General features: G+C 40.8%; 146 protein-coding genes and 2 tRNA genes (1 of these 148 cut by a window edge). 95 read left to right on the top strand and 53 right to left on the bottom strand.

From position 1 onward, the window contains the following. Positions 1-872: the 5' portion of a proteobacterial dedicated sortase system histidine kinase gene (gene pdsS, locus WDB87_RS06590; protein WP_286245106.1), read on the bottom strand. Its footprint begins 1,264 nt before the window's first position; only the first 872 of its 2,136 coding nucleotides appear in the window; the start codon lies at positions 870-872; its stop codon lies beyond the left edge, outside the window. Next, entirely contained in the window at positions 872-1,561 is a 690-nt protein-coding gene (gene pdsR / locus WDB87_RS06595) for a proteobacterial dedicated sortase system response regulator (RefSeq protein WP_286245105.1), read from the bottom strand. The genes pdsS and pdsR overlap by 1 nt, the downstream gene beginning before the upstream one ends. A 200-nt stretch (positions 1,562-1,761) precedes the next feature. On the opposite strand from pdsR, the gene pdsO reads away from it, so the two are divergent. Genes pdsO through WDB87_RS06610 form a run of 3 tightly spaced genes read left to right on the top strand, consistent with a single transcriptional unit; the run spans position 1,762 to position 5,139 of the window. Further along, entirely contained in the window at positions 1,762-2,493 is a 732-nt protein-coding gene (gene pdsO, locus WDB87_RS06600; RefSeq protein WP_286245104.1) for a sortase-associated OmpA-like protein PdsO, read from the top strand. A 46-nt stretch (positions 2,494-2,539) separates the two neighbouring features. After that, positions 2,540-4,543, top strand: a complete 2,004-nt coding sequence (locus WDB87_RS06605; protein ID WP_337849408.1) for a marine proteobacterial sortase target protein — start codon at positions 2,540-2,542, stop codon at positions 4,541-4,543. Next, positions 4,540-5,139: a class GN sortase gene (locus tag WDB87_RS06610; protein ID WP_337849409.1), complete on the top strand. Its 600-nt coding sequence runs from the start codon at positions 4,540-4,542 to the stop codon at positions 5,137-5,139. The genes WDB87_RS06605 and WDB87_RS06610 overlap by 4 nt, the downstream gene beginning before the upstream one ends. Here WDB87_RS06610 and WDB87_RS06615 read toward each other — a convergent pair. After that, positions 5,028-5,993 carry a DMT family transporter gene (locus WDB87_RS06615; protein WP_337849410.1) on the bottom strand — a complete coding sequence of 322 codons (966 nt, stop codon included), beginning with the start codon at positions 5,991-5,993 and terminating at the stop codon, positions 5,028-5,030. The two genes, WDB87_RS06610 and WDB87_RS06615, sit on opposite strands and share 112 nt — an antisense overlap. A 117-nt stretch (positions 5,994-6,110) precedes the next feature. On the opposite strand from WDB87_RS06615, the gene proB reads away from it, so the two are divergent. The 5 genes from proB (at position 6,111) to WDB87_RS06640 (ending at position 10,731) form a co-directional block, all read left to right on the top strand. Further along, complete coding sequence (gene proB / locus WDB87_RS06620; RefSeq protein WP_337849411.1) at positions 6,111-7,214, top strand: glutamate 5-kinase; 1,104 nt, start codon at positions 6,111-6,113, stop codon at positions 7,212-7,214. 136 nt (positions 7,215-7,350) lie between these two features. After that, on the top strand, positions 7,351-8,325 hold the full coding sequence (locus tag WDB87_RS06625; RefSeq protein ID WP_337849412.1) for a GGDEF domain-containing protein: 975 nt from the start codon (positions 7,351-7,353) through the stop codon (positions 8,323-8,325). 55 nt (positions 8,326-8,380) lie between these two features. Then, the gene (locus WDB87_RS06630; protein ID WP_004586118.1) at positions 8,381-8,740 is read left to right on the top strand and encodes a glutaredoxin domain-containing protein; all 360 of its coding nucleotides are present in this window, start codon (positions 8,381-8,383) and stop codon (positions 8,738-8,740) included. Between the two features lie 45 nt (positions 8,741-8,785). Next, entirely contained in the window at positions 8,786-10,270 is a 1,485-nt protein-coding gene (gltX, locus tag WDB87_RS06635; protein WP_286245098.1) for a glutamate--tRNA ligase, read from the top strand. 161 nt (positions 10,271-10,431) lie between these two features. Then, positions 10,432-10,731: a 2OG-Fe(II) oxygenase gene (locus WDB87_RS06640; RefSeq protein ID WP_286245097.1), complete on the top strand. Its 300-nt coding sequence runs from the start codon at positions 10,432-10,434 to the stop codon at positions 10,729-10,731. Between the two features lie 4 nt (positions 10,732-10,735). Here the strand turns inward: WDB87_RS06640 and WDB87_RS06645 are convergent, their stop codons facing one another. Continuing rightward, entirely contained in the window at positions 10,736-11,131 is a 396-nt protein-coding gene (locus WDB87_RS06645) for a hypothetical protein (RefSeq protein WP_286245096.1), read from the bottom strand. A 167-nt stretch (positions 11,132-11,298) separates the two neighbouring features. Here WDB87_RS06645 and WDB87_RS06650 point away from each other — a divergent pair, with 167 nt between their 5' ends. From WDB87_RS06650 to WDB87_RS06660, 3 genes are all read left to right on the top strand, one after another. Then, positions 11,299-12,000, top strand: a complete 702-nt coding sequence (locus WDB87_RS06650) for a DUF3581 domain-containing protein (RefSeq protein WP_286245095.1) — start codon at positions 11,299-11,301, stop codon at positions 11,998-12,000. A 155-nt stretch (positions 12,001-12,155) separates the two neighbouring features. After that, positions 12,156-13,406 carry a DEAD/DEAH box helicase gene (locus tag WDB87_RS06655; RefSeq protein ID WP_286245094.1) on the top strand — a complete coding sequence of 417 codons (1,251 nt, stop codon included), beginning with the start codon at positions 12,156-12,158 and terminating at the stop codon, positions 13,404-13,406. Positions 13,407-13,461: 55 nt separating this feature from the next. Further along, positions 13,462-14,445 carry a sensor domain-containing diguanylate cyclase gene (locus WDB87_RS06660; RefSeq protein ID WP_286245093.1) on the top strand — a complete coding sequence of 328 codons (984 nt, stop codon included), beginning with the start codon at positions 13,462-13,464 and terminating at the stop codon, positions 14,443-14,445. A 344-nt stretch (positions 14,446-14,789) separates the two neighbouring features. On the opposite strand, the gene WDB87_RS06665 is transcribed toward WDB87_RS06660, so the two are convergent. From WDB87_RS06665 to WDB87_RS06675, 3 genes are all read right to left on the bottom strand, one after another. Further along, positions 14,790-15,458, bottom strand: a complete 669-nt coding sequence (locus tag WDB87_RS06665; protein ID WP_286245092.1) for a hypothetical protein — start codon at positions 15,456-15,458, stop codon at positions 14,790-14,792. Continuing rightward, positions 15,455-15,952 carry a hypothetical protein gene (locus tag WDB87_RS06670; protein WP_286245091.1) on the bottom strand — a complete coding sequence of 166 codons (498 nt, stop codon included), beginning with the start codon at positions 15,950-15,952 and terminating at the stop codon, positions 15,455-15,457. Before WDB87_RS06670 ends, WDB87_RS06665 begins: the two co-directional genes overlap by 4 nt. Positions 15,953-16,206: 254 nt before the next feature. Next, positions 16,207-17,163: a methylenetetrahydrofolate reductase gene (locus WDB87_RS06675; protein WP_286245090.1), complete on the bottom strand. Its 957-nt coding sequence runs from the start codon at positions 17,161-17,163 to the stop codon at positions 16,207-16,209. Positions 17,164-17,422: 259 nt separating this feature from the next. Between WDB87_RS06675 and WDB87_RS06680 the strand changes: the two genes are divergently transcribed. Then, the gene (locus WDB87_RS06680; protein ID WP_286245089.1) at positions 17,423-20,302 is read left to right on the top strand and encodes a M16 family metallopeptidase; all 2,880 of its coding nucleotides are present in this window, start codon (positions 17,423-17,425) and stop codon (positions 20,300-20,302) included. A gap of 79 nt (positions 20,303-20,381) precedes the next feature. On the opposite strand, the gene WDB87_RS06685 is transcribed toward WDB87_RS06680, so the two are convergent. Both WDB87_RS06685 and WDB87_RS06690 read right to left on the bottom strand, forming a co-directional pair. Further along, positions 20,382-20,696, bottom strand: coding sequence for a helix-turn-helix transcriptional regulator (locus tag WDB87_RS06685; protein ID WP_286245088.1), 315 nt, complete (start codon positions 20,694-20,696; stop codon positions 20,382-20,384). 1 nt (position 20,697) lies between these two features. Further along, on the bottom strand, positions 20,698-21,105 hold the full coding sequence (locus WDB87_RS06690) for a hypothetical protein (protein WP_286245087.1): 408 nt from the start codon (positions 21,103-21,105) through the stop codon (positions 20,698-20,700). Positions 21,106-21,452: 347 nt separating this feature from the next. On the opposite strand from WDB87_RS06690, the gene cysE reads away from it, so the two are divergent. Together cysE and WDB87_RS06700 are read left to right on the top strand one after the other, a co-directional pair. Further along, positions 21,453-22,271 carry a serine O-acetyltransferase gene (gene cysE, locus WDB87_RS06695; RefSeq protein ID WP_286245086.1) on the top strand — a complete coding sequence of 273 codons (819 nt, stop codon included), beginning with the start codon at positions 21,453-21,455 and terminating at the stop codon, positions 22,269-22,271. 39 nt (positions 22,272-22,310) lie between these two features. Further along, complete coding sequence (locus WDB87_RS06700) at positions 22,311-22,988, top strand: hypothetical protein (protein WP_286245085.1); 678 nt, start codon at positions 22,311-22,313, stop codon at positions 22,986-22,988. A gap of 9 nt (positions 22,989-22,997) precedes the next feature. Here the strand turns inward: WDB87_RS06700 and xseA are convergent, their stop codons facing one another. Continuing rightward, on the bottom strand, positions 22,998-24,329 hold the full coding sequence (gene xseA / locus WDB87_RS06705; protein WP_286245084.1) for an exodeoxyribonuclease VII large subunit: 1,332 nt from the start codon (positions 24,327-24,329) through the stop codon (positions 22,998-23,000). Positions 24,330-24,475: 146 nt separating this feature from the next. On the opposite strand from xseA, the gene guaB reads away from it, so the two are divergent. Both guaB and guaA read left to right on the top strand, forming a co-directional pair. Further along, positions 24,476-25,945, top strand: a complete 1,470-nt coding sequence (gene guaB / locus WDB87_RS06710) for an IMP dehydrogenase (RefSeq protein WP_286245083.1) — start codon at positions 24,476-24,478, stop codon at positions 25,943-25,945. Between the two features lie 96 nt (positions 25,946-26,041). After that, positions 26,042-27,619, top strand: coding sequence for a glutamine-hydrolyzing GMP synthase (gene guaA / locus WDB87_RS06715; protein WP_286245082.1), 1,578 nt, complete (start codon positions 26,042-26,044; stop codon positions 27,617-27,619). A 103-nt stretch (positions 27,620-27,722) separates the two neighbouring features. Here guaA and WDB87_RS06720 read toward each other — a convergent pair whose 3' ends face one another. Beyond that, a complete protein-coding gene (locus WDB87_RS06720; RefSeq protein WP_286245081.1) occupies positions 27,723-29,312 on the bottom strand; it encodes a BCCT family transporter in 1,590 nt (529 codons plus the stop codon). 448 nt (positions 29,313-29,760) lie between these two features. On the opposite strand from WDB87_RS06720, the gene WDB87_RS06725 reads away from it, so the two are divergent. The 3 genes from WDB87_RS06725 to rimI all read left to right on the top strand — a co-directional run bounded on the left by WDB87_RS06725 (position 29,761) and on the right by rimI (position 30,661). Next, positions 29,761-29,837, top strand: a tRNA-Trp gene (locus WDB87_RS06725). A 64-nt stretch (positions 29,838-29,901) separates the two neighbouring features. Further along, positions 29,902-30,207, top strand: a complete 306-nt coding sequence (locus WDB87_RS06730) for a hypothetical protein (protein WP_286245080.1) — start codon at positions 29,902-29,904, stop codon at positions 30,205-30,207. Beyond that, positions 30,194-30,661, top strand: coding sequence for a ribosomal protein S18-alanine N-acetyltransferase (gene rimI / locus WDB87_RS06735; protein ID WP_286245079.1), 468 nt, complete (start codon positions 30,194-30,196; stop codon positions 30,659-30,661). Before WDB87_RS06730 ends, rimI begins: the two co-directional genes overlap by 14 nt. Positions 30,662-30,664: 3 nt before the next feature. On the opposite strand, the gene WDB87_RS06740 is transcribed toward rimI, so the two are convergent. After that, positions 30,665-33,337 carry an ATP-binding protein gene (locus WDB87_RS06740; RefSeq protein ID WP_286245078.1) on the bottom strand — a complete coding sequence of 891 codons (2,673 nt, stop codon included), beginning with the start codon at positions 33,335-33,337 and terminating at the stop codon, positions 30,665-30,667. Positions 33,338-33,844: 507 nt separating this feature from the next. On the opposite strand from WDB87_RS06740, the gene prfC reads away from it, so the two are divergent. From prfC to WDB87_RS06760, 4 genes are all read left to right on the top strand, one after another. Beyond that, the gene (gene prfC, locus WDB87_RS06745; protein WP_286245077.1) at positions 33,845-35,434 is read left to right on the top strand and encodes a peptide chain release factor 3; all 1,590 of its coding nucleotides are present in this window, start codon (positions 33,845-33,847) and stop codon (positions 35,432-35,434) included. A gap of 62 nt (positions 35,435-35,496) precedes the next feature. Further along, positions 35,497-37,239 carry an arginine--tRNA ligase gene (argS, locus tag WDB87_RS06750; RefSeq protein ID WP_337849413.1) on the top strand — a complete coding sequence of 581 codons (1,743 nt, stop codon included), beginning with the start codon at positions 35,497-35,499 and terminating at the stop codon, positions 37,237-37,239. Positions 37,240-37,617: 378 nt separating this feature from the next. After that, complete coding sequence (pdxH, locus tag WDB87_RS06755) at positions 37,618-38,256, top strand: pyridoxamine 5'-phosphate oxidase (protein ID WP_337849414.1); 639 nt, start codon at positions 37,618-37,620, stop codon at positions 38,254-38,256. Positions 38,257-38,268: 12 nt separating this feature from the next. Then, on the top strand, positions 38,269-39,036 hold the full coding sequence (locus tag WDB87_RS06760; RefSeq protein ID WP_337849415.1) for a TatD family hydrolase: 768 nt from the start codon (positions 38,269-38,271) through the stop codon (positions 39,034-39,036). On the opposite strand, the gene WDB87_RS06765 is transcribed toward WDB87_RS06760, so the two are convergent. Further along, positions 39,003-39,623, bottom strand: a complete 621-nt coding sequence (locus WDB87_RS06765; protein ID WP_286245073.1) for an AhpA/YtjB family protein — start codon at positions 39,621-39,623, stop codon at positions 39,003-39,005. The two genes, WDB87_RS06760 and WDB87_RS06765, sit on opposite strands and share 34 nt — an antisense overlap. Positions 39,624-39,774: 151 nt before the next feature. Between WDB87_RS06765 and serB the strand changes: the two genes are divergently transcribed. Continuing rightward, positions 39,775-40,791, top strand: coding sequence for a phosphoserine phosphatase SerB (gene serB, locus WDB87_RS06770; protein ID WP_337849416.1), 1,017 nt, complete (start codon positions 39,775-39,777; stop codon positions 40,789-40,791). Positions 40,792-40,987: 196 nt separating this feature from the next. On the opposite strand, the gene WDB87_RS06775 is transcribed toward serB, so the two are convergent. Next, a complete protein-coding gene (locus tag WDB87_RS06775; protein ID WP_337849417.1) occupies positions 40,988-43,465 on the bottom strand; it encodes a PilZ domain-containing protein in 2,478 nt (825 codons plus the stop codon). Between the two features lie 357 nt (positions 43,466-43,822). Between WDB87_RS06775 and radA the strand changes: the two genes are divergently transcribed. Then, complete coding sequence (gene radA / locus WDB87_RS06780; protein ID WP_004586161.1) at positions 43,823-45,208, top strand: DNA repair protein RadA; 1,386 nt, start codon at positions 43,823-43,825, stop codon at positions 45,206-45,208. 117 nt (positions 45,209-45,325) lie between these two features. Continuing rightward, positions 45,326-46,258 (top strand): hypothetical protein, encoded by a 933-nt coding sequence (locus tag WDB87_RS06785; RefSeq protein WP_337849418.1) that lies wholly within the window; start codon positions 45,326-45,328, stop codon positions 46,256-46,258. A gap of 89 nt (positions 46,259-46,347) precedes the next feature. Here WDB87_RS06785 and serA read toward each other — a convergent pair whose 3' ends face one another. The 5 genes from serA to metK all read right to left on the bottom strand — a co-directional run bounded on the left by serA (position 46,348) and on the right by metK (position 50,736). After that, positions 46,348-47,577 (bottom strand): phosphoglycerate dehydrogenase, encoded by a 1,230-nt coding sequence (gene serA, locus WDB87_RS06790; RefSeq protein ID WP_337849419.1) that lies wholly within the window; start codon positions 47,575-47,577, stop codon positions 46,348-46,350. A 9-nt stretch (positions 47,578-47,586) separates the two neighbouring features. Continuing rightward, positions 47,587-48,240, bottom strand: a complete 654-nt coding sequence (gene rpiA, locus WDB87_RS06795) for a ribose-5-phosphate isomerase RpiA (protein ID WP_337849420.1) — start codon at positions 48,238-48,240, stop codon at positions 47,587-47,589. 37 nt (positions 48,241-48,277) lie between these two features. Continuing rightward, complete coding sequence (locus tag WDB87_RS06800; RefSeq protein ID WP_286245067.1) at positions 48,278-48,874, bottom strand: 5-formyltetrahydrofolate cyclo-ligase; 597 nt, start codon at positions 48,872-48,874, stop codon at positions 48,278-48,280. 19 nt (positions 48,875-48,893) lie between these two features. Further along, positions 48,894-49,436 (bottom strand): hypothetical protein, encoded by a 543-nt coding sequence (locus WDB87_RS06805; protein ID WP_337849421.1) that lies wholly within the window; start codon positions 49,434-49,436, stop codon positions 48,894-48,896. Between the two features lie 148 nt (positions 49,437-49,584). Beyond that, positions 49,585-50,736 (bottom strand): methionine adenosyltransferase, encoded by a 1,152-nt coding sequence (metK, locus tag WDB87_RS06810; RefSeq protein WP_004586168.1) that lies wholly within the window; start codon positions 50,734-50,736, stop codon positions 49,585-49,587. A gap of 304 nt (positions 50,737-51,040) precedes the next feature. Between metK and tkt the strand changes: the two genes are divergently transcribed. The 7 genes from tkt (at position 51,041) to WDB87_RS06845 (ending at position 56,766) form a co-directional block, all read left to right on the top strand. After that, positions 51,041-53,032, top strand: a complete 1,992-nt coding sequence (gene tkt / locus WDB87_RS06815; protein WP_337849422.1) for a transketolase — start codon at positions 51,041-51,043, stop codon at positions 53,030-53,032. Between the two features lie 239 nt (positions 53,033-53,271). Beyond that, complete coding sequence (gene ppnP, locus WDB87_RS06820; protein WP_337849423.1) at positions 53,272-53,586, top strand: pyrimidine/purine nucleoside phosphorylase; 315 nt, start codon at positions 53,272-53,274, stop codon at positions 53,584-53,586. Positions 53,587-53,764: 178 nt separating this feature from the next. Beyond that, positions 53,765-54,121, top strand: coding sequence for a ribosome hibernation-promoting factor, HPF/YfiA family (gene hpf / locus WDB87_RS06825; protein WP_024033129.1), 357 nt, complete (start codon positions 53,765-53,767; stop codon positions 54,119-54,121). A 142-nt stretch (positions 54,122-54,263) separates the two neighbouring features. Continuing rightward, complete coding sequence (locus tag WDB87_RS06830; RefSeq protein ID WP_286245063.1) at positions 54,264-55,499, top strand: NRAMP family divalent metal transporter; 1,236 nt, start codon at positions 54,264-54,266, stop codon at positions 55,497-55,499. 101 nt (positions 55,500-55,600) lie between these two features. Beyond that, positions 55,601-56,017 carry a GNAT family N-acetyltransferase gene (locus WDB87_RS06835; RefSeq protein WP_337849424.1) on the top strand — a complete coding sequence of 139 codons (417 nt, stop codon included), beginning with the start codon at positions 55,601-55,603 and terminating at the stop codon, positions 56,015-56,017. A 59-nt stretch (positions 56,018-56,076) separates the two neighbouring features. Continuing rightward, positions 56,077-56,247 (top strand): hypothetical protein, encoded by a 171-nt coding sequence (locus WDB87_RS06840; RefSeq protein WP_286245062.1) that lies wholly within the window; start codon positions 56,077-56,079, stop codon positions 56,245-56,247. A gap of 333 nt (positions 56,248-56,580) precedes the next feature. Then, positions 56,581-56,766, top strand: coding sequence for a hypothetical protein (locus tag WDB87_RS06845; RefSeq protein WP_337849425.1), 186 nt, complete (start codon positions 56,581-56,583; stop codon positions 56,764-56,766). Positions 56,767-56,925: 159 nt separating this feature from the next. On the opposite strand, the gene WDB87_RS06850 is transcribed toward WDB87_RS06845, so the two are convergent. From WDB87_RS06850 to WDB87_RS06860, 3 genes are read right to left on the bottom strand one after another with little or no spacing between them, the layout of a single operon-like run. Further along, positions 56,926-58,113, bottom strand: coding sequence for a vWA domain-containing protein (locus tag WDB87_RS06850; protein ID WP_337849426.1), 1,188 nt, complete (start codon positions 58,111-58,113; stop codon positions 56,926-56,928). A gap of 1 nt (position 58,114) precedes the next feature. Then, positions 58,115-58,963, bottom strand: coding sequence for an AAA family ATPase (locus WDB87_RS06855; protein ID WP_004586178.1), 849 nt, complete (start codon positions 58,961-58,963; stop codon positions 58,115-58,117). A 52-nt stretch (positions 58,964-59,015) separates the two neighbouring features. Further along, positions 59,016-59,255 (bottom strand): DUF1653 domain-containing protein, encoded by a 240-nt coding sequence (locus tag WDB87_RS06860; RefSeq protein WP_337849427.1) that lies wholly within the window; start codon positions 59,253-59,255, stop codon positions 59,016-59,018. 60 nt (positions 59,256-59,315) lie between these two features. On the opposite strand from WDB87_RS06860, the gene WDB87_RS06865 reads away from it, so the two are divergent. The 11 genes from WDB87_RS06865 to rpoS all read left to right on the top strand — a co-directional run bounded on the left by WDB87_RS06865 (position 59,316) and on the right by rpoS (position 66,886). Beyond that, the gene (locus WDB87_RS06865; protein ID WP_089348437.1) at positions 59,316-59,795 is read left to right on the top strand and encodes a DUF2947 domain-containing protein; all 480 of its coding nucleotides are present in this window, start codon (positions 59,316-59,318) and stop codon (positions 59,793-59,795) included. A 75-nt stretch (positions 59,796-59,870) separates the two neighbouring features. Further along, positions 59,871-60,500 carry a hypothetical protein gene (locus tag WDB87_RS06870; protein ID WP_286245058.1) on the top strand — a complete coding sequence of 210 codons (630 nt, stop codon included), beginning with the start codon at positions 59,871-59,873 and terminating at the stop codon, positions 60,498-60,500. Between the two features lie 30 nt (positions 60,501-60,530). Then, positions 60,531-60,818, top strand: coding sequence for a cell division protein FtsB (gene ftsB / locus WDB87_RS06875; protein WP_286245057.1), 288 nt, complete (start codon positions 60,531-60,533; stop codon positions 60,816-60,818). After that, complete coding sequence (ispD, locus tag WDB87_RS06880; RefSeq protein WP_286245056.1) at positions 60,808-61,509, top strand: 2-C-methyl-D-erythritol 4-phosphate cytidylyltransferase; 702 nt, start codon at positions 60,808-60,810, stop codon at positions 61,507-61,509. The genes ftsB and ispD overlap by 11 nt, the downstream gene beginning before the upstream one ends. Continuing rightward, positions 61,506-62,003, top strand: a complete 498-nt coding sequence (gene ispF, locus WDB87_RS06885) for a 2-C-methyl-D-erythritol 2,4-cyclodiphosphate synthase (protein WP_286245055.1) — start codon at positions 61,506-61,508, stop codon at positions 62,001-62,003. The genes ispD and ispF overlap by 4 nt, the downstream gene beginning before the upstream one ends. Then, entirely contained in the window at positions 62,000-63,046 is a 1,047-nt protein-coding gene (gene truD, locus WDB87_RS06890; RefSeq protein WP_337849428.1) for a tRNA pseudouridine(13) synthase TruD, read from the top strand. The genes ispF and truD overlap by 4 nt, the downstream gene beginning before the upstream one ends. After that, the gene (gene surE, locus WDB87_RS06895) at positions 63,030-63,794 is read left to right on the top strand and encodes a 5'/3'-nucleotidase SurE (protein ID WP_337849429.1); all 765 of its coding nucleotides are present in this window, start codon (positions 63,030-63,032) and stop codon (positions 63,792-63,794) included. The genes truD and surE overlap by 17 nt, the downstream gene beginning before the upstream one ends. Further along, complete coding sequence (locus WDB87_RS06900; RefSeq protein WP_337849430.1) at positions 63,784-64,422, top strand: protein-L-isoaspartate(D-aspartate) O-methyltransferase; 639 nt, start codon at positions 63,784-63,786, stop codon at positions 64,420-64,422. The genes surE and WDB87_RS06900 overlap by 11 nt, the downstream gene beginning before the upstream one ends. A gap of 9 nt (positions 64,423-64,431) precedes the next feature. Further along, positions 64,432-65,010: a YqaA family protein gene (locus tag WDB87_RS06905; RefSeq protein ID WP_286245051.1), complete on the top strand. Its 579-nt coding sequence runs from the start codon at positions 64,432-64,434 to the stop codon at positions 65,008-65,010. 41 nt (positions 65,011-65,051) lie between these two features. After that, positions 65,052-65,876 carry a peptidoglycan DD-metalloendopeptidase family protein gene (locus WDB87_RS06910; RefSeq protein ID WP_286245050.1) on the top strand — a complete coding sequence of 275 codons (825 nt, stop codon included), beginning with the start codon at positions 65,052-65,054 and terminating at the stop codon, positions 65,874-65,876. A 35-nt stretch (positions 65,877-65,911) separates the two neighbouring features. Continuing rightward, positions 65,912-66,886 (top strand): RNA polymerase sigma factor RpoS, encoded by a 975-nt coding sequence (gene rpoS / locus WDB87_RS06915; RefSeq protein WP_286245049.1) that lies wholly within the window; start codon positions 65,912-65,914, stop codon positions 66,884-66,886. A gap of 67 nt (positions 66,887-66,953) precedes the next feature. Here rpoS and mutS read toward each other — a convergent pair whose 3' ends face one another. After that, positions 66,954-69,539: a DNA mismatch repair protein MutS gene (gene mutS / locus WDB87_RS06920; RefSeq protein ID WP_337849431.1), complete on the bottom strand. Its 2,586-nt coding sequence runs from the start codon at positions 69,537-69,539 to the stop codon at positions 66,954-66,956. 21 nt (positions 69,540-69,560) lie between these two features. On the opposite strand from mutS, the gene WDB87_RS06925 reads away from it, so the two are divergent. The 3 genes from WDB87_RS06925 to WDB87_RS06935 all read left to right on the top strand — a co-directional run bounded on the left by WDB87_RS06925 (position 69,561) and on the right by WDB87_RS06935 (position 73,583). Then, positions 69,561-70,052: a CinA family protein gene (locus tag WDB87_RS06925; protein WP_286245047.1), complete on the top strand. Its 492-nt coding sequence runs from the start codon at positions 69,561-69,563 to the stop codon at positions 70,050-70,052. 65 nt (positions 70,053-70,117) lie between these two features. Further along, entirely contained in the window at positions 70,118-71,161 is a 1,044-nt protein-coding gene (gene recA / locus WDB87_RS06930; RefSeq protein WP_055015397.1) for a recombinase RecA, read from the top strand. Between the two features lie 268 nt (positions 71,162-71,429). After that, entirely contained in the window at positions 71,430-73,583 is a 2,154-nt protein-coding gene (locus tag WDB87_RS06935; RefSeq protein WP_337849470.1) for a TonB-dependent siderophore receptor, read from the top strand. 244 nt (positions 73,584-73,827) lie between these two features. Here the strand turns inward: WDB87_RS06935 and WDB87_RS06940 are convergent, their stop codons facing one another. Further along, positions 73,828-74,997, bottom strand: coding sequence for a DcaP family trimeric outer membrane transporter (locus WDB87_RS06940; protein ID WP_286245045.1), 1,170 nt, complete (start codon positions 74,995-74,997; stop codon positions 73,828-73,830). Between the two features lie 418 nt (positions 74,998-75,415). Between WDB87_RS06940 and acs the strand changes: the two genes are divergently transcribed. The 3 genes from acs (at position 75,416) to WDB87_RS06955 (ending at position 80,015) form a co-directional block, all read left to right on the top strand. Beyond that, the gene (acs, locus tag WDB87_RS06945; protein ID WP_337849432.1) at positions 75,416-77,356 is read left to right on the top strand and encodes an acetate--CoA ligase; all 1,941 of its coding nucleotides are present in this window, start codon (positions 75,416-75,418) and stop codon (positions 77,354-77,356) included. 104 nt (positions 77,357-77,460) lie between these two features. Then, positions 77,461-78,111: a response regulator transcription factor gene (locus tag WDB87_RS06950; protein WP_286245043.1), complete on the top strand. Its 651-nt coding sequence runs from the start codon at positions 77,461-77,463 to the stop codon at positions 78,109-78,111. A 308-nt stretch (positions 78,112-78,419) separates the two neighbouring features. Then, a complete protein-coding gene (locus WDB87_RS06955) occupies positions 78,420-80,015 on the top strand; it encodes an AbgT family transporter (RefSeq protein ID WP_286245042.1) in 1,596 nt (531 codons plus the stop codon). Positions 80,016-80,089: 74 nt separating this feature from the next. On the opposite strand, the gene purU is transcribed toward WDB87_RS06955, so the two are convergent. After that, entirely contained in the window at positions 80,090-80,920 is an 831-nt protein-coding gene (gene purU, locus WDB87_RS06960; protein WP_337849433.1) for a formyltetrahydrofolate deformylase, read from the bottom strand. A 289-nt stretch (positions 80,921-81,209) separates the two neighbouring features. Next, positions 81,210-83,096 (bottom strand): hypothetical protein, encoded by a 1,887-nt coding sequence (locus WDB87_RS06965; RefSeq protein WP_337849434.1) that lies wholly within the window; start codon positions 83,094-83,096, stop codon positions 81,210-81,212. A gap of 248 nt (positions 83,097-83,344) precedes the next feature. Between WDB87_RS06965 and WDB87_RS06970 the strand changes: the two genes are divergently transcribed. From WDB87_RS06970 to WDB87_RS06980, 3 genes are all read left to right on the top strand, one after another. Beyond that, complete coding sequence (locus WDB87_RS06970) at positions 83,345-84,322, top strand: DNA topoisomerase IB (protein ID WP_337849435.1); 978 nt, start codon at positions 83,345-83,347, stop codon at positions 84,320-84,322. A 210-nt stretch (positions 84,323-84,532) separates the two neighbouring features. After that, complete coding sequence (locus WDB87_RS06975) at positions 84,533-85,849, top strand: L,D-transpeptidase family protein (RefSeq protein ID WP_337849436.1); 1,317 nt, start codon at positions 84,533-84,535, stop codon at positions 85,847-85,849. Positions 85,850-85,864: 15 nt separating this feature from the next. After that, positions 85,865-86,866, top strand: coding sequence for a D-Ala-D-Ala carboxypeptidase family metallohydrolase (locus WDB87_RS06980; protein WP_337849437.1), 1,002 nt, complete (start codon positions 85,865-85,867; stop codon positions 86,864-86,866). A gap of 150 nt (positions 86,867-87,016) precedes the next feature. On the opposite strand, the gene WDB87_RS06985 is transcribed toward WDB87_RS06980, so the two are convergent. From WDB87_RS06985 to WDB87_RS07020, 8 genes are all read right to left on the bottom strand, one after another. Next, on the bottom strand, positions 87,017-87,334 hold the full coding sequence (locus WDB87_RS06985) for a hypothetical protein (protein WP_286245036.1): 318 nt from the start codon (positions 87,332-87,334) through the stop codon (positions 87,017-87,019). Between the two features lie 68 nt (positions 87,335-87,402). Further along, positions 87,403-88,767, bottom strand: coding sequence for an exopolysaccharide Pel transporter PelG (pelG, locus tag WDB87_RS06990; protein ID WP_337849438.1), 1,365 nt, complete (start codon positions 88,765-88,767; stop codon positions 87,403-87,405). Continuing rightward, positions 88,755-90,272 (bottom strand): GT4 family glycosyltransferase PelF, encoded by a 1,518-nt coding sequence (gene pelF / locus WDB87_RS06995; RefSeq protein ID WP_337849439.1) that lies wholly within the window; start codon positions 90,270-90,272, stop codon positions 88,755-88,757. The genes pelG and pelF overlap by 13 nt, the downstream gene beginning before the upstream one ends. Continuing rightward, positions 90,265-91,248, bottom strand: a complete 984-nt coding sequence (locus tag WDB87_RS07000) for a HEAT repeat domain-containing protein (RefSeq protein WP_286245033.1) — start codon at positions 91,246-91,248, stop codon at positions 90,265-90,267. Before WDB87_RS07000 ends, pelF begins: the two co-directional genes overlap by 8 nt. Next, positions 91,241-92,536, bottom strand: coding sequence for a PelD GGDEF domain-containing protein (locus tag WDB87_RS07005; protein ID WP_286245032.1), 1,296 nt, complete (start codon positions 92,534-92,536; stop codon positions 91,241-91,243). Before WDB87_RS07005 ends, WDB87_RS07000 begins: the two co-directional genes overlap by 8 nt. Then, positions 92,533-93,048: a protein PelC gene (locus WDB87_RS07010; RefSeq protein WP_286245031.1), complete on the bottom strand. Its 516-nt coding sequence runs from the start codon at positions 93,046-93,048 to the stop codon at positions 92,533-92,535. Before WDB87_RS07010 ends, WDB87_RS07005 begins: the two co-directional genes overlap by 4 nt. 14 nt (positions 93,049-93,062) lie before the next feature. Next, positions 93,063-96,350: a tetratricopeptide repeat protein gene (locus tag WDB87_RS07015; RefSeq protein ID WP_337849440.1), complete on the bottom strand. Its 3,288-nt coding sequence runs from the start codon at positions 96,348-96,350 to the stop codon at positions 93,063-93,065. Further along, positions 96,350-99,058: an endo alpha-1,4 polygalactosaminidase gene (locus WDB87_RS07020; protein ID WP_337849441.1), complete on the bottom strand. Its 2,709-nt coding sequence runs from the start codon at positions 99,056-99,058 to the stop codon at positions 96,350-96,352. Before WDB87_RS07020 ends, WDB87_RS07015 begins: the two co-directional genes overlap by 1 nt. Positions 99,059-99,462: 404 nt before the next feature. On the opposite strand from WDB87_RS07020, the gene WDB87_RS07025 reads away from it, so the two are divergent. The 5 genes from WDB87_RS07025 to WDB87_RS07045 all read left to right on the top strand — a co-directional run bounded on the left by WDB87_RS07025 (position 99,463) and on the right by WDB87_RS07045 (position 105,344). Beyond that, positions 99,463-101,130, top strand: a complete 1,668-nt coding sequence (locus WDB87_RS07025; RefSeq protein WP_337849442.1) for a methyl-accepting chemotaxis protein — start codon at positions 99,463-99,465, stop codon at positions 101,128-101,130. A 144-nt stretch (positions 101,131-101,274) separates the two neighbouring features. After that, positions 101,275-101,751, top strand: coding sequence for a MarR family winged helix-turn-helix transcriptional regulator (locus tag WDB87_RS07030; RefSeq protein WP_337849443.1), 477 nt, complete (start codon positions 101,275-101,277; stop codon positions 101,749-101,751). Positions 101,752-101,884: 133 nt separating this feature from the next. Continuing rightward, positions 101,885-102,634 carry a serine/threonine protein kinase gene (locus WDB87_RS07035; RefSeq protein ID WP_286245026.1) on the top strand — a complete coding sequence of 250 codons (750 nt, stop codon included), beginning with the start codon at positions 101,885-101,887 and terminating at the stop codon, positions 102,632-102,634. Between the two features lie 273 nt (positions 102,635-102,907). Next, positions 102,908-104,260: a magnesium transporter gene (locus WDB87_RS07040; RefSeq protein ID WP_337849444.1), complete on the top strand. Its 1,353-nt coding sequence runs from the start codon at positions 102,908-102,910 to the stop codon at positions 104,258-104,260. 22 nt (positions 104,261-104,282) lie between these two features. Next, on the top strand, positions 104,283-105,344 hold the full coding sequence (locus WDB87_RS07045) for a DUF21 domain-containing protein (protein WP_337849445.1): 1,062 nt from the start codon (positions 104,283-104,285) through the stop codon (positions 105,342-105,344). Positions 105,345-105,382: 38 nt separating this feature from the next. Here the strand turns inward: WDB87_RS07045 and WDB87_RS07050 are convergent, their stop codons facing one another. From WDB87_RS07050 to WDB87_RS07065, 4 genes are all read right to left on the bottom strand, one after another. Beyond that, entirely contained in the window at positions 105,383-106,219 is an 837-nt protein-coding gene (locus WDB87_RS07050) for a mechanosensitive ion channel family protein (RefSeq protein ID WP_337849446.1), read from the bottom strand. 37 nt (positions 106,220-106,256) lie between these two features. After that, a complete protein-coding gene (locus WDB87_RS07055; RefSeq protein WP_337849447.1) occupies positions 106,257-106,976 on the bottom strand; it encodes an LrgB family protein in 720 nt (239 codons plus the stop codon). After that, positions 106,969-107,322 (bottom strand): CidA/LrgA family protein, encoded by a 354-nt coding sequence (locus tag WDB87_RS07060; protein ID WP_286245021.1) that lies wholly within the window; start codon positions 107,320-107,322, stop codon positions 106,969-106,971. The genes WDB87_RS07055 and WDB87_RS07060 overlap by 8 nt, the downstream gene beginning before the upstream one ends. Before the next feature lie 72 nt (positions 107,323-107,394). Next, complete coding sequence (locus WDB87_RS07065; RefSeq protein WP_286245020.1) at positions 107,395-108,186, bottom strand: crotonase/enoyl-CoA hydratase family protein; 792 nt, start codon at positions 108,184-108,186, stop codon at positions 107,395-107,397. 249 nt (positions 108,187-108,435) lie between these two features. On the opposite strand from WDB87_RS07065, the gene WDB87_RS07070 reads away from it, so the two are divergent. The 3 genes from WDB87_RS07070 (at position 108,436) to WDB87_RS07080 (ending at position 110,116) form a co-directional block, all read left to right on the top strand. After that, complete coding sequence (locus WDB87_RS07070) at positions 108,436-108,765, top strand: HI1450 family dsDNA-mimic protein (RefSeq protein WP_029771932.1); 330 nt, start codon at positions 108,436-108,438, stop codon at positions 108,763-108,765. Between the two features lie 66 nt (positions 108,766-108,831). Beyond that, a complete protein-coding gene (locus WDB87_RS07075) occupies positions 108,832-109,611 on the top strand; it encodes a DUF481 domain-containing protein (protein ID WP_374761406.1) in 780 nt (259 codons plus the stop codon). A gap of 16 nt (positions 109,612-109,627) precedes the next feature. After that, entirely contained in the window at positions 109,628-110,116 is a 489-nt protein-coding gene (locus WDB87_RS07080; RefSeq protein WP_337849448.1) for a hypothetical protein, read from the top strand. Between the two features lie 39 nt (positions 110,117-110,155). Here the strand turns inward: WDB87_RS07080 and WDB87_RS07085 are convergent, their stop codons facing one another. Both WDB87_RS07085 and ygfZ read right to left on the bottom strand, forming a co-directional pair. Then, on the bottom strand, positions 110,156-110,641 hold the full coding sequence (locus WDB87_RS07085) for an FKBP-type peptidyl-prolyl cis-trans isomerase (RefSeq protein ID WP_004586217.1): 486 nt from the start codon (positions 110,639-110,641) through the stop codon (positions 110,156-110,158). A 12-nt stretch (positions 110,642-110,653) separates the two neighbouring features. Continuing rightward, positions 110,654-111,565: a CAF17-like 4Fe-4S cluster assembly/insertion protein YgfZ gene (gene ygfZ / locus WDB87_RS07090; RefSeq protein WP_337849449.1), complete on the bottom strand. Its 912-nt coding sequence runs from the start codon at positions 111,563-111,565 to the stop codon at positions 110,654-110,656. Between the two features lie 161 nt (positions 111,566-111,726). On the opposite strand from ygfZ, the gene WDB87_RS07095 reads away from it, so the two are divergent. After that, complete coding sequence (locus WDB87_RS07095; protein ID WP_004586219.1) at positions 111,727-111,978, top strand: FAD assembly factor SdhE; 252 nt, start codon at positions 111,727-111,729, stop codon at positions 111,976-111,978. Further along, the gene (locus tag WDB87_RS07100) at positions 111,971-112,390 is read left to right on the top strand and encodes a hypothetical protein (RefSeq protein WP_337849450.1); all 420 of its coding nucleotides are present in this window, start codon (positions 111,971-111,973) and stop codon (positions 112,388-112,390) included. Before WDB87_RS07095 ends, WDB87_RS07100 begins: the two co-directional genes overlap by 8 nt. Here the strand turns inward: WDB87_RS07100 and nadB are convergent. Further along, positions 112,365-113,975 carry an L-aspartate oxidase gene (gene nadB, locus WDB87_RS07105; protein ID WP_337849451.1) on the bottom strand — a complete coding sequence of 537 codons (1,611 nt, stop codon included), beginning with the start codon at positions 113,973-113,975 and terminating at the stop codon, positions 112,365-112,367. The two genes, WDB87_RS07100 and nadB, sit on opposite strands and share 26 nt — an antisense overlap. Positions 113,976-114,220: 245 nt before the next feature. Here nadB and rpoE point away from each other — a divergent pair, with 245 nt between their 5' ends. The 10 genes from rpoE (at position 114,221) to pdxJ (ending at position 122,849) form a co-directional block, all read left to right on the top strand. Further along, positions 114,221-114,802, top strand: coding sequence for an RNA polymerase sigma factor RpoE (rpoE, locus tag WDB87_RS07110; RefSeq protein ID WP_004586222.1), 582 nt, complete (start codon positions 114,221-114,223; stop codon positions 114,800-114,802). Position 114,803: 1 nt separating this feature from the next. Next, complete coding sequence (locus WDB87_RS07115) at positions 114,804-115,430, top strand: sigma-E factor negative regulatory protein (protein ID WP_337849452.1); 627 nt, start codon at positions 114,804-114,806, stop codon at positions 115,428-115,430. 4 nt (positions 115,431-115,434) lie between these two features. Continuing rightward, the gene (locus tag WDB87_RS07120; protein WP_337849453.1) at positions 115,435-116,385 is read left to right on the top strand and encodes a MucB/RseB C-terminal domain-containing protein; all 951 of its coding nucleotides are present in this window, start codon (positions 115,435-115,437) and stop codon (positions 116,383-116,385) included. Positions 116,386-116,404: 19 nt separating this feature from the next. Next, on the top strand, positions 116,405-116,854 hold the full coding sequence (locus tag WDB87_RS07125; protein ID WP_256845357.1) for a SoxR reducing system RseC family protein: 450 nt from the start codon (positions 116,405-116,407) through the stop codon (positions 116,852-116,854). Between the two features lie 187 nt (positions 116,855-117,041). Then, a complete protein-coding gene (gene lepA, locus WDB87_RS07130; protein ID WP_286245012.1) occupies positions 117,042-118,829 on the top strand; it encodes a translation elongation factor 4 in 1,788 nt (595 codons plus the stop codon). Between the two features lie 16 nt (positions 118,830-118,845). Continuing rightward, entirely contained in the window at positions 118,846-119,781 is a 936-nt protein-coding gene (gene lepB, locus WDB87_RS07135) for a signal peptidase I (RefSeq protein WP_286245011.1), read from the top strand. 2 nt (positions 119,782-119,783) lie between these two features. Further along, positions 119,784-120,461 carry a ribonuclease III gene (gene rnc / locus WDB87_RS07140; protein WP_286245010.1) on the top strand — a complete coding sequence of 226 codons (678 nt, stop codon included), beginning with the start codon at positions 119,784-119,786 and terminating at the stop codon, positions 120,459-120,461. Next, the gene (gene era / locus WDB87_RS07145) at positions 120,451-121,383 is read left to right on the top strand and encodes a GTPase Era (RefSeq protein ID WP_337849454.1); all 933 of its coding nucleotides are present in this window, start codon (positions 120,451-120,453) and stop codon (positions 121,381-121,383) included. Before rnc ends, era begins: the two co-directional genes overlap by 11 nt. Positions 121,384-121,403: 20 nt before the next feature. After that, positions 121,404-122,096 carry a DNA repair protein RecO gene (recO, locus tag WDB87_RS07150; RefSeq protein ID WP_286245008.1) on the top strand — a complete coding sequence of 231 codons (693 nt, stop codon included), beginning with the start codon at positions 121,404-121,406 and terminating at the stop codon, positions 122,094-122,096. A 21-nt stretch (positions 122,097-122,117) separates the two neighbouring features. Next, on the top strand, positions 122,118-122,849 hold the full coding sequence (pdxJ, locus tag WDB87_RS07155) for a pyridoxine 5'-phosphate synthase (RefSeq protein ID WP_286245007.1): 732 nt from the start codon (positions 122,118-122,120) through the stop codon (positions 122,847-122,849). 107 nt (positions 122,850-122,956) lie between these two features. Here the strand turns inward: pdxJ and barA are convergent, their stop codons facing one another. After that, complete coding sequence (gene barA / locus WDB87_RS07160; protein ID WP_337849455.1) at positions 122,957-125,731, bottom strand: two-component sensor histidine kinase BarA; 2,775 nt, start codon at positions 125,729-125,731, stop codon at positions 122,957-122,959. Between the two features lie 111 nt (positions 125,732-125,842). On the opposite strand from barA, the gene rlmD reads away from it, so the two are divergent. The 5 genes from rlmD to eno all read left to right on the top strand — a co-directional run bounded on the left by rlmD (position 125,843) and on the right by eno (position 133,341). Beyond that, the gene (gene rlmD, locus WDB87_RS07165) at positions 125,843-127,168 is read left to right on the top strand and encodes a 23S rRNA (uracil(1939)-C(5))-methyltransferase RlmD (protein WP_337849456.1); all 1,326 of its coding nucleotides are present in this window, start codon (positions 125,843-125,845) and stop codon (positions 127,166-127,168) included. Between the two features lie 8 nt (positions 127,169-127,176). Continuing rightward, positions 127,177-129,333 carry a GTP diphosphokinase gene (gene relA, locus WDB87_RS07170; protein WP_055015363.1) on the top strand — a complete coding sequence of 719 codons (2,157 nt, stop codon included), beginning with the start codon at positions 127,177-127,179 and terminating at the stop codon, positions 129,331-129,333. A gap of 1 nt (position 129,334) precedes the next feature. Continuing rightward, the gene (gene mazG, locus WDB87_RS07175; protein ID WP_337849471.1) at positions 129,335-130,132 is read left to right on the top strand and encodes a nucleoside triphosphate pyrophosphohydrolase; all 798 of its coding nucleotides are present in this window, start codon (positions 129,335-129,337) and stop codon (positions 130,130-130,132) included. A gap of 162 nt (positions 130,133-130,294) precedes the next feature. Continuing rightward, the gene (locus tag WDB87_RS07180; RefSeq protein ID WP_286245004.1) at positions 130,295-131,929 is read left to right on the top strand and encodes a CTP synthase; all 1,635 of its coding nucleotides are present in this window, start codon (positions 130,295-130,297) and stop codon (positions 131,927-131,929) included. 113 nt (positions 131,930-132,042) lie between these two features. Continuing rightward, positions 132,043-133,341: a phosphopyruvate hydratase gene (gene eno / locus WDB87_RS07185; protein ID WP_337849457.1), complete on the top strand. Its 1,299-nt coding sequence runs from the start codon at positions 132,043-132,045 to the stop codon at positions 133,339-133,341. 220 nt (positions 133,342-133,561) lie between these two features. Here eno and mutH read toward each other — a convergent pair whose 3' ends face one another. After that, on the bottom strand, positions 133,562-134,233 hold the full coding sequence (mutH, locus tag WDB87_RS07190; protein ID WP_286245002.1) for a DNA mismatch repair endonuclease MutH: 672 nt from the start codon (positions 134,231-134,233) through the stop codon (positions 133,562-133,564). Between the two features lie 565 nt (positions 134,234-134,798). On the opposite strand from mutH, the gene rppH reads away from it, so the two are divergent. The 12 genes from rppH (at position 134,799) to WDB87_RS07250 (ending at position 145,003) form a co-directional block, all read left to right on the top strand. Next, positions 134,799-135,317 (top strand): RNA pyrophosphohydrolase, encoded by a 519-nt coding sequence (rppH, locus tag WDB87_RS07195; protein WP_004586239.1) that lies wholly within the window; start codon positions 134,799-134,801, stop codon positions 135,315-135,317. 29 nt (positions 135,318-135,346) lie between these two features. Further along, a complete protein-coding gene (gene ptsP, locus WDB87_RS07200; protein ID WP_337849458.1) occupies positions 135,347-137,611 on the top strand; it encodes a phosphoenolpyruvate--protein phosphotransferase in 2,265 nt (754 codons plus the stop codon). A gap of 71 nt (positions 137,612-137,682) precedes the next feature. Next, on the top strand, positions 137,683-138,492 hold the full coding sequence (locus WDB87_RS07205; RefSeq protein WP_337849459.1) for a sulfite exporter TauE/SafE family protein: 810 nt from the start codon (positions 137,683-137,685) through the stop codon (positions 138,490-138,492). Between the two features lie 10 nt (positions 138,493-138,502). After that, positions 138,503-139,306 carry a prolipoprotein diacylglyceryl transferase gene (gene lgt, locus WDB87_RS07210; RefSeq protein ID WP_286244999.1) on the top strand — a complete coding sequence of 268 codons (804 nt, stop codon included), beginning with the start codon at positions 138,503-138,505 and terminating at the stop codon, positions 139,304-139,306. Between the two features lie 11 nt (positions 139,307-139,317). Then, on the top strand, positions 139,318-140,169 hold the full coding sequence (locus tag WDB87_RS07215; protein WP_337849460.1) for a thymidylate synthase: 852 nt from the start codon (positions 139,318-139,320) through the stop codon (positions 140,167-140,169). Between the two features lie 19 nt (positions 140,170-140,188). After that, positions 140,189-141,067, top strand: coding sequence for a UTP--glucose-1-phosphate uridylyltransferase GalU (galU, locus tag WDB87_RS07220; protein ID WP_286244997.1), 879 nt, complete (start codon positions 140,189-140,191; stop codon positions 141,065-141,067). Between the two features lie 379 nt (positions 141,068-141,446). Next, complete coding sequence (locus WDB87_RS07225) at positions 141,447-142,139, top strand: SPOR domain-containing protein (protein ID WP_286244996.1); 693 nt, start codon at positions 141,447-141,449, stop codon at positions 142,137-142,139. An 83-nt stretch (positions 142,140-142,222) separates the two neighbouring features. Further along, positions 142,223-142,762 carry an SPOR domain-containing protein gene (locus WDB87_RS07230; RefSeq protein WP_337849461.1) on the top strand — a complete coding sequence of 180 codons (540 nt, stop codon included), beginning with the start codon at positions 142,223-142,225 and terminating at the stop codon, positions 142,760-142,762. Positions 142,763-142,834: 72 nt separating this feature from the next. After that, the gene (locus WDB87_RS07235) at positions 142,835-143,428 is read left to right on the top strand and encodes a FlgO family outer membrane protein (protein ID WP_286244994.1); all 594 of its coding nucleotides are present in this window, start codon (positions 142,835-142,837) and stop codon (positions 143,426-143,428) included. Between the two features lie 13 nt (positions 143,429-143,441). Next, a complete protein-coding gene (locus WDB87_RS07240) occupies positions 143,442-144,134 on the top strand; it encodes a FlgO family outer membrane protein (RefSeq protein ID WP_286244993.1) in 693 nt (230 codons plus the stop codon). An 8-nt stretch (positions 144,135-144,142) separates the two neighbouring features. Next, the gene (locus tag WDB87_RS07245; RefSeq protein WP_337849462.1) at positions 144,143-144,820 is read left to right on the top strand and encodes a FlgO family outer membrane protein; all 678 of its coding nucleotides are present in this window, start codon (positions 144,143-144,145) and stop codon (positions 144,818-144,820) included. A 108-nt stretch (positions 144,821-144,928) separates the two neighbouring features. Then, positions 144,929-145,003, top strand: a tRNA-Arg gene (locus WDB87_RS07250). A 285-nt stretch (positions 145,004-145,288) separates the two neighbouring features. On the opposite strand, the gene drt3b is transcribed toward WDB87_RS07250, so the two are convergent. From drt3b to WDB87_RS07275, 5 genes are all read right to left on the bottom strand, one after another. Then, a complete protein-coding gene (gene drt3b / locus WDB87_RS07255; RefSeq protein ID WP_337849463.1) occupies positions 145,289-147,205 on the bottom strand; it encodes an antiviral reverse transcriptase Drt3b in 1,917 nt (638 codons plus the stop codon). Further along, complete coding sequence (gene drt3a, locus WDB87_RS07260; RefSeq protein WP_337849464.1) at positions 147,198-148,376, bottom strand: antiviral reverse transcriptase Drt3a; 1,179 nt, start codon at positions 148,374-148,376, stop codon at positions 147,198-147,200. Before drt3a ends, drt3b begins: the two co-directional genes overlap by 8 nt. A gap of 588 nt (positions 148,377-148,964) precedes the next feature. Beyond that, entirely contained in the window at positions 148,965-149,897 is a 933-nt protein-coding gene (locus tag WDB87_RS07265; RefSeq protein ID WP_337849465.1) for an exopolyphosphatase, read from the bottom strand. 342 nt (positions 149,898-150,239) lie between these two features. Beyond that, positions 150,240-151,688 (bottom strand): dihydrolipoyl dehydrogenase, encoded by a 1,449-nt coding sequence (locus tag WDB87_RS07270; RefSeq protein ID WP_337849466.1) that lies wholly within the window; start codon positions 151,686-151,688, stop codon positions 150,240-150,242. An 81-nt stretch (positions 151,689-151,769) separates the two neighbouring features. After that, a complete protein-coding gene (locus WDB87_RS07275; RefSeq protein ID WP_286244988.1) occupies positions 151,770-152,498 on the bottom strand; it encodes a glutathione peroxidase in 729 nt (242 codons plus the stop codon). A gap of 109 nt (positions 152,499-152,607) precedes the next feature. On the opposite strand from WDB87_RS07275, the gene WDB87_RS07280 reads away from it, so the two are divergent. Further along, positions 152,608-153,504 carry a LysR substrate-binding domain-containing protein gene (locus WDB87_RS07280; protein WP_286247762.1) on the top strand — a complete coding sequence of 299 codons (897 nt, stop codon included), beginning with the start codon at positions 152,608-152,610 and terminating at the stop codon, positions 153,502-153,504. A 252-nt stretch (positions 153,505-153,756) separates the two neighbouring features. Here the strand turns inward: WDB87_RS07280 and WDB87_RS07285 are convergent, their stop codons facing one another. Continuing rightward, a complete protein-coding gene (locus WDB87_RS07285) occupies positions 153,757-154,953 on the bottom strand; it encodes a flagellar assembly protein FlgT (protein ID WP_286244986.1) in 1,197 nt (398 codons plus the stop codon). A gap of 142 nt (positions 154,954-155,095) precedes the next feature. Between WDB87_RS07285 and WDB87_RS07290 the strand changes: the two genes are divergently transcribed. The 3 genes from WDB87_RS07290 to WDB87_RS07300 all read left to right on the top strand — a co-directional run bounded on the left by WDB87_RS07290 (position 155,096) and on the right by WDB87_RS07300 (position 158,356). Continuing rightward, a complete protein-coding gene (locus WDB87_RS07290) occupies positions 155,096-155,551 on the top strand; it encodes an LPP20 family lipoprotein (protein ID WP_286244985.1) in 456 nt (151 codons plus the stop codon). A gap of 139 nt (positions 155,552-155,690) precedes the next feature. Further along, positions 155,691-156,398 carry a transglutaminase-like cysteine peptidase gene (locus WDB87_RS07295; protein WP_308447153.1) on the top strand — a complete coding sequence of 236 codons (708 nt, stop codon included), beginning with the start codon at positions 155,691-155,693 and terminating at the stop codon, positions 156,396-156,398. Next, positions 156,398-158,356 (top strand): bifunctional diguanylate cyclase/phosphodiesterase, encoded by a 1,959-nt coding sequence (locus tag WDB87_RS07300; RefSeq protein ID WP_286244983.1) that lies wholly within the window; start codon positions 156,398-156,400, stop codon positions 158,354-158,356. Before WDB87_RS07295 ends, WDB87_RS07300 begins: the two co-directional genes overlap by 1 nt. A gap of 133 nt (positions 158,357-158,489) precedes the next feature. Here WDB87_RS07300 and WDB87_RS07305 read toward each other — a convergent pair whose 3' ends face one another. Genes WDB87_RS07305 through WDB87_RS07320 form a run of 4 tightly spaced genes read right to left on the bottom strand, consistent with a single transcriptional unit; the run spans position 158,490 to position 164,681 of the window. After that, positions 158,490-159,077, bottom strand: a complete 588-nt coding sequence (locus tag WDB87_RS07305; RefSeq protein ID WP_286244982.1) for a LuxR C-terminal-related transcriptional regulator — start codon at positions 159,075-159,077, stop codon at positions 158,490-158,492. A gap of 23 nt (positions 159,078-159,100) precedes the next feature. Next, positions 159,101-160,522: an HlyD family type I secretion periplasmic adaptor subunit gene (locus WDB87_RS07310; protein WP_337849472.1), complete on the bottom strand. Its 1,422-nt coding sequence runs from the start codon at positions 160,520-160,522 to the stop codon at positions 159,101-159,103. Beyond that, on the bottom strand, positions 160,516-162,654 hold the full coding sequence (locus tag WDB87_RS07315; protein ID WP_337849467.1) for a type I secretion system permease/ATPase: 2,139 nt from the start codon (positions 162,652-162,654) through the stop codon (positions 160,516-160,518). The genes WDB87_RS07310 and WDB87_RS07315 overlap by 7 nt, the downstream gene beginning before the upstream one ends. Before the next feature lie 53 nt (positions 162,655-162,707). Next, entirely contained in the window at positions 162,708-164,681 is a 1,974-nt protein-coding gene (locus tag WDB87_RS07320; RefSeq protein WP_337849468.1) for a TolC family outer membrane protein, read from the bottom strand. Positions 164,682-164,906: 225 nt separating this feature from the next. Between WDB87_RS07320 and WDB87_RS07325 the strand changes: the two genes are divergently transcribed. Beyond that, on the top strand, positions 164,907-168,351 hold a 3,445-nt coding region (locus tag WDB87_RS07325), incomplete at its 3' end, for a retention module-containing protein (RefSeq protein ID WP_337849469.1).

Consider the following 168,351-nt stretch of genomic DNA (forward strand, 5'->3'; position numbering starts at 1 on the left):
GCTAATACGCGATGATGGTTATCAACCACCCAAATACGGCTACCGCTGTGGCCCATACCTTTTAAAATTCGGTTAATTTCGGGTGAGGGCACCAATACAGAGCCTAAATCGCTTGGGTTATTTAAGTTAGAGGTTGCCATTATTTTAGAATCAAGCGGTGCTTTTGTTGTGTCTATATCGACCACGGCAAAGCCAAGCTTGTTACCCAGCATATTTATAGGAAAGCGCAGCTCTGCGTTATATCCCGTTTCAGTGCGTATAAAAAAGCCCTGAATTTTTGTAAACGGAATTTTGGTATTCGCATCAAACGCATTAACCCAGCCGTCTTGGCGCGGTGCAATAATGTATGTATTAAAATCGCCGTTTGGGCTTTTAATACCAATTTTTAAATAATCGTTATTTGTAATACTTAAACTATTTTTAGCGCGATAAATAAGATGATCGTCGGTGACTTTAAACACGGCATATAAATAGTTATCAAATTTGCCCACCATATGATCAAACGATAAATCGTCACTTTTATGCTCTGGGTCTGTTTTTTGTAAATAACGTTTATCGTAATGCCAAAAAAGTGGTTGATAGCTTTGCCAGTCGCTCAGCTTACCATCAAGTTGAATAGGGTTTTTTAGATTATAGGCATATAAATCACGCCCTTTTACAACTTGGTCTAAAAAGTTGGTTTGCTCATCAAAAAGTGCGGGGCGCTCGTGCAAAGCAGTGGCAAGTGCGCGAGTAGTGCCTACGAGGGTTTTTTCTTGGCCTTGGCGTAAAAACTTTTCCATTTCCCATACGTACTCGTAACCAAGCCACGGCAGTAAAAACAAAAAGCACGACAGAAGTATAAATTTACTGCGCAGGCCAAATCGTAACATTAGCGTTGTTCCCACCTGTAGCCCATACCGTACACGGTATCTATGCAGTCAAAGTTGTTATCAAGAGCAATAAACTTTTTACGAATGCGTTTTACATGCGAGGTGATCGTGCTGTCGTCTACGTAAATTTTTGCATCGCTCATTAAATCGTTACGGCTTTTTACATGGCCTGGGCGCTGCGAAAGTGAATGCAACATCCAAAATTCGGTCACAGTTAAATCAACTAATTGTTGCTGCCAAAATACCTGCATGCGCTGGGTGTCGAGCTTAAGCGAGCCACGTGTAATTAATGCATTGGCATCGGCGGGTTGCTCAAGTGCTTCCATGCGTCTAAATAGTGCGCCTATTCTGGCAGCCAAATGGGCTAAGCTAATATCTTTTGTTAGGTAGTCATCGGCGCCCATACGCAGGCCACATACTGTATCTATTTCGCTATCGCGTGCAGTTAAAAAAATAATTGGCAGTGTTTTAGAAAGCGTACGCAAAGTTTGGCAAAGTAAAAAACCGCCGTCTATTTCATGGCCTAAACCAATATCCACAATGGCTAAATCGGGTAGGGCGTCTTTAAATGCAATCTCTGCGCTTGGGCGATCTGCAAAGCCACTTACTTGATAACCTTGAGCGCTAAGCATTTCAATATAGTTTTCGCGGATGGCGGCTTCATCTTCAATGATGGCTATTTTTTTCATTTTACACACCCTTATTTATTTTAAAACGCACTATATCGAAGTTTTTCAGTTATGTACGCTTAAAAAGGCAATTGCCATTTTTTTGCCACAATTGCTCAGCACTTTGCCATTTTTGTTCCCCTTTGTTGCCACTTGTAGCTGTTTTAATACAACCATCAAAACAAAACATCGCAAATTAAAACAAGTTTAAGGATTACATCATGAAGAAGACATTAATCGCATTAACGCTAGTAGCCAGTGTGTGTACACCTGCATTTGCAGCAGCAACCAATACCCCTTCTAAAGAAGCACATAAAGAAACTGCGATTGGTTTAGGTACAGGCGCCATTATTGGTGGTGTAGTTGGCGGGCCGATTGGGGCATTTATTGGCGCATTTGCTGGGGGCTTAATTGGTGATTCAAAAGTAGCCGATGACAAAATTGCTCAGCAGCAGAGGGCAATAACAGTGATGCAGCAAAAAACCAGTGACTACATGCACGTGCTTAACCATAACAATAGGCTAGAGCAGCAGTTAGAGGTACTTGCTAATCAAAATGAGCAGCTAACACAATCGCAAATAAATAGCTTACTTGCCATGACTGTGCAATTTAAAACAGGCTCTAGTGCTATTGCCCCGCACTTTGCTACGCAGTTAGACCAGCTTGTGGTGCTGTTAAAAAATCAGCCGCAACTAGCATTAGATTTAAGTGGCTTTGCCGATCAGCGCGGTGATGAGCAAGCGAATCTTTTACTGTCTAAAAAACGTGTAAACGCAGTGCAAAGTTACTTAATAAAGCACGGTATTAGCCATACACGTTTAAGTGCGCACGCATTTGGCGAGCAGCAAACATTGGCGCGCAGCAATACAGTTGAAGATAACTTTTTTGATCGACGCGTAACACTTACGACCCGCTCAATAAACCTGGTAAATGGCCAGACGGCAAGTAACTAAAGCCACTCTTATTTGAGTAAAGTTAAGCGTTCGATGGAGTGATTTTATGTTGAGTAACCCAACCAAAATGCTTACTAAAGTAAGCATTTTTATTTTTTTAGTGGCTGTGCTTCTGGTTAGTTTTAATAGCCATGCACAGTCGCCCAAGCTTGAACTTTTTGACAGCAGTGGCGCCTCTGTAGCACCGGCTATTATATTAAAAAGTGATGCTAATATGACCCTGACCGGCCTGATAAACCATGTAGTCGTTAAGCAAACTTATCAAAATGATAACCCGTTTGCGGTTAATGCGCGCTACGTTTTTCCGCTGCCTGATGAAAGCGCCGTGCACGCGATGACAATGCGTATAGGTGAGCGAGTCATTAAAGGCCAAATTGATAAAAAAGTAGAGGCCGAAAAAAAATACCAAGCAGCTAAAAAAGCAGGCAAACAAGCAGCACTCGTACGCCAGCAACGAGCGAATATGTTTATTACAAATGTAGCTAATATTGGTCCAGGTGAGCAGGTAGTTATAGAGCTTGAGTATCAAGAAATAATTGATTATAGCAGTGGTACATTTGCGATTCGTTTTCCGACAACTATTACGCCACGTTATCACGCAATTAGCGGTGAAGTTGAGTTTAATGAGCAAAACCAAGCTCCCGTGAAAACCGCACCAAGCGGCTGGTTAAGCCCTGTTTACAGTATACAAAGCGCGGCGTATAACGATGACGACGCACCTAGTAGTAAATTTAGTTTAAATATAGATATAGACGTTGGTTTAGAGCTGGTGGATATAAACTCTAAATTTCATAACGTAGATATTCATAACCCTGCATTTGGCCAATACACCGTTGCATTAAACGAGCAAAATGCCATAAACCGCGACTTTGTTCTTGAGTTTAAACCGCTGCAAAAAGAAAGCGCTCAGGCGGCATTTTTTACCCAGCAGTTTGACAATGGCGACCGATACGGACTTGCTATGCTAATGCCGCCAGGAGATCATTTTACACAAACGCAGCGCCTTCCTCGTGAAATGGTGTTTGTTGTAGATACCTCAGGCTCTATGCACGGACAATCAATGGAGCAAGCAAAAAAGGCCTTGTTTTATGCGCTGTCTTTACTCGATAGCGACGACAGCTTTAACATTATTGGTTTTGATAACGTGGTTACCCCCATGAGCGATAGTCCTCTTATTGCTAGCGACTTTAACTTACGCCGCGCTGAGCGCTTTATTTACAGCCTAGAGGCCGATGGCGGCACAGAAATACAAGGTGCGCTTGATGCCGTCCTTGATGGCAGCCGTTTTGAGGGCTTTGTACGCCAAGTTGTATTTTTAACGGATGGCAGTGTTAGTAACGAAAATGCCTTATTTAAAAATATTCAGCGTAAATTGTGCGATAGCCGTTTATTTACTGTAGGCATTGGCAGTGCACCTAATAGCTTTTTTATGCGCAGAGCTGCAGATATAGGTAAAGGTTCGTTTACGTTTATTGGTAGCACACACGAGGTGCAACCTAAAATGCAGCAGTTATTTGATAAGCTTGCGCATCCTGCGATCACTAATTTAACGCTAAGTGATGAAAGCACTAACCGCTTAGACTTTTGGCCATCACCCTTGCCCGATTTATATTTTGGCGAGCCAATAATGGTGGCTATAAAATTAAATGATACGAATCAAATTACGCTTAGTGGACAAACCGCTCAAGGCCCTTTAAATATAAAACTAAGCGCACAAAATAGCGCAAACGCAAAAGGGATTGATAAGCTGTGGGCGCGCCAAAAAATTAAATCGTTGCTTTTGTATAATGACCGTCAGTCAGTTAAAAATGAGGTGCAGGAGCTAGCGCTTACACATCAACTACTGAGCCCATTTACTGCTTTTATAGCTATTGAACACGCGCTAGTTAAAGAGCCTGCAGAGCAAACTGCACTAGCTAAAAACGCAGCTCCACAAGGGCTGGCTATGCGCTTACCGCAAACCGATGGGCAAAGTAGGTTGCATATATTGCTTGGATGCATGTTATTAGCTGGGTTTGCCGCTATAAAATATACTCGAGCGTTTAAATGAAAAAGTGGCTAAGTGCGGGCTTATTAATCATCGGCCTTGGGCTATTTGGCCACGGCATATACATGCAAGCAAAGGCATGGTTAGCGCAAATATTGATAGCGCAGGCCTGGCAAGAGGCATTAGTTAAGCCAAACGCTCACGTTAAACCATGGTTTTACGCCGATACCTATGTGACAGCACAGCTTAGCTGGCCTAAGCATAATAAAATGCTTAGCGTTTTAGCGGGGGCAAGTGGTCGTAATTTAGCATTTGCACCAAGCCACTTTTTACCAGGGGCAGAGCTGGGTGATAAACATGGCGGTGCGTTAATAGCGGGTCATAACGACACCCACTTTGCATTTTTACAACACACTAAAGTGGGTGAAACGTTTACGCTGCAGCTGCAAAGTGGCGTAATACAGTATTATAAAGTGAAGAGGATTGAGGTTATTCATCAATCCCAACAGGCGTTTTTACAAACGCCAGGGCTTTATTTATTAACCTGTTACCCTTTTGACTCGTTAGCATCGGGTACTGATTTAAGATGGCTTGTATCGGCTGAGCTGATGGACTCATCGCCAGCTTCATTAAGCGGTATATCTACCACCAGTTCTTGATGTCGTTGGCTTATCATCACCCCTGCAAAAACAACAAATATACTCACCCATTGCCAAAAATCGAGCACTTCACCCAAAATAATGGCTGATAAAATAAGCGTAAAAATAGGTATTAAATTTGAATACGCTGCGGCCGTTAACACCGATACCTTGCCAATTGCATAGTTATACATGCCATAGCCACCGAGAGTGACACACGAGCCTAAATATAAAATGCTCATAAGGGCGGTTAGGTCATGTTGATTTTCGCTTGGTAAGTCGATAAAAAATAAAAAAGGTGCAAAAAACAAACTACCGCTTACGCCTTGCAAAGCAATTAAAGTAAGTGGGGAGTAGCGGTTAGCTAAGTGCTTAATGCTAATGGTGTAAAACGCCGCGCATACCATCGCCATAAGTTCTAAAAAGTTACCTAATAATGGATTAGGGGCCTGATCGGTATTTGGTGAAAGCAAAGTAAGCAAAATACTGCCGCCAATACACAAAGTAAATCCAATCACAATGGCTTTACTTATGTACTCTTTAAGCATAAAAAACGCCATCAATGCCACGATAATAGGCAAGCACGAAACAATAACACCCGCCTGAGAAGCCGAGGTGTATTCCATCGCGTGGCCTTCAAACAAGAAGTACAAGCAAGGCTCAGCGAGCGACATGCCTAATAAGTACTTCCAATCGCCTTTTAAATACTCAAATCGAATAACATAACGCCATAAACACAGCGATAAAACTAAGGTGGTTAGCATGCGTAAAAATATTACTAATGCAGGGTCGTAAACGGCAATTGCATACTTAAGCGCAATAAAGGAGCTACCCCATAAAAAGGTGGCAATAATTAGGCATAAACTGGCTGGCATAAATGAAATTTTATCAAATTAAATTAACGCCGATCCTAGCATGAATAATTTTAACTTGTTCAAAAATACCGAGCTGGTATAAGTTAAATTATCTAAAAATTTTAATAGTAAAAAATAATGCAAAGGGAACAGGTAATAGTTGTAAAGCTTGGTACAAGTGTACTTACTGGTGGCACCGATAAATTAGACAAAGCGCACATGGTTGAGCTGGTTCGTCAATGTAGCGAACTTAAAAAGCAAGGCCACCAAGTTATAGTAGTATCGAGTGGCGCGGTTGCTGCGGGGCGCGAACAACTTATTAACCCCTGTGGCCGCGGCCTAATAGATAAACAAATGTTGGCAGCCGTAGGACAAGGCCAACTTATACATATTTGGCAAAGTTTATTTTCTTTGTATGGCATAAACGTAGGGCAAATGCTGCTTACCCGCGCAGACGTAGATGACCGAGAGCGCTATTTAAATGCGCGCGATACCTTAAATGCGTTATTGAGCCACGATGTGGTACCTATTATTAATGAAAACGATGCAGTAGCAACAAGCGAAATAAAAGTAGGCGATAACGATAATTTATCGGCACTTGTGGCTATTTTAGCTAATGCCAACAAGTTATTACTGCTTACCGACCAAGAAGGCTTATTTACCAGCGATCCGCGCACCAATACCGACGCAAAACTAATTGACGAAGTAACCCACATAAATGATGAATTACGCCAACTAGCAGGTGGTAGCGGTACAAATTTAGGCACCGGCGGTATGGCCACAAAACTACAAGCCGCCGATGTAGCAAGGCGCGCAGGGGTAGAGGTTATTATTGCAAAAGGCGCTGGCAATAATGTTATTTTAAAATGTATGAGCGAGCAATTACCCGGTACGCGGTTTTTAAAGCTTACTGCACCAAAAGATGGTCGTAAAAAGTGGCTAATGGCTGGGCCTAAAAGCACAGGACAAATAGTCATTGATGCAGGCGCTATTACTGCACTGCAAAGCAAGGGGGCAAGCCTACTAGCTAAAGGCATAACCAATGCATTTGGCCGTTTTGAGCGAGGTGACTTGATTGATTTAATTGATGACAACAACCACGTTATTGCTCGAGGGTTAACACGTTTTAATCAAGTTGAAGTAAATAAAATTAAAGGGGCCCACTCAGAGCAAATAGGCGAGTTACTCGATTTTGATAGTGGCGCTGTGGTGCTACACAGAGACGACTTAGTTTTACTTTAGTTTTTATAGCGCTTAGTAAAACAAACTTTAATCCACCTAGGTGAATGCGCCCTAATCCAAAAGTGTTGGTTAATTAATTAGCAAAGTTGATGATTTTGTCTAAACTGATTGAAGTTAAAACAGTTTAGGCAAACTAATGAAGGCAAACAATTGCGGGCACGAATGGATAATCAGTCTAACTCAGCAAGAAGAAGAAAGTGATTTAGATGCATCGTTAGTGCAAATTATTGGCGACCTGCTCGAAGTTGAAAATTTTGCTATTTATATTAATAAACACTTTAGTGCGCAATTACCGCCTACGCTTATAAATACCCACACCCGCCTTGAAGTATTAGAGTCTAACGAAGCGTTAGCGCTGCTTAATAAAGTGACCCAAAACAAAATAAGAGTAAGCCATGCCATAGGTGTAGTAACAACGTATGTGCCGGTATATTACTTTGGTAAAGTAATTGGCATATTACTCATAGAAACCACAAAAGAATTAGCGCAAACCACCACAATGCTCGCCGTGCATATTTTAAATATTTATGCCAACCAGCTAGGGCTATTACATAAATCGCGATTAGACCCTTTAACCGAGCTTTTAAATAGGCAAACCTTTGATAAAAAAGTGATTGAAATTGTCTCAGGCAAAGGCTTTTTATTGCCCCGAGATGATAACTACGAAAAGCGACGATGGTACTTAGCCATTGCTGATATCGATCACTTTAAACGCGTAAACGACAACTACGGCCATGTAATAGGAGATGAGGTTATATTACTTGTAGCGCGGCTGCTAAAAAATAACTTTAGGTTAGAAGACTACGTATTTAGGTATGGTGGTGAGGAATTTGCGGTACTATTTCAAACCAAAACCGAGGCACAAGCACATATAGCACTTAACCGTTTACGCTCAAATATTGCTGAGTACCCCTTTCCGCAAGTTGGGCAGCTTACAATTAGCATTGGCTTTTTAGAGCTGGCAAGTATTGATACTGTATCTAGCATAGTGCACCAAGCCGATATGGCGCTGTACCATTCTAAAAATAGCGGCCGTAATAAAGTGACTGCTTACAGCGAGCTTGAGGTAAATGAAGAAGTGACCCCCGATAATAGTATTGAGCTTTTTTGATTGTAAATTTGTGCTAAAATCTGGCTCCTTAAATTGTTGTAGGCAGGCACAAAACATGAAATTCGTTCGTTGGTTTTTAGGTTGTATAATTTTATTCTTTAATTTTGTATTTACTCCTCGCAGTAAAAAGCGTGCAAGCGATGTGCAAGCGCAGCTTGATCAGCAAACCTCACAATTTAAACTTTATCAATTTAAAGCATGCCCGTTTTGCGTAAAAGTACGCCGTGCAATTAAGCGCGAAGGCTTAAAAATAGAAACGCGTGATGCAAAAAATAATCAACAATTTCGTCAAGAGCTGTTAGAGCAAGGCGGCAAAATTAAAGTACCATGCCTACGTATAGAAAAAAATGGCCAAGTAGAGTGGCTATACGAATCTAACGATATTATTGCTTACTTAAACAAAGTAGCGGCTTAAACGACCCCCTTAATTTTTATCTCACTTATTAAAAGAGACATTATCATGACAATCCGTACTCGTGTTGCCCCATCTCCAACAGGTGACCCGCATCTTGGCACCGCTTATATTGCGTTATTTAACTACTGTTTTGCTAAACAACAAGGCGGCGAGTTTGTGCTTCGTATTGAAGATACAGACCAAGTTCGTAGCACGCCAGAGTCAGAACAAGCGATTATGGATAGCCTGCGTTGGTTAGGTCTTGAGTGGGATCATGGCCCTGATGTAGGCGGCGATTTTGGCCCTTACCGTCAATCAGAGCGTAGCGATTTATACAAAAAATACGCGCACCAATTAGTTGAGCAAGGTAAAGCATTTTACTGTTTTGCAACCAGCGAAGAGCTTGACCAAATGCGCGAAGAGCAAATGGCACAAGGTTTGCGCCCTAAATACGACGGCCGTGGCTTAAACCTCACCGAAGATGAAATTAAAGCAAACCTAGCCGCAGGCAAGCCTTACGTTATTCGTATGAAAATACCAAGCGAAGGCACTTTTAAATTTAACGACTACCTACGCGACGAAATTGAGATCCCGTGGGAAAACGTAGACATGCAAGTGCTATTAAAAGCCGATGGTTTCCCTACGTACTTTTTAGCAAACGTAGTGGATGATCACCACATGCAAATAAGCCATATTTTCCGTGGCGAAGAGTGGATTAATTCAGCACCTAAACTATTAAAACTTTACGAAGATTTAGGATGGGAAGCACCCGTGCTAGGGCATTTACCACTACTGCGTAACCCAGATAAATCAAAGCTTTCTAAGCGTAAAAACCCAACGTCTATTAATTACTATAAAGAAATGGGTTACCTACCAGAGGCCGTGCTTAACTACTTAGGCCGTATGGGTTGGTCAATGCCAGATGAGCGTGAAAAATTCACTCTAAATGAGATGATTGAACACTTCGACATGAAGCGTGTATCGCTTGGCGGCCCAGTATTTGATGTAGACAAATTAAGCTGGTTAAACGGCATGTGGATCCGCGAAAACCTAACAGATGAAGAGCTTGTACAGCGCTTTGTTGATTGGAAGTTTAATGGCGAAATGCTAGCTAAAGTATTACCAGAAGCTAAAACGCGCATTAATACGCTCTCTGACATGGTTGATTTAGCAGGGCATTTTGTAGGCGGCATTCCAACTTACGACCCAGCACTGTTAACGGCGGGCAAAGCTGACGAAAACGTAATACGCCAAGCGCTACAGTTTTTTGTATGGCAGCTTGAAGGTTTACGTAGTTTTGATAAGCCAGCTATTTTTGCCATTGCAAAAGAAGTTGCTACATTCCACGAGCTTAAAATTAAAGACTTTTTAGAGCCAATATTTGTAGCAATCACGGGTAAAACGTCTTCAACGTCAGTACTTGATGCAATGGAAATTTTAGGCTCAGACCTATCACGTGCGCGTTTACGTGTAGCGCTTGCCCATTTAGGCATTTCTAAAAAGCAGGCTAAAAATATTGAGCGTGCGTACCGCACCTACCCAAGTGCATAATCTTTAGTCATACTTTATAAAAAGCCGAGCTTATTAAATAAGTTCGGCTTTTTTGTTTCAGGCTGTTTGGCTATATGTCATCGCGTTTTGATATTGTTTAGCGCAAGCAGTGGCGCTTTAGTAAATGCTACAATGCTGCATGTAAATTAAAAGGAGGCAGTATGATTGCACCTGTAAAAAACAAAGCTATATTTAGCAGTAATGTCTTTTCAATAAACCTAGTTACTTACCCTACACATCACAGTGTGATGAACCATATAGACCCAGTACAGCAAGGGCGCTACTACAAACTTAATTTTGTACTAGTAAAACCGAAAGCTGGTGGGGTTTTTAAATGCTCAAAATGCATTATTAATTGGTTTAACCGCGTGTATTTATTTAGGCCCGACAAGTACGAGCACAGTGTATCTAAAATTGAGTCGGGAAAGCGTGTATTACTTAGCTTTGCGCTTAATATATAATTTATTAATAGTCGTAGGCCTGTCCGCTGCATAAAACAGCCAGGTCACAATACGATACAGAAATCTCACTACAAGAATTAATAGTAAAGGCATTACCACCTCTGCGTATTGCATCCGCTTTAAGTAAATCTATAGCATTTGATTTTGAGCGATTGTAGCTTATATTATTGACGCCTCTACCGTCACCATCGCAGCTTTCGCCTTCAATTCGGCCTAAAAGCGTGGCGCCACTTTCGTGAGCTTCTTGGTCGCTATAAAACTGTTGTAAATCTCGTTTTTTAACGTACGTACCAATTTCCTCAGATAAAACATCGTTATCTATATTGGTATGAAAGGTCACGCCAGACGAGCATCCAGCTAATGTAGTTAGTACGCTTATTGTGGCAATAATTCGCATCATAATAATTAGTCCCTTATTTAGTTTGGTAACTAAATTACTAACTAAAACAGGTATGTGCAATATTTACCCTTAATATAATTGTATGAATTTGTAAGTGATTCGACCTCTCTTTAAATTTTTTCTGGTAGTATGGGCAGGTTATAAGCAGTTTAAGCAGTGAACAATCTATGTTAAGTCCTTACTTTCAGCAGCATGCTGATTATGTTTCTATCTCTCGTGAGCAAGGGTGTCGTTTCGCAAAGTGCGTTGCCGATGATTACAACCCACTTCATGACAAAGATGCCAAAAAGTTTTGCGCGCCAGGAGACTTACTTTTTTCTTTAGTGTTAGACCGCTACGGTATAAGTGAGCGAATGGAGTTTACCTTTGCCGGTATGGTTGATGAAAACACCAAACTTAATTTTCCACAAGGGGATGACGAGTTTGATGTAACCAACGGCGACAAAGTAATTTTAAAGGTAAAACGCGAAGGTCAAACCAGCAAGTGCCCAACACTTACAAATAGCCTAATAAAAAACTATGTTGAGTTTTCTGGTGCTGCATTTCCGCATGTAATTATTCCGCTAATGGGTAAGCAAGATGTAATGATCAACCCAGCGCGCCCTATGGTTATTTACGAGTCGATGATCATTAACCTTGATAACATTAATATTCAAACGCCAACGCTTGAGTTTGCTGAGCCAAGTTTTGAGTACACGGGTAAGCGCGGCAAAATTACCTTGCGCTTTAATTTACTAGAAAACGGCGAAAAAGTTGGTTTTGGTGAAAAGCACATGGTGGTGTCGGGTATTCGTGAATACTGCCAAGCAACGGTTGATGACTTAATCGCGTTTTATAATGAGCGCAAAGCCACGTTAAAACCGGTTTAAAACGATAGAAAAGGGCGCTAAATACATTTGTTATTTAGCGCCTTTTTTATTGGTGCAGGGAACACACTAAGCTCAATACTTTTCTGAGCTGGTTAATTTACGCAGTACCGTAATATGCGTACAATAGCGCTCTTTGTTATTTTAAAGCTAAGCCTATGTCTGCCACATCGTTCTCATCTCTTAAACTCGATTCGTTATTACTCACAGCAATTGAGCTAAATAATTACACCACGCCTACCGCGATTCAGGTTAAAACTATTCCGCACATATTAGCGGGCCGCGATGTAATGGGCAGCGCGCAAACAGGCACAGGTAAAACAGCCGCCTTTGTATTACCACTACTACATAAGCTTTTAAATACACCAAAAAAAGATGAGCCAGGTATAGCCCGAGTGGTTATTTTAACGCCAACTCGTGAGCTTGCTCAGCAAGTGTTTGCAAGCTTTGAAAAATATGCCCAAGGCAGCAATATTCAAGGCGCTTTAGCGTATGGTGGTGCAAGTATTGGTCCGCAAATTAAAGCACTTAAAACGGCGCAAGTGATAGTGGCAACACCAGGGCGCTTACTTGATCACATCATTAAAGGCAGTGTGGTGCTATCAAGTGTTGATTCGTTGGTATTTGATGAAGCAGACCGTATGCTCGACATGGGTTTTATTGATGAAATAAAACGTATTTTGCGCCATATTCCAGGTGATCGCCAAACCTTATTGTTCTCAGCCACATTCGATGACAGCGTGTTTGAGCTGAGCAAAAAACTACTTAAAAACCCCGAACTGATTGAAGTTGATAAACGTAACTCAGCTGCCGTGGAAGTAGAGCAAGTTATTTACGCAGTTGATGAAGATAGAAAGCGCGAGCTTGTATCACACATGATTGGCATGAAAAATTGGCGCCAAGTACTTATATTCACGCGTACAAAACAAATGGCTGATAAACTTGCCAAAGAAATGTGTAAAGACGGCTTAAAAACTGAGTCTATCCATGGCGATAAATCGCAAGGTGCACGCGACCGTGCATTACAAAACTTTAAAGAAGGCACAACGAGGGTATTGGTTGCCACCGATGTAGCAGCGCGCGGTTTAGATATACCGGCGCTTAAATACGTAATAAATTTTGAACTACCTTATATAGCAGAAGATTACGTACACCGAATTGGCCGTACAGGTCGCGCTGGCGAGCAAGGGCTTGCAATGTCGCTGGTAAGTATTGACGAGCAATGGTTACTGGAAGAAATTGAAGTACTACTTGATACCCGTTTAACACCACAATGGCTAGAAGGTTACGAGCCTGATTTAAACAAGCCACCAAAAGATAACCGTAAAAACACCAATAAAGCCCGTAAAGATCGCGATAAAAAGCGCATTACCGGACAAAGAGCACCAAGTAAACGCCGCAGAAAGTAGCCTTAGACATATTTATTTGGCTATACTGAGGCTACTAAATAGCTGAGGTATAGTTATGTTTAAAACAGATAAATGGGCATTTTCTGGTATCGATGGCCAAATATCATTACATAAATGGCAAAAAACCATTGATTTGATAACGGGGCTTTTTTCGGCCCCTTCCGGTTATATAGTTCAGGCTACTAGCAAAGGCTATCGCGTAGTTATTAGAGCAAATGAAGGCGGCTCACACTTTGAAACCAACCCTATACTCCCTCCGCAAACACCGCTATTTTGTAAACACGTAGCCGAAAATAACAATACCTTATATGTAAATAATGCCAGTAATGATGCGCAGTGGAGCACCATGCCGGAGGTTATTGAAGATGATGTTGAATCCTACCTTGGTTTGCCAATTCACTGGCCTGAAGGTGAAGTATTTGGCACCTTGTGTTTAAAAGATTCAAAAAAAACCAGTTACACCGATGAATATTTTGAGCTAATAGAGCAGCTTCGTGATTTAATTGAAGACGATTTAGCGCTTATTTATAGCTTTGAGCAAATGCGCGAAATAGCAATGCTAGACCCACTCACAAATATTTATAACCGCCGCGCACTTACTTTATTAGCCCAGCAAAAACTTAACTTAGCGCTGCGCTTAGGCTTTGATGTGTGTTGCTTGTTTATTGATGTGAACGATTTTAAAAAATTAAACGACACCTGCGGACACGAAGCAGGTGACAAAGCGTTAATTATTTTGGCTAATACCCTAAAAGCACATTTAAGAGAGGCTGATATAGTAGGGCGTTTAGGCGGCGATGAATTTGTAGCTGTGATGCAAATTAGTGATAAAAGTAAGCTTAGCTATATTATTGATAAAATTACCACTGAGTATTCAAAGGCACTTATAAAAGAAAGTGTCTGCGATTTATCTCTTAGCATTGGTTATAGCTTTACTGAGAATCAAAAACAGCCATTTGATGCATTACTCAATGACGCAGACCAAGCCATGTATAAAAATAAACAAGCGTATAAGCTGAGTATTAAAGAGCAAATTTAAGTGATAAATTATTTATTGAGCCTGACTCAAATTTGGAGACACGGTTAAAGCTTTTCTTAAAATGCCTCCAGGATAATGTAGACAATACACTTGATCCTTGGGGATGTAATAGACAGCGTTGTAATAACACTAGATCCATGCTGTAGTGAATCTGAAGTTTTAAAAATAAAAAAGCTGCTAGATGAATACACTTCAAATGCAAAGATAAAACAAAGTGTATTGACCGGATATGTATAAAGTATTGGTACACTGAAAAAGTTAATTTATTGGAATACATTCAAAATATAAAAGGCAAGCGATAGGGCCTGCCAAGGAGTGTAAATACTAACTTGCGGAGGATGTAACTAATTTAGTGTAGTAATTTCGTATGGTTTGTCTGCGGATTTCTTCGTAACCATAATAAGCTTAAACCCTTTACCAAATGCATCAATTACCTGCCAGTCAATACGAATTATTGCGTCTTGAACTTTATCTTCATTGAAATCGCCTGTGGCAACAACGTTGTAAAACATTTGTTCAGTTTCAGTCTCAACTCTTATTGCTCCACTTATGTCTAACGATGTATTAAATTTTTTATGATATTCACTTAGCGTTTTACCTTGCCTTTGGCTTTTATCATACTTATTAACATAAGGGTAAGCTGTAGCAGGAAGATTGCTAATATCATTTTTATCAAGAATTTCCTGTAAATAACTGACGTTCGAGCTTTTAGCTTGAGAGTATTTTTTCAATGCGATGCAGTTTGCTTTCAACATCTGTAACAAATGAAATTCGCTTACAGCTATATCATGAGAAGTGGTTTCTTCTACTTGTTTGCAGTTAGAAAAGTGTACATTTCTCTCTGAACGTAAAGTTAAATCATAATTTAATTTAATACTCCGGTAATCCATCACAACTTCTGATTCTAAACCTGTAAAATAATTAACAAATAATTTAGGTTTTATTTCATCAGCAGATAATTTTGAGCAGCCAACACAGATAAATATCAATAATACTAACGATAAGCTTTTCATGGTGTCATCACCTTTATGTTGTTTACCGCAGATAGTTTTGCTCTTACGTAGTTATTTCTTTCTGCACTGAGTTGAGGGCGGTAACTTTCTTTAGCGGCTTTAATCCAATCCCCAGCTTTGATTGCTTTATCAAACTCAGTAAACTTTGTGACAATTTTTACAGCGCCTAAGTTAAAAATCATATCAAATAATGCGACTTGTATATTTTTGTTTAATTTATCAAAGTCATCGTAATAACCATTAGATTTTTTATATAGAGTAGAAAGCTCTTTGTAAAAAGAATCCATATGTTTGTTTAATTGGCGTGTAATTTCTACATCTTTAATTGTGAGTGAAGTAAATTGTTTATACCATTCAGCTTTATAGTTTCTTTTTTGTTTAGCTATTGTTTCAAATTCTTTTTGTTTTTCTAGAGGAGTCGCAGGAGGACCTGGTTGATTGTTAACTACTTTATTCATTGGGAGCAGGACTGAAGCTTGTTTGTTTTTTATCATATGACCTACGCCTATGGTTACATAGCCCTGAGAGTCTAGATAAAAGTGATTAATTTTTTCTCATATTTTATAATGTTTTTAATTACTTCTGATTTCACCTGTTCATTTAATGGCATTTAAAATTCCTTTTATTAATAGTAATTACCTAATTGGCATACAAGAATACTCAGAACTACCTTAAAAAACAACAATCATGAATATAAGTAGTGTATACCAGTTCACTTAAAAATAATGGGCAGGCTCATATTTAACTTTTAAGCAATTTGTTTTTCAGCTAGGTTTAATTCCATAATGGCTTTTAATAAGCGGTATAGGTTTATTGATGCGTCAATTTCTTCTTTACGGTTTGTTAAGCTCTCAATATTTAAGCCCAGTGGCACATCAAGATGCGCACAGCTTTTAAGTATTAGGTCGAGGTTTTCTCGGCAAATACGTACCGATTCACTTAATGTGTTTTCTGCATCAAGCATGCGCCATTTAGTGGCCTCTGGCACTGAGATACCCAACCATTGCATAAACTCTAAGGTTTTATCGCCGCCGCACGGGGTAAACGTTAATATAATACGTTTTGGTGTTATACCTTGTGCTTTACAGGTACGCGCATAGCTAGTGATTAGCTCTATAGTTGCTTGTGCGTCGTAAACCGCTTGCGATATAAAAAACTGACAACCTTGTGCTGTTTTTTCTATAAGGCGCTCGTGCTCATTTCGCTTACTTGCATGGCGCTCTGCTATGGTAACGCCCCCTAAAAAGAAGTCATCACTTTGCTCTGCAAGCGTTTTATAGGCATCGGGCAAGCTTAGTTTTATATCACCTTCCGATGAGGGGCTACCTACTAAAACCACATTTTTTAAATCGTAGTCGTTTTTGGTTTCATCCAACCAGCCTTTAAACTCTTCTACACCACGTTGTGCCACACTTTTGTAAGTAATGACATCTGGAGCCGATAAATTACGTAATAAATGGCTGTATTCACGAGGGTCTACAGTTTGTTTAAATGGAAATGGGCGTGCTTTATCTGTGCGGCTACTCTCATCTTGAATGTCGTAAATTATTACGCCGTCGTATTCAATTTCGTGTAAGCGAGCAAGTAGTTTTTCTGCAATGATTTTTAGTTGCGCTTTATCAGTACCAATTTTAGGCGGAGTAGTACCAATAAGATAAACACCTTGATTGGTGTCTTCTATTTTTTCTTGTAGTGATAAAGCCATAATCCTCATTCCAGCTTAGTCCAATGTATGTAATTTAATATAGCAGCCATTTAGACGTCTAGATAGATTTATTTAGTGAAAGTTTTTCAATTAACTTGAGCATTTTTCATGCTTAAGTGTTTTTAAAATAGGGAATTGACACAGTTGTTTACATTAAAAATGTCGCAAAGCTCTTACAATCATTCGCTTTAGGGCATAATCAACTATGAATTAGCATTAAATCTAATAACAAATTTGCTCAATTTAAAAAGGGACAACAATGAAATTTAAATTATTAGCAACAAGCTTGGCGGTATCGCTGGCACTAACAGGCTGCGCAACATTGCAAAGCGAAAACACCCAAGCGGCACAACAACAGCAAACAACAGCCGCTGAGGAACGTGTATTTTCGCAAGAGTACTTAATCGAAGAGCTAGATAACGGCTTACGTGTAATGGTAGTTAAAACAGATTACCCCGATGTAGTCTCGCTGCAAATTCCGGTATCGGTTGGCTCGCGTAATGAAGTAAAAGAAGGTAAAACCGGTTTTGCTCACTTTTTTGAGCACATGATGTTTAAAGGTTCTAAAAAATTTCCGCAAGACGAATACACTGCCATATTTAAAAATGCAGGGGTAGATAACCGTGCTTACACCACTAACGATTACACAAACTACCATTTAAACTTTTCAAAGCAGCATCTTGATAAAGTACTTGAAATTGAAGCCGATATTTTTCAAAACTTAACCTACACCGAAGAGCAATTTAGAACCGAAGCGCTTACGGTTAAAGGGGAGTATTTAAAAAATAACGCCAGTCCAATTCGTAAATTATTAAGCGCTGTACGCGAAGAAGCCTTTGATAAACATACCTATAAACATACCACTATGGGCTTTTTTGAAGATATAGAAGCCATGCCAGATCAAATGGCATACGGTAAAGAATTTTTTGATAAGTTTTATAAGCCTGAATATGTATCGCTAGTAATTGTCGGCGATGTAGACCCTAAAGCCACGATGGCTATGGTGAAAAAACATTGGGGTGGCTGGAAAAAAGGTGATTACGTTGCCGATATAAAAGCTGAGCCTGCACAACAAGCGCCTAAATATGTACATGAGAAAAACGAAGGTTTGCCTGGCCATTGGTTGCTTGTATCTTACAAAGGTGCGGCCTGGGAGCCTGCAAAAAAAGACAGAGCCGCGCTTGATTTGATCTCACAGCTTTATTTTTCAAACAACTCAGACTTATACCAAGAATTGGTTGTTGATAAACAAATTGCTAGCCAAATGTTTACCTACAATCCAGAGACAAAAGATCCTGGTTTACTGCATGTATTTGTAAAAGTTGAAAACGAAGAAGATTTAGCAAAAGCACGTGATGCTATCAATCGCACTTACGCAAAAGCACGTACCGAACTTGTTGATGAGCAAAAATTAAGTGATTTAAAGTCTAACCTCAAATACAGCTTTATTAACGGTTTAGACTCATCGCAAGCCATTGCTTCAACGCTTGCAAGATACATGCATTTTGAGCGCGATCCTGAGGTAATTAACCAGCTTTATAAATCGGCCGACAACATAACCGCACAAGACATTAAAGCTGTGGCTAATAAATATTTTGTAGATGGCGCGCGTACAACCGTAACTATGTCGGCACTTGATAAAGCGCCAGGGTTTGAGCAGGAAGCAAGCTTAAACGCGTTAGTTGCAAAGCTTGATAAAGCGCCTGAAGCGCCAGTATTTAAAGTGCTTGATAAAACCAATAGCTCGCCACTGATTGACGTAAACTTTTTATTCAATACCGGAGCTGCTGCAGATCCGCAAGGTAAAAAAGGGGTTGCTGCACTCACCGCCGCTATGCTTGCTCAAGGTGGCTCGCAAAGTACGAGTTACAAAGATATACAAAAAGCGCTTTATCCGCTTGCTGGCAGCTTTGGTTATCAAATAGATAAAGAAATGCTGTCATTTCAAGGGCGTATTCATAAAGATAACGCAGCTACATGGTATGCGCTTGTAAGCGATCAGTTAATTAACCCAGGCTTTAGAGACGATGACTTTAAACGCCTTAAAAAAGAAATGATCGACGGTATTAAGTCGGGCTTAAAAGCCTCTAACGATGAAGAGTTAGGTAAAGAAGTGCTATACAGTGCACTTTACAAAGGCCACCCATACGAAAGCTACAATTACGGTGATATTTCTGATTTAGAAGCACTAACGCTTGATGATGTAAAAGCATTTTACAACAAAGAGCTTACCCAATCTAAACTAACACTGGGTTTAATTGGCGCTGTGCCAAAAGCGCTTAAAGCCGAAATGATGAGCGATTTAGCAACCTTACCTAAAGGCGAGCAAAGCCGATTAAGTATTCCTGATGCGCCAGAGCTTAAAGGTCACCATGCCACGATTGTAGAAAAGTCAGCGCAATCAACTGCGGTATCGTTTGGTTTCCCAATTGATACTATTCGTAGTAGTGAAGATTGGACAGCCCTTTGGCTGGTGCGTTCGTACTTTGGTGAGCACCGTAGTTCTAACTCATACCTGTATGAGCGAATTCGTCAAACACGGGGTATGAACTACGGCGATTATGCTTATATTGAGTACTTCCCACGTGGTATGTTTCAAACTAAGCCTGATGCAAACTTAGGGCGCTCTGAGCAAATATTCCAAATTTGGTTACGCCCACTGCGCTCTAATAACGATGCACATTTTGCAACACGTACCGCATTGTATGAGCTGGATAAGCTTATTAAAAATGGCTTAACCGAAAAAGACTTTGAAGCAACACGTAACTTTTTAATTAACTACGTACCGCAGCTTGTCGCAAGCCAAAACCGCCAATTAGGTTATGCACTTGATAGCGAATTTTACAACACAGAGTCGTTTGTAAAATACGTGACAAGTAAACTTGAAAAGCTAACGCTTGCTGATGTTAATCGCGTGATTAAAGATAACCTGCAAACAGATAACGTGCAGTATGTGTTTATTACCGGTGACGGCGAAGACATGAAAAAACGTTTAGTGTCAGAGCAAACCTCGCCAATGGTTTACAACACAGAAAAACCAGCAGCGCTTGTTGCTGAGGATAAAGTCATTGCCGATTACACATTAGCAATCCCAGCTAAAAATATTGAAGTAATGGCCGTTGAAAAAGTGTTTCAGTAATTTAAGCGCTTTATTCAATGTGTAAAAAATGCCCCAGTGCTTATAGCCTGGGGCATTTTTATTTAATTAGCGTAAGGTATTAGTTAGTCGCTAAAAGCACTGAGCCAGCCCCAAGAGCAAAGCTTATTAAGGAACTAATAACAACTCCCGCTAAAAAGCTTTTAGTTGGCGTACTTTTAACGTCATCATTTCTAAGCTCATCAAGTTTAATTAGCTCGCCTTGGCGTACTTCAAGTACTGCACAAAGCGCCATAGTGGTTTCTTTTGAAGCGGCGCCTTCTTTTTCAACCCGTTGAATGGTCCGCAAACTTACATCGCAGGCATCTGCAAGCTGTTGCTGCGTCCAATCTAACTTACTTCTAAGCGATTTAACTGTTGTAGGATTTAATTGCACGTTAAAGCTTCCCTACAAATAGTTCAACAATGGTGGCTGTTGTATAGCCAAATACCGCTCCACCTAATGTACAGCCAGCAAGAAAAAATGCTGCTTTTTTAGGATCATCCGAAAGGCTACTTTGAACTTGTTTGGCTATCACACTGCTATTTTTATAAAGAGTACATTCTAGGCGCCCAGTGAGTATGTTGAGCATGTCAAATTTTACTTGGTACTGTGCGCCCCCAAAATCAAAAGAATGCGTGCTTGCACAATTAATAGTGCGCTTTTTACTGAATAAATCATCATTTATGTACACTTCTTCTTTACCAGTGAAGTAACTACCAAAACAAGCAATTTGGTTGTCGCCATCCTGAAAGTAAAATTTATAGCCGAGTTTTTTAGTATTTAATATGTCGTTTTTCATCATCGTTATCCTTGTTGAGTTGATGATGCTAATTTAGCGTTTGTTTTTATTTTTTACGCCGTCAGTAGTATGTCAGTAGTATGTCAGTAGTTAGTTTGGCATATGACACCACACCTGCCATACTGTGCTAGCTTTTGATTTATAACAATTTATTTTGTTTTTATATGTGTAGGTTGCTTTAGCTACTGTCGTATAGCTTAATCTAAAAAAAAGCTAAGCATCTATAATATTATTTGAGATTGCTAGTTATAACTAATAACCAGAACAAATAGTTAAGGGATTAACACATAAGGCGTTAAATCCGTTAGACTTAGCAAAAGGCTCTTTTTATATCAATTTAAGGCAGTATTATGCGTCATGAAATTTGGCAACAGCTTCGTAGTGAAGCTAATGAAGTTGTAACTCGCGAACCACTTTTAGCAAGTCATGTGTATTCATGCATTTTAAATCATGAGTGTTTAGGTTCGGCGTTAAGCTTTATTGTTGCTAATAAGTTGGCAGATGCAGTGGTATCGGCTTTTACAATACGTGAGTTGTTCGACCAAGCGTTTGTAAAGTGCGACCGTATGCTTACCTATGTGGCCGAAGATATTAAAGCTGTTAAGGACAGAGACCCAGCAGCCGAAACCTACCTTACAGTTATTTTAAACTTAAAAGGGTTTCATGCTATTCAAGCGCATCGTTTAGCTAACTGCTTGTGGCAGCAAAACCGCAAAGAACTGGCGCGCTTTATTCAAAGCCGCACCTCAGAAGTGTTTGGGGTTGATATTCACCCTGCGTGTCAGGTGGGTAAAGGGATAATGTTTGATCACGCCACCGGTATTGTTATTGGTGAAACCGCGGTAATTGAAGATAATGTATCAATACTTCAATCGGTAACGCTTGGTGGTACTGGTAACGAGCAAGGCGACCGCCATCCTAAAATTAGAGCGGGTGTGCTTATTGGTGCAGGTGCTAAGGTGTTGGGTAATATTGAAGTAGGTGAGGGCGCACGTATTGGCGCAGGATCAGTCGTTTTAACCGCAGTGCCGCCGCATACTACCGCTGTAGGCGTACCGGCTAAAATTATTGGCAGACCGGATTGTCCCTGTCCTGCGCAAAGTATGAACCAAAACTTTTTAACGACCGAAGAGCCTGAAAACGAATCACATACTAGCGCGATGCTGTAACTAAGGCATAAGTAAAAAGTAATTATAAAAGGAATTAAAATGAGCAAACATAGCTTATTAACATTAGGCATAGGTTTTATTGCGGGTGTAGGTTTAACATGGAGCTACTTTAATGTGGCTTCAAGTGACTCAAAACCTGCAAAGGTACAACATGTTGATACAAAGCAGGCACCTTTTGTGCAGCCGCCTAAAAGCAGTGAAGCAACAGCAAAGCGTGTTGTATCAGCATCCCCTGAGCAAAGCGCTGGTATAGAGCAACAAGATAACTCCCCTAATCCAGATCCACAACCGCTTGATGAGCTTCCTTTAAAAGAGCAAGTGTCGCAGCTTAGGCAGCAATTAGCAGCGCAAAAAGCCTTGATGAAAAACGCGGCGCAGCAGCTGCGTGCCCCCTCGGATGCGCAGGCTGTTTTACAAGCGCAATTTGATGAGCAAGTACGCAATGAAGAGTGGGCTTATCAAACCGAATTAGCGCTACAAGACTTTTTACTAACCGCAGATTTAAACGCGACCCCAGAGGTTGTTAGCGCATCGTGTAAAAGCACGGTGTGTAAATTTGAACTTGCTGCACCTACGGATAACGACTCGTTTGATCATACCCAATGGCGAGAGCTAAACGATAAGTTAATGAAACAAGCGTTTTGGCGGCAGTTCAAAAGAACCGCTTCTACCTCGAGTGACAGTGAGTTAACTCTTTTAATGACAACAGAGCTCTAATAGAGAGCTTTACAATGCGGTTGATTTTATAGCGCCATCGGCCAGCTCTGTAATTAGTACATCACCCGTTTTAATGTGATCTACCGATTTTACTACTTTACCTTGTTGGGTTTTGGTTATGCTGTAACCGCGCGCTAAAACATTGAGTGGACTGACCGAATCGAGCCTACTCGCTTGCAGCGCTAAGTTATTTTGTGCGTGTTGCAATTTGTGCTGCATTGCTTGCTCAAGTCTGGTTTGTATCTGCATAAGCTGATGACTGGCTTGCGATAACTTTTTATCAGGCGATTGGCGCATTAAACGCGGGGTTAAATTATTAAGTGTGCGCTCTTTTTGGTAAAGACGATTACGCATGCCCTGTTGTAATGCAATAGTTAGCTCATCTAATCGCTGTGCTTTTTGATTAAGTTGATTGCGCGGATGGCACAAGTTAAGCCTATGCTGTAACTGTGTGGCGAGTGCGCGCTTATCGGCCATATCGTGTTTAAAGGCATTATTTAATCGGTTAATGAGCTCTACAACCTTACTGTGTAGCTCTTGCGTGTTAGGGCTAACAAGCTCAGCAGCTGCTGAAGGTGTTGCTGCGCGAACATCGGCAACGTAATCGCTAATGGTGGTGTCTATTTCGTGGCCTACCGCACTCACTATAGGTAATTCACTTTGATAAATAGCACGCGCAAGCTGCTCATGGTTAAAGCACCATAAATCTTCTAACGAGCCACCGCCTCGCCCTAAAATAAGTACGTCGACCTCATTGCGTGCATTGGCTAATTGTATTTGGTTAATTAAGTGCACATGGGCTTCTTTACCTTGCACCATGGCTGGGTAAATAATTACCTCTAATTGCGGTGCGCGGCGTTTTAGTACGGTTAATATATCTTTTATGGCAGCGCCTGTTGCCGAGGTTATTACACCCACACGGTTTATATTTTGCGGCAGTGCTTTTTTATAGGCTGAACTAAATAAACCCTCTGCGGCGAGGCGCATTTTTAATGCATCAAACTCTTGCTTAAGTTGGCCTTCACCGGCAGGTTCCATATGTTCAACAATAAGTTGATAATCACCACGTGGTTCGTAAAGTGACACACGTGCCCTTACTGTTACTTGTGCGCCGTTTTCGGGGCGATAAGTTTGGCTGCGGTTATTGCCGCGCCACATAGCCGCTTTTATTTGTGCTTTTTCATCTTTTAACGAAAAGTACCAGTGCCCAGAAGCAGGGGTAATAAAGTTAGAAATTTCGCCTGTTAAAATGAGCGATGCAAAGCCCTGCTCAAGAACTGTACGGATCTCTTTGTTAAGGCGCGATACGGTGTAAACCGTTTGCGAAGGCTTCGAAAACATAAAAAACAACCTAAAACTATTATGATGCAAGTTATAAGGCAAGTTTATCATAAATATTTGCGAAATATTATTTACGAATGCCCACAACGCTGTTAAAATTTGGCCGCAATTCCTTATCTTAGATCCACATGTGAGAAGTTGCCAAAATGCTTAGAATCGCTAAAGAAGCTCTTACCTTTGATGACGTACTTTTAGTACCTGGTCATTCTACTGTTTTGCCACACACGGCAAATATTTCAACTCGCTTAACGCGTGGTATCAAACTTAACTTGCCGCTTATTTCAGCATCTATGGATACTGTTACAGAAGCTCGTTTAGCTATTGCCCTCGCGCAGGAAGGTGGTCTTGGTTTTATCCATAAAAACATGACCATTGAAGAACAAGCGAGAAACGTACGTAAAGTTAAAACCTACGAAGCAGGTATTGTATCATTCCCTGTTACTGTGTCTGCCGATTTAACGATTGCAGATGCGACGCTTCTTTCGCAAGAGAAAGGGTTCTCGGGTTTCCCGGTTACTGATAGCGAAAATAACCTACTAGGTATTGTTACTGGTCGTGACATGCGTTTTGAAACTAAGCTTGAACAGCCTGTTTCTAGCGTTATGACTAAAAAAGACAAACTGGTAACGGTTCAAGAAGGCGCATCGCGCGAAGAAATTTTAGGTTTAATGCACGAACACCGCATTGAAAAAATCTTAGTGGTTGATGATGCATTTAAACTAAAAGGCATGATCACCGTAAAAGATTACCAAAAAGCGCAAGACAAACCACATGCATGTAAAGACGAGCTAGGTCGTTTACGTGTAGGTGCTGCAGTGGGTGTTGGCGCAGGTACTGATGAGCGAATTGCTGCATTAGTAGAGGCGGGTGTTGATGTTTTACTTATCGATACTTCGCATGGTCACTCACAAGGTGTTATTGACCGTGTTTCACAAACACGTAAAGACTACCCAGATTTACAAATTATTGCTGGTAACGTTGCCACTGCCGAAGGCGCAATTGCCCTTGCTGATGCAGGTGTGGATGCGGTTAAAGTAGGTATTGGCCCAGGTTCAATTTGTACTACGCGTATTGTTACAGGTTGTGGCGTGCCACAAATTACGGCTATTTCTGATGCGGTAGATGGCTTACAAGGGCGTGATATTCCAGTAATTGCCGATGGCGGTATTCGTTTTTCTGGCGATATTGTTAAAGCACTAGTTGCGGGTGCATCGTGTGTAATGGTGGGCTCAATGCTTGCTGGTACTGAAGAAGCGCCAGGCGAAGTTGAACTTTACCAAGGTCGTTACTACAAATCTTACCGCGGTATGGGCTCGTTAGGGGCGATGGATCAAAAAGAAGGTTCGTCGGATCGTTACTTCCAAAAATCTAACCAAGCTGACAAATTAGTACCTGAAGGTATTGAAGGTCGCGTCGCTTATAAAGGCCCAATTGCAACGATTATTCATCAGCAAGTGGGTGGCCTTCGTAGCGCAATGGGATTAACGGGTTGTGCCACCATTGAAGAGCTAAATACAAAACCTCAGTTTGTACGTGTTACATCTGCAGGTATGGGTGAGTCGCACGTTCACGATGTGCAAATTACCAAAGAAGCGCCTAACTACCGCTTAGGTTAAACAACACGTTTAAATTACGGGGCTGGAATTACCAGCCCTCTTTTATAGCCACTAAGCAAATTAGTGGAATCTAGCATCTACTTTACGAGATCCTTCATGAGCAAAGATATTCACGATTCACGAATTCTAATTTTAGATTTTGGTTCGCAATACACTCAATTAATCGCGCGTCGTATCCGCGAAATTGGCGTTTACTGTGAGCTGTGGGCATGGGATGTGACCGAAGAGCAAATTCGCGAATTTAATCCACAAGGTATTATTTTATCTGGTGGCCCTGAGTCAACCACACTAGAGAACAGCCCGCGTGCACCTGAATACGTGTTTAACGCTGGCGTGCCAGTGCTGGGTATTTGTTACGGCATGCAAACCATGGCAGCTCAACTTGGCGGCAGTGTACACAGCTCAGATAAAAAAGAGTTTGGTTATGCACAAGTAGAAAAAGTGGGTAACTGTGCATTATTCGATGCAATTGAAGATCATATTACCGATGGCGGCAACGGCGTTTTAGACGTGTGGATGAGCCACGGCGACAAAGTAATGGAAGTGCCAGCAAGCTTTAACACCACAGCTAAAACACCAACGTGTCCGCATGCTGCTATGTCTAACGAAGAAAAACGTTTTTACGGCGTACAATTTCACCCAGAAGTAACTCACACTCATCAAGGACAACGTTTATTAGAGCGTTTTGCAATTGATATATGTGGCTGTGAAAAACTATGGACACCTGCCAAAATTATTGATGATGCTATAGAGCGCATTAAAGAGACTGTTGGCGATGACGAAGTTATTTTAGGCTTATCGGGTGGGGTTGACTCATCTGTTGTAGCAATGCTGATTCACCGTGCCATTGGCGATAATCTAACATGTGTATTTGTTGATAATGGCTTACTTCGTTTAAACGAAGGTCAGCAAGTTATGGACATGTTTGGCAATAAATTTGGCTTAAATATTGTTAAAGTAGACGCTGAGGATCAATTCTTAGCTGACCTTGCAGGCAAATCAGATCCAGAAGAAAAACGCAAAGCCATTGGCCATACGTTTATTAATGTATTTGATGAGCAAGCTAAAAAGCTTAAAAATGCGAAGTGGTTAGGCCAAGGGACTATTTACCCAGACGTAATAGAATCAGCTGCTTCAGCCACAGGTAAAGCACACGTAATTAAATCTCACCACAACGTGGGCGGCTTACCAGATGACATGAAAATGGGCTTAGTTGAGCCATTACGTGAATTATTTAAAGATGAAGTACGTAAAATTGGCTTAGAGCTTGGTTTACCTTACGACATGCTTTACCGCCACCCATTCCCAGGTCCTGGTTTAGGCGTACGTGTACTTGGCGAAATCAAAAAAGAGTACTGTGATTTACTACGCCGTGCTGATGCTATCTTTATTGAAGAGCTACACAAAGCTGAGCTTTATCATAAAGTAAGCCAAGCGTTTACTGTATTCTTACCTGTTAAGTCGGTAGGGGTTATGGGCGATGCTCGTAAGTATGATTGGGTTGTGTCACTACGTTGTGTTGAAACTATCGACTTTATGACGGCGCGCTGGTCACATTTACCGTATGAGTTTTTAGGTGTGGTTTCTAACCGTATCATTAACGAAATTGACGGTATCTCGCGTGTTGTTTACGATATTTCTGGTAAACCACCAGCCACAATTGAGTGGGAATAAACCCAAGCAAATAAGCTTACTTTGTTAAGCTAAGCTTATTATTGCGTATTAAAAAGCCCGTTTGTAAACGGGCTTTTTTACGTGCTAATTTTAGCTCTTAATTTTAAGGTTTAGCTTTTGGCTCTAGCTCAGTAAGCAGCCCTTTTACAAGGCTTACGCTGCCAAACAATAAAATAAACGTAAAAGGCAGCGCTGCAATAATGGTTATATACTGTAGTGCCTGAATAGACTCAGTTCCCCCAATCCACAGCATTAGCATGGCAATTATACCGGCAATGTTAGCCCATACTAATTTTTGCTTTATAGGTACTTCTAGCTTTCCGCCTGATGTAAGGCTATCAATTACAATAGAACCAGAATCGAGTGTAGTTACAAAAAATATAATAATTAATGCCACTGCTAAAAGCGAAAGCACGGTGCCAAAAGAGTACGCATCGAGCATATAAAATAAGCTCAGAGATACATCTGTAATTCCTTGATCGGTACCTAGAACGCCAATTTCATTTATAACCTGATCAATTGCTACGCCACCAAACACCGACATCCACGCAGTGGTCACTAAGGTTGGAATAAGTAAAACGTACACTAAAAATTCGCGAATAGTACGCCCCTTAGAAATACGCGCTACAAACATACCAAAGCAAGGTGCATACGCTACCCACCAAGCCCAGTAAAATACGGTCCAGCCGTGTAGCCACTGCGTGTCTTCTCGGCTGGTGCTTGAGCTTAGTGGAATAATATTTTTAACATAGCCTATTACTGCTGTGTAAGCAGAATCTAGAACGGTGGTAAAGTTTAAAATAAATACCAGGGCTAAAAACACAAATGCTATGCCCATATTTATATTACTTAGCAATTTAACGCCGCCATCCATACCGCGTACAATAGATAAAATAGCCAAGCCCATAATTAACACAATGATAGCTTGTTGCAGAAATAGTGAGTTTTCAAAACCTAACACATGGCTTATACCACTGGCTGCTTGTGAGCCACCCAGCCCAAGTGATGTAGCAAGGCCAAAAAGAGTTACCAACACGGCCATTACATCTATTACATCACCTAGCTTGCCCCATACTCTATCGCCAAATAGGGGATAAAATACTGAGCGCATTGAAAGTGGTAATCCCTTGTTATATACAAAGTACGCTAGGCATAATGCGGTCATGCCATAAATAGCCCATGCATGCAGACCCCAGTGAAATACCGTTGCCCCTAAGGCCATTTCTCGCCCTTGCTCGGTAAAGGCTTCAGCGTTAAGCGGGGTGCCAAACCAGTCGGTATAAAATGCAGTAGGTTCGGCTACGCCCCAAAAAATAAGGCCAATACCCATACCTGCGGCAAACAGCATAGAAATCCAAGAGAGGGTAGAGTAATCGGTTGTTGCTTTATCGCCCCCTAAGCGAATTTTTCCAAGTGGTGAGGCTGCTATACCTATAGCAAATAATAATAATATGTTTGCGCCCCACATAAATACGTAGTCAAAGTTTGTAAGTGCAGCATTTTTTATAGAGTTAATAGCTTCTTTTGCTTCGCTAGGTGACAAAGCGAGTAGCGTTATAATAAAAAGTAGAGATAAGCCAACAGAAACAGAAAATACGTTACTGTGTATATCCATACCCCATTTACTAACGTTATCTTGGCCTACTTGGTAATCAGTTGAGTCGATACTGTATTTTTTTGATTTAAACTTCATATAACTGGCGTGAACCATTGGCAAAAGCCAATAGTAAAGCTCCTCCATATTTGCATTGTGAATAATCCGCGTAAGTAAGATACATGATGAAATATGCAATTGGGTGGTAAGGCGCGGATCTCCTAGACGCAAAATTGTATCATAATTGCTGCCAATGTTATTGATTTGTTTATGTTTGGCGCTGCGCAAAACTATAGCCAGTTAAAAAATAAAGATTGGTTGTTTTACAGCCGCCTTTGTTTTGCAAATTACAAAAATCAGCAAGTATGAAAAACTAATACCTGCATAATTCGTGGTTATAATCACGACATAGTACAATTTAAAGTGAATAAAAATAGCAAATTAGCATGCTAATTCATCGTTTTGTATGTTTTAAAAGCAGTTGAACTAAAAAGTTAATTTTTTACTTTACCTTTTCTAAAAGGTCTCTATAATTCGTCGACATTGCAGGGGCGTAGTTCCAATTGGTAGAACAGCGGTCTCCAAAACCGACGGTTGGGAGTTCGAATCTCTCCGCCCCTGCCATTTCTTCTTTACATCGTTTTTGTTACTTCATATATTGTTCTAGTGTTTAATCTACTGAGTTGTTATGCATCCACGTTACGCAGCTATTTTTGGTATAGAAAACCTTGAACTAAATCAGCACTATCGTCCTAAAAATACTGAGACTACTTTAGCTGTCTCACAAAGTACTTCCGTTGAGCCTTTAGCGCTGAGCAAGCAGTTATTAAGTGATATACGCTTAAGTGCACCTTCTTTAACAATTAATCATGTTTTAAAAGGGGCAGACATACAGTTAACTGACGATAAGCTTACACTACCAACCTCACAGCTCAGTGCTTCTGATAAGCGCGCTTTATGGGCTTTAATGAGCACACGCCTTGATAAATTTTAAACCTGTAAACGAAAGTGCAATAGCACAATTAATGGCTATAGAAACTGCCTGCCACTCTCATCCTTGGACTCTTAAAACAATGAGCTCTTGCATGGGCGGCCGTTACTTTAATTTAGCCGCGTTTGATGAAAACACGTTGGTGGGTTTTTATATAGGTGAAAAGGCAGGACCTGACTTTACCCTTATGGATATATGCGTAACGCCCAGTGAGCAAGGTAAAGGCATTGCAAGGCAGTTGCTTAGCCAGTTTATTGAGTATGGCGAGCAGCAAAATGCTGAAAATCTTTTTTTAGAAGTACGAGAATCAAACGCGCGTGCAATAAAGCTGTACGAACACGCTGGCTTTACGCAAATGTCGGTGCGTAAAAACTATTACCCAAGCGACAATGAAACTAAAAATGGGTTTGAAGATGCCATACTTATGGGCATGGCACTTAATTTAGGGTTTTTGTAAGCTTTAAGCTGTCAGTTTACTTTTAGCAATAGTTTGCTCTATTGCATTGATTAAATTAATGATCAAAGTAGGGCGTTGTGTTTGATCGTTACTGAGTAAGTTCTCTTCTAATAAAGCGGCACTGTGGTAAATATCGTCAAAATTGAAGCACCCCGCGCTGCCTTTTAGGCTATGAGCTACGCTTCGAAGCGCTTCTGCATCGTTACTGGCTTTTAAGCTGTTTACCTTTTGTAGGTAACTTGGCAGATTAGCCACATAGTTATCGTTAATTTGCTGAAATTTTTCACTTTTTAGTAAGCTATCCCACTTATTCTGATTATCTTTTTCAAGATTTAAGTAACTGACAAGTACGTTTTCAAGCGCGTCTTTATCAATGGGTTTTGCCAGTGCTTTATCACAACCGGCCTCTATATAGGTGTCTATATCGTGGTTCATTACATTAGCGGTAAGCGCAATAATAGGCCCATCGTAGGCTGCATGGCGTAGCATTTTAGTTGCCTCAAGGCCGCCCATTACTGGCATTTGCATATCCATAATAATGAGCTGGTAGTCGTTAACTAATGCCATTTCTACTGCTTGTGCACCATTATTAGCCATATCAGGCTCTAGGCCCCAGGTTTGTAAAAGCAATTTTATAAGTAGCTGGTTATCTGGGTTATCTTCGGCAACAAGTATGTTGGCATCAAAACTAGAAGTGGCAAACGACAAGAAAGGGTCTTTTTCTGGAATAAGCTGTGTTTGCTCAGTTAAAAGTTCTAGTGACTGTTTAGGCTCGTTAATATGGCAATCAACGGTAATAGCAAAGCGACTGCCTATGCCAATTTCGCTTTTTAAAGTAACATCGCCACCCAATAACTGCGCTAAGTTTTTAGAAATACATAAGCCTAACCCTGTGCCCCCAAAGCGGCGCGTGGTGGTGGCATCGGCTTGTTCAAAAGGTTTAAATATACGCTCTATTTGGTGCTCAGACATACCAATCCCGGTGTCTTTAACAACAAATTCAAGCTGCTGCTTACTTTGCAAATAATGTACACAAATAGACACCTGGCCTTGCTCGGTAAATTTGACAGCATTGCTGGCTATGTTTATCAAAATTTGTTTTAAGCGCGTCATATCACTATAAATAGTGCGCGGTAATGGCAGCTCGTAATGAATGCTAAACGCGAGTTGTTTTTCGTGCGCTAGCGGTTCAATAATTGATTCTATATCGTGAACCAGCTGCACTACATTAAGGGGGGCTTGCTCTACAGCGAGCTTTTCTGCCTCTATTTTAGATAAATCGAGTATGTTGTTTATTAGCTCTAATAAGTGTTTAGAGTTTCGTAAAATGGTATTTAAATGCTGTTTGTCATTAACCACTTTATCGTTAATTAGTAACTGCTCGGTAAAGCCCATAATGGCAGTAAGTGGGGTGCGAATCTCGTGACTCATATTTGCTAAAAAACGGCTTTTAAGCTGGTTGGCTTGCTCTGCTTGAGCTATGGCAAGTTCAAGCTGGCTGTTCATCGCTTCGAGCGCTTTAGTACGGCTTTCGACTTTGTCTTCTAGGTGATGTTTATATTCTTCTAGCTGCTCTTGGTAATGTCTAATTTGGTTAATCATGTGGTTAAAATCGTTAAACAACACCCCAACTTCATCATTGGTATGAGCAGGTAAATTTACCGATAAATCACCATCGCCTACGCGGTGGCTAGCGGCCCCTAAAAGCTCAATGGGGTTTAGCAGTAAATTACGCACAACCACAAAAATAAGAATAGGCAGGGTGATCACCGAAATAATCACAATTAAGCCTGTAATTAAGCTAATTGCCTTACCTGATTGATAAAGCACGCCTTTTGGAATAGTTGAAACAAAGTAATAGCCACCACTCATTTGCACGGCAAATATCATTCTTTCTATTTTGTCTATGCTCGAAAGCTCAATAGTCGAAAGGGTGCCTACATCTGCCAAGTTGTGAACCTGATCAAGCTCGTACTCGGTAATATATTGCCCGCGTAAGCTGTAGTCTGAGCTAAATAAAATTTGCCCATCGTTAGTCAGTAGTAAATTAAGGGTGTTGTTATAAGGGGCCTCTAAAATACTGGTGTTTAATATAGAGGGCTCAACTTGCAATACTATAAAGCCAAGTTGTTGTGGGCGTTTTAAATAGTAATCAACACTTTGTACGCGTTGTACAAAAAATAAGTTGGTGGTGCCGTCGCTGTTTTGCACCATAAATTGTTGCTGGCGCAAATTACTTTGCAGTACTTGCTTAAAAAAGGGGTATGACTGCGGTGCGGTTGTTAAGTTATTAGAATAATACGCGTCACTTTTACCACTGGCCGACACTAAATTAATACTAATGATATCTGGGTAGGCTTCACTGTAACTGGCAAAAACATCCATGAGTGCCCCTAAGCGGCGGGTATAGCTGCCATCAGCATGAATGTCGTTAGATAAAAAGTCGTTTAAAACAGGCGAGGTAGATAGTAGTTTTGCTGTTGAATGGAACGAGTCTATGTAGTTGAAAACCTTTTGCTGTTGCTGCTCAACAAAGCGACTCATTATAAGATCAGCCTGCTTTTGTGTTGAGTTAGTTACGTTAGTTAATGTAAAACCACCTAAAAACAACAAAGGCAATATAACAAGCGGAGTTATATACCATAATAATCGAATGCTTAACTTACTGGTTTTCATGACCAAACTACTTATCCTCCGTGCAATCTATCAATGATATGCGTTACAGATTTAATTCTCAAGAAGCAGAGGCCGATTAGCGTTAATTTAGGGTGAAAATATGACATTTAAATCTATGGGGTGTTAATAAGCTATTGCTAAGGAGGCTTTTATATTCTTGACACTTTAAGTTACCTGTAAAGGTTTAAAAGTTACCCTATTTATGTACTTGAAGTGAAAACATCATTATTAAAACCTAATGTATCTACCAATTAAATTAGAGTTAGCTGGCCCCCTAAAATAGTAAATAGACAGAGCCAAGATATTTTTAAGTTAGATAGCACACTTTTATACCGACTCCTGTTACAATTGCCACTATTAAAAAATTAGCTATATGGCGTTAATTGTAGTCAATTTATTCACACTAAATTGCTCAAAGCCCAGTTAATAACGATCAACTTAACGGGTTGCCTTGCATACACTTAATGTTATGCATGTAACTTGGCATCAAACTAAAAGAACTTATTAATGGCAGACCAGAATATTATCAACGAAATTAGCAAGCGAAGGACTTTTGCAATTATATCGCACCCGGATGCTGGTAAAACAACCATCACCGAAAAAGTACTTTTGTTCGGACAAGCGATTCAAAAAGCCGGTACTGTAAAAGGCCGTGGCTCTAATCAGCATGCGAAGTCTGATTGGATGGAAATGGAAAAAGAGCGTGGTATATCGGTTACTACCTCTGTAATGCAGTTTCCATATAACAATGCGCTAGTTAATTTACTTGATACCCCTGGACACGAAGACTTCTCAGAAGATACTTACCGTACATTGACCGCGGTAGACTCGTGTTTAATGGTTATTGATGCCGCAAAAGGTGTAGAAGACCGTACCCGTAAACTAATGGAAGTTACGCGCCTACGAACCACGCCAATTGTTACCTTTATGAATAAGTGTGACCGTGATATTCGTGACCCAATGGAGCTACTTGATGAAGTAGAAACAGAGCTAAATATTGCTTGTGCGCCTATTACGTGGCCAATTGGTTGTGGTAAAGAGTTTAAAGGTGTTTACCACATTCATAATGACGAGGCGGTTTTATATAAAACAGGACAAGGTCATACTATTCAAGAAGTACGTACAGTTAAAGGCCTTGACAACCCAGAGCTTGATACTGCCATTGGTGAAGAGCTCGCTGAACAATTACGTGAAGAACTAGAGCTAGTAATAGGTGCCTCTAACGAGTTTGATCTTGAGCTGTTTTTAGCGGGTGAGCTTTCGCCCGTGTACTTTGGTACAGCCCTTGGTAACTTTGGTGTAGACCATGTGCTTGATGGTTTAACGCAGTGGGCACCAACGCCATTGCCACGCGAAACAGATGATCGCCAAGTTGTTGCAACAGAAGAAAACTTTACTGGTTTTGTGTTTAAAATTCAGGCCAATATGGACCCTAAACACCGTGACCGTATTGCCTTTATGCGTATTGTATCGGGTAAATACAGCCAAGGCATGAAAATGAACCATGTGCGTATTGGTAAACAAATAAGTATTTCTGATGCGGTAACCTTTATGGCAGGCGATCGTGAGCGCGCAGCAGATGCATTCGCGGGCGACATTATTGGTTTACACAACCACGGCACGATTCAAATTGGTGATACCTTTACGCAAGGCGAAAAGCTAAAATTTAGTGGTATTCCTAACTTTGCCCCTGAGCTATTTCGTCGTATTCGATTAAAAGATCCGCTTAAACAAAAGCAGTTATTAAAGGGCTTAGTACAGCTATCTGAAGAGGGCGCAGTTCAGGTATTTAGACCACTTATTAATAACGATTTGATTGTGGGCGCGGTAGGTGTGCTTCAGTTTGACGTAGTTGTAGCGCGTTTAAAAGCAGAGTACAACGTAGATGCTATTTATGAAGGCGTAAACGTAAATACTGCGCGTTGGGTACACTGTGATGATGTTAAAAAGTTTGAAGAGTTTAAACGCAAGTGCGAAAGCAACCTAGCACTCGATGGTGGCGATAACTTAACTTACATAGCGCCGAGCCGTGTAAACCTTAATCTATCGGTAGAGCGTTACCCAGACGTAACATTTAGCCATACGCGCGAAAACTAGAATTGACTGACTAAAGTTAACTGAAAGCCTGCTTTAGCGGGCTTACAAAGGTAAATAATATAATGAACATTCGTACTATCTTGGTAGAAAAAGCCATTGCCGCCATGACTGCAGCAGGCTTACCTGAAGACACAAACCCAGCAGTTACACAAAGCACACGTCCACAATTTGGTGATTACCAAATTAATGGTGCAATGGGCGCCGCTAAAAAAATGAAAAGCAACCCACGCGAGCTTGCACAAAAAATTATTGATAACCTAGATGTAACCGAGATTGCTGAAAAAACAGAAATTGCCGGCCCAGGTTTTATTAATATTCATTTAAAGCCTGAGTTTTTGGCCAACAGTGTAAAAGCAGCAAACAGCGATGCAAAACTGGCTGTAAACGAGCACGCTGAACCGCAAACTGTTGTGGTAGATTACTCATCGCCTAACCTTGCAAAAGAAATGCACGTAGGCCATTTGCGTTCAACCATTATTGGTGATGCCATTGTACGTGCGCTTGAATTTAGAGGCGATAAAGTCATTCGTCAAAACCACATGGGCGATTGGGGCACACAGTTTGGTATGCTAATTGCGCATTTAGAAGATCAAATTAGTCAAGGCGTAGACTTAGAGTCGGTAGCGCTTGCTGATTTAGAAACATTTTACCGCGATGCTAAAAAACGTTTTGACGATGAAGAAGGCTTTGCCGATAAAGCCCGTGATTACGTTGTTAAACTACAAGGTGGCGACGCGCACTGTGAAAAGCTATGGAAGCTATTTATAGCAACCTCTGTTAAGCACTCTGAAGAGGTTTACAAACGTCTAAATGTAACGCTTACTCAAGACGATATTATGGCTGAAAGTGCTTACAACAGTGAGCTTAACGATATTATTAGCCTATTAAAAGATAAAAACATAGCTGTGGAGTCGCAAGGCGCACAAGTGGTGTTTTTAGATGAACTTGCAAATAAAGATGGCGAGCCATCTGCGTTTATCGTGCAAAAATCTGGCGGCGGCTTTTTATATGCAACCACCGATTTAGCCGCGTGTAACTATCGCTCAAATACCTTAGGCGCTGAGCGTATTTTAATATTTGTTGATGCACGTCAAAGCCTTCACTTTAACCAAGTAGAGCTTACCGCACGTAAAGCAGGCCTTTTACGCGATGAAACAAGCTATGAGTTTTGCCCATTTGGCACCATGATGGGCGCCGATGGTAAACCATTTAAAACCCGTACCGGTGGCACTGTTAAACTTGCTGATTTACTTGAAGAGTCGATTAGCCGTGCAGCAGCAAAATTAGCAGAGCGTGAATCAGACTTATCGGATCATGAGCGCAGTGAAATTGCGCGTAAAGTAGGTATTGGCGCCGTTAAATATGCTGATCTGTCTAAGCATCGTACCAGCGATTACATATTCAACTGGGACACCATGTTAAGCTTTGAAGGCGCTACAGCACCTTACTTACAATATGCTTATACTCGTGTACGCAGTATTTTCCGTAAATCAGGTGTAGATGCCGCTACGCTAAATGCTGATGTAGCTATTACAGAGCCACAAGAAAAAGCGCTAGCGCTTAAACTGCTACAGCTTGAAGAAGTCCTTGATTTAATGATCAATGAAGCCACTCCACACGTATTATGTGGGTACTTGTACGAACTAGCTAGCTTATACATGACATTCTACGAAGCCTGCCCAGTACTTAAAGAAGGCGTAGAGCCAAGCGTACGTGATAGCCGTTTAGTGTTGTGTAATTTAGTGGCAGATACGCTGAAAACTGGATTGGACTTACTTGGCATTGAAGTCATGGAGCAAATGTAATCACCGTCGTATTTTAACCTAATACTGCGTTATCTAATCCGACTTACCCTAATCACATACAAACCGTATGCTCATAGGGATAAGCCGGATTAGACGCCTTGTCTTAGGCTAAACTACATAGGTGAACGTCTGCTGCGTGTAGTTCGCTTTGACTGCGTTGTTGTGCTTTTTTAGCCTAAGTCACATACTAATTGTATGCTCCTTGGCATAAATAGTTCTACCGCCTTGCTAGCACTTCTACACTTGCAGATAATGTTAGGTGTTTATACTTGACGTCTCCTATAGGTGCATCAATTTTGTAGCTGATAGCTGATAGCTGATAGCTGATAGCTGATAGCTGATAGCTGATAGCTGATAGCTCTTTAGAAGGATTTGTTTATGAAACTCGAAGATATCCGCCGTGAATACCTGCAAGACGCGCTAAGCGAAGATAACTTGCAAGATGATCCATTCAAACAATTTGAAGCGTGGCTTGAGCATGCTGTGGGCAGTAATATTCCTGATCCAACGGCTATGGTTGTGGCAACGGTTGATGAAACTGGGCAACCTTCGCAGCGTATTGTGCTGTTAAAACACCTTGATGATAACGGGTTTGTATTTTTTACTAATACGGGCTCTCGTAAAGCACAAGAGCTAAAAGGTAATAATAAAATATCGTTGCATTTTCCGTGGCACCATATGGAGCGCCAAGTGATTGTGTACGGCGAGGCTAAACCATTACCTACATCAGCCGTGGCAAAATACTTTTTATCACGCCCTAAAGAAAGCCAATTAGCGGCCTGGGCTTCAGCGCAAAGCAGGCCCGTGTCGTCGCGAAAAGTACTTATGGAAACCTTTGCCAATATGAAGAGCAAGTTTGCCAAAGGTGAAATCCCATTGCCTGACTTTTGGGGCGGCTATTGCGTAGTACCTACAAAAATAGAGTTTTGGCAAGGTGGCGCACACCGTTTACATGACCGCTTTATGTACCAGCGCCAAGACGATAATAGCTGGCAAGTGACACGTTTAAACCCTTAAGAAGCTACGCTTGTGAAGTTTATAGACTCCCATTGCCATCTTGATTTTAATGAGTTTGACGCAGAGCGTGAATCACTTATAAAAGAATGTGTGGCAAAGGGCGTTGAGCGCTTTATAGTGCCAGGCATTAGCTTGGCGCAATCTAAGCAGCTAATTGAGTTTAAAAGCGAATACCCACAAGTGCATATAGCTGCAGGGCTCCACCCTTACTTTTTAGATGATCATAAAGAACTTCACTTAGCGCAGTTATTCGACTTTGCAAAAGCCAACAAAAATCAGCTGGTGGCAATAGGTGAGTGTGGGCTCGATAGAAGTATTGAAAACCTTGCAAAACAAACGCGGTTATTTGAGCAGCAAATAACGATTGCTAATGAGCTAAATTTACCGCTTATTGTGCACCACAGGCAAAGCCATGACTTAATTGCGCAATCGTTCAAACGTTGTAAGCCAAAATATGGTGGGGTGATACATGCGTTTTCGGGATCACTCCAGCAAGCACACTATTACATTAAACAAGGTTTTAAATTAGGGGTAGGTGGGGTTATAACATACGAGCGAGCAGCTAAAACCCGTAATGTCATTGCTCAAATTGAGCCACAACACTTAGTGCTCGAAACCGACTCGCCCTCAATGCCACTTAGCGGTCACCAAGGTGAAATTAATACGCCACTACACATTCCAAATGTGTTTAACGTAGTATGTAGTTTAAAACAATGTAGCGATAAAGAGGCGCTTGCTAAGCAGCTTTACGACTCTTGCTCTGAGGTTTTTTGCATATAACGGTTTACCTGCCAGCGCTTTAGTGCACGCCCTAGCTGCCAAGTAAAAATACACGCAATAACTAGCATTAACAAAACTTGCCTGCCTAAATCATGAAAATGATTGTGGCTGTCTGATATCGCCGCACGGGTTAAATAGGTAATAGAGACAAAACCAAGAGGCTTGTCTATATCACTTACAACAGGCTCGACAAACGGGGTTTTTAGCTTACTTATACCAGGAGTCGACTCTGGTAATTGGCCATATACATGATGCGACTGCCAATGATCACTGCTGGCTATAAGCACACCTTGCTGATCGTATATTGTGGCTGAAAGTACAAACTCGTCTTTACTTATATCGTTACACAACGCATTAAGTTGTGGTTTGTTTTTAGCAAGCAATGGCTCTTTAGCATTAAGTGCCATAAATCGGGCTAAGCTTTTGGCAGTATTATCGGCACTATTATAAAGTAGTTGGTGGCTTTCAAAGCTACTGTTAACACCTACAAAGCTCAGTAATACAAAACAGCCCGCAGCCAATAATAAGCGAATAATTCGCTTTCTTTGTGATGCAGATAAAGGGCTTTTTATATGGTTATTTTTCATAGTCACCGTATATGCTACTGACAGCATTTTGATTTGATGTTACAACTATAGTAACTATAACCTTAAATCTACCTCAATGGCGAATTTAGCGTTATGAATCCCCTAATTGATACGCAAAATTAGAAAAATAAATAACAAACACGGAGAACCCATGTCGCAAATGAACATGGCACAGCCAGCTGCTGAGCAAGCATTACACTCTTTAACGCTAAACACATGGTTTGATTACAATGATGGGCATTTTATTCCCGCTCAAACACTACCAGATAAAACCGTTGGGATATTTAGTATTGCGTTTGCCGGTGATTTTGAACTAACGCATGTAACCAGTATCATCAAGTTTTTAAAAGAGCACGAACTTAATGTAACCGCTGTATGCCAGTATCAGCCTGACTTAGGCTTAGCACCAGCTTTGTGTTTTTATAGCCCTGAAGCTGATAAAAAAATTAATCCGCTTGCGCTAGGGGAGTTTGCAAACACGCTTGATTTTCAGCTAGTACAAGTCATTACGCCGCCAAACTTATATAAACCAGGCTTATTGGTTATGGATATGGACTCCACCGCCATCACCATAGAGTGCATAGACGAAATTGCGCGTTTAGCTGATGTTTATGACGATGTGGCCTCTGTGACCGCACTCGCAATGGCGGGCAAACTAGATTTTAGCGAAAGTTTAAATCAGCGTGTTGCAAAGTTAGCAGGTATAGAGCAAAGCTTAATAGACGGCTTAAAAAGTACTTTGCCATTAATGCCAGGTATTAAAGCGTTATGCCAAATATTAAAACAGCATCACTGGTATCTAGCCATCGCATCAGGCGGTTTTGTTCCTTTTGCAGAGCGTGTGCAACAGCTTATTAACTTAGATGAAGTACATGCTAATGTACTTGAATTTGCAAACGATAAGCTCACCGGTAAGGTCTCTGGTACTATTGTTGATGCGCAGCAAAAAGCGGTTATTTTAGAAACGCTGCAACAAAAGTTGGGCTTAGAAAATACGCAAACGGTAGCCATTGGCGATGGCGCAAACGATTTGCTAATGATGGAAAAAGCAGGGTTAGGTGTTGCTGTACATGGTAAGCCAAAGGTGGTGGAGCAGGCTCAAGCCGCTATATGTCAGGGTTCTTTATTGCAATTGCTGTATATGTTGGCAATTCCTTTAAAAAAGTAACCTGAGAATATCCGCTAAAATAAGTTATACCAATTCGCATAATCAAGTGATCTATTTTGAGGATGGAAAAACGTGTTGATAGCAAGGCAAAAAATTCGCTATTTAGTTATTCTAAATGAGAATTTTTTAACGCAGATAGCGACACGTTTAGCCCCTAAAAATGATTAAGTATTATTGCGGATTGGTATTAAGCCGCTTAGCGCAAGCGGTTTAACCACAGCAGTTTTCTACGGCCCATTTGAGCGACCTGCTTTTGATCTAACTCTAAATGGCTAAGCGCTTCGTCGGTTATATCTACAATATCACCCACTCCAGATACTGCCCATAGTGCTTCTTCTATGTCTTTTGCTTTGTGCATTGCGTATTGGCTTACATATTTAAGCTCGTTTGATAGATAGTCTGTATCTGGGCGGCCGGTACGAGATAAGTACAAGCGCATAACAAATACCAGCTCAGATTTAACGCCTGCGCTAATTTGCTCATTAAAGCTTGAATAGTTTTCGCCTAGAACGCATTGGCTTGTAACGGCCTTTTCAATACTGTCCTGTTTAGGGTCAAAGTTAATCACGAGAGTAAATGGTAAAGGCGGATCTTGTCGACTTCGGTCTTTAATACTTGGGGTGATCACATCAATAATTTGTTGCTGCGTTAATATATGGCTTAAATCTGTTTTGTTATTTAATAAGCCAAAATTTTGTAAAATCACGTGGATAGGGCTGGCATATAAACCAAAACCTATGGCACCTGAAATAAAGTGGCTTGCTTCTTTATGTAAATAAAGCGGGAATTGGCAAACGCTTTTTGTCACCATATTTCTAAGTGCAGTAGAAAGGCCCTCTATTTTAGGCGCCTCTTCAGATACTTTTAGTTTATCTTTATTACTTTCAATTAATTGGGTAAAAAAGTTAACCCCAGCATGCGGTAAGTCTGCCACTCTATTGGCTTTTAAATTAATGGTTGTTAAGGACTTACTAATTGCCATTACTTCGTATTTAAGCTCACTCAAATTATGCTTTTTAGTTATTTTTTGTAAATCGGGGAACGACAGTAAAACAATATCGCCTTTTTTAAAGCTAACCGGAACGGATGATTCTAGCTGTAAACCCATAACCGAAAAATCCCGAGAATGGGCCTGGTACTGCTTATCCTCAAAGGTAACTAAAGCGGGTGTTTTATATAAGTAACGTTTGTGAGAGCGTAAGTTTACATACTCTAGTGCAACAATATCTAAATATGGCGGTTTGTTATGTTTAGCATGGCCAAAATGCTTAAGTTGGTTAACTATCGCTTTATCAAACGGTAATTTTTTATAATGCGCTTGTTCTTCGCTATTACCAATGGCGGTTAAAACCGCAATGTATTTCACATCTTTTATAAGGCCTGACACGCGGGGCGATGGCGGTTTATTTAGTTTTTCAATGTTTTTACCCGCCGAATTAGGCAGCGATAACGGAATAAACGAGTCATCTGGGTGGCTTGGCATAACTTGTAGCTTAAAACATTGCCAGCTGTCTTTTTGACTGCCGAATCCTAAAAATAGATTTTTTAATTTGGGGTTGTTATTAAGCTCTGTGCGAGTGGCTGAGTAATAATAAATTTTTCCTGCAGATACATGTGTAAAGGTATATAGGTACTCTTCTTTTACGGCGGTTACTTGGCTAAGCATTTGACTAATACGTTGATTATTCAAAATGCTATATAAGCAGGGTACTTTTCTTTCATCAGTAAAATAGCGCTGAATAAAAATATTATTTTCAGTTGTCAGGCTCAAGCTTGGGACTATTTGCTCGCCTTTTTTGCTTAAAAATACGTATAAGGAGGTAACGCGCGGAATATAATATTGCTCATAACCCTTCGAGACAACAGCATCAAGGGTGTTATCTAAATTAACTTTATAGCGGCGTTTATTACCATGGATAAAGCTTTCTAAAAATTCGTCAAACTTCTCATTGTTTTCAATGTAGGTACGTTTTAGGCGGATATGATTATATTCACGAGATATGTTTTCAACAGCGACCACTTCATATTGAATACCATTTTTAAGGCCTAGCTCAAAGTCTTGCTCAAGGCCGACTAAACGCATGGCAATAAGTTGCCCTTTTTTAATAACTTGGCGGGTAGAAAGCTTAATTTTACAGCCACTTAAAGAAATATCTGAAGTGCTAGCTGCAATATTTTTCTTATCGTTGTACTCAATTTTAACTTTAATCGAGTAGTTCATTCGCTCCTCAGAGCGGCTTTCATAAGAGGCAAATTTTATTACGCTGGTAGTTAGAGTGTCGTTTTCAACTTGTGTATCACTTTGCTCTTGCGCTTGCTTTTGTAGTACGCGATGGTTGTTTTCGGTGTTCATTACCGCTTCGTATACCGCTAATGTATAGCCGCCGTGTTGTTTAAGGGCTGTTTCAAATACTTCTATGGCGGTGTCATCCATAAAGTGTTGTTTACCATTGTGCTCATATGGGCGCACTTGGCCAGTTACTAAGCCTCGTAAGTCAACAAAGCGGGCAACAGGCTGAGAAAGCCGCGACATTTCCATTTTCATCAAAAATTGCTCAGGCTTAGTTAAACCGGCCGTTTTAGATTTGAAAATTTGGTCGAACTTTGCGTTACCTAAATAGGTTTTTAGCTCATTTACGAGGTCTTCGTGTTTGAGCAGTATGTCGTCAGCCATTTATAAATCGTCACCGTCTAATTGAAAAGTTGGTATACTGTAAAGTCCATTTATTTGAAAACTTCAATAAACGTAACATCGCGCTATGTTATTAATATAGGTACGATTTTTCGTGTAAGTACAGTTTAACTCTTGTTATTATGTGTTAAATGCCAATTTGTTGGCAAGTTACTTTAAAGTATTTAAAAGCAATAAGTATGCCCTAACTTAAAGTAAAAGAGAAAACTGTATGCGTCTGTTTCTAATATGGTTCCTAACGTGTTTTGGTAATATAGCGCTGCTAAGTAGCGCACCCATGATAAAATAAATAATTAAGTGAAAATATCTTAAATCAAACAATAGTAGGTAAGGTTATAAATGGCTAAAGCGGCAAAAGTAGAATTTGTTTGTACAGAGTGTGGTATGAACTATCAACGTTGGCAAGGTCAGTGTCGCTGTGGTGCGTGGAACACGTTAGCAGAATTTAAACCCTCTGCAGGGCAAAGTAAAAAAGCCGCTGCGCGAGCAACCGTTGGTGGTTATGCTGGCGGCATTGGTGGCGGTTCTAAAAAAATTGATGATGTTGCCACCACTGAGGCCGAAAAACAGCTTACTGAAATTGGCGAGTTGGACCGTGTATTAAGCGGCGGCGTAACCACAGGCTCGGTAAATATTATTTCAGGTGACCCAGGGGCGGGTAAAACAACGCTTTTATCTGACTTAGTTGCCAGAATGTCGCAGCGTATGCCATCGCTTTATTGTACCGCTGAGGAGTCGCTGTCGCAGTTTAAAAACCGTGTAAACCGCTTAAAGCTTAACTATAACGCCGATGAACTCTATTTACTGTCCGAAACCAGCGTAGAAACCATTATTGAAGAACTTGATAAAAACAAAATTAAGTTTGCAGTAATCGATTCTATTCAAGCGGTTGTAACCGATACCGCCAACGGCAGCCCAGGTTCGCCTTCGCAAGTAAAAAGTGCCGCGCAAGCGCTTACACAATACTGTAAGCAAAACGATGTCACTATGTTTATTATTGCCCATGTAAATAAAAACAACGAAATTGCAGGGCCGCAAACATTAGTACACATCGTTGATGCGCTCCTGCATATAGATACGAATGATGGACAAGTACGTACGCTTAGAGCTAACAAAAACCGTTTTGGTGATATTGATACCGTGGGTATTTTTAAAATGTGCGAAAGGGGCATGTTGAGTGTAGATAACCCTAGTGAGATTTTTCTATCAGGATCAAGTACTGAATCACCAGGCTCTACTATTACCTGTATTCGAAAGGGTAACCGTAACTTATTGCTCGAAATACAATGTTTAACTACCGAAACCGAAGCTGAATTTCCGCAGCGTGTGTGTGTAGGTTTAAACATGAACCGTATAAAAATGCTTACTGGTATTTTACGTAAACACACCAAAACTAAAATATTCCACGATACGTTTTTTAATATTGTGGGCGGCTTACGAATTGATGAAACAGAAACCTGTATTGATTTAGCGTTAGTGACTGCGCTTTTAAGCAGCTTAAACGAATTTGTTGTACCGCGTACAACCTGCATTATGGGAGAGCTTAGCTTAAACGGCGACGTGCGCCCAATTGACAGTGGTGTGCCGCGAGTTAAAGAAGCGGCGCAGCATGGTTTTACCGAAATATTTATTCCATTTCGTAATTACCATAAATCGATGGAAGGGCTGGGGGCTAAAATTACGCCTGTAAAAACAGTGCATGAGCTACTTAGTTTAATTAATTAACGCTTACAGGGATTGCCATGCAATGTTACTCTTGAGCTAATACCAACTCGCAATAATACTTAATTATGCGGATTCGGCATAACACAATTTATACAAAGAACAGAATAAGGAAATAACATGAAAAAACTCGTAATAGCCATAGCCATTGTTGCAGCAGGTGTGGGTGGTGTTAGCTACGCAAACTATGTAGCAACCCAAGAAGTACGCACCGAAGTAGACAAGCAACTTGCTTTAGTGAGCGATCAAACCGGTGCAACATTTAAATACGCGGGTTTATCGGCAAGTGTTATTTCACAAAGTGTTGAAATTACTAACATGGAAGTAATTAGCCCTGAAGGTGAGAACGTAGCACATATTCAAAGTATTGAAGTAACCGGTTACGAAACCGATAAAATATCGCCACATACATCGTTTACAGTAAAAAGCTTTCAGTTCGATAAAGACTTTGTAGCAAAACTACCTGCTGATACAAACGAAATGCTTGCCTCTGCAAGTTACGACTTAAGCTCATCGCTCGATTACGATGAGCAATCTGGCGACAGCGATGTGGTTTTAAAACTCGATGCAAAAGATATTGCTAGTTTTAATATGGATGTAGGCCTTGCTAATTCTAAAGCATTAATGGACGCATCCCTTGCTATAAGCAAAGCGCAACAAGAAGCTGGTGACGCGCCGCTTACGTACGAGCAAGAGTTACAACAGCAAACCTTAGTGATGCAAGCGATGAGTAAGCTTGAGCCACGAAATATTAATTTAGTGCTTAATAACCAAGGCAAATTAAAAGAGCTATTTGTTGGCGAGCTTGAAAAACAAGGTATGACGCTTGAGCAAATGCAAATGACGCTACAGCAACAGTTACAGCAAGCCCCCGTAACTGAAGAAATTGCACAGGCGCTGACTGATTTTGCCAAAGGTTTAAACTCATTAAGCATATCGGCAAAATTGCCTGAAGGTAAAACCATGATGGAAGTAAACCAGCAAATAATGATGTTAGCTGGCCAGCCAGAAGAGCTAGTTAAATTTGTTAATTTAGAAGTTAAAGGCGAGTAATAGCGAACTGCTCTCAGCTGCCAGCTTAATGCAAAAAAGCCGTACTTGATTAATCAAGTACGGCTTTTATTATTTCAGCTGGTAGCAGCTTAGTGAAGAATACGCGCTCTAATTGTCCCTTCTACTGCGCTTAGCTCTTTAAGAGCAACTTCTGACTGATCGGTATCTACGTCAATAACTACATAACCAATTGATTCATCAGTTTGTAAGTACTGAGCGGCAATGTTAATACCGTGCTGGGCAAACGCTTGGTTAATTTGCGTAAGTACACCTGGGCGGTTGTGGTGCACGTGTAATAAACGGCTACGATTAGCAAGCTCTGGTAGCGAAACCTCAGGGAAGTTAACAGCGGTAATAGTTGAGCCATTATCTGAGTATTTAGCTAATTTACCGGCTACTTCAATACCAATGTTTTCTTGCGCTTCTTGGGTAGAACCACCAATGTGCGGCGTTAAAATAACGTTGTCGAATTCACGCAGTGGCGATACAAATTCTTCTTCGTTAGATTTTGGCTCAATAGGGAATACATCAATAGCAGCGCCGCTTAGCTTTTTCTCGCTAAGTGCTTCGGCAAGTGCATCAATATCTACCACAGTACCGCGTGAAGCGTTAATTAGTATTGAGCCTTGTTTCATTACTGCAAGTTCAGCCGTGCCAATCAGGTTTTTAGTTTGCGGTGTTTCTGGAACGTGTAAGCTAATAATATCAGCGCGCTGTAATAGCTGTGTTAGGTTATGAATTTGTGTTGCATTACCTAAAGATAGCTTATCTTCAATGTCGTAATATTCCACAGTCATCCCAATGTTTTCAGCCATAATACCTAGCTGCGTACCAATGTGGCCGTAACCAATAATCCCAAGCGTTTTACCGCGCGCTTCAAACGAGCCGGTTGCTGTTTTTAACCAGCCGCCACGGTGCGCTGCTGCATTACGCTGTGGAATACCACGTAATAGTAATAGTATTTCGCCAAGTACAAGCTCAGCTACAGAGCGCGTGTTTGAAAACGGTGCGTTAAATACCGCAATACCGCGCTCGCGCGCTGCGTTTAAGTCAACTTGGTTAGTACCAATACAAAAACAACCAATTGCTACTAGCTTTTCAGCCGACTCTAATACAGCTTGGTTAATATGAGTACGAGAACGAAGTCCTACAAAGTGCACATCTTTAATGCGTTCTTTTAGCTCGTCCTCAGGTAAGGATGTTTTTACGTAGTCGATGTTGCTGTAACCATTACGTTTAAGCGTTTCTACTGCGCTTTGGTGAACACCTTCAAGCAAGAGAATTTTAATTTTGTCTTTTGCTAACGATACCTTACTCATAACCTCATCCTATTTAATTTGTGGCCCATTTTTAGTGCCGATAATGACTTTATCAGCGCCGCGCATTGCAAATAGGCCGTTGGTAACTACGCCAACAATTGAATTAATTTGTGTTTCAAGTTGCTTGGCATTACTAATACTTAAATTGTGTACATCTAAAATAACGTTACCGTTATCGGTTACTACGCCTTGGCGGTACACAGGGTCGCCACCAAGTTTTAATAATTCACGTGCAACGTAGCTGCGTGCCATTGGTATAACTTCTACCGGAAGTGGGAAGTCGCCCAATGTATCTACTAATTTTGTGTCATCAACAATACACACAAACTGTTTTGCAACGGCTGCGACTATTTTTTCGCGGGTAAGTGCTGCGCCGCCGCCTTTGATCATTTCGTTTTGGGCATTAATTTCATCTGCGCCATCTACATAAACATCAAGCGCATCTACATCGTTTAGTTCAAATACTTCAATACCTAACGCTTGTAGGCGCGCTGTTGAAGCTTCAGAGCTTGATACCGCACCTGTTATGGTGTCTTTTACTGTGCCTAGGGCATCAATAAAATGATTTACAGTAGAGCCTGTGCCTACACCAACAATGGTGTTTTCTTTTACAAACTCGAGTGCAGCCCACGCAGCTGCCTTTTTTAATTCGTCTTGCGTCATTGTTATGCTCATATATCAAATGTGTAGTGGGTATTTATTACCAGTGATAAATTTTATCGGGAGTAATAATGGTTTTAAGTGGTACATCCCACGATTCAATTGGCAGTGCATCTACTTTTTGGCAGTTATGTGCTAAGCCAATAAGTTGCGGTTTTTGCCAATTATATGCGTGTAATTGCGCCAGTGTTTTATCATAAAATCCCCCCCCCATTCCTAATCGGTTACCTTGGTTATCAAATGCAACAAGTGGCATCAGTAGGTAATCTAAATCAGATAATGGGCATATTTGAGAGCAGTTCAGCTTAGGCTCCAAGATACCATAGCGATTTGCCCTCATGGGTGAGTTTTTTTCATAGCGTTGAAACAGCAAAGTAGACCCGTTAAATGGGTGTATGACGGGTAAGTAAAGGGTATGGTCTTGTTGCCATAACTCATTAATTAACAATGAAGTATCCAGTTCTCCATCGTTACTAAAGTAAATGGCTATCTGTTTTTTTGAAGCTGTTTTATCGCTGTTTAGCTGTTGAGTAAAATTCAACTTTAGCTGTGCAGCGGCTTTTTCTTGCTGTTTTTTTGATAGATTATTGCGTAATTGGCGAATAGATTGGCGTATGTGTGTACGTTTATTGCTCATTGTAATTACGCACCTTCGATTAAATAGACACTAAATCAGGAAAAGCTAAGTAAACAGCAAGCACAATCAGTAGTAAAACGGCGGTGGCAATCAGTGAATATAATAAAGTATTGCTACGCGTTTTTACAGGTTCATCGAGCTGCTCGTCGAGCATTAGATCATCTTCTTGCCACTCATCGCTTTCGTCTGTAGGGGTTTTTAGCTCATTGATTGGGAGCCTTTGCTCTAGCTCTTCTAGCTTTTCTTCTAGGCGGATCAGGCTGCTTGTTATGTAGTCAAGGGCATCAAAAATCCGTTCGTCGCGCTGACTAGCTGCACTAGGGCTTTGAGGAGGCTGCTCACCAGTGGCTTGTAATTTACTTTTAATGCCGAGGCTTGCGAGTAATTTGGCTTGCTTTAGGGCTTTGTCTTTATTATTAGGTGCAAAGAGTGGTTTGCCGTTAAAAAACTGAGTTACTTTATCTTCAGACGTTTTTAGTTTATTTGCTAAATTAACGCAGGCTGTTTTAGCCTCAGTGCCCTCAGCGAGCCCTACAAACATAACGCGAAAATTATTGGCCATTTACTTATCCCTTAAGCTTTTATTATGCAAAGAGTATATACCTAAAACAGTAAGTAATTCGAGGGCTCGCTAAAACTCATTATTAACTTTTGTTTTAGATATAAAAACGGCCCTTAAAAGGGCCGTTTATTATTTAATTCGTTTTGGCTTAAAGGCCAGCAGCTGCGCGAAGTGCGTCTGCTTTATCTGTACGCTCCCAAGGGAATTCATCACGACCAAAGTGGCCGTAAGCCGCTGTTGGTTGGTAAATTGGGCGCTCTAAGTCAAGCATTTGAATTAAGCCGTAAGGGCGTAGGTCAAAGTGCTCGCGAATTAGCTCGATTAAACGACCTTCTTCAAGCTTGCTTGTACCAAAGGTTTCAACGCTGATAGAGGTAGGCTCTGCAACACCAATTGCGTAAGACACTTGTAATTCACACTTATCAGCAAGGCCAGCAGCCACTACGTTTTTAGCTACGTAGCGTGCAGCGTATGCAGCTGAGCGGTCAACTTTTGATGGATCTTTACCAGAGAAAGCACCACCACCGTGACGTGCCATACCACCGTATGTATCTACGATGATTTTACGACCTGTTAAACCACAGTCACCCATTGGTCCGCCAATTACAAAACGACCCGTTGGGTTAATGAAAAATTTAGTGGCGCTAGTAATAAGCTCGGCAGGAAGTACCGGCTTAATGATGGTTTCCATCACGGCTTCTACTAAATCATTTTGCGAAATTTCTTCAGCGTGCTGAGTAGAAAGTACAACTGCATCAATACCTACTGGCTTGCCATTTTCGTATGCAAACGTTACTTGAGATTTTGCATCTGGGCGTAACCAGTTAAGTTCGCCGCTTTTACGTACTTGCGCTTGGCGCTGTACTAAACGGTGTGAGTAAGTTATTGGTGCAGGCATAAGTACTTCTGTTTCGTTACATGCGTAACCAAACATTAAGCCTTGGTCGCCAGCGCCTTGTTCTTCTGGGCTAGTACGGTCAACACCTTGGTTTATATCAGGAGACTGCTTACCAATTGTGTTTAAAATAGCACATGAGTCTGCATCGAAACCCATGTCTGAATGCGTGTAGCCGATTTCACGTACTGTTTTACGTGTAATTTCTTCAATATCAACCCATGCGCTAGTAGTGATTTCACCACCAACCATAACCATACCGGTTTTTACGTAAGTTTCGCACGCAACACGGGCATGAGAGTCTTGCTCTAGGATAGCATCAAGTACCGCATCAGAGATTTGATCGGCGATTTTATCCGGATGACCTTCAGAAACAGATTCAGAAGTAAATAAATGTTTTGCCATTGTATTTCTGCTCACAAATATTGCGCTTCACAAACGTCGGTATTAGCGCTAAAAAATTAAGGGGCGTATTTTATCTAAAACAAAACACCTTGCATAGTGTTTTTACGCCTAGACGTCTAAATAAAATGAGTAATAACTTTTTGGTCTTAAAAAATATTCATAATAGCCCATTTTTATGGGGTTTTTAATTGCACACTGCACCCACATTAAGTAAGAATGGTTGCTATAACAGCTCTTAAGTTACTTAAGGGTATTAACGAACACATAAGTACCCGCGCAAATACACATAAAGGTAGGAGAATTCATGCCATCTCGCAAAGAACTTGCAAATGCTATTCGCGTCTTGTCAATGGACGCAGTACAAAAGGCCAAATCTGGCCACCCTGGAGCCCCTATGGGCATGGCCGATATCGCAGAAGTATTATGGCGCGATTATCTAAAGCACAATCCAACTAATCCAGAGTGGGCTGACCGTGACAGATTTATTCTTTCAAACGGCCACGGTTCAATGCTTATCTATTCTCTATTGCACCTAACTGGTTACGACTTACCACTTGATGAAATTAAAAACTTCCGTCAAATGCATTCTAAAACACCAGGCCACCCAGAGTACGGTTATGCACCAGGAGTTGAAACTACTACGGGCCCGCTAGGTCAGGGGATCACAAACGCGGTAGGTATGGCAATTGCTGAAAAAGCGCTTGCTGCACAATTTAACCGTGAAGGCCACGACATTGTTGATCACTACACCTATGCATTTATGGGTGATGGTTGTTTAATGGAAGGTATTTCTCATGAAGCATGTTCACTTGCTGGCACATTAGGCCTTGGTAAATTAGTGGCTTTTTGGGATGACAACGGCATTTCAATCGACGGTGAAGTAGAAGGTTGGTTTAGCGACGATACACCAGCACGTTTTAAAGCCTACGGCTGGCATGTAATAAGTGACGTTGATGGCCACGACAGTGATGCGGTTAGTGCTGCAATAGCAGAGGCTCAAAGTGTTACCGACAAACCATCACTAATTTGTTGTAAAACAGTGATAGGTTACGGCTCACCTAATAAATCAGGTAGCCACGACTGTCACGGCGCACCATTAGGTGATGACGAAATTAAAGCGTCTCGCGAATTTTTAGGCTGGTCTGGCGATGCATTCGAAATTCCTGCTGATATTTACGCACAGTGGGATAGCAAAGAAAAAGGCCAACAGCTTGAGTCTAGCTGGGACGAAAAATTTGCAGCATACGCAAAGGCATTCCCAGAGCTTGCAGCAGAGTATAAGCGCCGTATTAATAACGAGCTTCCAGGCGATTGGGCTGAAAAATCTCAAGCATACATAGAGCAACTACAAGCAAACCCTGCCAACCCTGCATCACGTAAAGCGTCGCAAAATGCATTAAACGCATTTGGCCCGTTATTACCAGAATTCATGGGTGGCTCAGCCGATTTGGCTGGCTCAAACTTAACAATTTGGGATGGCTCAAAAGGGCTAACTGCAGATGATGCAAGCGGTAACTACGTTTACTACGGTGTACGCGAATTTGGTATGTCGGCCATTATGAATGGTATTGCCCTTCATAAAGGCTTTATTCCTTATGGTGCAACGTTCTTAATGTTTGTTGAGTACGCAAAAAATGCGGTACGTATGGCTGCACTAATGAAGCAACCAAGCATTTTTGTATACACTCACGATTCAATCGGCCTAGGTGAAGACGGCCCAACTCACCAACCGGTAGAGCAAATTGCTAGCATGCGTTTAACGCCAAACTTATACAACTGGCGCCCGTGTGACCAAGTTGAGTCGGCAATTGCATGGCAACAAGCTATTGAGCGTAAAGACGGCCCTACATCGCTTATCTTTACTCGCCAAGGCCTTGAGCAACAAGCACGTGACGCACAGCAATTAGCAGATGTTAAAAAGGGTGGTTACATCCTTAGCTGTGACGGCAACCCAGAGCTAATTATTATTGCAACAGGTTCTGAAGTGCAACTAGCACAAGATTCAGCAGCGGAGCTTCGCAGCCAAGGTAAAAAGGTACGTGTTGTATCTATGCCATGTACTGATGTATTTGAAGAGCAAAGCGCACAGTACAAAGAAAGCGTACTACCGGCAGCCGTTACACGCCGCGTAGCAGTAGAAGCAGGTATTGCTGATTACTGGTATAAGTACGTAGGCCTAAATGGCGCAGTAGTAGGTATGACGACCTTTGGTGAGTCTGCCCCTGCTGGCGAGCTGTTTGAGTTCTTTGGCTTTACAGTAGAAAACATTGTAAATAAAGCAAACGCATTGTTTTAATCAATTGCTTTAATATTTAAAAGCCCGCCCTGTGTAAAACAGGGCGGGCTTTTTTATTTGCTGATTGAGTTGAAGCGGTGTAGTTACCTCAAGCCGCAAGAATCGCACTGCTTGTAATCAGTGGTACTTTTTAAGCTTCAATTTCAGATGAGTAATTTTCACAGCGCTTTTCTTGCAAGGTTATGACCTATCAGGCAAGGTGGTGGCCGATTAAATAAAATAATACAGCAGGAGTGAGGATGTCTCAGTTTGAAAATGTAAGCGTAATTAAAAAAGCCAATGTATATTTTGACGGTAAAGTATCGAGCCGTACCGTGGTATTTAACGATGGCACAACCAAAACATTAGGTTTTATGCAGCCAGGTGAATTTGTATTTGATACAAGTAAAAAAGAACTCATGGAGCTGTTAGGCGGCCAGTGGGATATTTTATTACCTGGCGATAGTGAGTGGAAAACATTTATCGCGGGCGAATCATTCAACGTAGATGCTAACGTAAGCTTTAAAGTAAAAGTGAGTGATTTTGCTGACTATTGCTGTTCGTACACAGACTAAACGCTAAAGGCTAGACGTCTGAAAGCCCATACCCTATGGGCTTTGCATAAAGTTTGCACAACTTATAATCTAAATCAGTTTAAGTAACAAATTATTTTCAAAAATCAGTGCTTTTTCCTTGTGTTAATCTAAATAGCCCCCAATACTATTTATGAGGTAACAAATAAAAGGATACCCTATGAAAATTAATCTTTCTGGTCACCATGTAGACGTTACTAACTCTATTAGAGAGCATATCAACGAAAAGTTTTCAAAAATCGAGAGCCACTTTCCATCACTTATCGCACTCGACATTATATTGTCTAAAGAGCATCATAAAATCCAAGCAGAAATTAGCACAAATTACGAAGGTGCGCGTATATCGGTAAAAGGGGAAAACGAAGTTATGTACCCAGCAATTGCAAGCGCAGCTAAAAAACTCGATGCAGCACTAAAGCATCGAAAAGGGCAAATAAAAGCAAATTTACACGAAAAGCCTGTAAGCACAACACCAGAAATAGCACACGAGATCATCCAAGAGATGGAGCTAAAGTAAGCTTTAGTCCCAAAGTACTATAAAAAAGAGCCTTATGGCTCTTTTTTATTGCCTGTAATTTAGGTAAGTTATGCAGCCTTCAGTGTTATTAATTATAAAAGTTAATAACCAGAACGAATAACACACATAATTTGAGAAATTAATGCAGCATACACACACATCTTGGAAAGCTCGGTTGGGCGCATTAGGCCCCGGTATCTTAATGGCAACCGCCGCAATTGGCGGCTCTCACTTAGTTGCATCTACTCAAGCTGGCGCGCTATTTGGCTGGCAATTGTTTTGGCTAATTCTCGTTGTTAACGTATTAAAGTATCCTTTTTTTCGCTTTGGTATGGAATACACCTTGGCAACCAAAAACAGTTTAGTAGAAGGCTATAAAAATAAAGGGCCTGTCTATTTTTATAGTTTTATTGGCTTAAATATACTTGCCGCCATAGTTAATACCGCAGGGGTGTTATTACTGACTGCAAGTTTGCTGCATTATGCGCTGCCAATAGTGATAGAAGTTACGCTACTGTGTTGGATATTGCTCGGTGTGTGTTTAGCTATTTTATTGTTAGGGCACTTTAAAGCGCTCGACAGCGTGGCCAAAGGCATAATGGGGTTATTAACCTTAGCTACTGTTATTGCGCTGGTTATTGCATTTAGTAACGGCCCAATGGCGCCTGCTGACTATGTGGGTCCATCACCTTACGAGTTGGCTATGCTGAGTTTTATGGTCGCGTTAATGGGTTGGATGCCAGCACCCATTGAAATTTCAGCGCTTAGCTCTTTATGGCTAAAAGAAAAACAAACTCAGCAAACAGTGTCTAAAAGCCAAGGTTTGTTCGATTTTAACGTAGGCTACTGGTTAACAGCGTGCTTAGCATTAGTGTTCTTTAGTTTAGGCGTGTTGGTGCAATACGGGCAAAGCAGCAATATTGAGCTTGGCGGTGTAGCCTTTGCTAAACAACTTATTGATATGTACGCACTGACTATTGGCGAGTGGGCAAGGCCGCTTGTATCAGCCATTGCTTTTTTATGTATGTTTGGTACCACACTTACCGTGCTTGACGGCTACGCCCGCACACTTAACGAGTCGCACAAATTACTTGGCTTTAAGCAATCAAAACATAGCTTAAATGTTTGGCTTGTACTGCAAGCACTTGCAGGCATGGCCGTAATTTTATTTTTTAAATCAGCCCTTGGCCCCATGCTTACCTTTGCCATGACACTGGCCTTTGTAACCACCCCCGTTTTTGCATGGCTTAACTTTAGCCTTGTACGCTCAGAGCCTGCTATAAAGCACAGCCTGCTATTACGCAGCTTAACGTGGTTAGGCTTAGTGTACTTGGTTGGTTTTGCTGTTGCGTTTGTAGTGTGGAAATTAGCTGCATAGATTAAATTGACAGTTGGTAAGGAAGCTTCCGTTCCCTTACTAAATTTGAAGACGTGTATTCGCACAGCTGGGTGGCGCTTTAAAAGTAATTAAGGATAATTATGGCTTATAAAGTTGAACTTAAAGCCCCAACACTGGATGAATTTGCTAATTTACGCACACAAGTAAAATGGCAAAATCCCGACGATGAAATTTTAAAAGCAAGCATCGAAAACTCACTTTTTTGGATCACTGTATACGACACTGATAAGTTGATAGGCACTGGGAGAGTAATTGGTGATGGCGCAATGTATTTTTATATTCAAGATATAATTGTTGCGCCTAGTTATCAAAAACAAGGTATTGGTCGTTTAGTAATGACCCACATTGAAAACTACTTAACCAACACTTGTGCTAATGGCGCTACAGTAGGTTTATTAAGTGCTCATGGTAAAGAAAGCTTTTATACACATTATGGTTACGTAAAACGCGATGGCGATGTTTTAGGGCTAGGAATGTGTAAGTTTATTAGCAAGTAATAATAAATATTGCTGCATGATATCAAGATTATTAAGATAGCTTTTAGAGGTGTGGCGTAATGAGCAAACGTGATTTATTTTCAGAATTAACTACAGCACTTGATGATGCTAAAGCGCATTCACAAGGTGTACTAATGTTACAGATTCAAATAGTAAATGAGCTTGCCATTTCAACCGATGAAATAGTGAGTATTCTAGAATACATAAGCAAGAACGCTCGAAAATTGTGAGCAAGGGCGTAGCGCACCGAATGGGTAAGCAATTACATTACTAAAGCTTGTGCAACATCATCCTGAGATGCTAAACCATATAGCTAAGTTGTAATTCCCCTTGGATTATTTATTTTAAAAGACAAAAAGAAAGACGCGATCTATTGCCTTACTGTGGCTGCTGAGAGCGATGACTGGACACTGAAAAAAGTTAAATTTATTCCTGCGTTTTGAGTAGAAATCTAATTTTGCCTAATAACATTATTAAACGCCGTTTTGGTATGTTATGAACCACTAAAATGGTGTTCAATAAGCTGTTAGTAATACACGAATATTTCGCATATGGAGTTGCCAATGAATAACGAAACAAATAACCCTAGCATTCAAGAAGGTGTTGAGCCAAAAGACCTAATTAAAATTCAAACTGAAGTCGGTTTAATTGAATCAATGTTTCAGTCGAAGACGCTCACAGCTATAGTCATCATTGCAATTATTTTGCTGGGTGGCTTTTTCATGTTCTTGTCCAAGGTGACAGGTTAGCCGTAACAGAATGTATTGCTAACAAGCATCTAAATCCGACATTGCCAGCTGCCACACTTTTAGCAAACAACGCAAAAATCCCGCCAGTGCAAGGCGTATTAGGCGGGCGTTCGTTATCACTGTTTGCAATTGGCACTGAGCTGTTATTGATATTAATATCTAACTCAGCTCTTTTATTGCGCTACTTATTCCATCTAAACTCAGCGGGTACATTCTGTTATTCATCAGCTGCTTTATAAAATCAATTGATTGATAGTACGGCCAGTGTTCAACCGGTTGTGGATTGAGCCATGCGACTTTATCAAAGTGGTTGGTTATACGTTGCAACCAAGCACTGCCGGGCTCTTCGTTGTAATGCTCTACCGAGCCGCCCGGGTAGGCTATTTCGTAAGGACCCATAGTGGCATCGCCAACAAATATTACTTTATAGTCGCTGGTAAATTTATTAATCAGCGTCATGGTGTCGATGATGTTTGAATGGCGGCGCGCGTTGTCTTGCCAAACGTGCTCGTATAAACAGTTATGAAAGTAGTAAAACTCTAAATGTTTGAACTCGCTGTGGGCTGCGCTAAACAGCTCTTCGCAGGTATGAATGTAGTCATCCATTGAGCCGCCAATATCAAACAGCATTAATACTTTTACGGCATTGTGGCGCTCGGGTGCCATTTTTACATCTAACATGCCGCCTTGTTTGGCGGTTGCACGAATAGTCTCGTTTAAATCAAGGGTATCGCTTGCGCCAGTGCGGGCAAATTTACGTAGCTTTTTAAGGGCGAGCTTTATTGTACGTGAGCCAATTTCTCTGTCGGAGTCTAAATTGCGGTATTCGCGTTTATCCCACACTTTTACCGCTTGGCGATGTCGGTTACCATCTTGCCCTATACGCACGCCTTCAGGGTTATAGCCATACGCTCCAAAAGGTGATGTACCACCAGTGCCCACCCATTTATTGCCACCTGCGTGGCGTTTTTGTTGCTCTTGTAAACGCTCTTTTAGGGTTTTCATAAGCTCGTCAAGCCCACCCATGGCTTTTAGCTGGGCTTTTTCTTCATCGCTTAGGTGTTTTTCAAACTCTTTGCGTAGCCAATCTTCAGGTAAGTTGTGTTGTTGCTTTAAGCTCTCGAGCAGGTCTAAGTCGGCAATACCGCTAAAGTAGTCGCTAAAGGCTTTATCAAACCTGTCAAAATGGGTTTCGTCTTTTACCATTATGGTGCGTGCTAAATGGTAAAAGGCGTCTACATCGGCAAATATAACGCCTTTTTTTAAGGCGTTAATTAAATCGAGCAGCTCGCGCAGGCTTACCGGTAAGCGGTATTCACGCAGTTTGAAAAAAAACTGTACTAACATGTTAGCGACGGCTCATAAACGCGAGTTTTTCGATTAGGCTGATGTCTTGCTCGTTTTTAAGTAAAGCGCCAAACATTGGCATTAATCCGCCTTTTTGCGCTTTGTCGTGCAGTGTTTTTGCGTCTATGTCTTCAGCCATTAAAAGCTTTAACCAATCGAGTAACTCACTGGTAGAGGGCTTCTTTTTAAGGCCGTTGGCTTCACGTAAGTTAAAAAATACTTCGAGTGCTTGGCGTACTAAATCTTGTTTAACATTAGGGTAGTGTACATCAACAATTTGCTGCATTTCCTCGCTGCTAGGAAAATCAATATAGTGAAAAAAGCAACGGCGTAAAAAGGCATCTGGCAATTCTTTTTCATTGTTTGAAGTGATGATCACAATAGGGCGCTCTTTGGCTACAATGCGCTCGTTGGTTTCGTAAACGTGAAACTCCATTTTATCAAGCTCAAGTAGTAAATCGTTTGGAAACTCGATGTCGGCTTTGTCTATTTCATCAATTAAAAGTACAGGGCGTTTGCCGTTAAGCTCGGCATAGTTAAATGCTTGCCACAATTTACCTTTAACAATGTAATTGCCAATGTTGTGTACGCGTTCATCACCTAATTGGCTATCGCGTAGGCGCGATACGGCATCGTATTCGTATAAACCTTGTTGCGCTTTGGTGGTTGATTTAATGTGCCACTGAATAAGTTCGGTATCTAAGCTTTTGGCAAGCTCCTCAGCCAGCATGGTTTTACCCGTGCCTGGTTCACCTTTAATTAAGAGTGGTTTTTCGAGCATAATGGCGGCATTTACAGCCTGTTTTAGTGAGCTGCTTGCGATGTAATTGTCGGTAGAATTAAATTGCACGGGTTACCCTTATCTGGTCTGAGCAGTATTGAATGGGTTTATAATGCCATAGTTAATCTATAGGTCCAAGGTAAGCAAAACGAGGTATGGTTTCGTCATCTTTTTCAACGGTTTCTGTAAACATACTTAGTGGGCGTGCCCACATGCCGTACTCGCCATAAAGGGCTTGGTATATAACTAGTTGCTCGTCGGTTTCGCTGTGTGTAGCTACGTAAAATACTTTGTATTGCGGCCCTTTGTAGTGTTGGTATATGCCTGGTTTGAGGGAAAGTGGTTTTATTGCTGTAGTCATGTTTTGATCTCTTGTATAATTGCGTTTGCTTTTTATTATGCCAAAGAATACACCAACACTATGAATTATATTTCTCTCGATGATCACAAAAAAGCCTGGGTTTTTCGTCATAAAGATATACCAGTATCTGATGAAGACGCTGCGCGCATAAAACCTATGACCAGCGAACGTGCTGCGGTACTTTGGAGCACAATGGTAAGCCGTGAGTTTGATCACCCCGATTTTTTTGATAAAACCGATTGGTGTGGCAAAGAAGAAAGCTTTAGCGACGAAGTAAACTGGGAAGACGCCTGGGAAAACGGCGATGAAAGCCTACCGCACGCTATTTTAGAGCATTTAGATTGGCAGGCTAACACCACGGTTTATTTTTGTATGGCGCGCGATAACGTTATCGAAACCACCTTTGATGTATTTAAACGCAATTGGCAAAACTTTATGTTTTTAGCCGATGGCAGTTTATTAATTGGTAAAAAGCGCAATACGGTAGTGCAGTTTTTAGAAACGGGCATTGCTAAGTTAGGTGAAAAACCAAGCGCTTAAATTGTAGTGTGTGCTTAAAAAATAATCGTCGGTGTGCTATAAAACAGCTACCTATTCGTTTTTTGAGTATAACTATTGGTCGCGAAAAATCAGCCACTTGCAGCTCAGCAGCAAGAAATATGGCAAAGTGATGCGCAAAAGGTGTTGTATGCACAATTGTGTAATGCGTTTTATCAGCGTGAGGTGCAGCGCCTAGTTGCTGAGCCTAATGCCGATAAACTTCGTCGCCAATTAAAAAGTTTACCGTATTACATAGAGCGCGCGGCCACATTGGTTGCTAATGGTAGCTCGCCTTTTACGCTTGATTCGCAAAATGGCTCATGGCTTGAAAAACAAAAGCCAACGCCACCAGAAGTTAACGCTCAAGCAAATGAACTTTTTTATCAAACATATGCCAAAGTGGGGCTAATAGTGCCGGTGTTAATAAATAGCCATGACCAAGTGAGGCTAAGAATAGACAGCATAGATCAAGTAAGCGACAATAAATTGCATTGCAATGAACTTGGCTGGTTTGATTTTTTTGGTAAGGGTCTAGAGCATGCAAATGCGCAGTTGGTAAAACCCAGTAAAATGAGTTTAACAGCGGCGTGTTGCGGGCATCAGTGGCAATTTTCAAAACGCTGCGCACCTAGGCTGCTTTCACTTAGAGAAATGCTATTAGCGGGTAATATTAATTGGCGTAATATAAAACGCCCACGAGCCTAATTTTATTTAAAAACGAATAGGGAGTGTTAAATGCGTTTTTTTCAGCTTGGCCTGTTGTGCTTAGCACTGTTTATACAATACCGACTTTGGTTTGGTCATAACGGTGTGCAAGACTATACGCGTTTAAAAGCGGCCGTTGCTTCTCATCAACAAACGAACGAAAAACTAATTAAGCGTAATAAAGTGCTTACCGCCGACATAGAAGATTTAAAGCTTGGTCAAGAAGGCATAGAAGAGCGCGCTCGTAACGAATTAGGAATGATTAAACCGGATGAAACATTTATACGTGTTTTACCGGGTAAACAACATGAAAACTAACACTACCATTGCTGCTATTGTACCCGCTGCCGGCGTGGGGAGCAGAATGCAGCACAATGCTCCAAAGCAGTATATTAAATTGGCAGGAAAAACTATTTTAGAGCACACGCTTTATAAGCTTTCGCAATTACAAAGTTTAAGCAAAATAGTGGTCGCCGTGAGCCAAACCGATCCTTACTTTGACACGCTTCCATGTATAGACTCTCGCATTTTACGTGCTAACGGCGGACAAGAACGTGCTGATTCAGTGCTTAATAGCTTATTATTTTTAGAAAATAACCCGCCTGAATGGGTGCTGGTGCACGACGCAGCCCGTCCCTTAGTCACTATTAACGATATTGAAACGTTAATGGCGCAGTGTATCAATGATGATGAAGGCGGCATTTTAGCAAGTAAAGTAAAAGACACCATAAAGCGCGGAAACACGCATAGCGAGCAAACGGTTCCTCGTGATGATTTATGGCAAGCGCTTACACCGCAATTTTTTAAATATGCCGAGCTTAAAAATGCGTTGCAGAGCGCGCTTTGTGAGGGCGCAACTATTACCGATGAAGCCAGTGCCATTGAGTGGGCAAATAAACCCGTTAAGCTAATTGCAGGGCGCAGCGACAATATTAAAATAACCACGCCGGAGGATTTAGACCTAGCGGGGTTTTTATTAAACAAACAACAAAACGAGCAAGCATTATGATTCGAATTGGCCATGGTTTTGACGTACACAAATTTGGTGGCGAAGGCCCAATAACAATTTGCGGCGAAAAAATAGATTACCCGCAGGGCTTTTTAGCACACTCAGATGGCGATGTTGCTATTCATGCATTATGCGATGCTATTTTAGGCGCGTTGGCAATGGGCGATATTGGTAAGCATTTTCCGGATACGGCGAGCGAGTATGAAAATATCGACAGCCGTATTTTACTTCGCCATGTTGTAGGCCTTGCTAAAGAGCAAGGTTATGTACTGGGTAATGGCGATGTCACTATTGTGGCGCAAGCTCCTAAAATGTTGCCACACATCCAAGCTATGCGCTCTAATTTAGCCAGCGATTTAAATTGCGAGCTGTCTCAAATAAATGTTAAAGCGACCACCACTGAAAAGCTTGGCTTTGAAGGGCGAAAAGAAGGTATTTCTAGCCATGCAGTGGTTATTATGAGTAAAGCGCTTGAGAGTACAACAAGCGCATGAGCGATTTAAATTACCTATACGGTGCACCACTTTCTAAAGCCGACTTTAAAACCACTGCTGAAGATTTTATGGTTGATGAAGACCTTGGTATAGAATTTACCGGCAGTGGTGAGCATGTATGCTTACAGATCGTTAAAAAAGGTGAAAACACGCAGTACGTGGCCAAGTTAATTGCACAAAAGGCTGGAGTGTCGCCGCGTGAAGTAAGCTATGCCGGCATGAAAGACCGCCACGGCGTGTGTAGCCAATGGTTTAGCGTAAAAGTTCCCATTAAAAAGCATATTGATTTTAGTGAACTTAATAGCGACAGCATTTTTGTGGTTTCGCAACAGCGCCACGAACGTAAATTACGCACCGGTTGCCACAAAGGAAATCGATTCACTATTACGCTTCGTAATGTAACCCAGCCGCTTGACATTTTATGCCGCATTAATGCCGTACGTGCTGGTGTACCTAACTACTTTGGTGAGCAGCGCTTTGGCCGCGATGGGCATAATTTAGTGATGGCCGAAAAAATGTTTGCCGGCGAACGCATTCGCGATAAAAAACTACGGGGTATTATTATCTCCGCTGCCCGTTCTCATGTATTTAACCAAATAGTGAGCTTACGTGTTAAAGAGCATGGGTTAGCTAAAACCATGCACCGTGAAGTATTTATGCTCAGCGGTAGTAACGCATTTTTTGAAGATGCAATAAGCGATGAAAACATAGCACGTTTAGCCTCTGGCGATATTATGATGTCGGGCCCTATGGTGGGTAAAAGTGAAAAAGGCTTAACTGCTCAAGAAAAAATATGGCTAAAACCATACCAAGCATGGTGTGAGGGCTTAGGCGAATTAGGCCTTAAAAATGAGCGCCGTATGCTGCGCCTCATTCCACAAAATTTAACCATAGAAACACTAGACGAAACGACTTTAAAATTAAGCTTTGGCTTGCCTAAAGGGTGTTTTGCTACCGCACTTTTACGAGAGCTGGTGGATTACACCGATGCAAGCCCTAAAGAGCGAAAAGAAAAGGACAGTCAAAATGAAGATACTGCTTAGTAACGATGACGGTGTAAATGCCAAAGGAATTGCGGTTTTATATCAGGCTCTTACGCAAATTGCCGATGTAACTCTTGTAGCCCCAGATCGTAACTGTAGCGGCGCCAGTAACTCGTTAACATTAATAAATCCACTGCGCTCTACCACGCTTGAAAACGGCTTTATATCGGTTAATGGCACGCCGACGGATTGTGTACATTTAGGGGTTAGTCAATTAGTTGATGAAACGCCTGATTTAGTAGTCGCAGGGATTAATCATGGTGCTAATTTGGGCGATGATACATTATATTCAGGCACCGTGGCAGCGGCGACCGAAGGACGTCATTTAGGCTTGCCTGCTATTGCCGTGTCGCTTTGCTCGCACCATGGTGAACATTTTGAAACAGCTGCAGCGGTGACTGTTAACATAATTAAAGGCCTTGCTTCGCACCCACTGCCAAAAGATCAAATTATTAATGTAAATGTACCCGATGTTCCTCTAAATGAGCTAAAAGGCGTGCAAGTTACCCGCTTAGGTGCTCGTCATAAAGCCGAAACCATGACCAAACAAACCGACCCTTGGGGACGAGATATTTTTTGGTATGGCTCGCTTGGTATTGAAAGCGATGCCGGTGAGGGCACTGATTTTTACGCTATTAATAATGGCTATGCTTCAGTGACCCCATTAAGTGTTGATATGACAGCAAAAGAAAGCATAAATGCGGTAGGTGAATGGTTAGCCGACATGGAGATAAACCGTGCTGGCTAATTACTCGCGCAGTGCTAATGCGCTTTCTAAGCTTTTAGAGCAAGAAGGCGTAGAAGACAAACAAGTACTAAAAGCTATTGCCGAAACACCACGTCATGCCTTTATTGATGATGTGCTAAAACACAAAGCATACGAAAATACCGCTTTGCCCATTGGACAAGGGCAAACAATTTCACAGCCTTATATTGTGGCTAGAATGACTGAGCTGCTGCATTTAGCAGGTGTGCGCAATAAAGTACTTGAAATTGGTACGGGCTCTGGGTATCAAACCGCGATATTAGCAAAGTGCTTTACCAAAGTGTTTTCGGTTGAACGTATTAAAGCATTGCAATGGCAGGCCAAGCGACGTTTGCATCAACTTGATTTATACAACGTTGCTATGAAGCATGGTGATGGGTGGCAAGGGTGGCACTCGCAAGCCCCGTTTGATGGTATTATTGTCACGGCTGCGGCTTCTAAAGTACCGCAAGATTTACTTGCACAATTAGCTGATGGCGGCGTGCTATTAGCCCCTATTGGCGAGCAGAATCAAAAATTAACTATGGTTATTCGCCAAGGCGATAGCTTCACAGAGCATGTTATTGCACCAGTACGGTTTGTCCCTCTCGTCCCTGGTGATATTGAATAGGAATTCACGTTGAAATTGTTTACTAAGTTATACGATATGGCCCTCGTGTGGGCAAAACACCGCTTTGCTGAGCGCTATTTAGCCGCCATGAGCTTTGCTGAGTCTGTTTTTTTTCCGGTTCCTCCTGATGTAATGCTTGCGCCTATGTCGCTTGCTCAACCAAGTAAAGCATGGCGCTTTGCAAGCTTTGCAACGGTTGCTTCAGTGCTTGGGGGAATTGTAGGTTACTTTTTAGGTTACTGGTTATTTGAGCCTGTTGTACAGCCCTTTATTGAGCAGATGCACTGGCAAGAAAAGTTTGAAACAGCGCTTACATGGTTTAAAGAGTATGGTGTGTGGGTGGTATTTTTAGCGGGCTTTTCACCTATTCCTTATAAAGTATTTACCATAGGTGCAGGCGTTTTACAGATGGCGTTTTTGCCATTTTTAATTGCATCGGCAATTGGCCGTGGTGCGCGTTTCTTTTTAGTTTCTGCTTTAATGAAGTGGGGCGGAGTTAAGATGGAGCAAAAATTACGTCAGTATGTTGAAGTACTTGGCTGGGGTTTAGTTGTATTAATAGTAATAGCGTACTTCTTTTTACGTTAATTGCTAAAAGCAGCACTTTTAAAGTTTTGGAGTAAAACCTGTTGAATAAGCGATTGTCATTTTATTTAATTGTATTTACAGTGATTTTACTCCAAGGGTGCTCATCTCGAAATGCACCTGCACCAGTAAGTAGTTTAAATAGTAATGTTAACGATTATCGTGGAGTTGTTAACATTTATGGTAACAAATATAGAGTGCAAAAAGGTGATACTTTATATTCAATTGCTTTTAGCGCAGGGCAAGATTTTAGAATGCTGGCAAAAAACAATTTAATTCCATCACCTTATGTCATCTATCCTGGTCAGGTTATTGACCTTAATACGACTAAAAAAAATAGCGTAGCTAACAATCCTTCAAATAAGAGCAAAAGCACTAAAAATAAAATAGAACAAAAAAGTAACAAAAAATTAAAGAAAAGTCTTGATCAGCCGAAACAACGAGAGTATGTTCGAAAACAAGCCAATGAAATAGTTAGTAATGCAAAACCTTCGTCGAGCAGTAAAGTAAAGTGGTTTTGGCCTGCAAAGGGCAAAGTGACTAAACGCTTTTCTAATAAGGAAAACGGTTACAAGGGTTTACAGATTACTAACCGTACAGGGGCTTCAGTTTTAGCCGCAGCACAAGGAACGGTGGTGTATGCGGGTAATGCGCTTCGGGGATACGGTAATTTAATCATTTTGAAACATAATGATGATTACCTAAGTGCATATGCACATAACTCGAAACTACTTGTTAAAGAAAAGCAGAAAGTTAAGGCAGGACAAAAAATAGCAGAAATGGGCAAGTCAGAATCTTCGGTCACTGCGCTTCGTTTTGAAATTCGCTACCGTGGGCAAGCTGTCAATCCTGCTAAATACCTCCCCTAATTTTTAGGTATTGATAATTGCTCGGGAGAAGGCTTATGGCTAACGCAGCAAAACTTGACAAAAACACCACCGACGAAAAATTTGATGACACCGCAGTAGAAGAAACTGCAGCACTACTTGAAGAGGTAGATAACGAAGAAGAGATATTTGCAAAAGAGGAAGTCACTAAAAACCTTGATGCAACTCAACTTTATTTAGGAGAAATTGGTTTTTCTCCCCTACTTAGCGCAGAAGAAGAAGTATTTTTTGCCCGCAAATCGCTACGTGGATGTGAAGCATCTCGCAAGCGTATGATTGAAAGTAACCTACGTTTAGTTGTAAAAATTGCCCGCCGTTATAATAACCGAGGATTAGCACTTTTAGATTTAATTGAAGAGGGCAACCTTGGTTTAATTCGCGCTGTTGAAAAGTTTGACCCTGAGCGCGGGTTTAGATTTTCAACTTACGCAACATGGTGGATACGCCAAACAATTGAACGCGCCATTATGAATCAAACGCGCACAATTCGTTTACCAATTCATGTAGTTAAAGAATTAAACGTGTACTTGCGAACTGCACGTGAGCTGACACAAAAGCTCGACCATGAGCCAACTGCTGAAGAAATTGCAGAAAGCCTAGGCAGACCCGTAGAAGACGTAACAAAAATGCTACGCTTGAACGAAAAAATTGCCTCAGTTGATATGCCAATTGGCGGTGAGAACGACAGCGCACTTTTAGATATTATAGCCGATGAAAAAAGCTCAGGCCCTGAGGGTGAAGTTCAAAACAACGACATTAACAAACATATTGTAGATTGGTTAGGTGAGTTAAACCCTAAACAACGTGAAGTATTAGCGCGTCGCTTTGGTTTACTTGGTTATGAGCCATCAACACTTGAAGATGTGGGCCGTGAAATAGGTTTAACGCGAGAACGCGTAAGACAAATTCAGGTAGAAGCATTACGCCGTTTAAAAGATATTTTACAACAAGAAGGGTTAAGCACAGAAAGTTTGTTTGACCAGTTCTCGTAACCCCTTTTATACTGTCTATGTGTTTAAAAGCTGAAGGGTAAAACCTTCAGCTTTTTTTATGCCAAACTTAAAGCAGTGCTTTTAACTTATAGAGTAACTCGTGTGCTTGACGCGGCGATAGGTTGTCTGGGTCTATTGCGCTAAGCTGCTCTTCAATCTCAGAGGGTTCAGGTGCAGGTAGCTCATTAGCAAATGAAAACGCCTGCTGCTCAGCATTAGGTGAAGTCACACTTTGGTGGTTTTCGAGTAGCTTAAGTTTTTGTTTTGCTTGGGTTATTACGGATTTAGGCACACCGGCAAGCGCAGCGACCTGTAAGCCAAAGCTTTTACTTGCCGCTCCATCAAGCACCGTATGCATAAATGCAATGGTGTCGTTGTGCTCTATGGCATCTAGGTGCACATTAACCAGCCCGGTTTTTTGCTCGGCAAGTTCCGTTAATTCAAAGTAGTGCGTAGCAAATAATGTTTTTGCAGATATTTTTTGTGCCAGATGATCAGCTGTTGCATAAGCAAGTGATAAGCCATCATAGGTACTGGTGCCTCTGCCTATTTCATCCATTAATACCAAAGATTGCGCAGTCGCATTATTTAATATTGTGGCGGTTTCTGTCATCTCTACCATAAAAGTAGAGCGACCAGAGGCTAAGTCGTCGCTAGCGCCAATACGAGTAAATATTCGGTCAATATTACCAATTTTTGCACTATCAGCAGGGACATAGCAGCCAATATGCGCCATCAATACGATAAGTGCTGTTTGACGCATGTAGGTTGATTTACCACCCATGTTTGGACCGGTGATGATCAACATTTTACGCTGGCTATTTAGCTCCACAGGGTTGGCAATAAAAGGTTCTTTCATTACTTGCTCTACCACTGGGTGGCGACCTTGCTTAATGCTTATATTATCATCATCGCATAGTTGTGGTTTTGCATAGTTTAGCGTTTGTGCTCGCTCTGCTAGGTTATTGAGTACATCTAAATCGGCCAATGCACTAGCCATCATTTGAAGCTGTTCAATATGCGGAGCTATAAATTCAAATAGTTCTTCATATAACTGTTTTTCAAGCGCAAGCGCTTTTGATTGGCTACCAAGTACTTTGTCTTCGTGCTCTTTTAGCTCAGGTATTATGTAGCGCTCATTATTTTTAAGCGTTTGGCGGCGAATATAATCAGCAGGTACTAAGTGCGAATTTGCACGACTAACTTCGATAAAAAAGCCATGCACCTTGTTATAGCCAATTTTTAATGTGCTGATCCCCGTGCGCTCGCGCTCTCTAAGTTCAAGTTGCTCAAGTATATCGGTAGCGCCTTTACTCAAGTTTCGCCATTCATCGAGCTCGCTGTTGTAGCCTGGTGCAATAACGCCCCCATCGCGAATGAGTACCGGTGGGTTATCAATAACAGCACGCTCAAGTAAAGCCTGTAGCTCAGGCAGCTCTGGAGAATGGCGAACAATGCTAGCAATACGCTCATCATTAGCATCGTTTAATAATGCATGCAATGGTGCGAGTGCTTGTAGAGCACTGCGAAGCCGAGTTAGATCGCGCGGGCGTGCGGTGCATAAAGCAAGACGTGCTATTACACGCTCTATGTCACCAATTTCTTTTAATGAATCGTGTAACTCGCCATATAACTGCGCATTTAAAATAGCGCTAATGGCATTTAAACGTGAGTTAAGCTCATTTTTATTGCGCACAGGTGTATGAATACGGCGTTTAAGTAAACGTGACCCCATGGCTGTGGCAGTTTTATCAAGTACCTGAGCTAAGGTATTCTCAAAGCCACCTGATAAATTAACGGTTAGCTCTAAATTTTTGCGCGTTGCAGCATCTAATATAACGGCATGTTCGTTATGCTCAAGGGTAATGGCACGGATATGCGGTAGCGCTATACGTTGTGTGTCTTTTACGTATTGCATTAAGCAACCCGCAGCAACTAAAGCAGCATGCGCTTTATCTACACCAAAACCAACTAAATCTTTTGTGCCAAACTGCTCGCACAGTAAATGTTGAGCGGTATCTAGGTCAAACTCCCATTCAGGGCGTCGGCGCGCTCCTTTTACATGCTCAATTAAATGTGTGCTTTCAAAGCTTTCACAGTATAAAAGCTCTGCGGGCGCTAAGCGCTGTAGGGTTGAAGTAAATGCTTCGTCGGTGTTAACTTCAACTACGTTGAAGCGCCCGGAATTTATATCAAGGTAGGCAATACCGTATAACCCTTTTTTATTTTGCCATACGCTAGTGAGTAAGTTATCTTGACGCTCTTGCAATAGTGCTTCATCTGAAATAGTACCCGGTGTAACAATACGTACTACTTTACGCTCAACGGGCCCTTTACTGGTAGCGGGGTCGCCAACTTGCTCACATATAGCAACCGATTCGCCCATTTGCACTAAACGCGCTAAATAGTTTTCTACCGCGTGATAAGGTACGCCTGCCATAGGGATAGGATCGCCGCCGGCTTTACCACGATGCGTTTGCGAAATATCGAGTAATTGAGCCGCGCGTTTAGCGTCGTCAAAAAAGAGTTCATAAAAATCCCCCATACGATAAAACAATAAAATATCGCGATGCTCTGATTTTATTTTTAGATACTGCTGCATCATAGGGGTTTGTTGTTTTATAGTGTGCGGTGCATAAAGATCAAACGACATGTATTTACCCAAAGGCTGAATATGGAATTACATCAAGAGATTAAAACACTTGCTGCGCAATTGGGCGTTATTTTAACGGATAAACGCTTATGGATCACTACCGCTGAATCATGTACTGGTGGTGGGGTGAGTTATGCGCTGACAGATACGCCTGGTAGCTCTGCTTATTTGGGCCGCGCATTTGTTACCTACAGTAATGAAGCTAAGCATGAACTGTTAAATGTAGCTAACACTACGCTTGAGCAATTTGGTGCAGTGAGTGAGCAAACCGTAAAAGAGATGGCATTTGGTGCAAAAAGCGTGGCTAACGCCGATGTGGCCATTGCTATTTCTGGTATTGCAGGACCGGGCGGCGCTACACCTGGTAAACCTGTGGGGTTTGTATGGTTTTGCCTGCAAATTGCCGATGAACAATTTACATTTGAGCAAATATTTAGTGGTGACAGAGCGCAGGTTAGGGCTCAAGCTATTGAATTTGCATTGAAAAAAACAATAGAGCAGATAAAGTTATAAATTTCACTTGATACTGTGATTTCATACAGTATACTTGTTCGCATTAGCCGGATTTGGAGAACAGAATGAACGATAATAAACAAAAAGCGTTAGACGCTGCACTATCACAAATTGAGCGTCAATTTGGTAAAGGGTCAATTATGAAACTGGGCGATAACAAAGCCCTAAACATTGATGCTGTATCTACAGGCTCACTTGGGATCGACATTGCCTTAGGCATAGGCGGTTTACCTATGGGGCGTATTGTTGAAGTGTATGGTCCTGAATCATCAGGTAAAACAACGCTTACTTTGCAAGTTATCGCACAAGCACAAAAAGAGGGCAAAACATGTGCCTTTGTTGATGCTGAGCATGCTCTTGATCCGGTATATGCACAAAAGTTAGGTGTTAACATTGATGAGCTGTTAGTTTCTCAGCCAGATACCGGTGAGCAAGCACTAGAGATTTGTGACATGTTAGTACGTTCGAGTGCTGTAGATGTTGTTATTGTTGACTCTGTTGCAGCGCTTACACCAAAGGCTGAAATTGAAGGCGACATGGGCGACTCGCACATGGGCTTACAAGCACGTTTAATGTCGCAAGCACTACGTAAGCTTACAGGTAATATTAAACGCTCAAATACGTTATGTATTTTCATTAACCAAATTCGTATGAAAATTGGTGTAATGTTTGGTAACCCTGAAACAACAACAGGTGGTAATGCACTTAAGTTTTATGCATCAGTACGTATTGATATTCGCCGCATTGGCTCTGTAAAAGAAGGCGATGAGGTTGTAGGTAACGAAACCCGCGTTAAAGTAGTTAAAAACAAGGTTGCACCACCATTTAAACAAGCTGAATTTATCATCATGTATGGTGAGGGGATTTCGAAGCAAGGTGAGCTCATTGATTTAGGTGTAAAGCACAAAATTGTTGAAAAAGCAGGTGCTTGGTACAGTTACAATGGCAATAAAGTGGGCCAAGGTAAATCAAACTCTATTAAGTTTTTAAAAGAAAACCCAGAAATTGCTGATGAAATTGAAGGAAAATTACGCGACATGTTGCTATTAAAAGCAACCGTTGAGCCAGAAGATGGTGAAGACGTATTAGGTGATGAGCCTGACCTTTAAGCTATACAACGTTCTCTAAGCTTGATTTGACCCGAGCTTTAAAAGGCGCTAACCATTACTGGTTAGCGCCTTTTTGTATTTTATAATTGCCAAGTAGCTCTCAACGATTAAACACTCATTAAGTAATGTGTATAGCAACTGCATGCTTTCTTTAATCTTTGAGTTATCTCAATAGGTGTATTTTAAGGGAATAAAATACGCAAATGATAATTGTTGCTATTTATCTTTAGTGTTACCATAGCACAATAAATAACAAATGGATGACATGATGGCAAAATCTACTACAAAAAAATTATCGGCTCTTTCTCCCTTATCAGCTATAACATTAGGATTATTATCTTCAGGTTTGGCATATGCGCAGGAGAGTGAAGAGGCTAAAAAAGCAGAACTTGAGCATATTGAAGTAAATCCAATGCATGCATATAGAAGTACGGCTACTAAATCGTCACTTCGTCCAATTGATTCTCCAGTAAGTATTAATGTTATAGATCAAGAATTACTTCAATTGCGTCAAGCTGACTCAGTCAATAAAGCCCTACGCTATGTATCTGGAGTGACTACTGAAAGCCGACCAACTATAACGATTTTTGATCAGTTTACTATTCGGGGTTTTACTACCTATCAAACATTTTATGATGGGTTACCTTTACTAAGTAATAATAGTTGGAATTTATACCCACAAGTAGATGCATTTGCCACGGAATCACTCGAAATTCTAAAAGGGCCTGCATCTTCTTTATATGGGTTAGTACCTCCAGGAGGTTTAGTTAACCAAGTCGCAAAATACCCTAAAGATGATCAAGAAACTTTGATACGTGCAGGTGTAGGTTCTGACGGTTTATTTGAATTGGGTTTAGACACGACAGGCGCATTGAGTGAGGACGCAGACTACAGGCTTGTAATGCTTGGACGTCAAAGGGATGGCTTTCAGGATACAACAGAAACTGAGCGTTATACAATAGCACCATCTGTTACTATTGATATCAATAAAGCAACAGAACTTACTGTGTCTGCATATTACCAAGATGATCCTGATATGGTTCCTTCAACATCACTACCAGGGTTGGGCTCATTATATGAGGCGACTTTTGACAAACTTGACGCCAGTACCTATGCAGGTGATGAGAATTGGAATAGTTTTTCACGCGAAGTATTAATGCTTGGTTATAAGCTAAATCATCAAATAAACGATGACTGGTCTATATTACAAAAGCTACGATACACTGATGCTGAAGCGTTGCAAAAAAACACTTACCATACTGTTTTACCTGATGATAATAACATGCTTCCTCGCTCAGCATATTTAACAGATGAAGAAATAGATGGCTTTACTGTTGATACTCAGTTAGCTGGTTTAATCACAACAGATACAATAAGCCATAACCTGCTATTTGGTGTTGATCACCAGAGTTCTGACTCAAAAGTAGCTTACAGAGATACGCTTGGTGTCAATACTCCAGCATTAAATCTTGCAGATATAAATAATGATCTATTCGATGTTGACAGTTTACCTCTAGATTTTTATCAAGAAGACCATAATATTGAAATTGAACAAACTGGTTTTTATATTCAAAATGAAATGCAAATAGATAGTTTTACGCTGCTACTAAATGGCCGTTTTGACCAGTTTAAAAGCAAGGATGTTGTGAAAAATATTTATAATACCTTGGCTTATGGTAGTACTACAGACATTGATCAGAATGAGTTCTCAGGGCGTGTAGCTGCTATGTATACATTTGACACTGGTTGGAGGGCTTATACTAATTATTCAGAATCGTTTGAGCCAGAGGCTGGAGTTGACTCATTAACGGGTGAAGCATTCAAACCCACTACAGCAGAGCAGATTGAAATAGGAGCTAAGTATCAAACTCGTGATGGTTCAACAAGTTTTACTGGCGCTTACTTTGTAGTGACTAAAGAAAATATGGTCGTAAATACTCCTGATTTTGCACAGCGCACACAAACGGGTGAGGTTGAATCTAAGGGAGTCGAACTTGAGCTAAATACAAATATAACAAATTCATTATCTATTCAGGCCAATGCTACATTCTTAGATATGGAAGTAACTGAAAATGAATTAGACTTAGCGCTGGTTGGTAAAACTCCTGTTTGGGTCGCAGAAGAAAGTGCATCGATTTGGGCCAGTTATTTATTCGAAAACGCATTAGATGGCTTAATGCTTGGTGCTGGTATTCGATATGTTGGTGAAACCCAAGCAGATAAATACAACTCAGATCAAGTACCTTCATACACTTTAGTAGATGCAGTTATAGCGTATGATATCCCCAAATATGATTTAAAGCTGACTGGTAGTGTTAGTAATTTAGGTAATAAAGAGTACATAGGGTCATGTTTTGACACAAATAACTGTTGGTATGGTGCTCAGCGCCGTGTTGAAGTTGGCATAGAAAAGAGGTTCTAATAATTAAAAACTAGCACTGATCGGTACTACAAATTAATTATCATGAAGCACTGAATTGGCATTTTAAGCATTATTTAATGCCAATCAGTAATCTTGATTGTTCTTTTAAAATCTATGTCAGGGTACTAGTTTTATACTTAAACTGATTAAATAAAAAATCCGATATTAGCTTTAATATCGGATTTTTTTATTTATAGAATAGATATCGAGTGCGGTTGCATTCTATTACCTAGTCTATGTCTAATTAAAAATTGTATTTTACAGAAAACTGTAAACGGTCTAAGTCGCCGTCAATACCACTTTCTGTTTCGCGCTCGGCATGCTTAAACTCAGCACCAAATGTTAAACGCTTAACTGGTGAGTATAAAATGTTTGCGCTAAAGCTTTGGCTAGATTCAACTGGATCGCCAGAGATAGCTAATAAATCAGTGTTATTGTCAGCACTAAAGAAAGAATATAAGAAAGTTGAGCGCCACTGGCTTGTCCACTTATGTTGATATGCAACAAAACCAGATGTTGAGTCTATTGCGTCTAGCTCATCGCCATTAAGCACTGCACCGTGGGCAACATTTAAGCCCACGTAACGACCAAGACCTTTACCTTGAGTAAGCATAAATTTAAGGTAGTCTTCACCAAAATTTACACGCCCTGATGCACTTATACCAAATGAGGTTTCATCGGCGTCAACATCGCCTACTTTATAAGTAAGTTGTCGAGCAAGCGCAGCAACTACAAAGTTACCCCAATCGGCATTGTGTGTGTAACGTGCTGTAAAATCAGGAAGAGATGCATCGTCTGTTTCTACACGCGCGCCACCTTGTGTGGTAATGGTACTTTCTGGGTTTTCCAGTGAGAACGACCATGCACCTGTTGTGTATTTAATTTGTGTTTGGCGCACAAATACAGTGCCCTCAGCTGGGCCTACAAAGTCAAGCGTCTCAGCAAGTGCACCTACGTTTTGAAAGTTTGACCATGTTTGACCAAATAACCAACCGTCGTAAGTAACAAATGCATGGCGAATACGCGGCGCGTATGAATTTGATACCCGCTCGTTACCGCCAGGTGCCGATGCCAAAAAGTCTAGCTCAATTTTAGTTTTAACTGTTTTACCATTATCCATCAATGTGGATGTACCAAAGTTAAAACGCGATTCGCGTGCGTGCATGTCAAATACAGCATCAGAATCGTCATCATCACCAACTGGCAGCGTGCTTGGCACATAAAAATCACGACCAACACTAGAGCCCGAAGGGGCGCCTGCAGAGTAATCACTCCACATGGTGTCTAGCTTAATATAGCCGCCGTAAGTAAATTCGGTGTTACCTACTTTAGCTGCAGTTGCCGCGTAAGCCGTACTAGATAAAGCACATAATACAGCGCTCGCTGCCAGCGTTTTTAATGGGGTAAATTTCATTGTGGTGTCCTTTAAAGGCTACTTGTTGTTTGTTGCTTTTTAAACGTTCAAATGTATTACTTGCTACAGGTATTACTAACGAATAAAAACTTATTTGCGTCACGCTACTAATTTCATTTGTTAAATAAGAGCTTAAGCAGCATGGTTACATCATTATTTAAGTGTTCAAAAACCACTTTTAAATATGTGTAAAATTTACTCAATTACCTATTGGTCTATAAGACGAAGGTTTAAGAGTAATTCAGCAGTCACTTACTTATATTTAACGTACTGTATTTATTTGTAAAAAAGTCATGAGCGGCGCGATTATAAACCACAAAACGTTAATTAGAAGGGTTGTACAACTAAGGTCTAATACTTAATAAAGTACTGCTGAGTAATCCTTTAATCATGGCAAGTTATTAAAATGGAGACTGAGATGTCACAAAGTATCTATCCTGTTCCTGCACATATTGAAAAAACGACGTTAGTTGATAACGAAAAATATAATACACTCTACAAACAGTCGATTGATGACCCACAAGGGTTTTGGCGTGAACATGGCCAGCGCTTAGATTGGTTTACTCCGTATACTAAAGTAAAAAACACCTCATTTGATAAGGGCCATATCGATATAAAATGGTACGAAGATGGCGTTTTAAATGCCTCTTATAACTGTATTGACCGCCATTTAAAAAACAAAGCCGATAAAGTTGCACTTATTTGGGAAGGTGATAACCCAAGCCAAAGTGAAAACATTTCCTACCAACAATTACATGATGAAGTGGCACGCTTTGCCAATGGCTTAAAAAAGCTGGGTGTACAAAAAGGTGACCGAGTTGCCATTTATATGCCAATGACGCCGCAAGCCATATACGCTATGCAAGCGTGTGCACGTATTGGTGCTATTCACTCGGTTGTATTTGGTGGTTTTTCTCCCTCTGCAATCGCAGATCGAATCAAAGATTCAGGCGCTAAAGTGGTGATCACATCCGATGAAGGTCGCCGTGCGGGCAATTGTGTTCCTTTAAAAGCGAATGTTGATGAAGCCGTAGCACAAGAGTCTGTAACGAGTATTGAGCACGTTATTGTGCACCAGCTAACCGGTGGCGAAGTTGATTGGAACGAGCACGACATTTGGTGGCATGACCTTGTAGCTGACCAACCGGCGCAATGTGAACCGGAGCATATGAATGCAGAAGACCCACTCTTTATTTTGTATACTTCGGGCTCTACCGGTCAACCAAAAGGGGTTGTGCATACTACAGGTGGTTACTTAGTTTACTCATCAATGACCCACGAGTACGTGTTTGATTTACAAGAGGACGACGTATATTGGTGTAGTGCTGATGTTGGTTGGATCACTGGCCACAGTTATATTGCTTATGGGCCATTGGTCAATGGCTGTACGCAAGTGGTATTTGAAGGCGTACCTACCTACCCAACAGCCGGACGTATGGGCGAGGTGATTGATAAACACGGCGTAACCATCTTATACACTGCACCAACCGCTATCCGTGCGTTAATGGCTAAAGGCGATGAGCCTACAGCGTCTTCAAAGCGTGAAAGCTTACGCATTTTAGGCTCGGTGGGTGAACCCATCAACCCAGAAGCATGGACCTGGTATTACGAAAATATTGGTAATGCTCATTGCCCAATTGTAGATACATGGTGGCAAACCGAAACGGGCGGTATTATGATCACTCCACTGCCAGGTGCAACTCAAACTAAACCAGGCTCAGCAACGCATCCATTTTTTGGTATTGCGCCAGCGTTATATGATGCAGAGGGTAATACACTAGAAGGTGCGGTTGATGGTAATTTAGTAATTTTAGATAGCTGGCCTTCACAAGCACGTACTGTTTATGGCGATCATGAACGCTTTGAACAAACCTATTTTAGTGCTTACCCTGGTGTTTACTTTACAGGTGACGGTTGTCGTCGTGATGAAGATGGCTATTACTGGATCACAGGGCGTGTAGACGATGTGCTTAATGTATCAGGACATCGCTTAGGTACAGCTGAAATAGAAAGTGCGCTGGTAGCTCACGAAGCGGTAGCAGAGGCTGCAGTAGTAGGTTATCCGCATGATATTAAAGGCCAAGGTATTTATGTTTACATAACACCAAATGAAGGCGTTACTGTAAGTGATGAGCTGACAACTCAAGTACGAAATTGGGTACGTAAAGAACTAAGCCCGATAGCTTCCCCCGATATGATTCAATGGTCGCCAGGCTTACCAAAAACGCGTTCAGGTAAGATTATGCGTCGAATTTTACGTAAAATAGCCGCAAATGAGCACCAACAGTTAGGGGATACATCAACACTTGCAGACCCAACCGTGGTAGATGAGCTTATAGAAAACAGATTAAATCGTTAAATGCGCGTTAAAAACTTGATTACAAGTTGATTCTAAACGTAGTATATCGGCTGTCAGTAAGTATGTTATACCTTATTGGCAGCCGAATTTATTAGGAGCGAACCATGAGTCAGTTTTTAATAGCGGATGATCATCCGTTATTTCGCGAGGCACTAAAAGGAGCATTAAGTGCTAAGTTTGACGATTTAGAAGTATTTGAATCATCAGATTTTGACAGCACACTGCAAGTACTTAGCGAACAAGAAGATCTTGATATATTACTGCTAGATTTACACATGCCAGGTAATGGCGATTTATATGGCCTGATCCGCATTCGCGAAGACTACCCAAGTTTACCCATAGCGGTTGTCTCAGGGAGTGAAGACATCAATATAGTGTCTAAGGTGATGGGGTATGGCGCAATGGGTTTTATTCCTAAGTCATCATCTTCAGATGATATTGCAAATGCTATTAACCAAATACTTGAAGGCGATACGTGGCTTCCAAACGAGTTAAAAAATAAAGTAGCCGAAATAGAAGGAGAGGACAGAGAGATTGCCGCGCAGGTAGCATCGCTCACGCCGCAGCAATATCGTGTATTGCAATACCTGCATGAAGGGTTACTAAATAAACAAATAGCTTACGAATTACATATTTCTGAGGCAACAGTCAAAGCACACATTACCGCAATTTTTAGAAAGCTTGGCGTTTACAATCGTACTCAAGCCGTTCTTATTGCAGCTAAATTACAACTAGAACCAATAGAGCAAGTTTAAAGTATTACAAGTGCTAAGGCCTGTTTATCATTAGAGGTGACACTTACAGCTGTGTGTTTGGTGTTGAGACAAAGTAAAGCCTTAATACAGCTGGTGTTGCTTATTCATAGGCAATCAGCTTATAAACATACCAAACATACAATGGCTTAGGTGTTTGTGGCTGGACTAAAAATTTGAATCTAAAATCTGACAGACCCTATTAGCATTCTTTTTTAAACTTATTTTCTACACGTTATTTACCTTTTATACATGATCTCTTTTGCAAACAATGCTAGGTTAGCGCAATTTTGTAATTTATAGAGCCAAGTATGACAGACTCCACACACTCACCTAATAATCAACCTAAAGACAATAACGGCTTATTTAATCGCTTTTTAGCAACCGTTGAGTTTTTAGGAAATATGCTTCCTCACCCCATTACTTTATTTGCAATATTTGCAGTTTCAATTGTGTTGATCAGCGGTATAGCTGATTGGTTTGGACTAAGTGCAATAGATCCAAGGCCTATTGGCGCTGCAGGGCGTGCGCCTGACGGCGTTATTGAAGTAGTTAGTTTGCTCAGCGCAGAGGGGCTGCAACGTATTATGGCAGGCTTGGTGACTAACTTTACCGGCTTTGCGCCTTTAGGCACGGTATTGGTGGCGCTATTAGGGGTAAGTGTAGCTGAGCACTCAGGGCTACTCTCTGCTGCCATGCGAGGTATGGTGATGGGCGCCTCAAAGCGTTTAGTTACCTTTATGGTGGTGTTTGCGGCTATTATGTCTAATACCGCATCTGAGCTTGGCTATGTGGTGTTAATTCCGCTTGCAGCGATGATATTTCATAGTTTGGGGCGCCACCCATTAGCCGGTTTAGCGGCTGCATTTGCTGGTGTGTCTGGTGGTTACAGTGCTAATTTACTTCTCGGTACGATAGATCCATTATTAGCCGGTATCACAACACCTGCAGCACAAATGATTGACCCAACTTACGAGGTTGGTGCCGAGGCAAACTGGTATTTCATGATGATATCAGTATTACTTATTGCCGCACTTGGCACACTTGTAACCGAAAAAATAGTAGAGCCACGTTTAGGTAAATACAACCCAGATGAAGCCAGTATAGACTTATCACAAAACAATATTGATACCCTTACCACACTTGAAAAAACCGGCCTAAAATGGGCGGGCGTTGCTTTATTAGTGGTGCTGTCGTTATTTGCTTGGACGATTATTCCCGCCGATGGCATTTTACGCCACCCAGAAACAGGCCAAGTGGCAGGCTCGCCTTTTTTAAAAGGAATAGTCGCAATTATATTTGTTACTTTTAGTGTGCCAGGCTTTGTTTATGGGCGTGTTGTTGGCAGCATGAAAAACGACAAAGATATAATTAACGCAATGAGTAAAAGCATGAGCTCAATGGGCTTATATATCGTATTAGTATTTTTTGCAGCCCAGTTTGTGGCCTTTTTTAAATGGACTAATTTAGGCACTATTTTGGCAATTAATGGTGCAGCACTGTTACAAGCGTTAAACCTGACTGGCCCTGAAGTGTTTGTGCTGTTTATATTAATGTGTGCATTGGTGAACCTAAGTTTAGGCTCGTCATCGGCGCAGTGGGCAATTACAGCCCCTATTTTTGTGCCTATGCTTATGCTTATTGGTTACGCGCCAGAAACCATTCAAGCAGCTTATCGTATTGGTGACTCTGTGACTAACTTAATCACCCCGATGATGAGCTATTTTGGCTTAATTTTAGCGGTGGCAGTTAAATACAAAAAAGACATGGGCATAGGGACATTAGTAGCCACTATGCTGCCATACAGTATTGTATTTTTTATTGGCTGGGTTATTTTATTTTACGTATGGGTATTTGCTTTAGGGCTGCCAGTAGGGCCTGAATCACCTATTTACTATACGCCTTAACACGTTAATTGGCATAAAAAAGCCAGCAAAAGGGGAGAGCCCTTTTGCTGGCTTTATAGTATGTAAAAGGGGTTTTAGCTAAATACCACGGTTTTATTACCGTTAATAAATAGTTTGTGTTCAGAGGCAAGCTGAAGCGCTTTGCTAAATACCGTCTTTTCTACGTCTTTACCCATTTTAGCCATTATTTCAGCGGTGTTAGCGTGCGTTACGCTAGTGACATCTTGTAAAATAATAGGGCCTTCATCTAGCTCATTATTTACAAAGTGAGCTGTGGCACCAATAATTTTTACGCCGCGCTCAAATGCTTGGTGATACGGTTTAGCGCCAATAAAGGCAGGCAAAAACGAGTGGTGGATATTAATAATTTTGTTCTCAAAACGACCCACAAATTCAGGGCTTAGTATGCGCATGTATTTTGCTAAGCCAATTATATCTGGGTTGTAAGAGGCAATTAAATCACCTACTTGTTGATCGTGCTCGCTGCGGCTTAGACCTACGTGCGAGACAACATGAAAAGGTACATTAAAGCCCTTTGCTAACGGCTCTAAATCTGGGTAATTGGCAATTACAGCTAATACTTCAATATTTAAAGCTTGCTCAAATTGTTTTAGTAATACAGTTCCTAAACAATGCGCTTCTTTTGTTGCAAGTAGCACCACTTTAGTTTTTGTATCATCATGCAGAGCAAGTTGTGCACCCTCTGGTAATAATGCGCGTAATTGCGATAAAAAGTCACTTTGTGGCTCGCCCGTTAGCTCAGTGCGCATAAAAAAGCGCTTGGCGTCTTTATCTACAAACTCGTTATTACGTGTAATATTTAAATTGTGCGCGTGACAAAGCCCCGTAATTTTGGCAATTAGGCCTACATCATCGTCACATTGGGTGGTTAGTATATAGCTCATTTTCCTCATTCTTACCCAGATTATAATTGCTTCATTATTTGGTTTTTAACGCATAAAGCAAGGGGTTTATGCGTAAATTTAGAATTAATCGGCTAAATAGGTATAAATGATTCAATTAAGTGAGAAAGGATTAAAAATACGTTAATAATTAAGCCGGTCAAGACCATAAATTTTAACAAGCAAGCTTTTATAAACCAACACGCTCTAATGGGTGCGCACGGTTTGTAACCTAGCTACCTAGGTTACAAACCGCACCGTAGTTTTGCTTAAAAATATAGCAAAGCAACGGTTAAGCTTTAGGCTCTGGTGTTAAGTTCTCTTCTTGTCTTAGGTAACCCGCAGCCTCTTCATCTTCTTTCGTTATTGCTTGCTGAGTAGGCATTGCACGGGTTTGTTGGTTTAATTGGTGTATTTGTGATGCATTGCCTAAATCGCGCTCGCTGGTAATTGAAGCAATCGATTCGCGGTCCTTTAGAAAGGCAATTACATCATTTTTAATGGCTTGTAATTGGCCTTCATCTTTGTGCATTTCCATTATATGGCGAGGGTGCTCAAGGTTTTTCATACCAGTGGCAGCAAATGTGCTCGAAATAACACGAGAGACAATTACCCACGGTGTGATACTGCTGCGCACTAAGGTGTTTTCTGAGCGGGTGCTATCGTGAATACCTGTACCCGTTGATATTTTTGACTCGGTAAATGTACCTTCACATTTAAAGTACACAAGTAATGATTCAAACTGCATTTCAGCAAAAAACAAATGCGCACAGTTAGCCAGTAAACGAGCAAAGGCTTTAATAATTATTGCTATTATAAAAATATGAACGCTGCTCATTAGTAAGCTACTAAACTGTATAATATTTTGATTATTAAACGCTTGCTGGAAATTATTAATATTAGCGCTATCTATATAGTAATAAATATCTATTAATGAATAGCCTAAAAATACGGTTAGTACTAACGCGACAATATAAAGTAAATTAGCACTTAATAGTGCGATTAATCTAGCGAGGGTAAAGTTTTTACCTAGCTCCATAGCATGTAGTTTAGGCTGAACCTCTTGAATCATTTCGCCTTTAAAGCCGCCTTTGCCCTCTATTTGCTCTTGCAGTTTTGGGTCTAGCTCGCGGTAAACTCTATTAGGGACTTCTTTGTAGCGCCTATTTGCCATGACAAGATTATCAAGGTTTATAAATACTTCATCAGGGTGAACAGACTCTTGCCAGTTTTCACGTAATTCTGACACTTCGGCGGTAGGGGTCACTGCGTTTAAGCGTGCTTTGATCATTGTAAATACTAATGCGCAGCTTAATGTTGCTAATACAATAATGGCAATGAGATATAGGCCAGCATGCAAGTTTGGTAGCTGTGCAAGCCAAGCGTCTATTTCTTGTTTGCTGATATGTTGCTCCTGCATTAGCCACGACATAGAAAGGCCAATAACAATGGGCAAAATAAACGACAACGAAATAATTTTAGCTAATGTTCCGCCTCCCAGCGCTTCAATATTTCTTTCTGCATTGCGAGAAATCGGCTTGCTACTTGAGCGCCAAGAAAAAAGCACATAAAACATCAAAATAGCACTATAAACCGGAAAGGCTAATTCGCCAGCTTCTCCCGTAAAGCCCGATAAGGATACAAACGCAACAAGCCCATAAGCAACTAAGGCAACTAGCGTGCTAACCCACGAGCCAAATAATCGCTGCGCTACATTTCGAATTGGATAAGGTAAAAATAACAGTTTGGGAATTAAGCTGTGTAACAAACGAGATAAAAACCCGTTAGGTTCTTTAAAGGTACTGTTTTTACGACCAACCAGCATTTCTTCGAGTGATTGGGCGTTATAAGCTACCTCATTTTTCTCTTCTTTAGCGGTAGAGCTTTCTGATTTACTAAAATTATAAGCAAGCGACGTTGGGTGGTTTCTGCCAACAAAGTATTTTAAGGTGGCGTAAATACCTGACGATAAAGAGCGAATACCCAGCGCTAAAATAAACATGCCAAATAGCATTAAAATCCAGCCTGCGGTGGTATCTTCTTTTACCGACCTTGCCGCTATAACAAGTAAACTAATGCCCGCAATTGACTCAATAAGGCCTCTTGCAGCCGTTACTTTGCCCTCAAATTTAAAGGGGTTTTTTAATCCTAGATCAATAGAACCGTAATCAAATGCCATTGTATGCTCCTTTTAAACAGCACATTTTTGAAAGGGGGAATTATCATCGTCCGTATTTTTTTTGACCAAAATGAGCATGGCTAAACGAGACCGCACAGTGTTGTTTATATGCTAAATAAGGTACTTATACTAAACAGATTTTTATATTATTGTTCAATTTTTGATTATATATCAATAACGTTGTTCAGTTTAAGGTTATTTTACAGTGATACATTAATTGATGGTGGTTTAAGTTGCTAGGAACATAAATGAAACTAATCTACGTAGATGATAATTTACCCGGCATAACTCGTAAGCGTAAAAACAAGACATGGCTGTACTTTGACCCAATAGGAAAACAAATTACCGATCAAAAAGTGATTGATCGCTTAAATGCATTAGCGTTTCCGCCCGCCTATAAAAATGTGTGGTTTTGCCCTGAAGAAAATGGCCATATTTTAGCAACCGGGATTGATAGTAAAGGCCGTAAACAATACCGTTACCATGAAAATTTTAGAGCGCAACAAGAGGCGAAAAAATACCAAGCTTGTGGCGTGTTTGGAAATAAATTACCACTTTTACGTGCCCGTTTAGAAAACGATTTACAAGGGGATGAGCTCAGCGTAGAGCGCACATTAGCTGCGGTAGTTAGGCTTATGGATTTAGGTGCATTACGGGTAGGTAACGAGCGAAATGTAAAGCAAAGCAAAAGCTTTGGCGCCACAACCTTGCGCAATCGCCATGCTAAGCTTACGGGTAAAAATATACAGCTACGGTATCGGGCTAAATCGGGCAAAGAACGCGAGGTAAACATTACTGACAGAGTGCTGAGCCATGTAATTAAAGACCTACAAGATTTACCCGGTCAGCACTTGTTTCAGTATATAAGCGATGGAGAGCGCACAAACGTAACCTCTAGTGAAATTAACCAGTATATTCAACAAATAATGGGTGAGGACTTTAGCGCTAAGCACTTTAGAACCTGGCGAGCCAGTGTTATTGCCTTTAAACAGCTTGTAAAAGCAAAAGGTGCACTTAGTTTAAAAAGTATGCTCGAGAGCGTGTCTGAGCAATTAGGTAACACGCCAGCTATTGCCCGTAAATCGTATGTTCACCCGGATTTAATTGCCTTGTGTAAAGAGGATGAAAAAACCCAAACAGCGTGGCGAGAGTCATTCTCTCTACCGCGAAAAACAAAATACTTGAGTCGATATGAACGTGGCTTTTTAGCTTTTTTAAAAGACTAATTGCTGTAGCAACTTTACACACTACAGCAACCAAATTACATAATTGTCTAGTTGAGGTATTTTAATATCATCATGTAAAAGTTCAAAAAGTTATTAATTTCAATGCTTTGTGTTTTTATTCTAATGAGGCACCAGCATTGCACCTTCCTATTACTGTTAAGCAGTAAGTACAACAGCATTTATCAATGATATTTAGCGAGGAGGTACAAAGTGAAGGGGTTAATTTCAAATGCATTGTCTACAAAGATAAAACACATAACGTTACACGCTACACTTGCAGGCTGCGTTAGCACCATACTAACAGGGCAAGCGCTAGGTAGTGCAGAACTTGAAAGTGTGGCGCTTGCCAATTCATCATTAACCACATACAACTCGCAACAACAATTGCAAAATGGCGAATATTATTTTGATCAAAATGCAGCACAGTTAATAGCGCGCACGGAGAAAGCAATTAACTGGTACACAGAAATAGTTAACAGTGGCGGCTTTACCCCTTTATACACCAATGAGTTACTTGAACTAGGCAGCACCAGCAAAGCGGTGAGTCAGTTAGCGATGCGTTTGTATCAAGAGCGTGACTTAACCCGCAATGTTTGTGACACCGTAGTGTGCACATTTGATAAAACCATTGAGCAGGCTGTGCAACAGTTTCAGCGTCGCCACGGTTTAAAGGTCGATGGGCGAGTAGGAAAGCGTACTTTAGCTAAGCTTAATGTACCCGCTAAGGAAAAGCTGGCTAAATTAAAGCTTAACTTTTACCGCATAACTAACTTCGCAGGCGCAAGTGATTCGCAGTATGTATATGTAAATATACCTGAGTACACATTACGCTATGTAAAAGCGGGCGAAGTAAAACTGCAAAATAACGTTATAGTGGGTAAGCCGAGTTGGGAAACCCCCGCCTTTAGTGACGAAATCGAAAAGTTTGTAGTAAACCCCCAGTGGCGCATACCAACCTCTATTGCAACCAAAGAAATAGCACCAAAGGTGGCAAAAGATCCTCAGTACCTTGCTAAAAATAATATTGAAGTTAGAAAAAACAGCTACCTAGATTCTAATACAGTTAACCCCAGTAATATTGATTGGCAGGCTGTTAAGCCTTATCAGTTTGATCACTTTTTAGTAAAGCGTGCAGGGGATGAAAACCCACTTGGTGAAGTAAAGTATTTGTTTCCAAACCCTGAAGCCATTTATGTTCACGATACGCCAGCAAAGCAGCGGTTTAACCAAGTGCAGCGTGCGTTATCACATGGTTGTATAAGGGTTGAAGAGCCATTTTCATTGGCGCGTGAAATAATTAAGCACCAAGGTGAAGAGCAAACCCTTAAACAAGTGGATAAAGCTAGAGACACCGATACCACACAAACATTTTATTTAAATGAGCCCTTACCTATTCATTTGGTGTATTGGACTGCGTGGGTTGGTGAAGACATGCTCGTTAATTTTAGAGATGATATTTATCAACATGACACAAAAGCATTACTTAAAAACGAAGAACAGTCAGTTATTGCTGCATTGATAAAATAGACTATGAGAGGATTTATGCCGTTTATACCGTGGATTTTAGGGTGCGTATTGGTGCTATGTGTAAGCGTAGTTAGTCATGCCGCCGAGCCCTTGAAAAAAACACACCCAAGCGTTGATATTCAAAATAAAGTAAATTTTGAAGATGCAGAATTTAGCCTAAAAATTAACGACATAGTAATGCCGTATTCGGTGTTTTCTGTATTTGTGATGCCTAATGAGGCAGTTGAGTTTGAAGTGCTATATGCACAATCAAAACAACCCTATTCATTTATTAATAACCATAGCAACGCCACCTTAACTGATACAAACCGCTGGCAGTGGCAGGCGCCTAAAAAGCCTGGCTTAACACGGGTAATTATTGAATCCCCCGACAAAAAGCAACGCATGACAATTAACGTGTTTGTTAAAGTACCTGCAGATGAAGTACAAGGTGGAAAGCTTAAATATTACCATATTGGCCATTACCCAACGCCCTCACAAATTAAAGATAGTAAGCATTACGTAGTGCCCGATGGTTTTGTAAAGGTGACCCCAGAGAACGAAAATGTAAAAATATCACCGCATTTTTCTCTTAAAGAATTTGTGAGTAAGCAACGAAGTAAGCACCCTAAATACTTATTTTTACAAAACAAGTTGTTACTTAAACTTGAAAAAATACGCAAAGAACTGATTTTAGAAAACATACCAGTTAAAAATATGGTGGTAATGAGCGGCTACCGCACCCCTTATTACAATAAAGCTATTGGTAACGTAAAACTTAGCCGCCATGTGTTTGGCGACGCTGCCGATATATTTATAGATAACGATGGCGACTACCGTATGGATGATATAAACAACGATGGCAAGCACTCTATTGGCGATGCACAAACTATGGCTAGTATAGTTGAGTCGCTCGCTAAGCGAGAGTCATTTAAAGGTTTACTGGGTGGATTAGGTATTTATGGGCCTAAGTCGCACAGAGGCGCATTTATACATGTTGATACGCGTGGTTTTAAAGCGCGCTGGGTAAGTAAGTAGTCGTGTATGTATGAAGTAAGTTTTACGTGCTTTTATCCACGCGTATAAAAAAGTGTTGGTAACATATACTGCCAACACTGATCCAACCAACGCTAAATATTATTTGTTTATTTAATTTAGTAATTTGTTCAATACAAGAGTGACAAACTTTTAGCTTAATAACAGCCACGTTATCAAGATACTCAAGGTATACGATTCTCTAAAATCAATTAAGCGAACGTTGAAAATATCTGAAATTAAACGGTTCCAAACTTCTTTAAATAGTGCTGACAAAATACAGGCGCTTATAATCCACATTGCTAGCAGTAACGCCATTTTTACTTGGAATGTGTGTATATAAATATCAATGAGGCTATTCGTTTGATAGGTATTCCCTACATCAAACGTCATTAACGTAGTCAACAAGTTTATAGCCCATAAAGCTATGGTTGCAACGATATTAAAGCGCGTGGTAATTCCTTTTTTCATTAAATATAAATCCTTTTTAATTAAAGTTAGCTTTCATTTTATAAGTTACCATTAATGGTACTGCGCCTCTACTGCAGCATAAAAGTTTCGTATTCGAGCTCTTCAAATTGTTTTGATAGCCAATACAGGCCAACTACTGAAGTAATTATGGTCGAGAGCGCAAAACCGTAACCATAAAACTGTGGCCCTAATGCAATTGAGGCAATCGTAAATACGATATTGATAAACAAAAATAACCCAGACAAAAATAATACTGTGGCACGCTTATCTAAGTAAAATAAAATATTTAAAATAGATAAAAATATTACCTGAACACCTACGCCTACCACATCAATAAATAGCAGTGTTTTGTAGTTAGGGTCTATGCCGATAAAGCTCAGTATTTGCTCGCCCCACAGTAATAAGCACGCAACGGTGATACCTTGGATTTTAAATATATCGTAAAGGCCGCCTTGTGCTGTTTGCACCATTTTATCTTTTAGGTAAAAAATTTCTTCAAGCGATGAGCCACCTCTAATGGCGGTATAAAAACGGTCGTATTGTTCTACAAAGTCGGTTTCCATTCTGACTAAAAATACCGCCATCCCAGGAATAATGGTTAAATAGGCTAAAAATATAGGTAAGTCGTAAATAGGGCTTGCTCTTAATGTGCCTATAATTTGAATAGAGGTAGCGGGGGAGTACCAAAAAATAATTTTATCGGCCCACACGCCTATGTTGTAAAAGAGCCCACAAAAAAAGAGGCTATAATACACTTTTTTATTGTTTAAAAAATCAAAACTAATGAGTTTACCACCGGGATAGCGGCGAATAATCATAAATAAAAAGCTAAAAAACAGCAGCGCTTCGCCGGCAAAAAACGCAAAAAATAGTCCATCTATTTGCCAGTCGCGTAGTAAAAACGCCAGTAACACCATAAAGCTATAACCGCTTAACATGGTTACTAAAATAAGTCGGTATTCCTTCATTCCCGACAAAAATATAGCGCCCAGCCATTGGTTACATAAGCTAACAAACGCCCCTAAAATTATTATTTTAGTCACAACAGGCAGCGGTAGTATTGGCCAAACGGCTAACCCAATAAGCAATGCCGCAATTGTTGTGACTAGTTGTGCACCCAGTAAGTTAGGCAGTACTTGCTCATCCTTTTTTTCAAAAAACAGATCGGCAACAAAGCGCGTTAATAACAACTGCAGTCCGCCAGTTAATATAAGAGACGCTGCCATCATATAGGTAATGAGCGTTAAAAATTGAATAATTAATACTTTAGGCAGCACGACACCTAAGCTTAAAATGCCAATGAGCATGAGCGCAATAATAGAAAGCAGCCAAGGTCCCGAGCCAATTAATCCTGCGTAACCGTAGGCTTCAAAAACAGAGAGTAGGGTATTTTTTTTGAGAATTTTACGTATCTCAAAACCTATTCCGGCCATGCGATTGTATCCTTGTAAAGTTTATCGTAACGGGCAAACATGTGGCTTTCATCGTAGTATGTATTAACACGGTTGAGACCACTTTGTTGGTACTGGTACCACGTTTGCTCGTTTTGTAAAATGGTGATTATTTGCTGTGCCGTTTCGCTAGGTGAGGCAATAGACACCACTTCGCCCGCTTTACCAAGCGCTTTATCTTCCTCGCTTCCTCCCTCTATTATTTCTCGGCACGAGCCCACGTCACTTGCAAGAACAGGTACGCCTGCTGCCATTGCTTCAAGCAGCACTAATGGTTGCGCTTCAGATATTGAGGTTAACGCGACAATCCCTAGTTTTGGGAGTATTTCAGCGATGTTTTGCATGCCGGTAAACGTAATGTTTTTGCTTAAATCTAGGCTGCTTACGAGTAACTGGCACTCTTTATAATACTGTGGGTCTTCTTCATAGGGACCTATGATCCAGCCTTCTATGTCTGGTAACTCAGCTTGAACCTCTTTAATGGCACGAACAAAGGTTTTAATATCTTTAATTGGTACTACACGGCCAATCAATCCAACCACCATAGGGACCGATGCCGGCCTTTCGTTAAGCGCATCAATAAAGCGTTTTGTTTTTATACCATTAGGCACTACCGAGGCTTTATTTGCATTGGCGCCATCTTTAATTTGCCTTTGTCTGTTACCCTCATAAAGCGAGATTATTTTATCTGCTTGATGATAAGTAGTGCGGCCAATTTGTTCAAAAAAGCTGATCCACATCCGGCGAATAAAGCCCATTTCAGTATTTAGGTTTTTACCTAGGCTTTGCTCAGACTCTTTTATCCAGCTGGCTTGTATTAAATCTATTTTACGTTCTTTAGTGTAAATACCGTGCTCGGTAAGCAAAAATGGTGTGTTATGTATAACGCTTGCGCCTGCGCCCAATATACCTGCATAACCTGTCGAAATAGAATGAATAAGCTTAACATCGGGAAGTGAGCGGGCTATTTCAGCTATTTTAAACAGCGGTTTGTATAAGTTTCTGTACGACCAAAAAAAGTCGATAAATGACGATTCATCGCAATAGGTTAAATAATAGTTTGCAAGCACCTGCCACGACGATTCGCTATATAAAAAATCAGCTTCGTTTATCCCCTTTTTTTTAGCTAGGTTTTCAAAGGCAAACTTTAGCAGCTCTGTGGGTATAGGGTCTTTACAGTCGCGGAAATACCCTTGCAGCTGCTGCCAAAAATCAAACAGTTCTTTTTTATATTTAACGCCATGCTTAGCTTTTATTTTTGTAGTGTGTTGCGTTACTAAATAATGCACATGTAATTTAGTCACATTACTAGGTAAGGTGTATTGAATATCGCCGTAGTGTTCGGGTGCACCACCAACAAACACGAGTTCAAAGTTATAGTGAGGCAGGCCTTCTATTATTTGATGTACCCAGCTCGATACGCCGCCCCGAACATAGGGGTAAGTGCCTTCAAGTAAGAGTAGAATGTCAGCTTTTTTTTCACTCATGCCAATACTCCTGCAAATGGCGTAACTCAGAGCCTTTAGGCTGTAGTGCTAGTTCTTCAAGGTAGCGCTGACAGTCTGTGTAATTATGTAAGCCAAAGGCGACTTCGGCTTTATAGGGCAATACATGGCGTCTGGCCATACCTAATTGACTAGCCAACGTTAAGCTATGCTGCGCTTCATTTAATTTACCCAGCGCAAGTTGAATACGCCCTAAAAATACATAGCTAGCTGGTTTTGGGTCAAACTTCATACTTGTTAAGGTTAGTGTTTCTGCTTTTTCTAGTACGTATTTTTTAAGCGCGCCTTGTGCTAAGCCTAAGTAACTAAGCTCCCAATAAAGCTCCGCTTGTTGGCGTTGCAGGTTGCTTAAACTAGGTTGGTGCGTGGTATTGGCAATGGCGTGTTGGCACTGGCTTATTTTTTCGTTCAATTTCGTTTCTTTGCCATCAAGCGTTGAATAGGCAAGTAAGCGAATATCATCTTCTAAATCTTTTAAAGCCAGTTTTAAGATAGGAATAGCTTGGGCATCACTCATGTGCCTTGCAGCCATTACTGCACTTAAGCGTTTATTAGGCTCACTGGCATGTTTTAAAATAGCTTTTAGTCCACCCATAGAGTAAATAGGTGTTGCTGAGACACTTCTTGCCTCAAAGGGCAGGGCAGGAACTTTGTGCTCTACAATATCAATGTTGTTGTTTTTAAGTGGTTTACTAAGGGCAAAAGTAATGGCGAATACCACCCCTAAAATACCAAATACAGGTAAGGTAAATAGCAACAAAAATAATAGTGCCGAGCCACTTTTTAAAGTGGTTTTGTATTTGTTAGGTATAAAAGCATGGCTTACAAAGGTAAAGCACAAGCTAGCAATGCCATGCAGTAAAACAATCAAAAGCCAGTTAGGGGCATCTAAAATATGCGCAAACGCAAAGTATTCACATAAACAGCCAATAAAAGCGGCAACAATAATTTTAATCATGAGGTGCAACTAACTTAGCGATGTGTTCGCTGCTTATTGGCAGCGCCATTTGTTCTTCAATTTTAATTTCTAACTGCTCAACGTTTTTTCCAAAGTGTTCAATACACCAAGTATTAATACGCGATATAAAGCCACTTTTATCCAGCTCGTTTGCCATCGGCATAAGTAGTAATAGCGTGTGGTTTGCACTATCGTACAGGTAAATATCTAGGCCTCTGCGTGCTTCACTTAAATAATCGAGTAACTGGCGTGACTCTTCACTTGTTTGCAGTGCCTTTAGTTTAAGAAGCTGCGATGGAATGTTATAACGCTTAGCTTCTTTATTCGCTCTGCGTAACTGCTTTACAAAGTAAGGGGTTTCTTGCGGGGTCATTACCGGGTTGGTAATTTCATGACGCAGCAGGTCACCAATATTACCAGCCATAACAGCAAGCAAAGTGAGAGTGGTGTTTTTAAGTGCAAAGAATTGAATACTTTGTACCAAAATTACCCCGTAAATAGTGTTGTTAACATCAACCAGTGGGATAGCAATGTGGTATTGGCTAAATTTATTTTTAACCTCTTTGACTGAAACCAGTTCGCGCTCTTCAAACATAGCTTTTATAAGGGGGTCTTCCATCTTTAGCTCCCCTATAGCACCTATGCTTGCTAATGGCTGCTCTATTATGATGTTGTTTTCTACTTTATAAAGGGCGGCTTTTTCGAGTGAGCCATATTCAACAAATAAGTTTAAAATGCTCGTTGCTGCACTGTCTAAGCGTCTTTGTGATAATTGCCCTATTACGGTACGCACTGCTTGAAGTGATTCGCGTAGGCTAAGAGTATGGCCTGCTAACATTTGCTCAATCCGATCGTGGGATGAGTTAATTAAATGGTATTGGCGGGTAAAGGTTTCTAATCGGTTAGTTACATATTCAAGCTCAATACTTTGCTGTTGATTAGTGCGCTCCCATATGTCTCTGAATTCGCCTGCAATCATAATAACAATTAAATAACCAATCATGGCGTTAATATTAAATTCGTTTGGTTGCGCTAACACATCGCTTTTACTTAGCAATAATTGCCCTGCTAATAAACATAATATGCTTATAAAACCTTTTGAAAAACCATAGCGCAAAGCTACTAACAGTGGCCCGAGTACCGGCCACGAAAACCCTTTTTCCGTCCAAAAGGGGTCTTCGGCGTTAAATATAACCGGCAGCACAATTGCAAGCGCGGTAAATATAATTACCTCAGCCCAAATTTGTAGCTCAGGGACCTCTCTTGGTCGAAAAAAATGTGTTTTCACTCACTAACCTCAATGTACGAAATTAAATCGGCAATAACATCCTGTGCTGTGGCGGCAATACTGTCACGACCCCAGCCACTTTTGGCTATGGTGCCCGTCCAAAGTGGTGTTGTTTGGCCTGTAGCCGTTAAGCTAAGTGTGAGTGCAACAACAGGCTCACCATCAAGGCCGGCTTTATACCGCCATTCTTCAATGCTACCTGATAACACATAGTCTGTTTGCTGCGTGTTTAGCCACTGCATGGCGTTATCTAGGCGGTATTGATCGTCAAGCGGCGGAAGCTCTTTATTGTTATTTCGCGGTGCACGTAATAACCTAGGAAGCTTATTTTGCTGCCAAATACTTGCAAGTATATCTTCTGCACGCTCACCGGCTAAGGGGGTTTGCGCATGGTTTACCAAAGGCAGTAGCGCCACGGTAGTTGATGGTCCCAGCTCAACATCATCAGCCACTCGGCTGGTGGTACATGCGCTGAGCATTAATACCAAACACGGTATGATTAAACGAAACATATTCTCTCCTAACATTAAAAATGTACGTAATAGCCTAATTGTAATTGTGTATCTGAGTTGCCCACTTTATTACTACTTTGATAACCCAGTTGTAATTTAAATAAATCATCTCCAAGCACTGACCAGCCTGCACCACTTGATACTGAAACATCGAGGGTATCGTTTAACGTTTGATAACCCGTGCTGATGTCGAATAGCCATGAAGGGCTTTCACCCAAATATGGGGGAGCTAAGTTTGTGTTTGATGAAAGCGAAGTACCAATGGCAAAGCGTCTAAAAGGTTGTATATCAATCAGTAGCGGCCGTGCCCTTTGATCTATACCTAAAGGGGCGAGTGTACGTTCAAAGTCTTGCCATTGCGCACTAAAATAAGTATTCCAAATAGGGCGATCTCTTAAAATAGTGTATTGATAGCGGGCATTGTATTCTTGCCCTTTTATAAGTGTTGAGCTATCGCTGCGGCGCTTAAACGCCATTGCCGCTGCTGATAACTGTACGTTTTGGCGTCCATCAATGGCGTAATTTATATAAGCCGTGGCTTTATTTAATTTGGCAAAGCTTAGCAGACTCTCGGATTGGCGGTTTTCAACGTTATGTTCAAGCTTTGCACCTAGCTGAGTGCGGGAGTCCCATTGATAGCGCGCATCTAGGCTAAGGCCTTGGCGGCTCAATAACTTGCCTTGATGCGAGTCTACTTTTGCATCAAAGTACCACCGGCCCCACGTCATTTTATCTTCAATGGCAAACAGTAACCCGCTGTTATTTAAATTTTGTTGATTGCTAATACTTAGCTTCCATTGCCCTTTGGCATACGGAAAGTAAACATTTACATCGTACTGGCTAGTGTTTAAACCGGCCTCAGGGGATAGGTTAATCTCTAGCGCTCTAAAGTAACTAGTACGGGCATTACGTAATAAAGATGTTTCAGCCTCGCTGGGCTCGTGTGTTAATTCCTCATACCAACGCTGCATAGTTGCATAAGGCTGCCTTAAATAAAGTAAGGCGCTTAGCTCATCTACTTTGCCTAACGTTTGCGTATTTACAAGTGCCTTTACTTTATTAAACTCGCCATTGCTCATAGCTAATTGCAACTTTTGCCATGGCTCAAGTTTTTGTGCTGCGCGTCTAGCTAGCCACCAGTTAGCGGTTTCGTTGTTTATCGCCTCAGGCGCTATGTCATCTAAACTGCTAAATTGGCGTAAATGGGGCACGGCCATTGCGCCTGCCCATTGGATCATTAAACCTCGGTATGCGTATTTGTCTTTTGGTAAATGGTTTAATAAATAATGTTTAAGTTCGCTGGCATTAGCGTAGTAACCCAATTGGTTCATCACATCGGCTAAATTTACTAAAGTGGTTAAATCCCGTGGATTACTAATGGCTAATTGGCGCAGATAAAAATAAGCACTATTAAAGGCTTTTTGATGAATAGACAAACTCGCCAGTAATTGTGCCCAATCTCGGTTGGGGTCATTGCTTGAGTAGTTAGCTAAAATACGCTTAATCATAATAGTGTCGTGCATTTGTAATGCAAGCCAGCCTTGCGCCAGTACTACATCGGGATTGTATTCGCTTAGCTTTGCTGCACGGTTAAGTGTTGTGTACGCGTAGTTTAAGTCACTTTGGTTTTGGTACCAGTTTGATAAGATTAACCATGCAGGGTAAAGCGCTTTATTGTATCGCTGTTTTTCAAGTGCTTGATGAATACGTGTGACATACTTTTCATCGCCAATTTGCGTACTTAATAAAGTGATTTGTATAAGCTGTCTATCGGTCAGTGGTGTTTGCTGCCATAGGTAATTTAATAAACCTTGTGGGTTGTCGGCAAATTTTAACTGCTGATAATGCAGCATATCGCCTACACTCAGTGGGCTAATATTTTTTAATTGCTCTAAGGCGTATAACTCTTCTTGCTCATCGTTCACACGCATAGCCATATCAACACGTGCACTCCAAAACTCATCATCGTTACTGCGTGCTTTTTGTTTTAAAACGGCCAAAGCCGTTGTAAAGTCATTGTTTAACCAATGTGCTCTTGCAAGCCAGAGTAAATCTTCTTCGTTTTTTGGCCCTGCGTAGTGAGGCCACAAGGCTCTTAATCCAGCTAAATTACCGGTATCGTGTAACACCTTGGCTTTCCAAAATTGAGAAAGTGCTGTTTTACCGTTTATCTGCTCATAGCGCTCAATATGATTAAGCTCTTGTTTTGCGTTACCAATAAATTCGTTGGTTTGCATCCATTTTGCAAATCCATTGCCTTTGAGTTGCCTGTTTTGTGCTTTATATTCGTATATGTCGTTGGCATCTTGGTACAAGTAAAGTGCGTTGGCGTCATTAATACTATCGGTCAGCATAGCTACATCAACGGCCTTATTAGCCATTAACCATTTAAATTCTTTAAGGGCCTGCTTTGGTTTATTTTGCCAGCGCATAATTTTCCAATTTAAGAGCCTCAGCGCTTTATCATTAGGTGTTTTACGTAATAACTTTGCGATTAATTGCTCAGCCCCTGGCGCATCGCCATTAGCTAAGCGTAAATGCATGGCTTTGGTTAAATATTCGCTGTTATTGGGCTGAGCTTTTAATAGGGTTTCAGCTGCTTTTAAAGCTGCAGCATCATCACCCGCTAAGCTTGCATAATATAATGTACGCTCGGTATTAGCGGTATCACCGTATTTTTTCCACCATGTGTAGGCTTGCTTTGGGTTGTTAGCGCCCAGTGCTGTGTCAATGGCTTTTTGAGCTACATCAGCATTTATGTGGGTTTTATAAATAGCGAGTGCTTTGCCAGGCTCACCTGCACCTAGCCAAAAATCAGCGGCTAATAATGGCTGCGCATGCTGCTGATAATACTGCGCCACGTGAGCATTGAGGCCTGTTGCTTTGGCTATATTTAATAACTGTTTATCCCAGTGCTTAAATGCCGCTAGTTTAAGCGTGAGTTCTTCAAAGCGGTCATCTTGTTTAGCGCCGCTATCAACCCATAGTGCGTATAAAAGTTTAATTTCTAGTTCAGTTTTTTTATCGCTTTTAGGGAGCTTTTCAAGCTCATTAGTCGCCTCTGAATATTCATTTAAGCCTAGGTGAATCGCTATTTTTTTTGCGCGTAGTTTTTCGTTATTAGGGTCGGTGCTTAAGGCGGCATTTAAGTAGGTTTTTTCAAAGGTATAATCTTGCGATAACGAGTCATCTTCAAAAAATAAGGTGTGCGGAAACAGCGCGTAAAGCGAAAAACAACTAACCGCCAATATAATTAAAATGGTTTTAACTGATACTAAGTGAGGGCGCTTTTTGTTATTCATTATTGAGCCCTTGTAGCGCAGTTTAAATAGCCATAAAATTCGCCAGCAGGCAATGTAAACTGCGTTGTATTGCCTAAGGTTTTTCCGCTATAACGCTTACCCATATGGGAAATAAATTGACAGTTTTGGGCATTTTTAAGCGCAATTTTAGCCTCAATCCACGCTTTAAAGCTTACAGGGCCGTTTACCTGCCAATGATTAAACATCACATTAGCAGAGAGTAAATAAGGTTGGTTATCAGGCGTTGTATGATCAAAGTTGATTGTGGCTATTCCATTGCCTACATGAATATAATCGCCTTGTGCAGTTACCCCTAAAACACCTTGGCTGTTAGTCATGTTGGGCACATCAAAAATAGTAGGCAAGCGCAGCGTTTTTATATATTTAGAGCTAAATAGCCATTCGCCACGCGTATTTTTAGCAAGCGCAGAAAAATAAAAATCTTTGGCAATACGTGCATATTGACTCAAATGCACAGGGGTATTTTCTCTGGCTAATACGTAATCAATATTGTAATGCAGCGCGTCAAGCCCCGCTGGCACCTCGCCAGAATAAAAATGAAAGTAAATGGTGTAAGGCTTTAACCTGTATGGTTTTTCGGTTATTTCAAATGTCTCTACTAGTCGTTTAAAACCATAATAGGGGCCGTGCCATAAATTGGTGTAAACATTTTCATTTAAAATAGGAGCGTATATTTGATACAGCAAATCTCGCTCAGGTCGGCCAATAGGCGAGATGTGCGACAAGCTTGGGTTATCAGCATTTACGTCGGTATTTCCGCCATTTACGTTAATTACTCCCGCGTTTCGTGCAAGCTCAAGCGCTTTAGGCCCAGGGGTCGCATCACCCGACCATAACATCATCACGGTTTTTTTGTTTTTGGGTGCGAGCCGCTCATTAATGTAATTTATAGAGCCAGTTATTTCTTTATTTAAATCGATGGCGTCATAACCTGGTACATCTAAATGAAAACCGTAGTCGGTGTCATCTTTGTCTATTTCTTTTCTGCCAGATAAGGCCGTCCAAAAGTAGGGGTGGCTGTAGGTGTGTGAGGCAACTTCTACATAAGGAAGTGCAAAAATTTCTTTAGCTATTTTTTCAAGCTTTGGGCTGTCTGCAGCGTGTAATCCGTTAGGTTCAATGTCGGCCTGTATAATAGAGGAGGTTAATGGCAGCTTGTACTTTTTAATAACTTCATCACGTACAACTTCTGCAGCATAAGGCTTACCTGCAAAATGCGCAATGCTCGTGAAACCGTCGCCATCAATATGAAGTGTCAGCATACGCCGACCGCTTAATGTCGTTGTATCAGGGGCAGGTATAGGCGCAAGGCCCATGGCCTTAGTCAACAGTGCTTTGGGGTCTACCACCCAGTTACTGCCCTCCATAGGCAATGTATCTATAAGCCAAGGTGCGGCGATGAGTGCGCCGTATTTAGTTTTACTTCCTTGGATTAGGGTAGTGCCATCTTCAGCGTGTATTGATATTAATGATTGCGCATTCGCTGCAAGTGTTAACAAATAGGGTTTTACAATAGCGGGCGCAGAGGTTGACTCACCTTTTAGCCAAGGCGCCATAGCAGCCAGTTTATAAGGCCCACTTGAGCTAGCATTTAGGGTTTCTACCCCTAAACTTTGCAATAATTTATTTGAAGGTGGAAGTTCGCCAAGAATCAGTTGTGGTACCACGGCTAAGTTACTTTCTAGCCACTCTGTAACCTGTGTATTATAAAATTGATCACTTGTGGTCCAAGAGATAATGCCAGCATGAATACTAGTATCTACTTTAGGTAGAGGCGTGTTTGCTACATCGATGTAATCGGGTATATAGCCTAAATATTCAATCATGGTAGCAAGTTTTAAATGCACCGTGGTGTATATAAGTGGCTTTACGTTGCTGTTATACGGAATGAGTATACGCCTAGGCACAGGCTGGATGCTTGATGTCCCCCAAGTTTGAAGGTGCCCATCAGTAACCCAAGGTGCATAGCCTTGATCACTAATTTGTTTTGCCATTGCAAGGCGCTGCTGTGGTTTGGCGTAGTCAATTACCTGTACGTTAAAGCCTAGCGCTTGCGCTATATGTAACTGGTTATTTAACCAATTTTGATCGTTCTCAGTGGTGAGTTTGTAACTGTTATCGATAGGGTTAAAGTGGCTAAATAGCCCTTCGGCGACTAAATCAGAGGCGTAACCGCTAAGTTTTGGCAGTAACTCAAACCCTCTGTTTAAGATTAAGTGTTTATTAAAAGTACTCGACAAACCTTTAATAATATTCACTAGCCCCGCTTGTTGAGCCGCTTTATTGTAATCAGGCTTTAATAATTGGTAGCTATCGAGCGTATCTAAAAATAAGCCGTTAAAGCCACGCTGTTGTAACTCATTGGCTTGTTTTTGCAGATGTTGTTGCCAATGCTCAGTAGTTAAATCAGCAATATGACTATTCCAATGTGGGTTTTTTGCTACTGACGACTCATTCTCAGTAAATGATTCTCCCACACTCAAATAAGCGTATACGCTAATATTGCGCTCTTTAAGCCAATTAAGTTCGTGTTTAGTGATGTTTTGAGGCTGCACAACAACCCGTGAATAAAAGGTCATTTCAGCCAGAGGCATAGGTGATGAGTAGTAAAAAGCAATACTCTTGTTGGCTGGTTGAGCGCACACGTTTAAACAAATTAACAACGTTAGATATAAGAAATACTTCATTATTATTTTTAAAAACCACAGCCTAAGTTAACGTTGAACATTGTACCGTTTTTTGTGTAGGTATTTATTATTAGAATTGTGATGATTATATGTTAAATACATATACCTGGCTACTTAAATGTTGGCTTAAAAACGCTACGTTTGCTTATTTTTTGCTACCTGTAAGGTAATAAAATGCGCGGTCGTACAGCATTAGCGATAAAAAATTGCGACTAATGTCGAGTGATAATATATATCTAAAACGCTGTAATCTAATTATAATGCGCCCACCTTGCCAGCCCTTGGTAAACCCCTATGCTATTTATAAATTGGTATAAATAGTGACATATTGAATGCTTACTTTATTGCGTTGAATACTGCAAAGCAGACAGTGTTAACGTGCGTACCCTATTTGTGGAGATTTAATGAGCAACTTAAGCTTGAGAAATAAACTTTTATTACTGGCTATTTTACCGTTGAGCTTGCTATTAATCAGCTTAATGGCCAGCTCGTACTATTTAGAATCGCAAAACCAGCAACAAAATTTTGAAACAATAAAATCTAAACTCATTAAAGACAAACACACGCTACTTGCCACCGAAGTAGAAATAGCAAGTAAGTTGGTACGCCACCAGCTTGATAACGGATCAACACAAAGTGTTAAAAATCTGCTTAAAAAACTTACTTTTGGTGATGACGGCTACTTTTTTATTTACGACACACGCGGAGTGAGTGTGTTTCATGCCTTGCTAGGAAGTGCTATTGAAGGACAAAATAAAATAGGGATGACTGACCCAAATGGTAAAAAAATAATTGTTGGTTTGTTAGAGCAAGCACGTAAAGGTGGTGGCGCATTTAATTATCATTTTCAAAAGCCAAATACCAATGGACTGGTAGAGAAAATAGGGTATGCCGTAATGATACCAGGTAGCGATTGGATGATTGGCACCGGTGCCTATATGGATGATATACAAACCGAGCTTGCAAATTATAAACAGACTATGCAATCGCATACTCGTGAAAAAATAACCACCTTGTTATTAATTGCCTTATTTTGGGTTGTGGTTAGCGTAGTAGGCGCACTTTTAGCGTCTAACGCTATGGTTAAGCCTATCCAAATAATGGGCCAAAGCTTAGATGATATTGCCAAAGGTGAAGGCGACTTAACAAAACGCCTAGCTATACATACACACGATGAAATAGGGCAGTTGGGCGAATCGTTTAATGTGTTTGTTAGCAAGCTGCAAAGCATTATAAGTAATGTGGCTGATGTTACTAATGATGTAAAAAATGCTTCAAGCAATATTAATTCGCAAACAAAACTGTTTGAAAATAAACTACTTAATCATAACCACGAAACGGATTTGGTGGCCACAGCGATTACCGAAATGTCGGCCACCTCTCACGAAGTGGCTAAAAACACCACGCAAGTTGCTGAGTCTACTCATACAGCAACGCTAGAAGTGGCAAAAGCGCAAGAGTGCGTAGATATATCACTTAGTGAAGTTTCTAACCTAATGGGCGAAATTAACCTAGCGGCTGATCAGGTAAACTCTTTAAGTGAGCAATCTAAAAAAATTGACAGTGTACTTAATGTAATAGGTGGTATTGCCGAGCAAACTAATTTGCTTGCACTTAACGCGGCCATAGAAGCTGCACGTGCCGGCGAGCAAGGTCGGGGTTTTGCCGTGGTGGCTGATGAAGTAAGAAGCCTAGCGAGTCGTACACAACTTAGCACCCATGAAATTAGTGAAATGCTAACTGAATTACATAACTTAGTGGGCGCCGCAGTAAATGCCATGCAGGCGAGCCAAGCAAGTTGTAATCGCTCAGTTGAGTCATCGCGCGATATATCGCAGAGTCTAGGTGCCGTGACTACGTCGGTTACCACCATAAACGATATGAGTACGCAAATTGCGACCGCTGCAACAGAGCAAAGCTCAGTGACAGAAGAGATAAACCGTAATGTGTTTGCCATTCAAGAAATTGTTAATGAACTAACTCAAGCAAGTAAGGCCACCTCTGAGGTTAGCCAGGATTTAGCAGGGCGCGGCGAGAACTTAGGGCAATTAATAGGGCAGTTTAAGGTTTAAAGTTTTAAACGGTATTGTTTAAATTACTAATAGCCGCGACTTACATTGCGGCTTTTTATTATTGAAAGTACGCTAACCCTAGGGAATTTTATTAATTATGTGTAGTCTATTACACGCGTTTTGAATAAACAGAGTACTCCTTATATGCAACAAAGTATGCCTTCGATAAATAGCTGTAACCGAGCACAATTAATACCTGAGCAAGATTTAGGGCGAGTAATTTCGTTTTTACGTTCAAAGCTTTCTACTCATATTGATACACAGCTTCAGTCAATGGGTTTAACGTCGGCCCAATATATTGTGGTGGTATTATTAGCAAAAGGCTCGGTAAATACATTAGCTGGGCTGTGTGAGCATATGGTTTACGATAAAGGGGCTATGAGCCGCTTGCTAAAGCGCTTAGAAGAAAAAGATCTTATTGCAAAAACTCAGTGCGAGTTCGATAAGCGCTCTACCATTTTAGGTTTAAGTGAAAAAGGCAAAGCCTTGTACCCGCAAATAATGCCTTTGGTAAATGAGGTGTATGCTAAAGCACTTAATGGATTCTCTGATGATGAAAAACAGCAAGTTATAGATTTATTATTTAAAGCAATAACCAATTTAGACTCACCTACCAAATAGATTATCAACATTTTAGCGATACTGTTTCAATAAAAACTTAGCCTGCTAAGTAGTAGATCTAATTGTGCGGCAAATCCAATTTTGTTAATATAGTTGCCTAGGCAATTAAAGTTATCATCTTGTTAGGTTTGTTATGATTGAAAATAAGTTGTTATCACAATTACAGCAGCAGTTTCCTGAACATGTATTTAAGCAACAGTATTTAAGTGTTGTTCATAAAGGGCGTTTTGCGAACGCAATTGTATACAGGTACAAAGATGATACGTTTGACTTAATAGTTAAAGACTTTAGCCAAAGCCCGTGGTTTATTCGTAAAACCTTTGCCAAGCTTTCTGTAAATCAAGAATTTAAAGGGTTGAGCCGCTTAGCGCAGCTTGATGCGGTTGCTAATCGGTTTAGCCGTTTATCGCCGATAGCGGTAGCGTATGACTACATAGAAGGCACGCCGCTTAGAAGTTTAATTCATCAGGGGGAGGCGTTGCCTGTTGAGTTTTTTATTGAGCTTGAGCGCCAAGTTGCAAAAATGCACCGCCTAGGCATCGTGCATTTAGACCTGCGTAATATGGGCAACATATTATGTGGTAGCGACGGCAAGCCTTATATAATTGACTTTCAGTCAACCATTCGTTTTGCTCGTTTTTCGCGTTGGTTACAGCGTTTTATGCGCGGCTCTGACATGTCGGGCGTATATAAAGCGTGGGACAAACTAAGCAGTACACCTTTACCGCAAGCAAAGCAGCAGTATTTGCAGCGTTTTAACCATGTTCGTAAACGCTGGATATTTAAAGGCTACCCAATACAACGTACATACGCATGGGGCGCTGCAATGATCACGCAATTTGTGGACTCTGACCTAATACGTAACTTAACCGATAGATTTTAATTTCTCCTTTTTTTCATTGTGTGACCTTGCCCATAACAGCTCAGTGTTATGGGCTTTTTTTTGACTAAAAATAAGGCCAATGATTTCTTTTTTAATTTTTAAAATAAACAGTAGTATCGCGAGGGTTTTTGCCCCTACAATGCGCAAAAATAGTCTCTACAAATTTAACTAATAAAGGCTAACGCGCCCAAATAAGTTTAAGTTTTTTCTGTTATTTTTTATTGTTCAAGTAAACTATAAGCAATGTGCATTATTAAATTTTAAGGTTTTAAGATGATTGAGTATCCAGTCGACCAACTCCCGCAGTTAATAAACGATTTACTGCAATGCGAAACAAGTGAGCAAAAAAGTCAGCTTTTAGCCGATGCACAGCTTAATTTGTCTACTGAGCACCTGTCGCTACTTTTTGAGGCTATACCAAAAGAACAACGTCTAGAAATTTGGCAACTATTAGATAAAGACACGCAACACGAAATATTTGTAACCCTTAGCGACGACAGCTGCTTATGGCTACTGCAAACTCTAGATGATAGCGAAGTATACGCGCTATTAGATGAGGTTAATGTTGAAGAGTTACTTGAGCTAGAAGAGGTTATTCCTGAACGCTTTGTAGATTATGCAAAAAAACAACTCGATGAAGCACAAACTAAACAATACGATCTTGCTCAGCAGTATCCACCTGAGCAATTAGGTCACTGGGTAGGTTTCGACTTTCTAAAAATAACCGAAAAAGCAACATTAGCAGGCGTTAAAAAATTACTGCAAAAAGGGCTGCCGCAATACAGCGAAGTCGTTTATTTAGTTAGCCGTCAAGGTAGCTTAATGGGTGAGCTTGCAGTCAATGATTTAATTAAAGCCGATGAAGGCGATAACTTATTGACGCTGGCAAATTATGATTTTTCATCATTACACGCTGATGATGACTTATACGAAGCGGCAGAGGTAGTTATCCACAGTGAAAAAATGGCTATGCCGGTGGTCAATAGTGATAATAAATTGGTAGGGCGCTTAACGATTAGCTCGGCATACGAGCTTCGCCAAGAGATTGCCGACGAAGCTGCGGCCAAAGCAGGTGGTTTACGTGAAGACGAAGACCTGTTTGCTAGTGTAAGAAAGAGTGCTAAAAACAGGGGTATTTGGCTGGGGATAAACTTAGCCACTGCGTTTTTAGCATCGTGGTTTATTGGTTTATTTGGCGCAACAATAGAGCAGGTTGTGGCACTAGCGGTACTTATGCCTGTAGTGGCCTCTATGGGCGGAATTGCAGGTAGCCAAACGTTAACGGTCATAGTGCGCGGTTTAGCGCTTGGGCAAGTTACCGACTCTAACCGAAATGCACTTTTAAAAAAGGAGCTACGAGTGGGGGCTGTAAACGGCTTAGTGTGGGCCTTAGTGATTGGCGCGCTCACCTTTGTATGGTTTAGCGATATTATGCTTAGTATTACAATTACTGTTGCTATATTGCTTAACTTAGTGGCTGCGTCGCTAGCGGGTGTTGTTATACCGTCTATTTTAGACAAAATGAAAATAGACCCGGCGCTTTCTGGTTCTGTGATACTGACCACAGTGACCGATATTGTTGGGTTTGTAACTTTTTTAGGCCTAGGTAGCTTGCTACTTTTATAAGCTTCATTTACAGGAAATTATAATGACTTTCGATGTCATGATTTGGTGTGCAATTGTATTGTGTATTTCACAATCAGCTATGTTCTCGGGATTAAACTTAGCTTTTTTTTCGTTAAGCCGACTGCAACTTGAAATGGAAAGTGCAAAGGGCAACCAAGCCGCGATTAAAGTGATGGCACTTAGGAACGACTCAAACTTTTTACTTTCGACCATATTATGGGGAAACGTAGGTATTAATGTATTGTTGACGTTATTGTCAGATTCGGTACTGATAGGCGCAAGTTCGTTTTTATTTTCGACTGTTGCGATAACGATTATTGGCGAAATAACACCACAAGCGTATTTTTCACGCAACGCACTAAAAATGGCGAGTATGCTCTCGCCTTTAATAAAGTTTTATCAAATATTATTTTATATTGTTGCAAAGCCCACCGCTTTAGTACTTGATGCATGGCTGGGCAAAGAAGGTATTACTTATTTTGCAGAAAGCGAATTAAGAGGGATTATTCGTAAGCATATTGAGGCTGAAGAAGCAGATGTACAACACGTAGAGGGAATAGGGGCGCTCAACTTTTTTAGTTTAGATGAAATTAGTGTAACTAAAGAAGGTGAGGTTATAGACCCTGACTCAATTATTACGTTGCCAACAAAACTTGATTTGCCAATATTTCCCGAACTTACATTAAGCGCTGACAACGAATTTTTACGCCAATTACATAAGTCTGGTTATAATTGGGTAATTATTACCAACAAAGATGGCTGGCCGCTTCTTGTGGTTGATGCTGATGGCTTTTTACGGTCGGCACTTTTTGAGCCAGAAACCTTTGAGCCGTATAACTATTGCCACAGGCCGATAATTGTAACGGATGAGACAATGCGATTAAGCGATGTCATTTTAAAAATACGCGCTAATCACTCTCATGATAAATCTTTTGATGGTGCAATAGACCATGATGTTGTGCTGGTGTGGGGGGATGAAAAGCGTATTATTACCGGCGCGGATATATTTGGTCGGTTATTAAAAGGAATGAGCGCACCTAAGTTAGAACTCAACGAACATATTGAAATAGTAAAGCCGCTTTAAGCGGCTTTATTATATGATGGTTCACTCTTATAGGTTGTTTAATTAAGCGGATTGCCACTGTTTATAGTGATAACACGTTGCGGGAATGGGATCTCTATTTTCGCATTATTAATAACTTTGTACACACTACCGTTTATAGCAAGCTTGGTTTCTATTATTTTTGTTGTAGGTACCCAGTAGCGATAACTAATGGTTACGCCGCTATCGGCAAAGCGCTCTATGCCTACTTGAGAAAGTGGGTTTTGAGCCACTTGGTCGTGGGCCTTTAATACCTCTTCAATGAGGTTAATAGCTGTGTCGGCACATGCATTATAAGCTATGTCTATTTCTCCTTTAACTAATGAGTAGCTAAACGAATTGTGAATAATTTCACCCACTATGTGTTTATTAGGAATAGTGATTTCTACTTTTTCTTCATCAATTAAAATGGTGTAACCCAGCTCAATAGTTTTTACTTGACCGCTGACCCCTTTTACCTCAATGGTATCGCCTACTACAAAAGGGCGCGTTGCTATAATAGCAAGGCCTGCGCCGTAGTTTGAAAGCATCCCTTGTAAGGCTAAACCTGCACCCAAAGAAGCTGCACCTATAGCCGCTACAAAGGGGGTAACACTAATGCCTATTTTGCCAAGCGCTATTACAACAACCATCACAATAAGCAACACTTTTACCACGTTACTGACAAAGCTGGTGAGAGTAATATCGACATTGTGACGAGTCATCAATTTTGCGACAAGGTTTGAGAGTTTTTTTGCAACCCACAAACCCAGTATAAGAATAAAAATAGCACCTAAAATTTGCATACTGTAGGTAACTAAATACTCAGTAAGCATGGTGTAGTATTTTTCAAATTGTTCTATTTCAGAACTGATCATAGCTGGCTCTTTATATTGGGTGTTTATTTTTTGCTAACTATAGCAAAGTGTTGACTAAAAAAGGATACAGTACAGGGACTATTATGGCGGTTAATAGCGCACTTAAGGCCATAGCAACCGAGGAAAAAGCCCCTATTTTGGGGTGCTCATCAAGTGCTGCTGCGGTGCCTATTGCATGGCATGCAGTCCCCATTGCTATTCCTTGAGCTTGGTGGTTATTAACACCCATCCACTTAATGAGCATTAACCCAAAGAGCGCACCGAGTAAGCCAATAAAAATAACTAACGCAGCGGCAAGTGAGCTAATACCCCCCAAAGAGTCAGTAACGACTAACGAAATAGGTGTAGTTACACTTAAGGCAGCTACGGATGCGCTTAAGTTGGCGGGTACATCAAATAAAATACTTAAAATAAAGGCTACTACCGTAGCGTTAATAATGCCTAAGCTACACGTACTTACTATTAAAAGTAGGTTCTTCCTGACATGTATAAACTGCTGATACAAAGGTAGGGCCAGTGCCACTATAGCAGGCTCTAATAGCCAACTAAGCAGTTGGCTATTAGAGGAAAAATCAGCATAAGGTAAGTTTAACTTAACAAGCACTAAGGCAATAATCGCAATACTTAAAAACACCGGATTGGTGAGCGACTTTACTATGCTGTGCTGCCAGTTTTTATTAAACGCTCTTAATAGTAAAAACAGCAAAATAATAGCGGGCGTTGTTAAGTACCAAAGCGTAAGGTGCAGCTCAGTCATTATTATTTTTACCTTTAACATAGCCAACGACGCTGCTTACCAGTAAAAGCGTACTGGCAGGGACGAGTAAAATAATCAAAACCAAATAGGGCCAATGCAGCTTAATAAGTGCAATGTGCTCGATAAATCCTACCCCCGCGGGTATAAAAAATATTGGCATAATATTTAAAATAGGGGAGGCTGAGGGTTTTATATGGTGCTCTTTAACTACACCTAATAGTAATAAACTCAGTAAAATAACCATGCCAAGGAGCGGTGCAGGGAAGCTACCACCAACAAAGTGCATTATTAATTTTGCGCACCCCAAGCACAGTAAAATAATGGCACTGCTTAGTATGTACTTCATGATAAAGGTTCATTAATTAATAGAGGCATTAACGTTAGCAGAGGCTCACTATTTTTACATGCTAATTTAGTCTTACCAGCGTTTTGAATTTGCATAGTTTATATCTGTTTTCCCTTTAGCTTTGGCGATTGCTTTTTTAGTATTTGGATTGAGTAACAAGCGAATTTGGCTAAGCGTTTCTTTGGCTAAAATTTTTCGTTGGTTTGCTGTATAACTTTGCTGAGTAACGCGCTTTATTGCTGCTAGGGTATCGGGGGAGCGCTCAAGCAATATATTTAACATGCGCTGCGTGGCCTGTTCGGTATTGTCTGTAAGCTCTGTAACTAGGCCTAGCTCATAGGCCGCGCTTGCACTAATAGGGTTTGCATGGCTTGCCAGCCACAATGCTTGGTCGCGTTTTAATAAGCCTGTAAGCACCACATTAGCACCCATATCGGGGCATAACCCCCAACGCGCTTCCATAATGGCTAGTTTTGCTTGGGTATCCACAATTCTGTAGTCGGCGCCTAATGCTATTTGTAACCCACCTCCTAAACAATTTCCATTTATTTGTGCAATAACCGGTACGCTTAATGACTGCCAGCCAAGTACTACTTTTTGCGCTAGGTTTTGATTGCCGGGCAGCCATTTTAGTAATAGCCTTACAATGTTCAAAGGTGAAGCCATAACCCCAGCCACATCAAGCCCTGAGCAAAAATGATCGCCATCACCTTTTATCACTACAGCGCGAATACTGTTATCTTTTTTAATACGTTTAATAGTGCTGTTTAATTGCATGAACATATCAAAGCTAAGTGCATTTTGTTTTTCTGCGCGGCTTAAAATAACGTTAGCAATGCCTTGTTGTATTTCTAGTTTTATCATTGCGCTTTCCTATTGTTGTGTGTTTGAGCTTATGATGTACGTTGTGCTAAGTAAAGTAACGGTTTGTTTTATAATAAAAAATAAATTGAATTATTTTAAACTTTTTTAGTCAAAGCGCTTTGAATCTTAGTTAAGCTTAACCACACATGAGTTGGTAACAAAAAAGTCATTATTTTTAGCTGTTTTTTCTCAAAACACAGGTGAGTTTTGATATTATGTGCGCACTTAAAATGCATTGAGGTTTTACCCATGTCAGGCCCACGTTTATATAGCGAAGAAGAAGTTACCCATCAAGCGTATGATATTTTTTTAGAGCTGGCGCCAAACAATCTTAGCGAACAAGATGTTGAAGACTTTAACGAATACCGAGAAGAACTTGGGTTTATTGAGGAAGGCGAGCCTGATGAGCAATGGCAAAACTTTGTAGCACTTGAAATAGAGCCGGAGTTATTTGTGCAAGTGTTAGTGGGGTTAGAGTTTGAAAACGAAGATGTGTTATTTGCAAAAATTTTAATTAGCCGTGATAAAGACGCGCCGTTTTGTCATATTTTGTGGAAAGAAACAGAGCACGCTGAGTAAGCCGTTTTGTTTGTATGTGCTAGAGAGTTTACCGTGCATAAGTATTTACTATTCGTGTTTTTAATAATGAGCAGTTGTTGTTGGGCTGTTGATCCATTTGAAGACTTTCATGAATATGGGCAACTCTCTGATGAAGAAATTCATGAGTTACATAAAGGCGAAATGCTCTATGGCGATACTGAATTTGGCTTGATTTTGAGTAAAGGTAATACAAACTCTACCAGCTTTAAATTTAGAGGGAATTTATACCAAGACTTCGAAAAATGGCGCAACCAGTTTAAATTAGACACCTTATATAAACGCGATGAAAATGATGACACAGGGCAAACAGACGTAACAGCAGATCGTATTTTTGTCTCAGCCCAGGGTAACTACAAGGTGGGCGTTAAAAATTCTTCATTTTTTATTTATGGCGACTACGAAGAAGATAAATTTAGCGGCCTCGATTACAAAAGTACGGTGGCGACAGGCTATGGTGCAAGGGTTTACCAAGGTGTAAAAAATAAAGTAGATATTGATATTGGCCCCGGTTTATATCGCTCTGTCGCTGATGATGAGTCAGAGGTAAGTGAAGAAGATGAAAACAAAACGGGTTACTTAGTACGTATTGCAATGCAGTGGGAGCGTTTGGTATCAAAGCGCACGCGCTTTAATCAAGATGTGAGTATTGAGCAGTCTTTGTCGGGGTTAAATTCACGTTTGAAGTCAGAAACCGCTTTGATTAGCCAAGTTATAGGTGCGGTATCGTTAAAGTTTGCTTACATGTATCGTTATAATTCAAAACCTGAAGACGATAACCTTAAATACGACTCAGAATTAAGCGCCACGTTGGTGTACAGTTTTTAATAATAAAGAGAGCGCTATGTATCAGCATAAACAATATGCGGTGTTTATATTTTTTGTTTTAGCATGGATAGGCGGCTTTGTAGCCTTAGCTTGGAACTTAATGGGCGCCGATGTGCCATTAATGGTATTTGCCGGTGTACTCGTTTTAGTCGGTTTTTTGTTTCATGGTTTAACCGTAAAAGTTGACGAGCAAACAATTAGTTGGGCTTTTGGTCCTGGCGTTGCAGGGCAACGATTAGCGCTTGCAGACATAGTAGAGGCTAAAGCGGTGCAAAACTCCTACCGCCACGGTATTGGTATTCGTATTACGCATGATGGGTGGGTTTACTCTGTATCAGGATTTAGCGCGGTGCAGTTAACCTTAAAAGACGGTACTAAGTACCGAGTGGGAACAAACGATCAGCAAGGCTTATTAAGTGCGCTTGAGGAAAAAATAACTCCCAGTGAGCTTCCGTTAGAAGAGCCTGCCCCATTAAAAAGCGCGACCTACAACAATATGTTATAAAAAAAGCGCCTTAGGCGCTTTTTATAAACGGTGATATGATTAGTGATCGTGACCACAACCGCCTTCACCGTGCACGTGACCGTGCGCAAGCTCTTCTTCGGTTGCTTCGCGCACCTCTAAAATTTCTACATCAAAGTTAAGGGTAATACCCGAAAGCGGGTGGTTGCCATCAACTATAACGTCTTCATCTTGAATTTCGATAATCATCACAGATTGATCGCCATCGTCGGTAGAGGCTCTAAATTGCATACCTACTTCAATCTCCATGCCATCAAACATCGACTTAGGCACCGCTTGCATTAGGTTGTCGTGACGTTCGCCGTAGCCTTCTTCAGGTTCTACTTTAACATTTAATGTATCACCGGCTTGCTTGCCTTGGAGTGCATTTTCAAGCCCTGGGATTAAGTAGCCTGTGCCAATAATAAAAACTAGTGGCTCGCCATCAAAAGAGTTATCAATGGTATTGCCATCGTTATCCAGTACTGAATAATGCATTTTTACTACTGTGTTTGGTGCAACGATCATAGTCATTCCTATTTATTCATCTTCAAGAGAGTAAGGTAGAGGCAGAATGCTTAGCTCTACCTGAGGGGTGTGCTTTGCACGAAGTACGTGTGTACTTGGTGTATCGTTTGGCAGCACAACAAGGCCAAATAAAGTTTGGCTATTTTCGTTATAGCTTTGGGCAATTAGTTTACCAGCGCGGCGCCAGTTTTCGCCTACTTGGGTTTCAAGTTCTGGCTCTTCAAGTAAACCATCGCTTTTACCTGTAACAATATACATAGCGCGTTTGTTTTTACCTAGGTACTTCATACGGGCAACCGTTTCTTGGCCGGTGTAACAGCCTTTTTTAAAACTAATGCCGTTAATCGCTTGAAGGTTTACCATTTGTGGTACGTATTCGCCAATGGCGTCACTATTTAATTGTGGCTCGCCCGCTTTTATAGCGGCTTCTTGCCATAGCGAGCAGTTGTCTAATGTAGAGACATCATCTGGCATACTAAATTGGCTATCAACCATTAGTAAAACGCGATTTGGCGCTAACTTAAGCGCTTTACCACTTGGGAAGTCACAGGCCGTCTGGTCATCACAAAAACGAATATCAAGTTTTTCTAGTACTGGGGTTAAATCGTCACTGATCAACCCAATTAATCTGTTCGTAGAAACATCAATATCTACTTTGGCAAACACAGCGTATTTTTTTAGCTCACTGAGCGACTGTTCCACTTCAGGCTGTGAACCTGCTAGGTAGTAGCTATCTTGGTGAGAAAATAATTTAAACACACCCCATAGCTTACCTTTGGCACTACAATGACCAGCCCATAAATAATTGCTGTTAGATAGTTTATTGAGATCTTGAGTGATTTGTCCGTGAAGATAAGACAATTTATCCGCACCGGTTAGGCTAATAAGTTGGTGAGATAACGGACATGCATAAACGCTCGACATAAAAACCTTCTGTGCAATACAAATGAGCTGACATAATAACGCAGTTATAACCTAGGGTACAGCAACGAAGGTGGGCAGCTTTTATTATTTGAGCACAGATTAATAGCTGCTAATTATGCGGGTATTTGTTAAACTCGGGGCAATTAAGTATGAGGTTTAAAATGACTGAAATTCATAGTAAAGCACGTATACGCTGGGCTTGTCGCCGCGGCATGTTAGAGTTAGATGTTTTGTTTATGCCGTTTGTAGAGCAGGCGTATGATTCGTTAAATGCACAGCAACAGGCTGTATTTCAGCGTTTGCTAACCCAAGAAGACCCAGACTTATTTGCTTGGTTTATGGGCCACGAAGAGTGTAAGGACGCTGAACTTAATACCATGGTATCGCTAATTTTAGACCGAGTACGTGTATAGGTTTACGGTAGTAAATAATAAAGCAGAACATCAGCCTATCGTGCTGTTTTTCTGCTTGTTAAGTGTTGTTTTAGGGCTTTATTTAAGCTCTTTTTTTAGCGTTGTTATTTGTTTAACTATAAATACAATTGCGTTTTACTGGGTATGGCAAAAAATAGTGGCTATTCACCCAGACAATGGCGTCATTATTTTAGAGCCTAAGCAAATACGCTTTGAAAACGAAAGCCTAAAGGTTCAGGGGCAATTAACCCCTAAAACAAAAATATTAAATACCAGTGTGTGGTTACATGTTAAAGGCTTTAATAAACGCCAGTGGCTCATTATTTCAGCCAAAGGCGTAGATAAACAAAGCTACGCACGTTTAAAGCGCGCAGCACTGATTGCTATTAATGGCGAGGCGGAGTCAAAATAGTGGGTGTTGGGTTTTCATTTTGCTCAGGGTAATCAATAGTATAATGCAGGCCGCGGCTTTCTTTACGTAGCATTGCACTTCTAATTATAAGCTCGGCTACCTGTACTAAATTACGAAGCTCTAATAAGTTATTACTTACTCTAAAGTTTGCGTAATAATCATGTATTTCTTGTTGTAATAACTCAACTCTGTGTAGCGCTCTCTCTAAACGCTTAGTGGAGCGCACAATACCTACATAATCCCACATAAACAATCGCAGCTCATGCCAGTTATGGGTAATTACTATTTCTTCATCTGAGTTGCTAACGCGGCTTTCATCCCAACTTGGAAGCGCTACAGGCGCAGGCGCGTTATCTATTTTACTTAAAATGTCTTTGGCAGCAGCGTGAGCAAATACAATACACTCTAATAAAGAATTGCTCGCCATACGGTTTGCCCCATGTAAGCCTGTATAGGCTACTTCGCCTACAGCGTATAGGTTATCTAAATCGGTTTTACCATTAAAATCACTCATAACACCCCCACAGGTGTAATGCGCGGCTGGAACAACGGGGATGGCTTCTTTGGTTATATCAAGCCCTACACTTAAACACTTTGCGTAAATAGTAGGGAAGTGCTCAATAATAAAGTCTTTATCTTTGTGGCTAATATCTAGATATACACAATTTGCACCTAAACGCTTCATTTCAAAGTCGATAGCACGGGCTACTATGTCGCGTGGTGCCAGCTCTTCCCTATCGTCAAAGTCTTTCATAAAGCGAGTGCCGTCGGGGCGCTTTAAATACGCTCCTTCACCACGCATAGCTTCGGTAATTAAAAAGTTTTGCAATTCTGGGTGATAAAGGCTGGTGGGGTGAAATTGGTTAAACTCCATATTCGCTACTCTACAGCCCGCACGCCACGCCATGGCAATACCATCACCGCTAGATACATCAGGGTTTGACGTGTACAAATACACCTTACTTGCACCACCTGTTGCCAGTGCAACAAATTTAGCGGAAATAGTTTCTACTTTTTTTGCTTTTTTATTCCATACGTACATGCCATGAATATGCGAACCCGCTTTACCTAGACTTTTATCGCTGATTAAATCGATGGCATTATATTGCTCAAGTAAGGTGATATTTTTATGTGCTTTAACTTGGCTAATCAATGTAGTTTGTACAGCCTTACCTGTGGCATCGGCTGCATGCAAAATACGGCGATGGCTGTGACCGCCTTCGCGAGTTAAATGAAAGCGCTCTTTTCCTTTGCTGTCAAACTCCATATCAAAAGGAACGCCTTGTTCAATAAGCCATTGTAAACACTGGTGCGCATTACTTGCTGTGTAATGCACCGCTTCTCGGTCACATAAACCACCACCGGCATCAAGAGTATCTTCAACATGTGATTCTATGCTGTCGTTTTTTTTATCAAATACTGCGGCAATGCCGCCTTGCGCATACAGTGTAGAGCCTTCGGTAAGGGCACCTTTACTGATCACAGTAACATTACAATAGTTAGCTAAAGACAATGCAAGCGATAAGCCCGCCGCGCCGCTACCGATAATAGCGACATCAGCAATATGATGTTTATTTTGGTTCATGTCAGAGGTACTTTGCGGTTACAATGCTCAAATTAGAGCAATATTTGTTTTTAATAGTGTAGTTGTATCATATTTGTCATATTACTACGTAGTGATTTTAATGGCTTAGCGCCTATATTTACGACTATTTTATAAAAAAATAATATTAAGCAGAACTTTTTATTCATAAAGAGGTCAGAGTATTTGTGAACAATGGCGACACTATGAATAACCAGCAAGAATCAAACAGAGGAGTACCGGCTCGAATGAGCGAGCAGGAATTAGATTTAGCGCTTGTAAAAAGGGTCCAGCAAGGAGATAAAAACGCCTTCAACCTATTAGTAAAGAAGTATCAGAACAAAATTGCAGGGTTAATATCACGTTATGTGTCTAACCAAGGCGATATTGCAGATGTAGCACAAGAGGCATTTATTAAGGCTTACCGTGCACTTCCAAACTTTAGAGGTGATAGTGCCTTTTATACGTGGTTATACCGTATTGCCGTTAATTGTGCTAAAAATTATTTAGTAGCTCAGGGCCGTAAACCGCCAGCAAACGATATAGACGCTGAAGATGCCGAGTTTTACGACGGTGCGGACTCGATGCGATCAAACGCATCGCCTGAAAACTTACTGTTAAGCGACGAAGTACGCGCTGTTATTTTTAATACGATTGATAGTTTGCCTGAAGACCTGAAAACCGCGATTACCCTAAGAGAAATTGAAGGGATGAGCTATGAAGAAATAGCCGTGGTAATGGATTGCCCTGTAGGGACAGTGCGTTCGCGTATTTTTAGAGCCCGAGAAGCAATAGATAATAAATTAAACCCATTAATAGGCGAGTCTTAGTATGACAAAAGCACACGTTAACAAGTTGGATAGCGAAACGTTATCAGCATTACTTGACGGCGAACAACACCTTGCAGAGGGTAAAATTTCTGATCAGGATGTTGCTACGTTTGGTCGATATGCGCTAATTGGTGATGCGATGCGTGCTCAAAAAAATAACAATGACATACACATCGATATAAGCGAAAACATAGCGTTAGCACTTGAAAATGAACCTGTGTATGCTGATTTCACGCAATCGACAGTAAATAAAGCTCCAGAGACAGAACAAAGTGAATCGCAGCAAGATAATAAAGTAGTGGCGTTTAATTGGCGCAGGCCGGTTGCACAACTAGCCATTGCTGCAAGCGTCGCTATGTTTGCTATTGTTGGCGTAAATACCTTACCGCAAGGTGCGGGCGAGCAAGAAAGCGAAATTCCGCTTTTACAAACTACCCCGCTAACAGGGATGGCATCACCGGTGAGCTATTCATCAGAACCTGCTCTTGAAAACGCTGAGCAAGGTTTACGCGAATTACAGCAACAGCGCATTGGCGCGTTAGTTTTAGAGCATCAACGTCAAGCACGTGTTGCACACTCTTTACAAACAGCGCAAAATAGTGACAAAGCGCAAGAGGAAAAAAACTAATTAAATGAAAGTAATCTCTTTTGTTCTGTCGTTAGTAGTAAGCTTTGCTGTTTTTGCTAACGACACAAACCCCGCCAAAGATTTATTACTAAACATGGCGAATGCAGTGCATACCCGTAATTTTGACGCCTCTTTTGTGGTGGTAAAGGGTAAAGCTATGGAGCCCTACCGTTGGGTTCATGCAAAGCAAGGTGAAACAGAGCTTGAACATTTAAGTTTACTTAATGGTGCGGGCTTAGAAATGGTTAGAATTAACGACCAAGTAACCTACTTTGAACCGCAATCGCAGCCATATTCTATCAATACAGACTCCATTGCAGGGCCAATACCGGAAGTATTATTTAAAGATATTGAAGCGCTAAGCAGTCAATATGATTTTGTGCTAGGTGGTAAAGGGCGTATTGCAGGGCGAGCGGCGCAATTGGTTAGAATAGAATCAAAAGATGAATACAAATATAACTATTGGATTTGGCTTGATACAGAGTCATCGCTGCTATTAAAAGCCGCTTATGTTAACCACCAAGGTGAAGCATTAGAGCAGCTACAGTTAACCCACATTAGTGTAACAGAGCAACCCGCACCGATGATTTTAGAAGTGCTTAATCGTAATTTTCCAACACCGTTACCGGGTAATGCACTGGAAGGTGAAAAAAGCAATGCCACAAACTGGCGCATTGGTTGGTTACCTAATGGCTTTAAATTACTAAAATCAGACCGCCATAAACTTGATTTAAATAACGAACTTACTGATTATTTTTTATACTCAGATGGGTTTGTTGAAATTTCTGTTTTTGTACAGCGCCCTTTGCCAGGTCGCCGCTTAAGCGGATCATTAACTTCTGGCGCAACGACAATTTATGTGCATAATGGCGGAAACTTTGATGTATCTGTTGTTGGTAATGTGCCAAGTCAAACCGCAAAGGCAATTGCTGAGTCAGTGACTCGCGCATTATAAACAATTCGTAAGGGTTGTTATGATTGAACAAACACTTACAGTGGTAGCCTTAGAAGGCACCACTGCCCATTTAGAAGCCCAGCAAAAAAAAGCCTGTGAAGGCTGCAATGGCCGCTGTGGCTCGCAAGTCTTTGCCAAACTCTTTGGTAGCGATAAAAAAACCTTTCCATATCAATTCGATACGCCTGTAGAAGTCGGCCAAAAAGTAACGCTCTCATTAGATGATTCGCATTTAGTTAAACATGCTTTTGCTGTATACATGTTGCCTTTATTTTTAGGATTAACGCTTGCATTTATTAGTGCAGAATTACTACTTTTAGCGCAAGGGTGGCAAATATTATTCGCCGCTTTGGGTGGTGTAGGTGGTTACTTTTTAGCTAAAAGCAAAGTAAAAACACTCAGGCATGATGTAAAAGTGATAAAAATTCATCCAATTAGCCTTCCTTTAACGCAAATAGATGGTGATTAAGGCCAATTAAATGTAAAATTGGCTTTTTATACCAGAGTAACTTGGAAATACAGGGTAAAAGGCAATCAATAATTAGATTAGCTAAAATGTATTTAGCCATTAAATAGCACTTGTGCCCAATAAGTATTTTCAAGTCACTCAGGTGTTCGTACTTAGCCTATTAATATAGAAGTTTAGAATCCAGTTTATGAAGCATATCCGTAATTTTTCGATCATCGCCCATATTGACCATGGTAAATCGACCCTTTCTGATCGTTTGATCCAGGTTTGTGGTGGCTTAACAGACCGCGAAATGCAAAAGCAAGTGTTAGATTCAATGGACATCGAGCGTGAGCGCGGTATTACCATTAAAGCGCAAAGTGTAACGCTTAACTACACCGCTAACGATGGCGAAACCTACCAACTTAACTTTATCGATACACCAGGGCACGTTGACTTTACTTACGAAGTTTCTCGTTCTTTAGCGGCATGTGAAGGTGCGCTTTTAGTTGTAGATGCGGGACAAGGTGTTGAGGCACAAACGCTTGCAAACTGCTATACCGCCATTGAAATGGACTTAGAAGTAATCCCTGTTTTAAATAAAATAGATTTACCGCAAGCCGATCCGCTTCGTGTAGCAGAAGAAATTGAAGATATTATTGGTATTGATGCCCTTGACGCTGTGCAATGTAGTGCTAAAACAGGTGTGGGTATTGCTGAAGTTCTTGAAATGATTGTTAAGGATATTCCACCTCCAGTAGGTGAGAAAGATCAACCTTTACAAGCGCTTATTATTGACTCGTGGTTTGACCCATACCAAGGCGTTGTATCACTAGTGCGTATTAAGCACGGTGAACTACGTGCCGGTGACAAAATAAAAATAATGTCGAACGAGCAAGTACATATTGCAGATCACGTGGGTATATTTACCCCAAAACAAACCAATACAGGTATTTTACGTACTGGCGAAGTAGGGTTTGTTATTGCCGGTATTAAAGAAATACATGGTGCCCCAGTGGGTGATACCATTACGCATCAAAAAAATGCGGCACCGGCACGATTACCTGGCTTTCAAAAAATTAAGCCGCAAGTGTATGCGGGTATGTTCCCTATTGCCTCTGATGATTATGAATCGTTCCGTGATGCACTTAATAAACTAAGCTTGAATGACGCATCATTATTTTTTGAACCTGAAAATTCAACAGCACTAGGTTTTGGTTTCCGTTGTGGCTTTTTAGGTATGTTGCACATGGAAATTATTCAAGAGCGTTTAGAGCGTGAATACGATATTGATTTAATTACTACGGCACCTACGGTAATTTACGAAGTTGTTACTAAAGAGGGAACGCGTCAAATAGATAACCCGTCTGATTTACCAGCGGTTAATGATATTGTAGAAATACGCGAACCAGTAGTAGAGGCAAACATACTTGTACCGCAAGAGTTTTTAGGTAGCGTAATAACACTGTGTATAGAAAAGCGCGGCGTTCAAACTAAAATGAGCTACCATGGTAAGCAAGTCGCTGTAACCTATGAGTTACCTATGGCTGAAGTGGTTATGGACTTTTTTGATAAATTAAAGTCAACCAGTCGTGGTTTTGCATCGCTTGATTACAACTTTAAGCACTTTCAAACATCAGACATGGTGCGTGTTGATATACTTATCAATGGTGAGCGTGTTGATGCGTTAGCGATTATTGTACACAGAGACAGCGCACAATCGCGCGGCCGCCAACTAGCTGATGCATTAAAAGAGCTTATTCCGCGTCAAATGTTTGATATTGCGATTCAAGCAGCAATAGGACAACATGTTATTGCGCGTACCACGGTTAAACAATTACGTAAAAACGTAATTGCTAAGTGTTACGGTGGTGACGTGAGCCGTAAGAAAAAGCTACTGCAAAAGCAAAAAGATGGTAAAAAACGAATGAAGCAATTGGGTAATGTAGAAGTACCTCAAGAAGCGTTTTTAGCTATTTTAAAAGTTGGCAAATAAAAACAAAGGATTATAGATGGCTGGTTATTTCTCAGTTTTATTGGTGTTATTAACATTAGGCTCAGGTTTAATATGGTTAATTGACCACCTAATGTATGCGCCAAAAAGGCAAGAGCGTTTGGCGCTTGCACAAACCTCAGCCGGTGGCCAGCTTGATGAAGAAACAGCGGCATTAATTGCACCTGAGCCGGCAATTACAGAAACGGCAAAATCGATTTTTCCGATGATTGCTGCAATTACTATTTTTAGATCGTTTATTTTTGAGCCTTTTCAGATACCATCGGGTTCAATGATGCCAACACTGTTGGTGGGCGATTTTATTTTAGTACAAAAGTACTCGTACGGCGTTAAAGATCCTGTATGGCGTAGTCAGCTTGTTGATGTAAGCGAGCCTGAGCGCGGCGATATTGTTGTTTTTAAATACCCGTTAGATGAGCGAGTAGATTATATTAAACGTGCTATTGGTTTACCGGGCGATAAGATTGTTTATCGTGACAAGCGTTTATATATTCAACCTAATTGTAAAGAAGGCGAGACCCAGCAGGGTGACCTACTTTGTAATGAGTTTAATAAAATTGATTTTAAATTAATTAACGATAATGAGTTTAAACAAGGCCAAATGTCGCTTGCCCGTGTAAATGAAGATTTAACAACACTCAAGCACGACATTTTAATCAACCCACGCGCGCCTGAACGTAAAGGGCGTTACTATCAGCAACCCGGTACTCCTTCGGATGAATGGACTGTACCAGCTGATCATTATTTTATGATGGGTGATAACCGCGACAACAGCCAAGATAGTCGCTTTTGGGGCTTTGTACCAAAAGAAAACTTGGTGGGTAAAGCTGTCTTTATATGGATGAGTTTTGAATTTGAGAATGGCCCAGATGATGTTTTACCAGGATGGGTTCCAACTGGTGTTCGTTTTGAACGCCTAGGTAATATTCAGTAACAATGAAAAAAAATGTAACAGAATTATATAAACGAATTGGCTATGAGTTTGCTGATCAAGGTTTACTTGAGCAGGCAATGACGCACCGCAGTCATAAAGGTCAACACAACGAACGTTTAGAGTTTTTAGGCGATTCAATTTTGAGCTTTGTAATTGCTAACGCCTTGTACGACAAATTTCCAAAAGCCCGTGAAGGTGATTTAAGCCGAATGCGCTCTACGCTTGTACGGGGCCAGACACTGGCTGAATTTGGTCTCGAGTTTGGTTTAGGCGATTATTTACGCTTAGGCCCAGGCGAGCTTAAAAGCGGTGGTTTTCGTCGTGAATCAACGTTGGCTGATGCCGTAGAAGCTATTATTGGTGCTGTGTTTTTAGACTCAAATATAGAGCGTTGTGGCGAGCTAATTTTAGCGTGGTACGAATCTAGACTTGATGCTATTTCACCAGGGCTTAATCAAAAAGATCCTAAGACCTTGCTGCAAGAGCATCTACAAGCGCGTAAGTTATCTTTACCGGGCTATACCGTGGTTGATACCAAAGGGCAAGCGCACAATCAAACGTTCACGGTTGAATGTATAGTTGAAGGTATGGAAAGCATTATTTCTGTTGGTAGCTCGCGCCGTAAAGCCGAACAAAAAGCTGCCGAAAAAGCATTGAAGATACTAAAAAATGAATCTTGATACCTTAATACAGCCTCATGAAGGTGATATTGATACGTTTTGTGGCATGGTTGCCATTGTTGGCCGCCCTAATGTAGGTAAATCAACATTACTTAATGAAATCATTGAGCAAAAAGTAAGTATTACTTCGCGTAAGCCACAAACCACGCGCCATCGTATTATGGGGATTCACACTGAAGGTAAGCATCAAGCTGTTTATATTGATACGCCGGGTCTACACGTTGAAGAAAAGCGTGCTATTAACCGCTTAATGAACCGTGCAGCATCGAGCTCAATAGGTGATGTAGAGCTGATTATCTTTGTTGTTGAGGGTACTCACTGGAATGCCGATGACGAAATGGTACTTAATAAAGTATCGCAAAGTGGTAAGCCTGTTTTACTTGTTATTAATAAGATAGACCAAGTAAAAGACCGCGATTTAGTATTACCGCATATGAAAATGCTGGGCGATAAATTTGATTTTGTGGGCATTATGCCGGTATCGGCAACCCAAGGTAAAAATGTTGATTTAATAAAAGCAGAAGTAACCAAACGCTTACCGCCGTGTGAGTTTTACTTTCCTGACGACTATGTAACCGACCGCTCAATGCGTTTTATGGCGGCAGAAGTTATTCGTGAAAAGCTAATGCGCTTTATGGGCGAAGAGCTTCCTTACTCTGTTACTGTAGAAATTGAGCAGTTTAAATGGCAAGAAAACGGTGTTTGGCATATCAATGGGTTAATTCTTGTTGAGCGTGAAACCCAAAAACGCATGGTAATTGGTAACAAAGGCGAAAAGCTTAAAGTGATTGGCCGTGAAGCCCGTAAAGATCTTGAAGAAATGCTCGATAACAAAGTATTTTTAGAGCTTTGGGTTAAAGTTAAATCGGGTTGGGCCGATGATGAACGTGCCTTAAGAAGCTTAGGTTATGGCGAAGATTAACCCGTATTTAGCCTACTAATATGGATAGCGACTTCTACACAGCGTACCTATTACATCGGCGTCCTTATAGCGACTCCCAAGTAATGCTCGATATGCTGGTAGAAGGCGTAGGCCAGCTTAGAATGCTGGCGAGAATTAGTGGTCGCCAGGCCACAAAACACAAAGCACAACTTCAACCTTTTCAGGCACTGCTTGTTCATTACAGTGGCAAGTACGATTTAAAATACATTAATAAATTTGAGCTCCATGGCAATCCTTTATATTTAACCAAGGATAAACTTTACTGTGGCTTTTATTTAAACGAGCTAACGAATCGCATAGTGCCGGTAAATGAGCCGCTTGAACAAGTATTCGAGCTTTACAAAACTCACCTAGAAAATCTCAATACCGATGTTGATTTACAGTCAGTGCTGCGCTCGTACGAGTTTCAGCTATTAGAGCTTTTAGGTTATGGCGTTGATTTTAGCTTTGATGCCAGTGGTGAGCCAATTGTTGAAGGCCAAACGTATAGTTACTTTCCTGAGTTGGGTTTTTTGATTCAGCAAGATACACGCTCAGGGTTTAGCGGTGCACAGCTCAAAGCGATTGCTAATCATGATTTTAGCCAAAGTGATGTACTCTATATGGCAAAACAATTAAGCCGTTATTTACTAAAACCTTTACTAGGTAATAAACCATTAAAAAGCCGTGAATTATTCATGGCCTCTCAATAAGCATATTTTACAGGTAACAAAATGAAAGACATTCTTTTAGGCGTGAACGTTGATCATATCGCAACGCTTCGCCAAGCGCGTGGTACATCATACCCAGACCCAGCACATGCGGCCAGTGTGGCGGAGCATGCTGGTGCAGATGGGATCACTATTCATTTGCGTGAAGACCGCCGCCACATTCAAGACCGTGATGTATACGTAATGGCTAAAACGATTCAAACGCGTATGAATCTTGAAACAGCGGTTACCGATGAAATGATTAACATTGCTCTTGAAGTAAAGCCTGAGTACGTGTGTTTAGTGCCGGAAAAACGCGAAGAATTAACGACTGAAGGCGGCCTAGATGTCGCCGGCAATATAGATAAAATTAAAGCGGCTACTAAAACACTTACCGATGCAGGTATTAAAGTGTCATTATTTATTGATGCCGATAAAGCTCAGCTAGATGCAGCTAAAGCATGTGGTGCTCCGTATGTAGAAATTCACACAGGCGCCTATGCAGATGCCACTAATGATGAAGATTTACACAAAGAACTTGAGCACATTCGAGAGGGTGTAAAATACGCGGCAAGCTTAGGCTTAATAGTAAATGCAGGGCATGGTCTTCATTATCATAACGTAAAACCGATTGCTGCAATGCCAGAAATTTATGAGCTTAACATTGGCCACGCTATTATTGCGCGCGCAGCTATTGATGGCCTTGAAAAAGCAGTACGCGACATGAAACGCCTAATGATTGAGGCAAGGTTATAAATTTAACCCTATGGTGGCGCGCCATTTCATAGAAATACTTAATTAAGTAAAAAGGTATTAAAACCGGTTAAAAAGCGCATTTACTGCGCTTTTTTATTACGTGTTTTTTAGCGTTGATGCTCGGTAACACTTGCATCTGCCATGAGGTTTTCCAGCTCATCCTGTAGCTCAAATAATTCAGGCTCAACATTATCAAGCACACAGTCACTTTTAAGTGAGGTTTCTATGGTTTCTGCCAGTGATTTAAGCTTAGGCACCCCGGTATAACAGCACGCGCCATGGAACTTATGAATAACACTTAATACTGTTTGGCAATCGTTTAGCTCAATAGCCTCGTTAAGCTGTGAGAGCGTCTCTGGCACACTATGTAACAGCATATTAAGCATTTCCAGCGCCAGTTCACCTTTGCCGCCAGCACGCTGTAGCGCAAGCGACCAATCTAAGCAGTTACTTTCAAATGGAGCAGGGCTTTGAGGCGTTACATTTTTAATTTTGTCGCGGGTTACGGGCGATTGCGGACTATGATCGCAAATAATTTGGCTGAGCATATCCTCATCAATAGGCTTAGTTAAATAGCCTTTAAAGCCATCTTTTAATAGCTGCTCTTTTTCACTGTGCAGTGCATGCGCGGTTACCGCAATAATAGGCGTGTCTTCGTTTAAAGAAGACTCTTTAATCAGCTTACAGGCGGTAATGCCATCCATTATCGGCATTTGTATATCCATAAAAATAACATCGTACTTGTGGCTTTTACTTAAGCTGTAGGCTTGAGAGCCATTATATGCGGTGTCTATAAATTCAACCTGTTCTTTTAATAAAGTGCAAATAAGTTTTAAGTTTGCATCGTTATCATCTACCACCAGTACTTTTAATGGCAATAAGGTTTGATCGCTTGGCTCAATATTTAAGGTTGGGTGATCAAGTCGATAAGGTGCAGCGAGTACTTCACATAATTTACGATGATTAAGTGGCTTACTTAAACACGCATCGGCGCCGCTGCCAATAAATGCCTCGCGCATATTATGCGATACAGTATTGAGCATAAGGTATAAATAATCGCACGACTCGCGAACCATATTCACATAGCCTTTAAGACGCTGCATGTCATCTACCGATGCCATATCACCAATAATACAAATATCGTATTTAAACATTTTATGCTTGATGGCATCTAAAAATGCTGCCTCATTAAAGCAGGCCGTTACAACTGCTTCCCACTCGTTTAATACAGAAAGCACCGAGTGGTGCGTATGCTCATGTGGCTCTAAATATAATACGCGTTTACCAATGAGCGATTTAGAAGGTAAGTCGTTACTAAATGTATGATCTGGTAATCTAAATACACCATTGAAGGTAAAACAGGTGCCGCTTCCAGGAGCTGAATTTAGCGTTATTCGGCCATTCATAGCCTCAACAATGTGTTTAGTAATGATTAAGCCTAAACCGGTGCCGCCAAATTTTCGGGTGATGGATGAATCAGCCTGGCCGAATGCGGTAAATAGTGCATCTTGTTTGTCCATTGGGATACCCACACCAGTGTCGGTTACTGAGACTAAAATAGAGGCACGGTCTTCATCTAATAAACGGTAGCTTATATCAACCTTTATTGAACCTTTTTCGGTAAACTTAATGGCGTTGCTTAACAAATTAATAAGGACTTGTTTAAGGCGTGTTGGGTCACCCGTTAAATCATCAGGTACCTGCGGGTTAATATATATCGATAGCTCAAGTTGTTTTTCATGCGCCGAAGGAGCTAATAATGTCATTACCTCGTTTACGCTATCGCGCAGTTGAAACTGGATTGATTCAAGCTCCATTGCGCCCGCTTCAAGCTTAGAAAAATCTAAAATATCACTAATAATTGTCAATAAACTATTGGCTGAAAGCTCTATGGTATCGAGGTAGTCTTTTTGATGTTTATTTAAAGGTGTTTTATACAACTGCCGCGTAAAGCCAATAACACCATTGAGCGGGGTACGTAACTCGTGACTCATTTTGGCTAAAAAATCTGACTTTACACGGTTCGCATCTTGCGCCTCTTTTTTGGCCATGGTTAGCTGAATATTTGAAGTTTCGTATTGCTCTAGGGTTTCGCGATAATCACTCGTGGCCTGATCAATATTTTTCTGCATTTCGTCCTTTTGCATAACCATAGTGTGGGCAATGGTATTAAGTCCTTCACGCAGCAGTTCAAACTCTCCCATCATGGTATCGTTTAAGCCCGTATCTCTTTTACCCTCAACTAGTTTATCGGTTGCAAGTACTAACTTATTAAGTGGGTTCATAAACATACGGCTAAGCTTAAGAGCCAAAATAGAGGCCAATATTATTGCAAATAAAATAACAATGCCGCTAATTAAAACTGCTCGCTGCTGCCCTATAATGGCTTGGTCTTTATTAAGTTGTAAAATAACCGTGCCAAGCGGAGTTTGAAAGTCATTAATATCCCATTTTGATACTGGCGCAGAGTGGTTAAAAATAGGGGTGTAGAACGTGATTAACTCTTCAGATTTATTAATTTTAGTTGTGTAAAGGTTTTCAATTTGCGCTTTTTGGGTCAGCTCATCAAATGAGCGATGATAGTTACTGGTCATAATAAGCTGATTGCTGGTATCAAAAATTGCAATCGACTTAATAGCAGGGGAGTGCTTATTGTGTGTGTAACTAATTAAGCGATTAAGCAGTTTTTTATTTTTTTCTAGTAAAGGCTGCTCTAACGCAATTGCTAAGGGTTCAGATATTGAGCTGCCTTGCTGATATAAAATTTCATCAAGCTCAATGTAACGATTTATTGTAAAATAGCCGCCAAGTAACAAACCAATGATCACTGTGGGGATCAAGGTTAAGGTTAAAACAGAATCACGTAAGCCTAATTTGGTCATAATGGAAGCGTTATTATCATTATTAGTATGCACCGAGTATATACGGTTCAACGGCTATTCTCAAAGCATCTGATTTGCTTATACGTAATACAAAAACTAAGGTAATGCCGCATGGCGCAAATTTTTAAAGCAAAGAAAAAACCACTTAAACAGCAAACACTCACGCTAAATATTACGGCCATGGATCATCAAGGGCGGGGCGTTGCTAAACACAACAATAAAGTGTGTTTTGTAAGCGGCGCTTTAACGAATGAGAAAGTAACAGCAAGTCTAATAGAAGATAAAGCCAAATACAGCAGTGCAAAACTGGTTAAGGTTATTAACGCAAGTGATTCGCGCACGCAGCCTTTTTGTCAGCATTATAACCATTGTGGTGGTTGTCAGTTACAGCACCTAGATATAAATCAGCAAGTGGTTGAAAAGCAGACTGCAGTGACGCAATTATTTAAAAAGTTTGCCAAATTAAGCGACTTAAATTGGCAAGCGCCTTTGCTAAGTAAGCCCATTCATTACAGGCGTAGCGCCCGAATTGCCGTAATGTATGATAAAGCCGCTAAAAAAATGCGAGTTGGGTATCGTGCGCCTAGCTCTAAAAATGTGATTAGTATTGAGCAATGTGATGTGCTTAGTGAGGCATTTACTAACGTATTTAGTATTTTTGAAACGCTTATTAATCAATATAAAGCGCTGCACAGTATAAGTCATTTACAGTTATGTCAAAACGAAGCTGGGAACTTTATTGTTATTCGCCATACTAAAGCGATAGCAGATGAAGCCAAAAGCTATGTACAAGAGTCGGCAAATTTACAGCAGTGGTTAATTACTTGGCAAGACAACAGCGATGTTATAGAGCAAACTCACTTACCTACGCCTTATTATTTTTTAGAAAAGTTTAATTTAAAGTTCGAATTTGGCCTTGGTAATTTTATTCAAGTAAATGATGAAGTTAACCAAGCTATGTTAGCGCAGTCGGTAAATTGGCTTAACTTGCAAGGAAACGAGCAGGTATTGGATTTATTTTGTGGTATTGGTAACTTTTCATTAGTGCTTGCTCAGCATGCTAAATCGGTTATTGGCGTAGAAGGGGTTACATCGGCGGTTGCAATGGCGACGCAAAATGCGCACACTAACTCTATTACTAATGCACACTTTCATTGTTTTGATTTAACGCAAAAAATTGAATCAGCGCAATGGTTTAATAAGTCTCTAGAGGTATTAGTATTAGACCCTTCTCGTACCGGTGCTATGGCTGTTTTAGAGCAACTTCCTTTAAAGCAGTTTAAAACCATTTTATACGTTTCTTGCGATCCTGTTACTTTAGCCCGTGACAGTGCAATTATTTCGCAAGCAGGTTTTGAAGTTACTAAAATTGGGCTAATGAATATGTTTCCGCATACAGGACACATAGAAACAATGGCGTTATTTCAACGGAGGTAAAGCGTTTTATGGTCGCTACACGTCAATCACATCAGCAGGACGACACAGGTGACTTTGCTACTAGCCTAAAACAGTTAGCGTTATCGCAAGATAAAATAACGCTACTAAACAAAGCGCAAGCATTGTGTGTTACATGTGACAACCAAGCACGACAAAACACGGCCATCGAAATGGTCGAGATTTTAGCCGAGCTTAATTTAGATGCAGAATCTCTTGCAACCGCGTACCTCACGCATTACTACTTAAACGACTTAGTGGACCTTGAAACCGTAGAAGCACAACTTGGCAAAAATGTAGCCATGCTTTTAACTGGGGTTGCACAAATGGCCGCTATTAGTACTTTATCTCACCAAGGTAAAGGCACTATGCAGGTAGATAACATTCGTAAAATGTTACTTACCATGGTTGAAGATGTGCGCGCGGTTGTAATTAAACTTGCTGAGCAAGTGTGCCATTTACGTAACGTAAAAAATGGCGATGAAGAAGAGCGTGTTATTGCCGCTAAAGAAACCGCCGATATTTTTGCCCCCTTAGCAAACAGGTTAGGTATAGGGCAGCTTAAGTGGGAACTTGAAGATTTATCGTTTAGGTATTTACACCCCGACACCTATAAAAGCATTGCTAAACAACTTGATGATAAACGCCTTGCTCGTGAAGCCTATATGGAAGATATGGTTGAGCAAGTAAAAGCGCGCCTAAGCGAAGCCGGCATTGAGGCACAAGTGTATGGGCGCCCTAAGCATATTTACAGCATTTATAAAAAAATGCAGCAAAAAAACTACGAGTTTGATCAGCTGTTTGATATTCGGGCAATGCGCATAGTTGTTGAACGCCTGCAAGATTGTTACGGCGCGCTAGGTATTGTTCATACTAACTGGCGTCATCTTAATAAAGAGTTTGACGACTACGTTGCTACACCTAAACAAAATGGCTATCAGTCAATTCATACTGTGGTATTTGGCCCTGAAGGAAAAACCGTTGAGATACAAATACGTACCAGCGAAATGCATCAAGATGCTGAGTTAGGCGTTGCCGCGCACTGGATGTATAAAGAAGGCGCCCTACCAGGGCGTGGTTCAGGTTATGAGCAAAAAATTAGCTGGTTGCGCAAATTACTACAATGGCAAGAAGAAGTGGTCGATGGGGGCGATTTAGCTGAAGAGCTTAAAAACCAAGTTGTAGAAGACCGCGTTTATATATTTACCCCAAGTGGCGATATTATTGATTTACCTGTTGGCGCTACACCGCTTGATTTTGCTTACTACATTCACTCAAATGTAGGACACCGCTGCATAGGGGCGAAAGTATTTGGCAAAATAGTACCGTTTACGCATCAGTTATCTACGGGCGATCAGGTCGAAATACTTACACAAAAGCAGCCTAATCCAAGCCGCGATTGGCTAAATCCATCGCTTGGCTATATTAAATCGTCGCGTGCACGGGCTAAAATCCATCATTGGTTTAAGCAGCTCGACCGCGATAAAAATTTAAGTGCCGGTAAAGAGATTCTTGATAACGAACTGCAAAAGCTAGATTTAACCTACAAAGATTTAGACCCAGCTATTAAGCGCTTTAACTTCAAAGAACTAGATGACTTAATGGTTGCCATAGGCGCAGGCGATGTACGCTTAAATCAAATGCTTAATTTTGTAAGCGACCGTACCGAAGAAGAGCCTGTTATTCGTTTTAAAGCGCCCAGTAAAGTAACCGGCGATAAAAACGGAATAGTGGTGGATGGTGTAGGCAGCTTAATGAGCCACGTAGCTAAGTGTTGCCGCCCAGTCCCTGGCGATAAAATAATTGGCTATATAACCCAAGGCCGAGGCATAGGCGTGCACCGCGAAGATTGCGATGCGTTTAACAACTTAAAAGAGCAGCACCCTGAGCGCGTTATATCGGTGAGTTGGTCAGATGAAATAAACGGCTCTTATGCGCTAAGTATAAAAATTGAAGCAAGCGACCGCTCAGGTTTAATCCGCGATATCAGCTCTGTACTGGCTAATGAAAAAGTAAATGTGATCAACATGAACGTCAATACCGTTGGGGCCGATCAGTTAGCGGTATTTACTATGCAAATAGAAGTACATGACCTATCGGGCACAAACCGGGTTTTGTCAAAACTACATCAAATTGAAGGTGTGCACAGTGCCAAGCGAAACCAATAACATGGCAAACACTAACGCACTCGAGCAGCTACTCGGTATTATGGTGGCGCTTCGCGATCCTACAAACGGTTGCCCGTGGGATCGCAAGCAAAATTTTAAATCGATTGTGCCACATACATTAGAAGAAGCTTTTGAAGTGGCCGATTGCATAGAGTCAGGTAATTTGAATGAGCTTAAAAATGAGCTGGGTGATTTACTATTTCAAATCGTTTTTTACGCACAGCTTGCCAACGAGCAGGGACTGTTTGATTTTAACGATGTGGTTAGTGAGCTAAATAGTAAGCTAACCCGTCGCCACCCACATGTTTTTAGCAACAAGCAAGCGTTGACCGATGAGCAATTAGTAACGCAATGGCAAGCAATTAAAGCACAAGAACGCGCAGCTAAAGTACAGCCAAGCAAAGCCTCACTTTGGCAAGATATACCCACTAATATGCCAAGCTTAGCTAAAGCCAAAAAAATTCAGCAACGTGTTGCCGCACTTGGTTTTGATTGGCCAAGCTACCACGGAGCACTAGATAAAGTAAGTGAAGAAGTACTTGAAGTAAAAGAAGCGCTTGAGCACGACTCTTTATCTGATCATACAGCAGAAGAAATAGGCGACTTATTATTTGCCACAGTAAATGTGGCTCGCCATGTTAAACGCGACCCAGAGCAACTGCTTAGGCAAGCCAATGCTAAGTTTTCGGCACGTTTTGAAAAAGTGCAAGGTTACTTAATTGCAAAAGGTAAAAGCTTAGAGAGTGCCACGCTTGATGAAATGGAGCAGGCATGGGAAGCGATTAAAAAAGCAAAATAAAATTAATGTTAATCAACGAACATTTTTTGTGCGCGTAAAGGCTATTTTTAACTGGATTGCTCAACGCTGTTTTGGTACAATTTCGCCCCGTCTTGATGATATACCCAGAGTCTCTTTCTCGGGTGTTATATTCCTTTTAATTCCTGATATTCTAGGGTTCGCATGAGTACAAAATTTATCTTCGTTACTGGCGGGGTTGTTTCTTCGTTGGGTAAAGGTATTGCAGCAGCGTCATTGGCAGCTATTTTAGAGGCCCGCGGTTTAGATGTTACCATTTTAAAGCTGGATCCTTACATAAACGTTGACCCAGGCACAATGAGCCCAATTCAACACGGTGAAGTATACGTTACAGAAGACGGCGCCGAAACGGATCTTGATTTAGGTCACTACGAGCGTTTTATTCGCACCAAAATGACCAGCCGCAACAACTTCACACAAGGGCGAGTGTACGAAGATGTACTACGTCGTGAACGCCGTGGTGAATACTTAGGTGCAACCATTCAGGTTATTCCACACATCACAAACGATATTAAGCAACGTGTATACGACGGTGCTGAAGGTCATGATATTGCGATTGTAGAAATTGGTGGCACTGTAGGTGATATTGAATCACAACCATTTATTGAAGCAATTCGTCAGTTAGGTACAGAAATTGGCCGCGAACGCGCGCTATTTATCCACCTAACGCTAGTGCCATTCTTAGGCCCTGCAGGCGAAGTAAAAACCAAACCAACACAGCACTCAGTTAAAGAGTTACGCTCTGTAGGTATTCAGCCAGATATTCTTATTTGTCGCTCAGACCGTAAATTGCCTAACAATGAACGTGCAAAAATTGCACTGTTCACAAACGTTGAAGAAAAAGCGGTTATTTCGCTTCCTGACGTAGACAGCATTTACAAAATTCCTGCGTTATTAAAATCACAAGAGCTAGATAACTTTGTGTGTCGTCGTTTCCATCTTGACGCGCCAGAAGCTGATTTGGCTGAATGGGAACAAGTGCTTTATCAAGAGTCTAACCCAACTGGTGAAGTAACAATTGGTATGGTTGGTAAGTACATTGAACTACCAGATGCATACAAATCAGTTAACGAAGCACTAAAACATGCAGGTCTTAAAAACCGTTTAACCATTAATATTGAATACGTTGACTCGCAAGACCTAGAAAGCAAAGGGGTAGAATTACTTTCTCACCTTGACGCTATTTTAGTACCTGGCGGCTTTGGCGGCCGTGGTGTTGAAGGTAAAATTTTAGCGGCTAAGTATGCCCGTGAAAACAAAGTACCTTACCTAGGTATTTGTTTAGGTATGCAAGTAGCACTTATTGAATACGCACGTAATGTTGCAGGTTTAACCGATGCTAACTCAACTGAGTTTAATAGTAACTCACAAGCACCTGTAGTGGGCTTAATTACAGAGTGGCTAGATGCTGAGGGTAACATTGAAGTACGTGATGAAAAATCTGATTTAGGTGGCACAATGCGTTTAGGCGCACAAAAATGTCATTTAACGCCGGGTTCTAAGGTGCACGAAGTGTACGGCAATACAGAAATTATTGAACGTCACCGTCATCGCTACGAAGTAAACAACAACTTTGTAGAGCAATTAGAACAAGCTGGCTTAAGCTTTACTGGTTTATCAGAAGATAAAAAACTAGTAGAGATTATCGAAAATAAAGATCACCCATGGTTTATTGCCGCACAATTCCACCCGGAATTTACGTCAACACCACGTGATGGTCACCCGTTATTTGAAGGGTTTGTAGCAGCCGCTCATACTCATCAAAAAACGTCTTCGTAATTAAAAAAAGCCGTGCATATTGCACGGCTTTTTTGTCTAAAGGGCTGACTAAAAGATATAAAACGTAGTAAAGTTAGCTGAACTCACCATTTTGGGAATATAGAGGAATCAAGATGTCAGAAATCGTAAAAGTAATTGGTCGCGAAATTATGGACTCGCGTGGTAACCCTACTGTTGAAGCTGATGTATATTTAGCTGATGGTTCTTGGGGCCGAGCTGCCGCTCCTTCAGGTGCATCAACAGGTACTCGCGAAGCACTAGAGCTACGTGATGGTGACAAAGCCCGTTACTTAGGTAAAGGCGTATTAAACGCTGTTGGTTTTATTAACAACGAAATTGCTGATGCGCTAAAAGGCCAAAATGCATTAGAGCAAAGTGCTGTAGATAAAGTAATGCTAGATTTAGATGGCACTGAAAATAAAGAAAAACTAGGTGCAAATGCTATCTTAGCAGTATCACTAGCGACTGCAAAAGCCGCTGCACAATTTAAAAAAGTTGAGCTGTACGAGCACATCGCAGACCTAAACGGTACACCAGGTGTTTACTCAATGCCATTACCTATGATGAACATTATCAACGGTGGTGAGCACGCAGATAACTCTGTAGATATTCAAGAATTTATGATCCAACCTGTTGGCGCTGCAAACTTCCGCGAAGGCCTACGCATGGGCGCTGAAGTATTCCACAGCCTTGCTAAAGTATTAAAAGCAGACGGCCACTCTACTGCGGTAGGTGATGAAGGTGGTTTTGCACCAAACCTTGCATCAAACGAAGCGGCACTTGCTGCTATTAAAACAGCTGTAGCAAACGCAGGTTACGAGCTAGGTAAAGATATTACACTGGCTATGGACTGTGCAGCATCTGAGTTTTACGACAAAGAAGCAAACATTTACGACCTTAAAGGTGAAGGTAAAAAGTTCACTTCAGAAGAGTTTAACTACTTCTTAAAAGAGCTAACTGAGCAATACCCAATAGTATCTATTGAAGATGGCTTAGATGAGTCAGATTGGGATGGCTTTGCACACCAAACTAAATTAATGGGCGATAAAATCCAATTAGTAGGCGATGATTTATTTGTAACTAACACTAAGATTTTAAAACGCGGTATTGATAACGGTATTGCTAACTCAATCCTAATTAAATTTAACCAAATTGGTTCACTAACTGAAACGTTAGCAGCAATCAAAATGGCTAAAGATGCAGGCTTTACGGTTGTTATTTCGCACCGCTCTGGCGAAACAGAAGATGCAACAATTGCTGATTTAGCAGTGGGTACTGCTGCAGGTCAAATTAAAACAGGTTCATTGAGCCGTTCTGATCGTGTTGCTAAGTACAACCAACTTCTTCGCATTGAAGAAGCGCTAGGCTCTAAAGCACCTTACAATGGTCTTAAAGAAGTTAAAGGCCAGTAATAGTTACTTTAACCTTAGTTAAGGTAACTATTTAAGTTGATATATAAATCCCCGCACAAGCGGGGATTTTTTTATGCCTGCTAAGCTAATTTAAATAAGTTATAACTTTTAGGCGTTTAGCCCCTAAAAATGATTAAGTATTATTGCGGATTGGTATAACCCCTGTACTATTTGCGTTAGTGGCATATAAAAAAGTAGTGAGCTTAGCTTATAAACGTTATTAAAGCTGAAACTGCTGTTTTAAAATAGCCCCAGTAAAACTGGTTTTTAAATAAAAACCACGGGGTAAGGTTTTTATAATTTGACCATTTGGGCCAATGGCATCGGTGACAATTTTGCTATTCGCGGCTTTTGGACGAATTTGCATTGCATCCCCTAAATGGCCTGATATCTCATCCACTCGCCCAAGTGCAATCAATTCCATTTGTTCTTCCCAGTCTCGTTGTAACAGCGCATCTTGCTCAGGTGTTGGTTGCCACAAAAAACCACTGCCTATGGTTCTATCAAATGGTGCAATATCGCGTTCACTCAATATAGGCAGCCATAAAACATGATTTAACTTTTTACGCACAGCGCTTGTATGCCATGTCATCCCGGTTACGCCTATAAGGGGGGTCACCGAAACAAAAGTGGTTTCTAAGGGTTTTCCTTTATACGAAATTGGCAGTGTTTTTAATTCAATGCCTAAATCTTCAAAGTCGGGAAGGGGTTTCGAGCCTGCAGTAGCACCTAATACGTATTCAATAAGTTGTCCGGTCCAGCCTTTTTCGCGTAATAGATCGTCAGGGGTTTTAAAACTGTATTGAGAGGCTAGTTGGCCTAATGTTAATCCGGCAATAGCATTAACGCGTTGCATTAAGTCATTAATTGAATGGGGTTTTGTTGGTCGCATGCTACTCATTTATCTTGAATAATTAACAGCGCCATGATAGCAAAACCCCACTGAGGTGGATATCTTTGCTTTTGGTTGTTTTTTATACGCACTGTGTGTGGTGCTATTTTGCTCACTCAAAAAAGTCACAATTTAACTGTAAGTGACTGACAAGCTTTGATATTTTTACTCAACTTATTCAGTTTTAATTAAGTTAGTAAATTCTACATGGGATAAATACAACAATATAAACATGTTTATCCACAGAATCTGTGGAGAAAGCGAGTATTTAGATCTTCTATTGTGGACTTGTTTGCAAAATAGCCTTGTTTATAAAAAGTTATACACAAGCTGTGAGTAAATAGCACTAAATATAATAATCAAGGCATAGCTTTACTTTTTTTGCTAAAAGTTGCGTGAATTAAGGGTTATTTTATCCTTGTAATTACTCAGTGCTAATTTAACGTTAAGTCGTTATGCACAGTGTAAATAGTAAACTTACTATTGGCTGGGGATAATAGTGTTTGCCGAATTGCAGCTAATGTGGAACAATCATTAAAAATCGACTTACAAATGAGGCACTAAGGTGATTGATGCCGAAGGTTTTCGTGCCAATGTCGGAATTGTAATTTGCAATAATCAGGGACAGGTTTTTTGGGCTAGACGTTACGGTCAACATTCTTGGCAATTTCCCCAAGGTGGTGTTGATGACGGAGAAACACCCGAACAAACCATGTACCGTGAATTACACGAAGAAGTAGGTTTGCGACCAGAAGATGTAGAAATAGTTGCAAGCTCAAAACATTGGTTACGCTATAAATTACCCAAGCGATTAATTCGCCGCGACTCTAGTCCGGTGTGTATTGGGCAAAAACAAAAATGGTTTTTATTAAAACTGCGTTGTAAAGATGAAGATGTAAACTTGCTTAAAACACATCATCCCGAGTTTGATGATTGGCGCTGGGTGAGTTATTGGTACCCGGTAAGGCAAGTAGTGTCGTTTAAACGCGATGTATACAGACGGGTGATGAAAGAGTTTGCACCCTTTGCTATGCCTTTTAATAAAAGAGAACATCATAAAGAACAGTGGCGACACAAAAGGTAGTAGCATAATTATAAAATAAGGAGCAGGTAATGCTGGCAACACTTAGAACTATTGCTGAGTCTGTTTCGCAACAAGCGAATTTAGACAGTGCCTTAGTGTGCTTTGTGAAAATGGTTAAAGAGGCCATGAAAACCCAGTGCTGCTCTATTTATTTTGCCGACTACAGCCAAGATAACTTTGTACTTATGGCAACCGAAGGCCTAAACCCCGATGCCGTTGGTAAGTTTAGAATTGGTTTTACCGAAGGGCTTGTTGGTTTAGTCGCTCAGCGTGAAGAGCCCATTAATATTGCTTTTGCAAAATCTCATCCGCGTTTTAAGCTCTCCCCTGAAGTAAACGAAGAAGGTTACAATGCCTTTTTATCTGTACCTGTGGTGCATCAAAAAAAGGTATTGGGCGTTATTGTTGTACAACAAAAAATGGCGCGGGTTTTTAGCCAAGACGAAGAGTCGTTTTTAATTACGCTTTCGGCCCAGCTGGCCTCACAACTTGCGCATGCTGAAATAAAAGAGCTTTTACGCCAAGACGAATCATCACACCAAACCTCAGTGCTCAAAGGGGTGTCGAGTGCGCCAGGTATTGGGATTGGGCAAGCCTTTGTGGTACTCCCTAAGCTTGATTTTAAATCTATAGAGCTAAAAAAAGACCCAAATAGTGCCGAGCAGAAACGTTTGTTTACACAAGCTGTTGCAGCTACCCGCAAAGAATTTAATACCCTATCGATGACCTTGAGTGACTCAATCCCGCGAGAAGCACTTGCAGTATTTGATGTATACCAACAATTACTTGATGCCAAAAGTTTAGGCCACAATGTTGAGGTACAGTTACAAGAGGGCTGGTGTGCAAAAAGTGCCTTAAAAATTGTTATTGAGCGGCTTATTTCACAGTTTAATGCTATGCAAGACCCCTACATTAAAGAGCGTGCCGTTGATGTAAAAGATATTGGCCTCAGGGTATTACACCACCTTGTAAACACAGAACACGCAGTAAAAGATTACCCGCCCAATACCATATTAATTGCTAATACCTTAACGCCCGCCATGCTGGCTGAAGTACCTAATGGGCATTTAGCCGGCGTTGTTAGTGTGAATGGCTCAGCCAATAGCCATGCCTCTATATTAACCCGTGCTATGGGGATACCGGCTATTTGGGGTATTGAAGATTTACCCTTATTGCAATTTGATGCCAAACCAATGATATTAGATGCCTTTGCTGGGCGTTTATATATTTCTCCTTCGCAGGTATTACTCGATGAATACGCACAGTTAAAGCACCAAGATAAACTACTCAATAACCGATTTTTAGCAGAGCAAAGTGCGCAGTCGGTTACCTTAGATGGTGAGCAAATAAATTTAATGCTAAATGCAGGGCTTGAGCTTAATACTGAGCAAAGCAGTGCGCATATTTGCGATGGGGTAGGGCTTTATCGTACCGAAGCATGGTTTATGCAAAAGGGGCAATTTCCATCGCAGGCTGAACAAGAAAACTGGTATAGGGAAGTGCTAAAAAGTTATCACCCAGCGCCTGTGATTATGCGCACCCTAGATATTGGTGGTGATAAAGTTTTAGATTACTTTAATATTACCGAAGAAAACCCCTTTTTAGGGTGGCGCGGCATACGCATAAGCCTTGATCATCCAGAGCTATTTTTAGATCAGCTCAAAGCCATGTTAAAAGCAAACATAGGCTTAGGTAATTTAAAAATAATGCTGCCTATGATTAGCGGCACAGAAGAAGTAGACGAAGCGCTTGCGTTATTTGAGCAAGCTTATTTTGAATTAAGCGAAAAGTGCCCAAATCAAAGTTTAGAGCGCCCAGAAGTAGGCATTATGCTTGAAGTACCCTCGAGTATATTTATGCTCGATGAGTGGGCAAAAAAAGTCGACTTTTGCTCAGTAGGCAGTAACGATTTAACGCAATACTTACTTGCTGTCGATAGAGCAAATGCGCGCGTTGCTCAGTTATTTAACCCATACCACCCCGGTGTGTTAAGGGTATTAAATAAAGTAGCTAAAGAATGTAATAAACACAGCTTACCTTTTAGTTTATGTGGCGAGCTAGGTGGCGAGCCAGAGGGCGCAATTTTACTTATTGCCATGGGCTATAGGCATTTAAGTATGAACATGTCGTCGTTAACTAAAGTAAAGTGGATTTTAAGACGCTTAAACATCAACGATATGCAGCAGTTACTGGCAGAGTGCTTAGTGCAATCAAACGCTAAACAGGTACTGCGCTTAACGCGTAACTTTATGATTGAACACCAATTAGGCGATCTATTCTACACCGCTAAATAATGCAGCGCTAAAGATGCTATTAACTTTATAATCCTTTACTATAGGCATACGAAAAGGTATTTGAGAACACTATGTATGACTTAGCTTTACTCGTGGCCAGTTGTGCGCTACTCGGCTGTGTAGTTGGCTTTTTAGCAGGGCTATTAGGGATAGGCGGCGGTTTAATTATTGTGCCTGTTTTAAGTAGCTTATTACTAATGTTTGATGTTACTTCACCTGATCACGTATTAGTTATTTCTATTGCTACTTCGCTTGCCTCTATTTTATTCACATCTACTTCTTCAGTAATGGCTCATCATAAAAATGATAATGTACCTTGGCAAATTGCGCCTTGGGTAATGTCGGGTGTAGGCTTTGGTGCGTTAATAAGTGGATTTGCCGCAAGCTTAATACCCGAACAAGCATTACGCAGTGTGTTTGCAGTGAGTGTTGTGTTTATTGCCGGCAGAATGGTGTTGGCATCACGCAGTAAACCGCTTAAAGAAAAATCGTTACCGAAAGGGCCAATTTTAGGAAGCATTTCTGCCCTTATGGGGGCGCTTTCTGGTTTAATAGGTATTGGCGGCGGCGCACTTATTGCTCCTATGCTAAATTACTTTTCGGTTGATATAAAAAAAGCGATAGGGTGCGCATCAGCATGTGGCATTGTTATCGCGCTATTTGGCTCTATTGGTTATATAAGCGCAGGGTGGCAGGTAACCGATTTAGCGCACGGGTTCGCAGGGTTTGTATACTTACCTGCATTATTTGGTATTGTAATAACATCGTGGTTTGTGGCGCCTTTAGGGGCTAAAGCAACTCATTATTTACCTGTTACTATAATAAAGAAAATTTTCGCGGTGTTGCTTGTGCTCATCGCACTTAAAATGGTTTTTAGTTAAAGGTTAATTTATGGCACTTGAGTTTCCTCAAATCGATCCAATCATTTTTTCTGTTGGACCGCTAAGCGTACGTTGGTACGGTTTAATGTATTTAATTGGTTTTGCATTTGCGATGTGGTTTGCTAATCGTCAAGCCGAAAAACCTAACTCTGGTTGGACTAAAGAGCAAGTAAGCGATTTGCTTTTTTACGGCATGCTAGGGGTTATTTTAGGCGGTAGAATTGGCTACGTATTGTTTTATCAGTTTAGCTACTTTTTAGAAAATCCATTTTATTTATTCAGAATCGACCAAGGCGGAATGTCGTTCCACGGTGGTACGTTAGGTGTAATAACCGCTATTATACTTTTTGCAAAAACCCGTAAAAAATCACTGTTTGCAGTGGGCGACTTTGTCGTGCCGCTTGTACCTGTGGGGTTATTAGCAGGGCGTATTGGTAACTTTATAAATGGCGAACTATGGGGCCGCGTAAGCGATGTGCCATGGGCAATGGTATTTCCAACGGGTGGGCCGCTAGCGCGTCACCCATCACAGTTATACGAAGCCTTTTTTGAAGGGCTAGTCCTGTTTTTAATTTTAATATGGTTTATTAAAAAGCCTCGTCCTGCAGGCAGCGTAGCCGGTGTATTTTTATTAGGGTATGGCGTATTTAGATTTTGTATTGAATACTTCCGCCAACCCGATGCGCAGCTTGGCCTATTTGCCGATTTTATTTCAATGGGGCAAATACTCTCGTTACCTATGATAATTGGTGGCCTGGGGCTATTAATTTGGGCGTATAAAAAACCGCAACCTGTAACAGCAGCAAAGGCATAGTAAAACATAACATGAAACAATATTTAAAATTATGTCAGCGCATCGTTGACGAAGGTGTATGGGTAGAAAACAAACGCACAGGCACGCGTTGCTTAACCGTTATTAATGCCGATTTAGAATACGATGTAGGTAATAATAAATTTCCTATGATCACCACCCGTAAAAGTTACTACAAAGCCGCTATAGCCGAGCTTTTAGGCTATTTGCGCGGGTACGATAGCGCAGCGCAATTTCGCGATATAGGCTGTAAAACCTGGGATGCAAATGCAAACGATAATAACGCATGGCTAAATAACCCTAATCGTAAAGGCGAGGACGACATGGGCCGCGTTTATGGCGTGCAAGGGCGCAATTGGCAACGCCCAGATGGCTCAACGCTCGATCAGCTTGCTAAAGTAATAAATAACTTAAAAAACGGGATTGATGACAGAGGTGAGATAATTACCTTTTATAATCCTGGTGAATTTGAGCTTGGTTGCTTGCGCCCATGTATGCACACGCATACGTTTTCGCTGCTTGGCGACACGCTGTATTTAACATCGTATCAGCGCAGCTGCGATGTGCCTTTGGGCCTTAATTTTAATCAAATTCAGTGTTTTGTATTACTGGCATTAGTAGCGCAAATTACCGGCCATAAAGCAGGCAAGGCGTATCATAAAATTGCGAATGCGCACATTTACGAAAACCAGTTACCGTTAATGCGCGATGTACAGTTAAAGCGTGAGCCGTTTGAATCACCACAATTAAATATTAACCCAAACATAAAATCACTAGAAGATATAGAAACATGGGTAACACGAGACGATTTTGAAGTAGTAGGCTATCAATGCCACGAACCAATCCAATATCCGTTTTCAGTATAATAAGATTAAGGAGAACAAGATGAAAGCAGTGATCCCAGTAGCAGGTCTTGGAACGCGTATGTTACCAGCCACAAAAGCTATCCCTAAAGAGATGCTGCCTGTGGTAGACCGTCCGCTTATTCAATATGTAGTAAATGAAGCGGTGGCAGCAGGCGTTAAAGAGATTGTACTTGTAACGCACTCAAGTAAAAACTCTATCGAAAATCATTTTGACACCAGCTTTGAGCTAGAAGCTACGCTTGAAAAACGCGTAAAGCGGCAATTACTTGCCGAGGTGCAGGCAATTTGTCCTAAAGATGTAACCATTATTCATGTACGCCAAGGCGAAGCCAAAGGTTTAGGCCACGCAATTAATTGTGCAGCGCCAATTATTGGCAACGAACCGTTTGTCGTTATTTTGCCAGATGTTATTGTTGATGACGTAGAGAGCGACCTTAAAAAAGACAACCTAGCAGAGATGATCGCCCGTTTTGAACAAACGAAGCACAGCCAAATTATGGTTGAACCAGTACCAATGGACGAAGTAGACAAATTTGGTGTGGTTGATTTAGGTGACGTAGAGCTACACCAAGGTGAAAGCTCGCCAATTATTAACATGGTAGAAAAACCGCCAGTCGATGAAGCACCTTCAAACTTATCGGTAGTAGGGCGCTATGTATTAAGCGAAAACATCTGGCCACTGCTTGCTAAAACGCCGCAAGGGGCTGGCAACGAAATTCAACTTACAGATGCAATTGCCATGCTAATGCAGCAAGAAAAAGTAGACGCGTACGCCATGAAAGGCCGCAGCCACGATTGTGGCAGCAAAATAGGCTACTTAAAAGCAACGATAGAATTTGCGCTGCGCCGCGACGAGTTTAAAGATGATTTAAAAGCATTTATTAAATCATTAATTTAAGTTTTATTAAATTACCCACCAAGGCGCCTGTTTAGGCGCTTTTTTAGTGCTAAATTATTAATGCCACCATGAGCATAGCTTTACTTAGTTTTAACGGCGCAAGCAATAAAGATGGTCTACGCTTATTTATGTTCTGAATTTGACTTGCGTTATATAGCAACATAACGTAATTTATATTGTAAAGTTTATGTTAATTGGCATTGAATTTGTATTAAAAGCCAAACTCACGGAAGGGTCATGTTAATTTTATCTATGCAGGTAAGTTAGCGTGCGAGAGCAAAAATCGCTCATTGTTTAAATTGCTAAGTTAAACGCTTTCTTGTGAGAATGTTTAACTGAAATGTAAGTGCGTAGGCACTGCTTTCAGGATAACGGGTACATGCTTAAATTAAAAAAATACTATAAACACTTTTTTGTATGCCTTTTTACGCTTACGTTTGGCACGGCGTGCTCTATTACGCCTACTGCTCAACCTGCTGTTGATAATGAAATACCTAACACTACGCCCGATTACGTATCGATAACTGCACTAGAGCTTGCCCAATTAAAAGACGCCGCCATGCAGTGGCAGCAAGCGCGCGCCGGTATAGAGCGTATTTTAAAGCTTGAAAAAGAAATTACTTATCTTGTAAATCATATAGATATAATAAACTCTAAGGCCATTGCTCAATCGAGTGCTAACCAAGGTTACAGCAGCCGTTATACTCGCACGCCTTCGCGTACAACACGCAATAAACCACGCCCCCAGCAAACCTATAAAGCCGTTAAAAATAAGCAAACGGTAAAGCTTAATACCCCAAAACATGTATTTGCATTGCAAGTTGCCTCGGTCGACTCTAAGCAAGATGTAACAAAAGCCTGGCAAGAATTAAATACCAAAGCAGCGCCACTATTTAGAGATAAAATATTAACCAACGTAGAAACCGCAAAAGTGAATAACAAAACCTTTTACCGCTTAAAGCTTGGCTCTTATAAAAACTTTAAAAATGCCAAAGCCGACTGTGAAGTATTTAAAATGTATAAGCTTGACTGCATAGTAAGTAATTATACCGACAAGCCAATTAAACTTTAAAGCTGATAGCTCGAGACCGACTTGCTAAGCATTGATTGACTGTTAAAATAGCGCCCACTCTTACCCAAATTAACAACATACTTATGCTGCACTACAAGGATTTTTTAGCGACATTACTTTTAGGCTTTGCATTAGCAAACAGTGCTCTTGCACTTGCAACACCCCAAAAGCAGGCGGTGCTTATTAAAAAGGATGATTTAGCTGCACTTAAAGAATCTGCCCAGCAGTGGCAACAAACTCAGCCCCAACTAGAAAGGCTGTTAAAGTTAGAAAGTGAATTACAGCGCACTGTCGATAAATTAAAACAACTTAATACACAGCCAGAACAAGAGCAAACCCTGCTAACTAACCACTTGTCATCAATTGATATGAATGCGTTATTTTCAGTTCAAGTAGGGGCATATAAAAATAAAGCGCTACTTGAAGCGGCTATAAAGCAATTTCAATCGGCCTCAAATAAGCTTGAAGTAAATACCGAGCAAGTACTCATCGAGCAGCACACATTTTATAGGTTAAAGTTGGGTGCGTTTAAAACAAAAAAAGCAGCTGAAGATGCATGTAAGTCATTAATAAAAATTAATAACTGCTTTGTCACTTACTATGTAAAAACGCCTCAAAGTTAATAAAAACGCCTTAAAGTTAACTAGGCATAATAATTGCTTTATCCTCGATATGTTTTAAAGAGGACGGCAACTATGCGCCTTTTACTGCCTTTAGTATTGTTAAATTTAACCGCTTGTAATTTGGTTCCACCGCCTGAGCCGAGTGTGCCCACTGACGCACCAAAAGCAGCCATGGCGCCTTATACTGTTAACGAGTATGTAGCAAATTTAACCTCACAACTTAATCATGTAAATGGGGCTTTAAATGCCAATGCACGTATTGGTGTAAGCAGCTTTTATTACGCAGATGCATTAGATACAAAACTAGTAGCAGGGCAGGCTTCGGGTTTGAGTTTACAAATTCAAGAAAGCTTATTAACGCAATTTACCCAGCTTGGCTATCATACCGTTGAGTACCGCCTTGGCAATAACCTTATATTAGCGCAAAACGCAGACAGCATATTAAGCCGCGATTTAAGTAAATTACGCAACCGCCAAAATATTGACTTAGTCATCACCGGCACTGTAACGCGCCAGCAGCATGCTTATATAGTTAATGCACGACTCGTTAATATTGAAAATAAGCAAGTCCTGTCGGCAGGCAGCACAGAGATCCCTATAAATGTAATGTGGGGAAGTGAAAAAATTCAGCAGCGCGACGGCTCTTTGTACCGCAGCGAATATTAATCAGGAGCACACAATGAGAAACCTATTAATTACCCTATGTTTGCCATTAGGCTTTGGCTGTTCGCAAATGTTAAATTCGCTACATTCAGAGCCGGAGCAGGTTGAGCAAGACAATGCAGCCCAGCTTGTTTCAGAGCAACGTGTGGTAAAAGCACCTGCGCCTAGTGAAGCGCTATTTCAGTCTAATTTAAACAAGCAAAGCAACTACACCAAAAGTGCCCCTGCAAAACGCAAAAATATAAACCATTATGTGCGCGGCATAATGCAAGACATGGTCGAAAACCTGCAATACGTAAACGACAAAACGCCACTTGCCGTTTCTAGCTTTGTGTTTTTAGATGATGATTACAGCGATGGAAGCCTATTAGGTAACCAAATAGCCGAAAGCTTTATGCACGAACTACATAGTTTTGGTGTGCCGGTTATCGATTTTAAAACCACCGATTATATGCGAGTAACCCCCGCAGGCGACTTTGTATTTAGCCGCGACTACCTAGAGCTAAACCAAGATCAAAACTTTAATTACGTATTAGCAGGAACACTTGTGAGCCACCAAGGTGGTGTACTGGTAAATGCACGTATAGTGGGCATTAAAAGTAAAGCGGTAGTGGGCAGCGCGCAAGGGTTTATCCCGCAATCAGTGGTTGATGCGCTAAACAGTAGTTATCGCACCGACGGAATTATGCTTAAACAAGCCAGCGAGTGAGGTTGACCATGTTTTACAAACTATCTGCTATAGCGGGGCTAACTGCAACGTTAGCATTAGCTGGCTGTTCAATAACGCAAAATAATGAGCACAACGAAAACATTAACACACGCTCAGATTACACCGTGGTAACGCAAAACAGCCAACCCACGCCAGTGTATGCCAACCAATCTGTGCAGCAACAAAGTGAGTACGACACAGCAAGGCAGTTTACACCGCTTAAACACCACAAAACACTGGCAAACTATGTCGAGCAAATGGCACTTGATTTAGTTGATACGCTTGAAGCCGAAGCGCCCGATAATAACAGCATCAACATAGCGGTTACCACCATTGTAGATTTAGACGCATCGCTCAATAAAAGTAATCAGTTGGGTAATCAATTAGCAGAGACGTTTATTCATCAGTTGCAAAAATTTGGCTACGGCGTGGTAGATTTTAAAACCATGGACAGCATTGATGTATCAAACAGAGGCGACTTTGTGTTATCTCGCGATATAGAAAAGCTAAGCGAAAGCAGCATGGCTAACTACGTATTAGCAGGTACGTTAATTTACCGCCCAAATGGCGTAGCAGTAAACACCCGCGTTATAAATGTTCACAGCAAACATATTGTAGCAAGCAGCCGTAAACTCATACCGCTTTACGTGCTAAACAAAGAAGATATATATTTATCAAGCAATTAAGTTAATTTTAGCTTGATATGAAAAACAAGATGCCGTTATAATTTTTGTAAGCTGTAAGCTGTAAGCTGTAAGCTGTAAGCTGTAAGCTGTAAGCTGTAAGCTCGATGCGGCCTCTTAGTTAAATGGATATAACGGCCCCCTCCTAAGGGGCAGTTGCAGGTTCGATTCCTGCAGGGGCTACCAATAAAACAATGGGTTATAAGTTGACTTCTGTGTTTTTCTATTTCTGTGTTTTTCTATTTCTGTGTAGCACATGTGTAGCACATGTGTAGCAACGTGCTTGTTGCTCTAGTAAATATAAATTATATTCCACCAAACAAAAGCTTTGGTTTGAATTAGAAATGGGAATTTAATTTTTTTTGGGGGGGCTACCCGCTTCATTTCGTGTGTGTGGCATTAACATGCCCTTATTTAACATGCTTATAAAAACGCAGCTAAACAGTAACAATATCGAAACGGGTAGTCGAACTAGTCGTAAGAAAAAACAAATTCTCTCTTACTTAAAATGTTTTGTAAGTACTTAGTGTCTTTCCAGCTAACAACAAAATCATACTTTAATACTTCGTTAATTTTATTATCGTTAAAAGTATTACCAGTTTTGGCTTTTATCTTTTCTACTATTACCTTTCTTTTCTGTTTATCTATGAAAGGGCAAGAAGAGAAATCAAAAAACATTAAAAAAAACTCAGTCGATTTAAAGTTATCTGCATGATTAGAGATAAAAGCTTCAGCGTCTTTGATTAATTCTAATCTAAATTCATTGTATTCAATTTCATCTCTTATGTACAACATGAAAGTTACCCAACTAAAATAAAAATCTTGAGTATCGGATGACTTTCTAATATGAGTATAATACTGCTTTAATTTACTTTGGGTGAGATGAAAGGCGCTTGGTAGCATAGTAAGTATCACAAGTAGGTTAAGAGTTTCTAAACCTACAATACCTTTTGAGGAGCTAGTAATTATACTAATAGCTTGTGACACCATATCGAATATTTTCTTATTGATTAAATCTTTGAAGTTTTCAGACCAACTAGCAATTAGTGACAGTAAGATATTAATCATTCTTGCTAATCTGTCTGTTGTTCTTATTCTTATATCCATTGCATGTATAAAAAATAGAACGTCAAGATCGACTAGGAGCCAATTAACATGCTCAATGTCAATAGAGTCAAGTTGCGAAGTTCTATTTAAAAAAAGTTTCATTTTCTTTTCTATGGAGCTAAATAAGTAGTTAGAGATAGAGTTATATTGAACATCATATTCAGCAAGTGACATTTTAATCGAAGATATTGTTTTATTTGCCTTCCAGTCAGGGTGCTGTAATGATGCGATTGTTTTATCTTCTTTATATCTACTCTTATAAAGTTCATTTATTGTGGTTCGTAACGCATTTTTTGACAGGGAAATTTCAGTTGCAAAGGGGCGCTTTACATAAGATGTTTTTGAATCATTGAGATATAATTTGTATTCAATTAAGCACTTTTCTAAGGCTGAAAAAACCGTATCACGTACACTTTCATCTCTATAAAATATGAAATAATCATCAACGTATCTTCTGAAATCGTAATCTTGACCAACGACTAGTTTCTCAATACCGTTTCTACCTTTATCTAACCTTTTAATTAAATCCAAATCTATTTGTTGCAGAATTATTTCTGCAAAGATACGCGACACTTCAGGGCCGATAATTATTCCATTCGTTTCCCTATAGTTTATATCTTGCATTAAAGAATCGAATTCCCCATCAAAACTACCATAAGGTTTATCTTTAGCTAATCTTTTACTTTTTGTTGCCCAACCAATTGAGTGTGTGTATATGCTCGGGAAGCACTTAGCAATATCAGTTTGCATCATGTAGCTAAATCGTTTTTCTAATTTATGATAATCATATGATTCAAAAAATTTGTATAGGAAAGAATAACGTTTAAATTTAAAATATGAGCTAGATGTAACCCTATCTTCTGCGACCCCCTCAACTCCAGCGTATCCACTTTCTGCTCCAAAAACCTTACCATAGAATTTAGTTGTTTTTTTTGCTGGAAACCTAAGGGACTTAGTTGATTTATTACAATAATATTCTATGAGCTCTGAAAAGCTATCGTAGAAATCACAAACTCTTAATTGTGCAGCTGGATGCATAATTGATAGCTCACGAAATTTAACACCTCCCCTAGAGATTGAGTAATTCAAAGGTATAAAGTTATTTTTACTTCCTGCAAAATTATTGCCTAATCCAGATACCGTTTCGTATAGGCTACAGCGCTTCTTTAAGGCGTTATACATGGCATAGTTTGTATACCAAAGAGGGAGCTCATAAGGCAAAACATCAGTCAATAATGTCCGTAATTTATCTTGAGTATCCACATTAATTAAATTAGACATTTTTCCAAACCTGATTTATTAAAAAAGCTTTTCTTCTTGTGAACTTTCCCTGTTTTTTATTTGTAACAGAGCCGTAGAATGATATTTTTGATAGAGAAGTAATATTAGCAGGAGTAAGCCCATATATAGGGTTGTTGATCATTTTTATTAAAAAACCATCTAGCATTTTTAAACAGTGATAGTTATCAGATACAAACCTATAATTATGTGCAATACCACTCAGTAAAGTACCGTTCTTACTTTTTTTAATCACTTTAATTACAGCTAGATAGTTAAGTCTTTGTTGTAATAATCTTAGGTTTGATGTCTTTTTATATTCATTAAGGCTTTTTGCTATTTTTTGTTTTAATTTATTTATCTTATCTAAGGAAATGGTTAGCTCAACCTTATTTGCTCTGTTCCTTGTGGGGGTAACGGTAAATTGGTATCCAAGATAATTAAATTTTGCACTTTGAGATAAACCAATATATTGTTTATGACTGCTCTCATTTAAAACCAAATTGATCTTATTTAGCTCGTTTTTTAACGCTTCCAATAAAGTGTTCTGGGTATGTTTATCAACTAAAATGAACAAGTCATCTACGTAACGAGTATAGTAAATCACACCATCAAACTGCTTGATAAACTTGTCTATTGGTTCTAAATAGAGTTCTGCTAATGTTGGAGAAATGGCTAAGCCTCGAGGTAAACCTTTAATGTCGGTTTCTTTGCTGTGCTTTAGGATTGAATGAAGTAATTTCATTGAGGTTGGGGCAAGTATCATATCATCGTCTAATTTTTTGACGGCTTTCTCAAAATTCATGGATTCATAACATTTTTCTATATCAAGCCTCATTACAGCATAATCACCTGAATCTTTTAGCAATGTAGATACCTGACTTATAATCCTATTTCTATCTGATTGCCTAACCTTATAAATTCGTCTGATGTATCTGTCGAGTATTTTAATGGATATAGCATCTTCAATATCTGCTGCTTGATATGTAGGTTTTCCTCTTTTAGGTTCGCATCTTAATGGAGATATTATGTAATTTTTAGATTTAATAGCTTCAGCGAGTTCATCGATAGAATCTTCAATATCTTCAAAATTATCTAGAAAATTCCAGCGGAATACATCTTTGGATGTGAGTACTTTTTTAATTGCGGTGTTATCGAATGTTTGTTTAAGCATGTTTCAATGAGATCCATATCATTTTAAAGTGCCTTCATTTTAAATAGTGTGCTGTATATAATTTTAGTTAGCAACTAAATCATAGATGTAGTGGATAAAATTAAGGTTAAGTACAGTTATTTACAGAACTCCAAGTAAGATCTTTCTTGCCATTCTGGCAAATAGTTAATTAAAGGTTATTTTGGTTTTGTGCTGGTGTTTGATATGAGCTAAAGCTCAATAGGTAGCTTTAGCTATTTGAAATGTTGTGTTTAACTACAGCGTTATTTAAAAGTGATAGCTTTAGCTCTTTTTTAGATAGTAGGGAGCTTTAGCTAACTTGTTTCAGCTTTAGGTTATGCTTTTTCTACCTTCCATGAGTAATGCCTTGTAATTATAGCTTTACCAGTGAACCACAAGCCTTTTACTTTGAGTATCAGTTCACCATCGTAATAGCATTGTGAATATTGGCTTGTTTTCTAAATTGCGCTTGAGTGTTTATAACTAAAAATAAGAAAAGCGAGTAAATATAAATCAACTCGCTTTACAATCTTGATAGCTGATAGCTGATAGCTGATAGCTGATAGCTTACAGCTTACAGCTTACAGCTTAACCATCACTGGTAATCTTATCTATCAGCTCACCAAGCACTGCTTCGGCTTTGCTGGTTTCTACTTGGCAGGTGCCGGCGTTTAAGTGGCCGCCACCGCCGTATTTAAGGCATAACTCGCCCACATTGGTGTTTGAGCTGCGGTTGGTGATTGATTTACCTATGGCAAACACTACGTTTTGTTTTTTAAGGCCCCACATTTTGTGAATTGATATATTGCAGTCGGGGTACATGGCGTAAATAACAAAGCGGTTGGTGGCGTAAATGGTTTCTTCTTGGGTTAAATCTAACACCACTAAGTTTTTATGAACCGTTGCACATTGTGTTATTTGCTCTTTGGCCTTTTCGTTATGCTCGTTATACAGCGCAACGCGTTCGGCTACGTCTTCCATTTGTAAAATCTCTGCAATGCTTTGATCTTTACAAGCATCGATTAGTTTCATCATTAGTTGGTAGTTTGAAATTTTAAACTCGCGGAAGCGGCCGAGGCCTGTGCGTGCATCCATGATAAAGTTCATTAATACCCAATCGGTTGGGTTGAGTATTTCGTCTTTTGAGAACTGCGCTGCATCGCCTTTATCTACCGCGTCCATCATGTCTGTGCTGATGTTTGGAAATTTTTCTGCGCCGCCATAATAATCATAAACAACGCGTGCAGCAGACGGAGCTTTAGGGTCAATTACATGGTTTTTAATATCGCTTGCGTTACGTACGGTTTCGCTTAAGTGATGGTCAAATGCAATATGGCAACCTGCAACGTAGGGGAGGTTAGTGGTGATGTCGTTTGCAGTTATGTCTATTTTGCCATCTTGCATGTCTTTTGGATGTACAAATAAAATGTCGTCAATTAGGTCTAAGTCTTTTAACAGTACGGCACATACCAAGCCGTCAAAATCGCTGCGGGTGACTAGTCTAAATTTATTATTGGGCATAGCTTTTCCATTTTGTTGTGATTGAGTTCTCAAATAAGTGTAACAGCTAAAATAACTTTTGAGAGGTTATAGCAATCTAATTAAAAATTTAGTTATTTTAGTGTGCTAAATAAAGCGCTGGCGGTGTTGTTATTTTCTTAATTAAAACAAGTAAGTAGCGTGATTTTATTAGTTGTCAACACGCTTATCCATCCTCAAAATAGATCATTTAATTAAGCGAATTGATATAACCTATTTTTTAACATAATTAGTATTGGCGTAAAAAAAGCACATAAAAAAGCCAAAACAGATGTTTTGGCTTTTTGTTAGCAAGTATGTATTTGTTTTATCGTTGTATAAAAGTTAGGCGCCGGGTCCACATTCCATACAGCTGTTAATAATATCTGGGCCAAATTTTAGTTTGGCGTTTAAGTCACGCAGTGCGGTGCGTAAACCTTCTTCAATTACTGGGTGGTAAAATGGCATATCCAGCATTTCTGGTACGGTCATTTTGTTCTGCACAGCCCATGCAAGTAAGTGGGCTATATGCTCGGCTTGTGGGCCAATAAATTCTGCACCTAAAAATAAGCCTGTGCCTTGCTCTGCGTAAACGCGCATGTGGCCTTTATTTTTAAGCATTACTCGGCTGCGGCCTTGGTTTTCAAAGCTTACTTCACCTACTTCAAAGCAACCACATTCACCTAGGCGCTCTGTAATTTGCGAATAACTTTCGCCAACCATTGCTATTTGCGGGTCACTAAATACGGCGGCAATTTTAGCGCGGCGAAGGCCAATGCGTACATCGGGGAAGCGCCCGGCATTTTGGCCGGCAATAGTGCCTTGATCAGATGCTTCGTGCAATAGTGGGATCATATTGCTGGCATCGCCCGCTATAAATATATTTGAATCACCACATTGCATTGTATGTGGGTCGGCATGTGGCACGCCGCGTTCATCAAGCTCAATGCCGGTATTTTCTAACCCTAGTTTGTCTACGTTAGGCACTCGGCCTGTGGCTGCAAGTACGTAGTCAAATTGCTCGGTGTGTTTAGCACCGTTTTTATCGGTGTAAGTAAGCTGGGCTTTATCGCCAATTTGCATCATGTCAGATACGTTTGAGTCGGTATCTACAAAAAATTCTTCAGCAAAAACTGTATTTGCATAATCTTTTACTACTGGATCTGTAAGTGGGCCAATTGCGCCGCCTACACCAAATAGTTTTACGTTTACGCCTAGTCGGCTAAGTGCTTGGCCAATTTCTAGGCCTATTACGCCTGGGCCAAATACGGCCACTGATTCTGGTAGGTCGTCCCAGTCAAATACATCATCGTTAATAATTAGCTTGTCGCCAAAGTTATTAAATACGCCAGGGTATGAAGGGCGTGAACCGGTGGCAATTACAAAGCGTTTAGCAGTAATAATTGTGTGGTCATCAATTTGCACGCGGTTAGCGTCTAAAAATTTAGCGTAACCACGAATTTTATCTTCATTTGGTAATTCATCTACGGCCTCTACTACAAATCCTGCAAAGCGGTCTCGTTCGCTTTTAACGCGTGCCATAACTGCTTTGCCGTCTATTCTTGGCTTTGAGCTATGTACACCAAATGCAGGTGCCATTTCAATTGAATGCGCGGCTTCGGCTGCGGCAATAAGTAATTTACTTGGCATACAACCAACGCGTGCACAGGTAGTACCGTACGGGCCTGATTCAATCATTAATACGTTAGGAGTAAATTGTTTAGCGTTACGGTATGCGCTTAAGCCTGCAGTACCTGCACCTATAACAACAACATCGGTTTGCAATTCTTTCATAGTGGTTTCCTTTATTATTTTCAATCTAAGCGATGAGATTGATATAGAGGGGCGTACACGCCCCTGCTATTTATAACTTACTTAAGCAAAGTATTTTTCTAAATCATCTGAGCCGCCAATGTGTTTACCACCAATAAATATTTGTGGAACAGTGTCACGGCCAGTAATTGCTTTAAGGCTGGTTAATGTGGCACCTGCACCCATAACAACTTCTTCAAATGCGTAGCCTTTTTCTGTTAGTAGCTCTTTTGCTTTTTTACAGAATGGGCAACCAGGCTTGGTAAATACAGTTACAGGTTCTGGCTTAGCTTGTTTTGGATTGATGTAGTCAAGCATTGTGTCTGCATCAGATACTTCAAATGGGTCGCCTGGTAAGTCTGGCTCGATGAACATTTTGTCGATAACGCCATCTTTAACTAGCATTGAGTATCTCCAGCTACGCTTACCAAAACCTAAATCGTTTTTATCTACTAACATGCCCATGCCGTCAGTAAATTCGCCGTTGCCATCGGGTAATAATGTGATGTTTTGCGCCTCTTGATGCTCAGCCCATGCGTTCATTACAAATGTATCGTTTACTGATACACATACAATTTCGTCAACGCCATTTTGTTTAAGAACGCCAGCTAGCTCGTTGTAGCGTGGCAAGTGGGTTGATGAACAGGTTGGCGTAAATGCACCCGGTAGTGAAAACACAACAACGGTTCTGCCTTTAAAAATTTCGTCTGTGGTTACTGATTTCCATTCGTCGTTTTGACGTGTTGCAAATGTAACGCTTGGGATTGTTTGACCTTCAATATTCTTTAACATAGTTTGTTCCTCTTGATTTGTTGGAGCCATTATGGCGAGAATTTAAATATAGTTCCAATCGTTTGTTTGTATTAAACTAATAGGTATAGCCTATCAGGTGGAGATGAATTTGAACTTAAAAGATTTAGAGTATGTAAAAGCAATTGCGCACCACAAGCATTTTCGCAAAGCAGCAGAAGCTTGTTTTGTTAGCCAGCCTACATTAAGTGGGCAAGTAAAAAAGCTTGAGCAAGAACTTGGTGTTGTTGTGTTTGACCGCTCAACTAAGCAAGTTACATTAACAGCGCAAGGTGAACGTTTGTTGACACAAATAAATGTTATTTTAGAGCAAGCAGAAATTTTAAAAGAGCTGGCGGCGACTTCAAACGGGCCGCTACAAGGTAAGCTAAGAATTGGTATTATTCCGACTATTGCGCCGTATTTACTCAGCGCTTTACTAACCTCTATGAAAGCAGCGTTTAGCGATAGTCACTTTTCGTTTATAGAAATGCAAACCGCAACTATTTTAGACGCGCTTGATAATGGCGAACTTGACTTTGCAATTTTGGCCGATGTACCCGAACTTAAAAATTACTATACGGTTAATGTATATAAAGAAGATTTTGTGGTGGCTGTTTCAACCGATAATTCGTTATCTAACCGTAAAAAAGTAGCGCTGAGCGACCTGCAAAGTTGTAGCCTATTAATGTTAAGTGATGGTCATTGCTTTAAAGATCAAGCCCAAAAGTTTTGTTTTGCTGCGGGGGTGGATGTGTCAAACCAATATCAGGGCAATAGTTTAGAAACTTTATTGGCGCTGGTGGCTATAAATGATGGGGTTACCTTTGTGCCCAAGCTTGCATGTACACCGCGTGTAGGGATTGATTATTTACCTATTTTTCCTAATCAGCAACGTAATGTGGTATTTGCTTGTAGAAAACACTACCCACATTTAGCGGGCGTAGAGCAATTAGCGCAATGGTTAGCAGAGCACCCAAATTTAAAGCGAGCGCTCAGGGCGTGTTGACCTTTGTGGATTGAAATTTGTTCAATCTAGGGGCGATTAAATCGCGGCGTGAGGTTTGTAACCTAGTGGGCTAAGTAAAAAGCGAACAACAAGGAGTTAATCGTCCCTAAAAAGAACCCGTTGGGCAGCGCATGTTTGGTCTTTATGCTACGTTATCGCCTATTTATGGGGAATAACCACACTTCATAGGCTCTGCCTTGCCTAAAAACCAAACACACGGCTGCAAATTCAATCACCAAAGGTTAACACGCCCTATTTACCGTCTTGGCTTACAATTTCTACCACGTCGTTTATTTGTACCCCAGGTAGTGGTTTATCGTTAAGGCTTACAGCAATGGCACTTTGTTTATAAAGCTGCTCAACCATAATGGTGTTAAGCGTGGTAATGGTATGCGGCATGGTATTGCCTTGTGCATCGGTTAAGTAGTTATGGTGCGCAATGCTTAATAGTTGGCCTTTTTTAAGGCCATGATCTTTGCCTAGGTTTATCACTAATTTATTGTTTTCCATGTGCATTATTTTTCCCTTAGTAGGAAAACACGCCATGGCTGCCTGTATATCGTAACTGGCCGTTTGATTGATATCGCTAATACTTTGCCCAAAAGGCGATTGCCAAAACCTATCACTATTTACATCAACTATGGCTGTTTTTTCAAATGGCCATACAGCTTGGGTATGATAGCTGTTTTGCCATAATTGCTCGTACGTGGTGCCATCAAACAGCATAAACTCAATAGTGTAGCTGCGCTGGTAGGTTTCGTCTTGCCAAAAGGCGTAGTCGTTATTGAGTTTATCGCTTGGTGCTAAATTGGTTATTTGACTTAATAAAACATATTGCGCGTTGCTTCTGGCTGAAAGCTCTTCTAGCTGTGCATTTGAGTAGTCGTGCTGCTGATTAAAGTAATTGTCTACATTAATTGCTTTATTGTAGTAAGCAACAGGGAGGGCGCTCATTTTTGTGCTTTGCAAAGCGCTAAATAACTTTTTACTAATGGCTTTATTTACGTCAAATATTTGACCCATTAAGGCGTGCTCACGATGAACAAGTTGGCTTTGGGTTACAGCAACAAATTTATTAAAGTTACTTTGTGGACATTGCTCTGTTTGGGCAAATACATCTAGCCTAAGGGTAATGGCAAATTGATCGTTTTGGCGTTGCTCGCTCACCAGCTCTATTTTTTGAATTTCGCCATGGCTGCTAATTTTAAGCTGATCTTGTGTTAGTACGCCGTCTACCAAGGTTTGTACAGAACTAACCCGTGCGCCAGAAAACACTAGCGCTTGGGTTATTGCATCTTTAATGGCAGCCGATTTAGCGCTGCTAATGTCGCCATTTTGTATTTGTGCATGGCCCGTAGATTCAAACCATTGTGCGAAAGTACTGGCAGAAAACGTTAATAAAGCAGCGCTAGTTACACCTGCAAATAGTGACGATAAAAACGTGCTCATACTGGTACTCCACATAAATTAGTTAATTACGCTTTAGCTAAGCAAGGAGTGCACCAATATTAATACTCTAAGTTAACTTGTAAGTAATTAATGGCATTAAACCTGCATTTGTTTACGCAATTAGTTTAAAAGGTGCAAATAAATGCGTGCAATTATATTACTTACTTTAGCAAGCCTTGGCCTTGCCGGTTGCAGCAACGTGTTTGATAAACATGTTGAATATAAATATGTAGAACCAAATAATTATCCCACACTTAAAGCGGTTGGTTATGCGCCTATTAGCTTGCAGCAAGGGGCTAATAAATCGCAAAAGCAATTAATGGCAATTAAAGCTTCTAAGCTTGAGGCATACCGCGAGCTGACTGAGCAGGTTTATGGGCAAAAAATTACAGCGGGCACGTCTGTAGCGGGTGCAATTGCTCAAAACGATTATATGGAAAGTAAGGTGCAGGGCATAATTAAAGGGGCACAAATTATTAAAACGTACTCTGTTGACGATGTATACGTGACCGAGCTTGAGCTAAACATGAAGCGCGTTCACGACTTATACATAGGCGAAATTAAACCACGTGAAGTTAAAAAGGTGACCTACTACTAAGTTGCTAGGGTGACTAAAAAAACACTGAAAAATATCTCACCCGGCTATATTGAGTGCTATGCTGTTGTTACGAATAATATTTGAACAAGTAGTGTAGCATTTAGGATATGTTTTTAATTTTTCTTTTTTTGGGCTGTGAATGACACTTAGGCCTACTCTTTCCTCTAATAAGCTATTTTTTTGGTGCAAAAGCAATTTGCGCTATTTACTGCTATTTTTTTTACTTTCAAGCGGTGTGTTTGCGAGCCGTTTAACCATTCAATTTAATACCTTTATAGAATTAATGGGGCAAAAGTATGGCCCTGCGCGTGTAACTGTTGCCCGAAATTGGCAAAGAATGTTGGTACAAACGCAAAATAAACCAGAACAACAACAAATACTTATTGTGAACGACTTTTTTGCACGCAACCTTCGTTACCAAACCGATATACAGCTTTGGAAGCAAAACGACTATTGGGCAACGCCATTAGAAACCCTAGGCCGTGGTTTAGGTGATTGTGAAGATTATGCTATTGCTAAATACATTAGCTTACGCGCCTTAGGCGTAAGCGACGACAAGCTTAGGCTGATATACGTAAAAGCTAAGCTTGCTGGAACAAACAAAACACAAGCACACATGGTATTAGGCTACTTTGCTACGCCTAATGCTCAGCCGCTTATTTTAGATAGTTTAATAACAAAAGTGTTACCTGCAGCAAAACGCGTTGATTTAAGCCCGGTATTTAGTTTTAACAGCCAAGGTTTATGGGCAAATAACTCGACCAAAAGTGTAGCTAGCCCGACAGCAAGGCTATCGCGTTGGCGTAAAATTTTGGAGCAGACATCACAAGAAGGGGTTATGTGGTAATGGCATCATTTTCCTTATTTAAGTTTTTCAAAAAAAGAAAAATTACTCTTAGGCAAGAGTTGTGGATCACCTTGCTGGTGGTGATTTTTGTTGGCTTTATAAGTAGCGTGTTAATAAGTACTAACTCTGCTAGAAACTATTTTTCTACGCAGCTGTATTTAAAAAATGTTGATAATGCCAGCTCTCTAGCTTTAATGATTAGTCAGCTTGAAAAAGACCCTGTAGAGCTTGAGCTTTTAGTGTCGGCCACATTTGATACTGGCCACTATAAACGCATAGAACTGCAAGACCCGAATGGTGAAGTGATTGTAAAACGCGTATTTACCGACACGTTAGAAAATACCGCACCAGCTTGGTTTAGAGCGGTATATGCACTTAATGTACAACCAGGCGTAGGGCAGGTTAATAACGGTTGGCAGCAATTTGGCACCTTATTTGTTGAAAGCCACAGCCAATATGCCGAGCAAGCATTGTGGGAAAGTGCTCTCAAATTGTTTTTTAGCTTTTTAGTGGTCGCCTTTTTTGCCTGTGCCATAAGTGCGTATTTATTACGTAAAATTTTAACGCCACTTGATGATGTGGTTTACCAAGCTAACGCCTTTGGCGATAAGCGCTTTATTAAATCAAAAGTGCCAAACACCTTTGAGTTTGCACGCCTTGTGCAGTCGATGAATTTGTTATCGACACGGTTTAGCCGCATTATAAAAGAAGATAATAAACGCTTAGAGGAGTTGCGTTTTAAAGCCCAGCACGATGAGCTAACAGGGCTTGCCAATCGGGAATATTTTAGTGCCACATTAGAGGCTCATTTACAAAAAGTGAAAGATCATGCTCATGGTGCTTTGTTTTTATTTAGGGTGGTTAATTTAGATAAAATAAGTGAATCGGTTAGTCGTGTAGAAATGGTTAACTTTTTACGCCGTTTTTCTCAGGTGTTAACGCAGTTTTTGGAGTCGAATCAGGCGCACTTTTCAGAAAACTATATTGCGCGTATATCACATACCGACTTTACCGTTTTGTTTAGCGATACTGACGATATACAGGCGCTTAGCGAGCAAATTACCTTACTTCATAAATCGATTGTTGACGAATACAAAAATATTGATTTGGCCATTGTACACAGTTGTACCTACATAGAGAAAAATGACACCCGCTTTGATTTATTACGCCGTGTAGATGGTTTATTAAAAACAGCAGATAAAAAACCTGGAGTGCAAGCTAAAGTAATTGATAATAAACAAAAGAGTGAAATTTTTGATGACTCTGCTGGCTGGAAAAAGGCTATTGAGGATGCACTTGAGCAAAAAACTATACAATTAAATTGTTTAGAGGTTATGGGTTTTAACGACGTCTTGTTACAGCACCAGCTTAGTTTAAGTTTAGAGTTTGGCGGTCAACATTATAAATCTAGCTACTACTATCAATGGGCTAATCGCTTAAACCTATTAGCGCGTTTGGATTGGAGTTTAATTAAGCAAATTGTTAAACAGTACGGTGAAGCGCCACCAAATGAGTTAATTGCTGTAGAGCTTTCGGCGCAAACATTAATGGATGATACTGCGCTTGCTTCGGTATTAACTTATGTGTCTGCCTTTCCTGAATTGGCAAAAAATATATGTTTTGATATACGCGAAAACATTGTCGTAAACGAAAAAGATATATTTAGAGAATTTTGTGAGCAGGTGCGTTGTATGGGCGCTAAAGTGGCACTAAAACGTGTGGGACCTGAATTTACTAAAATTAAGAACATTCAAGAATTTGGCTTAGAAATGCTAAAAATAGACAGCATCTATGCACATAACATTAGCTACAGCCAAGACAATCAAACTTTCTTACGCGGTGTTTGCACATTAGCGCATTCTATTGGTATTAAAGTGGTCGCGCAGGGCGTAACGAGCCAAGACGATATAGATACACTGGTTAATCTTGGCTTTGATGGAGTAATTAAAGAGTCGTAAAGCGACTCTTTAATAAAAGTGAGCGGTTTAACAATGGCGGCGAATAGGTAAATGCAATTCAGTATTTAGCCTATGAGCCTTTGTTTACTGAGTTTAACTATAACTGGCAAAGGTTTTATTATTCTACCTTAAGCTAGCTACCTTTAACTGCTAGCATAAGTTGTATACGGTCACGCACTTTCAACTTAGTGAAAATTGAGCTCATGTGCTCTTTAATTGTTCGCTCTGTAATATTAAGTGACTCAGCGGCTTGTTTATTGGTTGCCCCTGTTATAACTATATCTACAACTTGGCGCTCCCGTTTAGTTAAGCTTTGAATATCGCACGCTTGGGTGTAATTTATTTGCTGCTGGCTTAGTGCCCCAACAATATTAGATAGTAGCTGCCCAGGTAACCACAAGCCGCCTGAGCAAATAGTTTCAAGTACTTGTTGTAGTATTACTTTAGATGCAAGTGCTTCTACATAGCCTCTTGCGCCTGCTTGCAGGGCTGCTCTGAGCTCCTCTATTTCTAGGTTTGTGGTCATCACAATAACCGGCAAGCGTTTATGGGCATATTTTTTTACCAGTTCAAGCCATCCCGAAGTGCCCGCCAGAACCCATATAATACTCGATGCATTGATTTGCTTTGGTTCTTTGGTGCATATTACACAACCTGCAAACGCACTTTGCCAGTGGCTCGATTCAAGGTTTGGTTGTGTAATAAATATACTTTGACGCATTAATTTACTCCAATAAATTCACTTTAGCGTTCTGTCATTGCTTGCGATGTAGCTCTCAGTACGGGTTTAAGTAAATATTCTAAGACGGTTTTTTTACCAGTAATAATATCCACTTGTGTGGTCATCCCTGGAATTATAGTCAACTCTTCAGAAAAGTTATTTTTAGTGGTTTTTAATTGCACTAAATAAAAAGTATTTTCTCTATCGTCGGTGATTGTATCTGCACTTATATGCAGTACCTCTGCTTCTAGTCCGCCATAAACTGCAAAGTCGTAGGCGCTAAACTTAATCATGGCGGGCTGCCCTGGGCGTAAAAAGGCAATATCTTTAGGCGGTATTTTGGCCTCAACAATAAGTTGATCGTCTAAAGGAACTATTTCTAAAACGTCACTGCCGGGTTGTAAAATGCCCCCTACGGTATTAACTAATAAACGTTGTACAGTGCCTTTAACAGGTGATTTGATCTCAGTTTGGGCTACTTTATCGGCAAGCCCTGATTCGGTTTCTTTTATTGACTCTAAACGCAGCAATGCCTCCGAAAGCTCGTTGTTCCAGCGGTTGATCATTGCAAGTTCGACTTCTGTTACTTTGTTTTTAGCTTCGTTGATAGCTGATAAGCTGCGGTTAATAACGGCTTTTGTACGGTTTATTTCGCCGTTTAAATCGACTATTTCTCGCTCTAACCTTATTATGTCTATGTCAGAGACAGCACCTGTTCTTAACAGTGGGCGTGTTACTTGCAGCTCGCGATTACTTAGCTTCAAAGCGCTTGTATGCTGTTGCAAAGCAGCTTTTGCTTCAATGTGATCTTGCCTGCGTTGCTCTAACTGGCGTTTATGAATTGCCACTTGCTGCTCTAATTCTTGGCGATTACTTAAATATATTGAGCGCTCATGAGCGACCGCCTCGGGTACTTGCTTAACAAGCTCATCAGGAAAAACGAGTTCTTCTTTTCTGGTAAGGGCTTGTAATCTAGCTACTTTTGCAGTGAGTGATTGCACTTTAGATTGGTTTTCTCTAAAGCTTGAAATAAATCGAGTAGGGTCAATTTTTATTAATACGTCACCTTCTTCAACAATTTGCCCTTCTCGAATATTTATTTTTTCTACCATACCGCCATCGTAAGATTGCACTAACTGTAATTTATTTGATGGGATAACGCGTCCTTCACCACGGGCTACTTCATCGAGTGGCGCAAAGCCTGCCCAAACAGTAAGCAAAATGAATGCAATGCAAATAAGGTATAACAAAAAGCGTGCGCTGGCAGGCTCTTGCTGCATTTTTTCCCATTGGGCATCGACCACCCAATCTTGCGATTCAGGAGGTGAGAGCCAGCCTTTAAATAAGCGATTAAAGATTGAAGGCTTACCTTTTTTACGTGCTTCTATCGCTTTGCTAACCGATTCAAAAGAGCGCTGCTCCAGTGGCTTTTTATTATTCATGATGCTTGCTCCACTGTTTGGTTGTTCAGTGCGGCAATGACTTTTTGTTTAGGTCCATCGGCAACTATTTTTCCGTTATCGAGCATAATGATACGATCGACCAGCGCAAGCAAAGACGAGCGGTGAGTAACTACAATCAAGGTTTTATCTTGGGTGGCGGTTTTTAAGTTTTGAATAATTTTATTTTCACTATTGTGATCAAGCGATGAGGTAGGCTCATCTAGCAGCATAATAGGGGGGTCGTTTATTAGTGCGCGCGCTATACCTATTGCTTGCTTTTGGCCGCCAGAGAGTAGGCGACCCTGTTCACCAACCTGCAGGTCAAACCCATCGGGGTGAGAATTGATTAAATCGAATAACTGGCTTTTTTCGCATGCGCTAATTATTTGCTCATCTTTAGCATGCCATGCGCTTATAGTGAGGTTGTCTTTTAAGCTACCAAAAAACAACGCTATATTTTGTGGCACATACCCTATGTTATGACGAAGTTCTGCGGGGTCAATTTGTTGGATATTGTTGTTATCAACCATTACGGAGCCTGAGGTCGGGTCGTAAAGGCCTAGAATAAGTTTTTCGAGGGTGCTTTTCCCTGAGCCATTACGACCCAAAATAGCGACTTTTTCGCCTGCTTTTATTTTAAAGCTAATATTGCTTAGGGCATTGGCTGCACCGTCTTCATACTTAAAGCATACGTTTTCAAACTCTATTTCTCCGTTTAATACGGGATGGCTTAACCAGTGTTTATTTGGCGGACGTTCAACGTCTTTTTCCATTATTTCGTTAAGCGATTGCATAGCAATGGCGGCATGATGATATTGCGCAAGAACAGCGGCGCATTGCCCAAGCGGCCCCATTGCTCGCGATGAAAGTAAGTAAGCAGCAATTAACCCCCCTTGTGTGAGCTCACCTTCTATAACTAAATGTACACCTATGATCATAATGATCACGCCAACACATTGTTGTATCCATGCTGCGCTATTAGAAATTGAGCTTGAGATTAAGCGACTTTGCGCATTAACCTGAGCAATATAAATTGTTGATTTTTCCCATGTTGATTGGGTTTTGCATTCGCTGTGAAAGCTTTTTATATCTTCAATGTTGGTTAAGCTTTCTACAAGTATGGAGTTGCGCATTGAGCTTGCTTTCATGGTTTGCTCTGAAAGCGCTTCAAGTTTTCTGTGCGCTGCGATGCCATAACTTAAAAGTATGAGTGCGCCTGCGATAATGGGTAGGCTTAGCGGTACACCTATTATTGCAATAACAATTAGATATATAGCCACAAAGGGTAAGTCAACCAGCGCGACCAAGGTTATTGAGCTAAAAAAGTTACGTACGGCTTCAAACGATTGTATGTTACTTGCAAATGACCCCGCTGATGAGGGTCTATTTTTAAGCTTCATTCCAAGTACGCGCTCCATAATAACCGCAGACACTTTTACATCTATACGACTCGCCGCAAGCTCTACAAAGTAACTGCGCACTAAGCGTAGTACAAAGTCGGCGGTTAGGGCTATTAAAATGCCTATGGCTAAAACCCAGAGGGTTTCTGTTGCATGATTAGGAACTACTCGGTCATATACATTCATTACAAATAAAGGCATGGCAACAGACAAAACGCCCAACGCAATGGCGGAGATTATGACGTCTTTATAAAGTGAGCGGCATTCTTTTATTACGCCCCAAAACCAGCCATCTTTAGAGAGCTTTTCAAGCACCGGGGAGCGCTCATCAAACATAAACTCTGGATGAGCGTAAATAATTAAACCTGTTGATTTTTCAATTAACTGTTCAAGGTTTTCTTCTACAACAGACTCGGTTAGCTCGGGATAAACAACTTGCGCTGTTTGTTTTTGGTTATCAACAGCGGTTACTACACACGCCTGATTATTGTTTAAAATAATTATGGCGGGTAATAAAGCAGTATTAATTTGATTAAGAGGCTTATTTACAACTTTTGACTTAAACCCCACACGTTTTGCCGCACGTGCAAACCCTGAAGGCGTTAAATTTCCATCTGTTAGTGGGAGGCCATTCAATAGGGCCTCCCTCGAAAAATCTTTATCATGAAAGCGGCACAATACTGCAAGGCAATCTACCAGTGCGCCGCCATGATCAAGTACATCATTTAATTCCATATACCATCCAATGTTATGAAAAACCTTATAAATTTATTTGTTTTAAACACCTCTTAATTATCGGTAATAACCGCCTCAATGCGCCGGTTTGCCGCATTAGCACGTACAGAAATTTCATTAACGCGTGGCTGATCAATGCCATAACCAAATGACTGAACGCGATTAGGCGCTATACCAAATTGCTCAATAAGTAATTGTGCTACGGCAAAGGCGCGTTGCTCTGAAAGTTTACGGTTATATTTTTTATCGCCATCTAATGAGGCGTGACCTTGGATCTCTACCTTTTTGTCAGGGTTATTTTTTAAAAACTCCGCGAGCTTCTCTACCTCTTGCAAGTACTCTGGGCGCACTTGGCTTGAGTCGGCAGAAAAGGGAATACCTATTTCAACTGAGTCGGTTGCTTGGTCATACAAAGTACACCCAGATAGGTCTACATTTGTTCCCGCTGGCGTGCTTGGACAAGTGTCTTGCTCGTTAGGAACGCCGTCGTTATCGTCATCTGCAAAACTCGATGCGCTAGGGGCTTGTGGTGGCATCTCTAAATACCTTGGCATTGCAGTAACGCTCATGTAGGCGTTATCTTGCTCGGCTTTTTTTTGTAAAAAAGCTTTGCGTTTAAAGGTGGCAGCTACATCGTAACTTGGGCATATATTTTGTGCGTTATGCACTATTGGATCATCTGTTAACTCTGTTAATGTTGGGTACTTGTCAGACATAACATTTAGGGCTGGCAATAGTTTACCCATTTCGTTAAGCATAGTTAAAATGGCTGTTTGTCTATCGTATTGAGCAACAATGTACGAACGGTTAGATTGAAACGCTTCGTTTTCAGCGTCAAGAACATCAAGCAAGGTGCGTTGGCCAATATCAAATTGGTCTCGGTAGGCTATTTTTACCCTGTTTGACGAGTTTTTATAGCTTTCAAGCGTGGGTAGCTTTTGCTCTATATTGCTCACATTATGATAGGCAATTTGTAGGCTTTGACGAATATCAACACAAGCTTGATCGCGTTGATATTTGGCAATATTTACATCTTGGTATGCTTGCTTAAGGTTAGCGCTATCTAGGCCCCCGTTGTACAGGTTATAGGTTATGTCTATACCGACCCGTGCTTCGGTTCTGGTTTCGTTTAAACCTAGCTCGTCTCTGTCTTGTGTGCCGTAACGGGCAGATAAGTCTACGTTTGGATGAAACGCTGCTTTTTGTGCCTGAGCATTGGCTTCTTGCGCTTCTATATTATATAGAGATGCGTAAAAAGTAGGGCTGTTTTTATAGGCTATATCAAGCGCTTGGTTAATAGAAATGGGTATGTTTTGCTCATCTAATTTAGCTTGTTTTATATCATTAACGGGTAGCTCGCCAACAACTCTTAAATAACGCGCTGTTACATCGTGCAGGTTAGCGTACTCGGTTAGCACATTAGATTGCGCTAGCGATAAGCGCCCGCTAATTTGCTCTAGATCTGCTGCTCGGGCAACACCGGCTCCTACACTTTGTTCAATTTGTTGGTATACAGACTCGTGTTCTTGCAGGTTTTCTTCAGCGAGTGTCACAAGCTCTTTAAATTTTTGCACATCTAAAAATGCAATAGATGCATCTAATGCTGTTTGCTCTGTTTGTGAGAGTAATTCAAAATACCGAATGAGCTGAATGCGCTCAAATCTTTCAACGGTGTTAGACGTTCTAAACCCGTCGTAAAGCATTTGAGTAACACTAAGCTCTGCCGTGTTGCGGTTGTATTCGTCTTCAATACCGTAATTTCGGCGCTCATAGCCTGCGCTGGCAGATACATCAACACTAGGTAAGTAGCCTGAGCGAGCTGCATCTACGCCATAAATTGAGGATTTAAAAGTATGCCATGCTTGCTGTACTTCTGGATTATTTTCAATTGCTTTACTGGTAACGTACGTAAGCGGTAGCACTGAGCTGTCATTGGCGTTTGCCACATGCGTTGCGCCCAGCGCACTTAGCGTTATGCCTATAAGCAGTTTTCCTCTTTGCTTTAGTAAAGTATTTTTTGTAATCATTTCTTCCTCTTAGGGGTTACTTAGGCTATCAATACCTACCCTATGGTTTAGTCAATAAATACATATTTCGCAAATAATCGTTTTGGCTAGCATAAAATTTATTATCTACCACTTTTTTATTTTTAATGTTTTTCTAAAAACTGTACTTGAGTACAGTATCTAATGCGTTTTGCTGTTCTACATTTTAATTAATAGTTTTTAATTCTTATGTTTGAGGTAAGTGAAATGGAATCTAATCAATTATTAGTAATAGACTTAAAAGGGTCTGCTGGTGTTGTTTTAGAAGATGGCACAATTAAGCCACTTGAAATAGGCGATACTATTACTGTGGGCGATTTAGTGGTTACCGCTGATAATTCATCGCTAACAATTGATGTGCAAGGAGAAACTCTGTCGATTCCTGCTAATCAAAACGTAAAAATTACCCCTGATTTACTAGCACAAGAAACCCGCGATAGCAGCGAAACCACAGTGTTTGACGAAAGCTTAGACGCGGCCATTGCAAGCTTAGAACAAAATGATAATAACGATGGCCAAACGGCGGCTAATTCTGATGTTACTGACTTTTTAGATGCCTTAGAGGGCGATGGTGATATTTTAGATAATTTAGAAGCAACAGCCGCAGGTGGTGCTGGTGGCGCGGGCTCTGGCGGAGGAAGCTCGTTTGTTCAGCTTACACGTATTGCAGAGGGGGTTAACCCTAATAGCGTTGCATTTGATTCAAGCTTTGATCCTGATTCTACAGAAGCACTAAATATTCGCGACACCTCTGATGGGGTAGTTCCTGATGATGGCACTGCGTCACTATCATTAAATGAGGTAGGTTTAACTAATTCATCTCAGCCAACAATTAGTGGTACAAGTGAAAACTTAGTGGGTGAAACAGTAAATATTACTGTGACAGATGAAAATGGTAACTCTCAAGTAGTAAGCGCGGTTATTAACCCAGATGGCACGTTTGAAATTACATTGCCTAACCCGATAGCCGATGGACCCGTGAGCGTAGTTGTTGAAGCCACCGACCCGGATGGTAATGCGTTTAACGATGCTATTTCTATTGAGATAGACACCACAGCGCCGGTAATTAATATTGACCCTGTTGCAGACTCTGCATCTCAAACAGTAACGGTTACGGGGTCGGTAGCGGGCTTGAATACTGGCGACAACGTCTCTGTAACACTTACCGATAGCACAGGCACACAACAAACGATAGTGACACAAGTTGATGCACAAGGTAATTGGAGTATTACCACTACATCGCCTTTGGCAGAAGGGGAGTTTAATGTTAACGCAGTAGCAGCTGATGCCGCTGGTAACCAAGCAATTGACCAAGCAGTTGCGAGTATTGATTTAACCGCTCCAGAAATTACAGTTACAGTAGCAGGTGAGACTAATAATGCTACGCCGCCATTAACGGGTACTACAACCGGTGTGCCACAAGGTACTGAAGTAACAATCACAGTAACCGACAGTGCAGGCGAAGTGCAGCTTTTAACAGCTATTACCGGTGAAGATGGTAGCTGGGCTGTTGATGTGGGTGTGGCACTACCAGAGGGTGATTTTACTGTTGATGCGCAGGTGAGTGATAGCGTAGGCAACCAAGCACTTGCAAGTGATGCTGGAATTATTGACCTAACGGCACCAATTGTAGAAATTAATGCGATTGCCGATACGCAAGATACAACCCCTGTTATTACAGGTTCTGCGCAGGATGTGCCAGCAGGCTCGGTAATTACTGTGGTTATTACTGACATTAATGGACAAGTTCAAACGCTGTTAACGCAAACAAATGATGATGGCAGCTGGTCTGTCAGTGTTTCTACACCTTTAGCACAAGGTGAGTTTGAAGTTAATGCAACCGTGACCGACACTGCAGGTAATGAGTCACAAGCAGTAGAGCAAGGGTTAGTTGATTTAACTAGCCCTGAGATAACGGTTACGGCCATTGCAGACACTAATGACACAACGCCTACTTTTGTAGGACGTGTTGAAGGAGCACCAGAGGGCTCGGTAATTACGGTTTTAGTAACCGATAGCGACGGTAATGTACAAACCTTAACAACCACGCTTGAGGCTGATGGCACGTGGAGTGTTGAATCGCCCAACGCTATTCCTGGCGGAGATTTTAGTGTTACCGCGACAGTGAGTGACCCGGCGGGTAATGAAGCATCCGCGCAAACAAGTGGTGAAGTTACATTTGCCCCTATTTCTATTCAAATTGACTCTATTGCCGATACCAACGATACCACGCCATTTTTAAGTGGTAATACCGCTAATGTGCCTGCTGGTACCACTATAACCCTAACTATTACCGCAAGTGATGGCAGTACTTTTAATCTTTTAGCGGTCACTCAAGAAGATGGTTCTTGGAGCGCTCAAGTTACACAGCCTCTGCCTGAAGGGGATTTTACTGTCGTTGCAGCTGTTATAGACGATGCGGGCAATGAGGCGCAAGCAAGTACGGTCGGTAATGTAGATTTGACCGTAAGTATTAACTTTATTATTGATACAAATGATACCACTCCAACAATTAGCGGTACTACGCAAGATGTTGACGCAGGAGCGGTGGTTACAGTTACCTTTACAGGCAGTGATGGCGCAACAGAAACTGTGCAAGTAACCACAAATGCCGATGGTTCGTGGTCGATTGAAGCAACGGATGAGTTGGTAGAGGGTCAATTTACGGTGGTTGCAACAGTAACCGATGCTGCTGGCAATACTGCCTCTGCTACTGAAGTAGGCGAAATTGATTTAACCGATCCTGCGATTACTATTAACCCAATTACAGATACCAACGATACAACACCGAGTGTTTCAGGCAGCGTTGTAGATGTACCTCAAGGTACTGAGGTCATTTTATTAATAACCGATAGTGACGGTAATCAACAAACTATTACAGCAGTTACTAATGCCGATGGAAGTTATAGCGCCGATATACTTAATGAACTTAGCGAAGGTGACTTTACAGTTACTGCAAGTGTCAGTGACGAAGCTGGTAATAGTAGTACAGCAACGGTTACTGGCACCATAGATTTAACCGCACCTACCGTAACTATAGATAATATTGGTGATACAAATGATACAACGCCTACTATAAGCGGGTCTACTCAAGGTTTAGCAGCGGGTAGTGTGGTTACTGTGATTGTGACTGATAATGCTGGCGCTGAGCAGCAATTTGTCACTGCTATAAATGGTGATGGCACATGGAGTATAGATGTCCCACAAGCATTAGCTGAGGGTGAGTTTAGCGTGGTGGCAAATGTAAGTGATAGTGCTGGTAATAGCGCGCAAGACTCACAAACTGGCATTATAGATTTAACCGCACCAACGATTAGTGTAAATGATTTTACTGACTCTAGCGATTCAACCCCTGTATTTAGTGGTACCACAACGGATGTTGAGCCTGGTAGCTCGATCACTGTATTAGTAACAGACTCTAATGGTGACTCGCAAACCTTAACGGCAGTTGTTGCAGAAGATGGATCATGGCAAGTAGGAGCTACAGCACCTATAGCTGAGGGAGAGTTTACAATAACGGCCACAGCCACTGATGCAGCAGGAAATGAAGCCTCAGCTTCAACCACAGGCGTTATAGATACCGCAGGACCCACAGTAATAATTGATCCCGTGGGCGATACAAACGACACCACACCGACTATTTCAGGATCGG

The organism is Pseudoalteromonas sp. C12FD-1, from assembly GCF_037414265.1.
Classification (GTDB): domain Bacteria; phylum Pseudomonadota; class Gammaproteobacteria; order Enterobacterales; family Alteromonadaceae; genus Pseudoalteromonas.

Coding starts and splice junctions, on each gene's coding strand:
- pdsR (WP_286245105.1), bottom strand. CDS start 1,561: ATGAAAAAAATAGCCATCATTGAAGATGAAGCCGCCATCCGCGAAAAC.
- pdsO (WP_286245104.1), top strand. CDS start 1,762: ATGAAGAAGACATTAATCGCATTAACGCTAGTAGCCAGTGTGTGTACA.
- WDB87_RS06605 (WP_337849408.1), top strand. CDS start 2,540: ATGTTGAGTAACCCAACCAAAATGCTTACTAAAGTAAGCATTTTTATT.
- WDB87_RS06610 (WP_337849409.1), top strand. CDS start 4,540: ATGAAAAAGTGGCTAAGTGCGGGCTTATTAATCATCGGCCTTGGGCTA.
- WDB87_RS06615 (WP_337849410.1), bottom strand. CDS start 5,993: ATGCCAGCCAGTTTATGCCTAATTATTGCCACCTTTTTATGGGGTAGC.
- proB (WP_337849411.1), top strand. CDS start 6,111: ATGCAAAGGGAACAGGTAATAGTTGTAAAGCTTGGTACAAGTGTACTT.
- WDB87_RS06625 (WP_337849412.1), top strand. CDS start 7,351: ATGAAGGCAAACAATTGCGGGCACGAATGGATAATCAGTCTAACTCAG.
- WDB87_RS06630 (WP_004586118.1), top strand. CDS start 8,381: ATGAAATTCGTTCGTTGGTTTTTAGGTTGTATAATTTTATTCTTTAAT.
- gltX (WP_286245098.1), top strand. CDS start 8,786: ATGACAATCCGTACTCGTGTTGCCCCATCTCCAACAGGTGACCCGCAT.
- WDB87_RS06640 (WP_286245097.1), top strand. CDS start 10,432: ATGATTGCACCTGTAAAAAACAAAGCTATATTTAGCAGTAATGTCTTT.
- WDB87_RS06645 (WP_286245096.1), bottom strand. CDS start 11,131: ATGATGCGAATTATTGCCACAATAAGCGTACTAACTACATTAGCTGGA.
- WDB87_RS06650 (WP_286245095.1), top strand. CDS start 11,299: ATGTTAAGTCCTTACTTTCAGCAGCATGCTGATTATGTTTCTATCTCT.
- WDB87_RS06655 (WP_286245094.1), top strand. CDS start 12,156: ATGTCTGCCACATCGTTCTCATCTCTTAAACTCGATTCGTTATTACTC.
- WDB87_RS06660 (WP_286245093.1), top strand. CDS start 13,462: ATGTTTAAAACAGATAAATGGGCATTTTCTGGTATCGATGGCCAAATA.
- WDB87_RS06665 (WP_286245092.1), bottom strand. CDS start 15,458: ATGAAAAGCTTATCGTTAGTATTATTGATATTTATCTGTGTTGGCTGC.
- WDB87_RS06670 (WP_286245091.1), bottom strand. CDS start 15,952: ATGATAAAAAACAAACAAGCTTCAGTCCTGCTCCCAATGAATAAAGTA.
- WDB87_RS06675 (WP_286245090.1), bottom strand. CDS start 17,163: ATGGCTTTATCACTACAAGAAAAAATAGAAGACACCAATCAAGGTGTT.
- WDB87_RS06680 (WP_286245089.1), top strand. CDS start 17,423: ATGAAATTTAAATTATTAGCAACAAGCTTGGCGGTATCGCTGGCACTA.
- WDB87_RS06690 (WP_286245087.1), bottom strand. CDS start 21,105: ATGATGAAAAACGACATATTAAATACTAAAAAACTCGGCTATAAATTT.
- cysE (WP_286245086.1), top strand. CDS start 21,453: ATGCGTCATGAAATTTGGCAACAGCTTCGTAGTGAAGCTAATGAAGTT.
- WDB87_RS06700 (WP_286245085.1), top strand. CDS start 22,311: ATGAGCAAACATAGCTTATTAACATTAGGCATAGGTTTTATTGCGGGT.
- xseA (WP_286245084.1), bottom strand. CDS start 24,329: ATGTTTTCGAAGCCTTCGCAAACGGTTTACACCGTATCGCGCCTTAAC.
- guaB (WP_286245083.1), top strand. CDS start 24,476: ATGCTTAGAATCGCTAAAGAAGCTCTTACCTTTGATGACGTACTTTTA.
- guaA (WP_286245082.1), top strand. CDS start 26,042: ATGAGCAAAGATATTCACGATTCACGAATTCTAATTTTAGATTTTGGT.
- WDB87_RS06720 (WP_286245081.1), bottom strand. CDS start 29,312: ATGAAGTTTAAATCAAAAAAATACAGTATCGACTCAACTGATTACCAA.
- WDB87_RS06730 (WP_286245080.1), top strand. CDS start 29,902: ATGCATCCACGTTACGCAGCTATTTTTGGTATAGAAAACCTTGAACTA.
- WDB87_RS06740 (WP_286245078.1), bottom strand. CDS start 33,337: ATGAAAACCAGTAAGTTAAGCATTCGATTATTATGGTATATAACTCCG.
- prfC (WP_286245077.1), top strand. CDS start 33,845: ATGGCAGACCAGAATATTATCAACGAAATTAGCAAGCGAAGGACTTTT.
- argS (WP_337849413.1), top strand. CDS start 35,497: ATGAACATTCGTACTATCTTGGTAGAAAAAGCCATTGCCGCCATGACT.
- pdxH (WP_337849414.1), top strand. CDS start 37,618: ATGAAACTCGAAGATATCCGCCGTGAATACCTGCAAGACGCGCTAAGC.
- WDB87_RS06765 (WP_286245073.1), bottom strand. CDS start 39,623: ATGAAAAATAACCATATAAAAAGCCCTTTATCTGCATCACAAAGAAAG.
- serB (WP_337849416.1), top strand. CDS start 39,775: ATGTCGCAAATGAACATGGCACAGCCAGCTGCTGAGCAAGCATTACAC.
- WDB87_RS06775 (WP_337849417.1), bottom strand. CDS start 43,465: ATGGCTGACGACATACTGCTCAAACACGAAGACCTCGTAAATGAGCTA.
- radA (WP_004586161.1), top strand. CDS start 43,823: ATGGCTAAAGCGGCAAAAGTAGAATTTGTTTGTACAGAGTGTGGTATG.
- WDB87_RS06785 (WP_337849418.1), top strand. CDS start 45,326: ATGAAAAAACTCGTAATAGCCATAGCCATTGTTGCAGCAGGTGTGGGT.
- serA (WP_337849419.1), bottom strand. CDS start 47,577: ATGAGTAAGGTATCGTTAGCAAAAGACAAAATTAAAATTCTCTTGCTT.
- rpiA (WP_337849420.1), bottom strand. CDS start 48,240: ATGACGCAAGACGAATTAAAAAAGGCAGCTGCGTGGGCTGCACTCGAG.
- WDB87_RS06800 (WP_286245067.1), bottom strand. CDS start 48,874: ATGAGCAATAAACGTACACACATACGCCAATCTATTCGCCAATTACGC.
- WDB87_RS06805 (WP_337849421.1), bottom strand. CDS start 49,436: ATGGCCAATAATTTTCGCGTTATGTTTGTAGGGCTCGCTGAGGGCACT.
- metK (WP_004586168.1), bottom strand. CDS start 50,736: ATGGCAAAACATTTATTTACTTCTGAATCTGTTTCTGAAGGTCATCCG.
- tkt (WP_337849422.1), top strand. CDS start 51,041: ATGCCATCTCGCAAAGAACTTGCAAATGCTATTCGCGTCTTGTCAATG.
- ppnP (WP_337849423.1), top strand. CDS start 53,272: ATGTCTCAGTTTGAAAATGTAAGCGTAATTAAAAAAGCCAATGTATAT.
- hpf (WP_024033129.1), top strand. CDS start 53,765: ATGAAAATTAATCTTTCTGGTCACCATGTAGACGTTACTAACTCTATT.
- WDB87_RS06830 (WP_286245063.1), top strand. CDS start 54,264: ATGCAGCATACACACACATCTTGGAAAGCTCGGTTGGGCGCATTAGGC.
- WDB87_RS06835 (WP_337849424.1), top strand. CDS start 55,601: ATGGCTTATAAAGTTGAACTTAAAGCCCCAACACTGGATGAATTTGCT.
- WDB87_RS06840 (WP_286245062.1), top strand. CDS start 56,077: ATGAGCAAACGTGATTTATTTTCAGAATTAACTACAGCACTTGATGAT.
- WDB87_RS06845 (WP_337849425.1), top strand. CDS start 56,581: ATGAATAACGAAACAAATAACCCTAGCATTCAAGAAGGTGTTGAGCCA.
- WDB87_RS06850 (WP_337849426.1), bottom strand. CDS start 58,113: ATGTTAGTACAGTTTTTTTTCAAACTGCGTGAATACCGCTTACCGGTA.
- WDB87_RS06860 (WP_337849427.1), bottom strand. CDS start 59,255: ATGACTACAGCAATAAAACCACTTTCCCTCAAACCAGGCATATACCAA.
- WDB87_RS06865 (WP_089348437.1), top strand. CDS start 59,316: ATGAATTATATTTCTCTCGATGATCACAAAAAAGCCTGGGTTTTTCGT.
- ftsB (WP_286245057.1), top strand. CDS start 60,531: ATGCGTTTTTTTCAGCTTGGCCTGTTGTGCTTAGCACTGTTTATACAA.
- ispD (WP_286245056.1), top strand. CDS start 60,808: ATGAAAACTAACACTACCATTGCTGCTATTGTACCCGCTGCCGGCGTG.
- ispF (WP_286245055.1), top strand. CDS start 61,506: ATGATTCGAATTGGCCATGGTTTTGACGTACACAAATTTGGTGGCGAA.
- truD (WP_337849428.1), top strand. CDS start 62,000: ATGAGCGATTTAAATTACCTATACGGTGCACCACTTTCTAAAGCCGAC.
- surE (WP_337849429.1), top strand. CDS start 63,030: ATGAAGATACTGCTTAGTAACGATGACGGTGTAAATGCCAAAGGAATT.
- rpoS (WP_286245049.1), top strand. CDS start 65,912: ATGGCTAACGCAGCAAAACTTGACAAAAACACCACCGACGAAAAATTT.
- mutS (WP_337849431.1), bottom strand. CDS start 69,539: ATGTCGTTTGATCTTTATGCACCGCACACTATAAAACAACAAACCCCT.
- WDB87_RS06925 (WP_286245047.1), top strand. CDS start 69,561: ATGGAATTACATCAAGAGATTAAAACACTTGCTGCGCAATTGGGCGTT.
- recA (WP_055015397.1), top strand. CDS start 70,118: ATGAACGATAATAAACAAAAAGCGTTAGACGCTGCACTATCACAAATT.
- WDB87_RS06935 (WP_337849470.1), top strand. CDS start 71,430: ATGGCAAAATCTACTACAAAAAAATTATCGGCTCTTTCTCCCTTATCA.
- WDB87_RS06940 (WP_286245045.1), bottom strand. CDS start 74,997: ATGAAATTTACCCCATTAAAAACGCTGGCAGCGAGCGCTGTATTATGT.
- acs (WP_337849432.1), top strand. CDS start 75,416: ATGTCACAAAGTATCTATCCTGTTCCTGCACATATTGAAAAAACGACG.
- WDB87_RS06950 (WP_286245043.1), top strand. CDS start 77,461: ATGAGTCAGTTTTTAATAGCGGATGATCATCCGTTATTTCGCGAGGCA.
- WDB87_RS06955 (WP_286245042.1), top strand. CDS start 78,420: ATGACAGACTCCACACACTCACCTAATAATCAACCTAAAGACAATAAC.
- purU (WP_337849433.1), bottom strand. CDS start 80,920: ATGAGCTATATACTAACCACCCAATGTGACGATGATGTAGGCCTAATT.
- WDB87_RS06965 (WP_337849434.1), bottom strand. CDS start 83,096: ATGGCATTTGATTACGGTTCTATTGATCTAGGATTAAAAAACCCCTTT.
- WDB87_RS06970 (WP_337849435.1), top strand. CDS start 83,345: ATGAAACTAATCTACGTAGATGATAATTTACCCGGCATAACTCGTAAG.
- WDB87_RS06980 (WP_337849437.1), top strand. CDS start 85,865: ATGCCGTTTATACCGTGGATTTTAGGGTGCGTATTGGTGCTATGTGTA.
- WDB87_RS06985 (WP_286245036.1), bottom strand. CDS start 87,334: ATGAAAAAAGGAATTACCACGCGCTTTAATATCGTTGCAACCATAGCT.
- pelG (WP_337849438.1), bottom strand. CDS start 88,767: ATGGCCGGAATAGGTTTTGAGATACGTAAAATTCTCAAAAAAAATACC.
- pelF (WP_337849439.1), bottom strand. CDS start 90,272: ATGAGTGAAAAAAAAGCTGACATTCTACTCTTACTTGAAGGCACTTAC.
- WDB87_RS07000 (WP_286245033.1), bottom strand. CDS start 91,248: ATGATTAAAATTATTGTTGCCGCTTTTATTGGCTGTTTATGTGAATAC.
- WDB87_RS07010 (WP_286245031.1), bottom strand. CDS start 93,048: ATGTTTCGTTTAATCATACCGTGTTTGGTATTAATGCTCAGCGCATGT.
- WDB87_RS07015 (WP_337849440.1), bottom strand. CDS start 96,350: ATGAATAACAAAAAGCGCCCTCACTTAGTATCAGTTAAAACCATTTTA.
- WDB87_RS07020 (WP_337849441.1), bottom strand. CDS start 99,058: ATGAAGTATTTCTTATATCTAACGTTGTTAATTTGTTTAAACGTGTGC.
- WDB87_RS07025 (WP_337849442.1), top strand. CDS start 99,463: ATGAGCAACTTAAGCTTGAGAAATAAACTTTTATTACTGGCTATTTTA.
- WDB87_RS07030 (WP_337849443.1), top strand. CDS start 101,275: ATGCAACAAAGTATGCCTTCGATAAATAGCTGTAACCGAGCACAATTA.
- WDB87_RS07035 (WP_286245026.1), top strand. CDS start 101,885: ATGATTGAAAATAAGTTGTTATCACAATTACAGCAGCAGTTTCCTGAA.
- WDB87_RS07040 (WP_337849444.1), top strand. CDS start 102,908: ATGATTGAGTATCCAGTCGACCAACTCCCGCAGTTAATAAACGATTTA.
- WDB87_RS07045 (WP_337849445.1), top strand. CDS start 104,283: ATGACTTTCGATGTCATGATTTGGTGTGCAATTGTATTGTGTATTTCA.
- WDB87_RS07050 (WP_337849446.1), bottom strand. CDS start 106,219: ATGATCAGTTCTGAAATAGAACAATTTGAAAAATACTACACCATGCTT.
- WDB87_RS07055 (WP_337849447.1), bottom strand. CDS start 106,976: ATGACTGAGCTGCACCTTACGCTTTGGTACTTAACAACGCCCGCTATT.
- WDB87_RS07060 (WP_286245021.1), bottom strand. CDS start 107,322: ATGAAGTACATACTAAGCAGTGCCATTATTTTACTGTGCTTGGGGTGC.
- WDB87_RS07065 (WP_286245020.1), bottom strand. CDS start 108,186: ATGATAAAACTAGAAATACAACAAGGCATTGCTAACGTTATTTTAAGC.
- WDB87_RS07070 (WP_029771932.1), top strand. CDS start 108,436: ATGTCAGGCCCACGTTTATATAGCGAAGAAGAAGTTACCCATCAAGCG.
- WDB87_RS07075 (WP_374761406.1), top strand. CDS start 108,832: ATGAGCAGTTGTTGTTGGGCTGTTGATCCATTTGAAGACTTTCATGAA.
- WDB87_RS07080 (WP_337849448.1), top strand. CDS start 109,628: ATGTATCAGCATAAACAATATGCGGTGTTTATATTTTTTGTTTTAGCA.
- WDB87_RS07085 (WP_004586217.1), bottom strand. CDS start 110,641: ATGATCGTTGCACCAAACACAGTAGTAAAAATGCATTATTCAGTACTG.
- ygfZ (WP_337849449.1), bottom strand. CDS start 111,565: ATGTCGAGCGTTTATGCATGTCCGTTATCTCACCAACTTATTAGCCTA.
- WDB87_RS07095 (WP_004586219.1), top strand. CDS start 111,727: ATGACTGAAATTCATAGTAAAGCACGTATACGCTGGGCTTGTCGCCGC.
- nadB (WP_337849451.1), bottom strand. CDS start 113,975: ATGAACCAAAATAAACATCATATTGCTGATGTCGCTATTATCGGTAGC.
- rpoE (WP_004586222.1), top strand. CDS start 114,221: ATGAGCGAGCAGGAATTAGATTTAGCGCTTGTAAAAAGGGTCCAGCAA.
- WDB87_RS07115 (WP_337849452.1), top strand. CDS start 114,804: ATGACAAAAGCACACGTTAACAAGTTGGATAGCGAAACGTTATCAGCA.
- WDB87_RS07120 (WP_337849453.1), top strand. CDS start 115,435: ATGAAAGTAATCTCTTTTGTTCTGTCGTTAGTAGTAAGCTTTGCTGTT.
- WDB87_RS07125 (WP_256845357.1), top strand. CDS start 116,405: ATGATTGAACAAACACTTACAGTGGTAGCCTTAGAAGGCACCACTGCC.
- lepA (WP_286245012.1), top strand. CDS start 117,042: ATGAAGCATATCCGTAATTTTTCGATCATCGCCCATATTGACCATGGT.
- lepB (WP_286245011.1), top strand. CDS start 118,846: ATGGCTGGTTATTTCTCAGTTTTATTGGTGTTATTAACATTAGGCTCA.
- rnc (WP_286245010.1), top strand. CDS start 119,784: ATGAAAAAAAATGTAACAGAATTATATAAACGAATTGGCTATGAGTTT.
- era (WP_337849454.1), top strand. CDS start 120,451: ATGAATCTTGATACCTTAATACAGCCTCATGAAGGTGATATTGATACG.
- recO (WP_286245008.1), top strand. CDS start 121,404: ATGGATAGCGACTTCTACACAGCGTACCTATTACATCGGCGTCCTTAT.
- pdxJ (WP_286245007.1), top strand. CDS start 122,118: ATGAAAGACATTCTTTTAGGCGTGAACGTTGATCATATCGCAACGCTT.
- barA (WP_337849455.1), bottom strand. CDS start 125,731: ATGACCAAATTAGGCTTACGTGATTCTGTTTTAACCTTAACCTTGATC.
- rlmD (WP_337849456.1), top strand. CDS start 125,843: ATGGCGCAAATTTTTAAAGCAAAGAAAAAACCACTTAAACAGCAAACA.
- relA (WP_055015363.1), top strand. CDS start 127,177: ATGGTCGCTACACGTCAATCACATCAGCAGGACGACACAGGTGACTTT.
- mazG (WP_337849471.1), top strand. CDS start 129,335: ATGGCAAACACTAACGCACTCGAGCAGCTACTCGGTATTATGGTGGCG.
- WDB87_RS07180 (WP_286245004.1), top strand. CDS start 130,295: ATGAGTACAAAATTTATCTTCGTTACTGGCGGGGTTGTTTCTTCGTTG.
- eno (WP_337849457.1), top strand. CDS start 132,043: ATGTCAGAAATCGTAAAAGTAATTGGTCGCGAAATTATGGACTCGCGT.
- mutH (WP_286245002.1), bottom strand. CDS start 134,233: ATGCGACCAACAAAACCCCATTCAATTAATGACTTAATGCAACGCGTT.
- ptsP (WP_337849458.1), top strand. CDS start 135,347: ATGCTGGCAACACTTAGAACTATTGCTGAGTCTGTTTCGCAACAAGCG.
- WDB87_RS07205 (WP_337849459.1), top strand. CDS start 137,683: ATGTATGACTTAGCTTTACTCGTGGCCAGTTGTGCGCTACTCGGCTGT.
- lgt (WP_286244999.1), top strand. CDS start 138,503: ATGGCACTTGAGTTTCCTCAAATCGATCCAATCATTTTTTCTGTTGGA.
- WDB87_RS07215 (WP_337849460.1), top strand. CDS start 139,318: ATGAAACAATATTTAAAATTATGTCAGCGCATCGTTGACGAAGGTGTA.
- galU (WP_286244997.1), top strand. CDS start 140,189: ATGAAAGCAGTGATCCCAGTAGCAGGTCTTGGAACGCGTATGTTACCA.
- WDB87_RS07225 (WP_286244996.1), top strand. CDS start 141,447: ATGCTTAAATTAAAAAAATACTATAAACACTTTTTTGTATGCCTTTTT.
- WDB87_RS07230 (WP_337849461.1), top strand. CDS start 142,223: ATGCTGCACTACAAGGATTTTTTAGCGACATTACTTTTAGGCTTTGCA.
- WDB87_RS07235 (WP_286244994.1), top strand. CDS start 142,835: ATGCGCCTTTTACTGCCTTTAGTATTGTTAAATTTAACCGCTTGTAAT.
- WDB87_RS07240 (WP_286244993.1), top strand. CDS start 143,442: ATGAGAAACCTATTAATTACCCTATGTTTGCCATTAGGCTTTGGCTGT.
- WDB87_RS07245 (WP_337849462.1), top strand. CDS start 144,143: ATGTTTTACAAACTATCTGCTATAGCGGGGCTAACTGCAACGTTAGCA.
- drt3b (WP_337849463.1), bottom strand. CDS start 147,205: ATGTCTAATTTAATTAATGTGGATACTCAAGATAAATTACGGACATTA.
- drt3a (WP_337849464.1), bottom strand. CDS start 148,376: ATGCTTAAACAAACATTCGATAACACCGCAATTAAAAAAGTACTCACA.
- WDB87_RS07265 (WP_337849465.1), bottom strand. CDS start 149,897: ATGCCCAATAATAAATTTAGACTAGTCACCCGCAGCGATTTTGACGGC.
- WDB87_RS07270 (WP_337849466.1), bottom strand. CDS start 151,688: ATGAAAGAATTGCAAACCGATGTTGTTGTTATAGGTGCAGGTACTGCA.
- WDB87_RS07275 (WP_286244988.1), bottom strand. CDS start 152,498: ATGTTAAAGAATATTGAAGGTCAAACAATCCCAAGCGTTACATTTGCA.
- WDB87_RS07285 (WP_286244986.1), bottom strand. CDS start 154,953: ATGAGCACGTTTTTATCGTCACTATTTGCAGGTGTAACTAGCGCTGCT.
- WDB87_RS07290 (WP_286244985.1), top strand. CDS start 155,096: ATGCGTGCAATTATATTACTTACTTTAGCAAGCCTTGGCCTTGCCGGT.
- WDB87_RS07295 (WP_308447153.1), top strand. CDS start 155,691: ATGACACTTAGGCCTACTCTTTCCTCTAATAAGCTATTTTTTTGGTGC.
- WDB87_RS07300 (WP_286244983.1), top strand. CDS start 156,398: ATGGCATCATTTTCCTTATTTAAGTTTTTCAAAAAAAGAAAAATTACT.
- WDB87_RS07305 (WP_286244982.1), bottom strand. CDS start 159,077: ATGCGTCAAAGTATATTTATTACACAACCAAACCTTGAATCGAGCCAC.
- WDB87_RS07315 (WP_337849467.1), bottom strand. CDS start 162,654: ATGGAATTAAATGATGTACTTGATCATGGCGGCGCACTGGTAGATTGC.
- WDB87_RS07320 (WP_337849468.1), bottom strand. CDS start 164,681: ATGATTACAAAAAATACTTTACTAAAGCAAAGAGGAAAACTGCTTATA.